At 48.0% G+C, this 230,686-nt stretch carries 221 protein-coding genes, 2 tRNA genes and 3 pseudogenes (1 of these 226 cut by a window edge); 113 read left to right on the top strand and 113 right to left on the bottom strand.

All coding sequences use genetic code 11. From position 1 onward, the window contains the following. Together H6F51_06025 and H6F51_06020 are read right to left on the bottom strand one after the other, a co-directional pair. Positions 1 to 196, bottom strand: the beginning of a protein-coding gene (locus H6F51_06025; protein MBD1822055.1) for a glycosyltransferase. It extends 1,055 nt beyond the left edge of the window; 196 of the gene's 1,251 nt are visible here — the first part of the coding sequence; it begins with the start codon at positions 194 to 196; its stop codon lies off the left edge, out of view. A gap of 391 nt (positions 197 to 587) precedes the next feature. Beyond that, on the bottom strand, positions 588 to 1,727 hold the full coding sequence (locus H6F51_06020; GenBank protein MBD1822054.1) for a polysaccharide biosynthesis/export family protein: 1,140 nt from the start codon (positions 1,725 to 1,727) through the stop codon (positions 588 to 590). A gap of 307 nt (positions 1,728 to 2,034) precedes the next feature. On the opposite strand from H6F51_06020, the gene H6F51_06015 reads away from it, so the two are divergent. The 9 genes from H6F51_06015 (at position 2,035) to H6F51_05975 (ending at position 13,402) form a co-directional block, all read left to right on the top strand. Then, on the top strand, positions 2,035 to 4,308 hold the full coding sequence (locus H6F51_06015) for a polysaccharide biosynthesis tyrosine autokinase (GenBank protein MBD1822053.1): 2,274 nt from the start codon (positions 2,035 to 2,037) through the stop codon (positions 4,306 to 4,308). 22 nt (positions 4,309 to 4,330) lie between these two features. Further along, positions 4,331 to 4,993, top strand: a complete 663-nt coding sequence (locus tag H6F51_06010; protein MBD1822052.1) for a class I SAM-dependent methyltransferase — start codon at positions 4,331 to 4,333, stop codon at positions 4,991 to 4,993. 156 nt (positions 4,994 to 5,149) lie between these two features. Further along, positions 5,150 to 6,382, top strand: a complete 1,233-nt coding sequence (locus H6F51_06005) for a hypothetical protein (protein MBD1822051.1) — start codon at positions 5,150 to 5,152, stop codon at positions 6,380 to 6,382. Continuing rightward, positions 6,379 to 7,542 (top strand): glycosyltransferase family 4 protein, encoded by a 1,164-nt coding sequence (locus H6F51_06000; protein ID MBD1822050.1) that lies wholly within the window; start codon positions 6,379 to 6,381, stop codon positions 7,540 to 7,542. Before H6F51_06005 ends, H6F51_06000 begins: the two co-directional genes overlap by 4 nt. 64 nt (positions 7,543 to 7,606) lie before the next feature. Beyond that, positions 7,607 to 8,773, top strand: a complete 1,167-nt coding sequence (locus tag H6F51_05995; protein MBD1822049.1) for a glycosyltransferase family 4 protein — start codon at positions 7,607 to 7,609, stop codon at positions 8,771 to 8,773. Then, positions 8,770 to 9,936: a glycosyltransferase family 4 protein gene (locus H6F51_05990; GenBank protein MBD1822048.1), complete on the top strand. Its 1,167-nt coding sequence runs from the start codon at positions 8,770 to 8,772 to the stop codon at positions 9,934 to 9,936. Before H6F51_05995 ends, H6F51_05990 begins: the two co-directional genes overlap by 4 nt. Before the next feature lie 503 nt (positions 9,937 to 10,439). Further along, positions 10,440 to 11,117, top strand: coding sequence for a methyltransferase domain-containing protein (locus tag H6F51_05985; GenBank protein MBD1822047.1), 678 nt, complete (start codon positions 10,440 to 10,442; stop codon positions 11,115 to 11,117). A gap of 99 nt (positions 11,118 to 11,216) precedes the next feature. Continuing rightward, entirely contained in the window at positions 11,217 to 11,876 is a 660-nt protein-coding gene (locus tag H6F51_05980; protein ID MBD1822046.1) for an acyltransferase, read from the top strand. Next, positions 11,873 to 13,402: a lipopolysaccharide biosynthesis protein gene (locus H6F51_05975; GenBank protein MBD1822045.1), complete on the top strand. Its 1,530-nt coding sequence runs from the start codon at positions 11,873 to 11,875 to the stop codon at positions 13,400 to 13,402. Before H6F51_05980 ends, H6F51_05975 begins: the two co-directional genes overlap by 4 nt. A gap of 87 nt (positions 13,403 to 13,489) precedes the next feature. Here H6F51_05975 and H6F51_05970 read toward each other — a convergent pair whose 3' ends face one another. After that, positions 13,490 to 14,458 carry a glycosyltransferase family 2 protein gene (locus tag H6F51_05970; protein ID MBD1822044.1) on the bottom strand — a complete coding sequence of 323 codons (969 nt, stop codon included), beginning with the start codon at positions 14,456 to 14,458 and terminating at the stop codon, positions 13,490 to 13,492. Between the two features lie 264 nt (positions 14,459 to 14,722). Here H6F51_05970 and H6F51_05965 point away from each other — a divergent pair, with 264 nt between their 5' ends. The 4 genes from H6F51_05965 (at position 14,723) to H6F51_05950 (ending at position 19,300) form a co-directional block, all read left to right on the top strand. Then, positions 14,723 to 15,664, top strand: a complete 942-nt coding sequence (locus H6F51_05965) for a class I SAM-dependent methyltransferase (GenBank protein MBD1822043.1) — start codon at positions 14,723 to 14,725, stop codon at positions 15,662 to 15,664. 47 nt (positions 15,665 to 15,711) lie between these two features. Next, positions 15,712 to 16,893 carry a glycosyltransferase family 4 protein gene (locus tag H6F51_05960; GenBank protein ID MBD1822042.1) on the top strand — a complete coding sequence of 394 codons (1,182 nt, stop codon included), beginning with the start codon at positions 15,712 to 15,714 and terminating at the stop codon, positions 16,891 to 16,893. Positions 16,894 to 16,994: 101 nt separating this feature from the next. Continuing rightward, a complete protein-coding gene (locus H6F51_05955; GenBank protein ID MBD1822041.1) occupies positions 16,995 to 18,098 on the top strand; it encodes a glycosyltransferase family 4 protein in 1,104 nt (367 codons plus the stop codon). Beyond that, a complete protein-coding gene (locus H6F51_05950; GenBank protein ID MBD1822040.1) occupies positions 18,095 to 19,300 on the top strand; it encodes a glycosyltransferase family 4 protein in 1,206 nt (401 codons plus the stop codon). The genes H6F51_05955 and H6F51_05950 overlap by 4 nt, the downstream gene beginning before the upstream one ends. Here H6F51_05950 and H6F51_05945 read toward each other — a convergent pair. The 6 genes from H6F51_05945 to H6F51_05920 all read right to left on the bottom strand — a co-directional run bounded on the left by H6F51_05945 (position 19,286) and on the right by H6F51_05920 (position 24,200). Beyond that, on the bottom strand, positions 19,286 to 19,444 hold the full coding sequence (locus H6F51_05945) for a hypothetical protein (protein ID MBD1822039.1): 159 nt from the start codon (positions 19,442 to 19,444) through the stop codon (positions 19,286 to 19,288). The two genes, H6F51_05950 and H6F51_05945, sit on opposite strands and share 15 nt — an antisense overlap. A gap of 191 nt (positions 19,445 to 19,635) precedes the next feature. After that, the gene (locus H6F51_05940; GenBank protein MBD1822038.1) at positions 19,636 to 20,346 is read right to left on the bottom strand and encodes a hypothetical protein; all 711 of its coding nucleotides are present in this window, start codon (positions 20,344 to 20,346) and stop codon (positions 19,636 to 19,638) included. Positions 20,347 to 20,361: 15 nt separating this feature from the next. Further along, on the bottom strand, positions 20,362 to 21,033 hold the full coding sequence (locus tag H6F51_05935) for a cyanoexosortase A system-associated protein (GenBank protein MBD1822037.1): 672 nt from the start codon (positions 21,031 to 21,033) through the stop codon (positions 20,362 to 20,364). A gap of 17 nt (positions 21,034 to 21,050) precedes the next feature. Further along, positions 21,051 to 21,968, bottom strand: a complete 918-nt coding sequence (gene crtA / locus H6F51_05930; protein MBD1822036.1) for a cyanoexosortase A — start codon at positions 21,966 to 21,968, stop codon at positions 21,051 to 21,053. A 170-nt stretch (positions 21,969 to 22,138) separates the two neighbouring features. Beyond that, entirely contained in the window at positions 22,139 to 23,053 is a 915-nt protein-coding gene (locus H6F51_05925) for a hypothetical protein (GenBank protein MBD1822035.1), read from the bottom strand. A gap of 1 nt (position 23,054) precedes the next feature. Next, positions 23,055 to 24,200, bottom strand: a complete 1,146-nt coding sequence (locus H6F51_05920) for a hypothetical protein (GenBank protein MBD1822034.1) — start codon at positions 24,198 to 24,200, stop codon at positions 23,055 to 23,057. 350 nt (positions 24,201 to 24,550) lie between these two features. Here H6F51_05920 and H6F51_05915 point away from each other — a divergent pair, with 350 nt between their 5' ends. Beyond that, positions 24,551 to 25,066 carry a L,D-transpeptidase gene (locus H6F51_05915; GenBank protein ID MBD1822033.1) on the top strand — a complete coding sequence of 172 codons (516 nt, stop codon included), beginning with the start codon at positions 24,551 to 24,553 and terminating at the stop codon, positions 25,064 to 25,066. A 48-nt stretch (positions 25,067 to 25,114) separates the two neighbouring features. Here H6F51_05915 and H6F51_05910 read toward each other — a convergent pair whose 3' ends face one another. Beyond that, on the bottom strand, positions 25,115 to 26,593 hold the full coding sequence (locus H6F51_05910; protein ID MBD1822032.1) for a mannitol dehydrogenase family protein: 1,479 nt from the start codon (positions 26,591 to 26,593) through the stop codon (positions 25,115 to 25,117). A 137-nt stretch (positions 26,594 to 26,730) separates the two neighbouring features. Then, a complete protein-coding gene (locus tag H6F51_05905) occupies positions 26,731 to 28,698 on the bottom strand; it encodes an amylo-alpha-1,6-glucosidase (GenBank protein MBD1822031.1) in 1,968 nt (655 codons plus the stop codon). A gap of 159 nt (positions 28,699 to 28,857) precedes the next feature. Here H6F51_05905 and H6F51_05900 point away from each other — a divergent pair, with 159 nt between their 5' ends. The 3 genes from H6F51_05900 (at position 28,858) to H6F51_05890 (ending at position 31,993) form a co-directional block, all read left to right on the top strand. Beyond that, positions 28,858 to 29,601: a sucrose-phosphate phosphatase gene (locus tag H6F51_05900; protein ID MBD1822030.1), complete on the top strand. Its 744-nt coding sequence runs from the start codon at positions 28,858 to 28,860 to the stop codon at positions 29,599 to 29,601. Between the two features lie 9 nt (positions 29,602 to 29,610). Then, the gene (gene ruvA, locus H6F51_05895) at positions 29,611 to 30,237 is read left to right on the top strand and encodes a Holliday junction branch migration protein RuvA (GenBank protein MBD1822029.1); all 627 of its coding nucleotides are present in this window, start codon (positions 29,611 to 29,613) and stop codon (positions 30,235 to 30,237) included. A 397-nt stretch (positions 30,238 to 30,634) separates the two neighbouring features. After that, positions 30,635 to 31,993, top strand: coding sequence for a DUF3370 domain-containing protein (locus H6F51_05890; protein MBD1822028.1), 1,359 nt, complete (start codon positions 30,635 to 30,637; stop codon positions 31,991 to 31,993). Here the strand turns inward: H6F51_05890 and rdgB are convergent, their stop codons facing one another. Together rdgB and H6F51_05880 are read right to left on the bottom strand one after the other, a co-directional pair. After that, positions 31,994 to 32,566, bottom strand: a complete 573-nt coding sequence (gene rdgB, locus H6F51_05885; GenBank protein ID MBD1822027.1) for an RdgB/HAM1 family non-canonical purine NTP pyrophosphatase — start codon at positions 32,564 to 32,566, stop codon at positions 31,994 to 31,996. Further along, complete coding sequence (locus tag H6F51_05880; GenBank protein MBD1822026.1) at positions 32,563 to 33,255, bottom strand: G-D-S-L family lipolytic protein; 693 nt, start codon at positions 33,253 to 33,255, stop codon at positions 32,563 to 32,565. Before H6F51_05880 ends, rdgB begins: the two co-directional genes overlap by 4 nt. 154 nt (positions 33,256 to 33,409) lie before the next feature. On the opposite strand from H6F51_05880, the gene H6F51_05875 reads away from it, so the two are divergent. Genes H6F51_05875 through H6F51_05865 form a run of 3 tightly spaced genes read left to right on the top strand, consistent with a single transcriptional unit; the run spans position 33,410 to position 34,554 of the window. After that, positions 33,410 to 33,655, top strand: a complete 246-nt coding sequence (locus H6F51_05875; protein ID MBD1822025.1) for a DNA-directed RNA polymerase subunit omega — start codon at positions 33,410 to 33,412, stop codon at positions 33,653 to 33,655. A gap of 54 nt (positions 33,656 to 33,709) precedes the next feature. Next, a complete protein-coding gene (locus H6F51_05870; protein ID MBD1822024.1) occupies positions 33,710 to 34,174 on the top strand; it encodes a hypothetical protein in 465 nt (154 codons plus the stop codon). After that, complete coding sequence (locus tag H6F51_05865) at positions 34,171 to 34,554, top strand: DUF1818 family protein (GenBank protein MBD1822023.1); 384 nt, start codon at positions 34,171 to 34,173, stop codon at positions 34,552 to 34,554. Before H6F51_05870 ends, H6F51_05865 begins: the two co-directional genes overlap by 4 nt. On the opposite strand, the gene H6F51_05860 is transcribed toward H6F51_05865, so the two are convergent. The 3 genes from H6F51_05860 to H6F51_05850 all read right to left on the bottom strand — a co-directional run bounded on the left by H6F51_05860 (position 34,551) and on the right by H6F51_05850 (position 36,487). Further along, the gene (locus H6F51_05860) at positions 34,551 to 35,276 is read right to left on the bottom strand and encodes an SDR family NAD(P)-dependent oxidoreductase (protein ID MBD1822022.1); all 726 of its coding nucleotides are present in this window, start codon (positions 35,274 to 35,276) and stop codon (positions 34,551 to 34,553) included. The two genes, H6F51_05865 and H6F51_05860, sit on opposite strands and share 4 nt — an antisense overlap. A 321-nt stretch (positions 35,277 to 35,597) precedes the next feature. Beyond that, positions 35,598 to 35,873 carry an NIL domain-containing protein gene (locus H6F51_05855; protein MBD1822021.1) on the bottom strand — a complete coding sequence of 92 codons (276 nt, stop codon included), beginning with the start codon at positions 35,871 to 35,873 and terminating at the stop codon, positions 35,598 to 35,600. Positions 35,874 to 36,016: 143 nt separating this feature from the next. Continuing rightward, entirely contained in the window at positions 36,017 to 36,487 is a 471-nt protein-coding gene (locus H6F51_05850; protein ID MBD1822020.1) for a DUF4383 domain-containing protein, read from the bottom strand. Between the two features lie 250 nt (positions 36,488 to 36,737). On the opposite strand from H6F51_05850, the gene gltB reads away from it, so the two are divergent. Both gltB and gltD read left to right on the top strand, forming a co-directional pair. Continuing rightward, on the top strand, positions 36,738 to 41,327 hold the full coding sequence (gltB, locus tag H6F51_05845) for a glutamate synthase large subunit (GenBank protein MBD1822019.1): 4,590 nt from the start codon (positions 36,738 to 36,740) through the stop codon (positions 41,325 to 41,327). A gap of 124 nt (positions 41,328 to 41,451) precedes the next feature. After that, a complete protein-coding gene (gltD, locus tag H6F51_05840; GenBank protein MBD1822018.1) occupies positions 41,452 to 42,930 on the top strand; it encodes a glutamate synthase small subunit in 1,479 nt (492 codons plus the stop codon). 69 nt (positions 42,931 to 42,999) lie between these two features. Here gltD and H6F51_05835 read toward each other — a convergent pair whose 3' ends face one another. Further along, positions 43,000 to 43,419: a hypothetical protein gene (locus tag H6F51_05835; GenBank protein MBD1822017.1), complete on the bottom strand. Its 420-nt coding sequence runs from the start codon at positions 43,417 to 43,419 to the stop codon at positions 43,000 to 43,002. A 137-nt stretch (positions 43,420 to 43,556) separates the two neighbouring features. Between H6F51_05835 and H6F51_05830 the strand changes: the two genes are divergently transcribed. Continuing rightward, on the top strand, positions 43,557 to 43,910 hold the full coding sequence (locus H6F51_05830; protein ID MBD1822016.1) for a hypothetical protein: 354 nt from the start codon (positions 43,557 to 43,559) through the stop codon (positions 43,908 to 43,910). Here the strand turns inward: H6F51_05830 and H6F51_05825 are convergent. Continuing rightward, the gene (locus H6F51_05825) at positions 43,907 to 44,437 is read right to left on the bottom strand and encodes a DUF2808 domain-containing protein (protein ID MBD1822015.1); all 531 of its coding nucleotides are present in this window, start codon (positions 44,435 to 44,437) and stop codon (positions 43,907 to 43,909) included. The two genes, H6F51_05830 and H6F51_05825, sit on opposite strands and share 4 nt — an antisense overlap. Positions 44,438 to 44,990: 553 nt before the next feature. On the opposite strand from H6F51_05825, the gene H6F51_05820 reads away from it, so the two are divergent. Beyond that, positions 44,991 to 45,461 (top strand): DUF4149 domain-containing protein, encoded by a 471-nt coding sequence (locus H6F51_05820; GenBank protein ID MBD1822014.1) that lies wholly within the window; start codon positions 44,991 to 44,993, stop codon positions 45,459 to 45,461. Positions 45,462 to 45,522: 61 nt separating this feature from the next. On the opposite strand, the gene H6F51_05815 is transcribed toward H6F51_05820, so the two are convergent. The 3 genes from H6F51_05815 to H6F51_05805 are packed head-to-tail and all read right to left on the bottom strand — an operon-like array spanning position 45,523 to position 46,589. Next, a complete protein-coding gene (locus tag H6F51_05815; GenBank protein ID MBD1822013.1) occupies positions 45,523 to 45,819 on the bottom strand; it encodes a TMEM165/GDT1 family protein in 297 nt (98 codons plus the stop codon). A 3-nt stretch (positions 45,820 to 45,822) separates the two neighbouring features. Continuing rightward, complete coding sequence (locus H6F51_05810; protein MBD1822012.1) at positions 45,823 to 46,179, bottom strand: TMEM165/GDT1 family protein; 357 nt, start codon at positions 46,177 to 46,179, stop codon at positions 45,823 to 45,825. 59 nt (positions 46,180 to 46,238) lie between these two features. After that, complete coding sequence (locus H6F51_05805; protein ID MBD1822011.1) at positions 46,239 to 46,589, bottom strand: YkgJ family cysteine cluster protein; 351 nt, start codon at positions 46,587 to 46,589, stop codon at positions 46,239 to 46,241. A gap of 111 nt (positions 46,590 to 46,700) precedes the next feature. On the opposite strand from H6F51_05805, the gene H6F51_05800 reads away from it, so the two are divergent. Next, positions 46,701 to 46,777 (top strand) — tRNA-Met (locus H6F51_05800). 45 nt (positions 46,778 to 46,822) lie between these two features. Here H6F51_05800 and H6F51_05795 read toward each other — a convergent pair. From H6F51_05795 to H6F51_05780, 4 genes are read right to left on the bottom strand one after another with little or no spacing between them, the layout of a single operon-like run. Beyond that, positions 46,823 to 47,416, bottom strand: a complete 594-nt coding sequence (locus H6F51_05795; GenBank protein ID MBD1822010.1) for a CPBP family intramembrane metalloprotease — start codon at positions 47,414 to 47,416, stop codon at positions 46,823 to 46,825. A 44-nt stretch (positions 47,417 to 47,460) separates the two neighbouring features. After that, complete coding sequence (locus H6F51_05790; GenBank protein ID MBD1822009.1) at positions 47,461 to 48,555, bottom strand: DUF3326 domain-containing protein; 1,095 nt, start codon at positions 48,553 to 48,555, stop codon at positions 47,461 to 47,463. Beyond that, positions 48,548 to 48,715 carry a hypothetical protein gene (locus H6F51_05785; GenBank protein ID MBD1822008.1) on the bottom strand — a complete coding sequence of 56 codons (168 nt, stop codon included), beginning with the start codon at positions 48,713 to 48,715 and terminating at the stop codon, positions 48,548 to 48,550. The genes H6F51_05790 and H6F51_05785 overlap by 8 nt, the downstream gene beginning before the upstream one ends. After that, complete coding sequence (locus tag H6F51_05780) at positions 48,712 to 49,035, bottom strand: 2Fe-2S iron-sulfur cluster binding domain-containing protein (GenBank protein ID MBD1822007.1); 324 nt, start codon at positions 49,033 to 49,035, stop codon at positions 48,712 to 48,714. Before H6F51_05780 ends, H6F51_05785 begins: the two co-directional genes overlap by 4 nt. A gap of 106 nt (positions 49,036 to 49,141) precedes the next feature. Between H6F51_05780 and H6F51_05775 the strand changes: the two genes are divergently transcribed. Together H6F51_05775 and H6F51_05770 are read left to right on the top strand one after the other, a co-directional pair. Next, positions 49,142 to 50,170 carry a hypothetical protein gene (locus H6F51_05775; protein MBD1822006.1) on the top strand — a complete coding sequence of 343 codons (1,029 nt, stop codon included), beginning with the start codon at positions 49,142 to 49,144 and terminating at the stop codon, positions 50,168 to 50,170. A 58-nt stretch (positions 50,171 to 50,228) separates the two neighbouring features. Next, a complete protein-coding gene (locus H6F51_05770; protein ID MBD1822005.1) occupies positions 50,229 to 51,224 on the top strand; it encodes a pentapeptide repeat-containing protein in 996 nt (331 codons plus the stop codon). Between the two features lie 7 nt (positions 51,225 to 51,231). On the opposite strand, the gene H6F51_05765 is transcribed toward H6F51_05770, so the two are convergent. After that, positions 51,232 to 52,158 (bottom strand): peptidoglycan DD-metalloendopeptidase family protein, encoded by a 927-nt coding sequence (locus tag H6F51_05765; GenBank protein ID MBD1822004.1) that lies wholly within the window; start codon positions 52,156 to 52,158, stop codon positions 51,232 to 51,234. Positions 52,159 to 52,230: 72 nt separating this feature from the next. Then, complete coding sequence (locus H6F51_05760; GenBank protein MBD1822003.1) at positions 52,231 to 53,970, bottom strand: TolC family protein; 1,740 nt, start codon at positions 53,968 to 53,970, stop codon at positions 52,231 to 52,233. Between the two features lie 1,164 nt (positions 53,971 to 55,134). On the opposite strand from H6F51_05760, the gene H6F51_05755 reads away from it, so the two are divergent. The 8 genes from H6F51_05755 (at position 55,135) to H6F51_05720 (ending at position 61,086) form a co-directional block, all read left to right on the top strand. Further along, positions 55,135 to 55,545, top strand: coding sequence for an ATP synthase subunit I (locus H6F51_05755; GenBank protein ID MBD1822002.1), 411 nt, complete (start codon positions 55,135 to 55,137; stop codon positions 55,543 to 55,545). 61 nt (positions 55,546 to 55,606) lie between these two features. Further along, positions 55,607 to 56,359 (top strand): F0F1 ATP synthase subunit A, encoded by a 753-nt coding sequence (locus H6F51_05750; protein MBD1822001.1) that lies wholly within the window; start codon positions 55,607 to 55,609, stop codon positions 56,357 to 56,359. 40 nt (positions 56,360 to 56,399) lie between these two features. Beyond that, entirely contained in the window at positions 56,400 to 56,645 is a 246-nt protein-coding gene (atpE, locus tag H6F51_05745; GenBank protein ID MBD1822000.1) for an ATP synthase F0 subunit C, read from the top strand. A 70-nt stretch (positions 56,646 to 56,715) separates the two neighbouring features. Beyond that, positions 56,716 to 57,138 carry a F0F1 ATP synthase subunit B' gene (locus tag H6F51_05740; GenBank protein MBD1821999.1) on the top strand — a complete coding sequence of 141 codons (423 nt, stop codon included), beginning with the start codon at positions 56,716 to 56,718 and terminating at the stop codon, positions 57,136 to 57,138. Between the two features lie 102 nt (positions 57,139 to 57,240). After that, a complete protein-coding gene (locus tag H6F51_05735) occupies positions 57,241 to 57,786 on the top strand; it encodes a F0F1 ATP synthase subunit B (GenBank protein ID MBD1821998.1) in 546 nt (181 codons plus the stop codon). A gap of 4 nt (positions 57,787 to 57,790) precedes the next feature. Beyond that, a complete protein-coding gene (locus tag H6F51_05730) occupies positions 57,791 to 58,348 on the top strand; it encodes a F0F1 ATP synthase subunit delta (GenBank protein ID MBD1821997.1) in 558 nt (185 codons plus the stop codon). A gap of 44 nt (positions 58,349 to 58,392) precedes the next feature. Continuing rightward, the gene (gene atpA / locus H6F51_05725) at positions 58,393 to 59,910 is read left to right on the top strand and encodes a F0F1 ATP synthase subunit alpha (GenBank protein ID MBD1821996.1); all 1,518 of its coding nucleotides are present in this window, start codon (positions 58,393 to 58,395) and stop codon (positions 59,908 to 59,910) included. A gap of 225 nt (positions 59,911 to 60,135) precedes the next feature. Continuing rightward, on the top strand, positions 60,136 to 61,086 hold the full coding sequence (locus H6F51_05720) for a F0F1 ATP synthase subunit gamma (protein ID MBD1821995.1): 951 nt from the start codon (positions 60,136 to 60,138) through the stop codon (positions 61,084 to 61,086). A gap of 62 nt (positions 61,087 to 61,148) precedes the next feature. Here the strand turns inward: H6F51_05720 and H6F51_05715 are convergent, their stop codons facing one another. Next, a complete protein-coding gene (locus tag H6F51_05715; protein ID MBD1821994.1) occupies positions 61,149 to 61,631 on the bottom strand; it encodes a hypothetical protein in 483 nt (160 codons plus the stop codon). A gap of 418 nt (positions 61,632 to 62,049) precedes the next feature. On the opposite strand from H6F51_05715, the gene H6F51_05710 reads away from it, so the two are divergent. The 4 genes from H6F51_05710 (at position 62,050) to H6F51_05695 (ending at position 67,621) form a co-directional block, all read left to right on the top strand. Then, positions 62,050 to 62,193, top strand: coding sequence for a hypothetical protein (locus H6F51_05710; GenBank protein ID MBD1821993.1), 144 nt, complete (start codon positions 62,050 to 62,052; stop codon positions 62,191 to 62,193). 153 nt (positions 62,194 to 62,346) lie between these two features. Then, a complete protein-coding gene (smc, locus tag H6F51_05705) occupies positions 62,347 to 66,012 on the top strand; it encodes a chromosome segregation protein SMC (GenBank protein ID MBD1821992.1) in 3,666 nt (1,221 codons plus the stop codon). Positions 66,013 to 66,123: 111 nt separating this feature from the next. Beyond that, positions 66,124 to 67,215, top strand: coding sequence for a PRC-barrel domain-containing protein (locus H6F51_05700; GenBank protein ID MBD1821991.1), 1,092 nt, complete (start codon positions 66,124 to 66,126; stop codon positions 67,213 to 67,215). A gap of 4 nt (positions 67,216 to 67,219) precedes the next feature. Continuing rightward, the gene (locus H6F51_05695; protein MBD1821990.1) at positions 67,220 to 67,621 is read left to right on the top strand and encodes a hypothetical protein; all 402 of its coding nucleotides are present in this window, start codon (positions 67,220 to 67,222) and stop codon (positions 67,619 to 67,621) included. Here H6F51_05695 and H6F51_05690 read toward each other — a convergent pair. Next, positions 67,528 to 68,010 (bottom strand): methylmalonic aciduria and homocystinuria type D protein, encoded by a 483-nt coding sequence (locus tag H6F51_05690; GenBank protein MBD1821989.1) that lies wholly within the window; start codon positions 68,008 to 68,010, stop codon positions 67,528 to 67,530. The two genes, H6F51_05695 and H6F51_05690, sit on opposite strands and share 94 nt — an antisense overlap. A gap of 72 nt (positions 68,011 to 68,082) precedes the next feature. Here H6F51_05690 and H6F51_05685 point away from each other — a divergent pair, with 72 nt between their 5' ends. From H6F51_05685 to ruvX, 4 genes are all read left to right on the top strand, one after another. Next, positions 68,083 to 69,033 (top strand): site-specific DNA-methyltransferase, encoded by a 951-nt coding sequence (locus H6F51_05685; GenBank protein ID MBD1821988.1) that lies wholly within the window; start codon positions 68,083 to 68,085, stop codon positions 69,031 to 69,033. A gap of 119 nt (positions 69,034 to 69,152) precedes the next feature. Then, entirely contained in the window at positions 69,153 to 70,313 is a 1,161-nt protein-coding gene (locus H6F51_05680; GenBank protein MBD1821987.1) for a F420-0:Gamma-glutamyl ligase, read from the top strand. Positions 70,314 to 70,390: 77 nt separating this feature from the next. Beyond that, positions 70,391 to 71,644: a GNAT family N-acetyltransferase gene (locus H6F51_05675; GenBank protein MBD1821986.1), complete on the top strand. Its 1,254-nt coding sequence runs from the start codon at positions 70,391 to 70,393 to the stop codon at positions 71,642 to 71,644. 2 nt (positions 71,645 to 71,646) lie between these two features. Next, a complete protein-coding gene (gene ruvX, locus H6F51_05670) occupies positions 71,647 to 72,108 on the top strand; it encodes a Holliday junction resolvase RuvX (protein ID MBD1821985.1) in 462 nt (153 codons plus the stop codon). A 3-nt stretch (positions 72,109 to 72,111) separates the two neighbouring features. On the opposite strand, the pseudogene H6F51_05665 reads toward ruvX, so the two are convergent. From H6F51_05665 to H6F51_05635, 7 genes and pseudogenes are all read right to left on the bottom strand, one after another. Then, positions 72,112 to 72,337: pseudogene (locus tag H6F51_05665) on the bottom strand (hypothetical protein). Between the two features lie 50 nt (positions 72,338 to 72,387). After that, complete coding sequence (locus tag H6F51_05660; protein MBD1821984.1) at positions 72,388 to 72,603, bottom strand: hypothetical protein; 216 nt, start codon at positions 72,601 to 72,603, stop codon at positions 72,388 to 72,390. A gap of 267 nt (positions 72,604 to 72,870) precedes the next feature. Beyond that, positions 72,871 to 73,314 (bottom strand): SH3 domain-containing protein, encoded by a 444-nt coding sequence (locus H6F51_05655; protein MBD1821983.1) that lies wholly within the window; start codon positions 73,312 to 73,314, stop codon positions 72,871 to 72,873. 57 nt (positions 73,315 to 73,371) lie between these two features. After that, a complete protein-coding gene (gene proC, locus H6F51_05650; protein ID MBD1821982.1) occupies positions 73,372 to 74,169 on the bottom strand; it encodes a pyrroline-5-carboxylate reductase in 798 nt (265 codons plus the stop codon). A gap of 68 nt (positions 74,170 to 74,237) precedes the next feature. Continuing rightward, complete coding sequence (locus tag H6F51_05645) at positions 74,238 to 74,840, bottom strand: cell division protein SepF (protein MBD1821981.1); 603 nt, start codon at positions 74,838 to 74,840, stop codon at positions 74,238 to 74,240. Between the two features lie 629 nt (positions 74,841 to 75,469). Further along, positions 75,470 to 76,138 (bottom strand): YggS family pyridoxal phosphate-dependent enzyme, encoded by a 669-nt coding sequence (locus tag H6F51_05640; protein ID MBD1821980.1) that lies wholly within the window; start codon positions 76,136 to 76,138, stop codon positions 75,470 to 75,472. After that, positions 76,135 to 76,404 carry a PipX family protein gene (locus H6F51_05635; GenBank protein MBD1821979.1) on the bottom strand — a complete coding sequence of 90 codons (270 nt, stop codon included), beginning with the start codon at positions 76,402 to 76,404 and terminating at the stop codon, positions 76,135 to 76,137. The genes H6F51_05640 and H6F51_05635 overlap by 4 nt, the downstream gene beginning before the upstream one ends. 211 nt (positions 76,405 to 76,615) lie before the next feature. On the opposite strand from H6F51_05635, the gene H6F51_05630 reads away from it, so the two are divergent. Continuing rightward, on the top strand, positions 76,616 to 77,104 hold the full coding sequence (locus H6F51_05630; protein MBD1821978.1) for a dihydrofolate reductase: 489 nt from the start codon (positions 76,616 to 76,618) through the stop codon (positions 77,102 to 77,104). Between the two features lie 50 nt (positions 77,105 to 77,154). Here the strand turns inward: H6F51_05630 and rpoD are convergent, their stop codons facing one another. The 8 genes from rpoD to H6F51_05590 form a co-directional block, all read right to left on the bottom strand. After that, positions 77,155 to 78,285 carry an RNA polymerase sigma factor RpoD gene (gene rpoD / locus H6F51_05625; protein MBD1821977.1) on the bottom strand — a complete coding sequence of 377 codons (1,131 nt, stop codon included), beginning with the start codon at positions 78,283 to 78,285 and terminating at the stop codon, positions 77,155 to 77,157. Between the two features lie 811 nt (positions 78,286 to 79,096). Next, a complete protein-coding gene (locus tag H6F51_05620; protein MBD1821976.1) occupies positions 79,097 to 79,489 on the bottom strand; it encodes a response regulator transcription factor in 393 nt (130 codons plus the stop codon). A 529-nt stretch (positions 79,490 to 80,018) separates the two neighbouring features. Next, positions 80,019 to 80,705, bottom strand: coding sequence for a 7-cyano-7-deazaguanine synthase QueC (gene queC / locus H6F51_05615; protein ID MBD1821975.1), 687 nt, complete (start codon positions 80,703 to 80,705; stop codon positions 80,019 to 80,021). 72 nt (positions 80,706 to 80,777) lie between these two features. Beyond that, the gene (locus H6F51_05610) at positions 80,778 to 81,998 is read right to left on the bottom strand and encodes an FAD-dependent hydroxylase (protein ID MBD1821974.1); all 1,221 of its coding nucleotides are present in this window, start codon (positions 81,996 to 81,998) and stop codon (positions 80,778 to 80,780) included. 62 nt (positions 81,999 to 82,060) lie between these two features. Next, positions 82,061 to 82,867: a YebC/PmpR family DNA-binding transcriptional regulator gene (locus H6F51_05605; GenBank protein MBD1821973.1), complete on the bottom strand. Its 807-nt coding sequence runs from the start codon at positions 82,865 to 82,867 to the stop codon at positions 82,061 to 82,063. A gap of 44 nt (positions 82,868 to 82,911) precedes the next feature. Then, positions 82,912 to 83,748 carry a carbohydrate ABC transporter permease gene (locus H6F51_05600; protein ID MBD1821972.1) on the bottom strand — a complete coding sequence of 279 codons (837 nt, stop codon included), beginning with the start codon at positions 83,746 to 83,748 and terminating at the stop codon, positions 82,912 to 82,914. Between the two features lie 2 nt (positions 83,749 to 83,750). Beyond that, positions 83,751 to 84,632, bottom strand: a complete 882-nt coding sequence (locus H6F51_05595) for a sugar ABC transporter permease (protein MBD1821971.1) — start codon at positions 84,630 to 84,632, stop codon at positions 83,751 to 83,753. A 2-nt stretch (positions 84,633 to 84,634) separates the two neighbouring features. Beyond that, positions 84,635 to 85,885, bottom strand: a complete 1,251-nt coding sequence (locus H6F51_05590) for an ABC transporter substrate-binding protein (GenBank protein MBD1821970.1) — start codon at positions 85,883 to 85,885, stop codon at positions 84,635 to 84,637. 37 nt (positions 85,886 to 85,922) lie between these two features. Between H6F51_05590 and H6F51_05585 the strand changes: the two genes are divergently transcribed. Next, positions 85,923 to 87,251, top strand: coding sequence for an ABC transporter substrate-binding protein (locus H6F51_05585; GenBank protein ID MBD1821969.1), 1,329 nt, complete (start codon positions 85,923 to 85,925; stop codon positions 87,249 to 87,251). A 218-nt stretch (positions 87,252 to 87,469) separates the two neighbouring features. On the opposite strand, the gene H6F51_05580 is transcribed toward H6F51_05585, so the two are convergent. Further along, positions 87,470 to 87,856 (bottom strand): DUF1824 family protein, encoded by a 387-nt coding sequence (locus H6F51_05580; protein ID MBD1821968.1) that lies wholly within the window; start codon positions 87,854 to 87,856, stop codon positions 87,470 to 87,472. Between the two features lie 73 nt (positions 87,857 to 87,929). Here H6F51_05580 and H6F51_05575 point away from each other — a divergent pair, with 73 nt between their 5' ends. Then, positions 87,930 to 90,209 (top strand): ATP-dependent helicase, encoded by a 2,280-nt coding sequence (locus H6F51_05575; GenBank protein ID MBD1821967.1) that lies wholly within the window; start codon positions 87,930 to 87,932, stop codon positions 90,207 to 90,209. 13 nt (positions 90,210 to 90,222) lie between these two features. Here H6F51_05575 and H6F51_05570 read toward each other — a convergent pair whose 3' ends face one another. Then, the gene (locus H6F51_05570; protein MBD1821966.1) at positions 90,223 to 90,786 is read right to left on the bottom strand and encodes a Uma2 family endonuclease; all 564 of its coding nucleotides are present in this window, start codon (positions 90,784 to 90,786) and stop codon (positions 90,223 to 90,225) included. Between the two features lie 125 nt (positions 90,787 to 90,911). After that, entirely contained in the window at positions 90,912 to 91,940 is a 1,029-nt protein-coding gene (gene gap / locus H6F51_05565; GenBank protein ID MBD1821965.1) for a type I glyceraldehyde-3-phosphate dehydrogenase, read from the bottom strand. A 240-nt stretch (positions 91,941 to 92,180) separates the two neighbouring features. Here gap and H6F51_05560 point away from each other — a divergent pair, with 240 nt between their 5' ends. The 4 genes and pseudogenes from H6F51_05560 to H6F51_05545 all read left to right on the top strand — a co-directional run bounded on the left by H6F51_05560 (position 92,181) and on the right by H6F51_05545 (position 98,291). Continuing rightward, positions 92,181 to 92,768 (top strand): cytochrome b/b6 domain-containing protein, encoded by a 588-nt coding sequence (locus H6F51_05560; protein ID MBD1821964.1) that lies wholly within the window; start codon positions 92,181 to 92,183, stop codon positions 92,766 to 92,768. 37 nt (positions 92,769 to 92,805) lie between these two features. Then, complete coding sequence (locus H6F51_05555; GenBank protein ID MBD1821963.1) at positions 92,806 to 94,227, top strand: amidohydrolase; 1,422 nt, start codon at positions 92,806 to 92,808, stop codon at positions 94,225 to 94,227. Positions 94,228 to 94,484: 257 nt separating this feature from the next. Then, complete coding sequence (locus H6F51_05550) at positions 94,485 to 97,709, top strand: glycoside hydrolase family 15 protein (protein MBD1821962.1); 3,225 nt, start codon at positions 94,485 to 94,487, stop codon at positions 97,707 to 97,709. Then, positions 97,706 to 98,291: pseudogene (locus H6F51_05545) on the top strand (Uma2 family endonuclease). The gene H6F51_05550 and the pseudogene H6F51_05545 overlap by 4 nt, the downstream one beginning before the upstream one ends. A gap of 29 nt (positions 98,292 to 98,320) precedes the next feature. Here the strand turns inward: H6F51_05545 and H6F51_05540 are convergent. Further along, positions 98,321 to 98,464: a hypothetical protein gene (locus H6F51_05540; GenBank protein ID MBD1821961.1), complete on the bottom strand. Its 144-nt coding sequence runs from the start codon at positions 98,462 to 98,464 to the stop codon at positions 98,321 to 98,323. Positions 98,465 to 98,619: 155 nt separating this feature from the next. Here H6F51_05540 and H6F51_05535 point away from each other — a divergent pair, with 155 nt between their 5' ends. Then, the gene (locus tag H6F51_05535) at positions 98,620 to 99,588 is read left to right on the top strand and encodes a sodium-dependent bicarbonate transport family permease (protein ID MBD1821960.1); all 969 of its coding nucleotides are present in this window, start codon (positions 98,620 to 98,622) and stop codon (positions 99,586 to 99,588) included. A gap of 4 nt (positions 99,589 to 99,592) precedes the next feature. After that, complete coding sequence (locus tag H6F51_05530; protein MBD1821959.1) at positions 99,593 to 99,889, top strand: P-II family nitrogen regulator; 297 nt, start codon at positions 99,593 to 99,595, stop codon at positions 99,887 to 99,889. A gap of 255 nt (positions 99,890 to 100,144) precedes the next feature. On the opposite strand, the gene shc is transcribed toward H6F51_05530, so the two are convergent. After that, a complete protein-coding gene (gene shc / locus H6F51_05525) occupies positions 100,145 to 102,172 on the bottom strand; it encodes a squalene--hopene cyclase (GenBank protein MBD1821958.1) in 2,028 nt (675 codons plus the stop codon). A gap of 25 nt (positions 102,173 to 102,197) precedes the next feature. Then, positions 102,198 to 102,455 (bottom strand): hypothetical protein, encoded by a 258-nt coding sequence (locus H6F51_05520; protein ID MBD1821957.1) that lies wholly within the window; start codon positions 102,453 to 102,455, stop codon positions 102,198 to 102,200. Positions 102,456 to 102,500: 45 nt separating this feature from the next. On the opposite strand from H6F51_05520, the gene H6F51_05515 reads away from it, so the two are divergent. Beyond that, a complete protein-coding gene (locus H6F51_05515; protein MBD1821956.1) occupies positions 102,501 to 103,625 on the top strand; it encodes a glycosyltransferase in 1,125 nt (374 codons plus the stop codon). Here H6F51_05515 and H6F51_05510 read toward each other — a convergent pair. Beyond that, positions 103,622 to 104,317 (bottom strand): hypothetical protein, encoded by a 696-nt coding sequence (locus H6F51_05510; protein ID MBD1821955.1) that lies wholly within the window; start codon positions 104,315 to 104,317, stop codon positions 103,622 to 103,624. The genes H6F51_05515 and H6F51_05510 overlap by 4 nt on opposite strands. A gap of 122 nt (positions 104,318 to 104,439) precedes the next feature. Here H6F51_05510 and H6F51_05505 point away from each other — a divergent pair, with 122 nt between their 5' ends. Next, positions 104,440 to 105,120 carry a M15 family metallopeptidase gene (locus H6F51_05505; GenBank protein MBD1821954.1) on the top strand — a complete coding sequence of 227 codons (681 nt, stop codon included), beginning with the start codon at positions 104,440 to 104,442 and terminating at the stop codon, positions 105,118 to 105,120. On the opposite strand, the gene mnmA is transcribed toward H6F51_05505, so the two are convergent. After that, complete coding sequence (gene mnmA, locus H6F51_05500) at positions 105,088 to 106,134, bottom strand: tRNA 2-thiouridine(34) synthase MnmA (GenBank protein MBD1821953.1); 1,047 nt, start codon at positions 106,132 to 106,134, stop codon at positions 105,088 to 105,090. The genes H6F51_05505 and mnmA overlap by 33 nt on opposite strands. Positions 106,135 to 106,281: 147 nt before the next feature. Between mnmA and rnc the strand changes: the two genes are divergently transcribed. Then, positions 106,282 to 106,965, top strand: a complete 684-nt coding sequence (gene rnc / locus H6F51_05495; protein MBD1821952.1) for a ribonuclease III — start codon at positions 106,282 to 106,284, stop codon at positions 106,963 to 106,965. Between the two features lie 32 nt (positions 106,966 to 106,997). On the opposite strand, the gene H6F51_05490 is transcribed toward rnc, so the two are convergent. After that, positions 106,998 to 108,365, bottom strand: a complete 1,368-nt coding sequence (locus H6F51_05490; protein ID MBD1821951.1) for a UDP-N-acetylmuramoyl-L-alanine--D-glutamate ligase — start codon at positions 108,363 to 108,365, stop codon at positions 106,998 to 107,000. Positions 108,366 to 108,681: 316 nt separating this feature from the next. Continuing rightward, positions 108,682 to 108,885 (bottom strand): hypothetical protein, encoded by a 204-nt coding sequence (locus H6F51_05485; protein MBD1821950.1) that lies wholly within the window; start codon positions 108,883 to 108,885, stop codon positions 108,682 to 108,684. Between the two features lie 145 nt (positions 108,886 to 109,030). Here H6F51_05485 and H6F51_05480 point away from each other — a divergent pair, with 145 nt between their 5' ends. The 5 genes from H6F51_05480 to H6F51_05460 are packed head-to-tail and all read left to right on the top strand — an operon-like array spanning position 109,031 to position 114,312. Next, positions 109,031 to 110,137 (top strand): aromatic ring-hydroxylating dioxygenase subunit alpha, encoded by a 1,107-nt coding sequence (locus H6F51_05480; GenBank protein ID MBD1821949.1) that lies wholly within the window; start codon positions 109,031 to 109,033, stop codon positions 110,135 to 110,137. Positions 110,138 to 110,149: 12 nt separating this feature from the next. Further along, positions 110,150 to 111,166, top strand: a complete 1,017-nt coding sequence (locus H6F51_05475) for an aromatic ring-hydroxylating dioxygenase subunit alpha (protein MBD1821948.1) — start codon at positions 110,150 to 110,152, stop codon at positions 111,164 to 111,166. Positions 111,167 to 111,220: 54 nt separating this feature from the next. Beyond that, entirely contained in the window at positions 111,221 to 112,402 is a 1,182-nt protein-coding gene (locus H6F51_05470) for an HlyD family efflux transporter periplasmic adaptor subunit (GenBank protein MBD1821947.1), read from the top strand. Between the two features lie 30 nt (positions 112,403 to 112,432). Then, positions 112,433 to 113,617, top strand: a complete 1,185-nt coding sequence (locus tag H6F51_05465) for an FtsX-like permease family protein (GenBank protein MBD1821946.1) — start codon at positions 112,433 to 112,435, stop codon at positions 113,615 to 113,617. An 11-nt stretch (positions 113,618 to 113,628) separates the two neighbouring features. Then, positions 113,629 to 114,312 (top strand): DevA family ABC transporter ATP-binding protein, encoded by a 684-nt coding sequence (locus H6F51_05460; protein ID MBD1821945.1) that lies wholly within the window; start codon positions 113,629 to 113,631, stop codon positions 114,310 to 114,312. 13 nt (positions 114,313 to 114,325) lie between these two features. Here the strand turns inward: H6F51_05460 and H6F51_05455 are convergent, their stop codons facing one another. The 3 genes from H6F51_05455 to H6F51_05445 are packed head-to-tail and all read right to left on the bottom strand — an operon-like array spanning position 114,326 to position 116,834. Then, positions 114,326 to 115,558, bottom strand: a complete 1,233-nt coding sequence (locus tag H6F51_05455; GenBank protein ID MBD1821944.1) for an MFS transporter — start codon at positions 115,556 to 115,558, stop codon at positions 114,326 to 114,328. A gap of 16 nt (positions 115,559 to 115,574) precedes the next feature. After that, positions 115,575 to 116,483 (bottom strand): alpha/beta fold hydrolase, encoded by a 909-nt coding sequence (locus H6F51_05450; GenBank protein ID MBD1821943.1) that lies wholly within the window; start codon positions 116,481 to 116,483, stop codon positions 115,575 to 115,577. Between the two features lie 30 nt (positions 116,484 to 116,513). Further along, positions 116,514 to 116,834, bottom strand: a complete 321-nt coding sequence (locus H6F51_05445) for a hypothetical protein (protein MBD1821942.1) — start codon at positions 116,832 to 116,834, stop codon at positions 116,514 to 116,516. 93 nt (positions 116,835 to 116,927) lie between these two features. Here H6F51_05445 and H6F51_05440 point away from each other — a divergent pair, with 93 nt between their 5' ends. Continuing rightward, on the top strand, positions 116,928 to 117,440 hold the full coding sequence (locus H6F51_05440; GenBank protein ID MBD1821941.1) for a cyclic nucleotide-binding domain-containing protein: 513 nt from the start codon (positions 116,928 to 116,930) through the stop codon (positions 117,438 to 117,440). Positions 117,441 to 117,492: 52 nt separating this feature from the next. Here the strand turns inward: H6F51_05440 and H6F51_05435 are convergent, their stop codons facing one another. From H6F51_05435 to H6F51_05425, 3 genes are all read right to left on the bottom strand, one after another. Then, positions 117,493 to 117,870: a response regulator gene (locus H6F51_05435; protein ID MBD1821940.1), complete on the bottom strand. Its 378-nt coding sequence runs from the start codon at positions 117,868 to 117,870 to the stop codon at positions 117,493 to 117,495. A 43-nt stretch (positions 117,871 to 117,913) separates the two neighbouring features. Beyond that, on the bottom strand, positions 117,914 to 119,986 hold the full coding sequence (locus H6F51_05430) for a response regulator (GenBank protein ID MBD1821939.1): 2,073 nt from the start codon (positions 119,984 to 119,986) through the stop codon (positions 117,914 to 117,916). Positions 119,987 to 120,857: 871 nt separating this feature from the next. Then, positions 120,858 to 122,360, bottom strand: coding sequence for a hypothetical protein (locus H6F51_05425; protein ID MBD1821938.1), 1,503 nt, complete (start codon positions 122,358 to 122,360; stop codon positions 120,858 to 120,860). Between the two features lie 158 nt (positions 122,361 to 122,518). Between H6F51_05425 and H6F51_05420 the strand changes: the two genes are divergently transcribed. From H6F51_05420 to H6F51_05410, 3 genes are all read left to right on the top strand, one after another. Further along, positions 122,519 to 123,442, top strand: a complete 924-nt coding sequence (locus H6F51_05420; GenBank protein ID MBD1821937.1) for a GAF domain-containing protein — start codon at positions 122,519 to 122,521, stop codon at positions 123,440 to 123,442. Between the two features lie 220 nt (positions 123,443 to 123,662). Further along, a complete protein-coding gene (locus tag H6F51_05415; GenBank protein MBD1821936.1) occupies positions 123,663 to 124,439 on the top strand; it encodes a MinD/ParA family protein in 777 nt (258 codons plus the stop codon). A gap of 362 nt (positions 124,440 to 124,801) precedes the next feature. Beyond that, on the top strand, positions 124,802 to 126,328 hold the full coding sequence (locus H6F51_05410; protein ID MBD1821935.1) for a ferredoxin:protochlorophyllide reductase (ATP-dependent) subunit B: 1,527 nt from the start codon (positions 124,802 to 124,804) through the stop codon (positions 126,326 to 126,328). 104 nt (positions 126,329 to 126,432) lie between these two features. Here H6F51_05410 and H6F51_05405 read toward each other — a convergent pair whose 3' ends face one another. After that, the gene (locus H6F51_05405) at positions 126,433 to 128,007 is read right to left on the bottom strand and encodes a peroxidase (GenBank protein MBD1821934.1); all 1,575 of its coding nucleotides are present in this window, start codon (positions 128,005 to 128,007) and stop codon (positions 126,433 to 126,435) included. Positions 128,008 to 128,579: 572 nt separating this feature from the next. Here H6F51_05405 and H6F51_05400 point away from each other — a divergent pair. Both H6F51_05400 and H6F51_05395 read left to right on the top strand, forming a co-directional pair. After that, positions 128,580 to 128,930, top strand: coding sequence for a hypothetical protein (locus H6F51_05400; protein ID MBD1821933.1), 351 nt, complete (start codon positions 128,580 to 128,582; stop codon positions 128,928 to 128,930). A gap of 441 nt (positions 128,931 to 129,371) precedes the next feature. After that, positions 129,372 to 129,662 (top strand): RNA-binding protein, encoded by a 291-nt coding sequence (locus H6F51_05395; protein MBD1821932.1) that lies wholly within the window; start codon positions 129,372 to 129,374, stop codon positions 129,660 to 129,662. Positions 129,663 to 129,847: 185 nt separating this feature from the next. On the opposite strand, the gene H6F51_05390 is transcribed toward H6F51_05395, so the two are convergent. Together H6F51_05390 and H6F51_05385 are read right to left on the bottom strand one after the other, a co-directional pair. Beyond that, complete coding sequence (locus H6F51_05390; protein ID MBD1821931.1) at positions 129,848 to 130,540, bottom strand: response regulator; 693 nt, start codon at positions 130,538 to 130,540, stop codon at positions 129,848 to 129,850. A gap of 265 nt (positions 130,541 to 130,805) precedes the next feature. Next, positions 130,806 to 131,894 carry a hypothetical protein gene (locus H6F51_05385; GenBank protein ID MBD1821930.1) on the bottom strand — a complete coding sequence of 363 codons (1,089 nt, stop codon included), beginning with the start codon at positions 131,892 to 131,894 and terminating at the stop codon, positions 130,806 to 130,808. A gap of 164 nt (positions 131,895 to 132,058) precedes the next feature. Here H6F51_05385 and ggt point away from each other — a divergent pair, with 164 nt between their 5' ends. Continuing rightward, positions 132,059 to 133,756: a gamma-glutamyltransferase gene (gene ggt, locus H6F51_05380; protein MBD1821929.1), complete on the top strand. Its 1,698-nt coding sequence runs from the start codon at positions 132,059 to 132,061 to the stop codon at positions 133,754 to 133,756. A gap of 331 nt (positions 133,757 to 134,087) precedes the next feature. Here the strand turns inward: ggt and H6F51_05375 are convergent, their stop codons facing one another. Beyond that, on the bottom strand, positions 134,088 to 136,052 hold the full coding sequence (locus H6F51_05375; protein ID MBD1821928.1) for an FAD-dependent oxidoreductase: 1,965 nt from the start codon (positions 136,050 to 136,052) through the stop codon (positions 134,088 to 134,090). Between the two features lie 152 nt (positions 136,053 to 136,204). Between H6F51_05375 and H6F51_05370 the strand changes: the two genes are divergently transcribed. From H6F51_05370 to H6F51_05360, 3 genes are all read left to right on the top strand, one after another. Next, a complete protein-coding gene (locus tag H6F51_05370) occupies positions 136,205 to 137,041 on the top strand; it encodes a FecR domain-containing protein (protein MBD1821927.1) in 837 nt (278 codons plus the stop codon). After that, positions 137,022 to 139,274, top strand: coding sequence for a CHASE2 domain-containing protein (locus tag H6F51_05365; protein ID MBD1821926.1), 2,253 nt, complete (start codon positions 137,022 to 137,024; stop codon positions 139,272 to 139,274). Before H6F51_05370 ends, H6F51_05365 begins: the two co-directional genes overlap by 20 nt. 71 nt (positions 139,275 to 139,345) lie before the next feature. Further along, positions 139,346 to 139,555, top strand: a complete 210-nt coding sequence (locus tag H6F51_05360) for a hypothetical protein (protein ID MBD1821925.1) — start codon at positions 139,346 to 139,348, stop codon at positions 139,553 to 139,555. Here H6F51_05360 and arfB read toward each other — a convergent pair. From arfB to H6F51_05335, 5 genes are all read right to left on the bottom strand, one after another. Further along, a complete protein-coding gene (gene arfB / locus H6F51_05355; protein MBD1821924.1) occupies positions 139,552 to 139,971 on the bottom strand; it encodes an aminoacyl-tRNA hydrolase in 420 nt (139 codons plus the stop codon). The two genes, H6F51_05360 and arfB, sit on opposite strands and share 4 nt — an antisense overlap. Before the next feature lie 95 nt (positions 139,972 to 140,066). Then, a complete protein-coding gene (locus H6F51_05350; GenBank protein ID MBD1821923.1) occupies positions 140,067 to 140,567 on the bottom strand; it encodes a hypothetical protein in 501 nt (166 codons plus the stop codon). A 320-nt stretch (positions 140,568 to 140,887) separates the two neighbouring features. Then, positions 140,888 to 142,213, bottom strand: coding sequence for an aspartate aminotransferase family protein (locus H6F51_05345; protein MBD1821922.1), 1,326 nt, complete (start codon positions 142,211 to 142,213; stop codon positions 140,888 to 140,890). 131 nt (positions 142,214 to 142,344) lie between these two features. Further along, positions 142,345 to 142,863, bottom strand: coding sequence for a hypothetical protein (locus tag H6F51_05340; protein ID MBD1821921.1), 519 nt, complete (start codon positions 142,861 to 142,863; stop codon positions 142,345 to 142,347). 292 nt (positions 142,864 to 143,155) lie between these two features. Then, a complete protein-coding gene (locus tag H6F51_05335; GenBank protein ID MBD1821920.1) occupies positions 143,156 to 143,932 on the bottom strand; it encodes a DUF554 domain-containing protein in 777 nt (258 codons plus the stop codon). Between the two features lie 246 nt (positions 143,933 to 144,178). On the opposite strand from H6F51_05335, the gene H6F51_05330 reads away from it, so the two are divergent. Then, positions 144,179 to 144,400, top strand: coding sequence for a hypothetical protein (locus tag H6F51_05330; GenBank protein MBD1821919.1), 222 nt, complete (start codon positions 144,179 to 144,181; stop codon positions 144,398 to 144,400). Between the two features lie 36 nt (positions 144,401 to 144,436). On the opposite strand, the gene menH is transcribed toward H6F51_05330, so the two are convergent. Next, positions 144,437 to 145,246, bottom strand: coding sequence for a 2-succinyl-6-hydroxy-2,4-cyclohexadiene-1-carboxylate synthase (menH, locus tag H6F51_05325; GenBank protein ID MBD1821918.1), 810 nt, complete (start codon positions 145,244 to 145,246; stop codon positions 144,437 to 144,439). A 95-nt stretch (positions 145,247 to 145,341) separates the two neighbouring features. On the opposite strand from menH, the gene H6F51_05320 reads away from it, so the two are divergent. Further along, positions 145,342 to 146,361: a hypothetical protein gene (locus H6F51_05320; GenBank protein MBD1821917.1), complete on the top strand. Its 1,020-nt coding sequence runs from the start codon at positions 145,342 to 145,344 to the stop codon at positions 146,359 to 146,361. Between the two features lie 34 nt (positions 146,362 to 146,395). Here the strand turns inward: H6F51_05320 and H6F51_05315 are convergent, their stop codons facing one another. Next, positions 146,396 to 147,361 carry a YegS/Rv2252/BmrU family lipid kinase gene (locus H6F51_05315; protein ID MBD1821916.1) on the bottom strand — a complete coding sequence of 322 codons (966 nt, stop codon included), beginning with the start codon at positions 147,359 to 147,361 and terminating at the stop codon, positions 146,396 to 146,398. Positions 147,362 to 147,496: 135 nt separating this feature from the next. On the opposite strand from H6F51_05315, the gene H6F51_05310 reads away from it, so the two are divergent. Beyond that, a complete protein-coding gene (locus H6F51_05310; GenBank protein MBD1821915.1) occupies positions 147,497 to 147,754 on the top strand; it encodes a chlororespiratory reduction protein 7 in 258 nt (85 codons plus the stop codon). On the opposite strand, the gene H6F51_05305 is transcribed toward H6F51_05310, so the two are convergent. After that, on the bottom strand, positions 147,755 to 148,486 hold the full coding sequence (locus H6F51_05305; protein MBD1821914.1) for a response regulator transcription factor: 732 nt from the start codon (positions 148,484 to 148,486) through the stop codon (positions 147,755 to 147,757). It abuts the gene before it with no gap. Positions 148,487 to 148,720: 234 nt separating this feature from the next. Between H6F51_05305 and H6F51_05300 the strand changes: the two genes are divergently transcribed. From H6F51_05300 to H6F51_05270, 7 genes are all read left to right on the top strand, one after another. Beyond that, the gene (locus tag H6F51_05300; protein ID MBD1821913.1) at positions 148,721 to 149,158 is read left to right on the top strand and encodes a peroxiredoxin; all 438 of its coding nucleotides are present in this window, start codon (positions 148,721 to 148,723) and stop codon (positions 149,156 to 149,158) included. 161 nt (positions 149,159 to 149,319) lie between these two features. Then, positions 149,320 to 150,945, top strand: coding sequence for a C39 family peptidase (locus H6F51_05295; GenBank protein ID MBD1821912.1), 1,626 nt, complete (start codon positions 149,320 to 149,322; stop codon positions 150,943 to 150,945). A gap of 137 nt (positions 150,946 to 151,082) precedes the next feature. Next, the gene (locus H6F51_05290) at positions 151,083 to 151,382 is read left to right on the top strand and encodes a hypothetical protein (protein MBD1821911.1); all 300 of its coding nucleotides are present in this window, start codon (positions 151,083 to 151,085) and stop codon (positions 151,380 to 151,382) included. Beyond that, positions 151,366 to 152,433: a tocopherol cyclase family protein gene (locus H6F51_05285; protein MBD1821910.1), complete on the top strand. Its 1,068-nt coding sequence runs from the start codon at positions 151,366 to 151,368 to the stop codon at positions 152,431 to 152,433. The genes H6F51_05290 and H6F51_05285 overlap by 17 nt, the downstream gene beginning before the upstream one ends. An 11-nt stretch (positions 152,434 to 152,444) precedes the next feature. Next, positions 152,445 to 152,681, top strand: a complete 237-nt coding sequence (locus H6F51_05280; GenBank protein ID MBD1821909.1) for a hypothetical protein — start codon at positions 152,445 to 152,447, stop codon at positions 152,679 to 152,681. A 38-nt stretch (positions 152,682 to 152,719) separates the two neighbouring features. After that, positions 152,720 to 152,793 (top strand) — tRNA-Arg (locus H6F51_05275). Positions 152,794 to 153,035: 242 nt separating this feature from the next. Continuing rightward, entirely contained in the window at positions 153,036 to 153,176 is a 141-nt protein-coding gene (locus H6F51_05270; GenBank protein ID MBD1821908.1) for a hypothetical protein, read from the top strand. 202 nt (positions 153,177 to 153,378) lie between these two features. On the opposite strand, the gene H6F51_05265 is transcribed toward H6F51_05270, so the two are convergent. The 3 genes from H6F51_05265 to leuC all read right to left on the bottom strand — a co-directional run bounded on the left by H6F51_05265 (position 153,379) and on the right by leuC (position 156,905). Then, the gene (locus H6F51_05265) at positions 153,379 to 153,909 is read right to left on the bottom strand and encodes a hypothetical protein (GenBank protein ID MBD1821907.1); all 531 of its coding nucleotides are present in this window, start codon (positions 153,907 to 153,909) and stop codon (positions 153,379 to 153,381) included. 472 nt (positions 153,910 to 154,381) lie between these two features. Further along, positions 154,382 to 155,098, bottom strand: a complete 717-nt coding sequence (locus H6F51_05260) for an SGNH/GDSL hydrolase family protein (GenBank protein ID MBD1821906.1) — start codon at positions 155,096 to 155,098, stop codon at positions 154,382 to 154,384. 403 nt (positions 155,099 to 155,501) lie between these two features. Continuing rightward, entirely contained in the window at positions 155,502 to 156,905 is a 1,404-nt protein-coding gene (gene leuC, locus H6F51_05255) for a 3-isopropylmalate dehydratase large subunit (GenBank protein ID MBD1821905.1), read from the bottom strand. Between the two features lie 153 nt (positions 156,906 to 157,058). On the opposite strand from leuC, the gene H6F51_05250 reads away from it, so the two are divergent. Further along, complete coding sequence (locus tag H6F51_05250) at positions 157,059 to 157,679, top strand: hypothetical protein (protein MBD1821904.1); 621 nt, start codon at positions 157,059 to 157,061, stop codon at positions 157,677 to 157,679. On the opposite strand, the gene H6F51_05245 is transcribed toward H6F51_05250, so the two are convergent. The 3 genes from H6F51_05245 to H6F51_05235 all read right to left on the bottom strand — a co-directional run bounded on the left by H6F51_05245 (position 157,680) and on the right by H6F51_05235 (position 162,455). After that, positions 157,680 to 160,031 carry an HDIG domain-containing protein gene (locus H6F51_05245; protein MBD1821903.1) on the bottom strand — a complete coding sequence of 784 codons (2,352 nt, stop codon included), beginning with the start codon at positions 160,029 to 160,031 and terminating at the stop codon, positions 157,680 to 157,682. It abuts the gene before it with no gap. A 153-nt stretch (positions 160,032 to 160,184) separates the two neighbouring features. Continuing rightward, positions 160,185 to 160,988 (bottom strand): inositol monophosphatase, encoded by an 804-nt coding sequence (locus tag H6F51_05240; protein ID MBD1821902.1) that lies wholly within the window; start codon positions 160,986 to 160,988, stop codon positions 160,185 to 160,187. 156 nt (positions 160,989 to 161,144) lie between these two features. Next, positions 161,145 to 162,455 (bottom strand): lipase family protein, encoded by a 1,311-nt coding sequence (locus H6F51_05235; GenBank protein ID MBD1821901.1) that lies wholly within the window; start codon positions 162,453 to 162,455, stop codon positions 161,145 to 161,147. Between the two features lie 216 nt (positions 162,456 to 162,671). On the opposite strand from H6F51_05235, the gene pyrC reads away from it, so the two are divergent. Then, complete coding sequence (pyrC, locus tag H6F51_05230) at positions 162,672 to 163,700, top strand: dihydroorotase (protein MBD1821900.1); 1,029 nt, start codon at positions 162,672 to 162,674, stop codon at positions 163,698 to 163,700. 328 nt (positions 163,701 to 164,028) lie between these two features. Next, positions 164,029 to 166,302, top strand: a complete 2,274-nt coding sequence (recQ, locus tag H6F51_05225) for a DNA helicase RecQ (GenBank protein ID MBD1821899.1) — start codon at positions 164,029 to 164,031, stop codon at positions 166,300 to 166,302. 171 nt (positions 166,303 to 166,473) lie between these two features. Here recQ and H6F51_05220 read toward each other — a convergent pair whose 3' ends face one another. Both H6F51_05220 and psbA read right to left on the bottom strand, forming a co-directional pair. Next, complete coding sequence (locus tag H6F51_05220; GenBank protein MBD1821898.1) at positions 166,474 to 168,069, bottom strand: B12-binding domain-containing radical SAM protein; 1,596 nt, start codon at positions 168,067 to 168,069, stop codon at positions 166,474 to 166,476. 463 nt (positions 168,070 to 168,532) lie between these two features. Beyond that, positions 168,533 to 169,615 (bottom strand): photosystem II q(b) protein, encoded by a 1,083-nt coding sequence (gene psbA, locus H6F51_05215; GenBank protein ID MBD1821897.1) that lies wholly within the window; start codon positions 169,613 to 169,615, stop codon positions 168,533 to 168,535. A gap of 759 nt (positions 169,616 to 170,374) precedes the next feature. Here psbA and H6F51_05210 point away from each other — a divergent pair. After that, positions 170,375 to 171,199 (top strand): nuclear transport factor 2 family protein, encoded by an 825-nt coding sequence (locus H6F51_05210; GenBank protein ID MBD1821896.1) that lies wholly within the window; start codon positions 170,375 to 170,377, stop codon positions 171,197 to 171,199. Here H6F51_05210 and H6F51_05205 read toward each other — a convergent pair. Continuing rightward, the gene (locus H6F51_05205) at positions 171,179 to 171,961 is read right to left on the bottom strand and encodes an MOSC N-terminal beta barrel domain-containing protein (GenBank protein MBD1821895.1); all 783 of its coding nucleotides are present in this window, start codon (positions 171,959 to 171,961) and stop codon (positions 171,179 to 171,181) included. The two genes, H6F51_05210 and H6F51_05205, sit on opposite strands and share 21 nt — an antisense overlap. A gap of 5 nt (positions 171,962 to 171,966) precedes the next feature. Then, positions 171,967 to 173,478 (bottom strand): TM0106 family RecB-like putative nuclease, encoded by a 1,512-nt coding sequence (locus tag H6F51_05200; protein ID MBD1821894.1) that lies wholly within the window; start codon positions 173,476 to 173,478, stop codon positions 171,967 to 171,969. A 260-nt stretch (positions 173,479 to 173,738) separates the two neighbouring features. Here H6F51_05200 and H6F51_05195 point away from each other — a divergent pair, with 260 nt between their 5' ends. From H6F51_05195 to H6F51_05185, 3 genes are all read left to right on the top strand, one after another. Further along, positions 173,739 to 174,893: an aminotransferase class V-fold PLP-dependent enzyme gene (locus H6F51_05195; GenBank protein MBD1821893.1), complete on the top strand. Its 1,155-nt coding sequence runs from the start codon at positions 173,739 to 173,741 to the stop codon at positions 174,891 to 174,893. A 375-nt stretch (positions 174,894 to 175,268) separates the two neighbouring features. Then, complete coding sequence (locus H6F51_05190) at positions 175,269 to 175,619, top strand: hypothetical protein (GenBank protein ID MBD1821892.1); 351 nt, start codon at positions 175,269 to 175,271, stop codon at positions 175,617 to 175,619. Between the two features lie 41 nt (positions 175,620 to 175,660). Next, a complete protein-coding gene (locus H6F51_05185) occupies positions 175,661 to 175,840 on the top strand; it encodes a hypothetical protein (protein MBD1821891.1) in 180 nt (59 codons plus the stop codon). Positions 175,841 to 175,856: 16 nt separating this feature from the next. On the opposite strand, the gene H6F51_05180 is transcribed toward H6F51_05185, so the two are convergent. Both H6F51_05180 and H6F51_05175 read right to left on the bottom strand, forming a co-directional pair. Continuing rightward, positions 175,857 to 176,711, bottom strand: coding sequence for a hypothetical protein (locus tag H6F51_05180; GenBank protein ID MBD1821890.1), 855 nt, complete (start codon positions 176,709 to 176,711; stop codon positions 175,857 to 175,859). Between the two features lie 58 nt (positions 176,712 to 176,769). Next, the gene (locus H6F51_05175; protein ID MBD1821889.1) at positions 176,770 to 177,126 is read right to left on the bottom strand and encodes a hypothetical protein; all 357 of its coding nucleotides are present in this window, start codon (positions 177,124 to 177,126) and stop codon (positions 176,770 to 176,772) included. Between the two features lie 238 nt (positions 177,127 to 177,364). On the opposite strand from H6F51_05175, the gene H6F51_05170 reads away from it, so the two are divergent. Then, positions 177,365 to 178,825, top strand: coding sequence for an MFS transporter (locus tag H6F51_05170; protein MBD1821888.1), 1,461 nt, complete (start codon positions 177,365 to 177,367; stop codon positions 178,823 to 178,825). Between the two features lie 6 nt (positions 178,826 to 178,831). On the opposite strand, the gene H6F51_05165 is transcribed toward H6F51_05170, so the two are convergent. Both H6F51_05165 and ric read right to left on the bottom strand, forming a co-directional pair. Continuing rightward, the gene (locus H6F51_05165) at positions 178,832 to 179,656 is read right to left on the bottom strand and encodes a YwiC-like family protein (protein ID MBD1821887.1); all 825 of its coding nucleotides are present in this window, start codon (positions 179,654 to 179,656) and stop codon (positions 178,832 to 178,834) included. A 111-nt stretch (positions 179,657 to 179,767) separates the two neighbouring features. Further along, positions 179,768 to 180,487, bottom strand: coding sequence for an iron-sulfur cluster repair di-iron protein (gene ric / locus H6F51_05160; protein MBD1821886.1), 720 nt, complete (start codon positions 180,485 to 180,487; stop codon positions 179,768 to 179,770). 203 nt (positions 180,488 to 180,690) lie between these two features. On the opposite strand from ric, the gene H6F51_05155 reads away from it, so the two are divergent. Continuing rightward, the gene (locus H6F51_05155) at positions 180,691 to 181,053 is read left to right on the top strand and encodes an iron-sulfur cluster assembly accessory protein (GenBank protein ID MBD1821885.1); all 363 of its coding nucleotides are present in this window, start codon (positions 180,691 to 180,693) and stop codon (positions 181,051 to 181,053) included. A gap of 128 nt (positions 181,054 to 181,181) precedes the next feature. Here H6F51_05155 and H6F51_05150 read toward each other — a convergent pair whose 3' ends face one another. The 3 genes from H6F51_05150 to H6F51_05140 form a co-directional block, all read right to left on the bottom strand. Then, the gene (locus H6F51_05150) at positions 181,182 to 182,432 is read right to left on the bottom strand and encodes a 50S ribosome-binding GTPase (protein ID MBD1821884.1); all 1,251 of its coding nucleotides are present in this window, start codon (positions 182,430 to 182,432) and stop codon (positions 181,182 to 181,184) included. Positions 182,433 to 182,510: 78 nt separating this feature from the next. After that, a complete protein-coding gene (locus tag H6F51_05145; GenBank protein MBD1821883.1) occupies positions 182,511 to 182,807 on the bottom strand; it encodes a DUF2973 domain-containing protein in 297 nt (98 codons plus the stop codon). A 162-nt stretch (positions 182,808 to 182,969) separates the two neighbouring features. Continuing rightward, positions 182,970 to 183,287: a DUF2605 domain-containing protein gene (locus tag H6F51_05140; protein ID MBD1821882.1), complete on the bottom strand. Its 318-nt coding sequence runs from the start codon at positions 183,285 to 183,287 to the stop codon at positions 182,970 to 182,972. 178 nt (positions 183,288 to 183,465) lie between these two features. Here H6F51_05140 and H6F51_05135 point away from each other — a divergent pair, with 178 nt between their 5' ends. The 3 genes from H6F51_05135 to H6F51_05125 all read left to right on the top strand — a co-directional run bounded on the left by H6F51_05135 (position 183,466) and on the right by H6F51_05125 (position 186,155). Next, positions 183,466 to 185,280 carry a threonine--tRNA ligase gene (locus H6F51_05135; GenBank protein MBD1821881.1) on the top strand — a complete coding sequence of 605 codons (1,815 nt, stop codon included), beginning with the start codon at positions 183,466 to 183,468 and terminating at the stop codon, positions 185,278 to 185,280. Positions 185,281 to 185,555: 275 nt separating this feature from the next. Next, a complete protein-coding gene (locus tag H6F51_05130) occupies positions 185,556 to 185,888 on the top strand; it encodes a hypothetical protein (GenBank protein ID MBD1821880.1) in 333 nt (110 codons plus the stop codon). A gap of 18 nt (positions 185,889 to 185,906) precedes the next feature. Continuing rightward, positions 185,907 to 186,155 carry a DUF4926 domain-containing protein gene (locus H6F51_05125; protein ID MBD1821879.1) on the top strand — a complete coding sequence of 83 codons (249 nt, stop codon included), beginning with the start codon at positions 185,907 to 185,909 and terminating at the stop codon, positions 186,153 to 186,155. A gap of 373 nt (positions 186,156 to 186,528) precedes the next feature. On the opposite strand, the gene H6F51_05120 is transcribed toward H6F51_05125, so the two are convergent. Together H6F51_05120 and H6F51_05115 are read right to left on the bottom strand one after the other, a co-directional pair. After that, entirely contained in the window at positions 186,529 to 187,473 is a 945-nt protein-coding gene (locus tag H6F51_05120; GenBank protein ID MBD1821878.1) for an SPFH/Band 7/PHB domain protein, read from the bottom strand. 11 nt (positions 187,474 to 187,484) lie between these two features. Continuing rightward, entirely contained in the window at positions 187,485 to 187,895 is a 411-nt protein-coding gene (locus tag H6F51_05115; protein MBD1821877.1) for an NfeD family protein, read from the bottom strand. A 173-nt stretch (positions 187,896 to 188,068) separates the two neighbouring features. Here H6F51_05115 and H6F51_05110 point away from each other — a divergent pair, with 173 nt between their 5' ends. After that, the gene (locus H6F51_05110; GenBank protein MBD1821876.1) at positions 188,069 to 189,940 is read left to right on the top strand and encodes a protein phosphatase 2C domain-containing protein; all 1,872 of its coding nucleotides are present in this window, start codon (positions 188,069 to 188,071) and stop codon (positions 189,938 to 189,940) included. Between the two features lie 100 nt (positions 189,941 to 190,040). Then, on the top strand, positions 190,041 to 190,262 hold the full coding sequence (locus tag H6F51_05105) for a ferredoxin-thioredoxin reductase variable chain (protein MBD1821875.1): 222 nt from the start codon (positions 190,041 to 190,043) through the stop codon (positions 190,260 to 190,262). Here H6F51_05105 and H6F51_05100 read toward each other — a convergent pair. Continuing rightward, complete coding sequence (locus H6F51_05100) at positions 190,259 to 190,483, bottom strand: hypothetical protein (GenBank protein MBD1821874.1); 225 nt, start codon at positions 190,481 to 190,483, stop codon at positions 190,259 to 190,261. The two genes, H6F51_05105 and H6F51_05100, sit on opposite strands and share 4 nt — an antisense overlap. Positions 190,484 to 190,748: 265 nt before the next feature. Between H6F51_05100 and H6F51_05095 the strand changes: the two genes are divergently transcribed. The 8 genes from H6F51_05095 (at position 190,749) to H6F51_05060 (ending at position 196,838) form a co-directional block, all read left to right on the top strand. Further along, positions 190,749 to 192,098 carry a PAS domain S-box protein gene (locus H6F51_05095; protein ID MBD1821873.1) on the top strand — a complete coding sequence of 450 codons (1,350 nt, stop codon included), beginning with the start codon at positions 190,749 to 190,751 and terminating at the stop codon, positions 192,096 to 192,098. A gap of 98 nt (positions 192,099 to 192,196) precedes the next feature. Then, the gene (locus H6F51_05090) at positions 192,197 to 192,934 is read left to right on the top strand and encodes a DUF2993 domain-containing protein (protein ID MBD1821872.1); all 738 of its coding nucleotides are present in this window, start codon (positions 192,197 to 192,199) and stop codon (positions 192,932 to 192,934) included. Positions 192,935 to 192,963: 29 nt separating this feature from the next. Further along, positions 192,964 to 193,488 carry a DUF2231 domain-containing protein gene (locus H6F51_05085; protein MBD1821871.1) on the top strand — a complete coding sequence of 175 codons (525 nt, stop codon included), beginning with the start codon at positions 192,964 to 192,966 and terminating at the stop codon, positions 193,486 to 193,488. Between the two features lie 128 nt (positions 193,489 to 193,616). Then, positions 193,617 to 193,973, top strand: a complete 357-nt coding sequence (locus H6F51_05080) for a hypothetical protein (protein MBD1821870.1) — start codon at positions 193,617 to 193,619, stop codon at positions 193,971 to 193,973. 69 nt (positions 193,974 to 194,042) lie between these two features. Continuing rightward, positions 194,043 to 194,912, top strand: a complete 870-nt coding sequence (locus H6F51_05075) for an SDR family oxidoreductase (GenBank protein MBD1821869.1) — start codon at positions 194,043 to 194,045, stop codon at positions 194,910 to 194,912. 309 nt (positions 194,913 to 195,221) lie between these two features. Further along, positions 195,222 to 195,905, top strand: coding sequence for a hypothetical protein (locus tag H6F51_05070; GenBank protein ID MBD1821868.1), 684 nt, complete (start codon positions 195,222 to 195,224; stop codon positions 195,903 to 195,905). A gap of 113 nt (positions 195,906 to 196,018) precedes the next feature. Further along, positions 196,019 to 196,381 carry a hypothetical protein gene (locus H6F51_05065; GenBank protein ID MBD1821867.1) on the top strand — a complete coding sequence of 121 codons (363 nt, stop codon included), beginning with the start codon at positions 196,019 to 196,021 and terminating at the stop codon, positions 196,379 to 196,381. A 256-nt stretch (positions 196,382 to 196,637) separates the two neighbouring features. Further along, positions 196,638 to 196,838: a hypothetical protein gene (locus H6F51_05060; GenBank protein ID MBD1821866.1), complete on the top strand. Its 201-nt coding sequence runs from the start codon at positions 196,638 to 196,640 to the stop codon at positions 196,836 to 196,838. A gap of 56 nt (positions 196,839 to 196,894) precedes the next feature. On the opposite strand, the gene H6F51_05055 is transcribed toward H6F51_05060, so the two are convergent. Further along, the gene (locus tag H6F51_05055) at positions 196,895 to 197,431 is read right to left on the bottom strand and encodes an alpha/beta hydrolase (protein MBD1821865.1); all 537 of its coding nucleotides are present in this window, start codon (positions 197,429 to 197,431) and stop codon (positions 196,895 to 196,897) included. Positions 197,432 to 197,575: 144 nt separating this feature from the next. On the opposite strand from H6F51_05055, the gene aroC reads away from it, so the two are divergent. From aroC to H6F51_05040, 3 genes are all read left to right on the top strand, one after another. After that, positions 197,576 to 198,655: a chorismate synthase gene (gene aroC / locus H6F51_05050; protein MBD1821864.1), complete on the top strand. Its 1,080-nt coding sequence runs from the start codon at positions 197,576 to 197,578 to the stop codon at positions 198,653 to 198,655. A gap of 105 nt (positions 198,656 to 198,760) precedes the next feature. Continuing rightward, complete coding sequence (codB, locus tag H6F51_05045) at positions 198,761 to 200,041, top strand: cytosine permease (protein ID MBD1821863.1); 1,281 nt, start codon at positions 198,761 to 198,763, stop codon at positions 200,039 to 200,041. Between the two features lie 136 nt (positions 200,042 to 200,177). Continuing rightward, entirely contained in the window at positions 200,178 to 200,543 is a 366-nt protein-coding gene (locus H6F51_05040; GenBank protein MBD1821862.1) for a hypothetical protein, read from the top strand. 173 nt (positions 200,544 to 200,716) lie between these two features. Here H6F51_05040 and H6F51_05035 read toward each other — a convergent pair whose 3' ends face one another. Both H6F51_05035 and H6F51_05030 read right to left on the bottom strand, forming a co-directional pair. Then, positions 200,717 to 201,814: a DUF1822 family protein gene (locus tag H6F51_05035; protein ID MBD1821861.1), complete on the bottom strand. Its 1,098-nt coding sequence runs from the start codon at positions 201,812 to 201,814 to the stop codon at positions 200,717 to 200,719. Between the two features lie 28 nt (positions 201,815 to 201,842). Then, positions 201,843 to 203,006 carry a sigma-70 family RNA polymerase sigma factor gene (locus tag H6F51_05030; GenBank protein MBD1821860.1) on the bottom strand — a complete coding sequence of 388 codons (1,164 nt, stop codon included), beginning with the start codon at positions 203,004 to 203,006 and terminating at the stop codon, positions 201,843 to 201,845. Between the two features lie 284 nt (positions 203,007 to 203,290). Here H6F51_05030 and H6F51_05025 point away from each other — a divergent pair, with 284 nt between their 5' ends. The 4 genes from H6F51_05025 (at position 203,291) to H6F51_05010 (ending at position 206,854) form a co-directional block, all read left to right on the top strand. Continuing rightward, on the top strand, positions 203,291 to 203,749 hold the full coding sequence (locus tag H6F51_05025) for a hypothetical protein (protein MBD1821859.1): 459 nt from the start codon (positions 203,291 to 203,293) through the stop codon (positions 203,747 to 203,749). After that, positions 203,749 to 204,111: a VOC family protein gene (locus tag H6F51_05020; GenBank protein ID MBD1821858.1), complete on the top strand. Its 363-nt coding sequence runs from the start codon at positions 203,749 to 203,751 to the stop codon at positions 204,109 to 204,111. The genes H6F51_05025 and H6F51_05020 overlap by 1 nt, the downstream gene beginning before the upstream one ends. A gap of 8 nt (positions 204,112 to 204,119) precedes the next feature. Next, complete coding sequence (locus tag H6F51_05015) at positions 204,120 to 205,400, top strand: recombinase family protein (protein MBD1821857.1); 1,281 nt, start codon at positions 204,120 to 204,122, stop codon at positions 205,398 to 205,400. Between the two features lie 104 nt (positions 205,401 to 205,504). Beyond that, positions 205,505 to 206,854 carry a 1-acyl-sn-glycerol-3-phosphate acyltransferase gene (locus H6F51_05010; GenBank protein ID MBD1821856.1) on the top strand — a complete coding sequence of 450 codons (1,350 nt, stop codon included), beginning with the start codon at positions 205,505 to 205,507 and terminating at the stop codon, positions 206,852 to 206,854. Between the two features lie 252 nt (positions 206,855 to 207,106). Here H6F51_05010 and H6F51_05005 read toward each other — a convergent pair whose 3' ends face one another. Then, a complete protein-coding gene (locus H6F51_05005) occupies positions 207,107 to 208,933 on the bottom strand; it encodes a hypothetical protein (GenBank protein MBD1821855.1) in 1,827 nt (608 codons plus the stop codon). A 178-nt stretch (positions 208,934 to 209,111) separates the two neighbouring features. On the opposite strand from H6F51_05005, the gene H6F51_05000 reads away from it, so the two are divergent. Further along, positions 209,112 to 211,211: a caspase family protein gene (locus tag H6F51_05000; protein ID MBD1821854.1), complete on the top strand. Its 2,100-nt coding sequence runs from the start codon at positions 209,112 to 209,114 to the stop codon at positions 211,209 to 211,211. Between the two features lie 25 nt (positions 211,212 to 211,236). Here H6F51_05000 and H6F51_04995 read toward each other — a convergent pair whose 3' ends face one another. From H6F51_04995 to H6F51_04970, 6 genes are all read right to left on the bottom strand, one after another. Continuing rightward, positions 211,237 to 212,406, bottom strand: coding sequence for a response regulator (locus H6F51_04995; protein ID MBD1821853.1), 1,170 nt, complete (start codon positions 212,404 to 212,406; stop codon positions 211,237 to 211,239). A gap of 410 nt (positions 212,407 to 212,816) precedes the next feature. Further along, on the bottom strand, positions 212,817 to 212,954 hold the full coding sequence (locus tag H6F51_04990) for a DUF1643 domain-containing protein (GenBank protein ID MBD1821852.1): 138 nt from the start codon (positions 212,952 to 212,954) through the stop codon (positions 212,817 to 212,819). A gap of 60 nt (positions 212,955 to 213,014) precedes the next feature. Further along, a complete protein-coding gene (locus tag H6F51_04985; GenBank protein MBD1821851.1) occupies positions 213,015 to 213,626 on the bottom strand; it encodes a hypothetical protein in 612 nt (203 codons plus the stop codon). Between the two features lie 91 nt (positions 213,627 to 213,717). After that, positions 213,718 to 214,269, bottom strand: coding sequence for a thylakoid membrane photosystem I accumulation factor (locus H6F51_04980; GenBank protein MBD1821850.1), 552 nt, complete (start codon positions 214,267 to 214,269; stop codon positions 213,718 to 213,720). Positions 214,270 to 214,326: 57 nt separating this feature from the next. Then, entirely contained in the window at positions 214,327 to 214,623 is a 297-nt protein-coding gene (locus tag H6F51_04975) for a hypothetical protein (protein MBD1821849.1), read from the bottom strand. Positions 214,624 to 214,649: 26 nt separating this feature from the next. Further along, on the bottom strand, positions 214,650 to 215,492 hold the full coding sequence (locus tag H6F51_04970; GenBank protein MBD1821848.1) for a VanW family protein: 843 nt from the start codon (positions 215,490 to 215,492) through the stop codon (positions 214,650 to 214,652). Positions 215,493 to 215,775: 283 nt separating this feature from the next. Between H6F51_04970 and pruA the strand changes: the two genes are divergently transcribed. Next, on the top strand, positions 215,776 to 218,745 hold the full coding sequence (gene pruA / locus H6F51_04965) for an L-glutamate gamma-semialdehyde dehydrogenase (protein MBD1821847.1): 2,970 nt from the start codon (positions 215,776 to 215,778) through the stop codon (positions 218,743 to 218,745). Between the two features lie 76 nt (positions 218,746 to 218,821). Here pruA and glgX read toward each other — a convergent pair whose 3' ends face one another. Together glgX and obgE are read right to left on the bottom strand one after the other, a co-directional pair. Then, a complete protein-coding gene (gene glgX / locus H6F51_04960; GenBank protein ID MBD1821846.1) occupies positions 218,822 to 220,957 on the bottom strand; it encodes a glycogen debranching protein GlgX in 2,136 nt (711 codons plus the stop codon). A 350-nt stretch (positions 220,958 to 221,307) separates the two neighbouring features. Beyond that, positions 221,308 to 222,384, bottom strand: a complete 1,077-nt coding sequence (obgE, locus tag H6F51_04955; GenBank protein ID MBD1821845.1) for a GTPase ObgE — start codon at positions 222,382 to 222,384, stop codon at positions 221,308 to 221,310. Positions 222,385 to 222,514: 130 nt separating this feature from the next. Between obgE and H6F51_04950 the strand changes: the two are divergent. Continuing rightward, positions 222,515 to 222,905 (top strand): annotated as a pseudogene (locus H6F51_04950) (Uma2 family endonuclease). On the opposite strand, the gene H6F51_04945 reads toward H6F51_04950, so the two are convergent. The 6 genes from H6F51_04945 to H6F51_04920 all read right to left on the bottom strand — a co-directional run bounded on the left by H6F51_04945 (position 222,902) and on the right by H6F51_04920 (position 228,088). Further along, positions 222,902 to 223,780: a ChaN family lipoprotein gene (locus H6F51_04945; protein ID MBD1821844.1), complete on the bottom strand. Its 879-nt coding sequence runs from the start codon at positions 223,778 to 223,780 to the stop codon at positions 222,902 to 222,904. The pseudogene H6F51_04950 and the gene H6F51_04945 sit on opposite strands and share 4 nt — an antisense overlap. Beyond that, entirely contained in the window at positions 223,777 to 225,057 is a 1,281-nt protein-coding gene (locus tag H6F51_04940; GenBank protein ID MBD1821843.1) for an aminopeptidase P family protein, read from the bottom strand. Before H6F51_04940 ends, H6F51_04945 begins: the two co-directional genes overlap by 4 nt. Continuing rightward, on the bottom strand, positions 225,054 to 225,677 hold the full coding sequence (locus H6F51_04935) for a TetR/AcrR family transcriptional regulator (protein ID MBD1821842.1): 624 nt from the start codon (positions 225,675 to 225,677) through the stop codon (positions 225,054 to 225,056). Before H6F51_04935 ends, H6F51_04940 begins: the two co-directional genes overlap by 4 nt. A 405-nt stretch (positions 225,678 to 226,082) precedes the next feature. Then, complete coding sequence (locus tag H6F51_04930) at positions 226,083 to 226,301, bottom strand: type II toxin-antitoxin system HicB family antitoxin (GenBank protein MBD1821841.1); 219 nt, start codon at positions 226,299 to 226,301, stop codon at positions 226,083 to 226,085. Position 226,302: 1 nt separating this feature from the next. Then, positions 226,303 to 227,691, bottom strand: a complete 1,389-nt coding sequence (asnS, locus tag H6F51_04925) for an asparagine--tRNA ligase (GenBank protein MBD1821840.1) — start codon at positions 227,689 to 227,691, stop codon at positions 226,303 to 226,305. 7 nt (positions 227,692 to 227,698) lie between these two features. After that, positions 227,699 to 228,088, bottom strand: coding sequence for a hypothetical protein (locus H6F51_04920; GenBank protein ID MBD1821839.1), 390 nt, complete (start codon positions 228,086 to 228,088; stop codon positions 227,699 to 227,701). A gap of 45 nt (positions 228,089 to 228,133) precedes the next feature. Here H6F51_04920 and H6F51_04915 point away from each other — a divergent pair, with 45 nt between their 5' ends. Then, positions 228,134 to 228,409: a hypothetical protein gene (locus tag H6F51_04915; GenBank protein MBD1821838.1), complete on the top strand. Its 276-nt coding sequence runs from the start codon at positions 228,134 to 228,136 to the stop codon at positions 228,407 to 228,409. A 4-nt stretch (positions 228,410 to 228,413) separates the two neighbouring features. On the opposite strand, the gene H6F51_04910 is transcribed toward H6F51_04915, so the two are convergent. From H6F51_04910 to H6F51_04900, 3 genes are all read right to left on the bottom strand, one after another. Further along, positions 228,414 to 229,043 carry a HEAT repeat domain-containing protein gene (locus tag H6F51_04910; protein ID MBD1821837.1) on the bottom strand — a complete coding sequence of 210 codons (630 nt, stop codon included), beginning with the start codon at positions 229,041 to 229,043 and terminating at the stop codon, positions 228,414 to 228,416. 136 nt (positions 229,044 to 229,179) lie between these two features. Next, positions 229,180 to 230,562: a photosystem II reaction center protein CP43 gene (gene psbC, locus H6F51_04905; protein MBD1821836.1), complete on the bottom strand. Its 1,383-nt coding sequence runs from the start codon at positions 230,560 to 230,562 to the stop codon at positions 229,180 to 229,182. Continuing rightward, positions 230,546 to 230,686: photosystem II protein D2 (locus H6F51_04900; GenBank protein MBD1821835.1), on the bottom strand; the 141-nt coding region annotated here is incomplete at its 5' end. The genes psbC and H6F51_04900, both read right to left, overlap by 17 nt.

Genomic DNA, 230,686 nt, shown 5'->3' with positions numbered 1-230,686 from the left:
CACAGACAACATCCACTTTTGCGCCTAATCCAGCTTGTGAAGTTGCCAATGCTCTAACATGAGTTTCGATTCCTCCAGGCTGGGGTGGATAGTATTTTGATAAGTGACAAATCCGAAGTGGAGCACTTGAATCACGTTCTACAGCGCGAATAGAATGGGACGATACAAGGTGATCTGAGGTTGGCAAGTAAGACATGGCAAGAATAGCAGTGTCACAATGTAGGCAACAGGCAAATTGCAAAAAATAGAGCAATGCAACACAGAAGCAGCAAGGCGGCGGCTGTAGAGACAATGCAGCTTGGTAGATGCTTGAACTCCAGTGATTGGATTGTACTGAGTGTCTTTTCTTTTGAAGCTACGTAAATGTGCGGTTATTTCAACTGCTTGCCGAAAAATCGCTCAAAATTCTAGTTGTTTCTCACAGTGTGCTGATCAAGCTCAACCACTGCCCTATCAATTCAGCGTCTGAACTGAGTAGAAGCATTGAGAACTGGGTAGGCATATTGCAAAGCAACGATCGCACAAACGATCACGTAAAAAACCCCGATCTTTTAAGTCGGAGTTTTTTAGCTCAGTAGAACCCGCTATTAGTTCCCTAATAAAAGCCGTAATAGTCCAAATGCTCCCGTAATCGGGCTAACAACCGCACCTAACAAATCAGACACCTTCGCGGTCGCACTGCGATTGACCACAATGACATCATTTTGACGAATCGCCGGATTAGAAGCCTCGTCTAATCCTCTTGTCACATCAAACTTGAACTCTCGCCGATCGACTTTCCCGTCCGGCATCAATCGAACTAGCTCGACCTTTGCTCGATTTCCTCGCCCTGGATTGATTCCTCCGGCAGCTAAAACAGCTTGCATGAGTGTAGAATTCGGACGCACTGCCACTCCTCCGGGTCGCATCACCTCACCAACAACATTCACCTGAATCTGCTCTGGTGAGAAATTGCTCATGGCTATACTGCTCACCTCGGTTGGATCAAGTTTAGTTGCAGTTGGAACAAAAATCGTATCGCCGTCTTTTAGCGGTACATCCTGCGCCAGTTCACCCGCTTGCAAATACTTCCACAAATTGATCTTGATTGTTTCTTGTGAACCATCGACTTGAGGGCGACGGACTTCGATCTCCCGAATGTTTGCCATCTGAGCAATTCCACCTGCGGTCTGAATCGCTTTAGAAACGGTGGGCCATTGGCTTCCCCCTTCAAAAGAACTCCGCTGCGCCAAACTGGACTGTGTGATTTCGCTGCCGATCGTGTTCACAATATAAGACCCCGGACGATTCACAGCCCCAATGATGCCAATCTTCAAAGGACGAGGTGCCAGCAAACTGACCGTAATCACCGGATTTTGCACAAATTTCTTGTAGCGCTCCTTCAGTTGTTCGGTTGCTTGAGCAATCGTTAATCCCTGTACCGAAACGCCACCAACCCAGGGCAAATTCAACGCGCCATCCAGCAAAACCGTATATCGCGGCTCAAAGGTCAACTCAGGGATATCAAACATTTCCACCCGCATCAGATCGCCTGCACCCAGCTTATAGCTGCTATCGACAGGTACGGCAACTGTCGCAGCAGTCGGCGCAGGCTGCACTCCCGGAGGAACAGGCGACGATTGCAACACAGGCAGCGGCATCGATCGGGCAGTCGGTATCGGAGACTGTGCCAGTGCTGCAAACGGTTGGACTGCGGTTGCCGTGAGCGCAAGACAAACGCGGGACATCAAGCGATTGAGAGCTTCATTCATAATGCAGTCACATCAACGAAGTAAGAAAGAATCAGGGGAGGCTGACTTACAGTAAGCGATCGTGTCCGACTCACACTCTGTAATATCCCTAGATTCTCCGTAATTCCAAGGGAGCAGGTTCAGTACTCTTACGGACTCTCAAAGCAAAACGGTATGAAATACTGGGCGCAACTTGATCAATACTAGGCGCAACTTGATCATAGTGTGATGTGTCAGCAGATGTGCGCGGGTGGCATCACGGATTACCCTTTCTAGGTTGCATGAGTAAAAATCCTTAAGTTGCATGAGTAAGAATCCCTTGTCGAAGTTGTATCAATCTGATCTGAGCCAAGAAACGGGGAACTCCCTGCACTTTCTCAGCTTTAAAGGCACTGATAATCGCCCTGAACTCGATTTGAAAAAAGTCTGGGACGTAGTGCGGCGACGTAAAGTATTTGTTGGGACGGTGGCGCTGATATTGTTCAGTACAACGATGGCGTGGGCAGTCACCCGTAAGCCCATTTACATGAGTACGTTTAGATTATTAATTGAACCGACAAAGTCAAGTCCGGGACAACAATTCGGAACGCCTTTAGGAGAGCAGAGTTCGGGCATTAACTATACAACCTTAATGCAAGTGCTCAGAAGCGCACAGATACTTGAACCTGCGTTAACTTCACTGAAAAAAGACCATCCTTCGCTGACACCGGATCAACTTCTGGGTAATCTCTCGCTCACACGTCTGAAAGACACCGAGATTCTTGAGGTGAGTTATCTGGATAACGATGCAACTCAAGGATTATTTGTAGCTCAAAAGCTGTCCGAAATCTATCTTCAATATGGGGAACAACTGCGAAGCCGCAATTTGCAGCAAGGCGTTAAGTTTGTTGAGAAACAACTGCCTAATCTCTATGATCGTGTGAACCAGATCCAGGGAAGACTTGAGTCGTTTCGGGAACAAAACAACCTTGTCAATCCTGAAGATCGCGCAGGCTACTTAATTAAGCTCAGTGGAGAGATCGAGTCAGAGCAGAAAGGGACTCAAGCGAAGTTATTTGAGTTAAGAGCACTATATACTACCCTGAGAAAGCAAGTAGGCAATAGTCCTGAAATCGCGATCGCGTCCTCTGCTCTCAGTGAATCAAAGACATTCCAGGGCTTGCGCGAACAGCTTCAGCAGATAGAGACACAGCTCTCAATTAATGTAGAACGGCTCACTCCCGATGCTCCACCAGTACAAGCTTTAATGAAGCGGCGAGAGGGCATTTTAGCGCAGATGGAGCGAGAAGCGAAGCGCACCCTCAGTACGACTGGCATGACTCAAGCTCAAGGAAACTTAAGCGGAGCGCTGATCGAACTGAATCGTCAACTGGTGACCGTGAGTAATGAAATTAAAGCATTAGAGGCGAGGAATGTTTCTCTAGTGAGAACGGCTGAACAGCTTCAAGCCAGCCTGAGAACGGTTCCTGCGCTCGTGCGTCAGAATGTCGATTTACAGCGAGAACTGAAAGTCGCCAACGATAGTCTCGATCGCTTTCTCGCCAGTCGTGAGAGTCTGCAAATCGAAGCCGCACAAAATACTCAGCCTTGGCAAATTATTGCTGCCCCGAGTCAACGCCCCGCCCCGATTTTCCCATCGATTCCGCAAAGTGCAGGTTTAGGACTGGTGGGGAGTCTATTTCTCGCGGTGCTTACGGCATTACTGGTAGACAAGCTCGATGATGTGTTGTACTCAGCAGATGATCTAAAGCAGGATACAAAATTCCCGCTGTTGAGCGTAATTCCCTTCTACAAAAACTTGGGCGAACTCAGCTTGCCTGCGATGACATCGCTGCGAAACTTGCCTGCGTCGATCGAAGCTTCAACTCACCCTGCTCAAACCTTCTCGATCGATTTAAGCGAAGATGCTGCAATTTTCCGAGAAGCCTTTCGGAGTTTAAGCCTCAGCTTATCAATGTCGAACTTGCAGGCTCCATTGCATTCGGTCGTCGTTGCTTCAGCATTGGCAAGTGATGGGAAATCTACGGTTGCGTTAAATATGGGCTTGGCAGCCGCAACGATGGGACAGCGGGTTTTGATTGTCGACGCGGATTTGTACCGCTCCAAAATTCACACTTATGCAAAAGTTCCGAACGAACAGGGGTTAAGCCAATGCTTAACTTCAGATATCTCGGTGCATCAATTGATTCAACCCTCGCCGATCGAGCAAAATCTGTTTGTTTTGACGGCTGGAACTGCTCAGAGCGATGCAAGTCGCCTGCTTTCTTCCGCGCGGATGAAACAGATGATGGAGGAACTCAAGGAACATTACGACTTGATTATTTATGATGCTCCACCCGTTTTGGGGTTTTCGGACAGCTTGATTCTCGCTGGTCAAACCGATGGCAGTGTGCTGGTTGTGGGGTTAGGAAATACGGGACGAACGGCATTGATCGAAGCATTACGAGGCTTGCAACTGTCTGGTAATCCAGTGTTAGGAGTCGTCGCGAACTGCCTCAAGCCAGGAACGCACATTGCCCATAAATATCATGAATACGTCCGACGCAACTACAACACAGCAGCCGTCGAGACAGCTTGATTCTTCACCAGAGGTTTGTACCATGAGGAACACGATTACCCGCGCAGAACAGAGTTTAGGGATTAGTAATGTCGCGATTTATCAAATGGTTGCGCGAGCCTTGGCAGATTGTCCACACAGCTCTGTTCTGTTAGATGTGGGGTGTGGAGCTGGAAACCTAAAGCCGTTTGTCTCAAAGTTCTGCGATCGCTATGTTGGGATCGATGCGGTTCGATATGAAGGATTCCCCGCAGGCACAGAGTTTATCGCTCAGAACCTGGATGAACCGATGACTCAGCTTGAGGGCGGTTTTGCCGATGTAGTCGTGTCAGTTGAAACGATCGAGCATTTGGAAAATCCGCGCGCTTTCTATCGTGAACTGGTACGGCTGACTAAGCCAGGCGGACATATCATTGTGACGACCCCGAATCAGTTGAGTTTGCTGAGCAAACTCACGTTGGTGTTGAAGGATCAGTTTAACGCCTTTCAAGAAGCTCCGGGACTTTATCCGGCTCACATTACGGCGCTGCTCGAAATTGATCTTAGGCGGATTGCACAAGAGTGTGGTTTAACTGACATCCAGGTGGAATACAGCGATCGCGGACGAATTCTATTTACGTCTCGGAACTATCCAGCGAGTTCAATGTTTCGAGGTCGTTTGTTTAGCGATAACTTGTTGTGTATAGCAAGAAGACCAGTGTTCTAATTCCCTGTCTCTATCAATCTCATGCAATCTCCTCAATCTGTCCGAGTTCCTGCTTGGCGCGTTCGATTGCCACAGTTCTCATGGCTGCATGGCTTTATATTCATTCAATTTCTGCTACAAATTCTGTTGCTCTTTCCTGAAATTTCACAGTTTAGAATTGTGATGCGAGTTGGAGCGTTTGCACTGAGCTTGGGGTTATTATGGAAAATTCCCAAAACCGGCATCAAACATCCAGCCAAACCTTGGGCGATCGTCATTCTTTGCATCATGGCGTTGCAGTTATTTTGGCACCCCTATCTCAGTAGTCTGACTGCGGGAGTCGCACAATGTCTGATGTATCTCGCGATTCTTGCACCACTGTTTTGGGTGACTCGCCTCGAACTGAACGATCGTGATTTTCGCTGGTTGATCTATCTGATGTGGGGATTTCACACGGCGAGTTCAATTGTAGGGGTACTACAAATTTATTATCCTGAAACGGTTCGGTTTGCGGTTTCTTCAGTGGTAACCGAAGGCGCATTTGAAGGAGAGCAGTTAAAAATTATTTTGGCAAATGGAACGGCGATCTTCCGTCCCTCTGGACTCAGCGATGTTCCAGGGGGTGCAGCTTCTTCTGGTTTCTATGCGCTACTGCTTGGAACCGGAATCGCTCTGCAAGAACGCAATCTACTCTTTCGCTTATTTGCCATTGCAAGTGTTGGAGCTGGCTTATTTTGTATCTATCTTTCACAGGTACGCTCTACACTGATTATGTCGCTGCTTTGCTTACTGGTGATTGCTCTTGTCTTGATTCAACTCAAACGAGTTTGGCAGGTGATATCGATGGTTGGTACGGCGATCGTGGTTGCGATCGCGACCACAAGCTGGGCAATGACGATCGGGGGGAACATGACAGCTGATCGCTTTCTCTCACTGATTGCAGAGTCTCCCGACACCGTTGTTTATCAAAGTCGTGGTCACTTTTTAGAAGCTACGATTACCGAACTGCTGCCTCAGTTTCCTCTCGGCGCAGGCTTGGGACGCTGGGGAATGATCAATAGCTACTTTGGCGATAATCTTAATCCGATCACTCAGCCGCTGTGGGTTGAGATTCAGTGGACAGGTTGGTTGCTCGATGGTGGCATTCCCTTGATTATTGCTTATTCAGGAGCATTGATTGCTGCCTGCTTTGGAGTTTGGCAAGTCGTTAGCAACCGACAGTCCTCGCTGCAATTGTGGGGGGCAATTATCCTTGCGTACAACATCGGTGCGGTCGCCCTAACCTTTAACTATCCTATATTTATCAGTCAGAGTGGCATGGAATTCTGGTTGCTTAATGCCACTCTGTTTGTGGCAGCGCAGAACAGCCATCGACAACACATTGTTGTTTCAAATTTGGCAAGAAGATGAAACTGTTTCTGTTAGTGACAGGCGATTTGGTGAAAACGGGGGGAATGGATCGCGCAAACTATGCTTTAGTCGATTATCTCGTTCGACAGGGCACGGAAGTTCACGTCGTCTCCCATCGTGTGGAGCCGAACCTACAATGCTACGAAAACTTGATATGGCATCGCGTACCAAAGGTGGCAAAATCGTACTTTCTCAGCGAATTTTTGCTCGATCGCGTCGGACGATTTTGGGCGCATCGGATTACGCAGCGAGGCGGACGAGTGCTAGTCAATGGAGGAAACTGTGACTGGGGCGATGTGAACTGGGTGCATTATGTTCATGCCGCTTATCGTCCAGAATCAAAGGTCAATGTGCTGCAAAAAGCAAAGATTGCAGCAACTCACGCCTATTTTCGTCACTCAGAAAAACGCCGCTTGCAGCGAGCGCAACTTGTCATCGCCGACTCAGAGCGAACCAAAGCCGATGTGATTAAGAATGGATTGGTTACTCCTGAGAAAGTGCGATCGATCTACTATGGCATTGACCCCACCACGTTCTATCCTGCAACGGCTGGAGAAGCACGATCGCTACGTCAGCAGTTGGGCTTGCCATTGGATTGCCCAATCGTAGTGTTTGTTGGTGCATTAGGAGATCGGCGCAAGGGGTTTGATGTATTGTTTGAAGCATGGCAGCAATTATGCCAAAATTCAGCCTGGAATGCTCAATTGCTTGTGATTGGGGGCGGTGCTGAGTTGCCGAGCTGGAAGCAGCGCCTTGTGGAAGCGGGATTGGTCGATCGTATCAAGTTTCTTGGATTTCGCACTGATGTTCCAGATCTAATGAGAGCTTCAGATTGTTTAGTGGCACCTACTCGGTATGAAGCGTATGGTTTAGGGGTGCATGAAGCATTATGTTGTGGAATTCCGGCGATCGTTACGGCAACGGCGGGAGTTGCAGAGCGATATCCAAACGAGTTAAGACCGTTATTGTTATCCGATGCAAATGATATGGCTCAATTGATCGATGTACTGTATCATTGGCAGAGTCATCAACGGGTGTATCAGCAGTTGGTGCAGAAGCAAGTTTCTTATTTACTACGGAGTGGAACTTGGGATGCGATGGCACAGCAGATTATTGATGTGATCAATGATTCAGCTCATTGTGCACTTGTTTCTGTCTAACTTCGCTAAGTTTGAACTTCTGTTCAGTTGATCGCAATTCCAGAATTTTGGGAAAGCCTAACTTATGACCAAAAAGATTGTCTTAGTTATGACATCGCCACCGATTCCTTTCGGCAAAGCCGATAGCCATTGGTACTATGTCTTACTCAAAGAACTGGTCGATCGCGGTCATCAAGTTTCCGCTTTTGTTGCGTGTGAAACGACTGAGGAAATCGAGCAAACTCAGGCTTTATTTCCGTCTTATGATCTCCACTGTTATCTCTATCGTCCACCAGCAGGACTGCGTGGAAAGTGGCAAAGCTTTCGCCGTCCTTTCTCTTATGTCTTTAGTTCGGAGTTTCAGCAAGCATTAGCAGAACGTTTAGCCGCTCCGTATGATGTATTGCACCTAGAGCAGCTTTGGAGCAGTTGGCTTGGGCTATGTCACCCAGAGAAAACAGTAGTTACGGTACATTATCTATTTTCTGAGGATCGTGCTTTTGAGTCTTCCGACTGGAGAGCAAAGATCTATAAGTGGCGGAGCTACGGCGCAGAACGCTATCTGTTGCGATCATTGCCTCGATTTATCGCACTGTCGGATCGATTGGCAAATCGAATTTGTGAGCTTCATCCTGGAGCGATCGCGCATACCATTCCGCTTGGATTTGATTTGTCTCATTCACCGTTTAGCCAGATCAAACCCCAGCAAAACCGCCCGGTTGTTGGCTTGATTGGGAATTTCGGCTGGATGCCCACTTATTCGGCGGCTGAGCGGCTTTTAACTCGTTTGTGGTCAGAGATTAAAGCTCAAGTTCCGACGGCTCAACTTCAACTGGTGGGACGCTCTGCTCGGACTCGGTTTGCAGCCTTCGAGAATCATTCTGATCTGGCGATTTATCAAGATGTCCCCGATATTGCTCCGTACTTTCGGCAAATGGATGTTTTACTGTATGCCCCGACTGCCGGAAGCGGCATGAAAGTGAAAGTGATGGAATCTTTTGCGTTTGGAACTTCTGTGGTCACAACTCCCGAAGGAGTCGAGGGTTTACCGGCCAAAGACGGGATTCATGCTGGAATTGCGATCGACGATCGTGGACTAATTGAAAGAACGGTTGCGCTTCTCAACGATCCGACGCGTCGAGAAACTCAGCGTCACAATGCTCGACAACTTCTAGAACAAGTCTGTAGCCCAACCGTGACAGTGACGCAGGTTGAGCAGGTCTATGATGCGATCATCGAGGCAAATTCATGAAGGTTGGATTTAATGCGCGGCTATTAACAGCCCCGACCTTGCGCGGCTGGAATCGTTATACTGCAAATCTATTAGCAGAATTAGCCCAGCTAGATGTTCAGTTAGTTCTGTACAGCGATCGTCCGATTCATCCCGCTCATCTAGAGCGCTTGCCGCAATCTGCTTACCAGGTGCGGCTTTCTCCCGCTATGCGCTATCTGCAATGGGAGCAAGTCTGGTTGCCTCAGCAATGCTCGAAGGATCAAATCGATGTGCTGCATTGTCCAATGAACTTTGGATTACCTGCTTTTAATTCATGCCCTCAAGTGTTAACGCTGCATGATGCGATCGATCAGGTTTACTATGCGAAACACCTGTCTTTGTTCCAACGTTTCAGCTTCGCTTATCGGCAAAGTCAGCTTTATCACTGGATTGCAAGAACTCGATCGACGCACATCATTACGGTGAGTGAGTTCTCTAAACGTGATTTAGTCGAGCATCTCAAGATTCCAGCCTCTAAGGTGAGCGTGATTTATGAGGCGGCAGATGATCATTTTTATCGATCGATTGCGGATGCAGTGCGATCGCAGTATCAATTAGCATCACCGTATGTGTTTTATGTCGGTGGTTTGGAGCAGCGCAAAAACATTCCCTTTTTGGTCAAAGCATTTGCTGAGGCGAACTTACAAGGCGTTGATTTAGTGCTTGCAGGAGGTCAAGATCAAAACCAGCTTCGTCTGCTTGCGGAGTCTTCAGGGATTGCTGAGCGCATTCGATTTCTAGGATGGGTCGATGATCGAGATTTGCCTGAGCTGTATGCGGGTGCGCTCTGCTTTGTGTATGCCAGTGAGTACGAAGGGTTCGGATTACAACTGTGTGAAGCAATGGCAGTCGGATGCCCAATCTTAGCAGCACAAGCGACTTGTCTACCTGAAGTATTAGGAGAAGGAGGCATCTTATTTAGTCTGGAGAACACACAAGAATTGTCGAACTGTCTGCGATACATCAACGCTGATCCGGAGTATCGATCGAGCTTAGGACAGCGAGCAAAGTTGCGATCGCAGCATTTTAGCTGGCAGCAGACTGCTCAAGCAACAATTCAGGTTTATGAGCGTGCTTTGGGTCGATCGACCAAATCGCAAGCATTTAAGCGTACAGCATCCCTCGCTAATCCAGACTGCTAAACAACTAGGATGATCAAGATCGACTCATCAAATCAGTTTTCAGCTTATTTTCAGAGAATAGTCAGTAGTTTTGCGGAATGACCTGCTGCAAGTCCTAAGAAGTCGTAATCTTACGGACGACTTTTCACGGACTTACTGATTGAATGAACTGGAATTTGAGTCAGTAATCCTGCTGAGAAGCGGCTTTAAGCGCAGTTCATAATACTATGTCTGTCGCTCTAGCTAGTATCTTGTAAGTCTTGCTCAAAGCTCAAGCTCTGTCAGAGTATCTTCTGTGGATCTTCCGTTTCCTTAAGTACAAAAACTTTCAAGTTACCAGAATTCGCAGATATGCGATGAAGCTATACTTTTTCGGCAGCGATCGCATAACTCTTCCTAAGCCACTGATAGCTAAGGATGCGACCAAATGCTATCAAAGAGCAAATTCAAAAGAGCAAATTTACATCGCCTGTATCCCTGCGATCGAGCCAATCACACCCATAAACCAGATGAAGGAATTTCTGATGAGCAACTCTACAAGCAGTCCGATTAACTCTGATTTAGCTTACGCAAACTATTGGAAGCGTAAGGAATTACTGGCAAATTCACCTCATTTTCCAACAAAGCATTGGTGGGCAGACTCCTCCTTCTCCGAAATTGAGCAAATCATTTTCGATCGCATTAAGGCTAAATCCACAATTCTAGATGTTGGCGCTGGCGATCTACGAATTCAGCAGAAGTTTTATCGCGCAGGATTTCAAGGCGTTTATCATACTCAAGATATTGGGCAAGAGTTTACTTACACCTATTCAACTTTGGAAGAAATTGATCAGAAGTATGAAGCAGTGCTTTGTTTTGACACAATTGAACATTTAGAGTTACGTCCAGGGTTGGCACTTCTTCACCAATTGATCGATCGAGTAGAGACAGGTGGACTACTTGTAATTCAGACCCCGAATGCACGATGTATCTCTAATCCATTAAGCTGGGACATGACTCATCTGCATTGCTACAGCATTCATGATCTATGGGCTTATCTAACTTCGTTCGGGCTGAAAGTAGAAGGATACCGCGTGATCTTTGGAAAGCCCAGCAGAAATTTGATTGAAAAGTTTTCTAGCTTAGCCTCTCGACTGATGATCACTCGCTTGCTTGGACACGATTACGCTGCAAACATCGTTCTGATCGCTCAGAAGCTTTAGCAATACATTGCAGACTTATCAGTCTAGGCATCGAGAGTAAGAGATATAACTGAGGAATTGTCAGTCGTGGAAGCAAGTTTTATTCATAAAATTCTAAGTATTAATCTTCCTGCTGAGCTTCGTCTCAATCGGCGAATTTTTAGTAGAGGAAAATTTATCTGTCGAGGACGAATTCAATTGTCCTTAGCGAAAGATGCTTCAATCACAACTCCTAAGGGCACTTGCTATGTTGGCATAACTCATTTTGGCAATGCTACACCTAGAAATTCGGTTACAGTCGTTGTTTGTGCTTCTCAATCAATTTTGGCATTAGATGGAGAAGTTTGCATTGGGCGGGGGACTATCTTATCTGTGGCAGCTAAATCTAATTTAGGCATTGGTGAAGGGACGTATATTGCTGATGGTAGCCGTATTTATGCAAGTACTTCTATTCAAATTGGGAGAAGATGCGCGATCTCCTTTGGTGTAACTATTTTGGACGATGATGGTCATGGATTTGGCCTACCTCCATACACAGCGCCAATTTGTATCGAAGATAATGTTTGGATTGGCTGTAATGCCACAATTCTTAAGGGTGTGACGATCGGCGAGGGTTCAGTTGTTGCAGCAGGTGCCGTTGTGACCCGCTCTTGTCCCCCTCACTCGCTTCTCGCTGGCGTTCCTGCACGAGTAATCCGTGAGGGAGTAGTGTGGACAGATGCGGAGCGATTACATGAAGCAGCACTAGGTGCTGCCCAGAAAGGAGTTGATCAACTATGAGCCGGACACAGCGCTCTGCTGTCAATTATGCTTCATCATTACTGCTGCAAGCGATTACCTTAGCAACCGGAATTCTTAGTACTCCCTTAATCTTAAATTGGCTGGGTGACGATCGCTTTGGGGCACTCCGCTCTGCTGGTGATTGGCTCGGTCATCTGAAAATTTTAGAATTAGGACTGGGCGGATCATTGTTGCCCGTGCTTGCGATCGCAGTTGCTCAAGGAAATCGCGCTCAGGTTGAATTGACCGTTGCAGTTGGAATTCGAGCCTACTGCAAAGTCTTACTTCTGATGCTGGGAGCCGCTGTTATGCTTAGTTTTGCACTTTTGCATCTCGTCCCAGTTCAGCCATCCTTAGCGCTTGACCTACAAGCGGCTTATTGGATCGGAGTATTGGGTTCCTTTTTACTTCCTTTGACTCCCTTTCGCTTGTTAACCGAAGCATCGCAGCGCAGTGATATTGTCAACCTCTCTTTTGTTCTACAGAGCTTAATCATTACGGGTGCTTCTCTATATCTAGCAGCGCAAGGAATGGGAATGGCTGGGCAAGCCCTCGCAGTAATAATCGGTGTCATCGTTGCAACAATCTTAATCAGTTGGAAAAGCATACGTCAGTATCCAAGCGCTTTGAGGATAGTGTTTTCTGCTCCTACTGAAGCAATGCAGCCCATTCGCAAGCAACTTCAAAAGTTAAGCATTCCGACGCTGATTTACAGCCTATCTGGACAAATTGGTTTATTCACTGACAATCTTGTCATTGCCTATTTTTTAGGGCCTGCAAGCGTGGTTCCATTTGTGATGACTCAGCGGCTGTTTGCGATCGCCCAATCACAGGTACAGAGTGTTGGAAATGCAACTTGGTCAGGGCTAGCTGACTTATATGCGAAAGGTGAACTGGGTCAATTCAATCTTCGACTTGTTCAGTTAACAAAATTAGTCGTTACATCCGGCTTGATGCTGATGATCCCGATTCTGCTATACAATCCGCAGTTTGTGCAACTTTGGGTTGGCTCAGAGCGATTTGCAGGGATGGGAGTCAGTACCCTTGCCGCAATCAACGCTGTAACGATGGGAGTGTTATCCCTTTGGGGTTGGTGCTTCTCAGGAACAGGAAATATAGCGAGGATTGCTAGAATGTCCATGTTTGCCAGTCTTCTCAATATCTCAGTCAGCCTACTTGCGACTCCTGCTTTGAAATTGACCGGGCCGCTGTTAGGAACATTTGTCTCCTTTTTCGGGCTGTATCTCTGGGGAATGCTTTATCACCTCAAACACCAGTTTGGCTCATCACCTCGCGCCCTACTTGCTGCGATCGTGCACCCTTGTCTTTTAGCAGCGCTGTATGTTCCTGAAGTAGCCTGGTTTGCTCACTCTTATCCTCCCAAAAGCTGGATCGAGCTTGGTGCCTCAATGGTGTTTACAGCAGTTATTTTCTTGATGCTGGCTTGGTTTACCCTGCTCAAACCAGAAGAACGGTATCAATGGCGTAAGAGAGTTATGCAGCTATCTCCATTGCCGCATTTGTAACCCTCTCTAGCACTGTGACCTCTCTAACACTGTGACCTCTCTAACACTGTGAAAAGCATTCACGGTTTGTATCTCTAATTCGTTAAATTAGAGATTCGATCGTAATTCTCGCGCCTGAAGTCCGGCTTTCCATCCTGCAATCCTTTGTTTCCAAGCGGATTGTAGGATTCTGAGTTCTTGATGTGGGTTTCGGTACAGTTGAATGGCTCGTAAACTTGCAATCAGCCCAGGTGCATTCACAGAACCGATTAAAAACAGATAGATAAGCCGCCAAAACTGCAAATATGCAGGGCTGTGTTTTGCAAGAATAAAAGATTGGTTGTAGCAAGCATTAAACACTTTTACCTGTAAATCTCCATCCCTTCCACCGCAATAAGCTTTATTCGTTGGATAGTGAGCTACTACATTGGCAAAATCAAACAGAACGCGGTATCCCCTCGCTTTAACCTGAAGACAAGCATCGAGTTCGAATTGTTGCCAGTAGGGTTTTAGTGCAGGTTCAAATCGATCCAATGCAGTTCGTCTGAGGCTCATGTTATAGCCGACTAGATGATCACAGTCGATCGCCTCACGCACTGTCCAAGCCTCAATTTGGTCATACATATTGCCGTAACTCTTGCCATACCACGTTAATCGACCAATCGGTTCAACCGATCGCTTCGGAAAACTGGAACAGTCGGGATAATGATTGTTCGCCGAGCCGCCCACCGCACCCACTGTGGCATCCGTATAGAACGACAAATGACGAGCAACCCAAGTCTCAGGCGCAATTACATCATCATCACACAACAGAATGATGTCTGAGGATGCAGCTTCTAAGGCTAAATTTTCTGCGCTCACAACTCCTGCTTCAGCACAGTGCAGTACTCGCAACACATAAGGTAGCGAGGATACAAGCGATTGAGCCACATTACGAGTTGGCGTGTCGTCTGCCTGCCAAACCACAATCACTTCATCCGGAAGTTGAGTTTGAGTCGCTAGACTGAGCAAGCACCGTCTCAGATGCTCAGGGCGACGAAAGCTGGGAATAAGAACACTAGAAGTGAAAGAGAGCATAGATATTGTCTACAATTTCGTTTGAATTCTGACTGATAAGGGCAAGAGAGGAGCCCGTAATTCTGCTTTATTTTTATGCGATCGTCGATTAAGTTCCGTGATTCTACGCTAGGTGAGATTGCATAAACATTGCATAGTTCTACTGACTGAAACTGCGATCTCACTACCTTCAAAGATTGATTGCTGCTCAAATCTCGGTGCTTGTAATGATCGGTTTTAGTCATTCCATTTAATCATACCGTTCTCCGCTGTCGAGGTGTGACGATGCCCTGTACTGCTCCAGCTTTCGTTTCTCTGTCCCAATGCGCGATTTGTGGGAATGAACATCTGACTCCTGTGAATCAAGAACATTTTGATATGCAGTATCAAACCAACGAGGTAATTGTCGCTTACGATCGTCAAACTTTTTGGTTAAATCAATGTTCACAGTGCGGCTTTATTCAACCTGAGGGCTTACCTGAGCCTTCAAATTTCTTTGACTGTCTCTACTCAAAGAGTCCCACGGATGAAGCGATGGCAGCACACTACGCTTGGCCCTACAAAGACTGGATTTTTCAGAGTATTTTGAGCGATTTGGGCAACCGTTTACCGCATGAGCGACGTACCTTACTCGATGTTGGGACAAATGTTGGGCGGATGCTCTTTTTCGCAAAGCAGGCGAGATGGGCAGTAGAAGCGATTGAACTGAATGCGGATGTGGCAAGATTCGCGGCAGAACAGACGGGTGTGACCGTTCATGCGATGAATGCCTATCAATTAGCACAAACAAATCGTCGTTATGATGCCATTACTTTAACGGATGTTTTAGAACATATTCCTGATCCAGTGACAATTCTCTCAGAGCTAAAAGAACTGCTTTCTCCCGGAGGCTGGATTGCCGTCAAGGTTCCGTGCGGGATCAATCAACTGAGAAAAGAGCAACTTCGACACGCGATCGGTCAAGCTCCTGATGCCGCGATCGCAACGAATCTGGTTCACGTGAATCATTTCAATCCAAAATCACTGAAGATGGCACTAACTCGTGCTGGGTTTGAAGCAGTGTCTTTGCAAATTGGTGTCCCAGAAATACCGCCGATGTGGTCGTCCGGTGCGATTCTATCTCGTTTATTTAGAACTTCAGTTTACGTAGCTGGACGATTGCTGCCCGGAGGAGTGCATACGCCGTTAGCGCTCAATTTGCAGGCTTATGCTCGTCGCGCAGATTAAGGGGTAAATTTGCTCGTGCTGTTCATTAATTCAGACATTGAATAACCATGAAGTCTTCTCCGCGCAGGCTCTTAACTATCGGGCACTCGTACATTGTTCCGCTGAATCGCCGTCTTGCCAATGAGATGTCTCGTGTGGCAAAAGCGGACTGGGACATTACGATCGTGGCACCCTCGACACTCAAAGGGGATTTGCGTCCTCTGACACTCGAAACCGATTTGCACGACCGCGCAGGAGTCAAAGGAGTTCCGGTTTTGTTTGATCGAGTTCCACAGTTAAAACTTTATCGCGATCGCCTGAGGGAAATTTTGCAGCAGGGTTGGGATTTAGTGCATTGCTGGGAGGAGCCTTACGTCTTGTCAGGTGGACAAATTGCGCGGCAGGCTCCTACCAAGACTCCTTTAGTTTACTTTACGGCTCAAAACAACTCCAAACGCTATCCGCCGCCGTTTAACTGGATAGAAACTCAGACTATGCAGCGATCGTCGGGCTGGATTGCACCGGGTCAAACGGTTGTGGCTGCATTAAAACATCGGCAAGGCTACGATCGACCCATGCGAATCATTCCGCATGGAGTCGATGTCGAGCATTTCTTTCCGGCTCCTGAGATGCAGCAAAGCATTCGGCACCGCTTGGAATGGGATCAAATGAATGCTCCGATCGTTGGATTTTTGGGGCGATTTGTTCCAGAAAAAGGGCTGACGATGTTGATGCGGGTGCTGGATCAGGTTGCTCAACCTTGGAGAGCTTTGTTTGTCGGCACAGGGGCAATGGAAGCAGAATTGCGATCGTGGGCAGAACGCTATGGCGATCGCGTTCGCATCTGTACAACCGTCACTCATGATCAAGTGCCACAGTACCTCAACGCAATGGATATCCTTTGTGCGCCAAGTCAGACAACGCGAAAATGGCGCGAACAATTTGGGCGAATGCTGATTGAGGCGTTTGCCTGTGGAATTCCGGTAATCGGCAGTGATAGCGGTGAGATTCCTTATGTAATTGAAGAGGCAGGAGTTGTGATTGGCGAGAAAGACGAGAAAGCCTGGACTCAAGCCATCTCAATGTTGATCGGAGATGCAGCACTCCGCACGACGCTTGCTCAAAAAGGACTTGACCGAGCGCATTCGGTTTATCAGTGGTCAGTTGTTGCAAGACAGCATCTAGAGTTTTTCGATTCAATCTTGGATAAACAATACCTTCAATCTTCGGAAGAAGCCCAAAAATGCTAAAGGCTACCAGCATATTCCGATTGCTCCCGAAGAAACAAGCGCAGAGACTTTAGCTTAGCTTGGAGTCTCTGCACGTTAGGCGATCTCACTGGATTGAAACTATGCGTGCGGCTCTAATTTGTGATTATCTAGAAGAACAATGGCACAGTATGAATTTGTGCGCTCAGATGTTACTAGACAACTGGCAGACTGACCACGGCTGGCGACTGGATCAAGTGCGACCACCGTTCCAACATCGCCTGACGCGTCTGCCGAAACTTGGAAATCGCAGGGTTGCGTTTAATAGTGATCGCTTACTCAATCGCTTCTGGGACTATCCGAATTACATCAAGCGCATGGCCACGAGATTCGATGTGTTTCATGTGTGCGATCATACTTATGCTCAATTAGTGCATGAACTTCCTGCACATCGAACAGGAGTGTACTGTCATGATATTGATGCGTTTCGATCGATTATTGAACCCGAACAAGAACCGCGCCCACGGTGGTATCGGGCAATGTCTCAACGGATTCTGGATGGATTACAGAAAGCCGCGATCGTCTTTTATTCGACTCAGGCAGTTCGACAACAGATAGAACAGTATCAATTAGTCGATCCAGAACGCTTAGTTCATGCGCCCTATGGAATTTCGTCCGAGTTTTCGGTTGATGTAGATGTTGCTGTACCCGTAAAAGCTCCGTTCGTTCTACACGTTGGAAGCTGTATTCCACGTAAACGAATTGATGTGTTGCTTGATGTGTTTGCTGAGCTAAGTCGGGCTGATGCTGAATTACATCTGGTGAAAGTTGGGGGCGATTGGGCACCTGAACAACAGCAACAACTCGATCGTTTAAACATTCGCTCTAAAATCATTCACCTGCACAATCTTCCAACTGCGACGATCGCAGCTTTGTATCGTCAGGCTGAAGCGGTGTTGATTCCTAGTGAAGCAGAAGGGTTTGGGCTGCCCTTGATCGAATCGCTAGCTTGTGGTGCGATTACGATCGCCAGTGACTTGCCCGTACTGCGCGAAGTGGCTGGAGAGGCAGCAATGTACTGCCCGGTGGCAGACATTTCAGCTTGGGTGAAAACGATTGGTGGGGTGCTGGATGATCCGAGACAGGCACCAGAGCCAGCACTGCGCCTCACTCAAGCCAGTCAATATTCTTGGCAGGCGCATACTCAAGCAATTACTCAAGCTTATTGGCAACTAGGAACACGATGAAGCTACTGTTTTTTAATCATGTCGGGTTTATTGGTGGTGCAGAGCGAATTTTGCTTGATGTACTGGCATCGATTCGATCGCATTGCCCAGAAATTGAAATTATCCTGATCGCAGGTTCTGCGGGTGCTCTAATCGATGCGGCAACTGATCTCGGCGTTAACGTGATCTATTTGCCCATGCCCGCTTCAATGTCTCAGTTAGGCGATAGCCATCTTAAAGGCGACTGGAAGCCCTTGAAAACACTCAAGACTTTAACGCAAATTGCTGGCTCTGCTAATGCCCTGCTCCGCTACTTACGAAGATTGCGGCAAACAATTCAGACTATTGAACCGGATCTGATTCACTCAAACGGCGTAAAAGCCCATGCTTTATTGAGTTTGCTCGGTCGGCTTAATTGTCCGGTGGTTTGGCATATCCAAGACTTCTACAGTACACGCCCAATTATGGCAAAGGTCTTGAGAACATTAAGTCGATCGACCACCAGCGCGATCGCGCTGTCTGATGCGGTAAAACGCGATGCCAACACTGTGATTGCACCGGTGCCGATTGATGTGATTTATCCGGCGGTGAATCACCACTATTTCCGAGAAGAAAGTGTGCGATCGCACGTGTTACGAATTGGTTTAGTTGCGACGTTTGCGCGCTGGAAAGGACACGACATCTTTCTGCAAGCAGCAGCACAAGTCATGTCAGAACTCAAAGATGTGTCGATTCAGTTTCAAATTGTGGGTGCGCCAATCTACAATACTCAAGGCTCACAGTTTTCGCTGGCAGAACTTCAAAGCCGTGTTGCTCAACTCGGTTTAGATCAGGTTGTTAGGTTTGTTGGCTTTCAATTAGATACAGCTTCGATCTATAACCATCTTGATATCGTTGTTCATGCGAGTACGCAACCAGAACCGTTTGGATTAGTCATTGCTGAAGCAATGGCGTTTGGCAAGGCTGTAATCATTGCGAATGCGGGCGGAGCAGCGGAACTGGTGACAGATCAGCATGATGCGATCGCACTCCCGCCCGGAGATGTGAATGCTCTAGCGCAAGCATTGATCCACTTGATTCAGAATCCGCAAAAACGGCAGCAGCTTGGACAGAATGCTAGACAAACTGCGATCGCGCGATTTAACAGCGATCGAGTTGGTGCAGCGCTCTTGCAGGTTTATCGCGATTGTGGATGCGTCGATCGGAGCTTAGAAAAGGTCTGATGAAGTATGGAGCGTGAAGTGTAATTCATCAACGCCGAAGTGTTTTAGCCCGATCGTCAGCAAAAAAGACTCAGCCGCGACTCCCAAAGATTCAATCACGACTTCTAAAGACTCAGCCGTGACTTCCGAAAGCTGAACGCCCACTATCAAGGACTCGAAGGAGAAATGCACAACTGCGACGATCGCGCTTGATCAAATTTCTTCCTTTCCTCAAAGTTCCCCACTCGTGAAGGATTTAGGGGGCACGCATCCGCTCTCAATTGCAAGCCCAAAAAAACATGGAGCAAGCAAAACGCTCACTCCACGGTAATCAACTCTCTATCTAAAAGCTTTCATTATCGCGTAGCAGCCATCGGACGGTTCCGAACCTTCTTCACCCGTGCCCAACCCGTCAAAGACCAAAGATAGAGAAACACAACGCCCGAAATCACCGCACCTAATGTCCACTTCGTCCCCTTCTTCAGTAGATTCTTAGTCTGTTGTTCCAACGCTGCCTTTGCTTGAACTTGAGTCTGCTGTGCCGCCGTTTCAAGTCCCTCTAGCTGGCGCTTACGAAACTCATTCGCATTGAAGTTCTGCAACCCTCCAACCGTCGATCGCGCTACCAGTTCTTTCACCTGCTCATCACTCAGCTTACCGAGTTGCTCCTGAGCCGACTTTGCTCGTTCACGCTGCTGCGATAGCTGTGCAACCATCTCCGCATTGTTCTGATTATAAATCCGCCAGCCAGAACTCACCGTCAGCGGCACCAACAGGAAATACGCGATCGCATACACGAGCAATATCCAAGACAACGGCTTCAACAAAAACCGTTCCGCCTTAGTCCGATTCGTCTCTTCACCCAGAAAGATCAGACCTAACCCAATCAGCGGAAAACCCACTCGCTCAATCAAATTACCAGCCGTATTAAACTCCCATCCTGAGTTAAATAATTGTAGTGGATATAAGATATCAACCAAATCAAACAAACACAGCACTAAAATACCGTAACCAATCACGCGCAACCCAGAGATTGCTTTACCTGCCGAAGTAGACTCAAACTGCATCACAAATCCTCACGATTAAAGCTTTGGAAATCTTGGTAGCCACCAAGCGTAAACATCTTGCCAAACGGCTTCTAATTGTTGATGAACATCCTGCATCGAACGATCGTCGATCGGGGTCGAAATCGTCACCCACAAACACCGCGTATCGCGCACATCTTCAGCTCCCAGCACAATGGGTAAGATGCGATCGACGGTCAGATCATGAGCATTGCGATTCGCAAAAAATTGCTCTCGATTGATTGTACTGGAACCTTGTGAATTGATACAGGAACTTAGATAAGCAGTGCGATCGTGTTCAAACAGTTGGTAGAATCCGGTTTGTCCTTGTTTTGTCGTTGGATTAACCGTTACACTCTGATGATTCAAGCCATAGATGTCTAAATAAACTGGAATATCTCCATGCGTGGTGGTGAGATAGTGGACTTGAACATTAAAGGCACGATCGTTGACCTGATACTTATACTGATAGCCGTTTGCGCTCGGTGCATTGACCTGAGTTGGAAGCGGTTTCAACACCAGTGCAGTGCCTTCGACTAACTTAGACTGCTTTAAAAGCATCTGGCTCGGAAACGTGAAAGGTGTGTACTGACCAAGATTCGGATCAAACACCGCTCTACCAATCACTAGAACTGTGCAAAATAAAGTTAGCCTGAGCAGCGGAAAATACAGCGACTTCGATGAAATCATAAACTTAGTGCATAGACTTAGTGCGAGGAGTGTTCTAGCTCTTCTGGAGTTTCCGTTGCCTCAATAGAAGCCTCTGGCTCTAGCTTTCTGTATTCGACCAAATACTGACAGTAACTCGTGAAAATCGTCATCGAGATCATCGAAAAGACTTGTGCTCCACCTGTGCCATGCCAGTAATCAAAGCTTGCCGTATCTTTCTTTGAAACGAGATACGCCAAAAACATGACGCGAAACCCATTAATGATGAATGCAGACAGAATCGCGATCGCAGGTACCGTAATCTTTTGCTTTGATGTGGTTGGAAAAATCAGCAAAAATAAAGCTGCCACCTTTAACGTCACTAGAATCGCCTCTAGCCCAGAGCAACCCAAATAAACTTGGACAGCTCCAGTCGGCATAATTAGCTTCGTGCCTTGACGCTCCACCAAAAAGCCGAGATACCACATCAGAGTGTGAGCGTATTTTGCAGTAACCACACTCGAATCGACCAGACTTTCGGATATGACCATCAAGAAATGAATCGGGATGACCATCACAAGGATAATCCAGAGTTCACGCCGATAATACTTGAACTGCCTAAACCCGACTGCAATTAACCCGATCGCGCCTCCAATGAATAAGGGCGTTACCTCTAATAAAAGGGTATAACCGACCTGATAATTTAGCCCTCGCACTAGCAATAACGCAATCAAAAACCAGCCGACACATTGAGAGAGCTTTTCCCGCTTTAACAGCAAACGATCGCGCTTCTGCCATAGGGAGTAGCCAAGCGCAGACCATTCGACCATTTCTAGCGAAAGATGACTAAAATCGCCCGACAACCGCCAATATAGCTGTAGGTGCAGTACCACCAAACCCAGTGCAATTGCCAACAGCCAGTAGTTTGAATCATTGACAATCTGGGTAAAACGGGCGCGATACTCAAGCAAACGCATGAAGCTAACTTTCCGTAATAATTTGCGATCGCATCCCAATCTTAATACCGGGATCTTCGTCCTCATCCCCTAACCCCTTCTCCCTGGGGAGAAGGGAACCAGACTCTTGCTCCCTCTCCCTGGGGAGAGGGTTGGGGTGAGGGCACAGATACTAAAACTCAATCACCCTATCAATTGCCCTTAGCTCGTGCATTGCGCGATTGGCGTAACACCTTACCCAGCGTTTGAAACTCTGAATTATTTGACAACGTGACCAAAACTTCTTCTCTCGTTGTCAGAACGACATTATTGTAAGCACGGATCGCGATCGCGAGTGAATTCTTACTGATATTCGTACAGGTTGGTGCAGCAATATCACTACCGCAGCCCGCTAACAATGACTCACTCGCAATCAATGATTCTGCAAGCCCTTGAGCAAGTTGCAGAATCTCAGTTGAACTCAAGCTGAGATTGCCTAATGAAAGCACAATCTTCGCTGCGGTTTGCATCGTTGGTAGTGAGACTTTTGCAGCATCCAAAGCAGGTAAAACGCCTGCTAGAATCGCCGCAATTTTTGCATTCTGTGCAGTAAACGACTGAATTATCGGTTTTCCGTCTGCGCCTTTGAGCGCATCAGAGTTCGAGGTAAATCGAATCTCAACTTGGCGATCGAGCTTAGGAATCAGAACAACTTCAATGTTGCGCGTCACTCCGAACCGATCGTTGCCAAAAATCGTAAACTGTCCAGATTGAGTGCTCAATCTATCTACATAGCGCGAAAACCGTGCTGCGATACTGGCAGGTGTACTGCCTTCACGCTTGAGGTCTAAACGCACAAATCCCGGACGCTCAACCTCAACTCCCGGCTCATTCGGAGGCACCGCAGGCTGAGATACGATCGCTCTTAACTCGCCAATAATCTCGATAAAGCGACCTCCCGCAGGTGAACCAGGCTGCGGCAGAGATGGAGGAGCCTTTTCAGAGCCGGGATTATAGCCAGGAGTTCCAGTCGGGGTGTGTGCAGCAACCGGAGCTGCGATCGACAGCGTAAAGATTGCTCCTAACACCGTCGTAGACTTGAGTAGAACAGCAATTTGCTTCATCATCTTAGTATTGATATCCGAGATAGTTAAACCCATAGCCAACGCTAAAAGAGAACACGGTGTTGTTATCATTCCGATTCAGAACATTACCCACAACAAACGTGAGAAACAACGGCGTTGTTTTAATCGGAACATAAGAAACACCCAGATTTAAGTCTTGTCCTGTCCAACTTCCAATCACTGATGCTTGAGGAACAACACGCAGACCCGCACTAGCAAAAACTCCAACGCCACCGCGTCCGTTCACAGTGTTGTCATACGATCGAAACCGTCCTCCTCCCACACCGAGCGTTAAGGTCAGAGGCAGTGAATCTTCGACGTTTCCGGGGCGTAAGTCAAAGATTTTGCTGGCAACGCCATACAGGGACGAGTCAATTCTGCTGGCTTCATCACCCCAGCGGATGCCAGAATCAAATCCGAGCGCGATCGCAGCTTTGCCGGGAAGAGAGCGGTGTAACTTTAGCCCAACTTCACCGTTGGCACCAAAGCGACGAAGGCTACCGATGTTGAAGTTGACTTCTAAGCCAAGTTCGCGTTCAGAGTCACCCAAACCAAATCCAAAGCTGAGTGCAGAATCGGCTTCATTAATTCTTGGTCGACGATTTGCGAAAAATAGTCCCACAAACGCATCGCCAAAATTTGCGCCAAACGCACTTGGAACACCGACAGTAGAACCCGGAGAATATGCAGGAATCCGAAGCTCTTCTAAAGGTTCAATCAGCAATTGCCTACGGAGATCCTGAGAGTTCCCAGTTTCAGGAGCCTGAGCAATAGGGGAGTCAGCAACAGAGGGTGAGTTGAGGAGTTTTTCAGCACTGGTTTCTGGCTTCTGCTGTAAAAACTCTGCTCTTGAAATAATCTTTGGCTCCCGATCGATTGCTGCGCCTTGAACAGTTGGAGCGGCAACTGCTGGTTTTACTCTCTGTTCGGGTTTTACCTTTTGATTGGGCTTTACTTCCTGAGCAGGTTTTAGCCATGAGGCATTAGGAACCTCTAACGCGATCGCTGCTACTTTTGAGGCGATTTTGCTCGAATCGTTTGCGGCTGCAATTTTAACGCCTCCGAATCCCGCCAGAACAAAAGTAACTGCAAAACAACGCATCCAGAAGGTTGATATACGAAAATGTCGAATAAATTGTCTGTCCTTCATAGTGATCACAGCTTCAGAACTGTTCGTGGGGTGAAATCAGGGCAAAGCCTACTGCATCGATAGTTTACAAACAGTTTCTCTACGTATACTCCGTGAATATCTGTATCTTTTTTATGAATCACAGAATTAATTGGGTAATCTTACGGGTACGGTCTATAAATCAGAAGATTTCTGAGTAATTTTGCTTCTGGAATTTTCCGGAATAGCGCTCACTGTACTGTAGTGATCTCCACAAGCTTGCAAATAGAACTCACGCTGCAAAAACTTGAACTATTTTTTCAGGCTGCCTCTCTACTGCGATCGACGATTCTAATTGCACTTGTCATCCCACTTAATTTCGGGCTGGCATTATGAAAGATTTTATTCGCTCTAATTTATTTCGTTGCTCGATGTGCATTATTGCAACTGCTGTTTTTGCGGCTGCACCTTCTCAGATAGTGCAGGCTCAATCGACAGGATCGAACCCTACGGGAAGCGAACCTACCGTACGAGCAATGACAACTTACAAAAATACCAATCAACGTTGGATCGAGATTCGGCTCTCGACGCAGCGACTGATTGCTTGGGAAGGCAAAAAGCAGGTTCATGCGGTGATTGTTTCAACCGGAAAGGCAAGCACCCCGACTCCTCAAGGAGTGTTTCGCATTCAATCGAAGTATCGCGTTGCCCGAATGCAAGGGGATGACTATGATATTCCCGATGTGCCTTACACCATGTATTACTCAGGAGGCTACGGAATTCATGGGGCGTACTGGCACAATCGTTTTGGTACACCTGTCAGTCATGGTTGCGTGAATGTTGCAGTGGATCACGCACAGTGGTTATTCAATTGGGCAAAAGTTGGAACTCCAGTGGTTGTTCGTTGAAGTTGAGCCGCGATCGTTGCTGAACTAACCACTGGAGCGATTACAAGTTTAGTGAGATTGAGCGAGCGTTGCTCTAACTCCAGTTTTAGAGAGTTGGCGTAGCGCTCTTTCAGTAGCTTCTACAAATCGCAGAGATTGTACTAAATCATCACCAAAAATCTCGCTTAAGCTGAGTAAAGGACGGACATCGGCTTTGTTAACTCTCGCTGTCAGTACAGTCGATAATGGGTCTTCAATGGCGATCGCTTGTCCTTGGTCGTCTTGTCCCATCAAACAGTAGAACCAAGCCGCGATCGTGAAACTAAGAAATTTAATTTCACCCTGTTGTTGCAGCAGATCGCGCAGTGAACCTAGTAGAAACTTAGGAACTTTAACAGAACTACTAGAGCAGAGACGAGAGACACGATCGCGAATCTTAGGATTTTCAAATCGCTCAATCAATGTTCTCTTGTAATCTGTTAAATCTAATCCAGGAACAGGTTGAAGCGTCGGTGTCACTTCTTCCATGAATGCCGTGACTGCATTTCGGCATTGCACATCTGCCATGACTTCATGCACATAGGTATAACCAAGCAATGTTCCCAGATAACCAATCAACAGATGGCTTGCATTTAACAGTCGAATTTTAATCAATTCGTAGGAATGCACATTAGTTGTGAATTGCACTCCGACTGTTTCTAACTCCGGTCTTCCTGCACAGAACTGATCTTCAATCACCCATTGCAGAAAAGGCTCCGCCATCACTGGAAAATCATCAACAATCCCAAACTGATCTGCAACCAAAGCACGATCGCTATCCGTCGTGGCGGGTGTAATCCGATCGACCATACTATTCGGAAAGGCTCCGTGTTCAGAGAGCCATTGTCCTAAAGCTGGATCATGGAGTTCGGCGAAGGTCGTTAGCATCTTTCGAGTAATGTTGCCATTGCCTTGTAAATTGTCACAAGACTGCACAGTAAACGGTGCCAATCCTTGCTTGCGGCGTTGATTCAATGCTGCTGCTAAAAAGCCATAAGTGCCGATCGGCTGATCCGGCTGCTGTAAATCATGTTGAATGGTGGGATGGTTAATCTCTAATTCGCCGCTGGCTTCGTTGTAGTAATATCCTCCTTCTGTAATCGTCAGGGTCACAATTCGACAGTCAGGCGATGCCATTGCAGCAATCACAGATTGGGGGTCTTCAGGGGCGAACAGATAGCGATCGATTGCTCCAATAATCCGAGCGCGATCGTGGTTGGGCGATCGCTCGACTAAGGTATAGAGATGATCTTGAGACTGGAGTGCATCGCGCATTCGTCGGTCTTGCTGTAACAAGCCGATGCCACAAATTCCCCAGCGAAAATCAGAGGTTTGATGAAAATAGTTATCCAGATATAAAGCTTGATGCGCTCGATGAAAGCCGCCAACACCGATATGCACAATGCCGTTTTTCAGGAGATAGCGATCGTACTCTGGAACACGGATTGTCTTTGATAAACGAGATAAAGCTGCCTGATTAAGCTTGGTAGCTGAGTGGGTCTGACTCATGGATTGATTGGTGTAGAGAGAATAACAATGTTTTCTGCTTCCTAACAAAGCAAAACATTGCTCAATACTTCAGATCATAGTCAGCCTAAAGCTAGATGATCAGGACTAGAAATATATGTTTATCCCAAAATATAGGTTTATCCGATCGTCATCCAAGCCCTAAGCACTTCTGCAACTGTCCAAGCCTGGGCAATACAGCCATGCGGCATCATCGGGGCATCGCCATCAAAAATCTCACTCAGGCTTCCCAATCCCTGAGCGCGGAGGTGATTTGCCATCGGTTCAAGAAATTCCCGCGCTTTGGTTGAGTCGCCATACACTCGATAATGCGCGATCGCATACGCCCCAATCAGCCACCCCCAAACCGTCCCTTGATGATAAGCGCCGTCACGATGCAGCGGGTCGCCTGCATAATGTCCGTGATAGTTTGGATGATGCGGATCGAGCGATCGCAACCCGTAAGAAGTGAGCAGCGATCGAGAACAGGCATCGACCACCCCTTTTTGCTGGTTTTGCGTTAAAGGACTTTCTGGCAGCGAGACGGCAAAAATCTGATTTGGACGCAGCGCTGCATCATTCCCGTTTTCGGTATCGAGAACATCGAAGCAGTAGCCCGTGTCAGGGTTCCAGAAGCGCTCAAAGCGGGCAAGCACTCGTTCTGCCATTGCATCGTATTCGCGGTAGGGTTTACCGATGCGACGGGCGAACTTTGCGATGATGCGAAGCGCGTTGTACCAGAGGGCATTAATCTCGATCGGCTTACCAATCCGAGGCGTAACGACCCAATCGCCGATTTTGGCATCCATCCAGGTGAGTTGCGTTCCGGGTTCTCCCGCATAGAGCAAACCATCTGCGGAATCTAGGTGAATGTTGTAGCGAGTACCGCGACAATGCCAGTCGATGATTTCTGTCAACATCGGAAATAAGTTTTCGATCACGTCATGGTCATCAGTTGCGTTGTAGTAATCGAAAATCGCAACGAAATACCATAAGGTCGCATCAACGGTATTGTATTCGGGAATGATTCCAGCATCAGGAAAGCGATTCGGAAGCATTCCTCGATCGACATACTGAGCGAACGTGTAGAGTATCGAGCGCGCAATTTCAACTCGCCCAGTCGCAAGCGTTAACCCTGACAGGCTAATCATTGTATCCCGTCCCCAATCGCTGAACCAGGGATAGCCTGCAATAATCGTTTTGCCGCTTGGAGGACGACTGACGATGAACTGATCCGCCGCCAGCACCAATTGGCGAATCCAAGCAGGAGAGGTTTCGACTTGCTTCACGCGATCGAGCCGCCAACAGTCGAATATTCGCTGCTCGTAGTTGCGCTGCGATCGCAAAGCAGTCTCGCCATCCAGATTCGGAGCCGTTTCGGTGCTCGTGACAAATGTGAGCGATTGACCCGGATATAGTGTGGCTTCAAACGTGGCGATGTGTAGGTGGTCTTCGAGATCACTGAGTCCTCTTGTCCGTTCGATCGCCAAATCAAATCCGTAATACCAATCGTGGGTTGGGGTGAGCGTTGCGCCCCGACAGAATAGATAAAAGGGTACTGCTTCGGGATGGGCAGAAACTTGTAAACCGTGTGCGATCGCTGCGGTTTCCATCCGCCAACCCTTACCGGAAGTATTGCCGTGATAATCCCGATAATTGATAAAAGCTTTGAACGTTAGCGTTAACGGTTGTGTTGCTCGGTGTAGCTGATAATGCACATAGGTTGTATTTTCTCCCTGCTGCATCCAGATGCGTTTTTCTAAAATTGCATCGCCGCAAGCATAGCGCCATACGGGAACTGTACCTTCAAGAAAAAATCGCTCAATCTGTTTATATCCCTGGGGTTTCACAGTGCGATCGACCCAGCGATTTGTGCTGAGTGGATAGATCTCTGTCCCGTATTGAACTGATTCTTCGAGCTTTGTGGTGAGCAAGGTGCGATCGAGCGGTGGGTTTAAGGCTGCGATCAAAAGTCCGTGATAGCGACGGGTCAGGAGTCCCGCGATCGTCCCAGAAGCAAATCCTCCAATTCCATTTGTGACGAGCCATTCTCGCGCTTCTGAGGTCGGCAAGATGCCACAAATTTCCCGCCCAAAATCAATCACCATAAAAATATCCCAGCCAGTCTCATGATTCTAAAAGACGGAAGCGATTAGGGTCGGATCTTGCTATAAGAAATTTGGATTTCCAATATGGGTCAATCTTGGGGATCAAGATATTCTTCTGATTTGACTCTAAACTCAAGCATGGCGTTTGGGAGATAGATTGTGACCCCGATCCTTTTTGTGACTGATTTAGACCATACTCTGGTGGGCGATGACTTCGCGCATGAGGAACTAAACGAATGGTTCCAACAAACACGATCAACCGGAAGTAAGATTGTCTATTCCACCGGTCGATCGCTGATTCGATACCAAGAACTTGCTGCCGAAGCCCCGCTGATCGAACCCGATTTATTAATCGCGTCGGTGGGCACAGCAATCTACTCGCGGCTAGATGGCGCGCCTGATTTAGAGTGGCAAAAAAAGCTCACGGTCGGATGGAATCGCGATCGAGTGATGGCTGTTACCGCCCATTTTTTAGATCTCGTACTGCAAGCCGAAACCGAACAGAGTGACTTTAAAGCGAGCTTCTTTTTGACTGAAGAAGCCGCGATCGAGCTTTTACCGCAGCTAGATTATCAACTCAAACAGCAGGAGCTAGATGTCCAACTGATTTACAGTAGTGGACGAGATTTAGATATCCTTCCACGTCACGCTAATAAGGGATCAGCCCTGACTTTCGTGCGACAGACTTTGGGATTTGCACCAGAGCAAACGATCGTCTGTGGCGATTCTGGGAATGATATTGCCTTGTTTGCGGTTGGATCAGAGCGTGGAATTATGGTGGGCAATGCACAACCAGAATTGCGGTCATGGCATCGCGATCATCCCGCTCCGCATCACTATTTGGCGAAGTCCTACTGTGCCGCTGGCATCCTCGAAGGGCTAGAATACTTCGGGTTTCGCTAGAATGAAGGCATGATTGGTTATCTCAAAGGCACGATCGCGGCAATTCAAAAAACAACAAACAATCGCGTCACCTTAACGCTTGAGGTGAATCAGGTTGGCTATGATGTGCAGGTTGTGCCGCGCTTACTACAGTCGCTTCCGTCTGAGGGCGAACAAGCCCAGATTTTTACTCACTTAAACATGCGCGAAGATCAAGTGACGCTGTTCGGGTTTGGCTCGGCAGCAGAGCGTGATTTGTTTCGGCAATTGGTTAGTGTGAGCGGCATTGGCCCACAGCTTGCGGTGGCACTGCTCGATACCTTAGGGCTGCAAGATTTGGTGCAGGCGATCGTGTCTGGCAATACTCGCTTGTTGTCGCGGACTCCGGGTGTGGGTGCAAAAACCGCAGAACGGATTGCTTTAGAACTGAAAACGAAGCTCTCGGAATGGCGACAACAGTCGGGAATTGTGGTGACTCCGGGTGCAGGCCCCGCCTCGAATATTCTCGAAGATGTGGAGATGACGCTGCTGGCATTGGGCTATACCGATCAAGAAATTACCCAAGCCCTGCAAGCGGTCGGGCAAAATACCGCCCTGTCAAAATCTGGGGATGCAGAAGCCTGGATTCGACAAGCGATCGCTTGGTTGAGTCAATAACGGAAGACGAGTTTTCTCGCTCCGGTTTAACCCCACGTGAGTTCGACACAAGTTCTTAGCTACGTTTGGATCTGCGGGTAGCCCCCTAAATCCCCCATTCTGGGGGACTTTGAAGGGAAGAGAATCTCTTGAGTTTGGAGAACCGCTTTTCTCTAAGTCCCACACTCGTGGGGGATTTAGGGGGCAAGAAGCCGACAAGAACGAAGCGAAAAAAACGTCGAACTCACGTTAACCTCGGTTCTATTCAGCCCAAAACCATCGCTTCAAAGATTTTGACGTGGGAAGAAACCAAAAGTTCTATGGTGGTGGGGATGAAACCGGGCTGTTGCGTTGAAGATCGCGCTTTTTCGGTATGATTGTCACCGCTCCCGATTTTGCTTTGGCTTATCTTTAGCTTATGTTGTCGCTTCTCTCTAGTTTGATTGTGTCGCAAGCTACTCCCTCACCCTCTCCACAGTCTCCCCGAACAATCGTGCAGCCGCAAGAAATGCGCGTTCTTCCCGGTGAACTCGATTCCGTGCTGGTGTTTAACAGTAACAGCCCTGAAGTGGTGCAAACTGAAGGGATTTTGCTATCAACTTTTCCACCAACTGGAAAGCAAGCTCCTGCGGCTCACCTCGATCAAGTCTTTTCGGGACGCTTTGACATTTTCGCGCATCACATTGCGAAACCTGTGACACCGACTGATTTGAGAACGCTTTATCTGGGAGTGATTGCGAACAATCCGGGCAGAGAGCCTGTGACGATCGACATTTTGCAAGCAGCAAGCCATCTCAGTCAGCCAGATGCCCCGTTTATCAAGCTTCCGACTGCGGTGGACAATAATGACGGTAAGGCGTTTTCAGGCCCTGGAAGTCGGGCTGTCGGTGAAGTGTTACGCGGACTGAGGCAAGATATCTTTCCGGCTCAGGTTGTGATTCCGCCGGGAGAGAGTCGGATGCTGTTGAATCTGCCGATTCCGGTTAAGCCGCTCACACCGCCGCTCAACGGTCGATCGACGTTGATGAGACTCCGCAGCACTGGAGCGGTTTATCTTGCCAGCTTGGGAATGTTTGCTAAGCAAAATCCGGACGGAACCGAACGCGAACCGAGTTTAGCGGAATGGGAAACGCTACTGGATACTGCAACTCTTTCAACGCCTCGCGACAAAGTACCCACCCCGATCGAGCAGACCACGGGAAATGTAATCTATGGACGAGTGGCAGGCGTTGGGGTTGGATCTCAATGGAACGGGCGGATTTTGGATCAAGGGCAAGATTTTCTCAGCACACCCGAACCCGGCAAAGGGATTTCATACGGTTTAGCGACTTTGAATCGCGGCACATTGGGCACAAACCAAAACCAGAGCGCAAAACTGATTCGGCGTTACCCGGACACGGCTTATCAAGCGCATGGAAACTACGCGATTCAGTACAGCCTCACGATGCCTTTGAAAAATACCACCGATCGAGCGCAAACCGTTGTGGTGACGGTTGAAACCCCGCTAAAACGCGAAGACACAAACCAAGGACTGCGCTTCTTGCAGCCTCCCGGACCGCAAATGAACTTTCGCGGAACGGTGCGACTGTTGTACAACGACGATCGCGGCTTACCTCGAACTCAATATGTCCACCTCGTACAACAACGAGGGCAGCAAGGCGACCCGCTGATTACGCTACAGATGAAACCGCAAGAACGGCGTTTAGTGCAGTTTGATTTCCTTTATCCGCCGGATGCAACTCCGCCGCAAGTTCTCACGGTAAAAACCTTGCCGTAGTTAGCTTAACGACTTCAACTGCGGTAATAGCTCTTGAAAAGCTCTTCCACGATGGCTAATTTCCTGCTTCATCTCTAGCGGCATTTCTGAAAAGGTCATGCCCTTTTCAGGAACGTAGAAGATCGGGTCATAGCCAAATCCACCTTCGCCGCGTGGAGCCGTAAGAATTTCACCCGGACAAATTCCTTCAGTTAGAAGCGCGATCGTGCCATCGGGTTTAGCAAGCGCGATCGCGCAGACGAACTGCGCTCGTCGATCGGAAATTCCCTCTAATTCTCCTAACAGCTTGCCGATTCGCGCTTGATCCGAGTCGGCATATCGGGCTGAGTAAATACCAGGTCTGCCATCAAGCGCAGCGACTTCTAAACCGGAATCATCTGCGATCGCCCAGTGTCCGGTTGCGATCGCGACTTGAGTGGCTTTCTGAGCGGCGTTTTCTCGGAAGGTCGCTCCGGTTTCTTCCATTTCTAAGTCGGGTGGCTTCAGGTGCAATTCCCAATTCAGCCCTGCTAAGTAAGGCTCAATTTCTTTGACTTTACCTGGATTCCCGGTCGCTACTACTAAAACTGTCATGGTTCAATCCACTGCCGAAACGCATCCCAATTGGAAATATCTTCTAATAATGCCTGATATCCGCTGACATTAGGGTGTAAGCCGTCTTCGGTGAATTGCTGCTTGCACCAGTCTAACCCCCGCGATCGCCAAATTTCCAAGAGATTCAGGTGCGGAATTTGACGTGCTTCACAGGTCGATCGGATCGCTTCGTTGTAGCGCATTTGATCGGCGTGATTGTAGTACATACAATCGAGGAACGGCATTTTTGCTTCATCGACCGGAATCATGCCAACGAAGAGAACCGGGCAGAGGCGCAGAGAGCGATCGAGCAAGTCTGCAATCTCGGTTTGGAACACTTCAAACGGCAGCACGTTTTTACCATCGGGCTTGCTTAACCGGGGAGAATCATTCACGCCGACTGACAGAATAATTAAGTCTGGAACCCGATTGCGTAACTCCCCCCGATGGCGAAACTCATCTTCGAGCCGTCGCGCCACATGGCGCACTCCATCGCCGCGCACTCCCAGATTGTACAGCGCGTGATTTGCCTCACCGGGACTCATCCAGCGTCGTCTGAGTCGCTCGACCCAACCGCCTCCAACTGGGTCGCCAAATCCATAGACGATGCTATCTCCGATCGCCAAAATTCGCAGCGAAGCTGTAGGAGAAACGGTTGAATGAGCCGAAGGAGAAACCAATATTTGCATGAAACTGTGCGAATGAGACAGGTCTGCGTTATTAATAGAGTCTGAGCTAACTCGGACTTTATCACTGTAGACGGATTTTCTCAAAACTTTACACAAGGTTTGGAAATCTGTCACGATCGAGCTTTCTGTCAGTCTTTATGGGAGAGAACAACTAATGGCAAAATCTGGCTCTTTACACAAGCGTCCTACGTTCGATACGGTTCAACTGATGCGCCGCGCTGATGATTTGATTGGCGCTGCTTCTAACCGCTATCGGATTACGGTTCAAGTTGCCAATCGGGCAAAACGTCGTCGTTTTGAAGACTTTGACAGTGGCGATGATCCGATGATGAAGCCAGTGATGCGGGCGATTATTGAGATGTCAGATGAACTGACGCAGCCCGAAATTATTGGAGAATAATCTATTGGGGCGAGAGAAGTGATCTTTAGCCCCAGTTTTTTAGCGAGTGAAGCGATGAAGCGATTTTTAATTCTGACAAGTGTGGTGGCGCTGTTGGTCTGGGCGAGTCCGGTTGTTGCTCAGACTATTGTTGCCCAAACCACGCCGACTCCCGGGCGGGTTCGGATTCAGGACGCGTGGCAGCAAGTGTACAAGGATGTCCCCGATTTGGCGCTGGAAAATCAGTATGTCAATCGCGAGACAGGCAAAGCCGATCCGAGCAATACGCTGGTCACTCGTTTGATTCGATATCACTACTTCATCAAGGGTCGTCCGGTTAGTTTTCGGCTCGACTGGAAATATACACTCGCAGATTATTTAGGCATCAATGATCCGATGCAGGCTGAATCGTATCCGGGGTCGGATAATTTGCGTAAGAATCCGTTTGAGAGCGATCGAGCCATTATCAAAAAGCTCAATCGCAAACAGCGCGACGCGCTGGTTCAAGCGTTGGTGAATGTGTTTACTCGTCAGCAATGAGTCGAATTCTTAAAACTGGGAACGGTTGGCGGTTGGGTTGGGATGCTGCGGCTCCTGAGTTTAAGGGCTTAGTCGGTGGAAATGATTGGGCGATCGAACTCACTGAAGATGAATGGAATGATTTTCGTCGTCTGAGCGACCAACTACATGAAGCCTTGCAGCAGATTGCTCAAGAACTGATGGACGAAGAACGGATTGCTTGTGAATTGGAGAGCGATCGCATTTGGCTTGAGGCTGAGGGTTTTCCCGATGCTTACAGTTTGCGCTTGATTGTGCAGACGGGGCGTAGAGCAGAAGGGTATTGGGAGAATGCTTTGGAGTTGCGGCAGGCATTGAACGCGTTGCCTTTAGGCACAGCAGAGCTAACCGGAGGCTTCTAAAAGGGTAGCTTTGTGCCATCCCAGGAAAAGAATTCGCCGCTATCGCTAGCTTGTAGCTCGTCGAGAACGGCTATCAGTTGTTGAACAGTTCGATCGACTGAAAATAGTTTTTCCGGTGGAACATTGCGCTGAAAGGGTTTCGATAGTCTGGTATCCGTTGTTCCAGGATGCAAGGTGACGACGATCGCGTTGGGACAGGTGCGCTTGAATTCGATCGCAGTGGTTCGCATGAACATATTTAAGGCAGCTTTCGAGGCGCGATATCCATACCAACCGCCGATTTGATTGTCTTCGATGCTTCCGACTTTAGCGGAAATGGTCGCAAGAATTGCGCGATCGCGATGTTTTAACAAGGGCTGGACGTGCTTTGCTAACACTGCGGCAGCAATACTATTGATTTGAAAGTATTTAAGTAATTGATCTGCATTGAGATGACGCAAGCTTTTCTCAGGCTGCATCGTGCCATCGTGCAGAACACCGACGCAGTTGATTACGTAGTGAAGTTCAGGTGTTTCTGATTTGATATGGGCGATCGCTTTCTCGATCTGAGTTTCATCAGTGAGATCAAGCGATAAGCGCTCTAAGTTGGGATGCTCAAGGTTGAAGAGGTCACATTCTGGACTGCGGTAAGTGGCGTAAACGCGATCAACTCGATTGAGAAACTGTCGCGCAAATTCTAGTCCGATTCCTTGACTCGCTCCCACAATTAGCGCTGTTGTCATCGTTGCAATTCTTTACAAACAAAAGTGTTTTGAGTATAGCATCGGAATTTGCAACACATGCCTGATCACTGCAGGGTTCTATGGTAATGATCGCGATCGCATTGATGCTCCAGCAAGACCTGGAGGATGTCTGAACAGTATAGATAGTTCCTTTGCTGCCTTGCGTTCCCGCCCTAAGTTTATTTCAGGGCGGGATGTGGCAATGAGGAAGACCGCTCAAACATCCTCGTTGGAGATCAGCACGATCGCGCCTAGCATTCGATTATTCGCAATTCGCTAATCCTTAACGATTCTGCTTGGGTTTACGGCTTATCGATCGACTCACCAGCCGTCTGATTCTTCGCCGCGCCACACTTCTAAATCGAGTTCATCGAGATAAGACAGCGCCGCTTGAATATTCACATGGCTGCCCTTGAGATCCAAATCAAACCAGCCATCTCCATTTGCGTTTGCGCCCAGAATTGCCGCAACAATATTCACCGTTAAATCATAGTGCGAGACTAACTGAGAAATCACAGGCTCTTGGTGGTAGTGCTTTGGAATGCGAAGGCGGACTCGCTGCGCCGTCGTGCGCTCATCATTCGTCGCGATCTGCATCTCTTTTCTCCAATTTACTTAAAGTCGATAGAATAACCGTAGATTTATTTTACCCGATCAACCCCGCCACAAAACCATAAAAAATCGGGACAACACTGAAGATCACTCAGATTGCCCCGATTTTACCGATGATAGATTAACTATTAGTGAGTAACCGAGTTATCAAGCTGAACTGCATTTTCTGGCGCTTTCGCTGCAATTTCCAGCAGTCCGGGCGAATCAATAAATCCAAAATAGAACGAGATAGCCGATACCGCTGCGTACAAAGCAGCATTGCTGCCAAACAGAGGCATGAAGCCAAAGAAAGTATTGGTCGGAGTTAGCGATCCGAGAATTGCCAGAATTGCAAACAACTCGAACAAGCCACGACCATAAAATCGCGCACCACCCAAACCCATCGAGCTAACTAAACCTAGAATACCAACGATCGCATATACAGTATTCAGAATAGGGTTGGTCGGGAACAGACCAAAAAGATAACCGAGTTGAATTTGAATTCCGTTGTGGACTTCCACAGCATTAATTGGATGTTGTAGCTGAGGAATGAATCCTAGAAGTGCTAATGCTAAGAAAAAAATGCCTGTAACAAAGGCGTAAAGTTGTCCGCGTTTCATGATATTTTTACCTGCTGAAAATCACCAATTTCGTGAATCAAATATTGAATTTAATTAACAGTAAACACAGACGATCGAAACTCCATCACGATAAAGAAAGAGACTTGAATATTCTCTTCTTCAGATCTGACGATTTCCTTAAGACCTTTGGGGTATTTCGGAAGTGTGTAAGAGAATTTCAAGAGAACTAGAGATATCTTCACCGGAACTCTAGCCGTCGCGCTCTCTGCCACTGAATAGGGTAATGATAATGACTAGATACGGACTGCCAGCGAAGCAGGGTTTGTATGATCCGCAGTTCGAGCATGATGCCTGCGGAGTCGGGTTTATTGTGCAGATGAAGGGAAAAGCGTCTCATGCGATCGTGCGGCAAGCGCTGACGATTTTGGCGAATTTGGAGCATCGAGGGGCTTGCGGTGCGGAAACGAACACGGGAGACGGAGCAGGCATTCTAATGCAGGTGCCGCATCGATTTTTTCAAAGAGTTGCAGCGGAGTTGAATATCGTTCTGCCGGATGCCGGACAGTACGGCGTTGCAATGATTTATTCGTCTCCCGATCGTGCTGCGCGTGAACAAGGTCGGCGGGTGTTTGAACAGACTGTGGCAGAAGAAGGACAAACGGTTCTAGGTTGGCGCGATGTACCGACGAACAATTCGACGCTGGGCGAAACCGCAAAGTCAAGCGAACCCTTTATGCAGCAAGCCTTTATCGGGCGTGCTGCTGATTTGACGGACGATCTAGCGTTTGAACGAAAGCTGTATGTGATTCGTAAGCGATCGCACAGTGCAATCCGGACTCCGGGTATCGATAGTTATTGGTATCCTGCCAGTATTTCTTGCCGAACGATCGTTTACAAAGGCATGTTAATGCCGTTGCAGGTCAGTGAATATTATCCGGATTTGAGCGATCCGGATGTCGAAAGTGCTTTAGGCTTGGTGCATTCCCGCTTTAGTACAAATACTTTTCCAAGCTGGGAGCGATCGCACCCTTACCGCTACATTGCTCACAATGGCGAAATCAACACCTTGCGCGGCAACATCAATTGGATGAATGCTCGACAAGCCTTGTTTGAATCCGAATTGTTTGGTGACGATTTAAGAAAAGCTCAGCCTGTTATTAACATTGATGGCAGTGATTCCACGATTTTTGATAATGCTTTAGAACTATTGATGTTATCGGGTCGATCGCTGCCTCATGCGGTGATGATGATGATTCCAGAACCCTGGACAGCGCATGAATCGATGAATTCGGAGCGCAAAGCGTTCTACAAATATCATTCTTGTTTGATGGAACCCTGGGATGGGCCGGCCTCGATCGCGTTTACTGATGGTCGGATGATGGGGGCGGTACTCGATCGCAATGGTTTGCGTCCGTCGCGCTACTATGTCACGAAAGATGATTTTGTGATCATGGCATCGGAAGCAGGTGTTCTACCTATTGCACCAGAGAATATTGCCCAGAAAGGACGCTTAGAGCCGGGACGAATGTTCTTGGTGGATATGGAGCAAGGGCGGATTGTTTCGGATGAAGAGATTAAGCAAGAGATTAGCACTGCTCATCCGTACCAAGAATGGTTAGATCAGCATATGGTCAGTCTGGCAGATTTCAAAGATGCACTAGAACTACCACAGACTGATCCCAACACAGTGATTCAGCGTCAACTCGCTTTTGGCTATACGTTTGAAGAGTTGCGATTGTTGCTGACCCCAATGGCGCGAGATGGTGTAGAAGCAACCGGAGCAATGGGAGCCGATACGCCGTTAGCCGTGCTTTCGGATCGACCGAAGCTGCTGTATGACTATTTCAAACAGTTGTTTGCTCAGGTGACAAATCCGCCGATCGATTCAATTCGCGAAGAAATCATTACCTCAGCAGAAACGACGATCGGATCAGAGCGCAACTTACTCAAGCCTGAACCCAAAAGCTGTCATTTGATCGAGCTAAAAACGCCAATTCTCAGCAATGAAGAGTTAGCAAAGCTTAAACACATCAATGAACAAGGGTTTAGATCGATCGTGCTACCGATCGTGTTTGATCCGAAATCTGGTGTGACTGGGTTAGAGCAAACGATCGTGGATCTGTGCAAGCAAGCCGACCAAGCGATTGAATCGGGTGTGAATATTTTGATTTTGAGCGATCGAAGTGTGAATGCTGAGCAAGCTCCGATTCCTGCACTTCTCGCTGTGTCTGGATTGCACCATCATTTGATCCGAGCAGGCACAAGAACAAAGGTCGGCTTAGTGCTTGAATCCGGTGAACCGCGTGAAGTTCATCACTTTGCTATGTTGATCGGTTATGGCTGCGGTGCAATCAATCCGTATCTGGCATTTGAAACGATCGGTTCAATGATTGCTCAAGGTTCAATGGTCGGCGTAGACTACAAAACCGCTTGTAAGAACTACATCAAAGCCATTACCAAAGGCGTGATCAAAGTTGCGTCTAAGATTGGGATTTCAACGATTCAAAGCTATCGAGGCGCACAAATCTTTGAAGCGATCGGCTTAAATCATTCGGTGATCGATCGATATTTCACTTGGACTGCTTCTCGTGTAGAAGGAGCTGATTTAGAAGTAATCACCAAAGAAGCATTGTTGCGTCATCATCATGCGTTTCCGGAGCGTCAAACGAACGGACACACGCTCGATGTCGGTGGCGAATATCAATGGCGCAAGGAAGGGGAAGCCCACCTATTCAGCCCCCAAACGATTCACACCTTACAAAAAGCCGTCCGCGAAGGCAGCTATGATCTGTTCAAACAATACGCAGCTTTAGTGAATGAACAGAACCAGCAGCACTTTACTTTACGCGGACTGCTTCAGTTCAAAGATCGTCAATCGATTCCACTTGAAGAAGTTGAACCGATCGAAGCGATTATGAGCCGCTTCAAAACAGGTGCCATGAGCTATGGATCGATTTCAAAAGAAGCGCACGAAGCTTTGGCGATCGCCATGAACCGCATCGGCGGTAAGTCCAACACTGGAGAAGGCGGCGAAGATCCCGATCGTTATACCTGGACAAACGATCGCGGTGATTCTAAGAACAGTGCGATCAAACAAGTGGCATCGGGTCGCTTTGGGGTCACAAGCTTGTATCTCTCTCAGGCAAAAGAACTCCAGATCAAGATGGCACAAGGCGCGAAACCCGGAGAAGGCGGACAGTTACCGGGCCGCAAGGTCTATCCCTGGATTGCGAAAGTTCGACATTCAACCCCAGGGGTCGGTTTGATTTCGCCACCTCCACACCATGACATCTATTCGATCGAAGATCTCGCCGAACTGATCCATGACCTGAAGAATGCGAACCGAGCAGCGCGAATCAGCGTCAAACTTGTTTCAGAAGTCGGAGTTGGAACGATTGCGGCGGGAGTCGCGAAAGCCCACGCCGATGTGGTGTTAATCTCTGGCTACGATGGCGGAACGGGAGCATCACCGCAAACTTCGATCAAACACGCAGGTTTACCTTGGGAGTTAGGGTTAGCTGAAACGCATCAAACATTAGTCTTGAACAATCTACGATCGCGCATCGTAGTTGAAACTGATGGACAGATGAAAACCGGACGCGATGTAGTGATGGCTGCATTACTCGGCGCAGAAGAGTTCGGATTTGCAACCGCACCACTGGTCACACTCGGCTGTATTATGATGCGCGTTTGTCACCTGAACACTTGTCCAGTTGGGATTGCAACTCAAGATCCACATCTGCGCGAGAGCTTCACAGGCGATCCCCAGTACACCGAAAACTTCATGAGGTTTATTGCTCAAGAAGTGCGGGAACTGATGGCACAACTTGGATTCCGCACGCTGAACGAAATGGTGGGACGCACTGATGTTTTAGAACCGAAACAAGCGATCGACCATTGGAAAGCAAAAGGCTTAGACTTCTCGAAGATTCTCTATCAGCCGAATGTTGATCCGGCGGTGGGATTGTACTGTCAGATTTCTCAAGATCACGGTTTAGAAAAATCGCTCGATATGACGGTGCTGTTGGATCTGTGCAAAGATGCGATCGAACAGGGTACACCCGTTAAAGCAACCTTGCCGATTCAGAACATCAATCGTGTGGTAGGAACAATCCTCGGTAACGAAATCACCAAACGGCACTGGAACGGACTTCCTGAAGATACAGTGCATCTCCACTTCAAAGGAAGTGCGGGACAAAGCTTTGGGGCATTCGTACCGAAAGGCGTGACGCTAGAACTCGAAGGAGATGCTAACGATTATGTAGGTAAAGGATTGAGCGGTGGAAAGATTGTTGTTTATCCGCCGATCGAATCAAGCTTCAATGCCTCAGAAAACATCATTGTGGGGAATGTTGCCTTCTATGGTGCAACCCAAGGGGAAGCTTACATTAGCGGCATTGCAGGTGAACGGTTCTGTGTTCGCAACTCTGGGGTCAAGACAGTCGTTGAAGGGGTCGGTGATCATGGCTGCGAATATATGACAGGCGGTACAGTGGTCGTGCTTGGAAAAACTGGACGCAACTTTGCAGCCGGAATGAGTGGCGGAACTGCTTACATCTATGATGAAGCGGGCGATTTTGCAACTCGGTGTAACACTCAAATGGTTGCAATAGAAGCATTTGACGATCCAGAAGACATTGCTATCGTGCGTCAAATGATTCAAAATCACGCAACGCTAACTCATAGCCACAAAGCCAAAGAACTGTTAGAGCAATGGGAGGAAGTACGATCGCGCTTTGTGAAGGTGATGCCGAGGGACTATAAGCGGGTTCTACAGGCGCTGAAACGGGCGGAACAATCGGGGCTGAGCGGCGATGATGCACTGACGGCTGTGTTTGAAGAAAATGCGCGGGATGTAGCGCGGGTTGGCGGGGGCTGATTGAGCCGCATTGGATACGGAGGATCGCATCGCCCGATCGGACAAACGCGATTTTGAATTGACATCGTAGAGACGCGATTAATCGCGTCTCTACCGAATTATGAAACACAATCATTCTTGAATTATGGGAAAACCAACTGGATTTATCGAATTTCTGCGTGAACTGCCCTCGGAACTTTCCCCGATCGATCGCACCCGCAACTGGGATGAGTTTCATTTGCCGATGCCCGAAGAGAATCTTCGCACTCAGGGCGCACGCTGTATGGATTGCGGCATTCCGTTCTGTCATACCGGAACCGTAATCAGCGGCATGGCAAGCGGTTGCCCGATCAACAATCTGATTCCTGAATGGAATGATCTGATCTATCGCGGACTGTGGAAAGAAGCGCTCGATCGCTTACACAAAACCAACAATTTCCCTGAATTCACGGGGCGAGTGTGTCCTGCTCCTTGTGAGGGTGCTTGTGTGTTAGGCATTCACAATCCGCCTGTGACGATTAAGAACATTGAATACTCGATCGCTGAAAAAGGCTGGAATGAAGGCTGGATCACTCCTGAGCCGCCACAAAAGCGCACCGGGAAAAAGATCGCGATCGTCGGTTCCGGCCCTGCCGGATTGTCTGCTGCGGCTCAATTGAACAAAGCAGGGCACTGGGTCACCGTGTTTGAACGGGCCGATCGTCCGGGTGGATTGCTGATGTACGGCATTCCTAACATGAAGCTCGACAAAGAAAACGTCGTGATGCGGCGATTGAACGTGCTCGAAGCCGAGGGCGTGAAATTTGTCTGCAATACAGAAATCGGTAAGGATGTAACGACTGAGGATCTGTTGAAAAACTTTGATGCGGTCGTATTGTGTACCGGAGCGACTAAGCCGCGTGACTTGTCGATCGAAGGTCGTCAACTGGGAGGTGTTCACTTTGCAATGGACTTTCTCACCGCAAACACTCAAGCGGTCTTAGACCAAGCTGATCCAGCACTTTCCGCCCAAGGAAAAGACGTGGTGATCATTGGCGGCGGTGATACCGGAACCGATTGTGTCGGGACTTCAATTCGGCATGGTTGTAATAGCGTGGTACAGCTAGAAATTCTGCCAAAGCCACCCGAAGAACGCGCTGCCAACAATCCTTGGCCCGAATATCCCAAAGTCTACAAAATGGACTACGGACAAGAAGAAGCTGCTGCAAAATTCGGCTCTGATCCGCGTGCTTATCTAAGAACCGCAACCCGATTTGAAGGCGATGAAAGCGGCAACGTCAAAGCCATTCATACCGTTGAGGTAGAGTGGGAGCGCAACGAGCAAGGACAATTCATTCCGAAGCACATTCCAGGAACTGAAAAGATCATTCCCGCGCAACTCGTTCTACTCGCAATGGGATTCTTAGGCCCTGAGCAACCGTTACTCGATGCAATGGGACTCGATCGCGATAGTCGCAGCAACATCAAATCCGAATACGGCAAATACACAACTACCATTCCGGGTGTGTTTGCTGCGGGAGATTGCCGACGCGGACAAAGCCTAGTCGTCTGGGCATTTAACGAAGGTCGAGGAGCCGCACGAGAATGCGATCGCTATCTCATGGGCGAAACTGATTTGCCTTAATCAAAAAGCCAGAGGTGAAGTTTCACGTCTGGCTTTTCAAATGCTCTAACATCACCCGCTAATCGATCGCTATTGTGGAGCGATCGATAAAGTGTAAGGATTCTGACTTTGTGCGCGATCGCCCACGAATACCGAGTAAGTTCCTCTAGTCCAGCGTCCCGGTATTTCGACCTTGCCATTCGATAAGCGATCGGCTTGAACACAAAACGCCTGTCCTTGCGCTCCAGTAATTAATAAAGTCGGTTGACCACTTCCTTGCAGGGTAAACCTCAAATTACTATCCGCCGTAACCTGGACGGTGTGATTTGGCTGATCGGAAGTAAATCCGGCACAGCTAGAATCTTTCTTTGTGCCACCGGATGTTCCATTGAGCGTAATCGGCTGCGTATTCGGTGAAACTGACACCATTTGACCCGCAGCCATACCGGATATTGCTAAAACGGCTGCGATCGCAGTCGGAAAAATTGACCACCGTAGAGAAGCTTGCATCATATTCACTCCTAGAGACTCTGAACACCGCTTATCTTCAGTATGACGAGTGATACCTTCACTTTTTGAGGGACTGTTCCTGTTCCACAAGTGGCACGGGCATTACAATGCTCTCATTGAGTGCGAGACCCTTAACAATGCCATTAATCAAAGTTCAAACCTCGATCGCGAATCCCGATTCGAGCCAAGTCACTGACCTACTCAAACATCTGTCTGCCGCCCTCGCAAACCACACCCGCAAGCCAGAATCGTATGTAATGACAGCATTTGAGTCCGGCGTACCCATGACCTTTGGCGGCACAACTGATCCAACCTGCTACATCGAAATCAAAAGCGTTGGCTCAATGACCCCAGATCAAACGAAATCAATGAGCCAGGATTTTTGTCAGCAAATTCAGCAGTCCTTGAATGTCCCTGTCGATCGCATCTACATCGAGTTTGCAGATGCAAAAGGTTATATGTGGGGCTGGAACAGTGCAACCTTTGGCTAGTGCCGGAAGAAGGGGCTAAAGCGGAATAGCGAATGATGGCTCTCGTAGATCGAAATCCGCCCAAAGCCAAGAAACTGACCGTAAGCAGGTTCCCCTTGCGGAAAGGCAGTCACTCCAAACAGGTAAACGCCCCCATAAGCTGGATTTTGGTACGGCTCAAGCGCGATCGTCACTCGTTTTCCGGGTGCAACAGGCGGATTGAAATTCACCGTGATCGCTCTGGTTTTGTCATCCTGAGTGACTTCTCCTAAGCCGATTTTGCGGTTTGAGTTGCGATCGCCCTCGAAGGCTTCGGTGTCTTTGAGATTAAAACGAACCCGATCCACACCCTCATTTTGGGCGATCGTCACTCTTTGCAAAGGTTCTCCCGCATTCTCTGGGACATCCAGCGTAAAATAATACGTCACGCTCCACGCATAAACATAATTCTGAGTGGTGGAAGCGCCAACCAATCGAGGCGGAGACGTGAAATAGCTGGTGCCGCGAACTTGAACAGCTTGGGTCGGAAGCGCCACGCTGGAGACCATCGAACCTAAGAAAATTCCCAGCGGGACAACAAAGTGACGAGCAAGGTGGCTTTTCATAAAAGAATTTTCAGGCTAATAATTCTAGTGTAGTCGATCGAACTTAGAGCCGAATTTGTACCCAGTTTAAGACAAGATTAACTTGTATTAACTTCGGTCTTTAACTATTAAAAGGGTGCTCCACGCTCGGTTAGGAATGCTAATTTAAACGTAGACACAGAGAGATATCTCCTCAATCTCCACACCACCGCTTTGAGAACTGTGTCTCCCGCCTCAAAGCACCTGCAACTGAATGTCTCAATGATTTCGATACGTTGCTGATTAAGTTCGTACTGTTAGATATCAAGGAGGAATTTGTATCTCTTCAGTTTGGATGTTGCAGGATTTTAGTCCACCTCGATTCACATTACTTTCATTTGAATAAAGGGTCTAGTTTTTATGAGCTAGACCCTTTATTGTTAAATCGAATCATTTGCTAAGTTTTCTATCCATGCCAACTGCTTACAGGGGGATTTGTTAGTCTGAATTTAGAACATTTCAAGCATAGGTTTAGGCGATGGCGATCGTTTCAAGGGCCGATTTCAAGTCTATTAGTTGGCACAAAAGTTTAGTGCTCGCTTTATCATTCTGGATCAGCAGTAGCATATTGCTTGATTTTGTGATCATGCCAAGCCTTTTTGCGGCTGGAATGATGTCGCAAGCTGACTTTGCAACGGCTGGGTATGGAATTTTTTGGATATTTAATCGTTTAGAGTTGCTGTGTGCTGCCTTTGTTTTGACGGCGGTATTAGTCCGGCAACAATCCGAGAATGCACCCATTTCAACGGTGCTGGCAGGTGCTTTATTTGCAATTACGATCGCTTGCACTTATTTTCTATCCCCGCAAATGAGTTCGCTCGGATTAAACCTGAACTGGTTTGAACCCACTCACATTCCAGCAGGAATGAATCAGCTTCATGTCGCCTATTGGGTGCTGGAAGCGTCTAAGTTGCTTGCAGGCAGCTGGCTGCTGAAGCGCGAATTTTAACAAGTTTGGATGCGGTGAACTCCATTAAAAAAAGCCTCCAATGCTGGAGGCTTTTTCCTTGTTATTTTGCGGCTTCTTCTTCGGTGCCGCTAAACCATAACAATCGAACCGCTAGAATCACAAAGCCGATCGCAGCAATAATCTTTGTCCACTTCGTGGGTAATAAGTGTGCTGTGCCTTCACCCAGCACGACCCCAATCAAACTCGCAAGAATCAGCGCTGTCACAGTTCCAAAGAAGATTGCTTTTGCGGAATTATTACAATTACTGCTGAGCGCGATCGCTGCAAGTTGACTCTTATCGCCTAGCTCCGCGAGAAACACAGTGACAAAACTAATTCCAATCAGTTGCCAGTCCATTGTCTACATCCTCACTACATCTAGAACCAACAGCGCCGCGACCAAAAGCAGAATTCCGCCTGTTGCCTTCTCTAAGGTTTTCGGAGAGATATTCTGACACAGCCAGCGCCCGACAAGAACCCCGACCAAGCTGGTTGCAACCAGCGCAGAAGCCGCTCCCGCAAACACGACCCAGGGAGCGTGAGATTGGGCGCTCATCAGTAGCGTTGCAAGCTGTGTTTTGTCTCCGAGTTCTGCAAGAAAAATGGTGATAAACGTCGAGCCAAACACGCTAAGAAAGGAAGACTTTGCTTTCGCGGGTTGAGTCTGTTCGAGAATCAGCAGTTCTCTGGTTTCTGTAACGGGTAGGTTGGAAGACATGAAGCTGTTTTCATTTTCTTTTCATTATCTGTCACTATACTCGGATTTGCAAATTTTTGCTAGAGACCGATCTCTCGCTCGAATTTCAGCAGCTCTAGACTGCGATCGCCATAAACGCCTTCAATTTGTTCACGGCAGCAGTCGATCGCGAAATCGTTCACTTCTTCTGGCTCAACCCCAAACATTTCCTCGAACGTCTCCGGCGTAACGCGACAGAAGCGGGGGCGATCTTCATAAATGCTGCATTCGCGGGTAATCTTGTCGAAATTGACGCACCAGCCATCTTCGCCGACCATGCTGAGATAAAGGTAGAGTTCTTCGGGGTTGAGGTAGTCTTCTAAATCGGGTCGATCGCTCGGATCGAGATTGCAGCAAGCTCCACAATATTTGACGCAGCGCCAAGTTGCCATGACTAGACTCTCTAAAATTGGCTCGAACAGAACTTCTCTATCTTCTCGCTTTAAATTAGGTATTGCAACTTTCGGGGAGTTATGGTTATACTAGACGAGTTGGGAATTCGACGCGGGGTAGAGCAGTCTGGTAGCTCGTCGGGCTCATAACCCGAAGGTCCATGGTTCAAATCCATGCCCCGCCACCAAATTAAAAAGCCCAGTTCTTCAATGGAACTGGGCTTTTTTGATGATCATATTTTTGAAGCCCGATCGCTCAACTTCCAAAACGCTCCAGAAATCAGATTCGTTAGAATGTGCGCCACGATCGGCACCAATAAATTCCCTGTCCAAACCGCACTCATTCCCAGCGCAATCCCGACGATCGATGCCCAGACCACATACGACCATTGCTTCAAATTGCTCATGTGCAGCACTCCAAAGCAAAGACTAGAGAGCAGAACGCCTACAAAATCCAGCCCAATCTCCGGCAGCATCACACCCCGAAATAATAATTCTTCGCTTAATCCAGGGAGCAGTCCCAGCCAGAGGATGTCCGGAAGTAGCAGCGGCTTTATCACCAGCGTCAGATATTCATTTGCACTTCTACGGTATTCCGCCCAGATGCGGTAGACGATCGCACTCGCAACCGAAATCCCAATTCCCAATCCAATCCCTTGTAGTAGCGATTGCACCGAAAATCGCACCGCAAGCAGCGGCACTGCGCTGAAGTGCAACCAAACTTTAGAGACAACTAATAAAACAACAGCAGTCACACCCATCGCAATCAGAACTTGGATGCGGGTGAGCGGCTGCATTTCGGGTGTATCAGGGATTTGTTCTGCCACTGGAGTCTTACCGCGCTTATTTCTAACTGAGCCTTGAATATAACTCAAGACTCAGAAAGGATACTAGGGCGTTCCACCCCCAAAAATTGCGATCGATCTAAAGGGCGAAGTGAAGAAATTTCTGGACTCAAAGCAGCAGGATTGATCCCCGCGCGATCGCAGATTAGCACCCCGATCACTTCGAGATAAGACTTTACGATCATCGATCGAATTCCCAATGCTTCCGGTCGAACCTGTAATTTTGTTTGATTGTCCTCAACTGCAATAATTCGCGTTTTAGACTGGCTCAAACTTAAGATTGCACTGCCTCCTGCCGCTGATGCCGGAATTACCAGCGCATTCATCTGATCCGCCCAAATCGCATGAGCATTCGGAAATTCCGTAAACTGGGGGGCGCGGCTCAGTCCAACTAACACACAAGGCAGAAAGGTATAACCGAGTTCTTCAGCAGCCGATCGCGGTGATAAGTTCGGATCAATCGGCAATGGAGACAACGCAGGTGCATGAGCGCAAGGCACTCGGAAGGTACGAACAATCAAATGACTGATTACCGCCTCTGCTCCAGCTAAATGATCCACGCCTTGACCGTATCTATAATCCTGCAAAGCCTCACTGCTCGGATCATCAGGAAATCGAGCTACAACCGCGATCGCAGTCGCTCCTGCTTGATCAATCAATTTTTCAGCCGCTCTGAGCAAGCTATCGGGATGTCCGATCGTTCCCCAAGTTGCCCCCGATTTCGCTGTTCTCAGCTCTACATTCAACGGCTGATCCGTCACAACATAGTCTGTTAAATTGAGTCCCAACGTCGCTCTAGCCGCATCTGCAACCTGTAGATGTCTGAGTTGTAGATCAGGTTCGATCGCCCGATCGAGAATCAATCCAATTCGGTTCGAGGCTTGCGGCAATAAGCCCCAGTGCCCCACTGCAAACTGATCTAAACCATAGCCTTCAACATAGAGAGCATTCGGCAGATTCCAGTAAAGCTGTGCCCCATTCAGGACATTGGGGTGCGTGATCAAGCGATCAGCAACTTCAGCGATCGCACGAGCAACAGGCAACGCATCGCCTGCATACCCGCCGATCGCGGCTCCGATTCCGGTTGGAACAATCAATCCGACAGTGTACGGCTTATTCACGAGTGACGACTGCTTCAATTTCAACGGTTTGCGAATTCACTCGCGTAATTGCCCAACGTAACGGCTCTCCGAAAGCGCGTAACTGCTGCTCGATCGAGTGATGCAGTTCGCCAACAGAACCCGGAAGGGTTAGTTCGATCGTAATGAAATCCGTAATCATCCTTGCTGTCCGAATTGTTTTTGATAAACGGTTTCTTCTTTTTCGGTTTCAAGCTTGATGTTCGATCGAGGATAAGCGACGCAAAGCAGCGTATAACCTTGAGTTTGCAGATCAGGACTGACACCCATTCCCTCACTTTGATCGACAGTTCCTTCTGTAATCAATGCGGCACAGGTTGTACAGACCCCTGCTGTACAAGATACTGGCAGCTCTAAGCCTTTCTCGTTGTTAGCAACGTCCAGAATAGTGCGGTCTTCGGGAACTTCGATGATGTGAGTCTGCCCTTGATGCCGAATTTCAACCGTGTATAGGTTAGCCATATGAATGCGCGTGTTTAATCAAAGATCACCATTATAAAGCGATGGTGATGCGGGTTAACTCTTCGAGCCATTGGGGAACTCTAGCCCCGAAGAGTTAACCAAGACGATGCGCGAATCGATTACCCCCATCGGAGCGACACTACCGAGTGCAATTCTCAATGTGATTGGCGAACTTCAACACAATCCAAACGCCGTCCGCATCCAAAAGCTGCTGTTTTATCTCTGTCGTGATCAATGGGAGGGCGATTGCACTCGTCTCGATGCACTGAGTTGGTATTCGCTGATAGAAGAAGTGAGACAAGCCTATCCGACGTTCGCACAGCTACGATCGCGCTTAACGTATCAAATCGGAACGCTGAATAAATCGGCTGAATATGCTTTGATCGGGCAGATTATTCTCTCCATTTTAGAACGAGCTTATGCCCAAGATGCCACCACGATCGTTACTGCTTCAACGCGAGCGACGACATTAGATCAAGATGTCAATATCAGCCGGATTAAAAAGCTATTAATCTATACTTGCCGGCGATATTGGGAGGCGAATTCATGCGTGATCGACCAGGTATCAACAGCAGAGTTGCTGAACGAGTTGATGCAACGTTATCCCACTCTAGAAGACTTACGACCGGGCTTGAGTACGATCGTCAAAACGCTGAATAAACCGGCCGAGTATTCGCTAGTTGCAGAGATTATTCTGCGCGAAGTGGAACCTTTTTATGGAAAAAAAAATTCAGGCTCTGAACCTGCTCAAGCAGAACGGATTGATCTGTTCGATGTGCGTCGAGAAATTTTGAAATACACAAACCCGTTGAAAGCAAAAATCCTTTTATTTTCAGCGGTCTATTATGTGTTTGAATTCTGTCCCCAAGATTGGTCAAACCTCAAGCTTTATAGTTTAGATGGATTGCTGAGAACGAGTTTGACTCAAGTAGAAACGATCGACGAATTTCAGCAGCTTCTAATTCACAAAGCTAGCCAGCTTAAAGAGCCAGAGACTTATTTAGAAATCGTGCCTGTTTTGACGCGATCGCTCAAATCAAGTTACTACACTTTGCGTCAAACCCTTTTGGTCTCACTGAGAGCCAGTAGCGTTGCAGATGCGACTCTCGCAAGCTCCACCCAGCCCAGCTTGTGAAACAAAGAGATCGCAACGGGCAAACTAGGACTGAGGATCTTCAAAAGCTTGCTTCGCCATGAATGCTCAAGAATTGCTGCAACGATACGACGCGGGAGAATTAGAGTTTATTGGCAAAAACTTTGCAGGCATTGATCTCACTTACGCAGATCTGATCGGCGCTAATCTCACCCAAGCCGACTTAAATCACGCAGTCTTGACCTTTGCCTATCTCAATCGCGCCACCTTAACTCGCGCCAATCTTACTCATGCCAGCTTGAGTGGTGCAAACCTAAGCCAAGCAACTCTGCTCAATGCCAATTTGCGCGATGCCGATCTACATGGTGCAATCCTCAAGGATGCTGATTTGCGGGGAGCCGATCTCTCGCTTGCCTCGATCGTAGATGCCAATTTCAGCGGTGCGGATTTACGCAACACCAACTTTAGCGGCGCTGATTTGCGCGGGGCGGATCTGCATGGAGCCAATTTTCGAGAAGAGAAAAGAAGCTACGAAGGCGCGGTGTTACGCGGTGCAGATCTGCGGGGAGCGGATTTACGAGGCGCGAACCTAACCGGAGCGGATTTAAGTCGATCGAATCTCGCAGGAGCCAATTTAAGCGAAGCAAATCTACGCCAAGCCACGCTAACCCAAGCCAGCCTCAGTGAGGCAATCCTGACCGGAGCGTTTCTCACGGAGGCTGATTTAACCGAAGCCAACTTGAGCCACGCGAACCTGAAAGACGCGAAGTTAAATCGAGCGATTCTCACTCAAGCGGATCTGCGATCGGCAATCTTGACCGAAGCCACGCTGAATCACGCCAAATTACATAAAGTTGTACTGACTCACACAACTCTTACCCGCGCTAAATTAAATCACGCTGATCTCAGCCGTGCGAATCTTCAACACGCTCAGTTGATCGATGCTGTTTTAGTCGAAGCTTACCTTGGACGTGCTGACCTGAGCTACGCCGACCTTACTCGCGCCAACTTTACCCGCGCAGAGATGAGTAGCGCACTCCTGAAGTCAGCGATCGTCCAAGACATGATTCGATCGGATGGCACTGTTGAAGATTAGGTGAAGATTAGGGCGTTTGCGGTTTCTGAGCGACTTGCATCGACTTAACCAATTCTGCCATCGCTGTTTCTAGCGATGCTCCCGCATCCAGCGCCACCCATCCGTCTGTGGTTTGCTGCCGCACTTCAAAGTGCAAATGCGGCCCAGTCGAGTTTCCGGTGCTGCCAACTCGTCCCACGACCGCACCCTGTTTCACAATGTCTCCAGGCTTGACGAAAATCTCAGACAAGTGAGCGTAAAGGGTTTGCTGTGCGCCCGCATTGTGTTCGAGCGCTACGGCTAACCCATATCCGCCAAAGAATTCCGCCATGATCACCCGACCTGTCAGCGCTGCTAATACCGGAGTTCCCAGTGGCGCACCTAAATCTGTTCCGGTGTGCAGTCGCGTATCACCGCTAATCGGATGCACCCGCCAGCCAAAAATCGACGTAATCGGAGACGGAATCGCTAGGGGGAAAATGAGCTTCAAATCCCCGTTGCCGACTCGACCGATCGGGCGAATCGTGCGATTGAAATAGGTTTGAACAGTGCTATAGGCGGAGCCGATCGGGTTTGAGGGAGCCACTGCATTCCACTCAATTCCCCTAGACGATAAGTTAAAGCCGCCGACTTCAACGGGAGCTGCGCTCACTGCTTCCGCCACTTCATATCGACGCGGAGCAACGGGGGCAGATGGCTTTGCGACCACCGCAGGCGTTTCGATGCGCTCGGTTGCTCCCAAACTGTAATCGGTGCGATCGATAAAGGCATCTCCGCTAGGCGGAGCCGCAGGTACGGCAGGTTCAATGTTTACGGTTGGAATTGGATCTGCGCTTTGCTTCGCCTTGGAATCGAGAGTTTGCGCCTGAACGCGGGCGATACCACTGACCCCGATCAGCCCCGACAGGATTAGAATCCGAATCATCAAAGCAGCATGAGAAAAAGAGTGAGTCATAAAACGAGTCGAGAGAACAACAGTGGGTCGAGAAGGCTCAGAACTATTGTGCCGAGAATTGAGCAAAATGGCTCAGGGACTTAAGTTACTCACGGCGCGTCGGAGCTGGGCAAGCGCGAGGTTGTAGTTGATGATGGCGCTAACGCGGTTGCCTTGGGCTTGGGTCAGGGCTGCTTCTGCGCTAATGCGATCGGTTTGTGTACCAACCCCTGCCTGAAAGCGCAAAATCGCCAGCCGCAGCGCTTCTTCTGCCTGTGCTACCGATTGCTGCGTGGTATTGATATTCGCTAGGTTTGCTTGCAGGTTGGCGAAGGCTTGCTCGACTTGGAAACGAACCAGGTTGCGGTTTTGGGCAAATCGAGCTTCAGCAATTTCGCGGTTGCGCTCTTGCTGAGCGATTTGGGCGTTGGTTGCGCCGCCGTCAAACAAGTTCCAACGGGCTTGCAGTCCTAGACTGTAGTTGTCTGAATTGCGGGCGGAGCTAGTGGTGGTGTCCGATCGCTGAAAATTGTAAGCCCCAACAAGGCTTAGGGTTACGCCATTTTGGGCGCGGGCGGCTCGAATTTGCGTTTGACTAATTTCGCGTTGTACAAGCTGCTGTTCTAGCTCTGCCCGATTTTTGTACGCTAAAACAATGCTGTCTTCGAGCGGAATTGTCCAAGTCCCGGCAGGCTGCACGGGATCAGCGGCGGTGAGCGTTGCCGTTTCAGCTAAACTAAGCCGCTGTGCCAGTTGTCGTCGCGCAATTTCTTGGTTGGCTTGGGCGTTGCGTAACAACTGAGCCGCATTGGCTAAGTTGACTTCGGCTCTGAGCGTGTCGAATCGAGTCCCTAGCCCTGCGGTTTCCTGCGCTCTAGAATCTCGCAGGTTTGCTTCAGCATTGCGAACCGCTGCTTCGTTGATTGCTACTTGAGAATCTGCGTTTTGCAGGCTGTAATAATCGTTCGATACCTGTAAGCGCAAGTCTTCGCGAGTTTGCTCAAGCTGGAGTTCTGCGCCCCGCGATCGACGCTCTGCGGCTTCGATCTGGGCAGGACGTAATCCTGATGTGAAGAGGTCGTAGTTGAGCTGTGCGCCTGTGCTGAAGGCGGTACGGGTGGCACCACTGTTGCCGGAATCAACGCCAAGCTGATCGAGAAAACTGTTTTGCTGCGTGTCTTGCGTGATGAAGACACTGCCTGATCGAGTTAAGTTTGCCGTCAGTCCGAGCGTGGGAAAATTACCTGCTCTGGCTTCACGAATCGCGGCGCGGCTTTGCTCGACTTGTAAACGCGCCACTTCTAAATCGCGGTTATTGCGTTCTGCCAGTTCTAAAGCTTGCTGGAGAGTAATCGGCTGCGTCGCTCGGACTTGAACTTCTCCGGGCTGGGTAGGAAACTGAAGGCGGTTGGGCGAGGGGTCGAGGGAGGCGGGGGTAGGAACGAGTTGATTGGCTCCTCCGGTTGCTGGCGTGGTTGGAGCCGGAGTGGTCGGAGTGGGAGTTGCGGCGGGTGCGGGATTCGGAGTGCGCGGCGATCCTGCTGGAGCAGGGAGGGGTGCAGAAGGGGATGGAGTCGATCCGCCTTGAGCGGTCGTCTGCGGCTTGAGCGTGAGTTTTGCGGGGTTGGGCTTGCGTGTTGCAAGAGCTTGCGTGATCATAAACGGCGGCGTTGGATCGCCCTCTGCGTCGCGGCTTGCGGCTAGGGTGAAATTGGAGGTGGGAGGTTCCGGATCGGTTTGAGTCCGGGCAGGATTGGCGAATGCCGCACCGATCAATCCAAGGATCATCCAAACTCCCACACCTAAAGTCAGTAATCTAAGAGACGGTTTCATACGATTTCGGTTCGCCCACGGTATCACAATCAGCAAGAGACGAGTGACTGTGTTTTAGTTAACTCGCTCTCAGTTCTTCAGTCTTATGCAGGATACCGCTTGAAGCGGTCGATCGACAAAGTTCTTGCGTTTCTTCTATTAGGGATTGTGGATTAAATCAACCCTGAATCTACTCTCACTCAGCCCTCTTCCTGGAGAAGCTATCATGTCCACCCAAGCTCCTGTGGAAGAGAGTTAAGGTGAGGGCGGATCGGTTTTAATTAAGCTTGTCTACTTAAACACGTTGCGATCGCATCTCTAAATATTTTCCAGTGCTTCTCGTTTGGTCTCACCCTGACTTATGTACCCAAGAATACTCGGACACTCGACAATCTAAACGCCATCTACATCACGAGCGAGCATTACGCTAAATTTCACAAGCGAATTCCTTATCAAAAGCGGATGCCTCTATATTACGAGAACTCGATCGAGCAACTTCCAATTAATCAGAAGCATTGATCACAAACGATTTTCTCTACAGGTACTGTAAGCTTGACGAAACTCATGGCTCGGAGTCCGATGAATGTATGACGATCAGCAATTTTGGAGAATTGCTTTACTAAGTCTTAGGTTAGGAGCAGCCGGTGGGAGCGCTCCTACGTTACTACTCACGATTGTGGCGATAATTAAAGCGATTAATGTCTTAGTCATGGAGTTCGCTCTTATATTTTTTACACTCATACTTGGAATCATTACGGGATTAGTCGTAGGAGCTTTCGTTAGTACTCTGTTCGGCACACTCAGCAAGGTGCTGGATTCTCAACGAATTACTATTTGCAATTGGGGACAATTTGTAGTTCCTGCTCTTTTTTTCATAATTAGCTTTCTCCTTCAGATTGTCGCTGTATACCCATGGCTAGGAATTATCCTTGATACTGAGTTAGGCTTGTTACCTTATGGATCACAAAAGTTACACCTAGCACACTCTAGTCACTTTTGATCATTGACAGATTAGAAATTCTTTTATCCTGAATCAAAAAAATCGCCCTATCGAAAGTCATTAAGTATTATTACCTCCACATGATATGATGACTCGTGGTTCAGCATTGTCGGGATCGCTCGGATATCAACCGAATTCGATCGTTATCATGGCAATGTAGACCTAACTTTGGAGCCGCGCCTGCTATGGAAGAAACGATCCACACTGGTACAGAAACACCAGAGCCGAGTGCCTCAATGGTGGAATATTATCGACTCCAAAACGAGTTGTTAATTACAACCATTGTCCTCACCGGATTGATCTTCTTTCCCGTCTGGTATTTCTATTCGCTCAACACTGCTCTGAATTATTTAATTGGAGCGTGTACAGGTGTGGTTTACTTAAAGTTATTGGCACGAAACGTAGAACGCCTCGGTACCGAGAAACAACAGATTAGCAAAACACATTTAGCGATTTTTGCGGGAGTGATTATTGTCGCGACCCAAATGAAAGAACTCCATGTGTTACCTGTATTTCTGGGATTTCTCACGTATAAAGGTACGCTGCTCGTGTACACCTTGCGAACTCTATTCACGCCTGATCAAACTCAGAGTTAAGTAATAGAAATTCGCAGAAAAATATTGCTCCTTGAATCTGGGAAAAGCCGCCTGAACTGAAATGCTAAATTTCCTCGACGCTCCCAACATTTTACCGTTAGCCAACCTAGAGGTGGGTCATCATCTCTACTGGCAAATTGGCAATCTAAAGATTCATGGGCAGGTTTTTATCGTCTCCTGGATTGTGATCGGGCTGTTGGTCGGCGCTTCGGTGCTGGCAACCCGCAACCCGCAACGCATTCCAAAAGGCGTTCAGAACTTGATGGAGTACGCGCTAGAGTTTGTGCGAGAGTTGACCAAAAACCAGCTTGGCGAAAAAGAGTACCGTCCCTGGGTTCCCTTCGTTGGCACCCTGTTTCTGTTCATCTTTGCCTCCAACTGGTCGGGTGCCCTCGTTCCCTGGAAATTAATCAAATTACCAGAAGGCGAGCTGGCTGCCCCAACAAACGACATCAACACCACCGTTGCTTTAGCGCTCTTAGTGTCGCTGGCTTATTTCTACGCAGGCTTCAGTAAGAAAGGGTTGGGCTACTTTGCGAAGTACGTTCAGCCGACTCCGGTTCTCCTGCCCATTGCGATTCTAGAGGACTTCACCAAGCCGCTTTCCCTCAGCTTCCGACTTTTTGGCAACATCTTGGCGGATGAGTTGGTGGTTGGTGTATTGGTGCTTCTAGTGCCGCTCTTTGTTCCCCTGCCTGTGATGCTGCTGGGTCTATTTACCAGTGCAATTCAGGCGCTCGTGTTTGCGACTCTGGCGGGTGCTTACATTCATGAAGCACTCGAAGGTCACGGCGAAGAAGAACACGCGCCGTAGACCCAATCTGTTCACCGTATTCAACTCAAAGGAAAGAACTATGAATCCTACCATTGCTGCTGCTTCTGTAATCGCTGCTGCTCTCGCGATCGGTCTTGCTGCAATCGGACCTGGTATCGGTCAAGGTAACGCTTCGGGAGAAGCGGTTGCAGGGATCGCTCGTCAGCCTGAAGCAGAAGGAAAAATCCGGGGTACTTTGCTGCTGACCCTCGCGTTCATGGAATCGCTGACCATCTACGGTCTTGTGATCGCGCTGGTATTGCTGTTCGCGAACCCCTTCGCATAAGTATGAAGCCTGAGATCTGGAAGGCCTTCCAGATCTCGCTTTCTTATTCATCTTCATTCTTCTCCTCATCATGTTTGATTTTGACGCAACGCTGCCGTTGATGGCGGTGCAATTTTTACTGTTGGTCGCAGTGCTAAACGCTGTGTTCTTCAAGCCGCTCACTAAAGTGGTTGAAGATCGTAACGATTTTATTCGAGGCAGTGAAGCAGATGCGAAAGAGCGGTTGGCAAAGGCTGAAATGTTAGCTAAGCAGTACGAAACTGAACTCGCAGCATCGCGTCGGGCATATCAAAATACGATCGCCCAAGCTCAAGCCGAAGCCAATCAAATCGCAGCACAGAAAATTGCAGCGGCGCAACAAGAAGCACAACAACAGCGGGAACAAACTCAGAAGGAGTTAGACCAGCAAAAACAAGAAGCGCTTCAAACGTTGGAACAACAGGTTGAAGCCTTAAGCCGTGAAATTCTAGATAAATTGCTAACTGGAGTTTAACGAGGCTGCTGGTTAATCAAGGCTCCCAATGAATTTTAAGTTCCCCGTCCGGTTTGGGCCCAATGAACTTGGGATAGTCACGCGCAGTTTTGGATAAGTGTCATGGAAATATATTTGCGACTCGCCAGCGGGGTGAGTTTACTGGCAGAAGCAGAGGGGGGCGGTTTCGGATTCAATTTCGATATCCTCGAAACCAACCTGATTAACCTCAGCATCGTGATTGCGATCGTCGTTTACTTTGGACGAGGTTTCCTCGGTAAAACCTTGACCGAACGCCGCACCGCGATCGAGACTGCGATTTCAGAAGCAGAAACCCGCAAGAAGACGGCTGCGTCTAAACTCGCTGAACAACAGCAGAAGCTTGCTCAAGCCCAACAAGAAGCCACAAAGATTCGTTCTGACGCGGAAGCTGCTGCGAAGAAAGCAAGCGACGATATTTTGGCGAAAGCTGAACAAGATATCGTTCGGATGCGTGAAACCGCAGCCGCAGATTTGTCTTCAGAGCAAGAGCGCATCATTAATGAATTGCGTCAGCGAGTGGCAACTCTAGCACTGCAACGCGCAGAAGGCGAATTGCCGGGACGCTTGAATGATGAGTCTCAGCAACGGTTAGTCGATCGCAGTATTGCGTTATTGAGCGAGGGGTAGAGCGATGGCAGAGAATATTTTAAGGTCAGAAGTTTTAGATCCCTACGCTCAGGCGTTGATGTCTTTGGGAAAGTCGAATGATCTCACCGATCGATTTGCTGAAGATGTTGGCAACATTCTCGATACATTGAACGGTTCACAAGACCTGAAGGACTTTATCGCGAATCCTTTGGCAAAAGGCGATCTCAAGAGAGAAGTTTTGTCTCAGGTGTTCGGTGATGCGGTGCATCCGTTCATGCGGAATTTCATCATGTTGCTCGTCGATCGTCGCCGCGTGATGTTTCTCGAAGGCATCTGTCAGCAATACCAAAGACTGTACCGGAAGCTGAAGCAAGCTGTTTTAGCAGAAGTCACTTCGACGGTTGAACTGAACGATGATCAGAAGAATGCGATTCGCGAGAAAGTCATTGCAATGACGAATGCGAACTCAGTCGAAATCGAAACTAAGATCGATCCAGAATTGATCGGTGGTGTGATCATTAAAGTTGGTTCACAAGTGATTGATGCGAGTCTGCGCGGTCAGTTGCGACGGATTACGCTACGTTTGAGCAGTTCAAACTAACTCCCTTTTTCCTTTCATTTCTCATCCTTTAACAGAGGTTTCCAATGGCAGCAATCAGACCAGACGAAATTAGCAATATTATTCGCCAACAGATCGAAAGTTACGATCAAGGCGTGAAAGTTTCCAACGTCGGAACCGTGTTGCAGGTCGGTGACGGCATTGCGCGGATCTATGGGTTGGATAAGTGCATGTCCGGTGAACTGGTGCAGTTTGAAGATGGTTCCGTCGGCATGGCGCTGAACCTGGAGGAAGATAACGTCGGTGCGGTATTGATGTCCGACGGTCGCAGCATCCAAGAAGGAAGCTCCGTGACTTCTACCGGACGGATTGCTCAAATTCCTGTCGGTGAGGCAATGATCGGTCGCGTAGTCGATGCTCTGGCACGTCCTTTAGACGGAAAAGGCGACATCAATACGACCGAAACTCGCCTGATCGAGTCAATGGCTCCGGGCATCATTGCGCGGAAGTCGGTCTGTGAGCCGATGCAAACCGGAATTACCGCGATCGACTCTATGATTCCGATCGGTCGGGGACAGCGTGAGTTGATTATCGGAGACCGTCAAACCGGCAAGACTTCGGTTGCGGTAGACACGATTCTGAACCAAAAGGGTGAAGACGTGATCTGTGTGTATGTTGCGATCGGTCAAAAAGCTTCGACCGTGGCAAACATTGTGCAAGTGCTGCAAGATCGGGGCGCGATGGAATATACGATCGTGGTTGCTGCAAACGCAAACGATCCGGCAACTCTGCAATACTTCGCGCCTTACACGGGTGCAGCTTTGGCTGAGTACTTCATGTACAAAGGCAAAGCAACCTTAGTTATCTATGATGACTTGTCGAAGCAAGCTCAGGCTTACCGTCAAATGTCGCTCTTGCTGCGTCGTCCACCGGGACGTGAAGCTTATCCGGGAGATGTGTTCTACGTTCACTCCCGCTTGCTCGAACGTGCAGCGAAACTCAGCGATGAATTGGGCGGCGGTAGCATGACTGCATTGCCGATCATCGAAACTCAAGCAGGTGACGTTTCGGCATATATTCCGACTAACGTAATTTCGATTACCGATGGTCAAATCTTCTTGTCGTCTGACTTGTTCAACGCGGGTCTGCGTCCTGCTGTAAACGCGGGTATCTCGGTATCGCGCGTGGGTTCGGCAGCACAAACCAAAGCGATGAAAAAAGTTGCGGGTAAGGTGAAACTGGAGCTTGCACAGTTTGCAGAATTGGAAGCATTCGCACAGTTCGCGTCTGACTTGGATAAAGCGACTCAGAATCAATTGGCGCGTGGTGTTCGTCTACGTGAAATTCTGAAGCAGCCGCAATACTCGCCGCTGTCGGTTGCGGAACAAGTTGCTGTCATTTACTCCGGTATCAATGGATATTTGGATGATATCCCGGTTGATAAGGTAACGACGTTTGTGAAGAGCTTGCGTGACTATCTGAAGACCGGTAAGCCGAAGTATGTGGAAATCGTTCAAGGTCAGAAAGTGTTGACCGATGAAGCTGAAGGTCTGCTGAAAGAAGCGATTACCGAGACGAAGCAAACCATGATGGCTGCTGCGTAGTTTATTTTGCTTCGTTGAAAACGACTTCTGCCCCCTAAATCCCCCATTCTGAGGAACTTTGAAAATCGAGACTTTCTTGGTTTGAGGTTCTTTACAAGTGGGGGATTTAGAAGGTAGACCCTAAGCAATTTGAACTCAGATAAACCGCTCTCTGAAACAGCTTCGGATTTTGGATTTTAGATTGATCCAGAATCCAAAATCTAAACTCTAAAATCGTTTCAAACTATGGCAAACCTAAAATTTATTCGCGATCGCATTCAGTCGGTCAAGAACACCAAAAAGATTACAGAAGCGATGCGGCTCGTGGCAGCAGCGAAAGTGCGTCGGGCACAAGAACAAGTGACAGCAACTCGTCCGTTCGCTGATCGCCTCGCGCAAGTGCTATACGGCTTGCAAGCGCGATTGAGATTTGAAGAAGCAGATCTGCCGCTCTTGAGAAGGCGCGACGTTGGAACCGTTGGATTGCTTGTGATTTCAGGCGATCGAGGATTGTGCGGCGGCTACAATGCCAACGTGATTCGTCGGGCTGAAAACCGCGCTCAAGAACTGAAAGCGGAAGGCATCGACTACAAAATGGTTGTAGTTGGGCGTAAAGCGGCACAGTATTTCCAGCGTCGGGACTATCCGATCGTCGAAAGCTATTCAGGCTTAGAGCAGATTCCAACCTCAGCAGAAGCAGCACAAATCGCGGATGTGGTGCTGACTCAGTTCTTGTCGGAGAGTGTCGATCGAGTTGAGTTAATCTACACGAAATTCGTGTCCTTGATTGCGTCTCGTCCGGTGGTTCAAACATTGTTACCGCTCGATCCGCAAGGGTTGGAAGTTTCTGATGATGAAATTTTCCGGCTCACAACTCGCGGCGGACAGTTCCAAGTTGAACGTGAACGAGTCGCGGCTCCTGAAGTTCAAAGCTTCCCGCAAGACATGATCTTCGAGCAAGATCCGGTGCAAATTCTCGATGCGCTGTTGCCGTTGTATCTGAATAACCAATTGCTCAGAGCGCTGCAAGAGGCAGCGGCGAGTGAGTTGGCGGCTCGGATGACAGCGATGAACAACGCGAGTGATAACGCCAAGAATTTGATTGGTTCGCTTACGTTGTCGTACAACAAGGCACGTCAGGCGGCAATTACTCAAGAACTGCTGGAAGTGGTTGCGGGTGCAGATGCACTGACTTAAGACAATTCTCGAAATGTTTTAGAGCGTCCAGGGAAACTTGGGCGCTTTTTATCATGCGATAGCTAAAACCTTACCTGATCAGCATGAATAAAGCCAATTGATCCGCAAACGTCTGTTTTATACCAAGAGCCATCAGAGCCATAAATATTGATTGTTGTTTTCTTTTGCACAGAACATAAAATAGCTCCGTTAGGTGACACACGGACATTAGATGGGGGATCAAATACAATTGCCGTCCCTGCTGATGAAGTTGTGCTACTGGTAGAATTTCGGCGGCTACAAACAGTATCAAGCATATTTTGTGTGGCGGGAGATTGCGGCCGATTGACTTGTCTTTCTGGAAAAGTTACCCAAGTTCTATTAGAACAGTCTGCCTCGCTTTCTACTTGATCGCTGTTTAAGTAGTAAATGAAAGCCACAGACTGTGAATTTTTTACTCGGATTGAGCAAAGATCAACATTGATTTCCTGCCCTCCTACAGCCTTACCAGCCGCATAATTACAGGACGCATTGATCTGCTTGGACGATTGAAGAGATTTATTAATTGGAGAAGGCGCTGTTTCAGTCGGTGTATTTGTTACTGGTGGATCTTTTGGTGTACTTTCTGCTTGGGGAGTTTGAGAGGATTGAGATGTTTGGGGTGTCTGCACTGTAACAGTTGTGCAAGCGATGAGGCTAAGAGAGAGACTTATTAGAAAAGAGCCTAAAGATTTCATTAGTGATAGATATTAAAGAATACCAGTGATAATATACTCCACTTCTCTAGTGGGTATCGCGAACGATCGTCCTAACATCAGTTGAGTAAATACTTGATCGCTTTGCATTGCCAAATTGAACCAGGCACAATGAGGATAGGCAACTTAAGGGGACTTGCAATGTCTGAGAACATCCTGAAAGTAGAAATTTCCTGATCGATCGCTTCTAGAAGCTGTTTCTTCTCTAGACCTCTCAGAAAAGCGGCAATTGTGGCAAGTTCTCGACGCTGAGCTTTTCGACGATGAAGAAGATTCTCCAGAAGACATTGCTGAAATTCAAGCAGCTTACGCAGATTATGAGGCTGGCGATTGTATGACCTTGCAAGAGTATGCCGCACAACGGACGCAGTGAATTTCATGACAGTAATGCTCTAACTTGAGACAAAATATTCAAAATTATGTAGATCAAGCGTTCTAAGTGTGCTATCTATGATAGAAATCCGATGATTCTCGTTTAATTGTCGGATTCCGGGCTACACTAAACACTGATTTTTACTCAACCCCTGTGTACGTCAAGCGCGTTGAACTGACTAACTTCAAATCCTTTGGCGGCACAACGCCGATTCCGTTGCTGCCGGGATTTACTGTGATTTCAGGACCAAACGGGTCAGGAAAATCGAATCTGCTCGATGCTCTGTTGTTTTGTCTCGGTCTTGCTGGCTCGAAAGGAATGCGGGCGGAGCGCTTGCCGGATTTAGTGAATCATACGCAGGCATCGAAAGGTCGATCGACCGTTGAAGCCGCCGTAACTACGGTGTTTGATTTGTCGGATGAGCTGGATTTGTTTCAGGCATTAAGCAATCCGAACGAAGAAAACGCGGATGTTTCGCTGAATGAGCCACATCGCGAGAATGGACATCAACCGGATACCGTTTATGAATTGAATGGAAATGGCAATGGCTCGATTAATGCAGAATGGAGCGTCACTCGTAAGCTTCGTGTAACGCAGCAGGGAACCTATACATCAAACTATTACATCAATGGTGAACCATGCACACTAACAGAGCTACATGAACAGTTAGAACGGATGCGGATTTACCCGGAAGGATACAACGTTGTACTTCAAGGGGATGTCACGCGAATCATCTCGATGAATGGTCGAGAGCGGCGTGAGATTATCGATGAATTGGCGGGAGTCGCATCGTTCGATCGCAAGATTAATCAAGCCAAAGATAAGCTCGATGCCGTTAAGGATCAGGAAGATAAATTCCACATTGTTGAACGTGAATTAATCGAGCAGCGCGATCGCTTAGCGCAAGATCGAATCAAAGCTGAGAAATACAAAAAACTGCGATCTGAACTGCAAGCCAAAGAACAATGGGAAACTGTGATTCGCTACGAGCAGGCGGCTCAAGGCGTTCGCAAATTGCAGGAACAGATTCAAGCGGGTGAAAAAGAAATTGCAGATTTAACCGAGCAAATTGCTGCGATCGATCTGCAAATGAATGAAAAGACGGTTGAGTTAGAAGCACTCAATGCTCATGTGCGATCGCTCGGTGAAGAAGAATTGATCGCAGTGCAATCCACTTTAGCCACCCGCGAAGCTGAATTGCGACAATTAGAGCGTCAGCAGCAAGACTTACAGAAAGCTAGTCGAGAACTGAGTGAGAACTTAGCGAAATCGCAGCAGGATCTACAAGGAAATATTCAAACGTCAACCGCTTTAACTCGCGAGAAACAATTGATCGACACGCAAGAGCTAATTCAGGCAAAACAGCAGCGTGATCAGGCGCGGGAATTGCTCGATCGTAAACGCGATGAAGCGAATGCTTCTGCTGCAAATGCGGATGCTTGGGTGCAGGAACAAACGCAGTTACACCATCACATTGAAACACTGATTAAATCATTGGAGCCTCAGCGTACTGAACAAGCTGCACTAGGAGAGAAGATTAATCAACTCGATCGACAAGTTCAAGACCAAACCGAATCACTCAGAACAACTACCGCTCAACTCAGCGAACAGCAAATTGAAGAAGGCGAGTTATCACAGCAATTAAGTGCTGCAATGACTCAAGTTCAATCACTAGCAGCATCGCTTTCATCAGTTGAACAGGAATTACAAATTCAACAGCAAACTCAATCACGGCTCCTTGAAGAACAACGCGACAAGCAACGCAAGTTAGACAAACTAGAAGCACAAACGCAAGCGGTACAAGAAGCACAAGGAACCCAAGCCTCACAAGTCATTCTGAAAATGGGATTGACGGGCATTTGTGGGTTAGTCGCAGAGTTGGGACAGGTCGATCCGCGATATCAGCTTGCTTTAGAAACCGCAGCCGGCGCGAGATTAGCAAATATCGTGGTCGAAGATGACGCGATCGCGGCGGCTGCGATCGACATTCTCAAACAACGCCGCGCTGGACGTGCCACATTTCTCCCGCTCAACAAACTCAACCCGCCACACATTCCCAATCGGGCAACGATGCGATCGATGCAAGGTTGTATCGGTTATGCGATCAATCTGATCGAGTTTGAAGAGCGCTACTACGATGTGTTTGCTTATGTGTTTGGGACAACGGTTGTCTTTGAAACTTTAGGCGATGCACGGCGGCATTTAGGGCAATATCGGATCGTCACGCTTGATGGAGAATTGCTAGAAGCAAGTGGCGCAATGACCGGGGGAAGTAGCGGACATCGATCGTCGCTCAGATTTGGCACAGGTCACGCGGCAGAATCGCCCGAACTTGCAGCCCTCCGCCGCAGGTTGCAGGAAATTGACCAAATTTTGGGGCATTGCGAAGGCGCGATCGCAAAAGCGACGATCGCCCAAAAAGACCAGACCAAGGCTCTCAACGAAGCGCGTCAACAACACCGAGAATTAGAACTCAAACGAGAACAGGTACAAAAGGAACTGAAACGGCTTGAATCTGAGCAAATCCAATTCACTCGCGCTCTTGAAAAGAATCAGCAGGAGCTTTCCACGGCTCAGGTTCGCTTAAAAGTCCTAGATACCGAAGTTCCAACTCAAGAAGCGCAACTCGATCGACTCCGAACTTCTCTCGCTGACCTCGAACAATCCCAAACGCACAGCGAATGGCAACACATTCAGGCAGCGCTACGATCGCTCGAGTCTGCCCTAAACGACAAGGAACTCGCCCTGAGAGCCATCGAGCAACGATCGCAAGATCTCGAAACTCGCCTCCAACGACTACAAGAAAAAATCGAGCAAGGACAACTCCGCATCCAGGAAGCGCGATCGCAGCAAACGCTTTTATTGCAACAACAATCTGAAAACACTACCCAACAGACCGCCGTTCAGAGTCAAATCACTGAGTTGAAAAACGCACTGGCTGAACTCGATAAAACGCTAGGTGAAGCAAGACATCAGCGCGACGCGGTCGATCGACAACTGCGCGACCTTCAAAACCGCCAGCAGCAACACGGATGGCAGCGTGATAAAACTCACGAAACCATTCAAGCGCGGCGGGAGCAACTGCTGACCGAACAAGCACAGCTTTCGGTTCAAAGCGCAGAACTTCCCGACCCGATTCCCGAAGTCCCTGAAACCGTTACTCGTGATCTGGGACAACTTCAGCACGAAATTCGCTCAATGCAGAAGCGCTTACAGGCGATGGAACCTGTGAATATGCTGGCATTAGAGGAATACGATCGCACCCAAGCCCGCCTTGATGAACTCACTGAAAAACTCGAAACGCTTCAAGAAGAACGCACCGAACTGCTGCTGCGAATTGAAAACTTCACCACGCTCAGACAGCGCGCCTTTATGGAGGCATACGAAGCCGTAGACATCAACTTTCAAAAGATCTTTGCCACCTTGTCTGATGGCGACGGACGACTCCAACTCGAAGATCCCAACGATCCCTTTAACGGCGGCTTAAATCTGATCGCTCACCCAAAAGGCAAGCCCGTTCAGCGGTTGGCTTCCATGTCGGGAGGAGAAAAATCTCTCACCGCACTCAGCTTTATTTTTGCCCTACAGCGCTACCGCCCATCGCCGTTCTACGCGTTTGACGAAGTTGATATGTTCCTAGATGGGGCAAACGTGGAGCGATTAGCTAAAATGATCAAGCAGCAAGCCCAACAAGCGCAATTTATTGTGGTGAGCTTGCGTCGTCCGATGATCGAATCTGCCCAACGCACGATCGGGGTCACTCAGGCGCGAGGAGCCTTTACCCAAGTTCTGGGAATCAAGCTGCCTCAAAGCGTTTAGAGTGCGTTTAGAGTGCGTCTAACCCAAATTGCGTTCGGAATTCCGTATCGATCGATCCTTGATATGGTTTGATAATTAGAAAAAAGTGTAAGCAACAGGATTCGGCACTCAATGACAGAAGAATTTCGCCAACGCTCCGACCTTCTTGGAACTCAGGTGATTACACGCAGTACGGGCAAAAGACTCGGCGTGGTGAGTCAGCTTTGGGTCGATATTGACGCGCAAGAAGTTGTTGCCCTTAGTTTGCGTCCGAATCTGTTGTATGGCACCGCTCAACCAATGATGCTCTCCAGCATCCGCCAAATCGGAGATGTCATCCTGGTGGATGACGAAGACGTGGTTGAAGATGTCGATCTCGAAGGATATAGCAATCTGATCGGCTACGAAGTCATCACCGAAACTGGGGAATTACTCGGAAAAGTGCGCGGCTTCCGATTCAACATCGATACAGGCAAGCTGGATAATCTGGTCATTGCGTCGATCGGGCTTCCCCTCATTCCCGATCAAGTGGTGAGCACCTACGAATTACCGATCACCGAAATTGTGAGTAGCGGGCCTGATCGATTAATCGTAATCGAAGGTTCCGAAGACCGTATGACCCAGCTCAGCGTGGGTGTTCTAGAGCGGCTTGGCATCGGCAAAGCCCCGTGGGAGCGCGAACAAGACCAATACCTCGCCCCCGCTCGCCCGGAAAATCAGCTTCCGTCGGGTCAACCCACGCAGGTCGATGTGCGTCCGCGCATTCAAGAACCGATCGTGCAAGTTGAGGAAACCTGGGAAACTGATGAATGGGAGCGCGAGCCGATTCCACTGCGCCGAGAACAAGAACCTCCGCGTCAGCAATATCGCGAAGCCGAAATTTATCCGCCGTCTTCGGTCTATGACGACGATGAAAAAGAGAACTGGGAGGATAGCGACGACACGAATTGGGGACTCTCGACGCGCAACGACGAGCCTGAATACGATGACGAAGCGTATGACAATACCTATGTCGATGAAGAAGATGACGCGATCGCAGTAGAGTTTGAGGAAGTAGGATCTGAGGCACCTGCATCGCCAGAAAGCTTTGAGCCAGGAAATCTCGATGAAGATCCTTGGGCAGACGCGCCAGAAGAAGATATTCCTCCTCAACCCCTGCAAGAACTGAAGATTCCAGATAAGCCGAAGCAAAAACAGCCCGAATACGAGGAGGAAGGCTACTAGATATATGTCCGCCCATGAACCAAACTTGCCCGCGATGTCCCATCCGTTTGCTCATGGGCATATTTTCTCTAGTCCCGGTGGTCACTTCACGTATCGCGTGATTGGGTCTTGCTGTCGCTTATTCGATCGAGAACAACTCCCCTATCCTTGCTGCCGGATCGAATGGCGCGGCAAGGAACCAAGCTGGCGACGCATCGGACGAAGGTTTATTGTCGATTTGGCTTCTCGAAATAGCCCGTCTTACAACGTTGAAATCGTCGGGCGTGAGGCGCACGAGCCGATCGTGCTGACGTTGTACTGGGTCAAACTGCCTCAACCCCTGAAAGAATGGTGGCATTCCCGTAAACCTGCGACTGCCGCTTCAACAGAAGACAGATCTGCTGAAGACATCAAAATTGAAGGATAAACCGCACTTCCCCAGCGCGGATGCACAATTGTGAAACAATTTCCCGCAGGTGTGATCCCATATCCCAAGGTCGATCGCACCACTGCCACATCGTCGAGCCGTAAAGATCCCGCTTTCGACAAAATTGGTAATCCTGTTTTAGGGTCGAACAATTCCGCTAAATATCCGCGTTGACGCAGCAATTCTGCTACCTTGAATCCAAATTCAAGAAACTGCGATCGCAAAATTTGTTTTTGCAAATCAGTTTCCCAACACCGCTCGGTTAATTCTCGATCAGAAGGCTGCAAAACCACCACGATCGAGCGAACTGGGGTAGACCATTCTGGAAGTAATTTCTCGGAATGCTGACAGATAAACTCGCTTGGTGGATGGACAGAATATTGCATCATTTAGCAAAAAGAAGGAAACGATCGGATATAGTGCTAATGCACCAATTTTAAGTGAAAAATTTTGAGTGAGAGATGCAGCAATTTGACTCAGCTATTGATCATCTTAATTCGCTCGATCGAATCATGATCAATTCAGATCAAAAAACTTCTTCTCCTAACCTTTTCTACGATCATGATAACGGTCAGCTTTGGCTTGGAGATGCGGTGGAATGGCTGAAATCACTCCCTTCTGAGTCAATTGATTTAGTGTTTTCCGATCCTCCCTACAACTTGAAAAAAGCAGAATGGGACAGCTTTGAATCTCAACGATCGTATGTTGAATGGTCGATGCAGTGGATCGAACAAGCTGCACGAATTCTAAAGCCCACTGGAACGTTTTATATCTGCGGCTTTTCTGAGATTTTGGCAGATCTAAGACTCCCGGCTTCACAATTTTTTCAAGGGTGCCGCTGGCTGGTTTGGCACTACAAAAACAAAGCCAATCTTTCAAATGATTGGGGTCGATCCCACGAAAGCATTTTGCATTTTCGTAAAACGAAGAAATTCACGCTTACAGTTGAAAACATTCGCACCCGTTACAACGAACATACGCTGAAATATCCCGAACATCCGCAAGCTTCCACCAGTCGATACAGCGATCGCGGCAAAAACGACACAAAACTCTGGCATCCGCACCCAAAAGGCGCAAAACCGCGAGATGTAATTGAAATCCCGACCACCTGCAACGGAATGAACGAAAAAACGCCGCATCCCACCCAAAAACCCGAAGAACTGGTGCGAAAATTCGTTCTCGCTTCTTCCCAAAGAGGCGATCGCATTCTCGATCCCTTTATCGGCTCTGGCACAACCGCCGTTGTCGCGGAACAACTCGGACGCAACTGGCTCGGCTGCGATCGCTCAGCCGAATATCTCACTTGGGCAGTCGAGCGGATCGAATCTGCCGAACACCGCAGCGACGAAGACTGGTTCTGGCACGATCGCGATCGCGAAGAACGCCGCACAAAAATTCGCCAAACATTTTGAAAAATTCAGTTGACGATCGTACAACTGCCGTATATCTTTTTCAGGCAACGACACAAGGAGTTTTTGTGAGCATAGTCATCGGCATTCTCGGTAGCATCGTCGGATTTATTCTGTTGGTGATGTTGGCGCTTGAAGTTCAGTACAGGCAGCGACCCACCCGCACACTCGATCTGAGTTTGGGCAAGTGGGAACTGGCAGTTTATGAGCCTCAGCGATACGTTTTAGTCGGACAGCTAGAGCTACAAAATCTTGCCCGCCGATTAGAGGTGATGACCCCGCGCATTGATGCAGAGGTTAAACTGCTGTCTTCTGGAAGTCTTGACGAGATCAAGGTCAAAACCCGCATCATTCCCCGATTCAAAGATGCAGAAGTCCGCGAGGATGGCTACTGGGAAGGGCGTGTCGTTAAGCTGGGAGCGCGTGATCCGATCGAAGCCGTGATCGAAATCGAAGGCGAAGATCTGCGCGACCTCAAAGTTGCCTGGATTCAACTGCATTATGTCTATTACGGCTCTCAAGGCTGGATTCCCAAAGTTCGGCATGTGATCGTGCCGCTTAAATTCCCTTCAGCCGAGGAATCAAAACGCTGGCGACCTGCAACCCATGCTGATGTCCTACCAATTAAAACTCACCTGCTCACTCACCTGGATGATCCGGTCAGCGTCGTTAAGCGCTACGTCATGCCTCACGCTCAACCCGGCGATATCGTGACGATCGGTGAATCCCCGCTCGCAATTATGCAAGGACGATTCCGCGATCCGCGTGAAGTGAAACCCGGCTGGTTGGCAACTCGGCTCTGCTATATGTTCTTCCCCACATCGAGCCTAGCGACAGCTTGCGGTATGCAAACTTTAATCGACATTGAGGGAGCGCCACGGGTGCTGGCTGCGTTTATTATCGGCTCGATCGCGAAACTATTCGGGGTCAAGGGGATGTTCTATCGCTTGGCAGGTGAGCAAGCCCGACTAATTGACGATGTAACTGGAACAATTCCGCCTTACGATCAATTTATCGTCTTAGGTCCAGATAAATCGCAAGAAATTGTGGACAGGATTCAGCGAGAAACTGGATTATCTGCGGCAATTGTTGATGTCAACGATTTGAAAGCAGTTAAAATATTGGCAGCGTCATCTGATATATCGATGCCTTTGCTCAAGCAGGCACTGATCGATAATCCCGCAGGCAACGCCAACGAGCAGACCCCTGTGGTGCTGATTCGTCCAATTGATGCCGCTGAAAAACGATCCGCCATTGGGCTGCAATCGGTGAATCAACCTTAAACGAATACCCCTTAAGGCTGTACCCAAAACCGATGTCCAATTCTTACTCTGGGGTTGAACTGCTGCCTTCCTTTCTTATGCCTCGACTTCCTCAGACTGCTAATGCCCTGATTCGTCCCGTGCAATATCGGGATCTTGATGCGATCGACCAACTGACGCAGCAATCACCGGAACATGAATTGCCGCACTGCTCTGCTGTTCGTGAAAAAAGCGTCTCAATTCGCAACTGGTATGGAGTGATGAAGCTCCTCAGTCTGTTTCCGAATCCGCTGCAAAACTTGCCCTGTGTTCATGTTGCAGAGCTAAATCAGCGGATTCAAGGCATGATTCAGGTTTCTCCGTTCAACCGGACTCGCAGCACTTGGCGCGTCGATCGCGTCGTGGTTGCGCCTGCGATCGTTGAGTCGGAAGGTGCGGAAGCTCAAGTGATGACGCAAGTAGATATCGGTTCTCTGCTGATTCGCTTCTGTCTAGAGCGGATTTGGCAAGCTCGGACTTGGGTACTTGAAATCGATGTCAATGACAAAGCGGCGCTAGATCTATATCGTCATAATGGATTTCAGCCGTTAGCAAACATGACCTACTGGTCGATTTCGCCAGAACAGCTAGAAGAACTGGCAGAACGAGAGCCGGATCTACCGAATCTGCTTCCGGTCAGTAACGCAGATGCCCAACTGCTCTATCAGCTTGATACGATGGCGATGCCGCCTTTGGTGCGTCAGGTCTTCGATCGCCATGTTCAAGATTTCAAGGTTAGCGTTTTCGGTAGCCTGGTCGAATGGGCAAAGCAAGTCTTTACACGGACTGAAGTGGTGGGCGGCTATGTGTTTGAGCCGCAGCGTAAAGCAGCGATCGGTTATTTTCAACTGCACCTCTGCCGCGATGGTTCACAGCCGCATATCGCTCATCTAACGGTAAATCCAGCTTACACTTGGCTTTACCCCGAACTGATGGCGCAAATGGCGCGGATTATGCAGGATCTCCCTGCTCAATCTTTACAAATGGCATCGCCCGACTATCAACCGGAACGCGAGGAATATTTAGACAGCATTGGAGCCGAGCGAATTGGGCATACCCTGCTGATGTCGCGATCGGTGTGGCACAAGGTTCGAGAAACGAAGTCGATCGCCGAAGGACTGCAACTCGCAGAGATGCTTCAGAATCTTCAGCCCAGCCGTAAACCTGTACCTGGACGCATTTCAATGCTGAAATCGGTTAAGCTCCCGGCACCGGAAAAGGCTCAAGAAGCAGATAAATCCACGCCGAAAAGCGTGCAAGAACTGATGAAAGCTGCATCCCAAGAACCACATCGCGAAGATCCCTGCTGCTAAACATGGAGAGAGTTGCGGCACTCGGATTAGATGTGGGGCAGAGGCGAATTGGGGTTGCAGGTTGCGATGGTACAGGGCTAATCGCGACCGGGCTCACCACGATCGTTCGTAAATCTTATCCGCAGACGATCGAAGATCTCCGGCAGATTGTGCGTGATCGCGATGTCGAAATTCTCGTAGTTGGGATGCCCTACTCGATGGATGGCTCGATCGGCAAGCAAGCTCAGCATATCCAAAAATTCGGAGAAACGATTTCAAAGGCGTTATCGTTGTCGATCGAGTACGTGGATGAGCGATTGACCAGCTTTCAGGCGGAACAATCAATGATCACGGCAGGAATTTCGCTTCAGCATAATAAAGGACTGATTGATCGCAAAGCCGCCGCAATTATTCTTCAGCAATGGCTGGATGAACGGAGGGCGAAGCGCGATCTCGATCGTCTCGCAAGCTCTAATCAAGAGTAAACTTCATAGCTGCTCATAGTTCATTGGCTTTGAGCGACCTTCTGAAATTTCTTGTTTTGCCTTTCGCTGTCAATAAGTTATTCTGCGTCCCCTTGAACGAGGCATCCCAACGCTTTTCATCTTCTGGATCAGCAATGTAGTCCCGAAGATGTTCTACAACTTTTTCTTGCAAGTCATCTGGAAGAGATTCGATCATTTTTACGATCGTAATGATGGCAGGCGAAGACACAAGCACTCTAAGAAATTCAATCAAGAATTTTGATCGTATCAGAAATAATATTACTTCTCGTCAGGAAGTAGCGTTTCATCGGGTTTAGCAATTCGGAGTGCATGATCGGGATATTGCTCAACAAATTGATCGACCTCTCGTAAGCGGTCTGGTAAAGACGGATATGCTCCGCGATACCGATGAAATCGAAAGCCGAGCGCATACAACTTCTGGACTTTCTTCCACTGCTCACGATCGCCCCATTTAGTTAGGAGCTTTGAATGCACGCCCCATTAGATAAATTGTCCCGCCGCACTGGGGACAAACATGATCTGTGTGGTAAGTTAGCTTGAAGCTTTTCTGACAGTTAAAACAAGCATGAGCAATCAAGTAGGGATATGAAGACTGCGACGGCTGATAAAGTGATCTGATAGTTCGATTTCTGATGGTTCGATTGCCGATGTTCCGTCGAACTTCCATACGACGATACTTTTCTTGTTTGCTGACCATAAGCGTTACAGACTTTACTTTGCCGTAATAAGCGCAACTATAACTTATTGACTCATCTGCTCAACGTTTCCAGCCCGAACCCACCCTTCTTGACCATTGTTTAAGCGAATTTTTTGCCAAGTTTTATCGGCATTCGACTCCAGCACCGTAACGCGATCGTTGAAATCGACACCGCCGATCGATCCCCCTTCACTTCCCGGAGCATCGCGCACCACAAGCCCGATCGATTGCGTCACCCGTGCTGGAAATGCCCCGGCTGGAAGCGGTTTTGCAGCAGTATCAGGCTTATCCGATTTCTCTACCGCAGGTTTTGCAGCAGGCTTGGCGGCTGGATTTTTGGTAGGAGTATCATTCGGGAACGTGGGCTTAGGCGGCATGACGGAAAGACGCGCCATCATAACTCTTGCGGCAACCAAACCACCTGTCGCAAGAAGTGCGATCGCGAAGAACACGCCCAGAACAAATTTGAGGACTGAAGACCACCGCATAGAAACCGCCTGCGAAGAAGATCGCCCAGATTTTAGCATTTGATTTGAAGTTTGAAATTATTGACCGAGTTGCTTGGATCGATTCACGGCTGCTTTTACCGCTTCGATCAATGCCGATCGCACCCCCGCTTTTTCGAGTTCTGCAATTCCAGCGATCGTCGTGCCTCCAGGACTGGTCACACGGTCTTTCAGTTCCCCCGGATGGAGATTTGACTCTTGCAGCAGTTGAGCCGTTCCCCGCACTGTTTGAATCGCTAACTTGAGCGCGATCGCTCTTGGCAATCCCACCGCAACTCCGCCATCCGCTAAAGCTTCAATGACGATCGCAAGATATCCCGGCCCTGAACCGGATAAACCTGTCACCGCATCTAACATCGATTCGGGCACTTCAACCACTTCTCCGACCGTGCTGAGAATCTGTTTCGCTTGTTCGATGTGATGTGGCTCAACACGCTGACCTGGGGCGATCGCGGTAATCCCAGCTCCAACGGCTGCGGGCGTATTAGGCATCGCTCGAATGACGGGCGCGTTGGGAAATGCCGCTTCAAGCTGCGCGATCGTCGTTCCTGCCAAAATTGAAATGACCAGGGCAGAAACCTGCTGATTTGCTAATTCCTCCGCAACCTGCGGAAATATCTGCGGCTTAATCGCGAGTAAAACAATCTCGCAATCTGCCGCTTGTCGATTTTGCTCGGTCACTTGAACGTGATATTGCTGCGCTAAGAATTCCTGGCGCGATCGATTCGGCTCGCTCACGACGATCGCAGCAGAATCAAACACGTTCTGAGCAACAAGGCGGGACAAGAGAGCCTCTCCCATCATCCCGCCGCCTATCAGGCCAAATTGTTTAGACAATCTATTAACCTCAGATAAAGAGATTAAAGGGTTCGAGATCAAACTATCTTTCACCCTTAACTATTTCTCTAACCTTGTACTGCTCTCGGTTCTGTGCCCCAAACGGGTGTCGGAGCGGAGGCGCGGGGACGAGCAGGAGCAGCTTGGGGCAATTCATTGATCACGCCTGCTTGGGTGCTGACTTGAACACAGCTTGGCGTGAACAAGAAAATGCTTTCACCGATGCGCTCTTGATGACCGTCGATCGCATAAGTACCGCCTGCCACGAAATCTACAGCGCGTTGAGCTTGATCCGGATCCATAATCGTCAGATTCAGCACCACTGATTTACGCTCACGCAATGCTTGAATCACTTGAGGCATTTCTTCAAACGTGCGGGGTTCAACCACCACGACTTCCGAAATTCCGTTTGCTGCTCCAGGCATTCCAATCACATTATTCATAGCGGCTCCTACACCAGTGGTTTCACTTGCAATTCCAACACTTCGATCGCGAAAACGATTTGCCCGACGCGATCGAGTTTCTTCTTCGGTGGCTGCGACTGGAGCCGGAGCGCTCTCTTCTTGATAGAGCGACTGATAGTCTTGTCCGTCCATCTCGTCGTATTCGTACTCGTATTCGACAGGTTCATTGAGTCCAACGAAATCTCGTAATTTACTGAAAATACTCACTGTTCACGCTCCATCCGAATCGTTATTGAGTTTGCTTGGGAAAGGTACGGTCAAATCATTAGGAGTAGTAGATCGACCTCTGATGTGGAAAATCGTTCTCGATTCACCGCTAGACTGTTTCGCGGGTCAGGCAAATTCCATCTTTTGGGCTGACAGCTTAGAGAAATTCCTACACTGTCGCATAAATGATGAATTGAAAAATCAGTATACATCCAGCGATCGAACTTGAATATTTCTTTTGGAGTTTTTCGTCCCCGGCTGCAATTGTATCGGTAGTTTTAGAAGTTGGAGCATAAATCTAGAGATTTTTTTTAAATTTGTTGCAATTCGGTGATGCAGACTGTTCTGACTGATTCAAACTATTGAGATAGGCAGCTCATTTTCAAACATAGGGAAAATTTGACCGCAAAAAAGTAGCTTAATTCAATAGAATTCCGGCGTATATTTTGAAAGAATAGAAACGGCATGATCGACGCTGAAAGCTGGGTCTTTATCCCTGACCTCTTCGCATTCAGCACTATACGTAAGTGATCTTTATTACAAGATGAGAGGCGCACCACTGAAGTAAGGTTTCGATTCGTTTCTGATAAGTGGTACATACAGTACCACTTATTGCTGAAATTCTGCGATTATTTTTGCAGTCTTGCTCCAAACAGCACTCGTCCCGGTCGAATCATCGTTGCGCCCGCCTGAATTGCCGAAGCATAATCACCCGACATTCCCATCGACAGTTGATCGAGATTGAGCTGGCTGTGAGTTCGGATTTTTTCAGCAAGTTCTCTAGCTTGTCTAAACAGCGCGATCGTGGCCTCGGCTTCTAGGTCAAACGGTGGGATCACCATGAGTCCTCGAATGTGCAAGTGCTTTAATTGCTCAAGCTGCGGGATCGCGTCCCAAAGCTCTGAAACTGAAAATCCTGATTTGTTGGGATCGCTCATGAGTTTAGCTTGCAGGCAAATTTGTGGCTTGCGGTCTTGTTCTTCTGCAAGCCGATCCAGCCGTTGCGCTAGCTTCAAACTATCGACCGAGTGAATCCAATCAAACAGGTCGATCGCGCTTTTTGCTTTGTTACTCTGCAAATGCCCGATCAGATGCCACGTTACATCGGTTAAATCTTTTAATTCTGCGCGTTTAGTCTCAGCTTCCTGAACCCGATTTTCACCAAAATCCCGAATTCCGGCGGCATAAGCAGTTCGCATTGCTTCTACGGAAACCGTTTTCGTCACGGCAATGACCCGGATATGTGGTGGAATTTTGGCGCGGAATTCGGCAATGTGGTTCTGTAGAGACGAGATCATTGAAATGTGCTTTTGTGAACTTTCTGAAGCTGATCGTACTCCTTGTACATTCCCGATCGGCGTAACATTCTCATGCGATTTTCGACCATTACTCTTGCATCGCTGCGTCCGATCGATTCAAATTCCAGTCCGTCTGCACCTTGAGATACGACAAAAAATAACCGTTGCGCGTAGAGCGTACTAAATAATTCCCGATGTTCTTCAACTAGACACACCCGAAACAGCAGCCCAAATGTTGGGTGGTTCAAATAATTCTCAGTATCCATCTACCATCCATCAGCAAGAGAGTAAGCGCAATTCGGAATCATCAACATCAATAGGAAATAGGAATTCAGAAATTGTAATCATTAATTGCAATAATATGTCCGTCTTAGCCGTGAGTTGCACGAAGTATGATTGGGGAGTTTTTGCAACCGCGAGAGTTACAGCATAAATTGAGTGACTCAGCTTACCCTGTCATCAAAATAAGTTGCTATCATGTCCGAGATTATTTTAATTGCTGCGATCGCCCAAACAAACGGAGTCATTGGAAATCGCGGCAAACTGCCTTGGTCGATCCCAGAAGACCTCCAACGCTTTCGGCAACTCACGCTGCATCATACCGTCATTATGGGACGGAAAACATGGGAATTTGATCTGCAAAAACGCCCATTATCTCAACGCACTAACGTTATCGTTTCCTCACAATCACTGAGATCTGAGTTACCAAATATCGAATTTGTACGATCGCTCTCTGATGCGGTTGATCGACCAGAAGAAAAGCTGTTCGTGATCGGTGGCGCATCGATTTACCGTCAAGCGTTGGAACTCGTGGATCGTATGGAGTTGACGATCGTAGAAGGTCACTACGAGGGCGATGTATTTTTCCTAGAGTGGCGCGATCGTCTAAATGAATTTGAATTAGTCAACTTGGAGTCAAGAGCTGGCTATCGATTTGAAACCTATCGTCGCGTTGTGCCCCAATAAAAAACCGATCGCAATACTGCGATCGGCTCATAGCCGAAATCAGTTAAACCCTAGCGAATGTACTCTTTCAAAACACTGTTGCGATTCGGGTGACGGAGTTTCCGCAGAGCTTTCGCCTCGATTTGACGAATGCGTTCGCGGGTCACGTTGAAGATTTGTCCAATTTCTTCAAGCGTTTTCATCCGACCATCATCCAAGCCGTAGCGCAAGCGCAGCACATCTTTTTCGCGTGGGCTGAGCGTTGCCAAAACGCCTTCGAGGTCTTCGCGCAGCAGATTCTTAGACACTTGATCTTCTGGGGTTTCACCATCAGATTCAATGAAGTCGCCTAAGCGAGAATCTTCTTCCTTACCGATCGGCGTTTCTAGTGAAATCGGCAACTGAGCAGACTTGGCGATAAAGCGCAGCTTCTCGATCGTCATTTCCATCCGAGTTGCGATTTCTTCTTCAGTCGGCTTGCGTCCCATTTCCTGAGACAACAGTTTCGTTGTCTTCTTGATGCGGGAAATGGTTTCGTACAGGTGAACCGGAAGCCGGATGGTTCTCGATTGGTCTGCAATGGCGCGAGTAATTGCCTGACGAATCCACCAGGTCGCGTAGGTAGAGAACTTGTAGCCTTTTTCGTGGTCGAACTTTTCTGCCGCCCGAATCAGACCCAAGCTGCCTTCTTGAATCAAATCTTGGAACGACAAGCCGCGATTCATATATTTCTTCGCGATCGACACCACTAATCTCAGGTTCGACTGCACCATTTTATCTTTAGCGCGACGACCTAAATGCAGGCGATGACGGAACTGCGGCAGGGGCATTTTCACTTCCTGTGCCCAATCTGCATCTGAAGGTTCGCGATCGAGCTTGTCGGCTAACTTGAAGCGAATGCGCTCTAATTCCAGCAAGTCCGCAATCTTACGGGCGAGTTCAATTTCTTCGTCGGCGCGGAGGAGGCGAATTCGACCGATTTCTTGCAAATATAACCGAATCGAATCTTCGGTGTAGTGCTTCTTCTTGGCTTGAGTCCGGCGACGAGTTGCACGCCCCTTAACGGGTTTTCCCTCTTCGTCATCCTCTCCTTGATCTGAATCGTCAAGATCATCAAGGTCATCGAGTTCTAACTCGATTTCTAGAGCTTCTGAAGGGTCAAATGCCTCTTCTACAACAAGTAAGTCTTTGGCTTGGGTCATGCCGCGTTCCTCGTGCTCCTTAAGTAATGAAGTAAAATGTCCCAGCACTGAAAACAGATGTTGGTGGTTCGATGCAGTCTTGCTGACCCAGAGGCGATGTTGCTTGCCGAAGCAAGCTCTCGTTCGTCAACTGGTGTGCAGTAGAGCGATCGGCAAAATGATTCAGTCAAAACGAGCAACTGCTACAACTTCCGAGAAAATACGGTTGGCAGAGGCTGATTTTCTGAGATCATTATTTCTAAATGATTGGAATGACTCCCCGATTGTAGCCTTTCTCACAAAAGTTGCACCCTTTTCCTGATTTCTTTATTAATCATTCTTGATAAAGCTGCTGTGTCTAGCATTCACGTTGCTATTCCGATGATCGCGATCGTTTTTATCAGGATCTTTGAGTTGCACAGTGATTCATCTCTTAATGGGACAACCTCTCTGTTAGAGTCAGGCATCAATCTGATTCAAATCTATCGCAAAATTCTGGCGTGATCCACGTTTGTATCTCTATGCCACCCCCGAAAGTGATAGATAATTTGTGGCCTGTTGACAACGTTAGCCCAAAATTATCAGACTGAATCAATTGGTTAATTAGCTTAACTAATGCAACGCGATTCGATATTCAAGGCACAAATGCCTACTAAATCGATATTTTGAGGCGTTCACTACGATTAATTCGATGATAAGCGGCAGCTATTGCAAACCAGGTTGCATGGAAAGAAATTTGCTGAGGTATTAGTTTTATTTATTTGGCTTGAGAACGAATTAAAAATGTCTGTCTTTGGAAAGATGCGAGGTTGAATGCTGAATCTGAATCTATTCAGATGAGCGATCGTTGACAGTATTGACGAGCAGAAGCAGAATGAATCAGTGAAAATAGTACATCTGGACTTAACGGTTTAACGAGAAAACCATCAACATCGGGGTGCTGCTCTTGATAAAGCCAGCTCGGAGAATCAGTTTCTGTAACGATCACAAGCGTCATGCGGTCTGCATGGGCAATCGTGCGGAGTTGATGAATTGTGGCTTCCGATCGCAGATGCTCTTGCAGAATGACAAGACAAGGGGGATTTTGGCTCACTCGTGCTAGGGCTTGATCAGTGGTGTCTACAATCTCTACGTCGAGTGCGACTTGCTGAAGGAGCGATTCTAGCCCGTGCAATTCTTCGATTTGTGGAGCTAACAGCAGAATGTAAGTGGACGGAAAGACCATGACGAAAGTACCAATCTGAAATTCAATATAGCGACTGGTTTATTCGCCTTTTTCAAGGTGAAACTCGCTGAATATCTTTCGATGCTTGAGTTTCAATCCTTTATTGCTTGTTTTTATGCTTCGGTATTTCTTAGCTTTTAAGCTTTTAGAAATACTTCCCACAAACTTTTTGTCTACAATTTCTATTCTCTTTAGAAACTACAAATTAGAGTTGCTCCGTACGCTCGATTAGGGACTATTGCTTGTGGTGCAAGGCTTAGGCAAAATAAAGTGATAGAGATTACTTCTAATTTTGTACTGATTGAGTGAGCCAAGACGGCCGCTAAATTAAAGCCGCTTCAAAAAGAGTTTGAAGATTTTTGACTTGCTCTTCTAACAGAATGTTTAGAGTATTTATGAGGCAAGAATCTACTGATTTCTTTTAGATTTCATCTCGTTTTTTCTAGAAATGAATGCAGAATTAGCCCTACTTCAGATGTGCGGTTTTATTCAACTTTTGGAAGCAAATCTTAAGCTAATTAAGGCAAGTTTATTGAAACAATTCTTGACTTTGAGAAGTGGCAAGCTCCGGATGTCCAGCTTCAATGAGTGCTCGATCGCGGATTCGACAAGAATCACACACACCACAAGGAACTTCACCGCCTTGATAGCACGACCAGGTTTTGTCAATTGGCACTCCAAGCGCGATCGCTCGCTTCACGATATCTACTTTGGAATCCATGACCAGGGGGGCAATTAATTTCGGCGCTCTGCCTTCTAATCCTGCTTTGGAAGATAACTCAGCTAAATGTTGAAACGCAGTGAGATACTCTGGGCGGCAATCTGGATAGCCTGAATAGTCCACCGCATTGATGCCTAGATAGATAGCTTCTGCGTTTTGTGCCTCCGCTAGAGAAAGGGCGATCGCAATAAATACGGTATTGCGCCCTGGAACGTAAGTAATCGGAATTTGATCAGGCTGAATGCCTTCTGTCGGCACCTCAATTTCTGTATCGGTCAGTGCTGAGCCGCCCCACTGCGCGAGATTCACATCGATGACAAAATGTTGGGACAACTTGAAGTGCTGCGCGATCGCCTGTGCGCATTGGAGTTCGCGATCGTGTCGTTGACCGTAACGAAATGAAAGCGCGATCGGTTCATAGCCATCGGAGATCGCTTGTGCAGTTGTGGTTGCGGAATCTAAACCTCCGGAGAGTAAGACGATCGCTTTCGGCATAATATTCTTCCAAACTTGCCGTCTATGATCTTTGCACCATCTCCGCGTAATTCTCAACCACTAGACATTCATTTAGCGCTGAGCAAGTTGGGGAGTGCGTCCGGTCAAGCCTGACATGATACGAAAAACGATCGTTCTTAAGGGCTGAAGGGTTCGCAAAATCCACAAGCTCAGGCGACGAAGTTGCACGATCGGGACAATCTGATTCGAGAAGGTGCGATTTAAGATGTCGGTGATGCTCAAGATCAGCAGGTTTTCCCACTGTCGCCAACGTTCGTAGCGCTTTAGAACACGCAGACTGGCAATGTTTTCGCCGCGTTTTTTTGCGGTTTGTAAAACTTGTGCTAGGGCAGCAGCATCGCGGATTCCCATGTTGATGCCTTGACCGCCTAACGGATGGCAGCTATGAGCGGCATCTCCGATTAAGGCAAACTGCGGCAAGACATACTTGCGGCTGTGCATCAACTGAATCGGGAAGAGGTAGCGCTGTCCTTCGATTTCTGGTGTGCCGAACTTCGAGCCATATCGGGCTTGGAAGGCTTCAATAAAGGCGCGATCGTCAAGCGCTAACAGAGCTTCGGCTTCAGCACGAGGGGCTGTCCAGACGATGCGACAGCGATTACCGGGAAGTGGGAGAATGCCAGAAGGCCCTGTTTTCCAGAACCATTCATAGGCGGTGTTGTTGTGGGGAGCATCGAGCTTGAGTGTAGCGACGACACAAGCCTGCCAATATTGCCAGCCAAGCGTTTTAATTCCGGCTTGTTGACGGAGGGGCGATCGCGCGCCATCTGCTGCAACGACTAGGCGAGATCGGATTTGCTGCACTTCACCATTGAGCAGAACATCGAGAACTACATCACTGGACTGGTGCTCGGTTTTAATCACTTTGGCAGGACAGAAGCGATCGACATTTGAGCAAGTTTGAAGCAGATCCTGAAGTGCGGTAATTAAAACTCGATGTTCTGCGACATATCCTAAAGTTTCAGTGCCAAGATCGCAGGGTGCAAACTGAACGGCAGTCGGATAGTCCGAATCTGAAAGGCGCACGTTCTTGTAGGTTTCAACTTGAGGGGAAATCTGTTGCCAAATGTTCAAGCCTTCAAAGATGCGGCTGGATAAGAGCGAAATAGAATACGCCTGAGCGCGAGAAACCGCCAGCGAAGATACTTCAGCCTCGATCAATGCGACTCGAAAGCCAGAATCTTTCAAGGCACAGGCGAAGGTGGTTCCTACGACACCGCCACCGACGATCGCAATGTCATAGTCAGGAATTTTCGATTCAGCGATCTGCATACCCGTTGAGCGATACGAAACTTTACAGCTATTCTCGCGTAGATTTTTGATGTGAGCAATTGTTAAGCGATCGATGCCATCATTAGTTCTTCAGCAATGTCAAAGTTGGCGGTCGCGTTTTGCACATCATCGAGTGCATCAAGCGCGTCCATCAGCTTGAGCAGAGCACGGGCGTGATCGGGGTCGGTGACTTCGATCGTATTTTGGGGAATCCAGCGGAGTTCGACTTGCGCCACAGTGTAACCCCGGTCTTTCAGGCTTTGACTGAGGGATTCCAGGTTTTCGACTTCGGTAAAAATTTCTGCGGCTTGTCCGTCTTCGGTTTCGATTAGCTCATAAGCGTCGGCTCCACCTTCGAGGCAGGCTTCGAGGAGGGCTTCTTCGTCGATCGACACTGCTTCAATTTTGCGGCTGCGTCCGGTCTTTTGCGGAGCGAAAGAAAGTTCGACAATGCCTTTTTGCTCGAACATCCAGCCCACGCAACCGGGTTCACCCAAGTTACCGCCGTTTTTGCTAAAGGCTTCTCGTAGGTCAGCAGCGGTTCGATTGCGATTGTCGGTAAGGGCTTCGATCAGGATAGCCACACCGCCTGCACCGTAGCCTTCATATTGAATGGCTTCCAGGGGGGCATCTGTGCCAAGTTTGCCCGCACCTTTGGCGATCGCGCGATCGATATTTTCGTTAGGAATGCCTGCGGCTTTGGCTTTTTCGATCGCGGTTCTGAGCTGAAAATTACCTGCCGGATCAGGAACCCCATTGCGAGCCGCAACAATGATTTCACGGGAAACTTTAGTAAAGATGTTTGCTCTTTTAGCGTCTACTCTGGCTTTTTGGCGTTTAATGTTTGCCCACTTGCTGTGTCCTGCCATACCTACAAATCGAAACGGGTGCGATTAATAGGATATCGAAAAAGTTACGATTTGCCTCCGGTGAAGGTTACGCCCTGAATAAAATAGCGATTGAAGAACGCATAGATAATCAGGGCTGGCAGCGTGAAGACCATCGAAGCTGCCATGATGTAATTCCAGTAAGTGATGTATTGACCTTTGAAGGCGTTTAAGCCGATCGGTAGGGTGAACATTTCAGGATTTGACATGACAACGAGGGGCAATAAAAAATCGTTCCAGGAACTCATGAAGATGAAAATTGTTTGTGCAGCTAGAGCGGGTTTTGCTAAAGGCAGAACAATCTGAAAAAAGGTTTCAAATCGATTTAGTCCATCGAGTTGTGCAGCTTCTTCTAGCTCTTTTGGAAAATTAACAAAGAATTGCCGCATCATAAAAATAAAAGTGGCGTTGACGACGGTTGGGACAACTAATCCTTGATAAGAATTGAGCCAGCCTAAAAATTTGAGAATTAGAAATTTGGGAAGTAATGTAATTTGGGCCGGGACAACGAGAACTGCCAGAACCAGAAAGAAGAATAAACGGTTTCCGGGAAATTGAATTCTGGCAAGGGCGTATCCCGCCATTGAATTGAATAAAAGATTAAACAGGGTGACAAAAATAGCAACGATCGCGCTATTGAATAACCATCTGCCAAAGAGCGGTTCTTGTGCAAAAATTGCTTTGTAATTCTCTAAAGTAAACTCCTGGGGAATAAAGTTACCTCCACTCGCTGAGATTTCTGAGAGTGGTTTAAACGAAGCAGAGAGCGCCCATAGAAAGGGAATAAAGGTGACGATCGCATAAATGATCAGTCCACCATACATTAACCAAATCCACCAGCGAACTGTGTTTGTTTTTAACATGATTAATCTAAGCTCTCTTCTCTAAAGAAATAGCGTTGAATTAAAGTCGCTAACATAATGACGAGCGCAAGAATGAGTGTTAATGCAAGCGCATATCCCATGTCTAACCGATTGAAAGCGTATTGATAGATCAGAAGCACGATCGTTAATGTGGCGTTATCAGGGCCACCTGAGCCATTTGAGAAGATATAAGATTGATCAAATAATTGGAAGGTTCCGATAATGCCGATCGTAATCACAAAAAACGTTACAGGCTTGAGAAATGGCAGCGTGATACACCAGAATTTCTCCCAGGTTGTTGCACCATCGATCGAAGCGGCTTCATATAAACTTTCTGGAATATCTTGCAGTGCAGCCAAATAAATCACCATAAATAACGGTGCAGTTGCCCAGATATTCATCAACATAATTCCTTTGAGTGCAACTTGTGGATCACCAAGCCAGTTATAAGTAGGTAAACCGACTGCATCTAGAAAATTATTTAACAACCCATTCGAGTTATAAATCCACATGAATATGAGTGTGAGAACGGCTGAAGAAGTCACAGTCGGTAAGAAGAATGCAACTCGAAACCAGCTTCGACCCCGAATTTTAGCATTAAGTAATAAAGCAAGGACGAGGGCTAGAATCGTTTGGATTGGAACAACGATCGCGACGTATTGAATTGTATTTGCAAGCGCGATCCAAACTCGTTCATCATCTTGAATCCGAATAAAATTTCTCAATCCTGCAAAGCGAAAATCAACCTCACCGAGTAATTGAACTCGATAGAAGGAAAGCACGATCGCATAAATCACAGGCAATGCCAAAAATACACCCAAGATTACGATCGCAGGTGTCATAAAGGCATAACCTGATAACGCTTCTCTAGATTTTTGTTTCATTGTTATTTCGATAAATAGATTTCTCGATTTGCAGTATTTTGAGCACGTTTCATTGCTTCGGGTAAAGGTTGCTGTCCGAGCATCGCACTGACAAATTGATTATCAAAACTGGTGACAATGGTTGGTAAAGTTTCGCCCGCTTGCCAGAGTGTTCCATACTTTGCACCTGCAACAAAGGGTGAATAAATCGGATTACGATCGTATTTCATTTCCGCTAACACCGATCGCCGCGATGGCAGGGTAACACCCTGTTTTGCCCAAGCTTTCATCCCAGATTCACTCGTTAGAAACTCAATTAATTTCCAGGCTGCTGCTTTCTGTTTCGATTGCCGATTCATTACATAAGCAACGGTATAAATCATCGTGCCTTGTCGATCGTTAATTTTCGGAACTTCTGTCGTTTGAAATTTCAGGTTTGGAAAGGTTTCTTTGAGATAGGGAATTGCCCAATTTCCATCGAGTGTCATTGCTACTCGTCCCTGTCCGAATGCTTCACTATTTGAATTAGCACCGACATCAGTTGCTTGTGCGGCGGTGCGATCGCGTCGATATTGCTCAATCACAAGCTGTAGTCCTTGAAGTCCCTCTGGACTATCAAATGCGGCGTAGTCGGTTTGATCCACTAGCTTTCCGCCAAATGCCTTGATCATAAAGGTTTGACGCGGCAATTCAGAGACAATTCCCATGCCGTACTGATCGATTTTGCCGTCCTTGTTTTCGTCGATCGTTAGTTTCTTGGCTGTCTGCCTCAACTCATCCCAGGTTTTAGGAGGTTGGGCAATTCCTGCACTTTTCAAAGCAGTTTGATTATAGAAAAGTGCGAGGGTTGAAAAATCTTTTGGAATGCCGTAAACGCTGTTATTTCGTTTAAACGCGTTTAATAAGCTGGATTCAAAATCATTCAGTTTGAATTCTGGCTTAATGTAGGAATTAAGCGGCTCTAAGACACCAGATTTAATTAAGGCTGGTGCTTCAAATGCTTCTAAATAAAATACATCAGGGGCAACTTCTCCAATTAAACGAGTTCTAATCACATCCATATACTGGCTATTGATGACTTCTCGTTTGACTTTGATGTTCAGATTTTTTGTCTCAAATTCTCGAATCACTTGATCGAGTAGTTTTCCTTCGTTTGGATTACTTTGCCAGCCGCTTAGCGTGATTTCAACTGGTTTTGAATTAGAGTCCGATCGACACCCCACCGTAAAGAATAGTAAACTGATTGTGATCGCGCTTGGAATCAACTTTCTCATACACTAATCAGAGATTCGTAATTCTTTCATCCTAATCATGTCGCTGCGGTTTGCCCATTTGCTGAAATTTGTTTTTACGATCGCGATTTGCCTCAGTTTATTTGGATGTCAACCTGCTCAATCCTCTAATGTAATTCGATTAACGCTGTGGCAAGGGGTGAACCCGCCGCCGAATCGGGATGTTTTACAGAAGTTGGTCGATCGTTTCAATCAAGCTCACCCCAATATTCAAGTCGAATCGCTCTACGTTGGACAAGGCGATCAACAAATGCCCAAAATTCTCGCGGCAGTAGTCGGAAATGCTCCCCCAGATATGTTGTGGTATGCACCAATGATTACTGGGCAATTGGTGGAATTGGATGCGCTGAGGTCGATCGATGATTTTCTCACAGCTTCATCGGTTAAATCAGAACTCGATCCTGCTTTGCTCAATACGATGCAATATGAAGGAAAAACTTGGTCGATTCCTTTTGGTACGAACAATGTCGGTATTTATTATCGTCCGAGTCTGTTTCAAGCAGCAGGTGTGAAAAAACTTCCGCGAACTTGGACGGAATTTCGGCAAGTGGCGAAGCAGTTGACTCGCGATACAGATGGAGATGGAAAAGCAGACCAACATGGAATGCTTTTACCATTGGGCAAAGGAGAATGGGCAGTCTTTACCTGGTTGCCGTTTATGTTTAGCGGGGCTGGAGAGTTGAGCAATGCGACTGTAACTTATGGCAACGAAATCACCCCTGAAAAGGTTATTCCCAGTAGCGCTTCAGCCGGAGTGAATATTGCTAATTCAGGAGCGATCGCAGCTTTACAGTTCTGGCGCGATTTGATGCAAGACGGCTCTGCAATTCTGTCTCAACCCGAACGCGGTTACGAACTCGATGGATTTTTAACCGGTAAAGTCGCAATGCAGCTTTCAGGGCCTTGGACATTGGGACAACTGCAAGCGACCCAGGTTGATTTTGGGGTATTGCCAATTCCAAAGGGAACTCAAGCAGGAACAGCGATCGGCGGCGAAAATCTATTTCTATTCAAATCCACGCCAGAGCGAGAACGAGCGGCGTTTGAGTTTGCTGAATTCGTCATGAGTGAGGAATTTCAGACCGAATGGGCGATCGGCACAGGATACCTACCCACCAATCTAAAATCGCGAGAAAGTGAAGCTTACAAAGCCTTCCGAGCAAAGCAGCCTGCGGTCGATGTGTTTCTCGGTCAGGCGCAATTTGGGCGATCGCGTCCGATTTTCCCAGGATACAACCGAATTTCGGATAACTTAGGACGAGCGATCGAGGCGGCATTGCTCGATCGCAATACACCAGAGGAAGCACTAAAAGCTGCACAGCAAAGATTAGATCTAATCTTTAAATAACTTCAAAACTTCGAGGTTCTGTATTCAAAAAATCGAGCAGTTGATTAAGTTGAGTATCAAATGTTGAAGAACAATGTGTTTTCCCACCAAAGCTGAGATGTGTCTTGTAGAATGAAATCAATGAACAGAGATAGTTCAAGCCATTAAAACCGCCAGCCAAACTCTTTAATAGTGCTGGTTTATTAAAAATCAAGCCCAGATCGATCCTCGATCTGGGTTTATTGTTTGAACAGATCGAGCGGCAAATGCCCAAATGTCTCATTTACGCCATCCTCAAACGCAGACTGGCAAGAAATTAATACCCCCCGATGGTTTCCGCTGTAGGGTTCCATATGCGATCGACCCGTTAACGGATTGAATTTAATGTAGATGGCTCCAGGAATCGATCGCGTTTCTGGCACATCATATTTCAGTGCACTCACATAGCTCGACAGCGCTTTCAAGCCCTCCTCAGCCGTTTCCGCACAGATTCCTAGAATTTGATAATCAGATAAATCTGCCACAATTAAGACCGCTTCTCGAATCGCTGCATAATCCAGCGGTTCAGATGATTGTTCAGTACAGATAAATTGCCGCAAAATAGTTTCAGCTTCCGATCGCGTCATGAATTTCGGTTTGAAGTCTACGATCGAACCAGTTTACCGCTTAAAGTAGTAGTACATATTCTCTACTAAACCTATGGCTGCTGATCCTGTTGTTTCCAGTGTGTTAGAGATTCGCGAGAAGCTATTACAAACGCTGCGGAGCACGCTGCGTCCGGGACAGCGAGAAATCGCCGATTGGCAAGGCGGGCGATTGGCGGTGTCGGCAGTTCCGGGGGCGGGGAAATCGACCGGAATGGCAGTTGCGGCAGCAGTCGCGATCGCGCAATACCAACTCCACAGCCGCCGTCAGTTAGTCGTCGTCACCTTCACGCGATCGGCAGCCGCAAACATTAAAGCCAAAATTCGTGAGTATCTGAAAAAATTAAGCCTTCCTCAAGGTGGGTTTGTGGTTCACACGCTGCATGGATTAGCTTGGTCGATCGCCAGAAGCGCTCCGGAGCGATCGGGCTTTAATCCCGATTCAATTTTAATCACACCCACGCAAGGAAATCGACTGATCCGCACCAGTGTAGAACAATGGTTAGGACTGAATCCGCATCTCTATCAGCGCTTGTTAGAAGGGCAACAATTCGACGGGGAAGAAACCGAGCGGTTACGAAGACAAGCTGTATTGCGAACCGAAGTGTTGCCTGCACTGGCAGAAACGGTAATTCGAGAAGCGAAAAGCTCAGGGTTGTTACCGGAAGATTTACGTAGTCAGATTGCATCCGATGACTATTCGATCTTGTCGATCGCTGCAGGACTGTATGAACAATACCAACTGCAACTCCAAAGCAGGAGCTTCATTGACTATGACGAGATGGTTTTAGGTGCGCTACGAGTGCTAGAACATCCGGGAATTAGAGCGCGTTGGCAATCTCAAGTGTTTGCTGTGTTTGAAGATGAAGCACAAGATTCAAGCCCCCTACAAACGCGATTATTAGAACTATTAGCAATCGATCCAGAACAGTTGCACAATCAAAACCTAGTGCGGGTCGGTGATCCGAATCAAGCCATTAATTCAACATTCACGCCTGCTGATCCGGTGTTCTTTCGGGAATTTTGTCAGACTTGCGCGATCGAAAATCGGCTTGCTGAAATGAATCAAGCAGGTCGCAGTAGTCGGATCATTCTCGAAGCTGCAAATTTTGTATTGAACTGGGTGAATCGAACTTACGGAAACGAAGACGCTGCGCCATTTCGATCGCAGATGATTCACCCAGTGTCTAACAATGATCCGCAAGCCGATGCAAACCCCAGTCCTGAAGGCTTAGGCTTTGAGATTCACACGCCTGAGGATGTGCATCAAACGGTAGAATGGATTGGTAAAAGAGCGATCGCATTGTTCAATCATTATCCAGAGCGATCGGCGGCAGTGTTAGTTCGCACCAACGAGCAAGGAAAATTTGTAGCACGAGAACTAGCGCGATGGTTCGATGACAAGCTTTCAGTCTTTGAGGTGGGAATGCGCGATCGACAGTCTCACATCCCCGCAGAGATGTTATCACTGTTGCAATTCCTCGATCGACCTCATTCTCCGGACAATCTCAAAGCTGCTTTATCTGTGTTTGTCAGCCGTCGCATCATTCCGAATCAAGATTTAAATGCTCTGATCACTTTTCCGGAACAGTTTCTTTATCCTGCTCCGCTTGATCCACCACAAGATCCACAAGTTCAACAAGCAAGCCGTTTCTGTACAAGCCTACTCAGAGCGAGATTAGAGCTACCCCTCTATCAATTGATTTCATTTCTCGCTTATACCTTGAACTATGAGCAAACAGAGCTTGCAACTGCTGACAAACTTGCAGAACGCGTCATGCAGCAAACCCGCGAGAACTCACTTACAGCAATGCTAGAAGTGTTAAGCGACGTTGTCAGTTCAGAGCGATTTGAACCTGTCGAAGCAGAAGACGACGATCGCTATGTTCGTCCCAGCCAGCTAACCGTGATCACCATGCACAAAGCAAAGGGTCTCGATTGGGACTATGTTTTCATTCCGTTTTTGCATGAAAACATGATTCCCGGATCGCTCTACATTCCGCCTGCCATGCAGTTTCTTGGCGACTTTACTTTATCTGAGGTCGCAAGAGCGCAAATTAGGGCGATCGTGCATCACGAACCGATTCCGACCAATGACGAAGCTTGGGAACGAGCCGGATCGCTCAAGACTGCTGAAGAGTTTCGATTGTTGTATGTTGCAATGACTCGCGCAAAACGATTGTTATGGATGTCTGCGGCAAAACAAGCTCCCTTTAGCTGGAACAAGCCGGAGAATTTGGACGATCGCAAACCTTGCCCAGCGATTCCTGCATTGAAGCAACAGTTTCCACTGTCGGTAATCGGAGAGTCTGATGAAGACGATGTAGAGTTCTAGAGCGATCGCAGTGCTACTCAGACAACCATCCGAACAATGTTTGAACTGTTAATTGAATGTTGCTTGCAAACGATGGTACAGGCAAAAGCTGTTCTGGAACGTCAAAAAATCGGATTGTACGATCGGCAAAATAAACAAACACAACTTTCTCATCGGGATCAATCAGCCAACCCATCTGCGTTTGATAATCAATACAGTGCAGAATGTTTTTGATCACTTTCGTTGGGCTTTGATCTGGAGAAAGAATCTCGATCATCCAATCTGGAGCAATTTGAAAGGTATTTGCGACCTCACCATTTGCATCGCGAGGAATTCGATCCCAAGTAAACACACTGACATCTGGAACAATCGATCGTCCACCAAAAGTACAGCGTAATTCTGGGAACGCACGACCCAGGCGTTTAGATTTCAGTTCTGTATTGATGGCTGGTGTCAGTTCTCCCTGAACAACACTATGTTTTCCTTGCGGCATGGGTTTCTGGATGATTTGACCGCCAATATACTCGCTTGCTGGCTTTGTTTCCGGAAGCCTTAGAAATTCTTCTAGCGTCAAAGATTTAGCAGGAGTCTGAACCATAAACGCCACCTTTCAAGTATCTAAGACTTTCATTTTATTATGTTGATCGAGTTCTTCTCATCAGCGAAAGTAATAGCCAGATAAAAATCTACGATAGGGATCAGGTGACCCCCATCGTAGATGACTTAATTCAAGATGCCATCTTTTTTCGCCATCGTAGTCATCAAATCAATCACTCGATTCGAGTAACCCCATTCGTTGTCGTACCAAGACACAACTTTAAAGAAGTTGGAATTCAGTTCGATACCTGCACCTGCATCAAAAATGCTCGATCGACGATCGCCCTGAAAATCAGTCGAAACCACTTCCTCATCGGTATAGCCTAGAACCCCCTTCAGCGTTGTTTCTGAGGCTTCTTTCATCGCTTCACAGATTTCTTTGTAGCTCGTTGGCTTTTCGGTTTTGAAGGTTAGATCGACAACGGAAACATCGGGAGTCGGCACACGAAATGCCATTCCAGTCAGCTTTCCTTTCAGTTCCGGCAGCACCAGCGTCACCGCTTTAGCAGCTCCGGTTGCAGCAGGAATAATGTTTTGAGCAGCTCCGCGTCCACCGCGCCAGTCTTTTTTACTTGGGCCATCCACAGTCGGTTGAGTTGCCGTCATTGCATGAACGGTGGTCATCAACCCTTCGACTAAGCCGAAGCGATCGTTTAACACTTTCGCCACTGGCGCTAAACAATTGGTAGTGCAGCTTGCATTCGAGACGATCGTATCTTTTTCAGGATCGAAAGAATCGTGATTCACGCCCATCAGCAGCGTTTTCACACGCTCTGGATCTTTCGTCGGAGCGGAGATAATCACCCGCTTTGCACCGGCTTTCACATGGTTAGAAGCACTTTCAAAATCGGTAAACAATCCGGTCGATTCAACCACGTAATCGGCTTCAAGATTGCCCCAGGGTAAATCTTCTGGATTCCGCATCGCAAAACACGGAATAAACTTGCCGTTTACCGCAATGCCATCGGGTTTTGCCTCGATCGTGCCCGGATATACCCCATGCGTCGAATCGTACTTGAGAAGATACGCCAAATTATCGGGCGGAACAAGATCATTGATGCCAACGATTTCAATGTTGGCATCGTCGAGCGCAGCGCGAAATACTAAGCGACCAATCCGACCGAAACCATTGATCCCTATTTTCACAGTAGCCATTGGAAGAACTCCAAAAACAAAGAATAAAGCGTGAGAGGAGAGTCACACTTCAAAATTTTTAGTACCTCATCACGCTATCGCATCTATCCGATGAACCGCATAGACGTAATCTTTTGATCACTGTTGAGGCAAAATGTTATCGAATACTCACTTTACGATCGTAAAAAATTCAACACATAAGTTCCAAATTTTTAAAAAATTTAAGCTATATCAGTAAGAGAACAATCTAAGAACAGAATTATGTCACGCACTAAACCTTATCAACCTTCACTGCTGCGCTTTCTGCACGGAGTCAATGCACTGTTGGTGATTGCGGCATTGATCAGCGGGTATTGGGTGTATGACACATTTGATGGACGCTTTGGAAAGGTTCCCTTACCCAGAATCAATCCGATCATTGACTACCACGGCACGATCGGACTGACGTTTTTTCTATTTGCACCGTTATTTGTGATTTATAGTCTTTGGTGCGGTCGAAAGAAATTAGTTCAAAAAGACTCGATCGCACAATTGTCGAACATTGGAAAGCCAATTTGGTGGATTAGTCTACAACGGCTAACAAATACAGTAATGTTGCTTGCGATCGTATTTGCTGCAATTAGCGGAAAACTAATGGATGAAACTTGGTTGCCCACAGGTGAACTGCATCATTTGGCTTATTCCTTACATCTCACTGCTTGGGCAACGATGCTTGTCTGTTTAGCACTGCATCTATTGATGAGCGCTAAAGTGGGAGGTGTGCCGCTTTTGTTATCGATGAGCAGCTTTAAGGTGCGATCGGACGACCACCCAAAATTGTGGATTCAACAACTCCGAAATCGAGTTTAATAGCTTAGGCTGCTATGTATTGAGTAGGCATCGATCTATGAGTTTTACGATTCAGAATGTTTTGATTGCAGAGGGTGAGGGGTATAAAACAGTCGATGTGCAAATCCAAGATGATCGCATTGTTGCGATCGCGCCTAACTTAGCGGTGATTGGAACTGCGATCGATGGCACGAATCAGCTTTTACTGCCTGGATTTGTGAATGCTCATACCCACTCCTCGGAAATGTGGCAGCGTGGATTGATTCCGCCTGTGCCGCTCGAACTCTGGATCGCAGAACTCTACGAAACTACACCGCTCGACCCGGAGCAAGCTTATCTCAGTGCAGTGGGCACCGCGATCGAAACTCTCATGACCGGTGGAACGAGTGTTGTCGATCATTTGGTGCTGATTCCAGGAAAAGAAATCGAAACCATTGCTGCGGTCGATCGAGGTTATCGGGAAGTGGGCATTCGAGCCTTCATCGCGCCGTTGATTCAGGATGAGGCGTTGAGCGCAGGCATTCCGACTGGTGGTGATGAAGTAAGACATAGCAACTTTGAACAGCCGACTCAGGCAGTGCTTGAACTTCTTCAAGCAGCAATTTACCAGTTTCATCGTCCGGATCAAGGAATTGAAGTTGTCGCTGCGCCGACTGGAATTCAGCTTTGCTCGGATGCGTTGTTTGAAGGCTGTATTGAACTCAGCGATCGATACAACCTGAGTCGCCATGCTCATCTACTCGAAACCAAAGCCCAAAAGATGCTGGCTGAAGAAAAGTATGGGTGTAGTGCTGTTCAACATCTTAAAGAGATTGGATTTTTGAGTGAGAAAACTTCCCTAGCACATTGTGTTTGGCTCGATGACCAAGATATTGAGATCATGGCAGAAACGAGATCGACCGTAGTTCACAATCCATTGAGCAACTTACGCTTAGGAAGTGGGATCGCTCCAATTCTGAAGTACCGTCAAGCAGGAGTGAATGTTACATTTGGGTGTGATGGTGCTGCAAGTAATGATTCTCAAGATTTACTCGAAGCGATTAAAATTGGGTCAATTTTGCATTCAGTCACAGACTTTGATTATCATCACTGGATTACTCCTCGACAATCTGTGGAAATGGCATCCCTAGGCGGTGCAACAGGCTTGGATCGCGCAGATCAATTTGGATCTTTGACGGTTGGCAAGAAAGCAGATTTGGTAATGTACGACCTGAAATCGTTGTCCTTGTTACCGCGAACTGATCCGATCGGCTTACTGATTCTCGGTCGCCCTGTAAATGTTGTAAGTTATGTTTGGGTGAATGGTCGGCAAGTCATTTCTGATCATGCAATCTGCAATGTGAATGTGAACGAATTGAGAGAAAAACTGTTTGATCGTAGTGAATGGACAACACAACGCAAATCGATCTCTGTTGCAGAAACTGAAGTGCGATATCGATCGGTGATGAGACTACCGGGATCAACGATCGGCTATTCCTGATCTTCGTTTCGCTGCCGCTTGAGAAACTCGGTGCGGGGCGATCGTGTGTCATTGATAACCCTGTTGAATTGTTCCTGTAATTCCCGATTACGCTGAATCTAAGCTTTAACGGTTGCCTGAGGGGCAATTTGATTGCGTTGATCAGCGTTGTTCATTTTGTCCCATTCTTTCGATGAGCGAATCATAGCAACTTCGGTTAAGATCTTTGATTCAAGCGCTGATGCGCTTGTAAACCCCTAACTCCCTACCCTGATCCTATGGCAACTCCAGCAATTGACCTCGCGAATCGGCTCGATCGCTATTACGAAGAAGTGCGATCGATTATCTTGAGTCGTCAGAACCCAATTTCTGGACTGCTTCCCGCCAGTACCGCCGTGAACGCTCACGGAGACTACACCGATGCTTGGGTGCGGGACAATGTGTATAGCATTCTGGCAGTTTGGGGGTTGGCATTAGCTTATCGAAAACTTGATGACGATCGTGGACGCACCTATGAGCTAGAACATAGCGTCGTCAAGTTGATGCGCGGATTGTTGTTTTCGATGATGCAGCAAGCGCAAAAGGTTGAGAAGTTCAAACATAATCAGAATCCGTTAGATGCCCTCCATGCAAAATATGACACTGCAACCGGATCAACGGTAGTCGGTGACGATGAATGGGGACATTTGCAGCTAGATGCAACTTCAGTATTTCTATTGATGTTGGCGCAGATGACCACTTCGGGATTGTCCATTGTTTACACCTGTGATGAAGTGAACTTTGTGCAAAACCTGGTGTACTACATTGGTCGGACTTATCGCACGCCTGACTATGGAATTTGGGAGCGCGGTAACAAGATCAATCACGGCAATCCCGAACTGAACGGCAGCTCTGTCGGCATGGCAAAAGCGGCACTCGAAGCGATGAATGGGCTGAATCTGTTTGGAACACAGGGCGGACAGAGTTCAGTGATTCATGTGCTGCCGGATGAGATTGCTCGCTGTCGGACAACGCTAGAATCATTGCTGCCACGCGAATCAAGCTCTAAAGAAGTCGATGCTGCATTGCTCAGCGCGATCGGGTTTCCTGCGTTTGCAGTTGAGGATATCGAACTAGTCGATCGCACCCGCGATAAGATCATCGATCTGCTGCAAGGTCGCTATGGCTGTAAGCGCTTCTTGCGCGACGGACATCAAACCGTGATCGAAGACACCACACGATTGCACTATGAGCCGTTTGAACTGAAGCAGTTTGAACATGTCGAGTGTGAATGGCCCTTATTCTTTACCTATCTTGCGTTAGATGGCATTTTTCGGGGCGATCGCGTTCAGGCACAAGACTATCTCGATCGTTTAGATGCGCTGACGGTCGAGCGAGATGGAGTGAAACTATTGCCTGAACTATTCATTGTGCCGGAGAGCGCGATCGCAGCCGAAAAAGCGAATCCTCATAGTCAAACTCGCATTCCCAATGAAAACATTCCCCTAGTTTGGGCACAGAGTTTGTACATGCTAGCGAAAATGCTGCATGAAGGATTGATTTCCGTTGGAGATATTGATCCCTGTGGGCGCTATTTACGTCGAGGACAACGCCGAAAAGCAACGATTCAGATTGCACTGTTAGCAGAGGATGAAACGCTACAGGCTAAACTTGCAGCAAACAATGTGACCACACAAACGCTCGAACAGGTGGAACCAATTCAAGTCCGTCATGCACGCGAATTGGCTGCTGCTTATACCCAGGTGGGACGCAACGAAAAATTGGCGCTGACCGGACGACCGCAGCGACGAATGCGGAGTCTCACCACTGCACGGGTGTATCGCATTCAAGGAGAAACGATCGTAGTCCTGCCTTCGTTTCTTGAGCCGGAACGGTTTTATCTAACGTTGGACTATCACTTTTTAGTATCAAACATCAAAAGCGATTTAGCCTACATTCATCGACATTGGCAACAAGTGGGTCGCCCGATCGTCACCTTGTTGCTAACGCATGAAATGTATGAACTCGGTCGAGAAGCATTGTTAGATTTGGTGCAAGAACTTCAAGCGGGGCGATGCGGAGACATTCCGGTTCAGTTGGGTCAGCTTAAACAGTTTGTCAGAACAGCAGGAACTGAGCGGATTGATTGGCTGCATGGCTTTCAGTTTGAATCAAAATCAGTCGCTGAAGTGGGTGTGTCTCGCTATTTCCTGGCATTTGAACCCGATCGTACCCATCCATTGAGCATTGCGCAGGAATTCAAACTAGAGTATGAAACTGATGTTCAAGTGCTGTTGGAGAGCTTACGAGCGTCACAGAACCTTTATGAGCAAGTTGAACTACTAGGAACATTGGCGCGGCTAGAAGGACTGAACTTTGAAACCGGATTTGCGGGGGCACAGTCATCAGTGACAGTTCGAGACTTGCTGAATGAACTATACACGAAAGCAAGTAAGGGGGATTCTACGAGATCGCCGTATTGGAGCATCTTACGGCGATGTGCAGGATTACTCGATAAGATTGATGTGGGCTTGTCGGATGCTGTCACAGATATCTTAGTGAGACAGAAACAGATTGCGATCGGACGTGCCTACAGCGAAGACTCATTGATTATGCAGCCGCTACCACACACGGAGGTCTTAGAAAAGATTCGTGAGTTCTGCCGCGAAGATATCCGCGATCGGGTACTGACTCAGGAAGTAATTATCTATCTCAGCTTATTGATCAAAGCAGAACCGAAACTATTCCAGGGACTGTTAACCTTACGAGTCGGCTATCTAATTTTGTTGATTACAACCGATTTGGCGCAAGAGTTAGAACTGACTCAGGATGAAGCTTACGAGAAACTGATGAGCTTAAGTCCGTTTGAAATTAAAACTCGACTGCGTGAGATTGTGGTCGGTTATGCCGATCTAAACAAAGCGCTGCTGAAACAAGAATCGCTGAAAGTGAAATTGCCTAACAGCGCGATCGATTGGGTGATTCTGGTTGATAAAACCGAAATCGAACCCAGTGCCCAAAACTGGTGGCGTAAACGTCAAGTGGATGGGGCACTCAATCGCGTTCCCAAAGACTTCTACCCAAGCGTATGGAAGCTGCTACATCACTGTCAGGGGTTAGTTATCGGAGACAAACTAGAACGGCGGAATCGGCTTGAGAGTGAATTTCTTACGACCGAAATGACCGCAGGTGAGAAAAACTTTGCACTAAAAATCGAACATCTGCTCAACAAAATTCAAGCTCCCGAATATCGTCAGGCGAATGTGGAAGCTTTGATGGAACTTTCAGCGATCGCACAACGTAACCCAGAGTTCAAAGTCGAAGAATACATTGTGATGGATGTTCTAATTGGTCACGCGGTGCGGTTGGCATGGCTTGATCGACATCCAGAGCATCGCGATCGCTATGATGAATACAAAAGCTCTGCTTGGCGATCGTTCTATGAGACTTCCCCTTACGATTGTGCAAGTTCAGTGGCAAAAGCAATGCAGTTCTTGACGCAGTTGGGAGGCGAATTCTCATGACGCAGGCAAAGCGGCGGTTTGGAACTTTTGAGGAATACCTTAACTATGACGACGGAACTGATACTCGCTATGAGTTAGTAAACGGAGAATTAGTAGCAATGGCTCCGGAGAATCCACTCAACGTTGTGATTGCAAGCTTTCTTTTTGCCAGGTTTTTAGAAATGGGGAATTCCCTCTTATCGGGTAGCAATCGGGCATCAGATTGCTACCCGTTCTACCAAGGTAACAGCGCGACAACCTGACTTAATTGTTCATACCGAAGAATCTGCCGTTGCAATTCTTGCCGGAGGAAATGTGTTGAGACCTGAAATGCCGCCTCCTTTGCTCGTGGTCGAGGTTGTTTCAAGCAGCGATCAGCAATCTAGAGAGCGCGATTACGTTGATAAGCGCAAAGAGTACGCTGAGCGTGGTATTTCTGAATATTGGCTGATTGATCCAGCGCAATCAATAATTACAGTGCTGCAACTTGAGAACGATCGTTATCGGGAAGTAGGGAAGTTCAAACATACCGATACGATCGTTTCTCCCGCATTCTCAACCCTGCAATTGACTGCTGAGCAAACTCTCAAAGCCGGACGTTAGCTCAGCATCAGTTCTATTTGTGTTTTGTACTATTTATGTTTGTACAAAGACGCTAGAAGTTGAGGACGCAATTGTTTTGCCCAAAGCTCAAAGTTAAAGGATGGGCTATTCGGAGAATTTTCTGTACCCGATTTAGTGGCACGATCGTTCGATTGATCCAGAGTTTTTGTCATAATCAGAAGCTCCAGGGGGTTAGCTACAGGCGCGATCGTACCCACTGTTTTCTGAAAGCGGGTTAAGCTCTGGTCAAGAAGTCGTAAAGATTGTGCGTTCTTGCCTCGATCGCCATTCCCCGTTTGAATGGAAGGTAACGTTATTTTTTCTGTGAATGGACTTTACCCTGATCGTTTCTAACTTTCTGAATCCGCCTGTGTTGTTCTTTTTTCTAGGAATGCTGGCGGTTTTGGTGAAATCGGATCTTGATATTCCCGCACCCATTCCGAAGTTGTTTTCGCTGTATTTGCTACTGTCGATCGGGTTTAAAGGTGGCGTAGAGCTGGCGCGGAGCGGGATTAGCCAAGCGGTTATCGTGACGTTGAGCGCTGCGATCGTAATGGCGATTGCTGTTCCAATCTATACGTTTTTCATTTTGCGATCGCGCTTAGATCCCTATAATTCAGCAGCGCTCGCGGCGACTTACGGATCAATCAGTGCGGTGACGTTTATTACGGCTGGATCATTTCTCGATCAGCTTCAGATTGCTTATAACGGTTACATGGTCGCAGCATTGGCGCTCATGGAGTCACCTGCGATCATTATTGGCTTAATTTTGGTGAATGTGTTTACCGATCGTGCTAGTGATGAGCCGATTCAATGGTCGGAGGTGCTGCGAGAAGCATTTTTTAACGGTTCGGTGTTTCTGTTGGTGGGGAGTGTAGCGATCGGTTTTATCACTGGAGAGCATGGCTGGCAGACGTTGAAACCGTTTACGCAAGATATGTTTTACGGAGTGCTGACCTTCTTCTTGCTAGATATGGGACTGGTCGCGGCAAAGCGAATTCAAGAACTACAGAAAACTGGGACGTTTTTGGTGTCGTTTGGGGTGTTGATCCCGATGCTAAATGCGACGATCGCCATCTTTCTCGCAAAAGCGATCTCGCTGTCTTCGGGGGATGCACTTTTGTTTGCGGTGTTATGTGCAAGTGCGTCTTATATTGCGGTTCCCGCAGCGATGCGTTTAACGGTTCCAGAAGCTAATCCTAGCTTTTATATTTCTGCAGCGCTTGCGGTCACGTTTCCGTTCAATATTCTGATCGGAATTCCATTGTACGAATACGGAATTACTCTTCTTTGGTAAAGTTATGCACGCTGTTAAACGGATTGAAATCATCTCAGATTCGATCGAGCTTCCAAAAATTCTCAATAGCCTGAAGCAATCCGAAATTGATCGCTATACTGTGTTCCGCAATCTTGAAAGTAGCGGGGTTTCTGGAAGCGACGAAATGATTGAAATGGCGTATATTATTGCGTTTTGTGCGCCAGAACAGTTGAAGGATGCGATCGAGAAAATCCGCCCAATTCTCAACCGATTTGGCGGATCGTGCTATATCTCGGACGCGATGGAGGTGCGATCGTTGAATTGTACTGCGTTGCTTTAGTGGAACTTTGACATAAGTTTTTCGCTTCGTTTTGGACAGCTTCAACCCCCTAGATCCCCCATGAATGGGGAACTTTGAAGTAATATGCAACCCTGAAATTGTGTTAACACTCTTGAGAAGAACCTAAATGAAAATTGATGACAAGTCTGCTTCCAAAGCTGATCAGATTTCTTCTCAAAGTCCCCCACTTGTGGGGGATTTAGGAGGCAAGAACTACCTAAAACGGAGCAAATCCGTTCTATCGATCGCCCTTCTCTAAGCCTCTCCCGATTCCAGAACGACTTCTCTCACCTTCAGATTCAACGGCACTTTCAACGCCGATCGCTGCTGCAAACTCATCTGATATCGCCCCAAAGCTGTCAGCGAAAAATGCTGCTGATACAGGTGATACTTCAGATAAAAATGTCCTGGAAATCCTGTACCTGTAAAGCAGTCTTCATTCCACGCGCCATCTTTCTGAGTCTCAATCAGATAAGCGATTCCTTTGTCGATCGCGTCCCACTCATAATCCCCAGTGGCATCTCCCGCCGCCAACAATCCAATCACTGCCCAAGCGGTTTGAGATGCGGTACTGTCGCCTTTCCCTTTGAGCGCTGGATTTTTGTAGCTTTCGCAAGTTTCACCCCAGCCGCCATCAGGATTTTGCGATCGCACAAGCCAAGTCGCTCCCCGTCGAATGCTGGTTCGATGTGACTTCGGAGCCGCCTTCGACAATGCCACTAAAACGCCACTCGTTCCGTAAATGTAATTCACACCCCAGCGCCCAAACCAAGAGCCGTCCGCTTCCTGTTCGCGCATCAAGTACGCTAAAGCACGATCGATTCTTTCCGGTGTTAAAGTTGCACAACGTTTGGCATCTCCGGTTTGAAGCTGACCGAACATCTCTAAAACACGAGCCGTCACATCCGCAGTATTCGGATCAATCATGGCTTTAAGATCCCCGTAAGGCATCGCGTTTAGCCAGTCTTGATCGTTATCGAGATCAAACGCTGCCCAGCCTCCGGGCTTACACTGCATCGTGCTAATCCAATTCACACACCGCACGATCGCTTGTTGCTTCAAAGCTTCATCCGGCATCTGAAGCAGATCCAGCGCCATCACGATGACTGCCGAATCATCAACATCCGGGTAAAAGCGATTCTCGAACTCAAACGCCCACGCTCCGGGTTTTCCTTCGGTGTTTTTAACCGCCCAATCTCCGTAGCTGAGAATCTGTTTGTCTAAAAGCCATTCACCCGCTTTGGTTAATGCCGGATCAGACGGAGACACACCGGATTCAACCAGCGATCGAATCACCAGTCCCGTATCCCAAACCGGAGACACACAAGGCTGAATCCGATAACTATTCTCTTCTTCGATCGCGAAATTGTCGATCGCCTTTAATCCCCGTGCCACAAACGGATCATTCGCGTTGTACCCTAAACAGCGCAATGCCAGCAGCGAATTGATCATCGCGGGAATAATCCCACCCCAATCTCCAGTGGCTTCTTGGCGTTCAAGAATCCATTTTTCTGCCGCTTTGATGCCTTCCTCGCGTAGCGGCATGAAATTCAACTCTTCAGCAAACTTGAACGCTCGATCGAGATCCAAAAATAAGTCTGTCCAATCCGATTTTCTCGGCAACTCATACACCGCATTATGTACGCCCTCGGTGTAGAGTTCATCGAGCGTAATGGCTGGATTGGTAATGAAAACGGGCTTGCGATCGAACGCGATCAACAACGGAACGGTACTGCCTCGCGCCCAACTCGACATCTCATAAATGCTGAAGGTATGTCCTGAAAAAAGCGGCTCTGTACCAAACGGATTCGGGATTTCCACTTTCAGCGAGGGTAAAAACATAATCCAAGGCGGCAGCGAAGGAATACCGCGCCAATCAAAACACCCAATCAGCGCCAAATGAAACTTGGTAAAAATCCGCGTTTTGGTAATTCCGCCCCGCGCCAGGATAAATTCTTTGGCTCTGACCAATGCCGGATCAGCCGCCGCAACCCCAAGCAGCCGTAGCGCCATATACGCTTCAACCGTTGTACTCAGATCGCCGCCATCGTTGTAATACAATTCCCAACCGCCATGATCACGCTGCTGCGATCGTAAATAGTCCTCGGCTTTGTGCAGCGGTCGTGCTTGATCGGTTCCCCAAATCTTGTGCAGCAAAATGGTCTCAGCCGTGATCGTCACATTCGATTCAAGCTCTGCCCACCAGTATCCTTCTGGTTTTTGCAGCGATAAAAGATACTGCTGACTTGCTTCAATTGCGGTTAAGAGCGATCGTTCCTGCATGCCAAATTCTCCTCACACCCAAACATTACCAACCTCTACGGCTATGCTGCCATTCTGCGCTCGCTTCGCTATTTTTATTTCGGGGCAAATCCTCACGCGCATGAAGAATATCCCACAATTTATAAGCGGCTGCACCTTTGATCGCAACCACTTCGTTCTTGTCGCCACCTGTTAGGAAAATTGATCCTGAGAGTTCATCATTTTCAGCATTAAGTTTCCACTTTACTTTTACGATGTACTGGGTGTTCACAGTGATGTTTTCATCAACGCGAATGAAAGCCATTGCGATCGCTCCCCGTGTAATTAAAGCATTTATCGTGATTGTGACATGAGCGAAATCATTCTTGGGCTGTCGATCGTAAGTTTATTAATTTGGATCTATTTGCTAGGATTCCGGGGGCAGTTTTGGCGAATGGATCAACGCCTGCCCGATGGAGAGCTAGAAAGCGCTTCGGTTTGCGTCGTAATTCCAGCCCGAAATGAAGCGGATTTGCTGTCGATTACTTTGCGATCGTTGCTCACACAATCCTATTCTGGTTCGCTCCAAATCATTCTAGTAGACGATCACAGCACCGACGGAACCGCAGAAGTCGCCAAGGAAACAGCCGAATCGCTCGGAAAAGCCGCTCAGCTACAGATTCTCTCAGCGCAACCCCTACCCGCAGGTTGGACAGGAAAACTGTGGGCGTTGGAACAGGGCATTCAAAAAGGCATGGAGTTGCAGCCGGATTATTTTTTGTTGACGGACGCAGATATTGAGCATGATCAGAACAATTTGCGAGATCTGGTGAGTCATGCGATCGCAGACGATCGCGAGTTAGTATCGCTCATGGTGCGATTACGCTGTGTGAGTTTTTGGGAGAAGTTACTGATTCCAGCATTTGTGTTCTTTTTCGCTAAGCTATATCCGTTTCGTTGGGCAAATGATCCGGGTCGATCGTTAGCGGCTGCGGCAGGCGGATGTAGTCTCATTCGATGTGAGGCATTGATTCGAATTGGCGGTGTCGCGGCAATTCGGCAAGCGTTAATTGATGATTGTGCCTTAGCGGATGCGATTAAATCGACGGGTTCTAAAAGAATCTGGCTCGGATTGACTCCAACGACAATCAGTTTACGTCCCTACGATTCACTCGGTACGATCTGGAACATGGTCTCTCGTACTGCTTATACCCAACTAAATTATTCTCCTCTGCTATTAATGGGTGCAGTATCCGGAATGTTTATTGTTTATCTCTCTCCCGTAATTGGAATATTAACCGGAAATTCAATTAGCTTATTAACTTACGCATTAATGACTCTGGCTTACTTTCCAATCGTGCAGTTTTATCGCTGTTCATTTTGGTATGCGTTTTGCTTACCTGCGATCGCATTTCTCTATCTACTCATGACGATCGATTCTGCTGTCAAACATTGGCAAGGACAGGGCGGTGCATGGAAAGGGCGCACGTACTAGAGATTTGCGATCGCTTCGAGTTCGCTACGGCTGAGAATTTGAGCGTGACGAACATAAGCGGTTCCGCGATCGCTCCAGATAAAATGCAGATAATACGGCTGAGTTCCTGATTTCTCAACTTGATACACTCGCATTCCTACATCTTCGTTGATATCTTTCTCAGTCACTTGATAGCCCTGGTCTTGTAGCTGCTTCTCTAGCGTTTTCGATATCATTCTCCCCTGTGTTTCAGCAATTTCCCAGCATCCTTCGCGCCCATCACAGCCCGGAGTTGCACCATCGAGCTGTAAAGCGTCTTTAGGCGAGGGGGACGGCGTTGGGGTCGGAGAAGTCGTTGGCGCTGGAGAGGGTGATACCACTGGAGAGGGTGACACAACTGGAGAGGGGGTCGGAGTCGCAACGATAGGAGTCGAGGCACTTGGCTTAGGTTGAGAAAGAGTTACAGGAGGTTCAACTACACGAGGCTTCACCAACAGTGGCGGAGTAGGCTTGGGAGAAGCCTTTGCTTTGGGAGTCGGCGGCGTTGTTGCCTTGGAAGAAGGATTGGGCACATTGGCAACCCTTACCGTTTTAGGATTTTGCCGCTCTACGATCGCATCTTGGGAAGGAACCGGAACAATAAACATCAGTCCATGTAACCCAAGGGCGATCGGAACCATATGCCAAACATTGATTCTCGAAGACAGCAGCATGGTAATTGAAAATATTGTGCAACAAGCAAGGTTTTGATTACCTTACCACAGATTACCGGAGTGAACAAAGTGCCCAAAGCTCAAGTCCGTTTTTTCAACAAAACTCATTGGCTTAAATTGAAATGCAACCCTCTTCTTCCCAGATTCGGTCTGTTCTCGCGTTCTCGATCGCGCTTATGTGCGCCTTGCTCATTCACAGCCCGATGAATGCAACTGAACTAAATCCCGCTGTGTTTGTCGATATTCGATCGATCAACCCCCGGATCGCGCTCGATATTCGTTACGCCACCACTAACAATTTTGTCAAACGGAAGCTTTATCCCCAAGCGAGATGTATTCTACGCGCTTCGGTTGCACAACAGTTATCGCAAGTGCAAACAAACTTAGAAAAAGAAGGGCTTGGACTGAAAGTATACGATTGTTACCGCCCGTTATCGATTCAAAAACGCCTGTGGGAAATTGTTCCCGACGAGCGATATGTCGCCAATCCCGCCAAAGGATCACGGCATAATCGAGGAGCTGCCGTCGATGTCACACTGATCGATCGCACTGGAAAAGAACTTCCCATGCCGACTCAATTTGATGATTTCACAGAACGCGCCAGCCGGAGTTACACTGATTTACCCGCATCAGTGCTGAAAAATCGACAACTGCTAGAAAATGCAATGGTGAGAGCAGGATTCATCCCACTCTCGACCGAATGGTGGCACTTTGACGGCAAGGGCTGGCAGAACTTCTCAGTCCGAGATGTTCCGCTTGGCGCAATTGCCTCACCCCCGCTCAATAATTCCGCCCCCAAGTAGCACCTCTCCGTCATACCAAACGGCGGCTTGTCCGGGTGTGATACTAAACTGCGGCTCATCAAACACAATCCGCACCCGATTATCTTCGATCGGAATCACTGTTGCAGGAGTCGCTATCGATCGATACCGAATCTGTACATCGGCTTTGATCGGTGCGGTCGGTTGTGTGATCGACACCCAGTTAATCCGTCCCACCGTACATTCGGGGTTCTGCGCTTCCGATCGCTCACCCACAATCACCCGATTGCGAGCCGCATCTAAACCAATCACATAAAGCGGCTCTGTGTGAGCGATTCCTAACCCTTTACGCTGCCCGATCGTATAGTGATGCACGCCCTCATGCTGACCGAGAACTTTACCAGCGCGATCGACAATTTCGCCTTTGTGCGGCGTGATGTATTTATCAAGAAACGCTTGCATTGAACCGTTCGCTTCGACTAAACACAGATCTTGGCTTTCGGGCTTGTCTGCGGTGTGCAATCCAAACGCAGCAGCAATTTGGCGGGTTTCGGTTTTGTGTTTTTCACCGAGCGGAAAGAGCACCCGCGACAGAACTTCTTGATCCAGGTCATACAAGAAATAAGATTGATCTTTAGATCGATCGATCGCTCTCAACAGTTGATACCGCCCATTTTCAACCCGAATGCGCGCATAGTGACCGGTGGCGATTTTATCAATCCCCAACGTTTCCCGCGCATAGTTCAGCATCGGGGTAAACTTCACCGCTTTATTGCACTGCGAACAGGGCAACGGCGTAATTCCTTCTCCGTAGCCTGTCACCAGGTAATCGATAATATTTTCCTGAAATACATCACGGCTATCGACAATGTGATGTGGAATGTCCAACTCCTCACAAAGTTTAGCCGCATCGATCATGCCTTCAGAGCAGCACTGTCCCTTCCCTTTCATCAACCAAAGGGTCAAGCCCACGACTTCATAGCCTTGATCATGCAACGTGGCAGCCGCAACCGAACTATCGACTCCCCCAGAGAGTCCTACCACAACTTTGTTCATCGGAGTTTCGCAATCTAAAATCCCTTCTAGGCTAACATTTTGCCGCAAAATCGGTGTAGAACTGGCTTGTTTTGACTGTAACAACGGTTGTGGCAATAGCCTTTATCCCCCGACTTTTCAGCTTTCAATCAACGTAGCGAGGAAAAGATGCACAAACTCTTGATGTTCAAAGACGAAAAGCTTCTACGTCGCTCTCTCACTCACCGTTCCTATGTGAATGAAAATCCTAGAGGAGATGGAGATAACGAGCGTCTAGAATTTCTGGGCGATGCCATTCTCAATTTCATCAGTGGCGACTACCTTTATCAGCTTTATCCCGAAATGGGAGAAGATGAAATGACGCGACGACGAGCAGCACTCGTAGACGAAAGGCAACTTGCTAAGTTCGCGACTGAAATTGGATTAAATTCCAGAATGAGGCTTGGACAAGGCGCAATTCGTGACGGCGGTTATCAGAATTCAAATCTTCTGAGCAGCACTTTTGAGGCAGTGGTGGGAGCTTATTACTTAGATCACAATCGCGATATTGAAGCGCTACGTCCTTTGGTGACAGAGCTATTTGACACTGTGCCCCAAGAAGCGATGGTAGTTCGCTCAAACGTGGACTCAAAGAATAAGTTTCAGGAGTTCGCGCAGGCAAATGGTGCTGCGGCTCCACCAAAGTATGTAACAGAGAAGTTAGGTGGAGCCGATCATGCTCCAGTGTTCGTTTCTAGAGTGTATGTGGGTGAAAAACTTTATGGTGAGGGTAAAGGTCGCAGTAAAAAGGATGCAGAAAAGCAAGCGGCTGAAGATGCGATGTCTAAGTTAAAAAAACGAGGACTGCTATGATATGCGAACGATCGCTGAAATCTGCTCAGATTTTACTCAGAACACTGTTCTAAACAAAGCTGACGAAAATGATCGCCCCGTTGCTCAAAGTTCTGATATTGATCAAAGCTGGCACAAGCGGGAGATAGAAGGACAACTTTCGCAGAATATTGTTTTGCAAGGGTGGTCGATCGCGCTACCGCCCGTTCCATTGTTCCAACATCTTCATAGTTCGAGTAACCAATCTCTTCAAGCCGTTTTCCAAAGGTCGGAGCAGCTTCGCCAATCAACAGCACAAATGCAGCTTTCGATTGAATTGCATTGAGCCAAGCTTGATCCTCACCAATTTTAGGCTCTCCGCCTGCAATCAGAATCACTGGAGCTTCGACCGCGACAAGTCCAACTTCTGCGGCATCATAGTTAGTCGCTTTACTATCGTTGATAAACTCGATTCCCTGCCAAGTGCAAATTCGCTCTAATCGATGTGGAACGCCTGGAAACTCTGCAACAGCTTGAGCGATCGCATCTTTATCAATTCCTGCGAAATGTGCGGCTGCTACAGACATCAATAGATTCTGCAAATTGTGCGCTCCCGGCATTCTTAGCGCATCCGCCCGAACAATCTTTTCTCCTTGGACGATCGCCCATGCCTCTTCAATGTAAGCTCCGAACGCTGGATTTCCTATCAGTTCAGACTTACCGGTTACACTCGTCCAGCAAGCATTCTCTTGAATCGGATAGGTTTGCTGTTGTCCGATGTTCCGTAGATAAGGATCATCCCCGTTAAAAATCTGTTGCTTTGATTGATTCAGTAGGCTCGCTTTAATGTTGAAATAGTTCTCTAAGGTTTTGTGGCGACTGAGATGATCGGGTGTAAACGTTGTCCAGATAGCAATTTCAGGCGTGATCGAGAGCGATGATTCAATCTGATAGCTACTAATTTCTGCGATAGCCCAATCAATCTTTTGATCTAACAATGCGACTTCACAAGCAGCATAGCCAATGTTGCCGAATGCAGGTGCATGATATCCCGCTTTCTGAAAGATTGCCGCAGTTAAAGCTGTTGTCGTAGTTTTGCCATTCGTTCCGGTAATTGCTACCCAGGGAGCATAGCTTAATGCCCTCCAGGCAAGCTCCATTTCGCCGATCGTTTCAATATTCATCGATTGAGCCTTGGCTAAACTCGGCACATCCCACGGTACACCCGGACTCACCACAATTAAATCTGGTTGCACTAATTCAGGATCGAAGTTGTCGCCCAAACGCACATCGATTCCTTCTGCGATCAGTTCTTGTTGTTGCGATTGGAGGGTATCGGAAGCACCGCGATCGCTAATGGTGACTTGCCATCCCTGGCGTTTGAGAAGTCGGGCGGCGGCGTTGCCAGATTTCCCCAACCCAATCACAGTAGCATTCGGCATAGTCACAGATACGATTACTCTTTTTGCATTTCTAATCCTACTGCCTAACGCTATGATTTCTACTCACTAAATTATTTTATTAGATGAATAGACCTATTTATCCGATCGCTCAACAAGAAAGAGAATGGTTTTTGCTTTGTCAATTGATCGCGACAATGTTGGTTCCAATTTATCGAACCATTTGGGCTCTTATTCATACGCCAAGCGCTTGGCGAATGCTAAAGCGCTTTAGCATTAAGTGGCTTATTCGCCTTTTGCTCGCACCAGTTGCCTAGTTCCTCTAGGTTTGTCCATCCCTCATCGTGTTAAAGAACGACTAATGAAAGAAGGGAAGCGGAACCTTAACTGCAAGATAAATGACACCCGCAAACGCAAAAAGTGTTGCAAACCCAATGTAAACCATCTTGAATTCGTGATGCTCGATCGCATCTTCAAGCTTCTGATTTAGTTCTTGACGAAACTCGTTAATTTTTTCCTTGCCGGTTTGATCAACTGGCAGACGTTGAGCTTTTCTAACCATAGCCTCTGTGTTTGTATAATCTTGCTTTGCATGAAGAGTACCCGATTCTGCTCAGAGAATTATCCCTCACCACCGTTACTCTAATATCGGCTTGGGAATCATAGAGCTATCTCTAAACCTTGCAAAACGAGTGGGGCGATCGCACGTGCTCAAGAACTTCTGGTATGCGGTTGAATTCAGTGCTGCTGTCACAGCCAAACCAAAACAAATCACGCTGATGGGACAGCACTATGTTCTCTATCGGGATGCAGATCATCAAGTGATTGCTCTCGACGATCGCTGTGCCCATCGTGGGGCGGCTCTATCTGGGGGGTGGATTGAAGAAGGTTGTCTGCGCTGTCCCTATCATGGTTGGAAATATCAATCAGATGGGGCTTGCGTCGAAGTTCCAGCAAATCAAGCAGACGTGCCGATTCCTAAGCGGGCACGAGTGGGGACTTACCCAGTGCAGGAAAAGTATGGTTTTATTTGGATATTTGTGGGGGATGCGCCAGAGTCAGAGCGTCCCCCAATTCCACCGTTTCCAGAGTACGGCGACCCCGCTTGGCGGCAGGTTCAAGGCGAATATGTTTGGAATGCTCACTACACTCGCGTGATTGAGAGCGGCTTAGATACTTCCCATGCACCTTTCGTTCATGCTGCTTTTTTTAATAACCGGGATGATGCAGAGGTTTGGGATTACGAAGTCAAGAGCGAGGAATGGAGTACAAGCGCGACTGTTCGCACTAAGCCACCCAAGCGAGTAGGACTGCTGAAATACATTGTGAAGCGCGATCGTCCTTACTCCAGTGCAACCTTGACGGTTTATCTACCAAACATCAACCGGATTGCACTAGACTTTAACTTCCGTGGCTATCAATATGTCTACTTTGCAACCAACATTCCCGTTGACGAAAACACAACCTTAACGAAGTGGATTGGAGTCCGCAACTTTCTCACACAACCTTGGGCAGACTATAACTCGATCAAAAATACAGTCGATACTTATCTGGAAGACAAAGCGGTGATTGAGGCGCAAGAACCTCGCGTTGTGCCTTATGGATTAACCGAAGAAGTTTTAGTGGCTTCAGATAATCTACTCGTTGCTTATCGTAAACTACTGCGTAAGTTCCTAGATAAAGGCTGGGGAATCGGCGATTACTCCACTAAAGCAAAGCACAAATTAACTTTAGAGCCTGAATCTAACCCAGGTTTGTTTGAGCATCCGATCGCTCAGCCATCGGAACACCCTGTAGAAGTTGCGAAGACTTAAGGAGCCTCAACGATGTTCAAAAATTTCTGGTATGCCGTTGAATTTAGCAAGGCAATCACACAGCGCCCAACCCTTGTTACATTAATGGGCAGAAAAATGGCGGTGTATCGTGACAGCCAGGGAAAAGTGGTCGCGCTTGACAATCGTTGTGCCCATCGAGGCGCATCTTTAGCGGGTGGATGGGTTGAAGGAAATTGTCTTCGCTGTCCCTATCATGGCTGGAGGTATGAAGCAGACGGCTCCTGTCGTGAGATTCCGGCAAATCCAGCCTCAACTCCCATTCCGAAACGAGCGAAAGTAGAGGCTTATCCGGTTCAAGAGAAATACGGATTCATTTGGGTATTTGTCGGTGACTTACCGGAACGCGATCGTCCCCCTCTTCCCTCATTCCCACAGTTTGAGAATCCAGTTCGTGAACCCGCTCAGAGCGTCTATACCTTTAACGCTCATTTCACTCGCACAATGGAGAACACGCTGGATGTTTCCCACGCTCCATTCATGCACGGGGGGTCAGTCGGGAAAAGCAAAACTCCTGAGAACACGGTGATTGAGGATTATGACTTGAAAGTGACTGAATGGGGATTATCCGCAACTTTAGGCATCAAGATTAACCGCATTAACGGGCCGATGCGATTTTTCTTGAAGGACGATGACCAAGATCCTTGGAAACAGTACATTTTTGCACCACCAAACATCACCTATTCCGGTGTCAATTTTGGTCAGTTCAAGATTGAAAGTATTTTGGCTCATATTCCAGTTGATGAAAACACGACGATCGTTAAATCGATCAATATTCGCAGCTTTCTCAATCATGTTCCTGGGCTGAGCCATTGGTTAGATCAAAATACAACTCAAGTCGGAACTCGCATTTGCATGGAGGATAACGTCGTTGTCCAAACTCAGATCCCTCGGCTTGCACCGCTCAATAACAGTACCGAATTAATGGTTGCCTCGGATGCGACATTGATTGCTTATCGAAAACTGCTGAAGAAGTTTTCGGACATGGGATGGATGATGGAAGCTTCCTGATCTGTTTCACACTGCGGTATTGCTGTCATTGTCCTCCACTGTGCTGAATCTATCGTGCAAAAACAAATTCCTCTCAAAACAATTAGCTATGGGCTAATCGGGGCACTCTCGATCGGGTCGCTGGGATTAGGTGCAGCGTATTTGTCTCAGTCTAAAGTAAAGCAAAATGCGGATGCAGGTCTATCGAGTCAACCTGCGCCTGTGCAGTCTGTGACTGCTTTAGGTCGAGTTGAACCGAAAGGCTCTGTGATCAAGGTCTCTGTTGTGAATGCAAGGGATAGTCGAGTGGATCGGCTACTGGTCAAGCAAGGCGATCGAGTGCAAGCAGGGCAGGTGATTGCGATTTTGCAGGGATTGGATAAGAAACAAGCAGCACTCGAACAAGCGAAACAAAATGTTGCCGTAATGCAAGCAAAGCTGGCACAAACTAGAGCGGGAAGTGCAACTGTCAGTGGATTGGCTGCACAAAAGGCAGCGATCGCACGGTTAACCGCGCAATTTGATACCGAAATGGCTGCAAGACAAGCAGCAGTCGCTCGTGCTAAAGCTGAAGTTCGGAATGCTCAGGCGAGTTATGAACGATCGCAGAAGCTCCAAAAAGAAGGAGCAATCAGTACCTCTCTCTTAGACAACGATCGCAGAAGCTTTGAGACTGCTACCGCATCACTGCAAGAGGCAAAAGCACAACTGCAAGAAACAAAGCTGACTTTATCTGCCCAGATTCAGGAAGAAACCGCTAAGCTGCAAGCGTTAAGTGAAGTTCGTCCAGCCGATCTCCAAGTTCCTCAAGCTGAGATAGAGTACGCGATCGCCCAACAAAAACAGGCAGAAACTCAACTGGGAGATTCGTATGTCCGCGCTCCGATCGCGGGTCAGATTCTAAGAATTAATACTCAGATTGGGGAGCAGGTTAATGCAGAGCAAGGCATCGTCGATCTGGGACAAACTGATCAGATGTATGTTGTTGCCGAGGTATATGAAACCGACATTCCCAGAGTGAAACGGGGACAACAAGCTCTGATCACGAGCGAAAACGGCGGGTTTAATCAACAATTACGCGGCACAGTTGAACAGATCGGACTTCAAATCAAAAAAACTGATTCGCTGAATACCGATCCAGCAGCAGACAAAAATGCGCGAGTCGTGGAAGTCAAAATTCGGCTCGATCCAGAGGATAGTAAAAAAGTTGCAGAACTCACCTATATGCAGGTACGAGTTCAAATTCGTTTGGACTGATTGGAATCTCTTACTCATTTAACCGCGACCATGCACTTTCTTCTTCCCAAACGACTGGTTAATCGCTTCGCTCAGGAGCCTCCCTTAGCTTGGTCGCAGCTTTCCCATCAGAAAGTGCGTTTAGTCGTCGGACTAGCGGGGATCTCCTTTGCTAACATTCTCATCTTTATGCAGTTGGGATTTCGAGCAGCGATGTTTGATGGGGTATCGCGGATTCAGGAGAACCTCAAAGGGGATCTCTTTCTGGTGAATCGAACGAGTCAGTTTCTTGGAAATAAAACCATTCCCAAAGCGCAACTATATCGAGCGAATGGAATTCAGGGAATTGCTTCTGTTGATCCGCTTTACTACAGCCGGACTTCTTGGGTGAATCCACAGACCAAAGAACTTGCAGATGTGAATATCATTGCTTTTAACCCAGCACGATCGGCAATGGATTTACCCGAAATTCGTGGGCAACTTGGGACGATCGCACAACAAGATACAGTTCTATTTGATAGCAAATCTCTTCCGTCTCTAGGATCTGTGGGCGAACTGTTCAGCAAAGGAGATCCGGTTAATAGTGTTGTAGGTGGGCGAAAAATGTCGGTTGGGGGGCTTTATAGCCTGGGCAGTAGTTTGTTCAAACAGGGACATATCGTCATGAGCGATACCAACTACTTACGGCTCTTTGGTCAAGCTGGAGCAGACGAAGTTCACCTGGGGATGATTACCCTGGAACCTGGTGCTAATCCTAACGCTGTGGCCCAAGGTTTACAAAAGCTGTTGCCGCAAGATATCAAGGTTCTAAATCGTCAAGAGTTTATCGCATTAGAGCAGGGATACTGGGCGAAACAACCGCCTGGAATTATCTTCAATTTCGGCACAGTGATGGGATTCATTGTTGGCATTGTGATTGTTTATCAGGTGCTATACACCGACGTGAATGATCATCTGCCAGAATACGCAACCTTGAAAGCGATCGGTTATTCTGATTCGCGACTGTTAGGAATCATTTTTCAAGAAGCGATCGTTCTAGGTGTACTTGGTTTTCTACCTGGATTTGCTTGTTCTGTGGGAATGTATGGGTTGCTTGGAACTTTAACTCGTGTTGCAATCGTGATGCGTCCTGATGTGGCACTGCAAGTTTTCATTCTGACGCTGTTAATGTGTTTGATTTCAGCCGCGATCGCAGTGCGAAAATTGCGGTCTGCTGATCCAGCCGATGTATTTTAGAGAGATCAGTTATGTCTCCAGCTCCTGTCATTGTCGCTAAGCAGCTCAATCACTCTTTTGGTAAGGGCGCACTCCAAAAACCCGTACTTTCAGAAATTGATCTGGAGATTCATGCAGGTGAAATTGTGATTTTGACAGGCCCTTCTGGAAGTGGAAAAACAACGCTATTAAGCTTAATGGGCGGACTGAGATCAGTTCAAGAAGGCAGTTTGAAAATTTTGGAGCAGGAACTCTGTGGAGCGAGTAAACAACAACTGGTGCAGGTACGGAGCCAGATTGGATACATCTTTCAGGCACACAATCTACTGGATTGTTTGACGGCTCAGCAAAATGTCGGAATGTCTCTGCGCCTGCACAAAGATCTGACCCTGACAGAGCGGATCAATCGTTCTGTAGCAATGCTACACGCCGTTGGTTTAGGACATCGAATCAACTATTACCCGAATGATTTGTCTGGTGGACAGAAACAGCGAGTTGCGATCGCTCGTGCCTTGGTCAGTCAACCGAAAATGGTTCTAGCAGATGAACCGACCGCAGCATTAGACAGTAAATCGGGACGAGATGTGGTGGAAATCATGCAGCGATTAGCAAAAGAGCAGGGCTGTACAATCCTGCTCGTCACACACGATAACCGAATTTTAGATATTGCCGATCGCATCATTCATATGGAAGATGGACGGTTGGCAGCAGCTTAAGCTGCTGCCAACCTTATGAACTTGCAGACTCGGAGGACATCGATTGTAGATTCATCCAGGTTGTTCCAAAGGCAAATAGGATGAAAATTGCTCCCAGCCAAAACGGAGAGAAGATCCCAACATGATCAAAACACCAGCTTGCCCACAACGGGCCTAGAATTGAAGCAATACTCTGTAGTCCTTGAGCATTCGCAAGGGTACGTCCCTGTTCTTGAGCAGAAACGCGATTAGAAATCAGTCCTCTAAGACAGGGCAGAATCAATCCCACACCCAGCGCTAACAATCCTTGGCTTAAATAAAGCAGGACATAAAGAGTTGGTGTTTCTGATGGAATGACCCCGACCAGCCCCAAGCCGATCGCCAACGCAACTAACCCCGCTAAAGTTAGCTTTCCTTCACCAAACGCAGGAATCAGCTTGCGAATCAGTCCACCTTGAATTACGGTCGAAAACACACCAATAAAGACAAACACAAGCGCCGCCGAAGCAGGCCCCCATCCAAAACGCCGACTCAGAAACAGCACAAAAACGCTGGAGAATCCAGAGAACGCAAAGTTGAAAATAAAAGTCGTCCAAAGAAACCCTTTGATACGATCGTTCTGAAATAAATCATTGATTTGCCCGAGCGGATTCAAATCTTTTAAGCGCAGAGCACGACGGTTTTCTGGCTTTAGAGATTCGGGCAGGCTCACCCAGCCTAAGATGAAATTGAGCAATGCGACAGTGCCCGCAAAAAAGACAGGTAAATTGAGGTTAATTCCTGCAAGCGATCCACCCAAAGCAGGTCCTAACACAAATCCCAACCCAAAGGCAGCACCCGTCAGCCCGAAGTTTTTAGCGCGATCGGCGGGAGTTGAAATATCGGCAATATAAGCTTGTGCGGTTGCTGCAACACCCCCAGTTACACCATCAATCATGCGTGAGACAAACAGCACCCACAGACTACCCGCTAAGCCAAACAGGTAGTAGGAAAGAGAAGTTCCTAACACACACAGCAATAGAACAGGACGGCGACCATAGCGATCGGAGAGTGAGCCAATCAGAGGCGTAGCAAAAAACTGTGCTAAGGCAAATGAGGATGTCAACAATCCTAGTGTCAGTGCATCTGAGCGAAATCTTTCCAGCAAGAATGGCAGAATTGGAAATAGAATACTTTCCCCTAACTTATCTAGCAGAATCGTTACGAAGATGAAAAGTAAGGGAGAAACCTTGAGACTTTTCTTGAGATCTTTAAAGTGAGTGGGCATGAATTGTTTATTCCTTTCAAATCGTAGAAGCTTCGGGTTGTTCGTGTTGAGCTAGCCATTTTTGCAGAATTGGATTAACTAGCTCTGGTGCTTCATCTTGAGGACAATGCCCAATGCCTTCGAGTGGAATGAACTCCTTAACTGCTGGAAACTTCGCTAATTCTCGACCCTGCGCGATCGGCTCAAACGAATCTTCAGTTCCCCAGAGCATCAATACAGGGCAAGTAATTTCAGGTAGCAAATCTTCGGGCAACACACCCTTGGAGTGAGTAATAAATGAGAGAAACACATCCGCTGCACCAGGATCTTGAGCAGGCTTCAGCAAGATTTCTACTAATTCATCTGTCACCGCTTCATGTCGAGCATAGGCTTTTAGCAAGGCTTTACGAATAACTTGAGGTTGAGCCAGTTTTGCAAAGAAGAAATGCCCGATCGCTGGAGACAGCAGGAGTTTTTGCACCCACGGAAAGGTAAGGCGGCGAATTCCCTTGAGCTTGCGTTCATGTTGCAGGCGTAAGGCACAATCTAACAGCGCTACTGCTATCACTTGTTGCGGATTGATCACCGTGGCTTGCAGCGCTACTAAGCAGCCGATCGAGTTTCCCACTAAAAAAACGGGTGCTTGAATCACTTCACGACAAAAATCAGCAATCTGTTGTCCCCAAGTTTCAAAGCGATAGTTCAGCGATTCGCTCGGTTTTGGTTTAGCAGACTGACCAAAGCCAATTAAGTCGATCGCATACACGCGATGGTTTTCCGCTAGAACTGGAATGTTTTTACGCCAATGATCACTCGATGCGCCTAATCCATGAATGAGCAGCACGATCGAACCTTGAGTTCCGGCAGTCTGATATCGAATTGGGTAGCCGCGCCACTGCCAAATCTGGGAAGAAGGCGATGCTACGGTCGGCTCATTTGTAATCATGGCAACTCCTGGCGAAACATTTGAGTTAATTTAGGAATCTAGAGCATTCCAAATGGTTGAAGGAACTTGACGACCACGTCTTGAAGCGAGACAAGGCTGATAACAGAGGTGTCCTTCGGCTTCTATTGACTGCAAGAATCCTTCTGCTGCAAGCTTCTCTAGGTGCGATCGTGCGATCGCTTCATCTTCAGCTAGATAGTTCGCAACCTCGGTCAGACTTGCAGAACGCTGACGCAGTAGCCAGTTCATTAAACCCCGTTCCAGTTCTGGAAGAAACAGTAGATCTGCCATCGTCTTAGTACCGGGTTTCTCCCGACCAGACGACGAGGATTGGCGAATACCCATCGTCATTTATGCTCCTGTGATCGTGATGTGTCGCGATAGACCTGCACTCAGTATGGGAATGATAGCGGTGAAACTATCGCTCCTGTGAAAATTAGCATTATGGAAAAGCGCACCTATTCGCCGGGTGAAACGATTTACTGTGAAGGAGACGAAAGCGAATCAGTCTATCTAATTAAGGCTGGTAAAGTTGAAATCATTGATACTTATCCTGAGACGGGGAATGTTGTCTCGAAGTCTCTGGGTGTTGGTAAAGTGTTCGGAGAGGTTGAAATCATTGATCGCAAGCCCCGATCGTCCACTGTTAAAGCTGTAGAACCCTTAAAGCTTCTGGTCTTCAGTCACACCGAAATTTTAGATATTCTATTTCGTCGTCCTGAAGATAGCTTAGTGATGGCTCGTGATACCTTCGATCGCTTGCGGCAACTCTACAGTACAGATAGTCTAGAGTCGGAAATGGCTAAGCTGCGCGAGGAGATGCACGAGACGATTAAAAAAGCGGTCGTTAGCCATGAAGCCCGTGTTGTGAAAAGTCATAACGGAATGGCAGCGATCGGAATTCCAATCGTGTTATTGGTTGCGATCGTGGTGGGAATTCAAATTTATTTGCATTAGTAGATTCAGTGATTGCTGAAAGCCCCTGATACAAAGGGGCTTTTTGATGGTGCTATAGTCCTAAAATTTGGATTGACTTCTCAAGCACTTCGTCTGGATCAAAAGGCTTCGTCATATATAGGTCTGCCCCTACTTCTATACCTTTCTGTCGATCGAACTCTTGCCCTTTTGCAGTCAGCATAATGATGTAGACATCTTGTACGTTCAATTCGTGTTTAACAGTCGCGCAAACATCAAAACCGTTTAAGTAAGGCATCATGACATCGAGAAAGACCAATTGGGGAAGCTCGGTTTGGATGATTTCTAGTGCTTCGCGCCCATTTGTTGCAGTCAGTAGCTCGATCCCTTGATCTTCTAACTCTTCTAAAGTCTGCTCCAGCAGCAGACGAATGTGAAATTCATCATCAACGATCAAGATTTTTTGTGACATGGCTGTTGTTTCTCCAGGAGTTGAGAGGCTTATCGAGGGTGGCTTAAAGCAACGTTGAATCAGATTGATTGTCTGCAATTAAGAGAAGAAAAACGTTTTCAAGTCCTTTTTCAAACTTTAGGGTTTTTACTGCCGTTGAATGTTCCCAAAACTTCGCGTTTGCAATCACCGTGTCGGGCTGAGTAGAGAGCGCTTTTTCAATCAATTCTGCATCGTTTGACGCTTCGATCGCAGTAAATCCCTGAGCTTGTAGCACTTCGACCAGGGTTTTCGTTGCCAATTCATTTTCATCCACTACGAGGACTTTGCGACGAGAGTTTCCTTGAGCAATCAGCGAATCGACTTCCTGTAACAATAGCTCTGCGTTGATAGGCTTGGTTAGATAGCGATCGACTCCAATCTGCAAGCCACGCTCTTTGTCATCTACGATCGACAAAATGATGATGGGAACGCCCATCGTTTGCGGGTCATTTTTCAGCACTGCGGCAACATCGAAGCCTGACATATCCGGCATCATCACATCAAGAATGATCAGGTGTGGCTTGTGCTGTTTGGCGATCGCGACCGCTTCCCTACCATCTTTCGCTTCTAAAATCTGATAGTCTTCGGCTTCTAGATTTTGCCGCAATAGTTCTCGAATCGGCGCTTCATCATCAACGACAAGGATCGTTTTATGCGAGCGATGGAACTCAGAATCCTGGTGAATCACTTGTTCTCGAAGCTGCTGCACCAGCGTACTGAAATCGATTTTTTGAACCTGGTTTGATTCGATTTGAATTGGCAGCGTAAACGAGAAGGTGCTACCTTTTCCGAGTTCACTCTCAACCCAAATTCTCCCCTTGTGGTGTTCGACAATCTGTTTACAAATGGGCAACCCTAATCCTGTTCCTGTTGGCTTGTCGGTTAAGGTGTCACCAACTTGCTTAAATTTCTCAAACACTTTTTCATGGTCTTCCGCCGCAATTCCAGTACCGGAATCAATCACACTAATACAAACATCATCTTCAACGCGAATCGCTTTACAGATAACAGCGCCCTGATCCGTAAATTTGACAGCATTGGAAATCAGATTGATTACTACTTGAACAATACGATCGTGATCGCCCATCACTTTCGGCAATGGCTCAATTTGCCGAATCAGCTCAAGATTCTTGGCTTGAAACAATGCAGAGGTGGCTGCGATCGCACGTTCAATGACTTCGCCCACATCTAGAAGCTCCATTTTCCAATCGACTTTGCCTGCTTCCATTTTGGCAATATCTAACACATCATTAATTAGTGAAGTCAGGCGCATTCCTTCTGACACAATGATGTCAATGTTATCCTCAACCTGACGGATAGTTCGCTGCATTTTTCGGTCTTCGCTCACTACGGCTGGAAAGACCACTTCATCGAGTTTCTTTTTGATGATTTTGGCAAAGCCTAACACCGAAGTTAACGGCGTTCTAAGTTCGTGAGAAACTGTTGAAATGAAATCAGTCTTCATCTGATCCACTTCTTTTTCAGAGGTAATGTCGCGAATGAGGATCACAGAGCCGATCGAGGAGCAGCGTTGACCCCCAGACTGTTCAGCTTTCAAAATCGCAGTGGCAACTGCTTTACCAATACCACCACGATTGAGGGCAAGCTCAGCCGTAAAAACCTGACCTGGATGCCTCTGAGCTTGAGCAATTAAATCCGTAATTTCTTGACTAAACACGGCTGTACAGTTCGGCTGAGCTAAGTTTGTTGAATCGATGTCAAACATTTTGGACAAAGCAGGATTACAGTGCGTGATTTTGCCAGTGATATCAGTGACCAATAATCCATCGACTAGATTATCAATGATGGCACTGAGATAAGCGAGAGCATCTTGGAGTTGAGTGCTAGTTTGAGCGATTTGTTTGTTTAACAAAGCTTCCTGAATCGCTCGATCGCGGGTTTCCCTTAGTTGGCGCACTCGTTGTAGCGCAACCAGAGTTGCCAGTCCTAACAATGTTCCAACAACTGAGGCAAGCAAGTTGAGGGCATGGAGTTGCTGCTCTAGATTCTCTCGCGGAATCACTAGTGCCACTGACCATTTTGCTTTTTGAATCGGTGCATAAGCAACATAGACCCATTGATTATCAAGCTGCATCAAATTAACCTTGTGCTGTTGATTGACCATTGAACGCGCAATGTTCGCTAATGCTGGATTATTGCTATCTAGAAAGCTTTGAGTGCCCTCGGTCAAATTGGAATCGGGATGTGCGATCGGAACACCTTTCGAGTCTAATGCAAAAGCATAGCTCCCTTTTCCCAGTTGAGTGTTGGCGACTACTTCCGAGACTTGAGCGATCGCAATGTTTCCGGCTAAATTGCCAATTACTGTTGGTTGTTCGGATGGATTGCTGGGAAGATTGTAGAACGCCAAACTACCAGAGCGGACATCAATTCTATCTTTAGGAAGCTGAGCGTAGTTTGCACGAGGAAATGACCATACAGGCGCTGAAATGTTGATCTGACGTTTGCCCGTGGTACGAGAAATGATCATATCTGAGACATTCGATTCACCCTTCATTGCTCGTTGAAAATATTCTCGATCGTTGAGATTTTTTCCTTTCGCAAATCCCAAACGAGTAGTGTAATATGTTCCGTCTGGATTCACAAGAATAAACATCCAGAAGTTAGCCAATCGATCCTTTTCTAACTGCAAATAAGGCTCTGCAATGTCCCAATTCATCGATCGGATTTCGTAACTATTTGCCAGTGCTTCAACACTACCCAGTTGTTGAGCTAACCAAGTATCGATATCACTGCCTGCTTTTTCCACCTTTAAAAGTGCATTGTTCTTTAGGGTATTGAGAATTAAGCTGCGCACAACCCAATAGCTTCCGAACGCGGTGGCTCCGATCGTGACGATCGATCCGCCTACTAAAAGCGTAGAAATAATTCTATTAGGATTGAATTTTGCGCTATTGAGTGAAAACTTTTTGCGTTGAAGCCAGGGTAAATGAATCATGTTGAATTTAGCTACAGGGGTTGTTTGCAGGAGAGTCTAGAGTCAGTGAATAGCAGGTATATAGCTCTTTCTGGTCGATATATTTGAAACAAAACCGAATTTGGTCTAAAAATTCCAATTCCAGCAATTTAATTTCTTTCTCTAAATGTTGAAAAACAATATCTAAGCTAATGAAATGACCATCTTTATGTTGACCTAATATAACCAGTACTCGCCCTTTGATTAGATATTGAATTTTTAGAGCAACATTGGGATCTTTAATCTCGGAATGCAGGTATCGAGTAACAATTTGGTTAATGTCTTTCAGTCTATGAAGATGCAATTGTGAACCTTGTACCTGTTTTGTCTCAATTGGAAGTGCTTTTTCTTTCGGATATTCTTGATTTTTTGGCTTCGGTTTAAACGAGCTTTTTAAGCTAACTACAATCGAATTTTGCCACTCGATCGACATCTGCCTCAATAATAGAAATAAACTGAAGATGCCTAAAAAGGTGATGCCTATCAGTCCGAGATGAACTGTTGAGCTAAAGAAGCTGCCACTAGAAAAGACGATTAGAAGAACCGCGATCGAAAAGGGAAAAGACATCGCCAGTAAAGCTGTAGCGAATTCAGTATCAAAGAATAATTGTTGATTCTTTTCCGAACTTTGTTGATTAATTCGAGTTCCATGAAGTAGTGACCATAAGCTACAGGATGCTTGTGGCAAAGCAATCATGAGCATCGTGATTTCTGAGGTAGGACGAATTAGCGCGATCGCAGCCGCACTTAACAAAAATCCAGCACCCGCCCTCGCAAGCAACACCATCAAAATTGTGCCCAATCGCAAAGACTTCAAGTTGAGCGAAACCCCTACATAAACTAAAATGAGCGGTGTTGCACAAAGCGCAAGCTTCTGGATTGTATCCAATACAGCAACCGGAAGCGAAACAGATTTGATCCCAGAAGTGGCGAGAATCACACCGAGAACGATCGCAAGATTGACAGGCTCACTCAGCAAAAACAGTCCAATCTGTTGCCAATGAGGTTTTATTTCAGAATTAGAACATTTTGCTTTTCTCTGATACCAAATTATTGCTAACGCATATAAACCAATTAGAACAAAAAATTTATTTCCCATATCTGCTAAAGCTGCCCAAGCTAAACCCTGAGTTCCTAAGAATTGCTCAACAAATGGGTACACCGTTAATCCAGGTGCAAGCGAAGGAAACAATAAAACAAGAGCGCGTCTTTTTGACTTCTCAGTTTTGGGAATGAGAAGATAGGTTAAACCAAAGCCAATTAGCATCAGATAGAGATTGACGGCTAAAGCAAACGAAGGCAAAAGCACTAAATCAAGACGAGTATCAATCTCGATCGTTGATAAAAAGATCGTTGCAGGAAGTGCCGCACTTAGAATAAAAGCTCGAATTGCTCCAACAGAAGTCTCACTGCTGAATTTGGGTTTGAGCAAATAACCCACCATAATCAGAAGAAGAAGTGAGATCGCTTTGTGAATAACTAAGTGTGACACGGGCTTTTTGCACGATCGATGTTTTGAGCAGTTCACTTTCAGAATGCCCATTGCACTCCGAGAAGACCCAAACTTTCAAAAGATTACGAACAAAGAATTCTACTTCTGTGAGAAATGGGCATACTAACCTAACTCAGCCCCACAATGTAGCTCAGCAAATGGTACGAGTTAATTTAAAGCGTGTTCTCAAACAATCAGAAGCAACGATCGCGGCATTAATCAGTACGCTGAATCTGCCTGTACAAATTCAGGATGACTCTGGAAAACTATTGCAGGGAAAGCCAGATCCGGCTCAAACTGAGAAATATCCTATATTTGCAGGCGAAAGACTGCTTGGTTGGGTTATTGGCGCTCAAGATGCACAAATCATCGCGACTATTTTGACCGACTTTTGTAATCGAGAATTAGAACTCAAAACGTTAGCCGATGAAGTGTTAGACCAGTACCGTGAAATTAACTTGCTGTATAACCTGTCTGAAAAGCTCACAACAAGCTTAGACCTAACGATCGTCTGTCAAACCGTTCTCACCGAAGTCCGTAAATTAATTCCTGCCACGGCTGCTTCAATTTTGCTCACAGATTCAGCAAATAAAGCAATCAATCGCACTTTTAGCTTTGATCACGTCGACCAGTCTACGATCGAACGCTTCACCGCAACTGTTCTTACAACGGCAAAAGGCGAAATTGTCAACGAAGTTGCGATCGATGCAAGGTTCAATCCCTCTTCTACCGAATCGCAACTGATTCAAGCGCTCATCACCGTTCCGCTCAAAACCGAGCAAGGCGTAATTGGTGCAATGAATGTAATCCATCACCAAGCAATCCATTACACGGCTCAACACCTTAAATTGCTTTCTACTGTATCGTCTCAGGCAGTGCAAGCGATCGCAAATGCTCAATTTCATCAACAGCAAGTGCAACAAGCAAAAGCCCGCGAAGAAAAACTGACACAGCAATTACAGGAACTACGTTCTGAGGTCGATGCTGCAAAGCGATCGCGACAGGTCACAGAAATTACTGAAACTGAGTATTTCCAACAGCTACAGCAACGTGCAGGACAGCTACGAAGAAACCGTCGGTAAACTTTCGGAATGTAATCTATAGCGATTCTAAGTCAGTTGCAAAGTGGCGAGTGGGGTGTCATTCCCTTTTCAGTCCCCTACTCCCTACTCCTTTTAGCGTTCACGGCTCAAACAGGATCGCTATAGTTGAAACTTGATGAGCCAAGTTCTCCTGATAGTTTCATCGCGAGTTTTCCCATACTAATAGCAACCCACTTAGGCATATAAGGCATACAAAGTCATGTCTCAGATCATCTCCATTCATTCGTTTCGGGGCGGCACGGGCAAGTCTAACCTCACCGCGAACATTGCCACTGCTGTTGCCAGCCAAGGGAAGCGGGTTTGCATTGTTGATACCGATATTCAATCACCGGGGATTCACGTCATTTTCGGCTTAGACGAAGAGAAGATGACATACTCGCTAAACGATTACCTCTGGGGAAATTGCACCCTTGAGCAGACTGCTTATGATGTAACTAATCACCTGAAAGATGCAAGCGGAGAATCGGCTACGATCGCTGGCAAAATCTTTCTAGTTCCTTCCAGCTTAAAGGCAGGCGAAATTGCTAAGGTTCTGCGCGAAGGATTTGATGTTGGGCTTTTGAATGATGGGTTTCAGGAGCTTTTGGATCGGTTAAACCTGGATTTTCTATTCATCGACACACATCCTGGTCTGAACGAAGAAACGCTTCTGTCGATCGCAATTTCTGATGCAATGGTTGTGATCCTCCGTCCTGATCGCCAGGATTATCTAGGAACAGCAGTGACGCTAGAAGTTGCTCGCAAGCTAGATGTTCCCAATCTCATGCTGCTTGTGAATAAGATGCCCAAAGCCTTCGATCGCGAGACCATTCGACAACAAGTAGAAGCAAACTACGAAGCAATGGTAGCAGGACTATTTCAAGAAAACGAGGAAATATTACAGCTTGCTAGTAGTGGCGTGTTTTGTTTACAGTACCCAAACCATCCATTTACGCAAGAAGTTTATGCTGTAGCAGAAAAACTGATGATGTTCTAAAGACTGTTTAGAGCATGAAATGAGCTAGCCTTCATCCTGGTACGTTTTCCTTGGAGACTGATGCTATTTTAACCACCTTGAGTTCGGTAATCATGCTGTACAATCACCGAACTCAAGCCAAAGCCTGATCGGTTTTTCTACAAGATACTCAGTAGAGAAATGTGTCGATAGTCTAAGCAGTGTTAAGAATATCCTGAGTCTGATTTTGCTGTAAGCCTCGCTTGACGGGAGGTTAAGGCTGTTTTAAGCGAAATTCGATCGCGTAACACATCACAAAGCAAGTGCCAACGCATCCAGTTCCTTTGCGACAATGCTAAAGCAGTTCTTATACCCTTCACTGCACGATAAGGGAGACACCCGTTATGAAATTAGCTTACTGGATGTATGCAGGCCCCGCCCATATTGGCACACTCCGCATCGCCAGTTCCTTTAAAAACGTTCATGCCATCATGCACGCGCCGATCGGCGATGACTATTTTAATGTCATGCGATCGATGTTAGAACGCGAACGCGATTATACTCCAGTCACAACTAGCGTGGTCGATCGCAATGTTCTCGCCCGTGGATCGCAAGAAAAAGTTGTGGATAACATTACGCGCAAAGATGCCGAAGAACATCCCGATCTGATTGTCCTAACTCCCACTTGCACATCAAGTATTTTGCAGGAAGATTTGCAGAACTTTGTGGAGCGGGCACAACTTGAAGCCAAGGGCGATGTGATGTTGGCCGATGTGAATCACTATCGGGTGAATGAACTGCAAGCCGCCGATCGCACTCTGCAACAGATTGTGCAGTTCTATATTGCAAAAGCTCGTAAGAAAGGCGACTTGGTGACTGAGAAAACCGAAAAGCCTTCGGTGAATATCTTCGGACTCACCACGCTTGGTTTTCATCACAATCACGATGCAACGGAACTAAGGAAATTGATGGCGGACTTGGGAATTGAAGTGAATGCGATCGTACCTCAAGGTGCAAGCGTTCACGAACTCAAAACGCTTCCCCGTGCTTGGTTTAACCTGGCTCCGTATCGCGAGACAGGCTTGCTTACTGCTGAATATCTCAAGCAGGAATTTGGAACGCCCTACATCGACATTACCCCGATGGGAATTGTTGAAACGGCGCGTTGTATTCGCAAAATTCAGCAAGTGATCAATGAGCAAGGTGCAAATGTCAATTATGAGCCGTTCATTGATCAGCAAACGCGGTATGTGTCACAGGCAGCTTGGTTTTCTCGATCGATTGATTGTCAAAACCTCACAGGTAAAAAAGCGGTTGTCTTTGGAGATAGCACACACGCTGCTGCAATCACCAAAATTCTTGCGCGTGAGATGGGAATTCATGTATTGCTAGCGGGAACCTATTGCAAGTATGATGCGGAATGGTTTAGGGATCAAGTCGGTGAATACTGTGATGATGTTTTAGTTAGTGAAGATCACGCGCAGATTGCTGATGCGATCGCCCGTCTTGAACCTGCTGCAATCTTTGGAACCCAGATGGAGCGCCACGTCGGCAAACGGCTGGATATTCCCTGCGGTGTGATTGCGGCTCCGATTCACATTCAAAACTTTCCGGTTGGATACAAACCATTTGTGGGTTATGAAGGCAGCAATCAGATTGTGGATTTGATCTACAACTCGTTCACCCTGGGAATGGAAGATCACTTGCTCGAAATCTTTGGCGGTCACGATACGAAAGAAGTGATTACTAAATCGGTTTCGGCAGAATCAGATCTCAGTTGGAGCAAGGATGGACTCGCGGAATTGAATCGGATTCCGGGATTTGTGCGGGGTAAGGTGAAGCGCAATACTGAGAAGTTTGCCCGCGATCGTAACATTACCCAAATCACCGCTGAAGTGCTTTACGCCGCAAAAGAAGCGGTTGGCGCATAAACAGAAATTCCCGCGATCGTCGATGATGGGATTGGCGATCGCGGGAGTTCAATCATCCACTGCATTTGAATCGTTAGGCTGCGATGTCACTTCCAGGCAAGAAGTTACGCTACCCCAGCGAAGGTCAGTAGATCGGTCATCGTGAAATCGCCCGTGGTTCCGTCCCGTCGCGGCAGCGTCGGCTTCCAGCTCGGTGCCTTGAGGTATGACCCCGGTGTGTCTTCTAGCAGTCCGAAAAAAACCTCGGCGATGATCCGGCTTCCGACCTGCCCCAGCCGTTGCCCATCCTGCTGGAGCAAGGCTTCCTTCAACACGTAGTACCAGAGCGGTGTGCTGGTGTCGAACTCAAGCTCCTTCAGTTCCTGCAACTCGATCGCCGTCAGCGGGGTATAACCGAACGCCTTGGCGATGTCTTGTCCGGACGCGAGTCCATGCTGGAGGTGCCGCTCCAGGTTCCGCCCCGCAAGCGACACGCGGCGGTCACCCGGATCAACCAGTCCCGGACCAACTGGCAGGTCGAACATCGGCGAGGAGATAAACGGGTCAATCCGCTTGTTCTTCTTAACCTTGTCCCGGACAGTCCCTGTAGCCGGATCGATCTCCTTCGTCCCGAATTGAAAGAACGTGTCCCACTCAACGAAGCGGCGGGCAGCCCGGCGACCCCCCCGGAGGTCGTTCGGATCTCCCTCTCGAGGATCAACCCGGGCATCGAAGATGGGGGCTCCAAACCCGACATTCACCTTGTACCCAGGGCGAATCTGGCTGTGTCCGAACCGATAGGCAGCAACTTGGAACTCACGGGGAATCTTCTGTCGCAGAGGCCCTGTGTAGAACTTCGGCCCGTTGTTTCGGACATCGGCGAACACGGCTGGGTCGAGGGTCACGGCGAGGAACTGGTTGACGACGATCCACTGGTAGTGTCGGCAGACCTCCAGGCGGACTAACTCAAACAAATCTTCCGGTGTCTTCGATCGGTGCGATGGAACCAGGTAGTCGGTGACCTCGTTGTGAAACTTGAGGAACGCCAGGTGGAGCTGGGAGATGATGACGTTTTCGTCATTGCGCGGGTCGGCGATGATAGCCCGTTCCTGGCTCGTCCGTGGCAGGTCGCGGGGGGCATCGAAGTCGACGAAGAATTTGATCGGAGCCCCCCGGTCAAGTTCGGACGCACGATCATAAAGTAGCCGGTCTTCCCGTGGCCCGCGGCCATACACGCTATCCAGATCGAAGAAGCGCGATCGCAAGTTTGGGCTGGCCGTCTCCCCACACTTGATCGGCTTCGGGTCGAACGTCAGGTCATGGTCAATGAACTGTCCCAGGAAGGTGAACCCGACGGTCATATCCGGGTTCTCATTGTCGACGTTGCGTTCCGCCAAAGTCGGATCCGGGTGCGGCGTCTTTTCGTCGTTCGCGGCGAGCGGGTTGGTGACGGTGACACGAGGGTCATGGGCGTTCATCAGCCCCCCCTCCATCAGCCCCTCCTTCGTCCGCCTCCCCTTTGAGCCAAGTTCAACGACCCGCGAGATGTACGGCTCTTCACACCGCGCGAAGGGACGTAACTTCGGGAACAACTTGTTGAAGTCGTTCGGCACGTCTCGGATTGGGGGTGGCGCGACTCGATAGAGCGAGTCCTGGAACATCCGCACGTCTTGCAGGGGGCTACTCTCTCGCTTGCTCATTGTAATTAAATCCCTTTAAATGCAACTGTGAAATGCAAATGTGTAATTACGGCAGCCGGAAATGCAGCGTTTAGTACGAGGCGGTGTAGAATTTCTTTTACAAAGAAGTTTCTACTCATAATTCAGTTGTGGCGGAATAGCTTAAAAGTTGCAATTCTAGCTAAGCAGTTCTGGCTAAAATGCTTTGCCAGATGCAGAGTTTACAGTTAGTTAGAAGTTTTGAATTATTGCTAAATTATTAGCTATGAAACAAAGCTTTTCAACCATTTCTTACCTTTCTGTACATAAATCAGTAAAACTCAATCCAAACCTTGGCAGTTTGCAAAGAAGTTTTAATACTGAATTTTTCTAGCTTCAATATAAAGGCGCACGCGCACCTCTTCTGAAATATCAATCTAATGTTCAATATCAATCTAATGTTCTGCTTCACCCATCGCTAGTAATCTCTCGAACTCAACCAATAATGCTGATAAATGCTAATACAGTTGGTGTACAAAGCGAGTTGTTATGCGGCGACAATATAGTCAAAATAAGTGGCTATATTGTCGCTGATTCGTAGTGGAGGTTAGCTTATGTTTAGGCAACAGTTCTTGCGTTTGGATGGATTTACTAGAGCAGAACGACTTGGAATCACTGATCGTGTAAGTGAGGCGATTAATCAAGCAGGAGCCTGGATTACCGATTTCCACCTGTACTCAAATATTCTAATCTGTATTAACTTCCAGGTTCCGATCGCTAATTTGGACAAACTCTCTGCAAAGCTGAAGGAGACAGGGTTAGAGTTAAGCCAAGAGAGCCTGAAGCAGCTCATGCCTGTTCATGACTCGATGCTGAAAGAGCAAGAGCTAGTCGGGACATTGCAAATTACCTTTGTACACAACGAACCCGACTTGCTCCGAGATGTACCTGCTGTTCCAGGGTAAGGATTGGAGAAACTGTGTTCAAACAGCCAGACCGGCATTACCTCAGTAATATTTTTTGCGATTGGCTTATCAACCTTCTGTCTTGTAAAACAGAAAACTTTTAGGAACTTCCACACCTGTAAATTAAGCCGCATAACGACCCAGCCCACCGGACGTGAAAGCTATAACTATTGCATCTCAACCACCGCTTTGCGGCGTTCCGGTGCAGCGACTTGTTAGGCTACCCATCAACTATAAGTAAAAATACTTACTAAATAAATTTCGTTGATCTCATAACCTCAAAACACCCAGAAGCTTTTTAAACGTGCTAGACTGATTTCAGAGCATAGATATCGGTTAGCAACATTTGTTTCTAGTATTAACGAGTTTTCAAGTTTTTCCATTGACAGACTTCTCTCCGAAAATTTACTCTACACATCCTTTAATCTTTGGAGACAAGCTATGTCAATTTATGTAGGCAATCTATCCTATGACGTTACTGATGCCGATCTGACTTCTGTATTTGCAGAATATGGATCCGTAAAGCGAGTTCAGCTTCCCGTAGATCGTGAAACTGGTCGTATGCGCGGCTTTGGCTTTGTAGAAATGGGTGCAGATTCTGAAGAAGCGGTTGCCATTGAAGCACTAGACGGTGCGGAGTGGATGGGTCGCGATTTGAAGGTCAATAAAGCCAAGCCTCGTGAAGATCGTGGCGATCGCAGAAGCGGCAATAACTTCTCTCGTAGCTACTAAACATCGAAGCTGAGTTAGAACCAAGAAGGGTTCAAGCAGAAATGCTTGAACCCTTCTTGGTTCTAACTCAGCAATTTGGGGATGCTTAATTCATACCGCAAATCAGCCTAACGGTTCGGGTCAGCGGTTGCCAATACCTCTCATCTCACCCAAGCGGCTTCGGTCAACCCGTTGCACCGCAGTTGTTATACTGCGCGACCTAAGGTAGACAGCACCATTTCAAACAACTCATTTGCATTATTCGTACATCCGATAGCACCATGACGACGTGATTCTGCAACGTGTTCTGGATTCCTTGAACTGGCATAAATGATGAACGGAGTTTGATCGCCATTAGACCGTAGCTGGTCGAGGAGCGTATAGCCTGCACGGGAATCAGGAGGTCGTCCCATATCAGAGATGATAGCGTCAAATCTTTGTCGAGAAGTTTTCTTCAGGGCTTCCTCTGTCGATGTTGCCAGTACGAAATTAACACCCAAAGCCTCCAGTGCTTGACGTTCATAAATATTGTTGTTGGGGAGATCGTCAACCCACAAAACCGTTGACCTACGTGCACGTCTGATAAGGCGAGGTGTAACGACTTCAGAAGCAATATCTGCGGCTATTTTTGCTGCTTTCGCAGCACTCTCACGATTTGTATCTCCATCAGAACGAGACGCTGCTGCCGCCGCCAAAGCAGCAGAAACTTCAGCCTGTTTTCTCTTTAAAGAAGCCTCAAATCCAGCTCCTTTCAGGGATAACTCACCCAAACTTGAGAAGAAATCACGCAAGTCTCGACCAAATCGGATCAGAATGAACAGAAGCACTGCTGGCCAGATAAGGACGTTTAGCAGTTTCGTAACGGCATCAAGTAGCTTAACAACATCGTCAACACTCACTGTTCACCCAATTAGAATTTGAATAGAATTTGAAATTTACTCTAACATCAAACACCAACAGATAACTTTTAGGTACGCCCCCACCGAGGACTTAGCAATATAACGAGTGAGTTGAACTGCACTGAATCAATCAAGCAACACCAACTAAAGTTGGTTGTGCGGTTAACCTCACGACTATTATGCAATCCATTCTCTAGCTGAAGTGGCTTCGGGGGGTTGGTTTCTTAGGCTGCCTTTCACAAAATATTCGCAATCTAACGATCGTTCATTGCGGCTTGCGAATTTCTGCCGTCAGTCCGCGATTTTTTAATTCTTGGACTTTCTTTTGAGCAGCTTCTTCACTCAAGGTTGCTGCAAGCTGAATCTTACCGTCAGAGCGGACAAAGGCATCGGGTACCACTTGACGGGCGGTTGCTAAAGATTGATCTCCGGTAAATGGAATTTCAACTTTGTACTGCAAGCTTTCGGCTGCGGTAGGGGGAGAGGGATTCGGGGTCTTTGGAACAGTAACCGAAGGTAGCAGCATCGAAGAGCTTGTCACCGGAGCAGGAGACGGAGACGCAGCAGGAGCAACGATCGCGCTCGGTGCAGCAGGCGATACGGTCGGAGACGGGCTGGGAGAAGCCACGATCGCAGCAGGTGAAGGCTTCGTTCTGAGTGCTGTTAGTGTGTCGAGTCCCAAGTCGGAAAACTCATCGCGATCGAGGCGCGGAGAAGTCGGAAGGCTGTTGGATGCGGTTTCTTGGGGGGCTGATGTTTCTGTGGTTTCGGGCTGGGTTGTTTTTTGAGCAATGCCACTCAGAGCTGAGGGATTCATAATCACATAGCCCAACATGGCGCTAGAGAGAAGCAGCGTCAGCATCGAGCCAATCCCAAGCGGAGTCGATAAGCTTTGCAGAAATCCGCGCTCGACTTCAACTTTGGCTTCTTCGCGCTTGAGGCTTTTTAGCAATTGCTCAGACGATTCGAGGTAATCCTCGGCAGGCGCTTGCTCACCGGGATTGGCAATCTCAAAGAGGGCGGCACCTGCGGTTTCTGGCTCGTAGGGAATCATTGCGCTCTCGTCGGTGTCTGCTGCTGCAATCGATTGATCCGACATAGAAGAGGTACCGAGATCGAACGAAATCGCTTTTGGAGGAGCCTGAGGGAGGGCGGGCGCTTCAGTGTCGGTTGCTGCTGCGAGTTCGAGCGGTTTTTTCTGTGGTTGCTTTGGACGCAGAACGATCGGGGCAACACTTAAGCCTGCACGTTGCCGACGATAGCGCGTGAGTTCGTCTTCTAAGCGCAAATCTAGACAGCTTAATGCTTGCTGAAGTTTGGGGTTTAGGGGAGTTGCGGATCGACCGTGACGCATAAGGGTAGATTCCTCGATTGAAAGCCGTGATTCTTCGTTCGATGAAGCAAAATTTTGAAAATCTGAGATTTCAGTGTAATCGAGAGTGTTGCGATCGACGCAAAAATATTCAAGCGAATTCCTGTGTCAGAATTTTGCCAGTACCGCATTTCTTTACATCCCGCATGATGAAGCGCTTTTTCCTTTCTGGTTTGATTGCTATCAGTGTTGTGATTCCAGTGCCGATCGCCCGATCGCAGTCGGTTCCGCTCGATCGTACTCGTCAAGGCATGGTCGCATCCGCTCATCCTTTGGCTTCTCAAGTTGGGCTGGATATTCTCAAACGGGGAGGGAATGCGATCGATGCAGCAGTCGCGACAACGTTAGCAATTTCAGTGGTAGAGCCGTTTAGTGCGGGGATTGGGGGCGGTGGATTTCTGCTGTTTTATCAGGCGCGGAACAATGAGATGAAAGCGCTTGATTTTCGCGAACGTGCCCCGATTAAAGCAACCCAGAATTTGTATTTAGATGCTCAGGGGAAAGTGCGTCCGAACGCGAGTACGGATGGATACCTAGCTGTGGCGACACCGGGAACGATCGCGGGTCTTTATCAAGCGCACCAGAAGTATGGAAAATTGCCTTGGAAGACGGTGGTTGCGCCTGCGATCGTTCTGGCGGAATCTGGATTTGCGGTGAGTTATCGATTCACCCAAGCAACCGAATCGCGCAAACTTCAGAACGCGGAAGCCCGCAAGATTTTTACGCGCAATGGCAAGCCGTATCAACCGGGGGAAATTCTCAGACAGACGGAGTTAGCCGCGACTTTGAAGGCGATCGCTCAAGATCCGAATAGTTTTTATCAGGGCAAGATTGCGAGTGCGATCGTGCGGGATATGAGAGCCAATAAGGGATTGATGACGCTGGAAGATCTCAAGCAGTATCGCCCCATTTGGCGTGATCCCGTTTGCGGCAATTTCCGACAAGCGCGAGTCTGCTCGATGCCGCCGCCTTCTTCGGGTGGAGTGCATTTGCTTCAGATTCTCAATCTGATTAGCGATACTGATCTTAAATCGATGGGTTGGCGTAATCCTGATGCGTTGCATTTACTGATCGAATCAATGCGAATTGCTTACGCCGATCGTGCGACTTATCTCGGTGATCCGGATTTTGTCAAAGTTCCGGTTTCTGCGCTGATTAGTCCTGAATATGCCAAAATTCGCCGCCGAGAAATCGATCCGAAAAAGGCTGCAACTCAAATTAAACCAGGCGATCCAGCAGTTTTACAAAAGCTATCGCGAGAATCAACGGAAACGAGTCATTTAACAATCGTGGATCGCGATCGCAATGCCGTTAGCCTCACTTTTACAATCAATCTCGGATTTGGTGCGGGGATTGTCGCGAAAGGAACCGGAATTGTTTTAAACAATGAAATGGATGATTTTGCGATCGCACCAAATATCCCGAATGCGTTTGGCTTGGTTGGAGGTCAAGCGAACGCGATCGCACCCCGGAAAACCCCGCTTTCGAGCATGACTCCCACGATCGTCACCGAAAATGGAAAACTCAAAATGGCGGTCGGTGCGCCAGGTGGCAGTACGATTATCACAACCGTTCTGCAAACCATTCTCAATGTTCTGGTGTATGACATGGATGTGCGTCGAGCGATCGCAACCCCACGCATTCATCATCAATGGCAACCGGATCGATTAATGGTTGAGCAATGGGGACTTGATCCACTCACGATCGCAGAATTGCAACGTCGAGGACATCAAATTCAGCAACGCGGAAAATGGGGAAATGCAAACGCGATCGTGGTTCAGCCGGATGGGTCGATCGAGGGTGCGGCTGATCCGCGTGGAGAAGGCGTTGCAGCCGGATATTAAGTTCGCGTGAGTTCGACATAAGTTCTTGGCTGCGTTTGGAGCAGTGGGCAGCCCCCTAAATCCCCCACTCGTGGGGGACTTTGAAAGGTAGGAAACCTCCAAAACTTGGGGAATTGCTCTTTATCTAAGTCCCCCACGAGTGGGGGATTTAGGGGGCGAACGGACTCAAATCGAAGCGAAAAACTCATCGAACTAAAGAGAGATCGAGTTCCTCAAATTGCTCCCAACTTAAATCGTGAATGACTTTTGCGGCTCTCGGATGAGACGGTAGCAGCGACGTTGCCATTAAATCCTCAACTTTGGTTGAAAAAGCTATTCCGTATAAAGACTATTATTTCCAGTTCTGCCAATTTGTGTTCAAAATCGAAGTCCCTGGAAACGCAGTCGGATTATTGTTTGCATTTAAGCGCTGTTGCAATTTCTCTAAATTCGGGCTGGGATTCGGTAAATTCTCCACCAGTTGAAACGGTGCAATGCCAGTTTCCAGCGAAAAAGTAGCCGTGGTTCCCGCCGCCGCACCCGCAGACCATTCGATCGAATGCACCCGATAGGCTGCCGCCGCAATATGACTCATCGCAATGCTTTTCCCCGTAACCAGCAGATTGTCTAACTTTTGCGGAATCATCGATCGCAGTGGAATCTGAAATGGATAGGTTTCATCTGCACCCTGTCGCTCTCCCGGACGCTCTTGATTGCCTGGTTTTTCAGGCGGAGAAGTCACCATACAAGGGTGAAAATCAAGCGGATAATGTCCGATGCCGACACTATCTGGATAAATGTGCGATCGACCCAGGGTTTTCACAGTTTTCGGGTCAATGCGACCCCGAATCACGTCGATCGTCCGCAATCCCGCGATCGCGGTTGCGAGATTGCGAAACGTGCGATCGCCCAAATTCTGATAATACTCTTCGCTAAAGTTTTTTCGAGATGCCGTGACTTCATCGATCGTAAAACCTTCTGCATATCCGTAAGCCGGTCGTCCAATAATCCGGCGAGATTCACGCATATAGGGATATTTGGATAATCCGTGCGCGGTGCCCATTGGGGAATTGAATCCAGTCAGATAGCGCAAATTCGGAAAAGGCTTCTTGGTCGAGAGTTTCGCATCCGTTGTGCCCGAATGAAACCAGTGGAAAAAGCCGATCGCTTGTTCTTCCCCGCCGCGCAGTCCATCCACGCGCAACCCACCGAGCCAGCCATTCGGATTGAGTTGTCCAGAAGCTCGCAGTTGTTCCCGCGACAAAATGTAGTTATCCAGGCTTGTTCCAGGTGCGTAATCGTTGCCCCAATTCCAGTTCTGCATTGAAATATCACCGGGATTCACCGATCGACTTCCTGCGCCCGGAACCTGACTTTGAATGCGGCGGTAGGTGAACACCAATTCGGGTGTCTCTGCATAACGCTGGTCGTTGAAGCTGTAGGACTGTGAGTAGCGGGGGTAAAAATCAGGTGGTGTTGCAGGTTGTGGGGTTGCCGTTGCTTCCATTGCAAAGGTGTAGGTGTAGCCTTGCGGACAGTAAGGATAATCCGTTTCGCTCGACGACGAGGGATTAACATACGATCGTGCATCTAACCCTAAACGGTAAGGCACATCGGTTAAAGCAACGAGTTCGCCGGTTTCGGTCGCCTCGATCACATACCATTTTCCTGAAGCCGGGGGAACGAACTGAATGATTTTCTTTTGCAATAACGGCGAATCTTGCTCGGTATAGCTATCGACGATCGTTTGAGATAGGGGATAGGTATTTAGGGGTGCGGCATTGGGCGCGGGTCGGTGTTGAATCGCACGAATCGATTGAATTTGCGACCCAGTAGTTTCGATCGATTTTGCTACTGTATTTGGAAAGAAATAAAGCTTGCCTTTGCCTTCTTTTGCTGCTTCTCCTAACATCATTTGTAGAATTTCGTGTCCCTCTTTCGGCATAAAACACACGAGACTCACCCAACAAGCTCCCGGATTTCTGCTCCCATTTTGCGCTAAAATTTGCTGTCGAAATTCGGTGTAGCCGCGTGGAAAAAATAGCCGCGATCGCTGCGTTGCTCGTTCATCGAGTGCGGAGGTTCCTTGAGCCGAAACTTGCCCACCCATCCAGTCAGTAATCTCTGTCAGGCAAACGGTACGCCCTGCCTTTAATGCTTCGTAAGTTGCCGCGACTCCTGCGGTTCCAGCGCCCACGACGAGAATTTCACAGTTGACTTGTTGATCAACCGATCGAGGTGTTGCCGCCTCAACAAGCCGAGCCGAAAGTGGAAAAAATAGACTAAAGCCAATTCCAACTCTTAGAAAGAACTTCATCAGTACGCTGTCCTTGCATTACTTCTGTATCAATTTATTTAATTACGCCTGAGCAATTCGCTTAACAGAATAGAGCGGCTTGAAATGTTACAGACCTAAATATTCTAATGAAATAAAAGATGCATTAATTTAGAAGTATGCAAAAATTTCTCATGAGAGTGTCTATCCTATCTTGCGTTTTTCTAGCCTGCTGTATTCCAACTTTTGCCCTCGCACAAACTAGAGATTTGCGGGTTCGGGTTGATCGCTGGCTACTCGTTCAGCGAATGGTTGGCAGTGTAAATTACGATCGCCCCTCTGGATCAAGACCTGCGCGAGTAGGCGATCGACTTCAAGCGATCGGTGAGGGCATCACAACCGGAGTGAATTCGAGGGCTGATTTGCTGCTAGACACAGGAATTGGAGTCATCAACGTCTTAGAATCGACTCGCTTAAGGTTACAGCGATTGGATGTAGCACGGAATAACGGTAGGGTCACTCATCTCAATGTCACACGCGGACAAGTGCGCCTGAAGCTACGGCGATTTACAAGTCCTGGCACTGAATTAGAAATCCGAACGCCCGCCGGACTCAGTGGAGTACGCGGAACAGATTTTGGAGTCACAGTGCAGCCCGATGGCAAAACGGGGATTGCGACGCTGACGGGTGCAGTCGTGACAGCGGCTCGCGGGAGACAAGTTAGAGTGCCGGGTGGATATCAGAATCTAACCATTCCGGGGGAGCGTCCCTTGCCTGCGGTTCCGTTGCGAAACGACACGACATTAAGAACGCAATTGATCAGGCGAATCGATCGTGGAGTCCGCAAGGTTCAAATTGTCGGTCGTGTCGATCCAGTCAATATCGTCAGAATCAACGAAGTTCCCCAAATTCTCGATCGCAATGGTGCGTTTCGCAGTTCAGGGTTTTTAGTTGTCTCGTTTTTACGGGTTAAGGTGGAAGTAATCACTCCATTAGGCAAGTCTCAAACTTATGAACTGGCGCTTGAGTAGAGCTGGATGGCGCTTGCTTCCAGGTGCGATCGCTCTTGGTCTGGTGATGGGTTCGATCAATTTCGGGTGGATCAAGCCGCTTGAGCAAGTGGCGTATTCTGCCTTGTTTCGGTTACGGGGGGAGCGGCAATGGGACGATCGCCTAGTGCTGGTGACGATCGATGATGACAGCATTAAGCAACTCGGGCGATTTCCTTGGAAGAGAACGCAATATGTCAAATTAATTGATCGGTTGACCGCAGCCGATGCAGGTGTGATTGCGATCGACGTTTTGTTTTCTGAATTAACTCCGGAGGATGCTGCATTTGCAGCGGCGATCGCACGATCAAATCGAGTCGTTTTGACGCAAGCAGAGGGTAAAGGCGGTTTACCGTTGCTGCCGGTTCCGCAGCTTGAGGCAGCAACCGTGGCAAGTGGACATATTCGGATACAGTCAGACGAGGATGGAATTGCACGATCGATTGAGCCGCAGTTCCGTCAGGTTTGGGCATTTGGCATCGCAGCGACGCTGACTTATTCAATGCTGCGAGAGGCGATCGCGCTCCCTGATTTTAGTCAGCGCATTTGGCTGAACTGGGTAGGACAGGCTGATGCAGCGCCACAGTATTCATTTGCGCGGGTGATTCGCGGAGAAATTCCCGATTCGGCGTTTCGAGACAAACTTGTACTTGTGGGAGTGACGGCGACGGCGATCGATGCACATCCAACTCCGTTTGACCGCAATCCTGCTGCAAGCGGTGTGCATGTTCAAGCGACGCTGATCAATAACCTATTACAGAGCAATCTTTTAACTCCGATACAGCCCCCGTTCGTGCTGTTACTCTTGATCTCTGCGATCGGGAGTCTTAGTTTTAGTCTATTACTTAGCTATTGGCACACAGAAATTCAACTTGCGATCGCGACAGTTGCGGTAGCAGGTTGGGTTGGAACAAGTCTTGCATTGCTAAACGCAAACTATTTGCCTTCAATTCTTCCGCCAATTGGGTTGATTACGATAAGTACGATCGCGACGGTACTGATTGAGCGATCAAGAATTCACAGGAATTTAGAACAGCAGATCAAACAGATTCAGCAACGCTATCATATCGAATCGGAACCCCAGGATGCGGAAAACCTGGCTCAGTTTGCATCAATGCAAGAGTTAACGCGATTAACAACGCTAGTGGATCAGTTAGGACGATCACAAGCCACGCAAGCTACGATTGTACATTGTTTACCGATTGCTTTAGTGGCGTGTGATTTAGAGGGGCGAGTTTGGTTTTGTAATGCGATCGCTGCTTCGATGTTAAACATTCAAGCGGGTCGTTGCCTTGAACCGATTTTAGTTCCGAATTGGATTAATCCTGAACAATGGCAAGAAGTTCTGCAACATCCCCATCGAATTGCAACAGAGCAATTGCGACAAGAGCGCTGGTTTCGGCTTCAGATCGAACCGCTAGAAATTCGCGCTGATGGTATTTTGATGACGCTAGAAGATATCACTATTTACAAAACGATCGAACTTAATTTAGACGACCAGGTTGAAGAGTTACAGCAGCTTAGCGAACTGAAAGATGAATATCTAAGTACCGTTTCTCATGAATTGAGAGCGCCGCTGACCAACATGAAAATGGCATTACAGCTTTTTAGGATTGCGAAGACGGAATCACAGAGAGAGAAATACATTAAAATACTGAATGCCGAATGCGATCGCGAATCCGAATTAGTGAATACGTTACTCGATCTGCAACGTCTAGAGTCCGGACGACAATCGATTGACGTGACCCCGATCGATCTCGAAACTTGGCTGCCCGAACTGCTAGAACCATTTTTTCGTCGCACAGAATCGCGACAACAAACGCTTGAACTTGAGATCAGTCCAGCGCTTCCCGTCTTGCATAGCGATCGTGCAGCACTAGAGCGAATTCTGATAGAACTCATCAACAATGCTTGCAAATACACTCCACCAACGGAGCACATTATCGTGTTTGCAGACTGGATTGCGCCTCATGTGGAACTTAGCATCAAAAATTCGGGAGTTGAAATTCCTCCAGAAGCGCGATCGAGAATTTTTGAGCGCTTCTATCGGGTTCCTAACGCTGATCCCTGGAAACAAGGGGGTTCAGGACTAGGGCTTGCGCTGGTACAAAAATTAGTTGAATCGCTACAAGGCACGATCGGAGTCAGTAGCGATCAGGGCTGGACAAGATTCACGGTTCAACTTCCCATTCAACCTGGTAAAACCTATCAATAGCTAGAGAAGCTTAAAGATCCGATCACACTATGCTGAAGCGTTATTACTTACTTGTTCCTTACCGAGACAACATGGGAGTACCGCAGTCAGGATTCGTTATTTTTCTGGTGTTTGGCATCTTTTGCACGATCGCGGGGATCGCAGCAGGGGCTTATATTTTGAAGCCAAAGGATCAGCCGATCCAGTTTGATAAATGGGGATATGTGGTGATCATTCCGATCGTTGTTCCGATTGTCGCTGCGTTGTTGTTTGAAGTGCTGTCTTACTATCGAGTGTTCTAATCGCTGTTGGTCACTTTGCCTCTGAGCGCTTTGATGTGTCCTCGCTTAGTTTTGCTGTCGAGCCGCTTTTCCTGAGCACTGCGGCTTGGAATTGTAGGCTTCCGTTTTTTTGGTACGACGATCGCGCTCTTGATCAGGTCTTTTAACCGATTCAAAGCTTCTTCGCGATTTTGCTCTTGTGTACGCTGTGATTGCGCTTTAATCACCACAATGCCATCTTTGGTGATCCGATTGTCATTTCGCTCCAGAAGGCGAGTTTTGATCCGTTCTGGCAGCGAAGAAGCCGCAATATCAAACCGGAGATGAATTGCAGTTGCCACTTTATTCACATTTTGTCCGCCTGCACCTTGAGAACGAATCGCACTCAGTTCAATCTCCGAGTCGGGGATGGCGATCGTTTTAGAAATTTGCAGCATTGTTCCAGGAAGATACGCACTTCCATAGACTAACCAAATCGAATAAGACCTGCAAGAAAGCGCGATCGCGTGGGTTACGATCGCGCTTCATTCATCTATACGAGTTGACCCAGGAAAGCAGCTTTTTCTTCCGCACTGAGCGATCGTACCGAAGACAGCAATTCAGTTGCTTTCGGCGACACTTGAGCATTGGTCGGGATGCTGCTGCTAAATTCTTGACCGAGTTGATACCAGAATGCAATCCGAGAGTTTGCATCTAACGCTTCGTAGCGTGCGAGCGGCGGTTGAGTGCTACCGGGAAGCAGTTCTAACAGAGCTTTGCTCGGATGTGGATCGAGTGCAACGCCATCAAAATGATCAACCTTATTCGTCAAGAAATCTCCGAGCGTTTGGAGTTGTTCGTCTTGGCGCTGGGACTTAAGTTCGCTGATCAGCGTCGAAATTTCGTTGCTAGACGAGGTACTCAACGCGGAGGACGGGACTGATCCAGAGACTTCTTTGAATAGCGTTCCGAGGGCGACAAGTTGCTCCTCGATCGGCAGCTTTTGAAATTCTGAGACGGCTCGATCGGTATTGTTTGTATTAATCGAAGTCATAAAAGGAGTCTCCAAAGTGTTGTGAGGAATAAAGTTTCCAAAAAATTCGTTGTCTTACGAACCGTTTTAAGGTTATCTCCCTCACACAGAGCGATCCCCTATAAAAAGGGGGAGACTGAATTAAGTACGACTTGATTCAGTACAACTCGATGATTACTGGCTCATGCGCTTGCTACTAGGAGGATGCTTGAGCAGTCTTCGTCGTTGCCACATCCCGCCCTGAACTGAAAGTTGGGCTAATCGGCGCAAGTCCATTGGAAATGGACTCAGAACTCTAGACTTGCGCTCAGTCTACTTCTTAATCAAGCTCAATTCAAAATTCATGCTAGCCCCTTTAGCACACTCGCTAAACGCTCAACCATTTCATCAATGTGATGTTTTTCCAAAATTAACGGTGGCGATAACGCAATAATATCTCCGGTCGTTCTAATCAGTAATCCTTGCTCAAAACAATCAACCATTGCATTGTAAGCCCGGACTCCTGGCTGTCCCGGAATCGATGCAAGCTCAATGCCTGCCACTAAGCCCAAATTCCGCACATCAATTACATGCGGCAAGCCTTTCAGCGAGTGCATCGCCTCTTCCCAATAAGGCGATAAATCACGGGCACGATCGAACAAGCCTTCCTCTTCGTAAATATCCAGCGTTGCCATTGCTGCGGCACAAGCTAAGGGATGCCCTGAATAGGTGTATCCGTGGAAAAGCTCGATCGCGTTCTCCTGCCCGTGCATAAACGCATCATAGAGATACGATCGCGCAAACACCGCACCCATTGGAACTGCCGCATTGGTAATTCCTTTCGCGACACACATGAGATCTGGCATTACCCCAAAATATTCGGTTGCAAATCCCCGACCTAAGCGACCAAAGCCCGTGATCACTTCGTCAAAAATCAACAAAATGCCGTATTTATCGCAGATCGATCGCAGTTTCTCCAAATATCCCACAGGTGGAATTAACACACCCGTTGATCCCGCCACAGGCTCAACAATCACAGCCGCGATCGTCGAAGGATCATGCAAAGTGACGATGCGTTCTAGCTCATCGGCTAAATGCGCCCCCCAGGTGGGCTGTCCTCGACTAAAAGCGTTCTGCTCCAAATTGTGCGTATGCGGTAAATGATCCACTCCCGGCAACAAACTCCCGAAGAACTTGCGATTCGGTGCGATTCCTCCTACTGAAACGCCGCCAAATCCAACGCCGTGGTACCCGCGCTCTCGTCCGATCAATCGGGTTCGACTCGCCTCACCCCGCACCCGATGATACGCCAGCGCAATTTTTAACGCCGTATCGACTGCCTCTGATCCAGAATTCGCAAAGAAGATGTGATCTAAATCCCCTGGCAGCATCTTTGCTAAGCGATCGGCTAACGCAAACGGAGCCGGATGTCCCATTTGAAACGTTGGCGAAAAATCTAATGTCGCGGCTTGCTGATAAATTGCTTGCACAATGCGATCGCGACAATGTCCCGCATTCACACACCATAAACCTGCGGTTCCATCCAACACCGATCGACCGTCTACCGTCGTGTAGTGCATATCTTTGGCAGATGCCATCAGACGGGGCTTGGCTTTGAACTGTCGATTTGCAGTAAAAGGCATCCAGAACGCATCTAAGCTTTCTGGTAAGGAAATATCTAAGACCATTGCAAAGTTAGAATTGTGAATAGGCGTAACAAAACTTTCGCGAACAGCAATCGCTTATCGCAGTGATCGATGCGATCGACACTCAAATCAAGACTAGCGCGAATGCCGATCGGTAAAGCGAGTGTACCTCACTAGCTGTCGGACTTTTTCCGGCTGGTTCCAGTCTTGGTCGTTTTAGCGGTGCTTGCCTTGGACTTAGCAGCCGTTTTGGTCGATGCTTTTTCGGTCGTTTTATCGGCTTTAGCGGTCGATCGGGTGCGCTTAGGCTTTTCGTCTGATTCTTGTTCTGAAGACGCATTCTCTAGGGCATCCGAACCGTCTTGCAACGCTTCAGCACTCATGCTAATCGTGCGACGACGGCGACGAGTTTTTGCACCGCCTTCTTCTTTGCGGGCAGACGATAGATAGTATTTCAGCGTCGAGGGGCTAATTTCTACACCCTTCGAGGAGAGCATCTGCGAAACTTCGCTGTAGTTGTAGCCACGATCGAGCGCGATCGTAATTTGATCTTTGAGTAGGTGAATTGCTTCTCTCAGCGACCAGATTTCCTTCGGCTTTTCCGGTAATTCTTGGAGCGCGGTGGATGCGCTGCTGATCGAATCTTTCGAGACTAGCGTTGATGTCGGTGATCTTCTTTTCGTTACAACCATTGTGTTTCTCCTACTAAATAGACAGGAAGTTTGCTTTGTTTATGTATTCCCATTCTTGGGATTTGAAACAAAATCTTTCAGCCAGTTGAGCAATCCAGACAATGATCGCTCTATTGCTCATCTCGATCAACGATAGTGATGGTGATGCTGTTATCACTATCGTCGTTAATTATAGAGACATTTTTGAATTTGGTAGCAAATCTTAAAAAATTTGGATCAAACTTCAAACATATTAATCGTCAAGTCATCGGTGATGGATCTTTTATATAGGCGGACATATTACCGCTTCTGATTACGCCAACCGTTCGATGATTGCAGAGAACAACGGTGCAAGCAGCAATCCTGGCAAAAATGCAGCAACGCTCAACCGCGCAATTTCTAATAAGTTCAAACCCAGCCCAATCACCATTAATCCACCTACTCCCGAAGTTAACAACACGGCTGGAGCCGTGGTTGGATCGCTAAGCGATTGAGCGAGTAACCCGGCTGCGATCGACAGTCCACCTTGATAAACGGCGATCGGCAAAATCGAAAACACGACCCCAATTCCATAACTACTACTAAGCGCGATCGAGGCGAGTCCGTCCATTGCAGCTTTAATCGATAACAGCGTATTGTTTCCGGTTAAGCCGTTATTTAAGCTGCCAACGATCGTCATTGGCCCAACGCAAAACAGCAAACTTGCCGCTACCCATCCCTCAGTAAAACTGCCGCCCCCTTTCACCCTGCGTTTAATCTGATCGCCGATCATATGCAGCCTTGCTTCGAGTTGCCACCACTCGCCCAGCAGACCACCCAGAACGATCGCAAACAGCCCAATAATCACGCCATCGATCGCGCCGAGTTTGACTTTTAGCAAGCTCGATGCCATTGTGACACCCAAAAACAGCGTTAATAGCCCCAGCCCTTGAGTAATAATGCGCTGCATTCGAGCAGGCCAACTCCCTTGCAGCATCAGTCCTATTGCACTACCGACTAAAACCGTTGCGACATTGATCCAAGTGCCGCTGGTCTTGTCCCATAGGCTCAGCGATGCAAGATGGATTTCCCAAATTGAAGTGATCAGCATTAGCGGTAGCGTTTCCTCTGATGTAAATTGTGCGTGCAATCTCTGTATCGATCGTGCGATGTACTCATTTCGATCGCATCATATCAAACTGCGCTAATTCTTAGGGTGGAATGATTTCAAGTTGAGTTTTACCCAAACGGGGGAGTCATCTTTATCCTGATTCTCGTTATTCTGTCTGCAATTGGATTAGCGATTCATTGAAGCCTAGAGAGTGAATGCAAGCGTAGACAAAAGGAATTGGGAATTATGACCGCTGTAATGACGATGCCAAAGTTTAGTCCTGACCAATTTGTACGCTTCATTGGTGGGCAGGGAAAAGTGCGAGAGTTTCGTGCAGATGCTGGAAACTGGTCGTATTTGGTAGAAATGGAAATGGGCGAAGAACCGGAGATGGGCAGAATTGGCTTTGAGACGATGATTCTGCTGCCGGAAACAGATTTGAATGCGCTAGAGGGAGCGTGGAGCTAGAAGCGCGAAAAGTTTACTGTGTGGTCTGGTGCAGCCTTAGCGATAGGGCTGCTTTTTTACGGGTTCAATCAAGAAGTCTTTGATTTGCTGGATGTACCACTCTGGACTCTCAAAATGAATATTGTGTCCAGTGTTGGACGCGATCGCTAATTCTGCCGTTTCACAGAGCGATGCCATTTCTTGATTCAGAGCGACGAACTTACGATCGCGCTCTCCTGCCATCAACAATAACGGCTGCCGATGCGATTGTAATTTCCCCCATAAGTTCGGCTGCATTCCCGTTCCCATTTCAAGAAGTGATCGCGCAAGTTCAACCGGATTGTTACGCGATCGTTCTTTCAGCATCTGCTCAAATTGTGGATGCACTTTGATCGATTGAAATAACGGCTGATTGTACCAATCGATCAAAAACTGATCAAAATCCGTCCGAATCCGATCGGCTAACTCACAATCGCGCTTGATGCGCTCCGCTCTTTCTCGTTCTGTTTTCAATCCCGGAGACCCTGACTCGATGATTGCTTTCTCAAATCGCTCTGGATAATTTAACGCCAAGTACAGCGCGAATCGTCCTCCCATTGAATAGCCGACCAAACTCGCTCGATCGATTGCTAACTCATCTAGTAAGTTGACGATCGCAGTTGCTGTATTTTCCATCGTGTACTGATCTGAAAATCGAGTTTCACCATGACCCGGAAGATCGATCGTGAGACTTCGACCCCCCAATTGCGCCGTGATCGCATCAAACTCCATACCACTGCCCAGAAATCCATGCAGAAAGACCGCGATCGACGAATCGCTCTGCCTACTTGGGTTAGAAGTCAATCGGAACGACAATTTGGTTTCCATGCACAGAGCTTAGCTGCAAGGGGGAACACTATCAATGTCTCGCTTTTTGGAAGTGGGAATCAAGGTCGTAGGACTTTCCCCAGATAATCGCCTCCATGAACTCAGAAGAAGTCTTTCAACTTATCGATCGCGTCTTGCCGTTTGAAGCGTGTCTGTTTCACCAGATTCTGCCGCTCTCCATCCAACATGGCAAACTGCACTTGGGTATGGTGATGCTCAATGATGTTGCCGCGATCGATTATGCTCGACAAATGGCGGGCTACCAAAACTACTCACTCATTCCTCAAAGCCTCTCTTCAGAAACACATCACTCCGTTCTGACCGCCTACCTAAACTACAGCCAAAATCGCCCAGCTCCGTCCAAACCACAGCCCACAGCATCCCTAGAAGCAGGCTTCCACGATAAAGACACACTGGTACTTGAAGTTCCTGACGAACAAACCGCATTAGAAACGGATGCACCCGAAGCTCAAGCAACCGTTCAGAATCCCTACATGATCCTTCCCGACTTACCCGTCAGCACCCGATACGCTGAAGAACCGATCGCGCTGCTTGCTCAACTTCCTCCATCACGCTTGCTCAAGGAACTTCTAGGACGAGTCTTAGGCAACGGGATTGGGCGATTGTTCTTTGAACGACGGGAAAGATACGGTCGAATTCTATGGAGCCAAAATGGAACCATTCAGTCTGTGATCGAAACTATCGCGCTCAACAAGTTCCAAGCCCTGATCGACGAACTCAAACATCTCACTCGTCTGCCGCTGTTTCCGGTCACTGAAATTCAGCAGGTCGAAATTGAGCGATCGTATCAGCGCGATCGGGTACTACTGCGCCTGCGAATTACACCGACGGAAGCTGGAGAGCAAGCAACGCTACAAGTTCTCCGGGGTGCAGCCCTAAAGTTTTATCAGCGCCAACAGCTCACAAGCTTAAGCCGCGATGCACTGACGATCGCGACTCGGCTCCAGCAAAAGATCAACGAACTCCATCACACAGCAACACCCCTCGCTGAACCGCGTAATGTCGTTCCTGAGATTGACCAGGTGATGCAGATCGTGGAGCAGCAGTTAACCGAACTCAAGCAAATTCGAGATTCTTATACTGAGAAGAATTAGCAGTTGTGCGGGTTTCAAGACTGCCGCAATCTCGTCAGACTGGAGCATCTTTTGGCTCAATCACAAGATCGGGTAAACCGTCGATTTTTTCAGTCGGAATTTCTGCCTCCGGATCGTTCATAAAAACGGTGAGTCCCGCCGGAACACATTCCACCTCGATCGGGGTTGTGCCGCTCATTTCGCCATCCAGCACTACTTTTTGCGGTGGATTGGTCGTGATTTTAAAGCGCTTCGATCGCAAATAGCCAATATCATCGCGTTCCGCTGGATTGCCGCTAAGAGCAGATTGCAGCAGATGATAAGTCGCAGCGATCGCGCTAGTGCGATTTGCAGGGGCAACGATCGTCAAATCCAGCATTCCATCATCGACAATCAACCCTGCTGGGCCTTGAGCGAGTACCGAAGTGGCAGGAGCGGCATTCGCCACGGTGAGCGCCGAAGCGGTAAACGAAATAATCTTCTCGTCGGTTTCGACTTCGGCTTCAAAGCGATCTAGATCCCGCAGCTTGCGGATACCTGCAAGAACATAGGCCAGAATTCCCAGCCGATTCTTGGCTTCGCGGCTGGCAAGCTGAATTGTTTCTGCTTCAAATCCAATCCCGGCGAGCAGAATCATCGGGTGCTTGTTGCAGAATGCTACGTCAATTACTTTCGTTTGCTGATTCAGAATCGTTTCGCAGGCAGCTTCGATCGTCGTGGGGATCGAGAGCGCATTTGCAAACGCATTTGCAGTCCCGCGTGCGATCACACCTAAAGGAATCTCCGTGCGGATCACAGCATTCGCCGCAGCAGAAACTGTACCGTCTCCGCCTGACACAAACAGCGCGTCTACACCTTCGCTGACTGATTCTGCTGCAAGTTCATCCGCATCGCGATCGGGAGAAGTTAATTTCGTTTCTAAGTCGAACTTTTCGCTTAATAACCACTGGATTAGCTCTAATTCCTGTTCTGCGTTTCCCTGACCCGCCACCGGATTAAAAATTAAATGTGCTTTCTGCATAGCGATTCAAGAATAATATATCTCCTGAATATCACGCACTGAGAGCGATCGGGGTCTGACTTGTGGGAGATTCTTCGCTCTAGAGGAGGGCAGAAGTGCAAAAATGGGAATGCTCTTGATTCCCTAACAAATCTTATGTCTGCGGCAACTATGTATGATGAGGAGCATTTTGTCGTGCTCGAAACGAACCAGCCTGAAGCGATCCTAACCGCGACTGAATTGAGCGAAAAGCTACGATCGATTCTCGCAGCTCGGCAAGACGAATTGCCCACAGATATCAAACAAGCGGGTGGGATCGACGATCAGATCCGCTATCTGATCGATACCACTTGTGAGCTAGGTATGGCTTCCGGTGAGTATTTGCAGTGGTATGCAATTCGGCTCGAAAAGTAATTAACCTGCCATCTGAACTTCTTCGATGCTTTCGCTGGGCAGTTCTAGACAGTAACCCGCACCATACACCGTTTTGATGTATTTCGGATGCCGGGGATCAGGTTCAAGCTTGGTTCTCAAATGGCGCACATGCACCCGAATGGTTTCGATATCATCATCGGGATCATATCCCCAAACTTCCTTGAGGATTTCGCTCGGAGAAACAGTCTGACCGTGGCGCTGAAGCAAGCAGTGCAGCAGTTCAAACTCTAGATGCGTCAGCTTTACGGTTTTGCCAAACCAGATCGCCTCAAAGCGTTCGGGCACTAGGATCAAAGGGCCATAGCTGAGAATTTCAGAGTGTTTTGCGGCTTGGGGAATGCGATCGGTACGACGCAACAATGCTCGGACTCGCGCCAGCATTTCATCGACTTCAAACGGCTTCTTCAGATAGTCGTCTGCGCCTGCATTGAAGCCCTCCACAATGTTTTGAGTTTGACTGAGCGCGGTCAGCATCAAGACGGGAATATCGGCGGTGCGCTCATCGCGGCGAATGCGCTGACAGATCGTAAAGCCATCGACTTGCGGCAGCATCAGATCCAACAAAATCAGATCGGGTTGGAGCTGGAGTGCGAGGGCTTGTCCGCGATTGCCATCTGAGGCTTGACTGACATCGTAGCCTGCCATCTCTAGGTTGACTGCGACGAGTTCCGCGATCGTTGGGTCGTCATCAATAATTAAGATTCTAGGCATAATTAATCTCTTCTTACTAAAGGAGGGTGATCGATCAGGAGTAGAGGCTCAAACTTTTATAAAGATTCCTGTTCAGATTATACGTAAGGATCATATTTTCTTCGCTATATGAAGCAAATTTGAGTCAGGAACCCATAAATCGATCGACGTAAACCACCCGAATTCTTTGTAATTAAAACGTAGAAGTAGAAGATTACAATTTATGACGGAATATCTTCTAAAGGAGCCATCTCTATGCCGCTCAATGTGGGCGATACTGCCCCCGATTTCACCGTAAAAGACACGAACGGCAACACCGTTAAGCTCTCAGACTATGCAGGTCGAGCGGTCGTATTGTATTTCTATCCCAAGGACGACACGCCCGGTTGCACCAAAGAAGCGTGCAGTTTTCGTGACAATTACACCCAGTACACCAGTAAAGGAATTCCTGTGTTTGGCGTAAGTATGGACGATGAAGCCTCACACCAGCGCTTCACCGAAAAATACAGTCTGCCGTTTCCACTCCTTGCAGATACCAATGGAGCCATCACCCAAGCCTATGATGTCGATGGCGGCGGCTATTCCAAGCGCGTGACTTATGTGGTGGGTGCAGATGGCAAGATCGTTCAAGTGCATACGACGATTCAGACGGATACTCACGCAACGGATATCTTGCAGCAATTAGCCCTGTAGCCCGTTATTTTCGATCGAAGCTCAATCTCCTGATCTCCTGCGATCGGGAGATTCTTTTTTGCAAATCGTGCAGCAGAAGTATAGTTGTCAGAACAGGGGCGCATCCGATCGCGCCATGTTTCGTCTTTGGTTTTTGCACACCGTTTTTCAGCGAAAAGAGTATGACAGACACGACGATCGCAGCCAATTCGCTAACTTCAGGAGGCGGGAGTGCGCCTCCAACCTATGCTGGGCCTTTAGAAGTATTGGTGAATAAGCCAGTGGTTCTCAAGGGCAACTATGATGCTGCTCGTATCAGGCGGATCACATTGATGGCTGAAGATAAAGTGAACCTAGATGTGAAGCTCAACAATGGAACCTGGCAGGTCTCGATGCCGCGAGGATTCTCCACACCCGGAGCGCGTTGGCTGCGGCTCAGAGGATTTGATGCCAGCAATAAGCTCATCGAAAATCGCGTCTTTTACATTACTGTGAGCCGTAATCCGTTAACGGTGGGACAGTCTCTTTCTGTGAAACTGCTGCGAGACACCTTTTTCAAGGTTTCAACCGAGGATTCTGCGCGGCTCAACACTCAGCAAAAGGTATTAGTCAAAGCCGGACAAACATTTCCCGTACTGCGATACGGCTTTATTGATGGGCATTTGAAATTAGAGCTAGGGAGCACAATCGCGCCGATCGGAAATTTTGGTTATTTCTACGAAGACCATGTGCAACTGACGAAAGGAGCACAGATTCTCAGGTTTTCGCTTGATGATGTTCCCGATATTCCTTTAGCAGCACATCTTCTGATCACCCAAACCACCTTTTTCAAAACTTCTCCTGCCGATTCTTCGCTGCTGGCAGCTAATCAAAGAACAAACGTGCTGAAAGGTCAAGTCTTTCAAATTACAGGATATGCCTGCACTCGCGGACATTTTCGAGTGACGCTGAAAGATCCGATCCCCGGTTTTGGCGATCGTGGCTTTATCTTCTGGCAGTATGCCCAGATTGAGCGCAACGGGCGGGAAGTGCCCTATGATTCGAGTGCTTTAACGGTGACAGCGCTACGCGACACCGTGATCAAAAAGCGTCCGGTGGATTCGTCGGAGCTTCAACCGGATGAACGATCGACCTTTAATGCGAATGAGTTTTACGGGGTCGCAAGCTACATGATTGAAGGCGGACATATCAAAGTGTCACTGAATGAAGAATTGCCGAACTTTGGGAATACGGGCTATATATTCCCGGACTTTGTGCGGATGAGTCGGGGCAATCGCGCCTTTAATCCGATTCCCGGTTCTGTTGAATTGAATGTGCCGTACTTCTCACAGCGAGACAATCCCCGGTTTTACTGGTCTACTTGTAATGTGACGGCGATCGCGATGTGTATGTCCTATCTTGGAACTCGCGCCCGTGAAGGCGGTCAACTTGAAGATGAATTGTTGCAGTGGTGCTTCATCGAAGATGGAGAAGGATCTCAAATCAATCACAACACCTTATCGAAGCTGATCGATGCTTATGGATTTGATGGCACGTTTAGTACCGAGTGGACATTTCGGGACGTGCGAGAAGAACTGATCAATGGTCGTCCGGTGGTGTTGTGTGGCATGTTTACGTCTTATGGTCATATTGTGACGGTGATTGGCTATACGCCGAATGGCTATATTGTGAATGATCCTTGGGGGGATGCTTTAACTGGATATGCAGATACCGAGGGACGTAAGCTGCTTTATCCTTATGACTATACGAATCGCGTTTGCGGCCCCGATGGGAAGGTGTGGGCGCATTTTATCCGGCGTAGAGCCTAAGTGATGCGGTCAATAGTGATGCGGTCAATGCTGCTGAGGCGTTTCGCCGAAATGTCTTGGCAGCATTGGAAAAACGATCGAATTCTTCTAGGATCAAATTGATCCCAAATTATTAGACGATCGCTCAAAATAGAATCATGCTTTCAGTATTCCTGATTCTTACGATCGCGCTTGTTCCCTCGGTTCTGACGTTGCTGCTCCAGCATCGGCTGGAGTCTCAAGCTCAGCAGCGCCTTCGAGCAGCGATGGCAGCCGCAGAGCGGCGGCAACTCCAAAACTTGCTTCGCCTCCCCCCGGATCATCACCGTGTCGAAGGGATCGGAACCCTCGTCGGCGATTTTACCTGCATTTATAATGCGCGATCGCCCTATCTTCGATGCGCGGTCAATCCCTCCGGCCCTTGTGAAAATTGTCGATTGTATGCCTCAAAATACTAGCCCCCTGCCGACTCCCCACAGTGGTTATCACTGGAATCGAATTCCTCGCCGCTTTTTTGAGGGGTGGTATTACCGCGTCACCTTACCGGAAATCGGTCAAACGTTTGCGTTTATGTATTCGATCGAAGATCCTCAAGGCGGGCAACCCACAAGCGGCGGTGTGGCTCAAATTTTAGGCATTGATGATGAGTATCTGTGCCGGACTTTTCCTGACCCGAATCGATTTTGGGCAGCACCTGATCGACTGGCTTTAGGACATTGGCGGCAATCGGGCAAACCTCAGCTTTTAGATCCGCAAGCGTTCGATCGCACCATTTCTGAAGGATATCAAGCCACAGAAACCTGGCATCAAGGACGACTGAAAGAGCCAAACGGGAATTTTGCAGAATGGCAATATGCGATCGCGCCTGTGTATGGGTGGGGCGATCGACAATCCACCGCAGGCTTGCTCTCATCGCTCCAGATTTTTGAACCTGGATGGCAAATTCTCATGGCTCATGGACACGCCACAGGTTACATCAATTGGAATGACAAGAACTATGAATTTGTCAATGCTCCCGCCTATAGTGAAAAGAACTGGGGCGGAGCATTTCCGAGTAAATGGTTTTGGCTCAACTGCAACGCATTCGACAATGAACCAGATTTAGCGCTTACCGCAGGCGGGGGACGGCGCGGAGTGCTTTGGTGGACAGAATCGGTTGCGATGGTTGGAATTCACTATCGGGGTCAGTTCTACGAATTTGTGCCCTGGAATGCCGAAGTGAATTGGGTGATTCGTCCTTGGGGCTATTGGCGCATGGATGCTCGAAACCGACAGTATCGAGTCACCGTGACCGGAACCACAGATTTACCGGGAACACCGTTACGAGCACCGACGATCGACGGAATGCAGTTTGTTTGCCGTGACACGATGCGAGGGAATGTGACGGTGGAACTGTGGGATCAGGCAGAACGTCTGATTGTAAGAGCGACGAGCGATTTATGTGGACTAGAAACGGGTGGCGCTCCCTGGGATGAAACTTGGGCTTCTGGATGTGGGCTCAATTTTTAAGGAGGACAATCATGCAAAACTTGCTCGTGTTTGCTGTAGTTGTATTGATGGTTTTAGGGTTGATTTCGCTGGGGGAACTGATTGGGCGATCGCTCAAATCTCGCAATTCCGAACCTGTAGATTATACGCCTGTGAGTGAAGCGATCGGAAACGGACTGATCGGCGCAGAACCCGGTGATGGCTCTCATTTCTTTGGTGCGATCGCGGCTTTCTTTTCGCGCTTTCTCGAACATTTCTTACATCACTAATCCCGTTTTAGATGAGATTGCTATAATGCCACTCATCCGGGGCTGTAGCTCAGTTGGATAGAGCGATCGCCTCCTAAGCGATAGGTCGAGGGTTCGAGTCCCGCCAGTCCCGTAACACTCAAAACCTATATACAGTAAGGCTAAAGCCCGATATGAGCAATCTTAGGCAATCCTTGAAATGCTCTAAAATGGTCGCTATTTTCCAGAGATTTAAGCCCAGAATTAAGAACCGTTGATTTCCACTTCTGTTTCAGCCCATTTTTTGAAATACTTCTACTAACCCAAGTTGCGAGTTCAAGGAAGGAGGGCTACTGGCAGAGAAATGGTCATGAAAACTAGCCCGTCCTGGCAGCAATGAGAACGATGCAGGTCGTCGCTGATACTTCTGGTTATGGCATGAAAGCAGATTCGAGCGTTTGGACGAAGATGAATGCAGTGAGTTTGGGCAGAAAGCCATTGTCACAGCATGAATGGACTTCGGGAAGCGCAGCGTAATCTGACTAAAGACCGTTTCGATGGCATGACGGGTCGTTTGCTGGATGTATGCCAAGGCAGGGAAATCGGGACGAGTGGAATTGCGTTTGCGGGCGACCTGCAAGCAAATTTCTTCGGTGTTCTTGAGGTCATCTTCAGCTTGATAGTCGGTGTAGGCGGCATCGACATAGACTTCGCTTTCAGCTTCTCTAGACTCTACCTCTCAATCGCTTCCATCCTCAAAAAGCTTCTCAAACAACGCTGGCTGCAAGATTTCACCTTGCCTATCGATGATCATGGGCAACCTCCACCCTGCTAAACGGACTGACTTCCAAGGGGCATTGACAGAAATAGAAGCGGGGTCGAAAGCAGTCAAATCAAATTGCCCTGTACGCTCTTCACTCTCAAGCACGTTCGAGAGTTCAATCTCATGGCGTTTGGTGCCGAAAAATTCTACCGTGTTCAGGTAAAGGTTCTGTTCGGTATCATCAAAGTCAATGCTAGCCACATAGAACTTGCCATACAGCCACATACTGCCCGCGAAGACAGCACCGAGACTCCCAACAAAAGCACCGATCGCGATTCGTTCCGGCAGCGGTTTTAACCTGCCACCATCTCCTGGAGCCTCACCATAATGCTGCACTAAATTGGCGCCTGCGTATGTAGTTCCAACCAAGGTAGCGAGTGACAACAGCATGATGAAACGGACTTTCAGCAATTGGTTACCAGCGCGGAAGACGGGAATTCTAGCCATGTGATCGAGGATGAATGCTCAAGACTCTAGATAGTGATATCATCCCATGCCGGGCTGTCCTGCCGAACCAAGTCTCATCGTTTGTAACGGTTCAGGAGCCTATCGCGATAACGGAAGCGATCGTTGCTTGATGTAACGATTGCCTGCTACTTGATCCGCTTTGCAGGAAAACCTCTTTCTGTTTGGCGCGATCGCGCTTCTGTAGGGGGTGCAACTGTTAGCAGAAGCGCGATCATGCCTTCAGAGGTGGTAACACTTAGATTGCGAGGTGGTAACCCTGTTAAATCCTTGCGATTAGTAGATTTCAGGTATTGCGCTCAGCTAATTAGGATTACGCCTGTTACCACCTGTTACCACCTTAATTGTAGAGGTGGTAACGCTCAAAAGTATTGATTTTATTGGCGTTTTGACTTGTCGTTACCACCGTGATCGATAATGCAGAGTCTATCCACCATTCATCGCTTGCTGTTAGTTAACGTATCCGCAGGACATAGGGAAGAAAGGCGCGTCGTACTTCCGATGCACCCTTTAGACTTGGCTCGATCGTGGCTGTGAACCAGGATAAGTCACCACTCAGAAAATGAGCGTGGAGATCGATTAGTTGCCCGTAGCGGTGGGCAATGTCTGCAACCGCCCTGTTCATGCGCTCAAGATTTTTGCGAGCAACTTTTGCCTCAATGCCTAAGAAATTTCGATTGTCATCGCCCAGTGTAGGGTCATACACATTGCCCAGCAGAACTGGACGAATGGGTAACTGCTGCACGAAGCAGTCAAGCGCGTTGGCAAAGGTTGTCATGCCTACGCCCCGATCGCCGATTAATCCACCCAGAAGATCATTACCCCCGATCGTGATTAAAGCAATGGCAGGTTCTTGAACCTGCAATCCCTGGACTTGCAACTGTAGCCCTTCTACAGTTGCACCATCACGGGCACGATGGTCAAGGCGAGCCGGACCGCGTGATGCAAGATCCTGACCCTGAAATTCGGGAAACAAACGATCATCATTCTGAACGAGCAGTTGCCCTGGGTGAACTCCAGACTCGTTGTATCGTCCACAATCGAGAATCGAATCGCCAAACGTGTACAGCGTTACCATGGTTTGTTCTCGTGTGCAGCCTAACAGGGCTAGGACACTTGTCCCTGCGATCGCTTGCATAAACCGTCGTCGTGGGAATTGAACTGGAGCCATTGCCCTTCCCTAATTGCCCTTCCCTATTTGTTTGAGGCTAACACGAGGGAACAACAGGACATACTGATCAGAAGATGGATTTGCAAACTGTGACGGTAAACCCAAATTGAGTACACTCAAAGAAAGCGGTGGTAATGGCTATGACAAATTTGGGTGAATTGTCTCATTGATTTGGTATTACATTATTATCGCAATTTGCTCTGGTGTTGTAGAAATCAATAATTTGCTGTTCGTAGCTCATTTTAATGTCGTTTGTTCTATTCAGAGGCAGAATAGCAACGAAGACAACCCCCCTTTATGCTCTTCAGCCTGAGCCATTGATTGGTGCACCAATCCCTGTATTGTTGTGCAACCGAACCGACCTTTTGACGATCGTTTCGGTTTGCACTGCGTCCTCGTTCCACTACATCAATTCGCGCACGTCCGTTACTTTCCCGGTAATTGCGGCGGCTGCAACCATTGCGGGACTCATTAACAACGTGCGACCTGATGCTGATCCCTGTCGTCCTTTGAAGTTCCGATTCGATGAGGACGCGCTGATTTGCCGCCCTTGCAGTTTGTCGGGGTTCATCGCTAAACACATCGAGCATCCAGGTTCACGCCACTCGAATCCGGCTTCCACAAAGATGCGATCGAGTCCTTCCTGCTCAGCTTGGGATTTCACTCGTTCCGATCCCGGCACCACAAACGCTTTCACGCCCTCAGCAACGCGCCGCCCTTGAGCCACTCGCGCTGCTTCGCGCAAATCAGAAATTCGTCCGTTCGTGCAGCTTCCGATAAAGCAGACATCGATTTTAGTTCCCTGAAGGGGTTCGCCCGGTTTGAGATCCATGTATTGATAGGCTTCAAGCGCGATCGCTCTTTCGTCGTCCGGCATTACCTCTGGAGTAGGAACCGTTTCGGTTACACCAATTCCCTGTCCCGGAGTAATCCCCCAAGTCACAGTTGGAGTAATATCAGCCGCATCAAAAACAACAACATCATCGTAAACAGCATCGGCATCACTGCGGAGACTGTTCCACCAGGACACAGCTTTGTCCCATTCTTCGCCTTTGGGTGCAAACTCACGCCCTTTGAGATAGTCGTAAGTCGTTGGATCGGGATTTACATAGCCGCAGCGTGCGCCGCCTTCGATCGACATATTGCAAACGGTCATGCGCTCTTCCATGCTCATTTGCTCGAAGGTTGTACCTGCGAACTCGTAAGCGTAACCGACTCCACCTTTCACGCCAAGTTTGCGAATGATGTGCAGAATGACATCTTTGGCATATACGCCTGGATTGAGCTTGCCATTGACTTCGATTTTTCTGACCTTGAGCTTAGAGAGCGCTAGGGTTTGAGAGGCAAGCACATCGCGGACTTGACTCGTTCCGATACCGAATGCGATCGCGCCGAATGCTCCATGGGTCGAGGTGTGGCTATCTCCACAAGCGATCGTCATTCCGGGCTGAGTGAGTCCTTGTTCGGGTGCAATGACGTGAACAATGCCTTGACTGCCAGAGCCAACCGGATAAAAGCGAATATTGTTCGATTGAGTATTTTTCTCAAGTTCTTGCAGCATTTCTTCAGCAAGTGAATCGAGAAACGGACGGGCTTGATTGTCGGTGGGAATAATGTGGTCAACGGTTGCGACTGTGCGATCGGGAAAAAGCACTTTCAGTCCGCGCTCTCGCAGCATCGAAAACGCCTGTGGACTGGTGACTTCATGAATGAGATGTAGCCCGATGAAAAGCTGAGTTTGTCCCGATGGCAGAATCCCGACGGTGTGCAAGTCCCAAACCTTATCGAACAATGTCCCGGTACTCATGGTAGTGATGTGGTGACGTATACAAGCAAAGATTCATCTTATCGCACAGTGGTAGAGACAGGAGTGATTCAGGTTGGGACAAAATGATCAAAATTTGATAGTACAAAAACTCACATCACTGTAAAATGCCAGTGAATGAGCGAGGAGAAGGCTATGCGATTAGGCAAAGTGGTGAAGTCGAATTCTCATTGTGATTACATTGTGCAGGTAGATGATGTAATGGATTTTGCCGAAGCTCCACTGCCTGATGATTATGGCTTTGGAACATTCGTCAAGCTCGAAGATGAGTCGCGAAATGGGGGTAGTTCGCGCCATTGGGCAGTAGGAATTGTCTACAATTCGCAGTTATTCAATCCACTGTTTCTCAATTCTGGAATTCGCTTGACCAGTGAGCCTGATCCATTGTTCACACCGGATCAAGTGCAAGAAGTTCGGACGCTGCTCTGGACGGTTTTGGTGGGAGAGCTAGATACTCATAACGGTAGACGATACGGAATTCAAGGCATTCCGCGTGTGGTCGTTCCGGTGAATACCCCTGTACAGAGAATGACTTGGGAAGAGATCTATCACTTTCACCTGAATAAGATGGGCCGATCGCAGTTCTGTTACTACAGTCATTTACTGCACTGTGGCGGAACGTTCTCGGAACAGTTAACCCATCAAGTGCTAGAAGAACTAATCGAATCCAAGCTATTTCAGGGAGCCGAAGAAAGAGCATTAATTGTGCTGTGCAAAGAGCTTGCTTGGAAAACTACAATGGGCGCAATGAAATAGCTAAGACTTCACCTTTGGATACACAATGCGCTGATGGTTGGATTGTTGCCACACTTGAACAAACACTTGCGCGATCGTACTCATCTGCGATCGTGTGAGTCCCGATTCATCTAATTGACCATCTTTCCATCGTGCGGACAGAATCTTATTGATCATGTTCAAGGCTTCTTCGGGTGTGGCATCTTTGAGCGATCGCAAAGCTGCTTCACAAGAATCGGCTAACATTACAATCCCAGTTTCACGAGACTGCGGTGCAGGGCCGTCATAGCGAAAATCCGCCTCATTGACTTTGATCTCAGGATCAAGTTTCGCTTGTTGTTGGGCTTGATGGTAGAAATACGCGATCGTCATCGTACCTTGATGCTCAGGAATAAAAGCTTGTACTGCCTTGGGTAATCTGGCTCGACGTGCCATCACAATTCCTTCCGTGACGTGCTTTTTAATGATCGCTGCACTCCTCCACGGGTCATCGATCGCATCATGCTTGTTCACACCGCCCATTTGGTTCTCGATAAATCCTAGGGGGTCGTGCATCTTACCAATGTCGTGATAAAGCGTTCCGGCTCTAGTAAGTTCAACATTGCAGCCTAATTCTCGTGCGGCAGCTTCTGCTAGATTTGCCACAAACAAAGTATGTTGAAAGGTTCCGGGAGTCTCAGCAGCTAAGCGTTTGAGCAAGGATCGATTAGGATTTGCAAGTTCAACCAAGCGTAAAGTAGTCACAACATCAAACAAGTGCTCTAGATAAGGGCTAATCCCGATCGCGACAATGCTCCAGGCTAACCCTAACAATGCTTCAAGTCCGACCCGACCGATCAGACCATACAAACTCATTCCCGACACTGCACCTAACAATAGATAGAGTAATCCTTGAGTTAGTCCTACACCTAATCCCAGCAAAGCTAGCTCCTCACGCGATCGCACTCGCGCCGCCAAAGCTGCCACAATTAATCCGGCTGCTGCACTAGGAATCCATTGCATTGCCCCCAATCCCATGCCGATCGGTAACATCACCGTCAGCAATCCTACTCCGGTCACTGCCAACACCGAGCCGTAAAATGTGCCCATCAAAAACCCGATCGCCGGTAAATTTGTCGAAGGTGCATTAATCATCACCATCAACGGGGTACTAAGACACATTAATCCCACCAGCCAATAGTCTCGATATCGTAGTCCTTTGGGATGATAGCGCTGCTCTAATCTCCAAAAGATCGTGACTGTTCCAGTAACTAATCCACCAAACACAATCAGACCAAACCAATTGGTTTCGCGCCGGCTCAGGTTGAAGTAGTCCAGCAAGATGAAATCACGGGCTGAAATAACTTGTCCACTGGTAACGATCGTTTCTCCCTGCCGGATTTCGATCATCACAGGTTTAACGTCTTGCGCCGCTTTTTCAGCTTGCACATGAGTTTGTTCATCATCGCGCGTTAAATTGGGCTTTAGCGAAGCCAGCAACAATTTCGTTGCGATCGCTCTGGTTTCTGGTGGCATTGTGTCTTCGACGTTGCGCTCGATCGCGGTTTCAAGCTGGTCTGGAGACAGTCCAGGTGCAATCCCCTGCGCTAGCATTCGATCGACAATTTGCATGACTTCGCTTTGGGTCTTCTGCCACATCGGATCAGAAATCTCTAGCACCGTCGAATCATACGGCGGTTGAATCAGCCCGATCGTCGTCGCATAGCGTTGTCGCACCATCGTAATCTGACGAATCAGGCTAGATAAGCGCTCGGCTGAATTTTGATTGCGGTAGCGAATGAGTTCGATCGTCGCTTGGCGCTGAATGGCATCATTGAGCTGAGTGCTCAGGTGATTCGTGCGATCCTGAGTTGCAGCAATCACTATTTCCCATTCCCAATCTTTCGCTTTGCGTAAGTATTGCTGAGCGGATTCTGAAAGTATTTGCGATTCGATGTATGGAAATTGTCCAAGCTGCTGCCGTAATGTGACTCCTTTTGCGAGCTGGGCTTGTACGGCGTGTCGAGACTGATTTGAGGCGAGCGCATCCAGTCTTAACATTGGCATTAGGGTATCGCGAGCAGTTCTGCGCCGTTCCTCGGTCGCTTGTTGATTTTCAACGGCAGCATCGCTGGGAGCCTCGATCGTTTCAGGGGCGATTTTGCCCACGCTCAACCGGGGTTGATTATAAAACTGTCGTCCCAATGCGCCTGTAAATACGATCGAGGTGGCGATGATCAGGATGGGCGTTGGAATCGCAGGCTTGTGCGCGAGTTGTTTTCGCAGCCCACTAACGCGCTTGAGCGATCGCACGGAGGCAGAGTGATGGAGATGTTTTTCTCCTTCGCTACAAATTCGCTGAAATTGTTGCATCCAAGAGCGAAGGGAATTCATCACGCTGATCACCACCTGTTGTGACTTGTGTTGTTTTGCGATCGCACATGACCTCTCGACTCATTATAGGAGCCATTTGTTAAATGGATTCTGCCGCGATCGATTCTCGTTTACAAGTCTCAGAATTGAGATAGAACTGTTAATTTTAGGGTATCAATGGGCTTGAACGTGTAGCAGTTCAGCACTGAGGCGATCGTGAATTCTTCCATTCGTGGCAAGAATTCTTCCGGATGAAAGCTGCATAGAAGTTTGGTCATAGGCAGTCACTTTGCCGCCTGCTTCTTCGACGAGAACAATTCCGGCTGCGATATCCCAGATTGATAATCCCCGCTCCCAATATCCATCGAATCGACCGGCTGCCACGTATGCGAGGTCGAGTGCTGCGGCTCCATCGCGTCGCACGCCTTGAGTAAGGTGGGTCAGATGCGCGAATTCTGGGTAGTTGGTGTCTGGAGTTTGTCTTCGATCGTAAGCAAATCCCGTCACCAATAAGCTTTTCTCTAGTTCAGTTGTAGAGGACACGCGGAGCGACCGCCGATTACAAGTCGCCCCTAATCCTTTTGCAGCGCGGAATAGTTCTTGATGGATCGGATTAAATACCACACCCACTTGCGGCACTCCTTCGATCAGTAAGCCGATCGACACCGCAACAAACGGGTATTGATGGGCGTAATTCGTCGTGCCATCGAGCGGATCGATCGCCCAGAGAAATTCGCTTTGTCGATCGCCCAATTGCCCAGATTCTTCTGCCAAAATTGGATGCTCTGGCACATGGCGCTTGAGAACCGAGAGAACTGCATCTTCAGCAGCGCGATCGGCTTCGGTGACTAAATCTCCGGGACGACCTTTTTCGCGAATGTCTTCGAGTTTGCCCCAATGGGTTTGGAGAACGGCTCCAGCAGCAAGAGCGGCTTCGGTGGCGATGTCGAGGAAAATTTCTAATTGACGAGAATTCATAGAATCAAGGCTAAAGGCTCAAGCTATTCTATGATTTTGGGGAGGAGAGCGATCGACATCGAATCATAAATCCAACCGTTTTTGCACTTCAGCCCAGGGCATTGTTCTCTTCGTTGCACCTTGAGCATACTCCGCCGCAGCTTATTCTCAAGTTTCCTAAACGATAATGTCGTGCGGCGGTAGATCACCTCGAAATCGCAAATCAGTTTCTAAATGGCGAATATATTCAGAAATCTTATGCCTTTTGAGTGTGCGAGGAACATAGGGCTCGATTTCTATTTCCTTCTGCTTAAATATTTTCCTCTGCTTAAGGGCTCTGCGGATTCCCACCAGAGCGAGAACTGTGCAGATCAAGCGTGTTGCTTGCGATAACACAAACTCAAGCATCAAGATTAGAAGGACACCTGTATCTCCCAAAAAGCCTTTGATTGCATCCCAAACGCCTTTGATTGCATCCCAAACGCCTTTGACTTCGTTTCCCATTGCTTGTTCCTTATGACGGCGATCGCATGGGAAATAAACCAAATTCTTGATGTGACGGAAATCTAGAAGAACTGGAACTCGCGGTGGTAAACGAGGCACAACATCAATGAAATTCACAACCCGATGTGATCGGAAATTCACACCCCGATCCGATCGCTCTTCAAACTTCTCATTGATCTTGTCGGCTAGAGGTTGCTGAACAGTTCTGGGTGAGCCAAAGGTATACAGTGCTGTCACCTGAAAACTCTCTGTATACACTAGCAATTTGTGAGCTGCCAATGTAGCTAAAGCACCGCCCAAGCTATGTCCTGTAAGGTAAAGCGGAATATTGTTAGATTGCTTATATAAGTCAAGCAAGGCATTACTTACCCCCGGCGCACCAAGCCACTCTATCCCTACGTTTGGCTCGTTACAAAGATCTTCAATTTCTTTTCTTAAAGCCGTGCCCCAGATATTTTCGATACCTTCTACAAAGCCTCCATGGGCATAAAGATTAGGAAGTTTCTCGGCTGATTCCTTTTGTAATCCTGTATTTTCCAACAGATTTTCATCTGGAAACAATCTCGTAACGCAGTTAATATCGGTCAGGATATCGATCGAGTCTTGCTCTGTTCCCCGAAAAGCTAGCACGGCAAACCTGCCGCCTCCATTCACGCCAGGATGAGTTGCTAAAAACGCCTGTGTACCTTTGGTATCAAATAAAAAAATGCGATCAAAGCCCACATCCTTTAACTCAGTGACAACGGTAATTTTATTCTCATAAGCTAGGCTTGAACATTGAGCTAACCACCAGGCGATGCCTACATCATAGGCTGTTTTACCTGCCGGAAAAGCTACTTCTAAAGGCGGAATCTGCGTATCAAATTTACCTCGTTCTAATTGCTCTCGATCTTCAAGCCTGCGAAAATATTTGCAAAGGTAGTTCATAACAATACCCCTGCAGAAATAGCTGTGTTCATCCGGGCGCGTATGTGTCGATTGCACCCTAAACGAATGTATTTCACCAATAATCTTAAAGCACGGCTTGAGCCACCGCACTATTTACTTAGAATTATTTACTTAGACTGACTCTTTCTGTCTAATTGCTTAAGTCTAGACCATAGATCGAAAGGAGACAGCAGAATCAAGGCTAAAGGCTCAAGTTATTCTATGATTTTGGGAGGAGAGCGATCGAAATTCAGCCATCTCTATAATTGAAGAATGCAAAAGCTTACGATTACCCGACCTGACGACTGGCATCTCCATCTGCGCGACGGTGCAGCGTTAAAAGCAGTGCTGCCACATACAGTGCGTCAGTTTGCCCGCGCGATCGTCATGCCAAACTTGAAGCCTCCCGTCCGCTCGGTGGCTGATGCCGCAGCCTATCGCGATCGCATCCTTGCAGCAGTTCCACAGGGACAATCGTTCGATCCTCTGATGACGCTCTACCTGACGGACAACACAAGTCCTGAAGAGATTATTGCGGCAAAAGCATCCCAGTTTATTAAAGCCGTCAAATATTACCCTGCTGGGGCAACGACCAATTCAGACCTTGGAGTGACGGATATTCGCAGGTGCGATCGCGTCTTTGAAGCGATGCAGCAGGTAGACCTGCCTTTGCTCCTGCATGGGGAAGTGACCGATCACGAGGTTGATATCTTCGATCGCGAGAAGGTGTTTATCGATCGACATTTGATCCCGCTCAAGCAACGATTTCCCAGCCTGCGCGTCGTTCTTGAACACATTACTACCTCAGATGCCGTGCAGTATGTCCTCTCTGCAAACAACATTGCTGCAACCATCACGCCCCAACATTTGTTATTTAACCGCAATAGCCTATTCCAAGGCGGCATTCGCCCCCATTTTTATTGCTTGCCAGTCTTGAAACGAGAGCAGCATCGATCGGCGCTTTTGCAAGCAGCAATCTCTGGGAATCCTAAGTTTTTCCTAGGCACCGATAGCGCCCCTCATTCTCGGAATAGCAAAGAAAATTCCTGTGGCTGTGCGGGTTGCTATTCGGCTTTGCACGCGATGGAGTTGTATGCAGAAGCATTTGAGAGCGTCGATGCCCTTGATAAACTTGAAGCTTTCGCGAGCTTCTATGGGGCAGATTTCTATCAACTTCCACGCAACACTGAACAGATTACTTTGACCAAAACGACCTGGCTTGTTCCTGATGAGCTGCTATTTCCAGAATCCGGTCTTGTGCCCTTACTAGCAGGTCAAGAAATGACTTGGCAAATGGCTTGACCCCAGCATGAAAGCTGCAAGTTGATTTGGATGATCGTGCTCGACTCGATTAATGCTTCAAATCTAATGATGGGTGAGGACGATCGCCACTCCATTTCTCAAGTGTCTGACCCAAGATGAATTTTCTGGTTGAGACGATTTGAGTACGATCACAGAACTGTCTTGAGAAGATTTAGGAGTTGACATAATTTTGAAGAGCCATTGTTGTCTAGCCCGTCAAACTCCTAAAATTTTCTTGTTATCCTAAACTGGTACTGCTATTCTATTGCAGTTACAGCGCTCCAACACTTGGGGCATTCTAAGCAATAGCGTTGCTGACCCCCGAAATATGTCTACGTCCTTGCCGCTCGCACTCGAATCTCCATCGCTCGAAGAGGCACTCAAACATTACTTTGGGTATGACAGTTTTCGTCCAGGTCAGCGCGAAATTATCGAACACACACTCTCAAATCGCGATCAGTTGGTGATTATGCCAACCGGGGGCGGGAAGTCGATTTGTTTTCAGCTTCCAGCCTTGCTCAAACCCGGATTGATGATCGTAGTGTCTCCACTAATTGCATTGATGCAGGATCAAGTGGAATTGTTACGCGATAACGGGATTGCAGCGACGTTTCTCAATAGTAGTTTGTCGGCAGAAGAACGCCGATCGCGAGGACGCGCTGTAATGGAAGGACGAATTAAGCTGCTTTACGTTGCACCGGAGCGATTGCTAAGCGAGGACTTTTTGCAAGGTGTAATGCCCCATATTACAGAGCGCGTAGGGATTTCAGCATTTGCGATCGACGAAGCGCACTGTGTTTCTGAATGGGGGCACGACTTTCGACCGGAATATCGCCAATTAAGCATTCTACGATCGCGCTATCCCAACATTCCAATCATTGCTTTAACGGCAACGGCGACGCATCGAGTTCGAGAAGACATTGTTCAGCAGTTGAACTTACATGAACCACGAATTCATGTTTCGAGCTTTAATCGAACCAACCTTTATTACGAAGTCCGCCCGAAAACAAAGACTGCTTATCAAGAAGTGGTTAACCAAATTAAAGAAACTCCGGGCGCAGGCATTATTTACTGTTTGAGCCGAAAACGAGTTGAGGAAATCGCTACAAGATTAAAGCAGGATGGAATTGCAGCACTTCCTTATCATGCAGGACTAGACGCAGAAACCCGTAAAGAGAATCAAACGCGATTTATTCGGGATGATGTGCGGGTGATTGTGGCAACGATCGCATTCGGCATGGGAATTAACAAGCCGGATGTTCGATTTGTGATTCACTACGATATTCCCAAAAATATCGAAGGCTACTATCAAGAATCAGGCAGAGCCGGACGAGACGGAGAACCTTCGACTTGTACCTTGTTTTATAGCTATGCTGATGTGAAAACGATCGAGTACATCATTTCGCAAAAAGTTGATCCAAACATAGGCGATCCGCTTGAGGATGAACAGCGCATTGCAACACAACAATTGCGCCGAGTGATCAACTTTGCAGAAGCAACCGAATGCCGCCGCACGATTCAGCTTTCCTACTTTGGTGAAGACTTCCCCGGAAACTGCGATAACTGCGATAACTGCAAATATCCAAAACCTGTCGAAGATTGGACAGTTGCTGCACAGAAATTTCTCTCTTGTATAGCGCGATTTGATCAACGGGGTCGAACCTTTGGAATGGCACATACGATCGATGTTCTTCGCGGCTCTAAAAACGATCGTGTGATGAAGAACAATCACAACACACTCAGCACCTATGGGATTGGTAAAGATATCAGTGCTGAAGAATGGAAGCTGTTAGGTCGATCGCTGATTCATCAAAGATTAGTGGATGAGACCACAGACGGTTATTCAGTGCTGAAATTAAATGAATTAAGTTGGGAAGTGCTGCGGGGACAGCGATCGGTGATGGTTGCCATTGATAAACCCAAGTCTGCATTAACGGTTCCAACCATTTCTGTGGTTGATACGCCCGAATCTGAAGCATTGTTCGATCGTTTGCAAAAACTACGGAAGCGGTTAGCCGATGAACAATCCGTTCCGCCTTATGTCGTGTTCTCGAATGCAAGCTTACGGTTGATGTCGCAGCAGCAGCCCCAAACTCGTCAACAGTTTCTTAACATCTCCGGGGTTGGAAGCCGCAAGCTAGCCCAGTATGGGGAAGTATTTCTGACAGAAATTCGATCGTTCCGCCAGGAAAACGGTTTACCCATTCAGACCGAAACCACACCGGAGCCAACCGTTATTCAGCTTGACCCAAAAGTCACAAAGCTCGACTCGGTTCCAGTTCCGCCGAGTGCGAATGAAGCAACTTACACTCAGCTTTACACGCTTGAACTATTTCAGCGCGGCAAGAAGCCTGCGGACATTGCCGAGGAGCGAAATCTCCGACTTAGTACAGTGATGACGCATTTAGCAGAACTAATCGAGATGAAATATCCGATCGATCTCGATCGCTTAGTCGCCCGCGATCGACAAGCTAAAATTCTCGAAGCGGTTCAGCAAGCCGATGAATTCTCACTGGCTAAAATTCGTGAGCGATTAGATGAAACTTACGGATGGGATGAAATTCGACTGGTGCGATCGTGGTGGAATGCCCAGCAGCATTAGACTTTGAAATTCTGAAGAATTTTCCAGACTGTGAAGTGGGGTGTCGTGGTACTGTCGCAAAGCGGTTAGTTGCTGGTTGTGAGATGGAGGTCTGAGAGAGCTACACGAATTTGATCCGCTGGGTTAGCTTCCCCGCTCACTTAGATGCTCCTACAACCAACAACGTACCTTCTAGCGAGCGATCTCGCTGGCTACCGCATCTGGTTGAGCTGTTTGATGGACTGCTGCCTCGGTTAGATAGCTAGCTAACTGAGTTTCTACTTCACTACGCACCAATTGACGGTAGTGAAGAAAGTGCTCTAGCAAGCCGCAGTTACTCATGTAGGGCACAAATGCCCCTGGATTGCGCCGCAGCATGGAAAAAAGCTGATACCAAAACTGGACACGCGTACTACGCTTGATTCCCTGTCGCCAGCAAATCGTTAGCACCGCTCGTAGTTCCACCCACTCCAACATCTGAAAGGGGCGTTTGTGGGGCGCTGGCTGCATATTCATAAAGTGGCGATACACCCGTGCAAGATAGCGGCTGGGTTCATACAGTTCCCAAAAACAATTGACATACTCCCGCGCCAGATCGTCGATCGGGCGAGTGGGGATAAAATTCATCAGCCCCATCTGTTGCCCGCTCAGATCTTTGCTTGATGCCAGCAAACGACCTTCCTTTTCCAGCCGATGCCACAAAGCGGTATTGGGTAGGGCGTGAAGCATCCCAAACATGGCTTTGGGAATCGCAGTTGCTTCGACAAACTGGATAATGCGATCGCCCGCACCCGGTTTCTCACCATCAAACCCCAGGATAAAGCCTGCCATCACAGACAAGCCCTTCCGGTTAATGGTTTGCACCGCTTCGACCAGCGAATTGCGTGTGTTTTGAAACTTCTGGGTCATGGCCAAACTCTCTGTATCGGGCGTTTCAATCCCCAGAAAGACCGCCGTGAAGTTTGCCCGCACCATCAGGTCTAGTAGTTCTTCATCCTGCGCCAGATCAACCGAGGCTTCTGTACTTAACCGGAACGGGTACTTGTGGGCTGCCATCCAGGGCACCAGTTCACGGAGCAGGAGTTTGACGTTGCGCTTATTGCCAATGAAGTTGTCATCGACGATGAAGACCGATCGCCGCCAACCGAGATCATAAAGGGCTTGCAATTCTGTCAGCAGTTGAGCCGGGGTTTTTGTGCGTGGCTTCCGACCGTAGAGAACGATGATGTCGCAGAATTCGCACTGAAAGGGGCATCCTCGCGAAAACTGAACAGACATCTCAATGTAGGCGTTGAGGTCGAGCAAGTCAAAACGGGGGACAGGAGAAGCGGATACATCTGGCTTTTCACCCTTAGGAGCGCGAAGAATCCCTGAGGTTTCGCCCCGTTCTAGTGCCTCTACCAACAGTGGTAAGGTAATCTCTCCCTCGTCCAGCACCAAGAAATTAGCGCCAGCACCAAGAACTGCATCCGGTACAGAGGTGACATACGGGCCTCCAACCGCTACTAATTTACCCCGCCGTTTTGCTTCGTGAATGAGCTGCAACAGGTCAGGCTTCTGCACGATCATGCCCGATAAAATCACCAGGTCGGCCCATTCCCAATCGGCATCAGTTTCCGATCGCACATTACGGTCAATCAGCCGAAATTCCCAGGTCTGCGGCAAGATAGCAGCAACGGTAATCATGCCAAGCGGAGGCAGAGATGCCTTGCGATCGATCAGTTCTAACGCTTTATTGAAAGACCAGAACGACTCTGGAAACAGCGGGTAAAGAAGTAAAACTTTCATTAATCAAAAAACCTCACACCAAGACTGATGACTGGTACGGAGCCACTCAAGCTTACCCCGTCCTGCAAATTTTCGCGATCATGCCAAAACGATCGACTTCGATGTGATTCCGTCAAGATTAGCGTAAGCTAGAACATTTCTTGTCAATCGTGACGTGACCAAGCAAATTGAAAGAGACTGAATTTTCCCTCATTTCATCCTAAATGGCTCCTCAAGCGTTGTTCAAGGGGTGCCGCCTCAGTGCATCCTGCTAAATGTGCAGCGGACAGTCGTTATCCGTGAATGATGCGGAAAGGATCGCGATCGCCGCTCAACGCTGACGCAAAGCTTAACTTTAACTTTTGTTAAGTGTAAGCTAGTTTAAAGCAAGAAATCCCCCAGCCAAAACTGAGGGATATCTTTCAATCAAGGGTTATGTTGTGGAGAGTTACTTGCAAGAGTAACCTCCACAATTTTTTATCAACTAGCCGTTGATTGCCGGAGCTTGTACTGCAACGGGTGTTTGATCCCCTACAGCCAAGTCAAGCGGGAAGTTGTGAGCGTTACGCTCGTGCATCACTTCCATCCCCAGGTTCGCACGGTTGATCATGTCTGCCCAAGTATTCACCACGCGACCTTGAGAATCCAAAATCGACTGGTTGAAGTTGAATCCGTTCAGGTTGAACGCCATCGTCGAAATACCCAGTGCCGTGAACCAGATACATACGACTGGCCATGCACCCAAGAAGAAGTGCAGTGCGCGAGAGTTGTTGAACGAGGCGTATTGGAAGATCAAGCGGCCGAAGTAGCCGTGTGCTGCCACGATGTTGTAGGTCTCTTCTTCTTGCCCAAACTTGTAGCCGTAGTTTTGGCTTTCCGCTTCGGTGGTCTCACGTACCAGCGAAGAGGTCACGAGTGAACCGTGCATCGCCGAGAAGAGCGATCCGCCGAATACACCGGCAACGCCGAGCATGTGGAAGGGGTGCATCAAGATGTTGTGCTCGGCTTGGAAGACGATCATGAAGTTGAAGGTTCCAGAGATACCGAGGGGCATTCCATCCGAGAACGAACCTTGTCCGATCGGGTAGATCAAGAACACTGCCGTTGCAGCAGACACTGGAGCGCTGTAAGCAACACAGATCCAAGGACGCATACCGAGACGGTAGGAGAGCTCCCATTGGCGACCGAGGTAAGCGAATACGCCGATGAGGAAGTGGAATACCACGAGTTGGTAAGGGCCACCGTTGTACAGCCACTCGTCGAGCGATGCGGCTTCCCAGATCGGGTAGAAGTGCAGACCGATCGCGTTCGAGGACGGAACAACAGCACCGGAGATAATGTTGTTGCCGTAGAGCAAGGAGCCAGCGACGGGTTCGCGGATGCCATCGATGTCTACAGGAGGAGCAGCGACGAAGGCGATGATGTAGCAGATGGTCGCCGAAAGTAAGGTGGGGATCATCAACACGCCGAACCAGCCTACGTAGATTCGGTTATCGGTTGAAGTTACCCAGTTACAGAAGCGCTCCCACACATTGCCGCTTTCGCGTCTTTGTAATGTTGTGGTCATGGTTTTGATGATTACTAAAAAATACAAGAAGTACGATTCGGCAAACTTCGGAATCCGTTATTTACCTGACCTCATCTTATGGATATCTATCTTTATTTTTCTAGTGTCTACTTATGAAATTTTGTGTCTAACTGTTACTTACTTAATCAATCTTATTTAGCAAAAGTTCGTAAGTAGAAGCTAGCGACTATTTTGACTGCTAAGAAATGCAAACAAAATCGTTTTGCTAATACGAAGGCATTGATTATTAAACCTTAAGTACACCTATCGATAAACTTCTTTACAAAATAAACTTACATTTGTTTGTGAAATAGCTGTTACATAAAGTGGAACGAATAATTAAGTTTATTTGGAGAGTTTTCTTAAGATAGATGAGGGTTTAGCTAACTTCATAGCTCGCATCTTTCCAAAAGTCCTGCGATAAATCAGCCTCCTCTGTGTAACTCCTAATCGCGTCTTTACCCAGAGCTGTAGCGAGACCGAGATCTGTAGCGAGGGTTTGGAGATTTGAGATCACCTGGTAACTCTTTCCGACTGTGCTTACTCTAAAGTTAAGCTATGACTCTGCACTAGCTAAAATCATTCCTATTTCAGCAAATCATCACTGACTGTACCGATCGATCTGCTCATCATCCGATCAATACTGTCGGCATCTATCAGGCAGAATGGACACCGCTTGAAGCGTAGAAGTTCGGTTTGCTTTGAATTTCGCGTGTATAGTGATTACAAGTTTGTTGTTGGATGAGTGTGCTTATGCGCTTGAGAGTTTCTGCCCCGCTGAGCGTCCGGTCTCGGCAAATTTTATTTCTACTGAGCTTGGGTCTTGCGATCGCGTCAGGATCTGTCGGGAGCGATCGATCCATTGCTAGCACTCCAGCCACCGCCCCCCAAGAACTCAGACAAGCATTAACGCAACTCGATGCTGCTGCAAACCGTAGAAATGTGCAAGAGGTGCTCCAGTTCTATAGCCCAAACTTTACGCATTCTGATGGACTGAATCGCCGATCGCTGGAACAGTCTCTCGCGCAACTGTGGAAACAATACCCGAATCTGACCTATAAAACAGAGCTGACCTCCTGGCGATCGAGTGCAAATGGAATTCAGGCAGAGACCCTCACTCAGATTACAGGAAGTCAGACAAAGGACGGACAGCAGGTCAAATTAAACGCAACTCTGCGATCGCGCCAACAGTTCCAGAACCAGAAGATCGTGCGCCAGGAAGTTCTGTCTGAGAGCAACTTGATTACGACTGGAGAGAAGCCGCCCTTGGTGAAGGTGAATCTACCGGAGCAGGTGCGAACCGGACAGGAATTTAACTTTGATGCGATCGTGCAGGAGCCGCTTGAGAATGACTTGCTGCTGGGTGCAGTGGTGCAAGAGCCTGTCAATGCCAATGGATATCTCAAGCCTGCAACAGTCGATCTAGATTTGCTGACTTCTGGCGGATTGTTCAAAGTCGGTAAAGCACCGAATACTGCTGGATCTCAATGGATATCGGCTGTGTTGGTTCGGCATGGCGGCATGACGATGGTAACACAGCGATTGAATGTGATTGCGGCAGGATCAACTCGTCCGGCGCGATAACCGATCGCCGACTTTGAGAACTTTCCCGGCTTCAGCAGGGGCGATTCGAGTGTTGACTGCCATACGATAGTAGTGATTGAATTGCTCTTTTGGCACCCAGTCGGGAAGTTCTTCTTTGCGTTGTGTGTTGAATATTTTTTGAAATTGGGGATAAGGTTCTCCTGAAATGGCATCACGGGTCGGGACGATGCAGCGCTGACAGGAATTAATTCCTTGAATTTCGACTTCACCAAGCTGAAAGACGATCAAACGTTTATCTGCTGAGTAAAGCTGTTCTTCCCAGAATGCCGGAACTTCAGAGAGTTCTAAGTTTGTGCGGAGGCGCGATCGCATTCCTGCAAGCGTCATTCCTTCAAACCAAGAAGCGGCTTGTTTCAGGGTTGCAAGGCTGACGATCGTCGGCCCTGGCGATACCGGATCATCTGGAAATCCAGTCGTGAGATCTTGCTTGAGAAATACCCGAAAGCCACAATAATCACTCAACCAGCCTTCGATGCCGCTCCGACCGTGATCGAGGTGAAAGCTCACCGGACGATCGTTCTGCACCGAGAGCGTCACAATTCGCGCTTTAAGATCGAACTGCGATCGAATTTGGTGAATCTTTGCGGTACGTTTGCCGTTTACCCAGTTGTCGGATTGATCGACAATGCAGAATTCTCGATCGTGTTCCAAGCTGCCACCCGGTAGAATTTTTGCCTGACTTACCGAGATTGCATCGAGAGACTTGATTGGGTAAATCAGAATTGTTTCAAGTTTTGCCATAAGAATTACACTGCGTAACCTAATTCATTGTGCGTGATCGTTCCGCTGCACGAAGTAGTCGCGTGATTCAAAAAATTCACCAGCCACTCTTTCACCTGATAGGTGGCACGGCAGTCATCCTCGTTATAAATCAGAATTGACTCTAAATAACTGCGATCGCCTGTCGTCAACCACTGGGCGTACCAATAGATCGACTGCGCCCCATTTGCACTCGAATCGCGCCAGTCAAACCCAACCCAACGAGCAATATGCTTGAGTGCATAGCTTTCCACAGGAAGCGTCACGGTCTGAGTCACACAATCATGCAAGTCAATAAATCGGGCTAACAACGGTCGAATTAATTCCTCTGGCGTTTCAAACAGCTTTCCAAGTCGTTCAACGGTTTGCACTTCATAGGGGCAAAAATGAAAAATGGGCGCATTCGGATACGCCCATAGTAAGTCAATTAGTTTTTGCCACGCTATTGATTCTTCTTCAGGAGTTTCTGCCAGTAAGGCGTGGAAGGTTTCGGTCTGGCTTATCCGATCGACGACCAATATTCCGTGCAGGTAGACTAGGTTCAAACTTGGCTCGGCTTCGATATCAAAATAAAGCTCGATCGCGGCAGTGGGGATCGTTGGCATTCGGAACGGTCGTTTACCAACGGTGTGAGCCGCAAGACTTTCGCCTAAAAGTGCGGTATCTTGCAGCGTCGATCGCGCCTGTCGGACAATTTTGTGCGCCGTCTCGCTGCCAAAACCAGGAAGTGGTTCAAGACGGGCAGGAGGTGTTTCTGCAAGAGCTTCGAGGGTCGTGAGATTGAGGGCTTGCAGTTGAACGTAGCGAGGTTGCGTCACCCCTGGAAGTAAAGAAAGATGCTGTTCAGATTTGGCGATCGCGTAGCAATGACTAAACCAATGGCACAAACTACAGCGACTCCGAGAGATAAAGACTTCCGGTTCGTGTTGCTGCGCTATGGTTTGAATGCAATTGGCAAGAATCGCCTCCATGCGGGGAACAGTTTCCCATAAGTCCACCGAAAACGCGCCGCGCTCTTTCAAAATTAACCAAGCTTCCTCGACCCAAGCCCCCTGAACTGCTGCGAGTACCTTGGCAAAATACGCCACAACAATTTGATACTCTTGCTTTGGGCGCTTGCTTAATTTAATTTCGCTTGGCACATAAATCCAATCGCCAAAGATGGATTGTCCCGGCTGTTTTTCTAGCAGGTCAGGATTGGCAACGAGCGTAACGCCTGCTTCCTCAGCCAGCAACACAGGCTGATAAATTCGCTCGACTCCTTCCCGCATTAACTTTAAAGTTTCTTCTGCGCCTTTTTGCCAGTCGCCTGATTGATACCTAGGCTCTCGATGCTCGTGGCTCGAAAGGACTTGTCGCCGATTTTCTGCACTATCTTGTATCAGCTTTAGCAGATAATCGTTGGGGGGGTCTTTTTGTTCCACATCCCCATATCGATCGAGAAAAGCTCGGCGGCTACAGCGTTGATAATTTAGCAGCAGGTCGGCGGTGATGAACATCTCTATAAAGGTAGAAGGTAGCGGACTGCGGCATCAACCAGAGGCATCGATTATGTCTAATTCTAAAGCGAGAATTGCAGAAAGTTAACGTTAATCGTGCTCATTCTCCCTATAATAGCAATTCAAAATTAATGAGGGATTAAGCGATACCTTAATGAAGTTTTGTTTCTTGATGCAAAATTAACTGGACTGCCAGGAGTGACAGAGCGCGGCGCTGCTCCTTTTGTTATGTTTAGAAGACAGATCAATCGCCTTCTACCATGTCGTCTCAACTCGATCAGCACCGCAGCGAATTTCCCTATCTCAACGGCAAAGCTTACTTTAACTATGGTGGACAAGGCACAATGCCAAGACCTGCGATCGCGGCGCTGCATCAAGCCCACGATCGATTTCAGGAATTAGGTCCGTTTTCGAGTGCGGCGAATGCTTGGATTGTGCAGGAAGGGAATTTAACGCGGGAAGCGATCGCAAAGGAACTTGGCACAACTGCTGACACGATTACCCTCACTGAAGATGTTTCTGTCGGATGCAATATTGCGCTGTGGGGCATTGATTGGAAGGCAGGAGATCACATCTTAATCAGCGATTGTGAACATCAAGGAATTGTGGCAGCAGTCCGCGAACTTCAGCGGCGATTTGATTTGGAAGTAACGCTCTGCCCCTTGTTGGAGACTCTGAATTCGGGTGATCCTTGTGCGATCGTTGATCAATTCCTGCAACCCAATACTAAATTGTTTGTTGTTAGTCATATTCTTTGGAATACTGGGGAAGTTTTACCGCTGAAGCAAATGGTTGAAATTTGTCATGCGCGATCAGTGCAAGTTCTGGTTGATGCGGCACAATCTGTCGGAGTATTGCCGCTGAATCTTACAGAGTTGCAGGCTGATTTTTATGCGTTTACGGGGCATAAATGGTGGTGTGGCGCAGCGGGTGTGGGCGGATTGTATGTTCGCCCTGAAGCGCGAGAAAGATTGAGCCCGACGTTTATCGGCTGGCGGAGTGTGATTACGGATGCTACTGGAAATCCGGTTCGGTTTCAGTCCGATGGTCGCAAATATGAGATTGCCACTTCAGCGATTCCGTTATATTCAGCATTGCGTGAAGCGATCGAATTTCATGCTCCCTTTGCTCAGGAGCGGTACCCGATGATTTGCGATCGGAGTGCTTATCTATGGCAGCAGTTAAATCAGCTATCAGATGTGAAATGCTTAAAACAAACTGCTCCAGAAGCGGGATTAATTTCATTTCAGCTAGTAGATGGAAAGCATTCTCAATTAGTTCAGTTTCTTGAGGAGAAAAGCATTTTTTTGAGAGTGATATTAAATCCGAATTGTATTCGTGCTTGCGTTCACTACTTTACGACGGAGAACGAAATTGATTTGCTAATGGGTACGATTCAAAAGTTTATTGGTTGATAAGTAGGCAAACCTAATTAAAAAGAAGACCGTCGATCTGCCCTCACCCCAACCCTCTCCCATAGGAGAGGGAACTAGAAGTCTGGTTCTCTTTCTCTCCAAGGGAGAAGGAGAGGGGTAACGCCACGCTCCGCAAGAGGCAATGAGGGTCTTTTTTAACAAACGAGACACTAATTAAAGCTCACAACTTCCCCATACTTTTTGCATATTCTAACGATGGAAGTTTTTCAGGAATATCGAGCTTCTACGCCCTGAGCAACTCATTTCGTAACTGATGTAGAGATTAGCTTTCTTTTACATCATCAGAATAATTGTCCCTGAAATACGATCGCTGCTATCACTTTGAGCCAGTTGATTTTGAATCAGGGTGTAGCTATGACAAACTTTCATCCAAATAACTCTCGTAAAATACTTGATCCGAACCGCCATACTATTCCTCAAGTTTCAGATCCTCAAGTTTCAGAACCGCAAGACTCGTCTGAGCCATTCACATCGGTTGAACCAGCACAGACAGTTGCTTCAGACCAAGAATTAGAGACACTTGCCATTGCCAATCAGACCCAACTTCAAAAAGCCGACCCGTCGATCGAACCCGCTAGAGCGATCGTAATTTCGCCATCTGCTCCAGCAGTTCAAAAACGGCGCTTCACTCCAAAGCAGGTGATCATTGCGCTTGGAATCACAACCGCGCTTTTGGGAAGTGCGATCGCACTAAATATCCTCTAATGAACAACACACTAGCTTAGAAGAGCGGAGGTGATTTGGTAGTGACGTTTGAGATTGTTCTGGGTCGCTTTATTCTGGGCTATTCTTGGGAGCGAATTGCTGCGGATTACAACTTGTTTCAAGGGGGTTTGATGTCGATCTGTCTAATCCTGCTGCTTTTGGCTCCATGGATTGCTGCAAAGCTCCGACCTATTCAGGATCAGTCGATCGCACTCAAATAAAGCAATTCTTAGCAGATTATTCCATCAGCAAAGGCTGGACTCTACCCACTTTCCAAGCAAGTAACGCTCCCAATCCAAGTAGGCTCACAATAAAGGTCACAATTCCGCCTAAAACTGGAACCAAAGACAGGAGCGTGATGAATAGCAACCCGATCAAGAACTGTTGCAATCGAGTGCGCTGGTCGCTTTTTGTAATTTGCTGACCCACCCACAATGAGATGCCCAATGTTCCAACAAAGGTGGCGAGACTCGCAACCAGAATCAAGAGTGGGATCAACGGAATACCAATTAAAGTAATCGCAAGAAAGAGGATGAGAGCAACCAAAGTGATAGACGCTCCAATCCCCCATAACGCACTTTGGCTAGGATAGCGGTGGACGGTTGCTGCCAAATTAGGCAGAAATGAGGGGGCAGCGCGGAGGAGAATCACGCCAGCAATGGCAGAAACGATCGCGCTCATGATCCGAAAAATACTGTGAGCGGCGTAACCTGCCCAAAAGGAATGACGATCGCGCTGCATTCCCCGCATTGCATCCTCATTAAACGTTTGTTTTGCGCCCCCAATCGTGGCTCCTTCTTCCTGCACCACATTACCGCCAACGGCATAAGCATCACCATCTACGCGTGCGCCTTTCTTCAGGGTGACATCTCCGCCAATTGCGATCGCGGTTTGCGTCACTCGTGCATTCGGTTGTACTGTCACTGATCCTCCGATTGCATGAGCATTTTCTACGACTTGTTTTTCCGGAACAGTAACATCTCCACCCAAACGAATTAAATTCTTATTGTTGATGTTGATATCGGTCTGCGTGATCGCGCTGCTGGTTAATAGCAGCACGATAGTTAAAACAAACGCTGAAAGCCATTTCATAGGAAAAACCTAATGCTGTTACAACCTCTATTTCTCAGCGCGAGCAAAGAATGCACAATTAGCCGAACCAGTGAGAAGGCGCTAACCCAGCATCTTCCTCTTCAGGTAAGCAATGTTCGATTTCTTGCTGATTCTGCGCCAAAATTTCTTCGATGCCCTGACGAATGACGAACTCGGTACAAGACTGCGGATCGCTACAGTAGGGAGCATAAGTTGGGTGAACACTGACTTCTTGAGTGTCCTCAACCAGGGTAAACACACTCGGAACCCGGTTGAGAACCCACACTAACAATTGCTGACGGAAGTCAGGATGAGAAAATGCTTGTTGGTATGGATGTTGCGGATAGTCTTCTACGACTCGTTCGATTTCTTGAAGAATATGATGTTCTGTTAAGTTAACGATCGTTTTTGACATAAAACAGACCTCGCTTTAAGCAAAGATGGAATACAGAAGCACTTAAGCATTCCAGTAGCCTCTTGCTTCTCTTATGTGCCAAGGATAGATCGCGATCGTGAGAAACTTGTGAAGATTAAGCTGGTTGCGAAATGTAGTCATTCGCTTATTCATCGACTCAGTATCTTCATTGCTAACCGACAATTTGATCGGCACCATAAAGTGCTTGAATGAAAGGGATGAGCTTGATTAACCCTGTGTGACAAATTATTTAGACGAAACGAGTGTTTCTCCACTCGAAGAGCTTCCCGTACAATTTCTGACAATATCCACTTCAGTTCCCTCCACTCTCGCTACAAAACCTTCCAAAGATGAAATTCGATCGAGCCTCCGTGCTTCAACGTTGGATGGTGTTTTCGCAACAATTTTCTCTAATATCATGGGTGGAGTGTTACTGAGCAATTTTCTTGTCGAGCTAAAAGCAACACCAATCCAGATCGGAATGTTTGCTTCCATTCCGATGCTGGCAAACTTACTGCAACCTTTAGGAGCTTATTGGGCAGATTCAACAACTAGCCGACGGCGCTACAGCCTATGGATTTATAGTATTTCTCGCTTACTTTGGTTGCCGTTAGCGATCGCAATCATCGTCTTTAGTGTTCACCCCACACACCCTCAGCAAATGATTGTGGCAACGTTAGCAGTAATGTTGGCAACCCATACTCTGGGTGCACTGGGTGGGGCATCCTGGCTGTCTTGGTTAGCAACATTAGTGCCTCGACAACTGCGCGGACGATATTTCGGCTTTCGCAATAGTACCTTCAGCCTCACCAGTTTAGTGGCTTTGCCCTGTTTGGGGGTGATGGTGTCGCGCTGGAGCGGTGGCAGCATTGAAGGATATGGCGTGATGGTGATTGTGGGAGTTTTGGCTGGGTTAATTAGCTTAGGCTTTCAGTCTCGAATGAGCGATGTAAATCCGCAAGCTCGTTGTTCGCAGACATTAGAAGTTGATCAGAACTGTGCAATTGCTGGGGAAGTTTTTACGATCAATCCACCAGAAACCGCATCCCGCAGCATTCTAAACAACTTCCATTTTCTACTGTTCCTGCTTTATTTCAGCATCTGGGCGTTTGGCATTAATCTGAGCAATCCGTTTTTTAATTTGTACTTGCTGGATAATCTGGCTCTTGATTTGAGTTGGGTTACACTCTATAACGGTTTGGGGGCTGGAGCCAATTTATTGATGCTGTTCTTTTGGGGCAAATTAGCGGATCAAATCGGCAATCGAGCAATTCTCTTGCTAGATGGAATACTGGTTGCTGTTACTCCGGTGCTGTGGCTAGGAACTGATGCAAGCTCGTTGTCAATCTGGCTTTGGTTTCCCATGCTGCATCTATTAGGCGGTGGAACGATCGCAGCCGTCGATTTGTGCATCAACAATTTGCAGCTTGAGATCGCACCCACTCAACATCATACGAAGTATTTCGCAATTACTGGTGCGATCGGTGGTGTTGCTGGAGCAATGGGCGCTTTAGTCGGTGGGTGGTTCGCGCAGTTTGCGGATGTTGGCGGAATGACGGGATTGTTTGTGTTCTCTAGTGTGTTGCGACTTTTGGCACTGTTGCCTTTGATTTGGCTACGGGAACCACAGCGACGATCGCTCAAACAGCTTCTGCAACAGTTGATTCATCCTTCTCAAGATACCGCTATTCTGCCGTGAAGATCTTTAGTTGAGATGGGCAGGCAGTAGGGACAGTGCCACGATTGCCAAAAATAACAATGCAGAACTGGTTTCAAGCATGGCAACATTTTGAATTGCTGTTGTTTGATACCAATTGCGTCGTGCCAAAATCAAAGTAAACTTCAGCAGAACCACACCAAATCCGATCGCTGAATACAAGCTCAACCAGCCGTAGTACCAAAGTCCACAAGCCATCAAAGTTGCGATCGCGTGATAAATCAGTGCTAGCGTTAATGATGCCGTTTTCGGTTTATGCAGCTTTACCGTAAAAATGGCGCTGCTAAAGAATAGAGTGTTCAACAGCCACAGTCCTACAATTGAAGCTGTCAAAGCTCCACCGGTTGCAATATGAGCAAATGGTGCGGCAAGACAAACGGCTGCAAAGGTTAATAGTTCGTTACCAAATGATTTTTGCTGTCGGTAAAAGACTGAAATTGCATCGACCGCAAAAGCGACGATCGCACCTAGATACAACCACAACAATTCAGAAGCTTGCAGAGATAAATAAGCTGCAATACTAAATGAGACAACCGCATACAGTCCGCCCCAAGCTAAGAGTCGAGGTTTCCAACTTCGTCGCTGCTTGATTTGCAGCACTAATGGATGTTCTGCCTGAAATCCTGCAAATGCAGAAATTAGCGCGAGTGTAGTTGCCCCTGTCCAATGTTGTGCGGCTGCCGCTCCAGTGAGAAATGACACTAGCAACATCACATAGGCTCCATGTTCGGGTGACACGATCGGACGATACCAAGCCTGACCAGAAGAGTGAGAAGCTTTTTCTGGAAGCGAACTAGAGCCTGGAAGCGTCATTGCACTATCCTTTGTGATTACAGCACCTTGATCTCTAACCTAGCCCACCCAACCTGTCCAGACGGTCGCTCCTAGAGTATGCAGAATGACTAGAATTTTGAACAGCATTAATCAGGAGTGGATAAACTTTTGCTCTAATGCGATCGCACCCGGAAACAGCACATTGTTTTCTTTGTGGATGTGCTGGTGCATATCTTGTTCAAAAGCCTCTAGCGCGTTCAGCATCGATCGATAGGTATTACATGCCCATTCTGGCGGAGTGTAATTGTTGGTGAGTTGGCGCAGTTTTTCTAATGCACGTCCAGCAGCATCATGCTCAAGTTCCATCCGAGAAACAGGATTGCACAAACTACCACAATGAAAGATAGGGAGAACATTACTCGCTTCTAACTGTCGAACTATCGGAAACAAAACTTGCTCTTCTTTAAGCAAATGGGTTGTCAGGTCTGCCGATAGCTCTAGAAAGACGTTTCTGATTTCAAGTAAACGAGGTTCTTTGTCTCCATGCACCGCAGCAACTTTTGTCACCATCTTTTCGAGGCGTGGAAGTTCTGTATGCAGATAGGCGTGATGAGTCTGCTCGATATGATTTGCTAGGGCGGTCAACGATAAACCACTCAAATTCATCTCCGAGGCAGGTTCTTTAGCTGCATTGTTCTCTAACTGCGTTAGGAATGCTTCAGGATCGATACCGCGTTGACGACAGGCTTCTTCTAAAGTTCTTTTGCCGCCGCAACAATAGTCAATGTTTACTTGTTCAAACTGACGCGAAAGAGCAGGATAATCACGCACGACCGCGCCGACAGTATTATTAATCTCGAAAGTTGTCATTGCTTTGTCCTTGAACCATTCACAATTCAAGCGTAGGGGAATCATTGTGCGAATGCCTTGACTTAGATCAAAAATAGGCTTTGTTTTTGAATGATCTTCGTAACTTTTAATCGTCGATTGCACGGAAACCCGTGATTGCAAGAGCAGAATTGCTAAAATAGGGATATAACCAGTTTCAATTGGGATTTCGTAGGAGCGATCGCATGACTCAAACTACTCCAGCTACTCAGCCCCAGCGCGGCATTCAAATGAGCGAATCCGCCCTAAAGCACGTAATGATGCTTCGAGAACAGCAAGGTAAAGATCTGTGTCTGCGCGTCGGTGTGCGCGGCGGCGGTTGCTCTGGAATGTCCTACACCATGGATTTTGAAGATCCAAACAACATTCGCCCTGATGATCATGTTTCTGATTATGACGGCTTTAAAGTTGTGTGCGATCCGAAAAGCTTACTTTATCTCTATGGCTTGATGCTGGATTACAGCACTGCTTTAATCGGCGGCGGATTCCAGTTCACTAACCCTAACGCCAATCAAACCTGCGGCTGCGGTAAGTCATTCTCGGCATAATTCTTCAAGCGGGATCAGGCATCTAAATCTAATCCCGCTTCATTTTATTTAGTTCGCGATCCTACCACTTCACTGTTACTTTTTGCAGGCGAACTTGCACTCTGCTTTAAACGCACTTCAATACCCGATCAAGGTCGCTTGAACCGCTCTTTTGCTAACTGAAACGATTCTTTCATCGCAGCTTGAATCCGCTGCGGGTCGGGATTTTTCCCGCCGAGCAAATCCCCAAAATACACGCAAGCTGCTTCTCCCAGTGCCCAAGTGTACGCACTCGCCCAAGATGCCGCAATCACACTGCCAAATCCCGGCACAAACTTAATCAATTCTCGCCCGATCGCTTGCGCCACAAATCCCCCCGCGATCGCGCTCACAACTCCTCCTGCCTGCGATGGCGTTAAGGTCTGACCGTACAACTGCCCCAATGCACCAACCATCGAAACTTGCAGCGCCGTTAATACAGGCATCGTCGCCAGAGGTATCGGAATCGCAGCCGCAGCCCCCGCCATCACGGAAAACGGCAAAATGTAGCGTCGTCCGGCATCGCGATAGAGTTCACCGATTTGTTTGCCTTCATCTCGATCGTTCAACAGTTGCGCGATCGTTCTTGCTTCTGCTTCGGGTAATAGTTCCGACAACGCTTCGATGAACGCTTCCAATCCATAAAACGGCGGGTGAAATTCGTCTTCTTCTAGGGTGAAATCGATTAAGACAGCGCGATCGAACAATCCTGCAAAGTTCTGCTGAATTGTGGAAAAGGCGCGATCGACATTCGCAAAACTGGGTGGATAGTCAGGATGATCACTCACCTCGGCTGGATACAATTCGTGCAAACAGGTGACAGCAAGTAAGCAAGGGACTTCAGAGTGTTTAGCGCGAATTTGGCTCGCGATTTGTTTGAGAGTATCGGTGGCAAAGTCACTGATCTTTACGGTGAGAATCAAAACCTTAGCACGAGTTTGATCAGGCTGGAGTTCGCCGATTAATTCGCGGATCACCTCTGAAGTTTCTTGCATTCCGTCGCCTAAACCGACCGTATCCGTAAACACAAGCAAAGGTAACTCTTGAGTGGGATAGCTGTACTGCTGCGTGTACTGCGTATGCGGGCGGAATCCTTGACCGACGATTTCGGCTGACACCCCGGTTAAACTCCGCACGATCGAGCTTTTCCCCGATTGCGGTTTTCCGACTAATAGCGCTTCAGTCGTCGGCAGTTCTGCTCTCACTTGTCGCAAAATTTCCTGCACTTCGGCTTCGTCCACTCGAAACCAACCGGAAACTGATCGGGAAAGCGACTCGATCGAAACTCGTTTGCCCGCTTCCGAAACGCCTTGTCCCACTGTTTCTCGAATCTGGTTCCACCAAGAAGGGCCGCCTGTCATGATTCACTCCCACAGAATAGAAAAGGCGCGATCGTCATCGATGCGCCTTACTCTAAATTATGGCTTTTGTGCTTGGGGCTAGTCGTCTCCCGATGGGGCGGATTCCCCACCCGGCGAAGATTTATAAATTGCGTCCAATTGCTCACGCGCATCTTCCACGCTCATCGATCGCATCACCAACAGCGGTTCATTGATCATTCTGCCGTTTTCGTCGAGCAGTTCAGGATGGGGAACCGGGCGATTTTGCGATCGTGCAGTCGGCGCATACTGACGCTGCGACTCAATTCCCAGGGCCATCATATTCCGAATCAAATTACCAACGGCTAAGAATGCCAGTGTTGTGAACGCCAGAATGTAAAGCAGGTGCAGTATCATATGCCTCTTTCCCAAGCCAAGTGGACGACGAAATAGAGATTTACCCAAACAGAAATTAAGTCAGTCCCGTCTGGAAGTATGAAAATTGGTTTTCTAATTATCTAATAGTCTCTCAGATTTTGTTAAATCCTGGCATCCCATTTAAGAGAGAGTTTGAAGCCGCTAGGAGGATCTCTGGGATCGCAGCTTCATACTCACTTGCCAACATTCGCTCACGAGTTGATGCCAAGCGACCAAAACAGAAGTATCAACACCTGCTTGTCCGTCGGTCGCTTTGAGCAAGGCTTGAACGGCGTTAACTTCCTGCTGCGTCTGGATCACACGATCAAGCAGGTTGGCTTGCTCTTTGGGTGAGAGAAAGAAAAGGGTTTCGGTTTCGAGCAGAGTGCGCGATCGCGAAAACCAATACTGAAAATCATCCAGCAGCGGTTCTAAGACAGTTTTGAGTAAGTCTCGGTCGGGTAGATTTGAGTTAAACATCGTTAAAAACAGAAGCCTGCGTCAGAGTTTCCTTATTTTCTTTACATTTCGTAACCTTTCCTCATCTTACCCCGAAACCCTACAGATTGAGCACGCGATGATTGAACACATAATGATTGAACACACAATGACAGGGGATCGGTAAGATAGATGAGGCATTCATCCATTTACTCGTTCTATGTCAGACGCTTCTTCTCAGTCGGAAAAAATTTACTTGCCTAAAACTAGCGAATCCGAAGCCTTACAGAAGATTCGTCATACGACTTCGCACGTAATGGCGATGGCGGTGCAAAAACTTTTTCCGAAGGCGCAGGTGACGATCGGGCCTTGGATCGAAAACGGGTTTTACTACGATTTTGATAGCCCGGAGCCATTTACCGAAAAAGATCTCAAGGCGATCAAAAAAGAGATGGCGAAAATTATTCGTCGCAATTTGCCTGTGACCCGCGAGGAAGTGAGCCGCGAAGAAGCAAAAGCCAGAATTCAAACGATCAATGAGCCGTACAAACTAGAAATTCTCGACGACATCAAACAAGAGCCGATCACGATCTATCATCTGGGCGACCACTGGTGGGATCTCTGTGCAGGTCCACACGTTGACAGTACCGCAGAATTGAACCCCGATGCGATCGATCTCGAATCGGTTGCGGGGGCATACTGGCGCGGCGATGAAACCAAAGCCCAATTGCAGCGCATTTACGGTACGGCTTGGGAAACCCCAGAGCAGTTAGCCGAATACAAGCGCCGCAAAGAAGAAGCGATGAAGCGCGATCATCGCAAGTTAGGAAAAGAATTAGGGCTGTTTATCTTTTCGGATTTGGTTGGGCCTGGTTTACCGATGTGGACACCGAAAGGAACCGTGCTGCGATCGGCCCTGGAAGACTTTCTCAAACAGGAGCAAACTAAGCGCGGTTATCTACCTGTCGTCACGCCTCACATTGCTAGAGTTGACCTGTTCAAAACTTCGGGACACTGGCAGAAATACAGCGAGGATATGTTCCCGATGATGGCAGAGGATGACAAAGCCCGGACTGAGGAGCAAGGCTTTGTGATGAAGCCAATGAACTGTCCATTTCACATCCAGATTTATAAAAGTGAACTGCGATCGTACCGCGATTTGCCGATGCGCTTGGCTGAGTTTGGAACCGTCTACCGCTACGAGCAATCTGGTGAACTCGGTGGATTAACCAGAGTGCGCGGCTTTACGGTGGATGATTCTCACTTGTTCGTCACTCCTGAACAACTTGATGCAGAGTTCCTCAGTGTTGTCGATCTGATTCTCTCGGTGTTCAAGAGTCTGCAACTGAAGAACTTCAAAGCGCGTCTCAGCTTCCGCGATCCAAACTCTGATAAATACATCGGTTCAGATGAAGCGTGGGAGAAAGCTGAGGGTGCAATTCGTCGTGCGGTTGAAACGCTTGGCATGAAATACTTCGAGGGTATTGGGGAAGCGGCGTTTTATGGCCCGAAACTCGACTTTATCTTTAGTGATGCGCTCGATCGCGAATGGCAACTTGGAACCGTTCAAGTCGATTACAACTTACCAGAACGCTTTGATCTCGAATACGTTGCCGAAGATGGTAGCCGTAAACGTCCAGTGATGATTCACCGTGCGCCGTTTGGATCATTGGAGCGACTGATTGGAATTCTGATCGAAGAATATGCGGGAGATTTCCCAATGTGGCTGGCTCCAGAGCAGATTCGATTGTTGCCGGTGAGCGATGAGTTTCGATCGTTTGCAACCGAAGTCGCCCAACAAATGAAACAAGCGGGTATTCGGGCAGAAGTGGCTCCGGCGGGCGATCGACTTGGTAAGCTGATCCGCAATGCTGAAAAAGACAAAATTCCGGTGATGGCAGTAATTGGAGCCAAAGAGGTCGAAGCGAATGCCTTGAGTATTCGGACTCGTGCTTCGGGTGAGTTAGGTGCGCTTCCTGTCGTGGAAGTGGTCGATCGACTCAAAACCGCAAATACGGAGCATGCCAACTTTTAGCGGCACTTGATTGCGAAAAGGTGTTGAGTGGACAAGAGCGATCAATTACAGAGATCGCTCTTGTTATCTAGACAACTCACAAGCTTCGTCGAGGCTCTAGCAGAACTAAGCCTCGATTTTAGCGAACTTGTTGTGAAACAGGATGAAGTGACGAATCCATTGTCCATTTTGCCACTGGGCTGGATAGCGACTAGACCAGAAGCAAGTGCTATATGGCAAAGGCTTAAGTGCAGCAAACACTTATGAAGTCACTTATGAAATAGTGCTGCTTTAAGATGCTCATTCCAAACTCAGAGAATGCAATTGTTGATATTCGTAAGCTACAGGACTATTGCCTCAATTTAGAGCATGACGATGGCAAGCACAAAGCGCGACTTTTTTCGTCAATTCTTGAAATGACGGCTGATGATGCTGAAGAGTTGCGTCAAATTCTGCTTGAGGTTGTCAAAGTTCAGGAAGCCCAGTTAGGAAGACAAGATGAGTTTGGGCAACGTTACACTCTAGACTTCACAATTGAATGGCAAAATAGAAGTGCAACTCTCCGCAGTGGTTGGATCATTGAGCAGGGTTCAGAGATTCCCAAATTAACGACCTGCTATCCTCTGTAATTGGTGGAGGTAACAAGCATGATAAATAATACAGTTAAGTTGCTAGATGTTGTCGCTCTGGTCGTTGACCTTCCCCAATACAATTTGTGGCGTGGGCAGGTTGGTACAGTTGTTGAGACACTAGCGGAGGGTGCTGCATTTGAAGTTGAATTCAGCGATCGCAATGGGCGTACATACGAATCTTTAGGGTTGCGTCTAGAGCAAATCATGGTTTTGCACTTCGAGCCAGTACCACCCAGTGCAAAAGCTGAAATGATAACAGCGTGAGCGGTACAACAATTTAAATGCAGCTTAAATGCAGCGGACAGTTAAAAGTTACTGGTGCTGAATTCAAGGCTATCTGCCGCCGCTGATTTGAACCGTTAGCTTGCTGCTCAGTAGGTGATGGGCATCGTTATGCCTCTCAAAAACCTCGAATTCTTAAGCATCGTCAGGAAAATGCTCAAAATCTCAAAATGCAGAAAAACTCCTGGAAGCTGTCAACTGACAACAGAAAGCAGGATGAGTCATGCCCATCCCGCTGTAATCCGTAATATACGGCGAACCTCTCCTCTATTTAAGATTTAAGGGGATCAGTTTATTGCTGTTCTATCAGGACATCAACCTCAAACGAAGCGAGGTCTCCTCTACCAGAAGGTAATTAACCCTTCCCGTTTTCATCCACCATCGACAACATTCCTTGCAACGTCGCCGGAATGCTGCGCGGGTCCATAAACATCACCTTGCTGCTATCGCTCTTACCGACCGTCGTACCCATATCCAGATAACTCATCGCGAGCAGAACTTTACCTGCTTCCGCCGCACGTGCATCACCATTCAGCGCTTGCGTCACAATCTGAATTGCTTCTGCGGTCGCTTGAGCTTTCAGGACGGCTTGCTGACGTTCCGCTTGGGCTTTGAGGACGATCGCTTTTTGCTCCGCCTCAGCCGCCAAAATCGCCGCTTTCTGACGTGCTTCAGCGTCTAGCACCTGAGCCTCCGCTTTACCGCGTGCTGAGTTCACCGCCGATTCTCGTTCCCCTTCAGATGTGAGAATTGCAGCCCGTTTGCGGCGTTCTGCGGACATTTGCAGTTCCATCGATTCTTGAACCGCTTTCGACGGAACAATGTCACGCAGTTCGACACGGGTCACTTTTACACCCCAAGGATCAGTTGCCGTATCGAGTTCACGCAGCAGAATCTCGTTAATCTGCGATCGCGCCGTAAACGTTTCATCGAGTTCTAACTGTCCCATCTCAGCGCGAATTTGTGTTAGAACCAGATTCACCATTGCCGATTGCAGATTTTGCACCTTGTAATAGGCTTTCTCCATATCGACAATCCGCCAGTACACAACGGCATCTACTGTGATCGAAACGTTATCACGGGTAATGCAGCCTTGCGGCGGAATATCGAGGACTTTTTCCCGAATCGTTTCTTGAAAGGCAACACGATCGAGTCCCGGAATCACAAAATTCAGCCCAGGGGACAGCTTGCGATCGTAGCTCCCCAATCGCTCAATCAGCACCTCGTTTCCCTGCTGAATAATTTTGACGCTTGAAATCGCTCCACCGCCAACCACAAGTGCAATAAACCAACCCCACATAAAACCTCTCCTTAAAATTCTTCTGGCATCACTATCAAAGTTGTTCCCTTGCGTCCCACGACATAAACGCGCCGACCTGGGGGAATCTCAATCAGCGAGCCTTCACACTTTGCCGCCCAAGAATTCCCTTCATACCGAACGCGCCCGACTTCTCCGGGGCGAATCGCCGTGAGCGTTTCGGCTTCGGTAGCATCGAGTTTATACGAGGCGCGACGATTGACAAACCGACGAGACACCCACATCAATACGATCGACAAAATCACCCATAGCACCACTTGTGCCCCAAGCGGCAAGAGGTGAGCGACGATCCCAACTAGTAAAGCACTCAAACCCAACACAAAGGCAATAAACGCAGTCGGCAGAACGAATTCAACCAAACAGAGTCCCGCACCGACAATCAGCCAAACCATCGTAGGAGTCATAATTTCAGACCGTTTTTCATCCCAATCCAACGTGCAGCGATCGCGTACTGGAAAGTCATGCTTTAATACAAACTTCAAACCGTGAATGCAACATTCCGGCAATCTGTTGATCATCTCGGCACAGTTGGCGGTAAGATGCGTTGCGATTCGCCCCTTCATCCTAGCCTGGCACTATGAACCTAACTGGCAAACTCTTTGATCGTCCTTCCACCCTTGCCGTGAGTCGCGCTCAGCCTCAAGGGTTTCATTACGTCTGGGCAGTGGGAACGGCTGCACAGCGCAAAAAAAATGGAACGACGATCGGCGATCGCTACGAGGTCAAGACTTCCCAAATTTGGCTAGATACGCAACCGGAAAGCGATCCGCAAGTGCCGCTCCTCGCGTCAGAATTGGCACAAAACTATCTGCTGCTGTATCCGTATCGTCTGCACACTCCGGAGGTGTATGGAGTCTGCCGCGACGGGGGCGACGAGATTTTACTGCTGGAAAATGTTCCGATTGCCGAAACTGGGGAATTGCAGCCTTCCATCACCGAAGCGTGGTATCAAGGCAGCCCTACACGGCAAATTTACTGGCTGTGGCAAATTTTGGAACTGTGGACACCGCTCCAAGAGTTGGGAGTCGCTTCTAGTTTGCTTTCTCCAGATCACATTCGGGTTGAAGGCTGGCGAATTCGGTTGAGAGAATTAGTTCTAGATGAAGCCAACACCGAGGAATCGTTCCATCAGCCGACGCTGGCAAATCTGGCAGAAAGTTGGCTGATGTTGCTTTTGGATGCCAAACCTGCGATCGCAGACTCTCTACAAGCGATTTGCGCCTTGATGCAAGCGGTAGATGCTAATTATCGCGACATTTCCAGACGGTTGAATCAGCTTCTACTCGAACAGGCTGCCCAACTGCCGCTTAGAACTCAGGTGTACGGTGCAACGGATATCGGTCGTCAACCGCATAACGAAGACACCTGTTACCCGATGACTTCTAAAACTCAGACGTTTGATGACTTGTCAGCACGGTTAACGATCGTTTGTGATGGCATTGGCGGACATGAGGGCGGAGAAGTTGCCAGTCAGTTAGCTGTACAGTCGATTCAATTGCAGGTAAAAGCGCTGCTTTCGGAAATTGCGGGACAGCCAGAACCCTTGCCACCGGATTTGATTGGGGATCAGTTGGCAGCGATCGTCCGAGTCGTAAACAATCTGATCGCCGCGCAAAATGATGCCCAGAATCGCGCAGCGCGTCGGCGCATGGGCACAACGCTCGTAATGGCGCTGCAAATCCCGCAGCGGGTCACGCTACCGGGAGGAACGATCGCGAATAACGCTCACGAACTTTATATCGTCAGTGTCGGAGATAGCCGCGCTTACTGGATTACGCCGGAATACTGTCATCAGCTCACTGTCGATGATGATGTCGCGGTGCGGGAAGTTCGGATGGGTCGATCGCTGTATCGAGAAGCGCTAAAACGTCCGGATTCCGGCGCACTGACTCAGGCAATGGGAACCCGTGCCGGACATCACCTGCATCCAAGTGTGCGGCGCTTTATTCTCGAAGAAGACGGAATGCTGCTGCTGTGTTCGGATGGCATGAGCGATAACGGCTTTGTCGAGCAGTCTTGGTCAGACTATGCAGAACTGATTTTAGTGGATAAGTTCTCGATCGAAGCTGCCGTCAAGTCCTGGCTCGATTTTGCCAATCAGCGCAACGGACACGATAACGCTTCGATCGCTCTCACTCATTGCCAAGTTTCCGCCGCTTTGCCAGAAGTCCGAGTGCCCGTTTCGATGCCGTTACCGAGCGCAGAAGCTCCGGACATTCCACCCCTGATCGTGATTCCACCGACTGAAATCGTGAAGCCGAAGCGCAAGAATCGATTTGTGCTGAAAACTTTACTGGTTTTGATGTTGGGTGGGGGTGCAGCATTAGGAACTTGGTACTACCGCGATCCGATCGGAATGCAGCAGCGCGTTAAGAGCGAAGCCGGTCGAATTCAGCCGATGCTTGAATCATTGCGTCAGCGCATCAATAACGATTTGCTCAAACGATAGAGCGATCGACACGCATTATGCAAAGATTAAAAAGTTGTCTATCCTGCGGTTAGGTCGAGTAATTGTGGTGAATCTTGCGGAGAGAGGAACACTCAAGGTGATGAAAATTGGCGATCGTGTTCGGGTGAAAGAATCAGTCGTGGTGTATCACCATCCAGAACACCGCAATCAGCCGTTTGACATTCAGGGTCAAGAAGGCGAAATTATGGCGATCGTAAAAGAATGGCAAGGTCGTCCGGTGAGTGCAAATTTTCCGTATTTAGTGAAATTTGAAGGAAAATTCCGCGCTCATCTGCAAGAGTTTGAACTTGAAGCGATCTAACTTCTGCGCCGAAACCAACCGAATACATTGACATCGCCGCGCATTTTTTCAAGTTCGCGGCGATGTTGTTCTGATGCCGCAGCATACCATTCACAGTAGCGATCGTGCGCTTCACGCGACTGCACCTCTTGATAAAACTGATGCGTCGAGCGGTAAATCTCGAATAATTCTGGCTCGATGTGGACAGAGGGAAAAAACCATCGATGATTGTGAGTCGGCATGAGTCAAATCGGCGGACAGATTCTGACAATCTAGCGCATTTTACTAAACATTCCGTGATCAGTCCTCACGATAGAGTCAAGAATCTATAGGATTTGTAATGATGCAATCTAGGAGTGGCAGCCAAATCCGCCTAACGCAAACTTAAAATTTCGTAAGCTTGAGTGGCTATTACACCCCACCTATGATCAATTCAGACGGATTGCTTCTGATTTTTAGACAGCGAATTTAGATAAATCTTTTTTAGAAGACTTCGATCGTAGAGTTATGAATGAATCAAAAAATATCCGCGATCGGCAAAAACTAATACAACAATTAGAAACCGTCGATCAACAATTTAACCAACTTTACCAAGCAGCTGATAAAACACCTTCGGCTACATCAGATGCCTCATTTCCAGAGTATCTTTCTGCCCTATCAGAAGCTTTAGAAGAGCTAAAAGTCATCGAAGAAGAGATCTGTGAACAAAATCAACAACTTTCTGAGACAAGACAAGCCTTAGAAGCTGAGCAGCGGCGTTATGAAGAGCTATTTGATTTTGCTCCAGACGGATATTTGATTACCGACAAGCACGGCAAAATTCAGGAAGCAAATCGCGTTGCATGTGAGCTATTACAGATCGAGAAAAAGTATATTGTCGGGAAAGTTTTAATTAATTTTATTGCAGAAGAACATCGCAATGTTTTTCAATCCCTTTTGCTGCAACTGCAATCGATCGATCGAGTACGCGAGTGGGAGATTTCATTTGTCGCCCGTAATGGCGCGCGATTTGAAGCCGCATTAACGATCGTAGCCGTCAAGACAGAAAGTGGAGAAACGGTCGCGCTTCGCTGGTTATTGCGTGATATCACAAATCGTAAGCAAATTGAAGAGCAATTAAGAAAAATCCAATTACAAAATTTAGAGCTGATCGAATCCGATCGATTGAAAGAGCAATTCATCGCAACCATGTCTCATGAATTGCGAACCCCTTTAACTGCGATTCTTGGATTTTCTGACCTGCTACTACGGCAATTTCATCGCCAAATTCCGCCGCATCAAATGAAGTTGATCGAGCGGATTTTTGAAAATGGACGACATTTACTCAGTTTAATTGAAGATATTTTAGATTTTTCTAATCTGCGCACAAAGCAAATTGAACTTCAGCTAGCAGCCTTTGACTTGAATGAGTTAGTGACACAAACCGTTCAAGAAATGCACTCGCTAGCGGCACAAAAAAACTTATCCATTCATACCCATCTTGCTCCAAACAATCCCATTTTGATTAACGATCGTGCCCGCGTCAAACAAATTCTTGTGAATCTAATCTCAAATGCAATTAAATTCACGGATTCTGGATCGGTTTGCGTTCAAGTTCAGTCTGGAAAATACGACAGGATTCAGATCGTGGTTCAAGATACTGGCATGGGTATTGACGACTCTGAGTTCGCAACCATTTTTCAGGAATTTCGGCAAATCAATCAAACTTCAACGCGGCAGCATGGCGGCACAGGGTTAGGACTTGCCATTACCAAAGCGCTGACCGAGTTAATGGGGGGCGAAGTCTCAGTCCAGAGCAAACTTGGACTCGGTTCTACATTTACGATCGAACTGCCATCCCGCGTCTCCCGCCCCTAGAGAGAGCGAGATTACAACTTTACTCTGTCAGTGTGTAGATTTAGAAGCTTTTTGAATTGTCTAAAGTGAGGCTGATTAGACTGGCTTAGGAGCAAATCATGCCCGATTTAGATGATCAAGCGATTAGTAAAGTTGCAGAAGTAGGAATAAAAAGTCAGCTTGATGAAGTTAAAAACTTAAACGTTGAAATTGATATTGATCCCCTTAAAGTCATCGCTGGCACACTCAATTCCGTCGCGATCGCAGGCGAAGGAATGGTGATGAAGCAAGACCTCCGCATCGAGAGCATGGAGTTTAACACTGGGTCAGTTGCGGTTAATCCACTCAGCCTTGCCTTTGGAAAAATTGAGCTAACGCATCCCACCGAAGCAGAGGCGATCGTCACCTTAACAGAAGCCGATATTAACCGGGCATTTCGATCTGATTTTGTTCGTAGCAAGATGCAGGATTTGAATTTAGAAGTGCAAGTTGACAGTGAAACGGCAATCGTTGATACGGAAAAGATCAATTTTGGGCTACCCGGAGACGGCAAAGTTCGCCTGAGTACAGAAGTAGTTTTACAAAACTCACAAGAACGAAAAACAGTTGCTTTTACTGCTGTTCCAAAAATTAGCTCAGACGGGCAGCGAGTGGTACTCGAAAATGTCGAGTATCTAGACCATCAAGAATTACCCCCTGCCTTTACCGAAGCGATGCTAGATGAAGCGAAAGAACTGCTTGACCTAAAAAACTTCGAGGTCGGAGACATGTCGCTCCAGATCAAACGATTGGCTGCATTGAAAGGAAAATTAATCCTTCAGTCAGAAGCCATCGTCCATCAGTTTCCGTCATCTTAGAAGCTAGATTACTCTAACAGGAGAACACCATGTCTAGAACCACTCCAAATATTCCGCTATTGATTGAATCGGATGAGGCAGAATTGCGCGATAGTGGCGTTCCCAGTACCGTTCATGTCGCCAAGCACCCGCTGCACCCGCTGATTGTCACCTTTCCGATCGCGCTGTTAACCAGTACGCTGCTCACCGATGGCGCTTACTGGCTGACCAGTGATGCTTTCTGGGCGCGTGCTTCTTTCTGGCTCCTGATTGGTGGCTTAATCTCAGGTTTGGTTGCTGCGGCAACAGGCATGAGTGATTTTCTGCGAATTCAACGAGTGCGCGAACACAGTGCAGGCTGGGCGCACATGGTTGGCAATATTGCAGCACTGGCATTATCGGCAGCAAACTTGTGGCTTCGTTGGGGCAATCAAACGGGCGCAATTTTGCCGACTGGCATCATTATTTCAGTGCTTGTTGCAGCCACTTTAGGCATTACCGGATGGTATGGCGCTGAGTTAATTTATCGGCACAAAGTTGCAGTCATTGGAGTTGGACCGAAAGGACGACCCTAATCAATTCAGTTGATTTATGCAAATGGACTTCACGCTTTTGGACGATTAATTAACTCATACATTTGAAGGAGGTAGTTACTGCCTCTTTTTTTTACTTTTATATCAGATAGAGTTCAATTTTTTACTTTATGAATAACGACTCAAAACCTGCTGACAATAGTGGTGAAATTAATCAACCGATGACTCCTCAAGAAGTCGATCCTAAACAGAAATTAGCGCAGTTAAAAGAGCTTGAAAAAGGTGGTTTGACGGCAAATCCTGGCGATCGCATCGATGAATCGATGTCGCTCGAAGAAAAAGCACAACAAGTTGCAGTTGATGCCCCTGACATTACAGGCGACCATATTACCGTTCCGACCTACTTCGTGGTTGACACGCCCGAAGGTGAAAAGAAAGCGCTGCACCACGTCAAAGATGCTGAGGAAATCTCTGACATGATTCGGATGGCTCGTCTGGACGAGAACGGCAATCAGGTTTGGCGGTAGTTTTTCACATTGGGTGATCCTCTCAGGATTGCCCAAGCCGCCAATGTGCAATACCACAGGAGGATCACAATGGTACAAGCCTCAGAGAAGCAACCAACACAGCCCGCTCAACAGCAAGACCAGCAACCGGGGCGCGAATCCCAAATGAATCCACTGCCTCGGAGCCAGGATTCTAAATACAAAGGCAGCGACAAGTTACTGGATAAAGTCGCACTAATTACAGGTGGTGATAGTGGAATTGGTCGCGCTGTTGCAATTTTATTTGCCAAAGAAGGCGCAGATGTCGCAATTTCCTATCTGAACGAACATGAAGATGCCAAGGAAACTGTTCGCCTAGTTGAACAAGAGGGTCGTCGCTGTATTGCGCTTCCGGGGGACATTGGTGAAGAAGCGGTTTGTCAACAAGCGGTACAAAAGACGATCGCGGAATTCGGTCATCTTGAGATTTTGGTGAATAATGCGGCGGAGCAACATCCGCAAGAAACGATCGAAAATATTACCGCAGAGCAGCTAGAGCGCACCTTCCGCACCAATATTTTCAGCATGTTTTTCATGACAAAGGCAGCCCTGCCGCACCTGAAAGCGGGAAGCGCAATCATCAACACAACTTCTGTAACGGCATATCAGGGGAGTCCCTCGCTGCTTGATTACTCTTCGACTAAGGGCGCGATCGTGGCGTTTACGCGATCGTTATCTCAATCGCTGGTTGAGAAAGAAATTCGCGTGAACGGGGTTGCGCCAGGCCCAATTTGGACACCCTTGATTCCGTCTACCTTCCCACCGGAAAAGGTCGAATCGTTCGGTCAGCAAGTACCGATGCAACGAGCGGGACAACCAGAAGAAGTGGCACCCAGCTACGTATTTTTGGCATCGGATGATTCGAGTTACATGTCGGGTCAAATTCTGCATCCAAACGGCGGCAACGTTGTCAACGGATAACGCAACGCTAAATTAATGCTAGGAAAAAAGTAATTGGTAATAAGTTGTCTGCTTGTTGCTGATTACTTTTTTCATAGCTATATCTCTAGAAATCTAGATAATGTTTCAGAAGATGTCTCTTAAGTATTAATTGTACCGAATTGAAACTATTGCTACAGCTTTAATCAAAAGCATTTCATAAATTAATTATTAACTGACCCTTTTGTTTAAACCTTTTAACTAACATCAATTTTTTACTGTTTGCATCGAAGAGTAGCTTCTATGGTGCGATCGCAGTATCCTTAGAAAAATAATAACTTTTGTTAAGAAATGAACTGGAGAATTCTACTTGAGCCGGAATGGTTCAGCTTCACCTCACCCTTACTGAGAAGAAAGCGATCGGCGTTTGAAATCGAAGATTTACCAGGGCTGTGGCGAGTTCACTGGCAATTAGGCGAAAAAACCGTTTTATCCACGTTTTACACCCGCATCGACCAAGCCTGTCTCTTATGGGGAATAATCTCGACTTTGATTTTCTCGATCGCTCAGTTTTGGATGGTGGATTGGCAACTGCAAGCAGTGCTGTGGACAGGGTTGACGATCGTAGGCACGATCGCAATGCTCAGGCTTTCCCGGCACTGGCGCACGATTAAACCGCTCAACGATGTCATCAACGCTTGGGTGTTTCTGATGGTGCTTGGAGTGGTGCTGACCGATTTAGGAGTTTTTTTGGGCTGGGGCTATATTCTGCTGAATCTATGCCCACTCTGGCTTGTGATCGATGGCGTGGGCTATCTTTACACCGGCGTAAAAATGCAGTCGCGTGCTTTCGCTTTTATTGGCTTATTAAATCTGGCAGGGCTGACTGTCTTGCCGATCGTGAGCGAGTGGCAGTTTCTCGCGACGGGATTAATTACGGGCATCAGTACGCTGCTGCTGGCAGAACTTCAGTGGGATTCTGGCGATGTCTGCGCCCACTTAAAGAGCCTCCAATCGCAGGAGTCAGATTTTTGAATGTTTCTTAAGGAGTATTTTCTATTTCCAGACTGTCGCATAAGATACAGAATATATTTAAGTTGCTCATCCGGTTTAGAGCAAGTCAGTTAGATAAAATTCTGAGTTTTCTTATGCGCCACTCCCGTTTTGCTCAATCTTATCAATATTCTGCTCCGAGCATCGAAGTCACCGAAGCAGAAATGCAGGATTGCCGCGCTCCCAAAGGCTGGACTTGTCAGACGATCGCTGAGATGAATATTCCTCGTGCAGACTGGTCGGAAGCACCGCGACCCCGCAGTACAGTACAACCCCTGCAAGCTCCGACGAAATTCCGGCGGTTGAGTCTTGTGCGGCGATCGCCCTCGGTAAGCGATGCTCACCGCATCACGATTCAGCGCAACGTGACCCGTCGAATGCAGGCGGCAAAAGAGCGCGGCGATGAGAAGCTATTACGCGCTCTAGAGGCAGAATTGCGAGAGATGGTCTCTGCATAAGCGCGATTCAAGGTTTGTAGGTGAAGGTTAGCAGGTGGCGTGACTCAAAGGTTGCGCCACCTTTCTTGTTCCTTTTCTTGTACGTTTCTTTGAGCCAGTGAAACTACGATCAGTATTAATCAGTATTAAAATGTTTTCCGTAACACAGACACTACAAATAACTAAGCTATGCTGAAGTACAAGGCAGACTTTGTTAGACTATTGCTTCTGCTCTCAGCCTGAACGGTCTGCTTGCTCTCTCACACCAAGGTATCTCATGGCAAATTCTCCCTTTTCGGCAAATCCGACCGACCCAGCTCACCTCAGTGATTCTCAAATGTGGGAAAGTCTGAAGCTTGCGATCTCAGAAAGTTCGGGGTTCCAGCGGTGGCAGCTCGATCGCAGCCTCCAGGAGATCGATTTAGATGCGCTGGTACATCAATATTTGCGCGAAACGCTTGAGACCTTAGCGTATTAACAGGCTTTTATCTCGGTTAAAGCAGTCGATCCGGTTGTAGATCGACTGCTTTGTTTTTAGCGCAGAATCCGTTCTAGCGGACGTAAGCGATCGGCGAACTCGTTCAACTGTCGATATGTTCCTTCAATCCGATCACCATCGAGAACCACGTCTTCCGTTGGATAGTTTTGCAGAATTTCAATAATTGAAATCGCTCCGTCTCCGCTAGCAGACAGCACTAAAGCAGCCCGTAGCGCTTGGCGTTCAGCTCCACCTTTTGAGGTCTGAATTCCCTGCCCCAATTGATCGAGAACCCCATTTCCAATCGGGCTATTGAGAACGCGATCGAGCAAAACTAGGTTGACCTTGATTGGTCGAGTCAAGGTTTGTTGAACCGCTTGAGGATTCTGACGCGAGAGCCGAAGATAAGTTTTCAAATCCCTGGAAGCCTCGCCGGTTCTAGCAAACTGAGCCAGTTCTTCAACCGAAACTGACTCGCGCAGAATTTTGTATTTGAGCACAACTCGCTTTGCCGCGATCGCTGGAGAACTCGCGACCAAAAGCGCAATCCCGATTCCTAGACATGATGCAATTGATTTTTTTAAGTAAGACATCACAAATAACGCATTAGACTCTTTCTATTACAGACGACCCTAAAGCCTCAAAGATGCACAACCCCAAAGAATCTATCTTGCGATAGGCTGTTTTCCGGTACGATCGAAACCTTAAGCAATTAATGGATCAACCAATAGATCAACATGGGCAGTACGTTTGGACATTTATTTCGCATTAGCACCTTTGGGGAATCACACGGCGGCGGTGTCGGTGTCGTAATCGATGGATGCCCACCGTTGATCGAGCTATCTGCAGAAGAAATTCAAGTCGAACTCGATCGCCGTCGTCCCGGTCAAAGCAAAATTACGACTCCGCGAAATGAAGCCGATCAGTGTGAAATTCTCTCAGGCATCGTAGATGGCAAAACGCTGGGCACGCCGATCGCGATTCTGGTACGCAACAAAGACCAGCGATCGCAAGACTATAGCGATATGGCAGTGAAGTATCGTCCCTCTCATGCCGACGCAACTTACGATGCGAAGTATGGCATTCGAGCGGTGGCAGGTGGCGGACGATCGTCGGCGCGAGAAACGATCGGACGAGTCGCAGCAGGCGCGATCGCTAAGAAAGTGCTTCAGCAATCCGGCATTGAAATTGTTGGGTACGTTAAGCGGATTAAAGATCTCGAAGCTGCGATCGATCCGAACTTGGTCACACTAGAGCAAGTTGAAAGCAACATTGTGCGCTGTCCAGATCAAGACTGTGCAGAACGAATGATTGATCTGATTCAGCAAGTCGGGGGGCAGGGAGATTCGATCGGCGGCGTGGTCGAGTGCGTCGCGCGTGGCGTTCCGATGGGATTGGGTGAGCCTGTGTTTGACAAGCTAGAGGCAGACTTAGCAAAAGCAGTGATGTCTCTGCCCGCGACGAAGGGATTTGAGATTGGTTCGGGATTTGCCGGAACGCTGATGACCGGAAGCGAACACAATGACGAGTTCTACACCGATGAAGCAGGCAAAATTCGCACCGCGACGAATCGATCGGGCGGAGTACAAGGCGGAATCTCAAACGGAGAAAATATCGTCATTCGTGTAGCATTCAAACCGACCGCAACTATCCGCAAGGAACAGAAGACCGTGACCAATACCGGGGAAGCCGTAACGTTAGCAGCGAAAGGTAGACACGACCCCTGTGTGTTGCCGCGTGCGGTTCCGATGGTTGAAGCGATGGTTGCCCTCGTGCTATGCGATCACTTTTTAAGACAGCGCGGGCAGTGTGGTTAGCGGAAAGCCTGCTTTCTACCGCAACGTTTTGCGGTAACGTCTAATACCCTAAGATTTGCCTAAGTATTGCAGAATATCGGGAATCTTTACTAGGCGAATTCTCGTATGAGTCTTATTGGTGAATCACAAGTCCCTGATCGCTCACAGGCGAATCAGGACTATCCATTGTCTGCCGTGCCCCTGTCCGATCGTAAACCGATCTGGTCGTTGGCTCCTTTATTAATGGGGTTTGCGCTGACTTCGACGACGCTGCTTGCAGGGGGCAAACTCGGATCATCGCTACGCTTTGCGGATATGCTCTGGGTGATGGTCATCGGGAATGTGGCACTAGGGTCGTACTGTGCTGCAATCGCCTATATTGCGGCAAAAAGCGGGTTGAGTACCGTGCTGATGGCGCGATTTAGCTTCGGGGCGATCGGGTCGCGCTGGGTCGATTTTATTTTGGGTTTTACCCAAATCGGTTGGTATGCGGTGACGAATGCGTTTATTGCAGATGCGTTGTTAAAGTTGCTGAATCTGCCAGAATCGCTAGAGTGGTTTGCGATCGCGTTTTTCACCTATGCGTTCTGTGTGACAGCTTATCTGGGGTATACGGCAATGGACTGGTTAAGCCGATTAGCCGTCCCCGCCATGCTCGTTCTGATTGCCTTGAGTCTGTCGATCGGGTTTCGAGACGCAGGCAATCTGTTTGCTTTAGTTCCAACTCAGTCGATTGGCTTTACAGAAGCGATCGCCGTTGTGATTGCAACCTTTATCTCTGGTGGAACTCAGGCAACAAACTGGAGCCGCTACGCAGATTCAACCAAGAATGCAGTCTGGAGTACCTTGTCTGCGTTTATGTTGATCAATGGCTTGCTCATCTTCGCGGGTGCATTCTGTACCTTGGTGTACGGTACCAATGATTTGATCGAAGCGATGGCAAAACAAGGATTGCTGCTGGGTGGATTAATTCTACTGATCCTGAACGTCTGGACAACTCAGGACAACACAATCTATGCGTTTTCGATCGCCGGCAGTAACTTTTTCCGTACTTCAAAGCGAACCGCTTTTGTGTTGGGGGGGTCAACCTTCGCATTGATTCTTGCGCTAGGTGGAATCTACGGACAGATGATTCCGTTTCTGCTCTTTCTAGGAACGGTGATTCCTCCAGTGGGAGGCATTATCATGGCGGATTATTGGTTTTCCCGTAAGGGAAGTTTCCCATCGCTCGAATCACCGCTCCCTGCGTTTAATTGGGCAGGTGTGATTGCGTATGGGGTCGCGGCTGCGATTGCCCAGTTCTCTAGTGCAACAGGGTTTGGGATTGCGCCAATTAACGGAGTGGTTTCGGCAGCAGTGCTGTATGTGATTTTGAGTCGGGTTTTGCCGAGTTCACTTCGAGCTTAGAGTGAGACGGACGATCGTTAAGAGCGATCGTCCTTGCAGCAGGTTCGCTAAAACTCGCCATAATAAAAGCAGCCAGCGAAGCACGATCGGGCTAAATTCGCTGTATTCTCAAGAAGCGTTTTAGGGATGAACCATTGTGGCTGCGAAAGGAGAACCAGTTTCTAAAGGCTTTGCCGTTGGGCTTCAGATTTGGCTATTGTTCCTGATTAGCTTTTACGGGCTTGGCTACCCCGCATTATTTAGCATCTTATTAGGCGCGCTTGGGGGGCTGGCAAGCGGGTTTATTGTCGATTGGTGGTTGACAAAAGACGAGAACATTGAACCCCGCAAGCGCCGATCAGATGAAGGTGTCGAGCAACAGACGCGATCGCGCAAACGCCAGCGTCCCAATTCTGCTTTAAATCATCGCAAACGCCGTCGAGAGCGCGAACCTGTGACGCTGAAAACGGTGGCGAATTTTTTCCAGCGTCCGCAACCCGCAAATCGTGATGAGGACAGTTAGAACAGCCGAGAACCGAGAACCGACTAATCTATTCTTCTAGGTTAGGTAGTATTCTCAGGTTCGTGGGCTATGATTTGCTGAAAACGGTATCGCCTCGTGCACGATCGAGTATCTAGGTCGTTTGTAGGGCTTGAGCCTCAGCCTCACCTCGCTGAGAATGCATGGCAGCCGTGTTAAAACTGGAGAATTTCTCGATCGTACTGGGCTGCGATTGGTTCGGTTTCCCAGACAATCCCTTCTCCGGGTTCTAAGGCAACGTCGATCGACAAGGATTCTACTGCTGTTGGTGCGATCGCCTCATTGCCTTCAAAGGGCTGTAAATCCTCGGTTAACAAGCGCAGCTTAAATCCGCCCGGAATCATTCCGCCCGGTAGCGTATTGCTTAGCTCAAACCGCCACGACTCGTCAGGCTGTGGCACCACGCGCAATTCATAGGATTGTCCGGCAATTTCTAGCAACCGAGACAGCGCCACTGTGGGAGTCTCAAGTTCGGTGCTGCGGGCTGCGGCGTAGCTTGGCTGAAGTTCAACCCGCTCCCATCCAAAGAGATTCGTTATTCCGGAGAGATTCGTTATTCCGGTTTGCAGCCATTCTAGAATCGAAGGCTGAATTGCTAAACCCTGCCGGGATTGATATAAACGTTGTCGCCAGCCGCCATGCTCCATCAACACGCCCCACAATGGGAACGGAATCGCTAGGCGAGGAATGAGAATATTGGGATTGCTCAAGCGATCGATCAAATTATTCGCATGCTCGATCGACATCGCAGGTAATGGCGCGACTTCGGCTCGAAGAACCGGGGCGCATAGCTCGGAAGTGAGCCAGAGAATTTCGGGATTGCTGAGTTGATCGGCGGTGAGGCTGTAGGTGCGATCGCTCCCCTCGAATCTGCCCTGAGTTTTGATCGTGTGATGGGTGGCGTAGCCCCAAATGCTGACTCGTCCTTCGTCGGGTTCAACCTGTGCCGCGAGGTAATAGTCGCCTGCCCAAACGGGTAAATCGATCCACTCTTGGGGAATGCGGAGTTCGTCGTGGTCGATCGCTTCAGTTGGAATCACGACGAATCGAAAGCCGTTAACGGTGAAAGCTGTTCCGGTGACGAATGCCCAGATGCTTTGGCGGGCGCTGGTGTTGAGTGAGAGCCGCACATTTGATGATTCTGCCTCAAACCAAGGAAGCAGCGCTGTGAGAGAAAGCTGATTGAGATAAGCAGTCCAGTTGGGCTGCTGGAGTTGGACGGTATCGGTGTCAAGAAAAAGATCGAAGGACATACATTTTAGGGATTGTTAGGGATTGCGCTTAGGGAATGTAGTGGGATTGCAGCCAGTCTTCGAGAACTGCGCTCATGGTTTGAAGTAGGGCAGGGGTGAGGGAAATATGCAGCGTAGTTTGGCTCCAAGCGGCAAGGGATTTTAGTAGGAGTTCTTTGGCTTTGGTAAGCCGACGAGAAATCGTGTATTGCTTGATATTGAGGCGGGTTGCCATTTGCTGCTGGGTGCAGCGTTCTGCGTAGTAGAGGTGCAAGATCGATCGCAGTTCTGCATCAAGTTCAGCGATCGCAATTTCGAGGACTTGGTTAATTTGCGATCGTTGGTCTTGCCGTTCTTCTAGTTCTTCTTCAGCGATTAGATCAGAAATCAAAGATTCTCGCGGACTTTCGGGCACATCGTCTAGCAATTCACCGGAATCGTATCCGGGTTTGGGCGTGTTGATGGAAACGACTGAGGGGTTGAGATAGTTTCGGGCTGAGTTTGCACAAGCGACAAGCCATTTCTCGATCGCCGGAGATGAGGCTTCCGGGAGAGATTCGCGCTCTTCGTTGTAAAGATGAGCGATCGCGCTCCAGGTTTGCTCATCTGGGCGCGGGAGTTTGCGCGTAGAAGCGTTTTGGGGTGGAGTGTAGAGTGTTTTGAAACAGTTCCACGCGAGGATGTAGGATGCGATCACTCCTGATGATAATCCTGCATTCTCAAGTGACTCGATTAAGCGTTTTTGACTGACTTTTCTCAGTAATGCCCAGTTTGTGCAAATATCAATTTCTTGGCGTTGGCGCAGCGTGTCTCGGATTGTGCTTGAGAAAATCGCGCTGGCATAGTTTTGCAGATTAAATCCGTGTTGTGGATTAAAGTTCTGTAAGATTTTCTCAACTTTGACGATCGCAACTTGAAAGCAGTCCGGTAGCGTGTATTGCACCGCCGCAAAGCTCAGCAACATTTTGTGCGCTGACCAGTAGCAGGTTTCTTGTAGATATGCGGTGAGATGATCGATCGACACGCGATCGCAGGATTCTCGCCAGAATTTGTACCAATACAATGCCCAAAACTCTGACGATCCGGAGGCTGTCTCCATCCGTTTTTGCATACTGCGTCGCAACCGAGCATCGATCGCCCAAGTGGTTGCTCGATCGCCTTCAAACTGCAAAAAAGTGGAAAACGTTTCTAAAGTTTCGTGACGCGATCGCATAAGCCTGCATAACTCGCTGAAGTAATTCCTACTGAACTGATGTGAGAGCGATCGCTGCGTTTGTGGATTCGGGTTAGCCCCCTAAATCCCCCATTCTGGGGGACTTTGAAGATTAGAAGGTCTCTTCAAGTCGGGGGAATTCCTCTTCTCTTAGTCCCTCACTCGTGGGGGATTTAGGGGGCAAAAAGCCGACCCAATCGCAGCGAAAATCCACGATTACTAGATCTTTTAACTCAGATCGATCGCCTTAATCCGCTTCATTTAATTTCTAAAAGGATTCCGTTATGAAACGTAAACTAATGGTTCTACTGATGACGACTGCGGCGCTGATTCCCGCTGCTGTTAAAGCACAGGAATATGGCATTCCTCAGAATTTATTAATTGAACAATTCAGCCAGTCCTCAACCGACAGCCAAATTGTGATTCGGGTGAGAAAAGCGGGAGACCGTTCCAACCTTTGTGGCTCGGAGATTCGCCGCGCTGGAGCCTTACCCGGAGATGGCTTTGATTTTCCGCGTCCGGGAGGAACGAGCAGCCGCGATGATTTTCCGCAGCCGGGTCGCTCAAATTATTTTCAGTTGCCGACAGGCACAAGAAATCCTGACATTATTGGCTGCGTCGATCGCGCCCGCAATATTCTATTTGTCAATATTTTTAAGACAGCAGAGCAACCGTCTGCTAAATCGGAACCCGCGCCCTATAATCCGTATAATAATCCCCCTTACTTCAACCGAGCGCAATGATTCAATTGACGCAATTTCTACACGCTGCGATCGTTGTTTCTGACTTAGAGAAATCCGAGCATTTCTATGGCACGGTGTTGGGGTTGCAAAAGGTTGAGCGCGTCTTGAAGTTTCCGGGGGCTTGGTACGAAATTGGATCGTTTCAGATTCATCTGATTGCAGATTCGAGCCGGGCGACGGAAGTTTTGAATGCTGAAAAGTGGGGAAGAAATCGGCACTTAGCATTCTCGGTGGCAAATTTGGAAGCCGCGAAACAGCAGTTAATTGCTCATCATTGCGAATTTCAAATGAGCGCATCGGGTCGGGCTGCATTGTTTGTCAAAGATCCTGATCACAATATTGTTGAACTGGGAGAAGCATAATCTCTAACATGAAAGTGATTGCCTATCTCTACAGCGATCCTCTACTGGAAGAAACGCCAAATACAACGCTGTGGGAACAGAAGATTGATCAGATCTATCAGGATTTTGCGGGTGAGACGGTCGATCGCGCTCAATTCAATCAACTGCTTCGGGATTGCGAAACTGAAACGGTGCAATTACTGATTCGACGACTTGAAGATCTGGGAAGTTCGATTGCAGAGATTCGCGATCGGTTAACTCAACTCGAATCCCTTAATGTTGAAGTGATTTCTGTTGAATCAGACGAGTTATCAGCGGCGACATTACAACAATTACAGGAGCTACAACACAATCAGAAAAGCCGAAGAATCCGCCAAGGTCATGCCCGTAACCGCATCAAAACCCTTGCGCCACCCGGAAAAGCCCCTTACGGATATCGGCGCAGTCGCAACCGATATATTCTCGATCGCGCCACTGCTCCTGTGGTTAAAGAATTCTTTGATCATTTCTTGCTGTATGGTTCTTTACGGGGTGCAGTTCGATTTTTAGAAAAGAAATACGCCAAAAAAATTTCCGTCTCCACGGGGCAGCGCTGGCTCACCAATCCGGTGTATCGAGGCGATTTAGAATACCAAACCGGTGAAACGATTCCCGATACGCATCCCGCAATTTTGTCGCGCGACGAAGCCGCCCAAATCGATCGCTTACTCCGACGCAACCGCCGATTGCCTGCTCGAACTGCCAGCGCTCCTCGATCGCTGGCGGGGCTTGTCACCTGTGGCGATTGTCAATCTGGCATGACCGTAACGCGAGTGACATCGCACAAAAAAGGCAAAAAAGAATATTTATATCTACGCCCGATGCAATGTCCTAAACAATGTAAAGGAATTGCCTACGAAGAAATTTTGCAATGCACGATCGATCGGATTTGTGAAGACTTACCCCGCGCAGTTTCAGAAATGGGAACCCCAGATATTGATGCAATTAAATCGAACATTCAAGGCGTGATCGGGCAAAAGCAAGCCATCTTAAATCAAATCCCATCACTGACTGAAACCGGAATTCTAGATGCGGAAACCGCAGAACTGCGATCGTACAAACTTCGGAGCGAGATTGCGGAACTACAAAATAAAGTGTCTCAGCTACCGCCCGTGAATTTGAAGGCGATCGCGCAAACGGTTTCGATTCCGCAATTTTGGCTGGATCTATCCGAGGCAGAACGCCGATTTTACTTTCGCGAATTTATTCGTCAAATCGAATTGATCCGCACTGAAACCGGATGGAAATTGAAGTTGAATTTCATTTTTTGAGCCGCTTTTCAATCTGTAACGCGAGTGTGATCAACTGAAAAAACCGCCTCTAAGATACAAGCATCGCTTGTGTTTATATCTTGTTTTTGTAGGAGCTTCCGATCGTGCCGCACCCGCGTCAATTCGTCCAGCCACCTTTAGAATTCATCCCGCCTGACCTCGATCGCAACATCCTGCGCGTGGCACGATTGATCCTTCCAGTGTGGATGCGTCGCAAAACCTCGATCGCCAAAATCGATGCGGTGAACGTCGAACAGCTTGCAGAACTGTATCAGCAATTCCAAGCTGGAAAGATCCGGCTATTGCTGGCGTTTCGGCATCCCAGTGCAGACGATCCGTTTTGCTTGATGTATCTGGTTCACTATCTTTTACCGCGAACGGCACGCCAAACAGGAATTCGGCTCCAATCTCCCACTCACGCCCACTTTATGTACGATCGCGGCATTCCTTTGTGGGCGGGTGCTCACATCGGCTGGATGTACTCTAAACTCGGCGGCACTCCTATTCATCGGGGCAAGCTCGATCGTGTCGGATTAAAATCCGCCCGCGATCTCTTAACAAATGGACAATTCCCGCTAATGGCAGCCCCAGAAGGCGCAACCAACGGACATAACGAGATTGTTAGCCCGCTCGAACCCGGTATCGCGCAAATGGCTTTTTGGTGCGTTGAGGACTTGCAGAAAGCCGATCGCTCAGAACAAGTTGTGATTGTTCCAATTGGAATTCAATACCACTATGTGAAACAAGATTGGAAACCTGTAGATCAGCTTTTGAAATCGCTAGAAGCAGACACAGGAATTAAGCCGAATACCTCAGATCGTTATGCGAGATTGTACGCGATCTCAGAACATATGCTAACGGTCATGGAATCATTCTACAGAAGGTTTTATCACCAGGATTTACCCTCCGTTGAAAACGCTGAACCGAATGCAAGACTGGCACTCCGGCTTGAGATTTTACTCGATGCCGCTTTGACGGTGGCAGAACAGTATTTTAACTTGCAAACAAAAGGCAATGTGATCGATCGCTGTCGTCGGCTAGAGCAGGCAGCTTGGGATCTCATCTTCCGCGAAGATCTCAAACTGGGCGAAATTCCTCCGGTCGATCGCGGACTTGCCGATCGCGTTGCTGAAGAAGCGAGCTTAAGAATTTGGCATATGCGACTGGTTGAAAGTTTTGTTGCTGTGACCGGAAAATATGTGCTGGAAAAACCGTCGCTCGATCGCTTTGCCGAAACCACGCTGCTGTTGTGGGATATGATTACGCGGATTAAAGGCGGCAATGCGTTTAAGCGACCCAGGTTAGGGAAACAATCGGTTTTAATGACTATTGGCGAGCCGATTTCAGTTAGCGATCGGGCTGCTGTTTATCAAAGCAGTCGTCGTGCAGCTAAACAAGCGGTTGCTGATTTAACTCAAGATTTGCAAATTGCAATGGAAAAAATGATCCTGTGATCAAGCAGAGCAAAGAAACTTACTCAGTGTTTTTTTTTGAACTGCGATCGTGTCGCTCCTACGATCGCAGTTCATACCAAATTGATTTTTGAGTGCGACAGATCTTGGAAGCCCCCTAAATCCCCCACTCGTGGGGGACTTCAAGCCAAATCTGTTTCGGATTCTCAAAGTCCCCCAGTATGGGGGATTTAGGGGGCGAAGGATCTGTCGCATCAACAAATTGATTCGGTATCAACCCTAATTTGTTCAGCCCTAATTCGTTCTCTGTTCTTCTTCAGCGGTACGTTTTGGTTTGCCACCCGAATTGCGAACATTCACCAACTTACCGAGTAAATCAAACCAAAACGGCGCACCCATCGCGATCGCAAGTCCGCTCACTGCCCAGCCTGCAATCATTTGCAGCAGACCCAGCAGGAGGTTCAGCGGATTTGAAGCAGCAACAGATTGCTGGGACGTGAAACAACGGTTATAAACATCATTCCAGGCTGCGGCAGTTCCAGAAACGGTCTGACAGCCCAGTTGCCGCGTTAGATTAGCTGGACTCCAGCCGATCGGAAACGGAATGTCTTGCAGCGCTTGATCAGTTGCGGCTTTTAGCTCATTAAGCTGTGCTTGAGTAATCACCGGATTTTGAGCGTTCTGAGTTGTCACTTGAGCAGCACGATTCGTAATGACGCGTCGTAGACTGTCATCACCTGCTAAGCGACTGGAGATATGAAATGTATCAGAATTTGTCGTCGTCGCTAGGGCAAGACCGAGTATAAGCGCGACCCCTTTTGCGTTGCGTTTATACACTCCAGAAGCGCGAGACATCGATCGATCGAACCAAGTCGCAACCTCATCGCGAAACTGATTAATCTCGTTTTCTGTTCTCTGCACCCGCGTTTGTGCCCGTCGCGCCAAAATTGACATACTTTCCTTCACTGTATCCGGCAGACGGCTCAGTCCATCGCGAATCTTTTTATAAGACTGATACTCTGTATACATCTTCTGCTCTTCCGGGGTGAGATCCTTCACTGCATTTGAGAGAAAGATCTGCTGGAGGTCATAGTCTAAGTCTTCAAATTTCGTCGGTTGATCCAGAGCATTCGGATCAAGCCCCAGGCGGTAATCTTCGATCTGAGACCGGAGTGAAGCATTCACCTGAGCCTCGATCGGGCGAGCTTGATTGGCAATGCGATCGTAAGCAGCAGCGACTTCTTGATGCGTCGTGGTACCTTGATTGACGAGTTCTGCAATCTCGGCAATGCTCGGTCTCAATCCGCCAGCGAGGACGGCGCGATCGTTGTTTTGACCAAATAGGCTTGATTTATAAGACTGCAATCGCCGCACATACAGCTTAGTGTCAGAAAAGCTTTGATCTAAGTTGGAGCAAGCAGCGATGTAAGCATCTAATCCTTCTCCGAGTCGCGCAATGCTCGTTTCGAGATCGGCTTGTCCAGATTGATAAGCTTTGAGGATGTGATCGTAATCTTCAACCAGCAAGCGGAAGTTTTGATCGGCACTCAGGCTCGGTTGATTTGACTTGGCAGCGATTTCTCGAATTGCGCCGCGCTCCCAGCCATCCTTAAAGGTGTCATCCGAGGGCAATTCCACTTCTCCATACTGATTCACCCAATAATGCCCCGCAATGCGATCGACAAATTTCTCAAATCGCACTGCTGAGAGCTTATCGACCATTGAATTCACACCCAAACGCTCGATCAGCGAAGTTGCGAAAGTCTCCGGGGCGATGTAGGACGGGCCTGTTGCTTGATTGCCAAACGCTCCAGGTCGATTTCCGGGAACCAGGGCGCGAGTAATTTTCCGAAACCCTTGCGCCATTACGCCTTTTGCTTCTTGATTGACATTCTTGAGCAGAGGATCATCATACAATTGGGCCACTAAATCCCGAACGCGCTGTTCTTCTGGGGAATGAATGCCGCCTCCAAGCAGCACCTCGATCGAGTCTCTTAAGTGTTTGGCTCGCCATTGCAGCACTGTTGCGATTAGCTCTTGTATCTCTGATGCCAACAAACTCAAAATTAGATAGGTAAACACCAATCCGATCGCAATCTCTAAAACAAAAGGTAAACCCATTGATGATTCTCCCTGACACCGATTAAACGGCTTACATGATACACCTGACCTTGCAGTGTATCGGCTTATTCTCAGTACAGCAAAAGATCGAAGCAAAACGTAAGCGATCCAGATCGATGCGGGTTCCGAGAAGAATCTCAACCTGCTACTCTGAAAAAGAGAGGCGCGGGATCAGGGCATGAAACGTCGATCGCTATTGCAAGCAGCCGGAATCTTTTGCGGAGCCTGGGGAGTCGATCAACTCTTACTCGGTCGTGCGGCTAGAGTTTTGGCACAGCCCACGCCGCGCAAACTCGCGCTCTTGGTTGGGATTAACCAATATCGCAATTCATCGTTAAATGGTTGTTTAACCGATTTGGAATTGCAAAGGGAACTGTTAATTCATCGCTTTGGGTTTCATCCCAGTGATATCGTGGTTCTCACAAACCAGAAAGCCACGCGATCGCAAATCGAAACGCATTTCATAGAGCATTTGACTCGACAAGCGCAACCCGATGATGTGGTTGTGTTTCACTTTAGCGGATTTGGCAGCTTACAAAAACTGGGTACGACCGCAGATGATATTCAGCCTGTTTTGCTAACGGTAGATGATCCAAAAGAAGACGCGATCGCCAACGCGCTTTCTCAAGACACCTTATTGTTATTGCTGCGATCGCTTGCAACTTCACAAGTCACAACGGTTCTGGATGCAGGATACCTTTATCCTGGCTATTCACAGCGCGGTAACTTAAAGCTGCGATCGCGCCCCAGTGACCCAGCTTCTCAACTGATCGCCGCAGAACTGGAATTCCAAGAAACGCTGCTTGCCAGTACCGGACTCGATCGCACTCAAGCGCGGGTGAGATGGCGATCGGGACAACTGCCCGGAGTCGTTCTCTCGGCTGCAACAGATCAGCAGTTGACAGCAGAATCGCTGTGGAATGGGTTTACTGCAGGATTGTTTACTTATGCGCTGACGCAACAATTGTGGCAAGCAACATCCGAAACCACTTTGCGGATTAGCCTGCAACAAGCTTCGGAACTGATTGCGAAGCGGGTGGATAGCAGGCAACAGCCAATATTAATAGGGCAAAAAAACCGCGATCGTCCCCTTAAACCTTTCCACATTGCCGCGATTCAACCACCCGCAGATGGGGTGATCAAGGAGATCGATGATAAGCTAGTGCAACTCTGGCTGGGAGGACTACCGCCACAAGTGTTAGAAGCGTATAGTCCGGGTGCGGTGCTGCGGGTCGAAACGGACGATCGTCCCCTGTTACAAATTGCTGAGCGTAATGGATTGGTTGCAAAAGCGCGATTGCTAACCGAATCAGCAAATTTACAGATTGGGCAACGAGTCCGAGAAAGAATCCGCACCTTTGCCAAGGATGTCAAATTAGCGATCGCAATCGATGCCGCTTTGAATCGGGTTGAGCGGGTGGATGCGGTGAGTGCGCTGTCTGGATTGCCAAGAGTATCAGCCGCGATCGCGGGAGAACAAGCGGCAGACTATCTATTCAGCAAAGTTGAGGAAACGACTCAAGTGGCAGCGCTGACTTCTGATGCGATGAAAGGCACGATTCCACCTGCGGGGTATGGCTTATTTTCGCAAGGACGGGACGCGATCGTAGGCACATCGGGTGAATCGGGTGAAGCCATAAAGTTAGCGGTTCGCCGCCTTGCACCACGACTGCAAACGCTTTTAGGGGCGAAGCTGCTGAGCTTAACCACAAATTCTACGGTTTCTGAGTTGGCAGTGCGGGCATCGCTTGAGGTCAACGATGTTAAGGTAGCAGCGCAACACACCGAGCGATCGTCTGCGGCAACGGTTGTGCCTGCAGATGGAAAAGTTCTTGCGCTTCCTGTCGGAACTCCGATTCGGCTACGGATTGAAAATGGAGAGTTGAGTCCGATTCATTTTTTGGTGTTGGGGCTTGATCACCAAGGAGCAGGTATTCTGTTAAATCCGATGCAGAATGGACAGGCGCAAACGTCGATCGCACCGAGCGAAACCGCGATCGTTCCGCAGTCTCTTACAGATTGGATTATTCAAGCTCCCTCTGGACTCGCTGAAATTTATCTAGTTTGCAGTCGCGTTCCGTTTCAGCAAGCGCAGGCAGTACTCGGTTCAGGAACAGGATTTGTGCGCTCTTTGCCTAACTTTCTTGAGGTTGCACAAGCAGTTTTACAAGATCTTCATTGTGCAAGCGGCACATCCTCCTGGATTAACGCTTCTGAGCTTTTTGCGCTCGATGTCAGTGTTTGGGCAACGTTTTGCTTTTCTTACCAAGTAGTTTGAGGGCAATAATTAAACGGCTTTAAATTTAGACTGTTGCGTCGATCGGCAATTCGATCCGCATGATCGTTCCTTGCCTTAATTCGCTCTGCGCTGCGATCGTGCCGCCATGAAGCTCGACGCATTGCTTGACGATCGCGAGACCCAAGCCGCCCCCCGCGATCGTACTCACGTTCTTTGCTCGATAGAATGGCTCAAACACCAGAGCCACCTCTTCGGGTGGAATGCCTAGACCGCGATCGCTCACGATCAGCGTCACTCGATCTCCGCAGTATCGAACTTCTAAATCGATGTCTTCTTCTGAGAATTTGAGCGCATTACTGAGCAGATGAGTCAAAATCAGCCGGAACAACTCAGCATCAAGATTAACTTGTGGTTCACCAAAAAATCGAGACTGGATGCGGTACTGAGGCTCGACAGTAGAAAGAATTTCCAGACACAACTGATGCAGATTGAAGGGAGCGGACTGCGCTTTGAGTGTAGCTGCGTTCGTTCTTTCAAGGGTTAGCGTGTTAGTCAAGATGGTTGTCATGGCTTGAATCGCATCGCGGATTTTTTGGAAATAGCGCGATCGTCGTTCTGATGAGCAGTCTGCACCGAGCCGCTCGATCAATTCAGCCGAAGTGAGAACGATCGCCAAAGGTGTACGAAGTTCATGAGAAATGGTGGTGACAAGTCGTGATTTGAGGGCGTGCAGTTCGTCGAGGGCTTGGGGGATTTCGCTCTCTAGACGTTGAGATTTTGCAGTTTCTTGCTGCAAGCACAGACTCATGATTTCTAATTCAGTCGTGCGTTCCTGAATGACTTTCTCAAGGTGCTGTTGATACTGATACTTTTGCAGTGCAATTTTGATTGCGCCATAGAGAGTAATGGAATCAATTGGCTTTACTAAATAGCCGAATAAATCTGCTGTTTCGGCAGAATGAAGTATGGCTAGATCGGGATAACCTGTGAGAAAAATCACTGGAATTCGCCAGCGATCGTAAATTGCTTGAGCGATGTCAATTCCGGTTTGATCGCCTTTTAATTTAATGTCTAAAAGAACAAGATCAGGTGTCGTATTTGTAACAAGTGATAGCGCGGAAGATGCACAGTCAGCAATTCCAGTGACCGCATAATTCGCGGCTTCTAATCGCGCTCGCAAACTAAGTGCAACAATCGCTTCATCTTCGACAATAGCAATTTTTTCGCCCGCCATTTTAGATTGACCTGTCGGCAGAGGTGTGCGGAATAGCAGGATTTCCAGAACCGAAGACTGCGCGATCGCAGAACAGTTTGATAAAACTAAGGGCGAAATTCATGGCGCTGAATCAATGCTTAAATACGAAAAAATATGAGTAAAAAATGCTGATGAGGGTGCCAAGTATCATTAGGATAGACTCTGCCTGAAACATTAGCAAAAACTTCACTGTAAGGCTAACTCAACTCAATAAAATTTATTCTAGTGACAAAAACTATTTTATTGAGTGTAGTTTATCAGGCAAGTAGCGAATTCTGACACAAGCTTGTCACAAAACTTCTACGAAAGATTAGCATCAGACAATTCTTTCTATCACCTTAAAGGCGTGTTACTACATACTTCTGGAATAGAAATATCAGCTTTCAATGCTATCTACTTCTAATGCTATCCACTTCTAAGGTAGTGTCCCAGCGTTTTGCAAATCCAATACAGCGCCGAATGGTTGGATTATTGTGTTCTGCGTTCGCTGGATTCGGGTTCAGTAGGACAAAACCAACGCGAGGCACAGAATCCCAAGACCGCCACGTGTATTACGATACGTTTGAGTGGGATCAAAAATTGCGCCATCACCCGATCGGCACTCGTCCGGGTCGCACTGCATGAATATATTCACTGCCTGACTCTGGAAATCCTCGACGGTAAACAGCTTCTTCAGGCTTACCCCAACCGAGTTGCAAGATTAGTTCTAGGGTTTCCGCTTTTCCCTGCTGGCTCAAGACTGCCCACTCCGATCGCGCATCAATTCGCTCAATGTCTTCCTGAGTCACCCGTTGATGCAGTTTGCCGCTATTCAGACTCAGATAAGAATCAAATCCGATCGTGACGGAGCGCCAAAATTCGATCACCTTTGCTTTCTCAGCTTTGAGAATTGCCAAATCAGACGGCAAGCTAATTAACTGCTCGTGGATTCTGGGGCAGCGGCACGTTTTACCTTCGATCGTTAGAGCCGTCCAGACGATGCCCGAAACTTGATGCTCGATCTGGTACTGGTGAATGGCACTCCGGAAGTCGCGGTAAGCCGTAAAGCGCTGGATGCCGTCTGAGTTAACAAAGCGATCGAGCAGTGGATTAATTCCAGACGGCATTGCGGCAAGATTTAAGCGTTGCCCGTTGATGCAGGCTTGCCGCTCTCGTGACAGAATTTGGAGTAGTTCCTCAGTGCTGTAGGTGTCGGGCATCTCAGGAAGAGGGGCTAGGTGTCCTACTCGAAATCTTATCGAGGAAATCCGCTCGTGTGGGCTTTCTTGACGTGATTCTTAAGGATCAAGGTTATTTCGTCTGCGGAACCAGCTCCGTGTTGATTTCGTTCACCGGACGGCGTTTGAGAATCACGGACTCCGATCGTGGCAGAAGATCAAAAATGCTTCGGAATTCATCATCGATCTTTTCGTAAGGGATGGTTCCGACTTCGTTGAGCCGCACTTTGCCGTTTTGGTCAAAGACCAGAGTTTGCGGCACAAAGCCTTTGTAGTAGTAGCCAGGTTCTTTCAGGTCAAACTTGTCTTTCACAGGAAGCGAATCGACCCGGATCGGCATAATGTCAATCACGCGACCGTAGAAGGCTTGCGCCTGCGAAACGACGCTGGAGTAACGTTTACAGTCGCTGCTATCGTCGGTGTAGAACACCATCAGGACAGGTTTTTTCTGGTTGAACGCATCCGCTAACGTGACTTTTGGCGGCACCAGTGAGCCGTTTCCGGCATAAAGCGCAAAGATTTCGCCATCAAAGCGATCGTCGTCGAGACTTGCCCAAGCGGGTTGTGCGATCGTGAAACAAAAGAGCGCGATCGCGACAAACGCCAATACGAAGCGGTTAAACATAAAGGTCAGAGAAATGAACGTCACTATGAATCCATTGTGACGGAAGAGGGGAGCAGTTTACTGATCCTGTTTTTCAGGCTTGCGGATGGTGAAGGAGACTTCGTGGGGGAATTTTGGGGTCGAGGATTGAGTGAGGGTTGGGGATTCGACTGGAGGCGCTTCAGGTGTTGGAAGATTGATTAAGTTGAAGGGAAATCCTGCCCGTCGATCGAAGTTTGAGGCGATCGATAAAGCTGCTCCCGCCAAGATAAAAAATGGCAGAGGCAGCGTCAGTTCTTGCGCCCATTGAAAGACTTGAGATAGAGCAAAAAATACCAAAAAGCAAATCAATCCAAACTGTACGGCTGAACTCATGCGTCTTTGTTTCGCGCTACAAGCTCTTATAGTACACCTGATTCTGAAATCAGGACTTCTTTCTGAGTGATCTCAGATAAGTCGATCTCATATTTCACTTCAGCAAAGTTTGTAATTAAAAGTTCTTCAGCTAGATGATTTCCGGTGCGTTTATCGATGCGCGATCGCCAAATCTCATTGGAACGATAAACGCGATCGTTCTTTTGAATAAAGCGATGATTCCGCTCAAAGACATGATAGGTATAGGGCCAATTTGGATCAGTGTAAACTGCACCTTTTAGATGATTTCCTGTGAGCCACACTCGGATTTGAAACGGCTGGTCAGTGAAATTATAAAATCGAAGATCAATGTAGTTGTAAAAAATCCCGGCTCCACTACCAAAGGGTAAGGTACGATTTTCATCGGGAAAGGGATCAAAACTGTGATGATGACGCTCAATCACGGTTAATGGCGTATGAAGCGCCATCCAATATAAAAGGTTGGCTAATTGACACAAACCGCCACCGATCCCGGTTTTGACTTCTCCACGCGAAAGCTGCATTCCCTCAACATAACCCTTTTGTGCAGTCGCCTCTCCGACACAGTTCCAGAGCGAGAAGGTTTCACCAGGTTGGATCACAATTCCATCGATCGTTCGGTGTGCAAGCTGTAGATTAGTAATTTTATTTTCCTGCAATCTTGGATCAGAGTCGCCTAATTTTCGCCGCAATAACGATTGATGTTTAACACAACTAAAGGGTAAAGATTCAGAGCAGTTTTCTTGGGCGAATTGATGACCTTGGAGGCGATCGCTCACTCTGCGAAACAAGCGTTTTTGATGAATGCGGGTGTGGTAAAACAGGGGGTGCAATTCAGAAAGACGGGGCATAGTTTGATTGTTATTTTGTAGGATGCAAAAAATCCTACAGTAGTAGATCATTAAATTCGGAACACAAGTTAAAAACTACAAACTTTGTAACTTACGCTCCAAAAATCTCCTTCCGAAACCGGGAATAAATGACAGACTATAAATATCCTCTGATTTTAGTGAGGATATGTGAATCTTCTTTGTCATTTCCTGCTGTGAGGAACATGACAGATTTGAGAATGGAACTGTAAGAGATTAAACACTTGCCCCGAATCCCAGATTATCTATTGGAGACGTTGAAGTTATGGTGAGTCAGGCTTTTCATGACCGTTACGAATCTCAGACGCAAGCGATCGCACGCCAGCTCCTCAGTGCGACTCGTGAGTCGCGATCGTGGTTGGCTCAGATGCGGGATCAGATGCAGTGGGATGATAAGCTGCTGGGCTGGGCAATGGGCAATCCGGGATTGCGGGTGCAGTTGTTTCGCCTGATTGATTGTTTGCCGTCGCTGCGAAGTAAGCCCGAAATTGCTAGACATTTACAAGAATACATGAGCGATCGTACCGTCGAACTTCCGGCGGCTCTGAAAAGTTTGCTTAACTTCGCTAATGCTGAGTCAATGCCCGGACAACTGGCTGCAACCACGCTGTCTACTGCGGTGGAAACGTTGGCGCATAAGTACATTGCGGGTGAAAATCTCAAGCAGGTGTTGAAAACGATTGAGCGGCTGCGAAAAGAAAAGATGGCGTTTACGGTCGATCTGCTGGGTGAAGCGGTGATCACTGAAGCGGAGGCGCAATCGTATCTCGATCGTTATCTCGATTTGATGGAGCAACTAACCGAAGCCTCGAAATCCTGGTCAAAAGTTGAGCAAATCGATTTTGCCGAGGGTCAACCGCTGCCGAAAGTTCAGGTTTCGGTCAAGCTCACAGCATTCTATTCACAATTCGATCCGTTGGATGAAGAAGGCAGTAAAGCGCGAGTTGCCGATCGTGCTCGAACCTTGCTGCGACGCGCTCAAGAGCTAGGAGCAGCCGTTCACTTTGATATGGAGCAATATGCTTACAAAGATTTAACGCTCTCCATTCTGAAAGCGTTGCTGCTAGAAGACGAGTTTCGATCGCGCTCTGATGTGGGCATGACAATTCAAGGCTATTTGCGCGATAGTGAGCAGGACTTACAAGGCTTAGTTAATTGGGCAAAAGAGCGCGGAACTCCGGTAACAGTACGATTGGTTAAAGGAGCGTACTGGGATCAAGAAACCATCAAAGCGGTTCAGAAGGATTGGGATCAGCCTGTATTTAATGACAAAGCTGAAACTGATGCGAACTATGAGCGGTTAACAGAACTATTGCTCGAAAATCATGCGGTGTTGAATGCTGCGATCGGCAGTCATAATGTGCGATCGCAAGCTCATGCGTTAGCGATTGCCAAAGATTTGAACATTCCCAAACATCGAATTGAGTTCCAAACGTTGTACGGAATGGGCGATAAGTTAGCGAAAGCGATCGTCAATCAGGGCTATCGGGTTCGGGTGTATTGTCCCTATGGCGAACTGATTCCGGGAATGTCGTATCTGATTCGTCGATTGTTGGAGAACACGGCGAATAGTTCATTTTTGCGGCAGAACTTGGAAGAACGTCCGATCGAGGAACTCATCGCTGCTCCGAAAGTAAACGAACATGCTGAACTGAAACCTTTAGATAAGTTCGAGAATGCAGCCGATACCGACTATGCCGACAGTGCCAAGCGCGATCGCATTCAAGCAGCACTTCAATCAGTGCGGCAACAGTTCGGAAAAACCTACTTACCACTAATCAATGGTGAGTTTGTTGAAACCGATCAAAAGCTCAAGTCCGAGAATCCATCGCGATGCAGTGAAACGGTAGGCACGATCGGCATGATCAACATTGAGCAAGCAAATCAAGCGATCGACTCTGCGAAAGCAGCGTTTCCCGCATGGCGGCGGACTTCTGCTAGTGAACGCGCTCAAATCCTTCGCAAAGCTGCCAATCTATTTGAACAACGGCGCGAAGAATTGATTGCTTGGATGACCTTTGAGGTGGGTAAGCCTGTGAAAGAAGGCGACGGAGAGGTTTCAGAAGCGATCGATTTTTGCAACTATTACGCTGATGAGATGGAACGGCTCGATCGAGGCGTAGACTATGATTTCCCTGGTGAAACGAACCACTATCGCTATCATCCTCGCGGAATTGTATTAGTGATTTCTCCTTGGAACTTCCCTCTGGCAATTCCTGTAGGCATGACCGTTGCAGCCTTGGTGACTGGAAACTGTGCTTTATTAAAGCCTGCTGAAACCTCTTCAGTGATTGCTGCCAAAATCGCAGAAGTGTTGATTGAAGCTGGAATTCCTCGCGGAGTGTTCCAATTCATTCCCGGTGAAGGTCATACCGTTGGCGCACATTTGGTTAAGCATCCTGATGTCCACATGATTGTATTCACCGGATCGCAAGCCGTTGGATGTCAAATCTACAAAGATGCAGCCGTTCTACAACCGGGACAAAAGCACCTGAAGCGCGTTGTTGCTGAGATGGGTGGTAAGAATGCTGTCATCATTGATGAAAGTGCAGACTTAGATCAAGCGGTTCAAGGTGTCGTGCAATCTGCATTTGGGTACAGTGGTCAGAAATGTTCGGCTTGTTCTAAAGCGATCGTCCTAGAACCCGTCTACGAAACTTTCCTATCGCGATTGATCGAAGCCACACGATCGCTCAACATCGGAGAAGCTGAACGACCGAGTACAAAAGTAGGTCCTGTGATCGATGGTGAAGCACAACAGCGTATCCGGGACTACATCGAAAAAGGACGGACTGAAGCGGAAGTTGCGATCGAGCTTCCCACCCCCGAAGGTGGCTACTATGTCGGGCCTGTGATTTTTGCCCATGTTCCAGCCGATGCCAAGATCGCTCAAGAAGAGATTTTTGGCCCAGTGTTAGCAGTGATGCGAGCAAACTCGTTCCAAGCAGCATTAGAAATGGCAAATGGAACACCTTACGCCCTGACGGGTGGATTGTATTCGCGTACTCCTTCGCACATTGAGCAAGCACAGGCAGAGTTTGAAGTCGGCAATCTGTACATCAATCGCGGCATTACAGGCGCGATCGTCGCTCGTCAACCGTTCGGGGGCTTTAAGCTCTCCGGCGTGGGTTCTAAGGCAGGCGGAGTCGATTATCTGCTCCAATTCCTAGAACCGCGCGTGGTGACAGAAAATGTTCAGCGTCAGGGATTTGCACCGATCGAGGGCGCGGAATAACTTGATTACCTGCTGCATGAATCCTGTCAGAGATTCATGCAGCAGGTCTACTCAAACAGCAGAGGGTTTTGCACACCTAAGCTTTACCGTTTCCAGATTGCAAGATAACCAACGATCGGCCCATAACCGGAACATTCTTCGTCCCCGTGAAGATAATCTTTTCATCCAGGAAGCGCGGCTCTTTTGTATTGATCAGTGCTGTCCACTTGCGTTGGCGTAACCGCTCAGGCAAAGCAAAATCAATCATTTCCCAATGAGCATTAAACAGAAGTAGGAAGCTATTGTCTTTAATGCGTCCACCTTTCGGGCCTCGATCCGGCAGTTCACTACCATTCAGGAACACCGTAATTGCTTTAGCGTATCCATTACACCATTGCTCAGCGGTCATTTCATTACCATCGGGATTAAACCAAGCAATGTCACTCACACTCGAACCGTGAATTGCTTGACCTTGGAACCAGCGCTGCCTACGGAACACAGGATGCGCTTGACGGAAATGAATCAATCGCTGTGTGAAATTGAGCAAATCCGCATTACGATCGCGCAACTCCCAATCTAACCAAGACAGTTCATTATTCTGACAGTAAGCATTGTTGTTGCCGGATTGAGTCCGACCCATTTCATCGCCCATCACAATCATCGGAATGCCCTGCGACAACATCAAGGTTGTGAGAATATTGCGCTGTTGTCGATCGCGCAGTCTCAGAACTTCAGCATCATCGGTTTCACCTTCCACTCCGCAATTCCAGGAGCGATTGTGGCTTTCACCGTCGCGATTGTCTTCACCATTTGCTTCATTGTGCTTTTCGTTGTAGCTCACCAAATCTCGAAGCGTGAAGCCATCGTGCGCTGTGATGAAGTTGATGCTGGCGTGAGGTCTTCTACCATTGAGTTGATAGAGATCTGGACTCCCTGTGAATCGATAACCAAATTCGCCGAGCTTACCATCTTGTCCGCGCCAAAAGTCGCGCATTTCATCGCGATATTTTCCGTTCCATTCTGACCAGAGAATTGGGAAGTTACCCACTTGATAGCCACCATCCCCAACATCCCAAGGTTCCGCAATCAACTTCACACCTGCAAGAATCGGATCTTGATGAATAATGTCGAAGAACGACGCTAAGTTATCTACCGCATACAGTTCCCGCGCTAGTGCCGATGCTAAGTCAAACCGGAAACCATCAACGTGCATTTCTGTTACCCAATAGCGCAAGCTATCCATAATCAGCTTGAGCACTTGGGGGCTTTGAACATTCAGCGAATTGCCACATCCGGTAAAATCCATGTAGTACCGCTCATTGCCTTCAACTAAGCGATAGTACGTTTTGTTATCAATGCCTCGCAGTGAAAGCATTGGGCCGCAGTGATTTCCTTCCCCGGTGTGATTGTAAACCACGTCCAAAATCACTTCGATCCCAGCTTCGTGCAAAGCTTTGACCATTTGTTTGAATTCTCGCACTTGTCCACCCAGGCTCTTATCCGCACTGTAGCCGGAATACGGCGAGAAGAAGTTAATCGAATCGTAGCCCCAATAGTTGCTTAAGTCTTTGCCGGCTAGATGCCCTGGATGCGCCAGGAAGTGATGCACAGGCATGAGTTCAACCGCAGTCACACCCAGCGCTTTCAAATGCTCGATCGCCGCTGGATGTGCAACTCCGGCATAAGTTCCCCGTAGCTCTTCGGGAATATCAGGATGGTTCTTTGTGAATCCCTTGACGTGCATCTCATAGATTACGGTTTCATTCCAAGGGGTTTGTAGGAGTTGATCGCCCTGCCAGTTAAATGATGGATCAACCACTACACACTTAGGCACTAAATGAGCATCATCTAAATCAGAAAAGCCTAAATCTTCTGCTAGATCGCCCCATCGGTAGCTAAAGATTGCTTCACCATGTTGAACATCGCCGTCGATCGCTTTGGCATAAGGATCAATTAAAAGCTTATTTGGATTAAACCGGTGTCCGCGCTGAGGTTCCCATGCTCCATGAACTCGAAAGCCATATCGCTGTCCAGGTGCAACTCCCGGAACATAACCATGCCAAAGAAAGTTCTGTCCTTGGTAGAGCGGTAAACGCAATTCTGAACCATCTGGATCAAATAAGCAGACCTCGACACCAGTGGCGTGTTCGGAAAAGAGGGAAAAATTGGTTCCTTTTCCGTCCCAAGCTGCGCCTAAGGGATAAACTTTTCCTGTCCAGATGGGTGCATACATAGTGAATAAATCCTAGTGTCTTAAATGAGATTCAGTGCGTTATCTAATGATTTTTTGTGATCGCCTAGCAACGTGATCTTGGTAATGCGGCACAAAGGTTTATTAATGCAATTAATCTAGTTGAGAAGCGTTTAGGTTCCCCTCTACCACGGGTGCCAAGTCGCTTTCTGTCCGAGGGAATGTCTCACTGTTGATCCCCAAAACTCCCTATCTCTGAGGAGCTAATCTGTTCGCCCTTAGGCTATCCCTTACGATGATGTGTTAAATCAATAACAATACAGCGATCGCTGCATTGCTGGATAAGCTGCCAACAATAAAACGATCGCTCACTAAAATAGCGGTCTTTTCTCTTAGCTTCTGGGTTCCAAAGACATGGCTGTTTCCTCGATTGACTCTTCGATCGCGAGTTGTTCTGCTTCTTCCTGCGCTTTCAACTCATCGAGAGTCTGCCAAACTTGCCGCATTAATGTCTCAAGTCCAAAATGTGATACGGCTGAAATTTTGAACACGGTCGTACCGCTCAGTTGTTCTAATTCAGAAACGATCGCGTTCACTTCCTCGCTTTCTGGATCGACCGCATCAAGTTTATTGATTGCAAGAATCTGGAGACGATCGCTTAACCCTCGTCCATAAGCATCAAGTTCGCCCTGAATGGTTTGATAATCTGCGATCGGATCATTGGCAGTGACATCAACCAGATGCAACAGTAATCGAGTCCGCTCCACATGGCGCAAGAAATCATGTCCGAGTCCAATTCCCATGTGTGCGCCTTCGATTAATCCCGGAATATCTGCAAACACAGTGCCATCTCCGGTTGGTTTGCGAACCACTCCCAAGTTTGGAACCAGGGTTGTAAACGGATAGTTGGCAATTTTCGGACGTGCTGCCGATAATGCAGAAATCAGCGTGGATTTACCTGCGTTCGGTAAGCCAATAATTCCAACTTCGGCTAATAGTTTGAGTTCGAGTCGCAGCGATCGTGCTTCTCCGGGTTGTCCTGGAAACGCATTTTCCGGCGCACGATTGCGATTACTCAAAAAACAATGATTGCCTAAACCGCCCCGTCCGCCTTCTGCGATTTTTAGAGTCTGACCCTGTTTGGTTAAGTCTCCGATCACTTCATCGGTTTCGGCATCATAAACCACCGTACCGCAAGGAACTTCGATGATGAGATCGCGCCCCGATGCCCCGGTGCAATTATTCGAGCCGCCTTTCTGTCCGTTATCCGCTTTGAACAATCTCATGTAGCGAAAATCGAGCAGGGTTTGAAGATTTTCGTTGGTTTTGAGAACGATCGATCCGCCGCGTCCCCCATTGCCGCCGTTTGGCCCACCCGCAGGCACATACTTCTCCCGCCGGAATGACACCATGCCATCTCCGCCATCGCCGGCTTGAACCTGAATTTCTGCTTGATCGATAAATTGCATAGCTTTGCGCTGATTCCCAATACTTCTATGTTAAAGGTATGGCGATCGATCAACATTCAATTCTTTATGATCGAGAAAACACACAGATTTCACATCCTAAAATGAAAGCATCTGCTTTAAGGAAGTTCTTATGGTGTTGCAGCAACCCAAACAACAATCCGTTGCGCCGTTAGCGAGCCGCGATCGTCTCACTCGTGCCGAATTCGAGCGTCGATATGCAGCCACTCCAGAAAACTTTAAAGCAGAATTAATTGGCCTATCGCCGGAATCGCGTTCAAGAATACCTTGTTTGGCAAACGTTTGAGAATCAATTGAGCTGGTTTAGACTGGAAAATGAACAGTATGTTTTAGTGGAACCGAATGAGAGTGGCATCATTCAGAGTCAAGTATTTCCGGGATTGTGGCTAGAAGTGGCGGCATTGTTAAACGGTGAAATGTTTACTGTTATGAATACCTTACAACTCGGACTACAATCTCCTGAGCATCAAATCTTTGTCCAGGAATTAGCAGAACGGTCTTAGCGAGTTTTCCAGAAGAAATCGGCAATTGCTTCTTCTTTCAAAAAATGTGCGGGTGGATTCAGCAGCACGGTGGACTGTTTAACCTGCGGAATGCGTCGCGCCACCCGATCAGGAATCCCTTCACCATAAATAATGTGACCTTGACCAACCAGCACAATCATTTGGCGATCGGGATTCTGGTTCAAAAACTGCGCGATCGCATCTGCCATCGTTTCATCCCACAGTACCTGCGCCTGAAAGAATCGCTCAAACCCGCGATTGTTGCCTTTGCCAGAGTGAAACGCATTGAATAGTTCCCGTAAGCGATCGCGATATCGCCCCGGCTCTGCGCGAATTTCAGCGATCGGCGGAATGTAGCGCTTTTCTGCCTCGGTGAGACTTTCTAATCCTTGCCGCGCCACTTTGCGAGTGACTTCTGTAGGAGTATTCAGCGCAATTACCGGTAGCTGATTTTGTTTAGCGAAATTGACGATAGGAGAGTAGAATTCCCACGGGAATCCCCAGCGCTTATCGTATTCGGTAAACTCCCGCAGCATCGTCTCGGTTGACGCTCCTGCTAAATAACGATCTAAGCCTGATTGAAAAGGGCGTTGAAACATTTCCATGCCGATCGCGATCTTGGGATTTTGTTGATAGAGCGATCGAACAATTTCTAACTGAGCGCGATGATCCGCTTCGCTATCATGCGTTTCGCCCAAATAGATCACTCTCGAAGAGCGCAACTGTTTGAGAACCGCTTGAGGATCTAATCTTTGCTGTGTGGGTGTACTGACCGAAATCGCAGCCGGAAGAGTTTGAGCATCGCTGGGTGCTGTCCATAGAACGAATAAGCTCAACGACAATGCACAGAAGTTTGCAATTGATTTCCGAGTCATGAACCTTGCTCCACAATACTTTCAACCAAACTTGGATCAGTTGGTAGCGCAGCACTCAGCACTTCTGAACCGTCTACTGTCACCAACACATCATCTTCAATCCGAATGCCCCGAACATCAGCAAAATCAGTTAATCGCTCCCAGTTCACCATATCGCGGTATTTTTCACGCCGTTGTGGATCATTGAGAATCGCTGGAACTTGATAAAATCCAGGCTCGATCGTCACAACCATTCCTGCTCTTAGGGGTCGATCCAATCTGAGATACCCAAGTCCAAACCGCGAACTGCGCGATCGACCTGTTTCATATCCTGCTAAATCGCCTAAATCTTCCATATCATGCACATCTAAACCCAATAGATGCCCGATTCCATGCGGAAAAAACAACGCATGCGCATCTTGATCTACTAAATCGGCTGCATTCCCGCGCAGAATGCCTAAATCGAGCAAGCCTTCTGCCAGCGTTTCACAAGCTAATAGATGAATATCGCGGTACTCAACACCAGGACGAATTTCATCAATCGCCCGATCGTGCGCTGCTAAGACAATCTCGTAGATTGCCCTCTGAGTTGGCGAAAATCTCCCACTCGCTGACCAAGTTCGCGTCACATCTGATGCCCAACCTGATTGAGCTTCCGCGCCCACATCGGCAAGAATCAGATCAGAAGGTTCGATCGCATGATGGTAATGTTCATTGTGCAAAACTTCCCCGTGTACAGTCACAATGCTGTTATAAGCACAGGTCATGTTATGCGAAAGAATCACACTTTCCATTGCAGCTCGAATCTGGGATTCCTTTTGCGCCTTGAGAGTTGCCTGCATTCCAGTCCGTTGAGCTTCAACCGTCACAGCAACCGCTTTACGAATTTCAGCGATCGCGCTTTCGTCATGAATTAAACGCAGTTGTACGATCGCAGTTGTAAACTTTGGATCATCTGATACTGCTGCAAACTTTGCTATTTCAGATAGCGGGTAAGCTTCATCGGCTCCAATCTCCGCAGCAATCTGATCACAAGTGGGTGATTCACCATGCCAAAGGGCACTCAAAGGATCAGGATCGTCGAGAAACAGCGTCAAGCGATCGCCTTCGATCCGAATCGCGGCTTTTGGCAAAGACAATCCCGCAAAGTAGAGAAAATGACTGCTCGCACGAAAGGGATAAGGATTCGCCGGAAAATTGCGGGGTTTGAATTCTCCCGATCGCAGCAACACCGGGAAATCAATCAATTTTGCAAGCCGTTGTCTTCTAGACTTGAGCGTGTCAGCCAATCGACTCATGAAGTTTTTTCTGCAAGGACTCCATTTAAAAAGATATCGGCAATTCCCTCTGCCATCTCTTTCATTTCATTCGGAGAACTCCCCGGAGCCATAATCGTATCTTGACTAAATCCAGCGATCGTAAACATTCCCAAGAACACCCGCGCTACCATTCTCGGATTCATTGGACGATAAATCCCTTGATCCATCGCGGTTTGAAAGAATGCTTCCGCCACATCGGTCATTTTTTCAACCACCTCAGACTGAATTCGATCGCGCAAATCCGGATGAAACTGCGCTTCCATAAAACAGACCTTAAACAAATCCACATTCTGATGCATATTGAGCATTCGTTTCCGCATTACTTGAGCGATCGCTTTATAGCTACCCATCTCACTCAATTCAGTCAGCAAATCGGTCAGGATCTCGATCCAACCCTGCGTTGCGACTTCAATCAGAATTGCTTTTTTATTCGTGAAATGGCGAAACAGTGTTCCTTCTGCCACCCCCGCTTTTTCTGCCAAATCCCGCGTTGTTGTGCCATCGTAACCTTGCTTTGCAAACAGTTTCAACGCCGCTTTCAAGATGCGGGTGCGAGTCTCAACTTCAGCTTGTTGGGGCAGTCGGTTTGTTATTGCCATCGCTTCAATGAACAGAGCGGGATCACAAATATCGCCTGTTATTTTAATTGTGCAAGCAATTGTTTGAACTGTACCTTAAGTGTTATGGAGTTTACAGATTTCAACCGAAGATATTGCGATCGCTCAATCGATCGTTGCAAAAGTTGATATCTTCATAGTGCTGTATCAATTCTCTTCATAAGCTTGTAAAAACTCTTCGCGTGAGATACTAGCTTGTGTGCAAATCGATCGCAGCGTTGAGGCTTTGATTTGACGATGATTTGGCAGCGTCAAGGGCGTTTCTGTTCCATCTTCGTTTTTTCAGCTCATCGAAATATGCTGCTTCTCCCGTACTACTTGAAAACCAAGCGATTCAAGTGCCCGAAGCACTCTTGCTTTTGGCGCATCTTGTGGAAATTTGGGCATTTAGAGCGCTGCCTCAGCAACAAAGGCTTCTAGCACGAGCGACTCAGGATCGAGAACCTTCTCTCCAAACGTCTCAACATGAAAACGAACTGCCGATTTAACATCCGCTAACGCCTCTTCATAGGTGTCGCCTTCTCCAACGACAACACCTTCGATTCCTAGAGGATAAGCAATATAGCCGTCTGAATGTTTTTCAACAATGATCTTGATTGTTCTCACGCTAAAACTCCACGTTTTGAGGTGTTCGAGGGAATGGAATCACATCGCGAATATTCGCCATTCCTGTCATAAATTGCACCAATCGCTCAAACCCTAAACCAAATCCAGCATGAGGCACAGTTCCGTAGCGCCGTAAATCCAGATACCACCAATAAGTTGCAGGATCTAATCCTTGCTGTACGATGCGACGCTCTAAAACGTCCAGCCGTTCTTCTCGCTGCGATCCGCCGATAATTTCCCCAATTTTAGGTGCGAGAATATCCATCGCCCGAACTGTTTTTTCATCATCACTGAGACGCATATAAAACGCTTTGATTTGCGTTGGATAATCAGTGACGATCGTTGGCTTTTTAAACAATTCCTCAGCTAAATATCGCTCATGTTCCGACTGCAAATCCAAGCCCCATTCAACGGGATACTCAAATTTCTTGTCGGCTTTTTCGAGGAGTTCGATCGCTTTTGTATAAGTAATCCGCTCAAATTGATTGTTAATAATATTCTCTGCGGTTGCTAATACTGAGTCATCAATTCTCTGATTGAAAAACTCCATATCTTCCGGGCAATGCTCCAATACATAGCTGAAAATATATTTCAAAAATGCCTCAGCTAAGTCCATATCGCCTTCGAGATCACAAAATGCCATCTCTGGTTCAACCATCCAGAATTCGGCTAAATGTCTCGAAGTATTAGAGTTTTCCGCTCGAAATGTGGGGCCAAACGTATAGACATTGCTAAACGCCATCGCCATAATTTCCGCTTCAAGCTGTCCGCTTACTGTTAGATAAGCAGGCTTACCAAAAAAGTCTTGCGTATAATCGATATCTTTTTGTTCATTCAGCGGCGGTTGTTTCAAGTTCAAACTTGTTACCGCAAACATCTCACCCGCGCCCTCACAATCGCTTGCTGTAATCACGGGCGTATGCACCCACAGAAATCCTCGCTCTTGAAAGAATTGGTGAATTGCAGTCGCACAGGCATTTCGGACTCGGAACACTGCGCTTAATGTGTTGGTGCGCGATCGCAAATGTCCAATTTCCCGCAAAAACTCAAACGAATGTCGCTTTTTCTGCAATGGGTAAGTTTCGGGATCAGCTTCCCCATAAACCGTGACCGAGCTTGCTTTCAATTCAATTCGCTGCCCTTTCCCTGGAGACGGAACCAGCACTCCCGACACCTCAACCGATGCCCCAGTGCTAATTCGCTTCAGACTCGCCTCGTAATCGGGTACATCCTGATTAATCACGACTTGCAACCCCGCCATCGAAGAACCGTCATTCACTTCAATAAACGAAAAGCCTTTTTGTTCTCGCTTAGTCCGTACCCAACCTTGGATCGTCACGGTTTCGTCAGGTTGACCAGCGCGGAGGAGTTCTGCAATACGTCGAGTCATAACAATACTAAGGGCTAGACAAACTATTAGAAGGAGTCGAGGAATTGGTGGGAGTCGGCGTTTTAAGGGTGATGGATGCCAGCGACCAGCCGATCGCAATGCCCAACCCCCCAAATCGTACCGCCTGCCAGAATACTTCTTTCAAGCCAGACCAAGAAAACAGCCGACTTTCCAGATTCAATTCCAGTTCTTCTAATTGTTGCTCAATTTCTCGTAATTCGGCTTTGAGCGCGGCAGATTTTCTCTGAGTTTGAAGCGTTGCTTTTCGCTGCTGTAACGTTTCAAGCTGCTGTTCGTCCTGCTGAACCTGGGCATACCGCCCTTTCAGTTGATCGAGAGATCGTTCAACGTTCTCTAAAGCCTGCTCAAAGTTAATCTCGTCGGAAGAAGCCGCCATGCGTCAGAATAAGTGATGAACGCTTCATTCTACTCACTCTGAATCATGTCAGACACTCTTTCTTCTCAGCCATCCCTCTCCGAAATTAGTACGATCGAACTCGCTCAAGCCCTCGTCGAACGCCTCAGCATCAGAGATCGCGACTGGCATCGCCTCAAATCAAATCGGAAAGCAAGAGCGATCGAACAATCTGCGGTAGCGCTGGTTTACCTACTGAAAGACAACCCAGAAGAAGCGTTACCCCGATTGCAGCAAGCGGTCGGCTGGCTCGATCGCTCGATTTCTGCGCCACCTTGCCCCACCCACGGCAATCGGAGTTAACCGCTTACTCGCCGATCGTTTCCATCGGAATCATCGCCAGTGCGGTACCTGCTTGCACTCGAACCTCCATGTCCGCATCTTGCATGAGTTGATTCAGCAGAGCAACGACCCGATCGCTGGCTTGCCCTTGTTTTGCCATCTCCCCTAGCTCGACCGCAACGGTTAATCGCACTAAATGATCTGAATCAGTTGCCTGCTGTTGAAGCTGGCTGAATTGCTCCTCGCTATGGTCTAGCTGTCCAATTTCTTCGAGAACTGACGTATGGTGATGTTCTTGTGGCTTAGACTCGATCGACAAGTCCGATTCAACCACATCTGAAATTCTGAGTGAAGTTGCCAAGGAAATATCTGGCTCTGCGATCGGCATCATTGAAGAAATTGCAATCGTCGAAGCTTCAGAACCCTGAGCAGAAGCTTCAGCCTCAGAGAACTCAGGAGCCTCAACTGGTTCGGGACGCTCTGAATCTAGATCAGGTTGCAGTTTGGTTTGATTTGCCTGCTCAAATTTCGCTTCTTGTACAGTATTGGGCTGATAGGAAGTCATTTGGGATTTTAGTTTTGTAGCGGTGCGTGCGGCTGCACTGAGGGCGCCCGCGATCGCGGCGATGATTGTGAGTAATAGTGCAATAGTCATTCTTCTTTACGGTGCAAGTTGATCCTTCTATTGCACTGCAATTTATTTAAGCAATACATCTGACTTGATGCGGACTTTTCTCATGCAAAAAGCCCCCGCACAGGGCGGAGGCTTAGATTTGACCCAAGACTAAAAATTAGTCAAGGTTCGGCATCGACAGCACGGGTTCGGTTTCGCGATCAATTCCTCTCTCGAAGCCTGCAACTGCCGCACGAGCGCGACCTGCATGCCACAAGTGACCGACCAAGAAGAAGAAGCCAACGATGAAGTGGAAGCTTGCCAACCAAGCGCGGGGGTTGACGTAGTTGAACGAGTTAATTTCTGTTGCAACACCACCCACCGAGTTGATCGAACCCAGCGGAGCATGGGTCATATACTCAGCCGCACGGCGCACCTGCCAAGGCTGAATATCGTTCTTGATTTTGTTCAAGTCAAGACCGTTCGGACCACGCAGCGGTTCCAACCAAGGACCGCGGAAATCCCAGAAGCGCATGGTTTCTCCACCGAAGATGATTTCACCCGTCGGAGAGCGCATCAGGTACTTACCAAGACCGGTCGGACCTTGAGCAGAACCCACGTTCGCGCCCAGCTTTTGGTCACGGATCAAGAAGGTCATTGCTTGCGCTTGAGACGCTTCAGGACCAGTCGGACCGTAGAATTCGCTGGGGTAAGCCGTGTTGTTGTACCAAACAAACACCGATGCAATGAAGCCCATCAAGGACAATGCGCCCAAGCTGTAGGACAGGTAAGCCTCACCCGACCAGACCAGCGCCCGACGTGCCCAACCAAAAGGCTTGGTCAGAATGTGCCAGATACCGCCTGCGATGCAGATGAACCCGACCCAAATATGACCTCCAATAATGTCTTCCATGTTGTCCACGCTGATAATCCAGCCTTCGCCACCAAAAGGAGCTTTAGTGAGATAGCCAAAGATTTTAGCGGGGTTCAACGTGGGGTTGGTGATTACGCGGACATCACCGCCACCTGGTGCCCAAGTGTCATAGACACCCCCAAAGAACATTGCTTTGATAACAAGCAGCAATGCACCCAGACCCAAGAGGATTAAGTGATAGCCGATGATGTTGGTCATTTGGTTTTTGTCTTTCCAGTCGTAACCGAAGAAAGACGAATATTCCTCAAGCGTTTCCGGCCCACGAACTGCGTGGTAGATTCCACCCAGACCGAGAACGGCAGAAGAAATGAGGTGAAGAACACCCACAACAAAGTAAGGGAAAGTGTTAATCACTTCGCCACCCGGCCCAACGCCCCAACCTTGAGTTGCCAAGTGAGGCAGCAAGATCAAACCTTGCTCGTACATTGGTTTTTCAGGGATGAAGTGCGAGACCTCAAACAGGGTCATTGCACCTGCCCAGAAAACGATCAGACCAGAGTGGGCGACGTGAGCACCCAGTAATTTACCAGAGAGATTGATTAAACGAGCATTACCAGCCCACCAAGCAAATCCAGATGATTCTTGGTCGCGGTTGCCTGCGAATGAAGGATTAGAGAGCGTTACCACGGGGGAGAACCTCTTCAGGGAATACAAAGTGTTCATGCGGCTGATCCTGAGAAGCCATCCAAGCACGGATGCCCTCGTTCAGCAAAATGTTCTTCGTGTAGAACGTTTCAAATTCCGGGTCTTC

The sequence above is a fragment of the Cyanobacteria bacterium FACHB-DQ100 genome (assembly GCA_014695195.1).
Lineage (GTDB): Bacteria > Cyanobacteriota > Cyanobacteriia > Leptolyngbyales > Leptolyngbyaceae > Leptolyngbya.
Note: the sequence above shows the minus strand (reverse complement) of the source record. Positions and strands in the feature narration are given on the sequence as shown.

What these genes read in the sequence shown, in the direction of transcription:
- H6F51_06020 (MBD1822054.1), bottom strand. Translation starts at nt 1,727, where the DNA reads ATGTCCCGCGTTTGTCTTGCGCTCACGGCAACCGCAGTCCAACCGTTT.
- H6F51_06015 (MBD1822053.1), top strand. Translation starts at nt 2,035, where the DNA reads ATGAGTAAGAATCCCTTGTCGAAGTTGTATCAATCTGATCTGAGCCAA.
- H6F51_06010 (MBD1822052.1), top strand. Translation starts at nt 4,331, where the DNA reads ATGAGGAACACGATTACCCGCGCAGAACAGAGTTTAGGGATTAGTAAT.
- H6F51_06000 (MBD1822050.1), top strand. Translation starts at nt 6,379, where the DNA reads ATGAAACTGTTTCTGTTAGTGACAGGCGATTTGGTGAAAACGGGGGGA.
- H6F51_05995 (MBD1822049.1), top strand. Translation starts at nt 7,607, where the DNA reads ATGACCAAAAAGATTGTCTTAGTTATGACATCGCCACCGATTCCTTTC.
- H6F51_05990 (MBD1822048.1), top strand. Translation starts at nt 8,770, where the DNA reads ATGAAGGTTGGATTTAATGCGCGGCTATTAACAGCCCCGACCTTGCGC.
- H6F51_05985 (MBD1822047.1), top strand. Translation starts at nt 10,440, where the DNA reads ATGAGCAACTCTACAAGCAGTCCGATTAACTCTGATTTAGCTTACGCA.
- H6F51_05975 (MBD1822045.1), top strand. Translation starts at nt 11,873, where the DNA reads ATGAGCCGGACACAGCGCTCTGCTGTCAATTATGCTTCATCATTACTG.
- H6F51_05970 (MBD1822044.1), bottom strand. Translation starts at nt 14,458, where the DNA reads ATGCTCTCTTTCACTTCTAGTGTTCTTATTCCCAGCTTTCGTCGCCCT.
- H6F51_05965 (MBD1822043.1), top strand. Translation starts at nt 14,723, where the DNA reads ATGCCCTGTACTGCTCCAGCTTTCGTTTCTCTGTCCCAATGCGCGATT.
- H6F51_05960 (MBD1822042.1), top strand. Translation starts at nt 15,712, where the DNA reads ATGAAGTCTTCTCCGCGCAGGCTCTTAACTATCGGGCACTCGTACATT.
- H6F51_05955 (MBD1822041.1), top strand. Translation starts at nt 16,995, where the DNA reads ATGCGTGCGGCTCTAATTTGTGATTATCTAGAAGAACAATGGCACAGT.
- H6F51_05950 (MBD1822040.1), top strand. Translation starts at nt 18,095, where the DNA reads ATGAAGCTACTGTTTTTTAATCATGTCGGGTTTATTGGTGGTGCAGAG.
- H6F51_05940 (MBD1822038.1), bottom strand. Translation starts at nt 20,346, where the DNA reads ATGCAGTTTGAGTCTACTTCGGCAGGTAAAGCAATCTCTGGGTTGCGC.
- H6F51_05935 (MBD1822037.1), bottom strand. Translation starts at nt 21,033, where the DNA reads ATGATTTCATCGAAGTCGCTGTATTTTCCGCTGCTCAGGCTAACTTTA.
- crtA (MBD1822036.1), bottom strand. Translation starts at nt 21,968, where the DNA reads ATGCGTTTGCTTGAGTATCGCGCCCGTTTTACCCAGATTGTCAATGAT.
- H6F51_05925 (MBD1822035.1), bottom strand. Translation starts at nt 23,053, where the DNA reads ATGATGAAGCAAATTGCTGTTCTACTCAAGTCTACGACGGTGTTAGGA.
- H6F51_05920 (MBD1822034.1), bottom strand. Translation starts at nt 24,200, where the DNA reads ATGAAGGACAGACAATTTATTCGACATTTTCGTATATCAACCTTCTGG.
- H6F51_05915 (MBD1822033.1), top strand. Translation starts at nt 24,551, where the DNA reads ATGAAAGATTTTATTCGCTCTAATTTATTTCGTTGCTCGATGTGCATT.
- H6F51_05910 (MBD1822032.1), bottom strand. Translation starts at nt 26,593, where the DNA reads ATGAGTCAGACCCACTCAGCTACCAAGCTTAATCAGGCAGCTTTATCT.
- H6F51_05905 (MBD1822031.1), bottom strand. Translation starts at nt 28,698, where the DNA reads ATGGTGATTGATTTTGGGCGGGAAATTTGTGGCATCTTGCCGACCTCA.
- ruvA (MBD1822029.1), top strand. Translation starts at nt 29,611, where the DNA reads ATGATTGGTTATCTCAAAGGCACGATCGCGGCAATTCAAAAAACAACA.
- H6F51_05890 (MBD1822028.1), top strand. Translation starts at nt 30,635, where the DNA reads ATGTTGTCGCTTCTCTCTAGTTTGATTGTGTCGCAAGCTACTCCCTCA.
- rdgB (MBD1822027.1), bottom strand. Translation starts at nt 32,566, where the DNA reads ATGACAGTTTTAGTAGTAGCGACCGGGAATCCAGGTAAAGTCAAAGAA.
- H6F51_05880 (MBD1822026.1), bottom strand. Translation starts at nt 33,255, where the DNA reads ATGCAAATATTGGTTTCTCCTTCGGCTCATTCAACCGTTTCTCCTACA.
- H6F51_05875 (MBD1822025.1), top strand. Translation starts at nt 33,410, where the DNA reads ATGGCAAAATCTGGCTCTTTACACAAGCGTCCTACGTTCGATACGGTT.
- H6F51_05870 (MBD1822024.1), top strand. Translation starts at nt 33,710, where the DNA reads ATGAAGCGATTTTTAATTCTGACAAGTGTGGTGGCGCTGTTGGTCTGG.
- H6F51_05865 (MBD1822023.1), top strand. Translation starts at nt 34,171, where the DNA reads ATGAGTCGAATTCTTAAAACTGGGAACGGTTGGCGGTTGGGTTGGGAT.
- H6F51_05860 (MBD1822022.1), bottom strand. Translation starts at nt 35,276, where the DNA reads ATGACAACAGCGCTAATTGTGGGAGCGAGTCAAGGAATCGGACTAGAA.
- H6F51_05855 (MBD1822021.1), bottom strand. Translation starts at nt 35,873, where the DNA reads ATGCAGATCGCGACGAATGATGAGCGCACGACGGCGCAGCGAGTCCGC.
- H6F51_05850 (MBD1822020.1), bottom strand. Translation starts at nt 36,487, where the DNA reads ATGAAACGCGGACAACTTTACGCCTTTGTTACAGGCATTTTTTTCTTA.
- gltB (MBD1822019.1), top strand. Translation starts at nt 36,738, where the DNA reads ATGACTAGATACGGACTGCCAGCGAAGCAGGGTTTGTATGATCCGCAG.
- gltD (MBD1822018.1), top strand. Translation starts at nt 41,452, where the DNA reads ATGGGAAAACCAACTGGATTTATCGAATTTCTGCGTGAACTGCCCTCG.
- H6F51_05835 (MBD1822017.1), bottom strand. Translation starts at nt 43,419, where the DNA reads ATGCAAGCTTCTCTACGGTGGTCAATTTTTCCGACTGCGATCGCAGCC.
- H6F51_05830 (MBD1822016.1), top strand. Translation starts at nt 43,557, where the DNA reads ATGCCATTAATCAAAGTTCAAACCTCGATCGCGAATCCCGATTCGAGC.
- H6F51_05825 (MBD1822015.1), bottom strand. Translation starts at nt 44,437, where the DNA reads ATGGTCTCCAGCGTGGCGCTTCCGACCCAAGCTGTTCAAGTTCGCGGC.
- H6F51_05820 (MBD1822014.1), top strand. Translation starts at nt 44,991, where the DNA reads ATGGCGATCGTTTCAAGGGCCGATTTCAAGTCTATTAGTTGGCACAAA.
- H6F51_05815 (MBD1822013.1), bottom strand. Translation starts at nt 45,819, where the DNA reads ATGGACTGGCAACTGATTGGAATTAGTTTTGTCACTGTGTTTCTCGCG.
- H6F51_05810 (MBD1822012.1), bottom strand. Translation starts at nt 46,179, where the DNA reads ATGTCTTCCAACCTACCCGTTACAGAAACCAGAGAACTGCTGATTCTC.
- H6F51_05805 (MBD1822011.1), bottom strand. Translation starts at nt 46,589, where the DNA reads ATGGCAACTTGGCGCTGCGTCAAATATTGTGGAGCTTGCTGCAATCTC.
- H6F51_05785 (MBD1822008.1), bottom strand. Translation starts at nt 48,715, where the DNA reads ATGATTACGGATTTCATTACGATCGAACTAACCCTTCCGGGTTCTGTT.
- H6F51_05780 (MBD1822007.1), bottom strand. Translation starts at nt 49,035, where the DNA reads ATGGCTAACCTATACACGGTTGAAATTCGGCATCAAGGGCAGACTCAC.
- H6F51_05775 (MBD1822006.1), top strand. Translation starts at nt 49,142, where the DNA reads ATGCGCGAATCGATTACCCCCATCGGAGCGACACTACCGAGTGCAATT.
- H6F51_05770 (MBD1822005.1), top strand. Translation starts at nt 50,229, where the DNA reads ATGAATGCTCAAGAATTGCTGCAACGATACGACGCGGGAGAATTAGAG.
- H6F51_05765 (MBD1822004.1), bottom strand. Translation starts at nt 52,158, where the DNA reads ATGACTCACTCTTTTTCTCATGCTGCTTTGATGATTCGGATTCTAATC.
- H6F51_05760 (MBD1822003.1), bottom strand. Translation starts at nt 53,970, where the DNA reads ATGAAACCGTCTCTTAGATTACTGACTTTAGGTGTGGGAGTTTGGATG.
- H6F51_05755 (MBD1822002.1), top strand. Translation starts at nt 55,135, where the DNA reads ATGGAAGAAACGATCCACACTGGTACAGAAACACCAGAGCCGAGTGCC.
- H6F51_05750 (MBD1822001.1), top strand. Translation starts at nt 55,607, where the DNA reads ATGCTAAATTTCCTCGACGCTCCCAACATTTTACCGTTAGCCAACCTA.
- atpE (MBD1822000.1), top strand. Translation starts at nt 56,400, where the DNA reads ATGAATCCTACCATTGCTGCTGCTTCTGTAATCGCTGCTGCTCTCGCG.
- H6F51_05740 (MBD1821999.1), top strand. Translation starts at nt 56,716, where the DNA reads ATGTTTGATTTTGACGCAACGCTGCCGTTGATGGCGGTGCAATTTTTA.
- H6F51_05735 (MBD1821998.1), top strand. Translation starts at nt 57,241, where the DNA reads ATGGAAATATATTTGCGACTCGCCAGCGGGGTGAGTTTACTGGCAGAA.
- H6F51_05730 (MBD1821997.1), top strand. Translation starts at nt 57,791, where the DNA reads ATGGCAGAGAATATTTTAAGGTCAGAAGTTTTAGATCCCTACGCTCAG.
- atpA (MBD1821996.1), top strand. Translation starts at nt 58,393, where the DNA reads ATGGCAGCAATCAGACCAGACGAAATTAGCAATATTATTCGCCAACAG.
- H6F51_05720 (MBD1821995.1), top strand. Translation starts at nt 60,136, where the DNA reads ATGGCAAACCTAAAATTTATTCGCGATCGCATTCAGTCGGTCAAGAAC.
- H6F51_05700 (MBD1821991.1), top strand. Translation starts at nt 66,124, where the DNA reads ATGACAGAAGAATTTCGCCAACGCTCCGACCTTCTTGGAACTCAGGTG.
- H6F51_05695 (MBD1821990.1), top strand. Translation starts at nt 67,220, where the DNA reads ATGTCCGCCCATGAACCAAACTTGCCCGCGATGTCCCATCCGTTTGCT.
- H6F51_05690 (MBD1821989.1), bottom strand. Translation starts at nt 68,010, where the DNA reads ATGATGCAATATTCTGTCCATCCACCAAGCGAGTTTATCTGTCAGCAT.
- H6F51_05685 (MBD1821988.1), top strand. Translation starts at nt 68,083, where the DNA reads ATGCAGCAATTTGACTCAGCTATTGATCATCTTAATTCGCTCGATCGA.
- H6F51_05680 (MBD1821987.1), top strand. Translation starts at nt 69,153, where the DNA reads ATGTTGGCGCTTGAAGTTCAGTACAGGCAGCGACCCACCCGCACACTC.
- H6F51_05675 (MBD1821986.1), top strand. Translation starts at nt 70,391, where the DNA reads ATGCCTCGACTTCCTCAGACTGCTAATGCCCTGATTCGTCCCGTGCAA.
- ruvX (MBD1821985.1), top strand. Translation starts at nt 71,647, where the DNA reads ATGGAGAGAGTTGCGGCACTCGGATTAGATGTGGGGCAGAGGCGAATT.
- H6F51_05655 (MBD1821983.1), bottom strand. Translation starts at nt 73,314, where the DNA reads ATGCGGTGGTCTTCAGTCCTCAAATTTGTTCTGGGCGTGTTCTTCGCG.
- H6F51_05640 (MBD1821980.1), bottom strand. Translation starts at nt 76,138, where the DNA reads ATGATCTCGTCTCTACAGAACCACATTGCCGAATTCCGCGCCAAAATT.
- H6F51_05635 (MBD1821979.1), bottom strand. Translation starts at nt 76,404, where the DNA reads ATGGATACTGAGAATTATTTGAACCACCCAACATTTGGGCTGCTGTTT.
- H6F51_05630 (MBD1821978.1), top strand. Translation starts at nt 76,616, where the DNA reads ATGTCCGAGATTATTTTAATTGCTGCGATCGCCCAAACAAACGGAGTC.
- rpoD (MBD1821977.1), bottom strand. Translation starts at nt 78,285, where the DNA reads ATGACCCAAGCCAAAGACTTACTTGTTGTAGAAGAGGCATTTGACCCT.
- H6F51_05620 (MBD1821976.1), bottom strand. Translation starts at nt 79,489, where the DNA reads ATGGTCTTTCCGTCCACTTACATTCTGCTGTTAGCTCCACAAATCGAA.
- queC (MBD1821975.1), bottom strand. Translation starts at nt 80,705, where the DNA reads ATGCCGAAAGCGATCGTCTTACTCTCCGGAGGTTTAGATTCCGCAACC.
- H6F51_05610 (MBD1821974.1), bottom strand. Translation starts at nt 81,998, where the DNA reads ATGCAGATCGCTGAATCGAAAATTCCTGACTATGACATTGCGATCGTC.
- H6F51_05605 (MBD1821973.1), bottom strand. Translation starts at nt 82,867, where the DNA reads ATGGCAGGACACAGCAAGTGGGCAAACATTAAACGCCAAAAAGCCAGA.
- H6F51_05600 (MBD1821972.1), bottom strand. Translation starts at nt 83,748, where the DNA reads ATGTTAAAAACAAACACAGTTCGCTGGTGGATTTGGTTAATGTATGGT.
- H6F51_05595 (MBD1821971.1), bottom strand. Translation starts at nt 84,632, where the DNA reads ATGAAACAAAAATCTAGAGAAGCGTTATCAGGTTATGCCTTTATGACA.
- H6F51_05590 (MBD1821970.1), bottom strand. Translation starts at nt 85,885, where the DNA reads ATGAGAAAGTTGATTCCAAGCGCGATCACAATCAGTTTACTATTCTTT.
- H6F51_05585 (MBD1821969.1), top strand. Translation starts at nt 85,923, where the DNA reads ATGTCGCTGCGGTTTGCCCATTTGCTGAAATTTGTTTTTACGATCGCG.
- H6F51_05580 (MBD1821968.1), bottom strand. Translation starts at nt 87,856, where the DNA reads ATGACGCGATCGGAAGCTGAAACTATTTTGCGGCAATTTATCTGTACT.
- H6F51_05575 (MBD1821967.1), top strand. Translation starts at nt 87,930, where the DNA reads ATGGCTGCTGATCCTGTTGTTTCCAGTGTGTTAGAGATTCGCGAGAAG.
- H6F51_05570 (MBD1821966.1), bottom strand. Translation starts at nt 90,786, where the DNA reads ATGGTTCAGACTCCTGCTAAATCTTTGACGCTAGAAGAATTTCTAAGG.
- gap (MBD1821965.1), bottom strand. Translation starts at nt 91,940, where the DNA reads ATGGCTACTGTGAAAATAGGGATCAATGGTTTCGGTCGGATTGGTCGC.
- H6F51_05560 (MBD1821964.1), top strand. Translation starts at nt 92,181, where the DNA reads ATGTCACGCACTAAACCTTATCAACCTTCACTGCTGCGCTTTCTGCAC.
- H6F51_05555 (MBD1821963.1), top strand. Translation starts at nt 92,806, where the DNA reads ATGAGTTTTACGATTCAGAATGTTTTGATTGCAGAGGGTGAGGGGTAT.
- H6F51_05550 (MBD1821962.1), top strand. Translation starts at nt 94,485, where the DNA reads ATGGCAACTCCAGCAATTGACCTCGCGAATCGGCTCGATCGCTATTAC.
- H6F51_05540 (MBD1821961.1), bottom strand. Translation starts at nt 98,464, where the DNA reads ATGACAAAAACTCTGGATCAATCGAACGATCGTGCCACTAAATCGGGT.
- H6F51_05535 (MBD1821960.1), top strand. Translation starts at nt 98,620, where the DNA reads ATGGACTTTACCCTGATCGTTTCTAACTTTCTGAATCCGCCTGTGTTG.
- H6F51_05530 (MBD1821959.1), top strand. Translation starts at nt 99,593, where the DNA reads ATGCACGCTGTTAAACGGATTGAAATCATCTCAGATTCGATCGAGCTT.
- shc (MBD1821958.1), bottom strand. Translation starts at nt 102,172, where the DNA reads ATGCAGGAACGATCGCTCTTAACCGCAATTGAAGCAAGTCAGCAGTAT.
- H6F51_05520 (MBD1821957.1), bottom strand. Translation starts at nt 102,455, where the DNA reads ATGGCTTTCATTCGCGTTGATGAAAACATCACTGTGAACACCCAGTAC.
- H6F51_05515 (MBD1821956.1), top strand. Translation starts at nt 102,501, where the DNA reads ATGAGCGAAATCATTCTTGGGCTGTCGATCGTAAGTTTATTAATTTGG.
- H6F51_05510 (MBD1821955.1), bottom strand. Translation starts at nt 104,317, where the DNA reads ATGCTGCTGTCTTCGAGAATCAATGTTTGGCATATGGTTCCGATCGCC.
- H6F51_05505 (MBD1821954.1), top strand. Translation starts at nt 104,440, where the DNA reads ATGCAACCCTCTTCTTCCCAGATTCGGTCTGTTCTCGCGTTCTCGATC.
- mnmA (MBD1821953.1), bottom strand. Translation starts at nt 106,134, where the DNA reads ATGAACAAAGTTGTGGTAGGACTCTCTGGGGGAGTCGATAGTTCGGTT.
- rnc (MBD1821952.1), top strand. Translation starts at nt 106,282, where the DNA reads ATGCACAAACTCTTGATGTTCAAAGACGAAAAGCTTCTACGTCGCTCT.
- H6F51_05490 (MBD1821951.1), bottom strand. Translation starts at nt 108,365, where the DNA reads ATGCCGAATGCTACTGTGATTGGGTTGGGGAAATCTGGCAACGCCGCC.
- H6F51_05485 (MBD1821950.1), bottom strand. Translation starts at nt 108,885, where the DNA reads ATGGTTAGAAAAGCTCAACGTCTGCCAGTTGATCAAACCGGCAAGGAA.
- H6F51_05475 (MBD1821948.1), top strand. Translation starts at nt 110,150, where the DNA reads ATGTTCAAAAATTTCTGGTATGCCGTTGAATTTAGCAAGGCAATCACA.
- H6F51_05465 (MBD1821946.1), top strand. Translation starts at nt 112,433, where the DNA reads ATGCACTTTCTTCTTCCCAAACGACTGGTTAATCGCTTCGCTCAGGAG.
- H6F51_05460 (MBD1821945.1), top strand. Translation starts at nt 113,629, where the DNA reads ATGTCTCCAGCTCCTGTCATTGTCGCTAAGCAGCTCAATCACTCTTTT.
- H6F51_05455 (MBD1821944.1), bottom strand. Translation starts at nt 115,558, where the DNA reads ATGCCCACTCACTTTAAAGATCTCAAGAAAAGTCTCAAGGTTTCTCCC.
- H6F51_05450 (MBD1821943.1), bottom strand. Translation starts at nt 116,483, where the DNA reads ATGATTACAAATGAGCCGACCGTAGCATCGCCTTCTTCCCAGATTTGG.
- H6F51_05445 (MBD1821942.1), bottom strand. Translation starts at nt 116,834, where the DNA reads ATGACGATGGGTATTCGCCAATCCTCGTCGTCTGGTCGGGAGAAACCC.
- H6F51_05440 (MBD1821941.1), top strand. Translation starts at nt 116,928, where the DNA reads ATGGAAAAGCGCACCTATTCGCCGGGTGAAACGATTTACTGTGAAGGA.
- H6F51_05435 (MBD1821940.1), bottom strand. Translation starts at nt 117,870, where the DNA reads ATGTCACAAAAAATCTTGATCGTTGATGATGAATTTCACATTCGTCTG.
- H6F51_05430 (MBD1821939.1), bottom strand. Translation starts at nt 119,986, where the DNA reads ATGCAGCTTGATAATCAATGGGTCTATGTTGCTTATGCACCGATTCAA.
- H6F51_05420 (MBD1821937.1), top strand. Translation starts at nt 122,519, where the DNA reads ATGGTACGAGTTAATTTAAAGCGTGTTCTCAAACAATCAGAAGCAACG.
- H6F51_05415 (MBD1821936.1), top strand. Translation starts at nt 123,663, where the DNA reads ATGTCTCAGATCATCTCCATTCATTCGTTTCGGGGCGGCACGGGCAAG.
- H6F51_05410 (MBD1821935.1), top strand. Translation starts at nt 124,802, where the DNA reads ATGAAATTAGCTTACTGGATGTATGCAGGCCCCGCCCATATTGGCACA.
- H6F51_05405 (MBD1821934.1), bottom strand. Translation starts at nt 128,007, where the DNA reads ATGAGCAAGCGAGAGAGTAGCCCCCTGCAAGACGTGCGGATGTTCCAG.
- H6F51_05400 (MBD1821933.1), top strand. Translation starts at nt 128,580, where the DNA reads ATGTTTAGGCAACAGTTCTTGCGTTTGGATGGATTTACTAGAGCAGAA.
- H6F51_05395 (MBD1821932.1), top strand. Translation starts at nt 129,372, where the DNA reads ATGTCAATTTATGTAGGCAATCTATCCTATGACGTTACTGATGCCGAT.
- H6F51_05385 (MBD1821930.1), bottom strand. Translation starts at nt 131,894, where the DNA reads ATGCGTCACGGTCGATCCGCAACTCCCCTAAACCCCAAACTTCAGCAA.
- ggt (MBD1821929.1), top strand. Translation starts at nt 132,059, where the DNA reads ATGATGAAGCGCTTTTTCCTTTCTGGTTTGATTGCTATCAGTGTTGTG.
- H6F51_05375 (MBD1821928.1), bottom strand. Translation starts at nt 136,052, where the DNA reads ATGAAGTTCTTTCTAAGAGTTGGAATTGGCTTTAGTCTATTTTTTCCA.
- H6F51_05370 (MBD1821927.1), top strand. Translation starts at nt 136,205, where the DNA reads ATGAGAGTGTCTATCCTATCTTGCGTTTTTCTAGCCTGCTGTATTCCA.
- H6F51_05365 (MBD1821926.1), top strand. Translation starts at nt 137,022, where the DNA reads ATGAACTGGCGCTTGAGTAGAGCTGGATGGCGCTTGCTTCCAGGTGCG.
- H6F51_05360 (MBD1821925.1), top strand. Translation starts at nt 139,346, where the DNA reads ATGGGAGTACCGCAGTCAGGATTCGTTATTTTTCTGGTGTTTGGCATC.
- arfB (MBD1821924.1), bottom strand. Translation starts at nt 139,971, where the DNA reads ATGCTGCAAATTTCTAAAACGATCGCCATCCCCGACTCGGAGATTGAA.
- H6F51_05350 (MBD1821923.1), bottom strand. Translation starts at nt 140,567, where the DNA reads ATGACTTCGATTAATACAAACAATACCGATCGAGCCGTCTCAGAATTT.
- H6F51_05345 (MBD1821922.1), bottom strand. Translation starts at nt 142,213, where the DNA reads ATGGTCTTAGATATTTCCTTACCAGAAAGCTTAGATGCGTTCTGGATG.
- H6F51_05340 (MBD1821921.1), bottom strand. Translation starts at nt 142,863, where the DNA reads ATGGTTGTAACGAAAAGAAGATCACCGACATCAACGCTAGTCTCGAAA.
- H6F51_05335 (MBD1821920.1), bottom strand. Translation starts at nt 143,932, where the DNA reads ATGCTGATCACTTCAATTTGGGAAATCCATCTTGCATCGCTGAGCCTA.
- H6F51_05330 (MBD1821919.1), top strand. Translation starts at nt 144,179, where the DNA reads ATGACCGCTGTAATGACGATGCCAAAGTTTAGTCCTGACCAATTTGTA.
- menH (MBD1821918.1), bottom strand. Translation starts at nt 145,246, where the DNA reads ATGGAAACCAAATTGTCGTTCCGATTGACTTCTAACCCAAGTAGGCAG.
- H6F51_05320 (MBD1821917.1), top strand. Translation starts at nt 145,342, where the DNA reads ATGAACTCAGAAGAAGTCTTTCAACTTATCGATCGCGTCTTGCCGTTT.
- H6F51_05315 (MBD1821916.1), bottom strand. Translation starts at nt 147,361, where the DNA reads ATGCAGAAAGCACATTTAATTTTTAATCCGGTGGCGGGTCAGGGAAAC.
- H6F51_05310 (MBD1821915.1), top strand. Translation starts at nt 147,497, where the DNA reads ATGTCTGCGGCAACTATGTATGATGAGGAGCATTTTGTCGTGCTCGAA.
- H6F51_05305 (MBD1821914.1), bottom strand. Translation starts at nt 148,486, where the DNA reads ATGCCTAGAATCTTAATTATTGATGACGACCCAACGATCGCGGAACTC.
- H6F51_05300 (MBD1821913.1), top strand. Translation starts at nt 148,721, where the DNA reads ATGCCGCTCAATGTGGGCGATACTGCCCCCGATTTCACCGTAAAAGAC.
- H6F51_05295 (MBD1821912.1), top strand. Translation starts at nt 149,320, where the DNA reads ATGACAGACACGACGATCGCAGCCAATTCGCTAACTTCAGGAGGCGGG.
- H6F51_05290 (MBD1821911.1), top strand. Translation starts at nt 151,083, where the DNA reads ATGCTTTCAGTATTCCTGATTCTTACGATCGCGCTTGTTCCCTCGGTT.
- H6F51_05285 (MBD1821910.1), top strand. Translation starts at nt 151,366, where the DNA reads ATGCCTCAAAATACTAGCCCCCTGCCGACTCCCCACAGTGGTTATCAC.
- H6F51_05280 (MBD1821909.1), top strand. Translation starts at nt 152,445, where the DNA reads ATGCAAAACTTGCTCGTGTTTGCTGTAGTTGTATTGATGGTTTTAGGG.
- H6F51_05270 (MBD1821908.1), top strand. Translation starts at nt 153,036, where the DNA reads ATGAGAACGATGCAGGTCGTCGCTGATACTTCTGGTTATGGCATGAAA.
- H6F51_05265 (MBD1821907.1), bottom strand. Translation starts at nt 153,909, where the DNA reads ATGGCTAGAATTCCCGTCTTCCGCGCTGGTAACCAATTGCTGAAAGTC.
- H6F51_05260 (MBD1821906.1), bottom strand. Translation starts at nt 155,098, where the DNA reads ATGGCTCCAGTTCAATTCCCACGACGACGGTTTATGCAAGCGATCGCA.
- leuC (MBD1821905.1), bottom strand. Translation starts at nt 156,905, where the DNA reads ATGAGTACCGGGACATTGTTCGATAAGGTTTGGGACTTGCACACCGTC.
- H6F51_05250 (MBD1821904.1), top strand. Translation starts at nt 157,059, where the DNA reads ATGCGATTAGGCAAAGTGGTGAAGTCGAATTCTCATTGTGATTACATT.
- H6F51_05245 (MBD1821903.1), bottom strand. Translation starts at nt 160,031, where the DNA reads ATGAATTCCCTTCGCTCTTGGATGCAACAATTTCAGCGAATTTGTAGC.
- H6F51_05240 (MBD1821902.1), bottom strand. Translation starts at nt 160,988, where the DNA reads ATGAATTCTCGTCAATTAGAAATTTTCCTCGACATCGCCACCGAAGCC.
- pyrC (MBD1821900.1), top strand. Translation starts at nt 162,672, where the DNA reads ATGCAAAAGCTTACGATTACCCGACCTGACGACTGGCATCTCCATCTG.
- recQ (MBD1821899.1), top strand. Translation starts at nt 164,029, where the DNA reads ATGTCTACGTCCTTGCCGCTCGCACTCGAATCTCCATCGCTCGAAGAG.
- H6F51_05220 (MBD1821898.1), bottom strand. Translation starts at nt 168,069, where the DNA reads ATGAAAGTTTTACTTCTTTACCCGCTGTTTCCAGAGTCGTTCTGGTCT.
- psbA (MBD1821897.1), bottom strand. Translation starts at nt 169,615, where the DNA reads ATGACCACAACATTACAAAGACGCGAAAGCGGCAATGTGTGGGAGCGC.
- H6F51_05205 (MBD1821895.1), bottom strand. Translation starts at nt 171,961, where the DNA reads ATGGCAAAACTTGAAACAATTCTGATTTACCCAATCAAGTCTCTCGAT.
- H6F51_05200 (MBD1821894.1), bottom strand. Translation starts at nt 173,478, where the DNA reads ATGTTCATCACCGCCGACCTGCTGCTAAATTATCAACGCTGTAGCCGC.
- H6F51_05195 (MBD1821893.1), top strand. Translation starts at nt 173,739, where the DNA reads ATGTCGTCTCAACTCGATCAGCACCGCAGCGAATTTCCCTATCTCAAC.
- H6F51_05190 (MBD1821892.1), top strand. Translation starts at nt 175,269, where the DNA reads ATGACAAACTTTCATCCAAATAACTCTCGTAAAATACTTGATCCGAAC.
- H6F51_05180 (MBD1821890.1), bottom strand. Translation starts at nt 176,711, where the DNA reads ATGAAATGGCTTTCAGCGTTTGTTTTAACTATCGTGCTGCTATTAACC.
- H6F51_05175 (MBD1821889.1), bottom strand. Translation starts at nt 177,126, where the DNA reads ATGTCAAAAACGATCGTTAACTTAACAGAACATCATATTCTTCAAGAA.
- H6F51_05165 (MBD1821887.1), bottom strand. Translation starts at nt 179,656, where the DNA reads ATGACGCTTCCAGGCTCTAGTTCGCTTCCAGAAAAAGCTTCTCACTCT.
- ric (MBD1821886.1), bottom strand. Translation starts at nt 180,487, where the DNA reads ATGACAACTTTCGAGATTAATAATACTGTCGGCGCGGTCGTGCGTGAT.
- H6F51_05155 (MBD1821885.1), top strand. Translation starts at nt 180,691, where the DNA reads ATGACTCAAACTACTCCAGCTACTCAGCCCCAGCGCGGCATTCAAATG.
- H6F51_05150 (MBD1821884.1), bottom strand. Translation starts at nt 182,432, where the DNA reads ATGACAGGCGGCCCTTCTTGGTGGAACCAGATTCGAGAAACAGTGGGA.
- H6F51_05145 (MBD1821883.1), bottom strand. Translation starts at nt 182,807, where the DNA reads ATGATACTGCACCTGCTTTACATTCTGGCGTTCACAACACTGGCATTC.
- H6F51_05140 (MBD1821882.1), bottom strand. Translation starts at nt 183,287, where the DNA reads ATGTTTAACTCAAATCTACCCGACCGAGACTTACTCAAAACTGTCTTA.
- H6F51_05135 (MBD1821881.1), top strand. Translation starts at nt 183,466, where the DNA reads ATGTCAGACGCTTCTTCTCAGTCGGAAAAAATTTACTTGCCTAAAACT.
- H6F51_05130 (MBD1821880.1), top strand. Translation starts at nt 185,556, where the DNA reads ATGCTCATTCCAAACTCAGAGAATGCAATTGTTGATATTCGTAAGCTA.
- H6F51_05125 (MBD1821879.1), top strand. Translation starts at nt 185,907, where the DNA reads ATGATAAATAATACAGTTAAGTTGCTAGATGTTGTCGCTCTGGTCGTT.
- H6F51_05120 (MBD1821878.1), bottom strand. Translation starts at nt 187,473, where the DNA reads ATGTGGGGTTGGTTTATTGCACTTGTGGTTGGCGGTGGAGCGATTTCA.
- H6F51_05115 (MBD1821877.1), bottom strand. Translation starts at nt 187,895, where the DNA reads ATGACTCCTACGATGGTTTGGCTGATTGTCGGTGCGGGACTCTGTTTG.
- H6F51_05110 (MBD1821876.1), top strand. Translation starts at nt 188,069, where the DNA reads ATGAACCTAACTGGCAAACTCTTTGATCGTCCTTCCACCCTTGCCGTG.
- H6F51_05105 (MBD1821875.1), top strand. Translation starts at nt 190,041, where the DNA reads ATGAAAATTGGCGATCGTGTTCGGGTGAAAGAATCAGTCGTGGTGTAT.
- H6F51_05100 (MBD1821874.1), bottom strand. Translation starts at nt 190,483, where the DNA reads ATGCCGACTCACAATCATCGATGGTTTTTTCCCTCTGTCCACATCGAG.
- H6F51_05095 (MBD1821873.1), top strand. Translation starts at nt 190,749, where the DNA reads ATGAATGAATCAAAAAATATCCGCGATCGGCAAAAACTAATACAACAA.
- H6F51_05090 (MBD1821872.1), top strand. Translation starts at nt 192,197, where the DNA reads ATGCCCGATTTAGATGATCAAGCGATTAGTAAAGTTGCAGAAGTAGGA.
- H6F51_05085 (MBD1821871.1), top strand. Translation starts at nt 192,964, where the DNA reads ATGTCTAGAACCACTCCAAATATTCCGCTATTGATTGAATCGGATGAG.
- H6F51_05080 (MBD1821870.1), top strand. Translation starts at nt 193,617, where the DNA reads ATGAATAACGACTCAAAACCTGCTGACAATAGTGGTGAAATTAATCAA.
- H6F51_05075 (MBD1821869.1), top strand. Translation starts at nt 194,043, where the DNA reads ATGGTACAAGCCTCAGAGAAGCAACCAACACAGCCCGCTCAACAGCAA.
- H6F51_05070 (MBD1821868.1), top strand. Translation starts at nt 195,222, where the DNA reads ATGAACTGGAGAATTCTACTTGAGCCGGAATGGTTCAGCTTCACCTCA.
- H6F51_05065 (MBD1821867.1), top strand. Translation starts at nt 196,019, where the DNA reads ATGCGCCACTCCCGTTTTGCTCAATCTTATCAATATTCTGCTCCGAGC.
- H6F51_05060 (MBD1821866.1), top strand. Translation starts at nt 196,638, where the DNA reads ATGGCAAATTCTCCCTTTTCGGCAAATCCGACCGACCCAGCTCACCTC.
- H6F51_05055 (MBD1821865.1), bottom strand. Translation starts at nt 197,431, where the DNA reads ATGTCTTACTTAAAAAAATCAATTGCATCATGTCTAGGAATCGGGATT.
- aroC (MBD1821864.1), top strand. Translation starts at nt 197,576, where the DNA reads ATGGGCAGTACGTTTGGACATTTATTTCGCATTAGCACCTTTGGGGAA.
- codB (MBD1821863.1), top strand. Translation starts at nt 198,761, where the DNA reads ATGAGTCTTATTGGTGAATCACAAGTCCCTGATCGCTCACAGGCGAAT.
- H6F51_05035 (MBD1821861.1), bottom strand. Translation starts at nt 201,814, where the DNA reads ATGTCCTTCGATCTTTTTCTTGACACCGATACCGTCCAACTCCAGCAG.
- H6F51_05030 (MBD1821860.1), bottom strand. Translation starts at nt 203,006, where the DNA reads ATGCGATCGCGTCACGAAACTTTAGAAACGTTTTCCACTTTTTTGCAG.
- H6F51_05025 (MBD1821859.1), top strand. Translation starts at nt 203,291, where the DNA reads ATGAAACGTAAACTAATGGTTCTACTGATGACGACTGCGGCGCTGATT.
- H6F51_05015 (MBD1821857.1), top strand. Translation starts at nt 204,120, where the DNA reads ATGAAAGTGATTGCCTATCTCTACAGCGATCCTCTACTGGAAGAAACG.
- H6F51_05005 (MBD1821855.1), bottom strand. Translation starts at nt 208,933, where the DNA reads ATGGGTTTACCTTTTGTTTTAGAGATTGCGATCGGATTGGTGTTTACC.
- H6F51_05000 (MBD1821854.1), top strand. Translation starts at nt 209,112, where the DNA reads ATGAAACGTCGATCGCTATTGCAAGCAGCCGGAATCTTTTGCGGAGCC.
- H6F51_04995 (MBD1821853.1), bottom strand. Translation starts at nt 212,406, where the DNA reads ATGGCGGGCGAAAAAATTGCTATTGTCGAAGATGAAGCGATTGTTGCA.
- H6F51_04985 (MBD1821851.1), bottom strand. Translation starts at nt 213,626, where the DNA reads ATGCCCGACACCTACAGCACTGAGGAACTACTCCAAATTCTGTCACGA.
- H6F51_04980 (MBD1821850.1), bottom strand. Translation starts at nt 214,269, where the DNA reads ATGTTTAACCGCTTCGTATTGGCGTTTGTCGCGATCGCGCTCTTTTGT.
- H6F51_04975 (MBD1821849.1), bottom strand. Translation starts at nt 214,623, where the DNA reads ATGAGTTCAGCCGTACAGTTTGGATTGATTTGCTTTTTGGTATTTTTT.
- H6F51_04970 (MBD1821848.1), bottom strand. Translation starts at nt 215,492, where the DNA reads ATGCCCCGTCTTTCTGAATTGCACCCCCTGTTTTACCACACCCGCATT.
- pruA (MBD1821847.1), top strand. Translation starts at nt 215,776, where the DNA reads ATGGTGAGTCAGGCTTTTCATGACCGTTACGAATCTCAGACGCAAGCG.
- glgX (MBD1821846.1), bottom strand. Translation starts at nt 220,957, where the DNA reads ATGTATGCACCCATCTGGACAGGAAAAGTTTATCCCTTAGGCGCAGCT.
- obgE (MBD1821845.1), bottom strand. Translation starts at nt 222,384, where the DNA reads ATGCAATTTATCGATCAAGCAGAAATTCAGGTTCAAGCCGGCGATGGC.
- H6F51_04945 (MBD1821844.1), bottom strand. Translation starts at nt 223,780, where the DNA reads ATGACTCGGAAATCAATTGCAAACTTCTGTGCATTGTCGTTGAGCTTA.
- H6F51_04940 (MBD1821843.1), bottom strand. Translation starts at nt 225,057, where the DNA reads ATGAGTCGATTGGCTGACACGCTCAAGTCTAGAAGACAACGGCTTGCA.
- H6F51_04935 (MBD1821842.1), bottom strand. Translation starts at nt 225,677, where the DNA reads ATGGCAATAACAAACCGACTGCCCCAACAAGCTGAAGTTGAGACTCGC.
- asnS (MBD1821840.1), bottom strand. Translation starts at nt 227,691, where the DNA reads ATGACTCGACGTATTGCAGAACTCCTCCGCGCTGGTCAACCTGACGAA.
- H6F51_04920 (MBD1821839.1), bottom strand. Translation starts at nt 228,088, where the DNA reads ATGGCGGCTTCTTCCGACGAGATTAACTTTGAGCAGGCTTTAGAGAAC.
- H6F51_04915 (MBD1821838.1), top strand. Translation starts at nt 228,134, where the DNA reads ATGTCAGACACTCTTTCTTCTCAGCCATCCCTCTCCGAAATTAGTACG.
- H6F51_04910 (MBD1821837.1), bottom strand. Translation starts at nt 229,043, where the DNA reads ATGACTATTGCACTATTACTCACAATCATCGCCGCGATCGCGGGCGCC.